Raw genomic sequence first — 220,061 nt, forward strand, 5'->3', positions numbered from 1 at the left:
TGTTGATTGCCACTGAGAACTGACCCGGCAACCCAGGATATTTCCATCGAGAATTGACCCATGTTTGACCCTTACCCTGCGTTTTTTCAGCGGGGATTACGGAGTGATCGACATGGCATTATTGAGCGTGATGCGACGCTGGCATTATCGAGAACATTTATCGATCCGAGAGATTAGCCGTAGGAGCGGCCTGTCTCGGAATACGGTGCGCAAATACCTGCGGGTAGACGAGGTGGAGCCGAAGTTCAAGGTTCCAGAGCGGCCGAGCAGGCTTGACGCATTTGCCGACCGCTTGTCAGCCTGGCTGAGGACGGAGGCCAAAAAGAACCGCAAACAGAAACGCACGATCAAGCAGCTTCATGCCGATTTGCTGAGCCTTGGCTATGAGGGGTCATACGGTCGTGTTGCGGCTTTCGCTCGGGAGTGGAAGGCTGATCTGCAGAGGGAGTTACAGACGACAGGGCGCGGAACATTCGTGCCGCTTTCGTTCGATCCTGGTGAAGCGTTCCAGTTCGACTGGTCCGAGGACTGGGCGATCATCGGCCATGAACGTACCAAGCTGCAGGTGGCCCATAGCAAGCTAAGCTACTCCAGGGCCTTCATCGTCCGGGCCTATCTGCTGCAGACGCATGAGATGCTGTTCGACGCCCATAATCATGCCTTCCGTGTCTTTGGCGGCGTTCCCCGGCGCGGCATCTACGACAATATGCGGACAGCGATCGACAAGGTCGGCCGCGGCAAGGAGCGCGACGTCAATGTCCGCTTCATGGCCATGGCCAGCCACTATCTCTACGAGCCTGAGTTCTGCAATCCGGCCTCTGGCTGGGAGAAGGGACAGGTCGAGAAGAATGTGCAGGATGCGCGTCACCGGTTCTTTCAACCGATTCCACGCTTTCCATCACTGGAAGCCCTGAACGACTGGCTGGAGCTTCGATGCCAAGAGTTTTGGCACAAGACCCCGCATGGAAAAATGCGCGGCACCATTGCCGATATCTGGGCCGAGGAAGCCCAGGCTCTCATGCCAGCGTCCCGTCTCTTCGACGGCTTTGTCGAATACACCAAGCGGGTCTCCCCAACCTGCCTCGTGCATCTGGAGCGCAACCGCTACAGCGTTCCGGCGTCCTTTGCCAATCGGCCCGTGAGCCTTCGGGTCTATCCGGATCGTGTCGTTGTCGCTGCGGAGGGTCTGATTGTCTGTGAGCATCGCCGCATCATCGATCGTTCGCATGATCGACCAGGGCAGACGATCTATGACTGGCGGCACTATCTCGCTGTCGTTCAGCGCAAGCCAGGCGCCCTACGCAACGGAGCACCCTTTGCCGAACTTCCCGATGCATTCAGGTCGTTGCAGCAGCATTTGCTCAAGAAGCCGGGCGGCGATCGCGAGATGGTCGACATCCTGGCACTTGTCCTGCAACACGACGAGGAGGCCGTGCTCCTGGCCGTTGAAATGGCGTTGGAAGCCGGTGTTCCAACCAAAACCCATGTGCTCAACCTTCTCCATCGGCTCGTCGACGGCAAATCGCTCACGCCCCCGACCATCAGCGCTCCCCAGGCTTTAACGCTCACCAATGAGCCGAAAGCAAATGTCGAACGCTACGATGCTTTGAGGAACGCCCTGGAGGTGCGCCATGCGTCATAACCCTGCCAGCGGCGCAATCGTCATCATGCTCCGGAGCCTGAAGATGCACGGCATGGCGCAAGCTGTGGGCGAACTCACCGAACAGGGAGCGCCAGCGTTTGAAGCTACCATTCCGATCCTGTCGCAACTGCTCAAGGCCGAGACGGCAGAACGTGAGGTCAGGTCCACAGCATACCAGCTCAAGATCGCACGCTTTCCAGCCTATCGCGATCTCAACGGCTTCGACTTCGCCAGCAGCGAGATCAACGAGGCACTCGTGCGGCAGCTTCATCGCGGCGAGTTCATCGAGGACGCCAACAACATCGTGCTCGTCGGCGGCCCCGGAACAGGCAAGACCCATATTGCGACCGCTCTCGGCGTGCAGGCCATCGAGCATCACCACAAGCGGGTTCGCTTCTTCTCGACGGTCGAGCTGGTCAATGCGCTCGAACAGGAGAAGGCACAGGGGAGATCCGGCCAGATCGCCAATCGCCTCGTCCATTCCGATCTCGTGATTCTGGATGAGCTTGGCTATCTGCCGTTCAGTGCATCAGGTGGAGCATTGCTCTTCCATCTGCTGAGCAAGCTCTACGAACGCACTAGCGTCATCATCACCACAAACCTCAGCTTCAGTGAGTGGGCCAGTGTCTTCGGCGATGCCAAGATGACAACGGCGCTCCTCGACCGACTAACCCATCNTCAAATTCGTCCACACGGCCTAGCGTCATCATCACCACAAACCTCAGCTTCAGTGAGTGGGCCAGTGTCTTCGGCGATGCCAAGATGACAACGGCGCTCCTCGACCGACTAACCCATCATTGCCACATCCTCGAAACCGGAAACGACAGCTTCCGGTTCAAGAACAGCTCAGCCCACGAGCCTAAAAAAGCAAAGGAGAAAGCCAGAACCTTGACCCTCAACACCGAACCGAAACATACATGAAAGGCGGGTCACTTCTCGGTGGAAATGCCGGGTCAGTTCTCAGTGAAAATCAACANAAGCCAGAACCTTGACCCTCAACACCGAACCGAAACATACATGAAAGGCGGGTCACTTCTCGGTGGAAATGCCGGGTCAGTTCTCAGTGAAAATCAACACACATAACGCCTAATCTCGCTCTCGCCGCTGCCAGCCCCGCCGGTGAACAAAGGCGAGCCGTTCAGCACGATGCCGAAGCGGCTGCCGCCATCGACCGCCGGTCTCATCTTGGAGAGGAGATGCATGAGGAACAGCAGCGAGCCATCGGAGACCCTGGGCAACCCGGGGCCGAACCTGCCGTTGAAGCCTTGGCTCTCGTGTTCGGTGCGGACGGCCTTCTCGACCTTCTTCCATTCGACGCCGAAGGGCGGATTGGACAGCATGTAGTCGAATTTTTCGTGCGGATGGCCATCGTCAGAGAGCGTGTTGCCGAAGATGATGTTGGCGACATCCTGCCCCTTGATGAGCATGTCTGCCTTGCAGATGGCATAGGACTCCGGGTTCAACTCCTGCCCGTACATGACCAACGAGGCCTTGTCGTTGTGTTCGACCAGATGCTCACCGGCGACCGACAGCATCCCGCCGGTTCCCGCTGTCGGGTCGTAGATGGTTCGCACCACGCCGGGTTTCGACAGGATGGCGTCATCCTCGACGAACAACAGGTTCACCATCAGGCGGATGACTTCGCGCGGCGTGAAGTGTTCACCGGCGGTTTCGTTGGAGAGTTCCGAGAACTTGCGGATCAGTTCCTCGAAGATCAGCCCCATCTGGTGGTTGTCGACCTTGCCGGGATGTAGGTCGATCCGGGTGAATTTCTCGGTGACCTGATAGAGCAGCCCGGCCTTGGCCAGCCGCTCCACCTGTACCGCGAACTCGAACCGCTCAAAGACGTCGCGCACATCGGGCGAGAAGGCCTGGATGTAGGCGAACAGGTTCTGGGCGATGTTGTCCTGATCGCCCATCAGCTTGCGCATGTCGAGCTTTGACGTGTTGTAGAAGGTCTGACCGGCCTTGCGCAGAACGAAGGGTTCCGGGTTCATGCCCTGAGCAACCTTTGCGGCATGTTCGGCCAGCACGGCTTCCTTGGTCGGCTCCAGCACACAGTCCAGACGCCGCAGAACGGTAAAAGGAAGAATGACCTTGCCGTAATCGGCCTGCTTGTAGTCGCCGCGCAATAGATCCGCGACGGACCAGATGAAGGATGAAAGTGCCTGCTGGTTCAATTTGCGATGCCCCTGATGATCCGGAAGGAATACACCGCATCGGGTTAACGACCGCAACTCCTAGGGAGAATGTTTGGTGCCGAAATGCGACCGACCCATCCGATAGACGGCAATCCAGAAATCAACCCTTATCGCGCCGGGCGAACCGCGCTTGGCGTAGCAGACAACGCGCGACCGTTTTGATCGTCGGAGATATGATATCGCGATCTAATTCAAAATTTTTTTCGCGGGAAGTTGCAAGCCATAGTCGGCCCTGTCCCAAACGCCCCTTGAAAAAGGGTGTACTCCTTCGGCCGGATCGGAGTGCATTGTTCGCGTGGCAAAACCGATGATCCGCGCCGAGAGCGCAATTCAAAAATCCGCTTGGCGCTATTTTCTTTTCCAAAAGCAATGTGAGCGGTTGTGCGCCATCGCCAAAATGCCCAGATGGTCGGCGGGACAACCGGTCGCCTTTCAGGCCGCTGGTCCGGTCAAATGCGATGGAACCCCAAGATAAGCCGGGAGTGTTGAGGTGGATTGTGGGCGGGGGCGCCCCATGCCAGAGGTCGGCATTGGAACCGTTTCCCGCAAGGCAAGCGAGGATGCCAGACAGCGGCGCGAGTTTCGCGAGGAAATCACAGCGTTCCTGAAAAAGGCCGCTCAGGCCGCAAGGGTTGCGGGGCGCAGAGTGCTCCAAATAACGCAATGAAATCAATGCTGTTTTTGCTAAGTCATTGATTTTAAAGGGTTTTTTCCTGTATAATATATACTCTTTCTTTTTCCTTCCTTGGCTTACACGTTAGGAGGAAAAGGAGGGTTAAAGAGGAAAAGGTTATACAGTGTATGGTCGGCGTTTTTTCCGATCATTGAAACGCCATGGAATTTTTAGTCTATGGTAATCTAGGGAATAACCATAGACTAAAATAAAGTCGGGGTCTTCGATGGACCCAAAAAACGTGTGTTGTAGAGGCCGCGTCTCCACCACCTTCCGGTTGCAATGGCCTGCCAGCGCCACAGCCGGTACGTCCTACACTCTCAACCTAACTCACATCACCACGCAGGCACTAGCTTTGAAAGCTTGAGGCCGGCGTGAGGGAGATACTCTATGTCCTCGCTCCGCGAAAAGCTGATCGCCTCCCGTGCCCGCATCGCTGACCCTAGACATTGGATCAAGGGTCAGTTCGCCCACGTATTCACCTGCACCCACTTAGCCTTTAAGCGAGGCAACGAGCGAACGTGAGTTGGTGGCGCTTCGCCTTTGGGTCATACGGCGTCAGGGAGGCACCCTGCAGGGCTTCCGTCCGCCTGAGGCTAGCAGGGACTCGGCGCTGCAACATGGCGCTGTGAGGCGCCTGTCTGACTCAGGAAACGGCCATGCAGGATTTTTGTCCGCTTAATCGGCACCATCCGCGCTATCCGGCAGCTTCATGTCTAAGGGATGCATCTCCTCAAGCTTCTTTATTGCGGCCTGCAATCGCGGCCTACGTTGTTCACGGCCATCTGCCCTCAGCTCGTCCAGGCGATCCAATGAAACAGTCGGGACGAATTCAACCGACGTCAGATTGCCACGCAGATAACGGAACTCCATCTTCATGGCGCCCACAAGGTCCACGCCGTTGGCGATTACAGCAGCGAGTTCATTCAGTCGGGCGGCAAACCCGAACAGCAATGCTGTCGCCGCAGGGCACTGACGCGTGGCAACATTGGCGACGAGCATCTCAAAACCTTTGGCCCACATGACCTCCCCGATGCCGCGGCCAGAACCTTGGTTGGGAGACTGTGCTGCGTTCAAATACGGGCGCACGAAATCCTCTTCGTAGAGAATTCCTTTGTCGCCTCTCGCCCACACGATTTCTGCGTTGCCACTCTGGTTGACACGTGCGTCCAAGAAAACGCGAGGTGTCCTTTTTTGTTGGACGACGAGTTCACTCCAACCGAGAGGATCAAGGAGCAGATCAACGTGTCGGGGCTGGATACCAAAGTCGAATGCGGCGTTGACCAGCATCCACTTCAGCTCGGGATAAATCTTGGAGCGTCCGGCTCTATGTCGCTTGCGGGCGATTACCAGGTAGTCGGTACTCGAAACTGTAGGATCGAATTTTTGAGGCATTGTTTGAAATCCTTGGATGCCCGGCAAAGCGAGCGGTCATTAGGCTCGCTTTGGAGAGCGGAAACTGCTGGCGTGGATTTGTCGGTGAGCGACCACTATCTGTTGGGATGAACGTTTCGTTCAAAACGCCGAACGATATGCTGGTATGAGTCCGGCGCTGTGTAGCCGGCGTCCGTCACTAATTTGGCAGCGCGTTTCATCGCATTAATCGTGGGTTCGATTGCGTGGAAGGCGTCGTCGTCATAGTGAAGATCTAGCTCCGAGGCGAGTTCGCGCAAAAGTTCGTTCAGCGCGGTCGCTGTCGTGGGGTCGATTTTCATTCTGTAATTCCCGCGTTTGGCTATCGGCTTGGCCGAGGCTCAGGTAAAAGACGATGGAGATGCCTATATATCACATTCAGTATCTTTATACTGTATACGATAGATAGCACTATGGACCCCTCGTTCAAGACGCGAGCGTAAATTTATTCTTGGAGGCCCGAATGCCAACGACAGACTGGGAAAACCTGCTCAGCAATTTCCTAAAGGCGGAATTGAAAACGAAGGGTGTCACGTATGCGCAGCTTGCCGAAAAATTGGAGGATCTCGGGGTTCACGAGAAAGAAGCCAACATCGGCAATAAACTCTCTCGCGGCCGATTTAGCGCTGTCTTTCTTGCCCAGTGCCTCAGAGCCATTGGTTCCGAACGACTGCGACTAGACTGAGCGAGTCGGACGGGCGGCACCGATCTGCAAAAGGCGGCCTGGAAAGCTACCAAACTGCTCAAGTGACGACGGGTTGTGGAGGCCTGGGAAGCCGAATTTTCTCAACGGCCTTCGCGACCGTTTCAATACCAAAGTGGCGATACCCGCCGGCCACGGACTTGAAGGCATGTCCCTGGATATGGTCTGCTACGCTGTCCTGAACTTCGGCTTCAACGGCTTGTGATTTCCACCAATGGCGAAGGGCGTGGTTCGGCGCCTTGCGCGGATCCACAAAGCCTTGCTCGCGGATCCACGATGCAAGATGGTTTGTAACGCCCTTGGAGGCGTGCGTCTTTGCCGGCTTGCCCGAAGAGCGCCGATAAAAGAGGGGTCCATCACCTCGTTGCTTGACGAACTCTAGGAAGCCGGCTGCAACCACGGCGGAATGAATTGGAACGGTACGTTCCGAGCCCTCGTTCTTTAATGAGCCTCCGTCAGGAGCAGGCATTATGCGCATTACGTCGATACCGTCTTCGCGGCCTATCGAACTTCCCCAAAGTTGAGCGATTTCGCCGATCCGAGCGCCGCTGGTCGCGGCAAGCCAAACCAGCCAGCGTCTTCGAGGTGTGCCTTTCTGTTCCGCCATCGATAAAAGACGACCGACCTCTTCCGTCGAATAAGGCAACATTCTCGTGCCAGCCTTGTTCATCGTGGCGGCACGAATGCCGATAGCCGGGTTTTCACTAAGAAGTTTGTTATCGATAGCGAAACGGTAAAGGACGTTCACCGCCGCTAGGTACGAGCCGTTGATAGTCTTGGCCGCTAAGCCCTCGGCTACCAGCTCATCCTTCCATGAAACCAGATCGGTGTCTCTAATGCGGCGCGCGTCTTCATGGCCAACGTGGGTTTGCAACGATTTAATTGCCGTACGCCAGGTCGTTTGCGTACTGGCCGCAGGGGAGCGTTCCGAAGCCCATTTCTCGAACAGGCTCTGCAGAGCAACCACACCCGTTTGGACGAAAGCAGGGAAACGCGCTGCTTTCGGATCCGGTGAGTAGTCACCATCCGCATTTCGCTTAAGCGCAAAAGCAGCGTCGGTTACCGCCTGATCAACTGCTGTTAGAAGTCTTCCTCGGGCCTCTGAGTCCACGATGATGGCATGAAGCCCTAAGACCCAAGAAACGAGACCACCAAACCGCCGCTCAATCGCGGCCGGGTTGTTCGAGGGCTGCAGCGCGTTCACGCCTTCGGTAAGATCCTCCCCAAAAACGGACGCCGCAATATCGTTTTCGTCGGGAAACGAAAATCCAATAGACGGAAGATTATCCAATCGGCCTTCGCGTGCTGCTCGATTTAGAGCTTTGAATGATGCCCAGTCTTTCGGTGTGCCGGGGTTCTCCTGAAACGCGTCGACGTACAACCGATAAATCTCTCCTGACAGTGCTATGATTTGTCGTTGAGATAGATTTTTTGGACCGAGCCGCAGGGCTTCGTAAGCTCGTTCGAGCTGGGTTACCGCTATGCTGGTACGGACCTTCGCGAGGAGTTTGTCGCTTGTGTCTAGCGAAAAGCTGACGACGTCGCCTAGCTTGGGTTGAATGAACAGAGGCGGGCCCACCTTGCTCTTCGGAAAATGCAATATGACGCGCTCGTTTCGCGCGACCTTCAAAATATCGGCCGGGACTCGCCTAATGAACTGATGCGACGTCGAGTTGGGTCGCTTAGTTGGGGAGGTCATTCGTAAGGCCATGTGCAGCACCTTTGTGTAGCAGTCGATGACCCGGAAACCTAAGGTTTCCGGGAAATCAAGAGCTTACAAAGGGATTGGTGCCCAGAAGAGGACTCGAACCTCCACTCCTTGCGGAACACGGACCTGAACCGTGCGCGTCTACCAATTCCGCCATCTGGGCTGGTGCGGGCTCATGTAAGCGGGCAAGCGATGTGTGTCAACGCGCTTTTTTCAAAGCCGTTTACCGCTTGCCGGCTCAAGGACCGTCAGTCGTCCAGCACTTCCTTGGAAGCCACGGTCGAATCGGCGTTGAGCTGGTAGATGACCGGCACGCCGGTGCCGAGTTCCAGCTTGACGATCTCCTCGCCCGACTTGCCGTCCAGCGCCATGATCAGCGCGCGCAGCGAGTTGCCGTGCGCGGCGACCAGCACCGTGCCGCCGCGCAGCACGTGCGGCTGCAGATCGTGCAGGTAATAGGGCCAGACGCGGGCGCCGGTGTCCTTCAGGCTTTCGCCGGCGGGCGGCGGCACGTCGTAGGAGCGGCGCCAGACATGCACCTGCTCCTCGCCCCATTTCTTGCGGGCGTCGTCCTTGTTGAGGCCCGAGAGGTCGCCATAGTCGCGCTCGTTGAGCGCCTGGTCGCGGATGGTCTTCAGGTCGCTCTGGCCGACCGCGTCGAGTATGTGCTGACAGGTTTTTTGCGCCCGGATCAGCGCTGAGGTGAAGGCGATGTCGAATTTCATGCCACGCGCCTTGAGTTTCTGGCCGGCGGCCTTGGCCTCGGCGTGGCCCTGTTCGGTCAGGTCGACGTCGCGCCAGCCGGTGAACAGGTTCTTCAAATTCCATTCGCTCTGGCCGTGGCGCACGAGCACGAGGGTTCTCGACATGTTTGCTCCCTTCAAGAGCAATTCCAGGAAAGTGTGAAGCGGTTTTCCGTCCGGAATTGCGTTAAAACAAAGAGGTATGGATGGTCCGTCTCAGCTGAGGCCGAGCACGTCCCGCATCGAATACAGTCCCGGTTTGCGGCCACGCGCCCAAAGCGCCGCCTTGACGGCGCCGCGAGCGAAGATGGCGCGGTCCTCGGCGTGATGGGACAGCGTGATGCGCTCGCCGGTACCGGCCAGCAGCACGCTGTGGTCACCGACCACCGAGCCGCCGCGCAGCGTGGCAAAGCCGATCGAGCCCGTCTTGCGCACGCCGGTGTGACCGTCGCGGACGCGCACATCATTGCCGGCCAGCTCGATACCGCGCCCGGCGGCGGCGGCCTCGCCGAGCAGCAAAGCGGTGCCCGACGGGGCGTCGACCTTGTGCTTGTGGTGCATTTCGAGGATCTCGATGTCGAAATCGTCGGCGTCGAGCGCGCGTGCCGCCTGTTCCACCAGCACTGCCAGAAGATTGACGCCGAGGCTCATATTGCCCGACTTGACGATCGTCGCATGGCGCGCCGCCGCCGCGATCCTGGCATTGTCGTCGGCCTTGCAGCCGGTCGTGCCGATGACGTGGACGATGCGCGCCTGCGCCGCGTAGCCGGCGAATTCGACTGATGAGGCCGGGGTGGTGAAATCGAGCACGCCATCGGCCTTGGCGAAGACCGGCAGCGGATCGTCGCCGATCGCCACATCGATGCGGCCGACGCCGGCGAGCTCGCCGGCGTCCTTGCCCAGATAGGGCGAACCCGCCCGCTCGACCGCGCCGATGACCCGCGCGCCGGGGATGGTGTGGATGGCGCGGATCAGCGTCTGGCCCATGCGGCCAGCAGCGCCGACCACCACCAGACCCATACCACTTGCTGGCTTGTCGGTTGCGGGCGTCTCGCTCATGTCTTGCTCCCGGCGATGCTCTGCGTCTCGGTGTTGCGAATTGGGCCTTGGGCCGAAGTCTGGATCGGCGCGCTGTCATCGACAAGCCCCAGGCCCTTGATGCCCTGGATGCGGTGGAACCGGGCATAGACGCTGTGCGGATCGGCCATCAGCGAAGCGTGCGTGCCTTCCTCGACCAGCCGGCCCTGTTCCATGACGATGATGTGGTCGGCGTTGACCACCGTCGACAGCCGGTGCGCGATGACGATGGTGGTGCGGCCTTCCATGACCTGGGTGAGTGCCTGCTGCACGCGCGCCTCGGCCTCGTTGTCGAGCGCCGATGTCGCTTCGTCGAGCAACAGGATCGGTGCCTGGCGCACAATGGCCCGCGCGATCGATACGCGCTGGCGCTGCCCGCCAGAAAGCGTCACGCCGTTCTCGCCGACCGGCGTGTCATAGCCCTGCGGCTGCTGGCGGATGAAATCATCGGCCGCGGCCTGCCTTGCGGCCTGTTCGATCTCGGCGTCGGTGGCGCCCAGCCGGCCGTAGCGGATATTGTCGCGGATGGTGCCTTCGAACAGATAGGGCTGCTGCGAGACATAGGCGATGGAGCCGCGCAGCGACTGTTTGGTGACCTTGGAGATGTCCTGGCCGTCGATCTCGATGCTGCCTGCTTCGACGTCGTAGAAGCGCTGCAGCAGCGCCACCAATGTCGTCTTGCCGGCGCCCGAAGCGCCGACGATGGCCGTCACCTTGCCGGCGGCCGCGGTGAAGCTCAGATCGTGCAGGACCGGCGCCTCCTCGACATAGTGGAAGGAGACGTTGTTGAAGCGCACTTCGCCGGAGGTGAACTTCGCCTCGGCTGCGCCCTGCGCATCGCTTTGCTGCGGCTCGATGTCGAGAAGCTCGTAGATCATGCGCGCATTGACCAGCGCGCGTTCCATGCCGACCTGCATGCGCGCCAACCGGCGGGCCGGATCATAGGCGAGCGTCAGCGCCGTGATGAAGGAAAACACCGCGCCGGGCGGCTGGCCGAGAACGGTGGCCCGATATCCGGAATAGGCGATGACGCTGGCGAAGGCGATGCCGGCCAGCAGCTCGGAAACCGGCGTCAGCCGCTCGGAGACGCGGGCGATCTTGTTCGACCGCTGTTCCGCGTCCTCGGCGAGCTTGCTGATGCGGCGCGACAGCTCATCCTCCATGGTGAAGGCCTTGACGATGGCGATGCCTTGCGTCGCCTCCTGCATGGCGCCGATCAGCCGCGAGTTGATCTGCACCGATTCACGCGTGATGCGCCGCACCCGACGCATCAGGTAGGTAACGGTCCAGATCAGCGGCGGCCCGATCAGCAGCGAACTCAGCGAAAGGACCGGATCCTGGTAGAGCATGACGCCGACCAGGCCGACCAGCGAGACGGCGTCACGCGCGGTCGAGGTCACCGTCATCGACAACAGGTCTCGAATGCCGTTGACGTTCTCGTTGACCTGCGCGGCAAGCCGCCCGGACCTTGTGTCGTTAAAGAAGCTGACGCCGAGCTTCATCAGATGGTTGAAGATGCGCTGCTGGTAGCGCGCCACCAGATTGTTGCCGATCCTGGCCATCGTCACCGCCTGGCCGTAGCCGGCAAGGCCGCGCAGGATGAAAGCGCCGAGCAGTGCGGCGCAGATCCAGGGGATCAGGTCACCACGCCGTTCATAGAAGATCTGATTGACGACCGGACTCATGATCCAGGCGGCAAGCGCCGTCGTCGCCGACACGGTCAGCAGGCAGAGGATCGTGAAAATATACGCGCCGCGGTACTCGCGGCCGTTTTCCTGGAGAATGCGGCGGATGACCGCCACGATCTCGCCCGCACGGGGTTTCGACAAATTGGGGGGCTGAAATGTCAAATCGGAGCGCTTCGTAGGTTTCCGCTTCCCGCGGCCGGGCAATTCGGCACCCCTCTTAACGCCAAGGGGCCGGCTTGCCTATGCCTTGGGGTGACTAACTTCGTCGCGCCACCGCCGCCCTTCCGTCTGGACGCCGAAGAGCGAGGGGTTGCGGGCATAAGCGGCAAGGCCCAGAAGTGCTGCCAGCGGATGGGTGATGACATAGACCGGCATGGTGCGCATCAGCGCGCTGTGCGGCGCCTTGTCCTCGAAGGCGGCGCGGAAATTGCCGGCTTTCAGCGCCGGCACGATCTTTTGCGCAATGCCGCCGGTGAGGAACACGCCACCACGGCTCATGAACACCAAAGCAAGATCGCCGGCGGTGCGCCCGAGGCAGGTGACGAAAGTCTCCAGCGCTTCCTCGGCAACCGGATCGGTTTTCGCCAGTGCGGCGGCCGTGACTTCCGCCGGCGTGGTGAAGGGCGACGGCTTGCCGTCCGCCTTGGCCACCGCCCGATAGACATTGACCAGACCCCGCCCACACAGGATCTGCTCGCCCGAAATGCGGCCCTCGAGCTTCTCGATATGCGGGAAAACCTCGAAATCGCGCGGTGTGCGCGGGCCGATGTCCATATGGCCGCCCTCGCCCGGCACCGGGATCCAGTGGTGAAGCGCATAAACCAGCCCGGCGACGCCGAGCCCGGTTCCCGGACCGAGCACCACGCGGCCGGCATTTGGCTCCGGCGTGCCGCCGCCGATCTTCTCCATGTGCTCCTCGCCGAGCGCGACGACGGCGAGCGCCTGCGCCTCGAAATCATTGAGCACGACGATGTCGCTCAAGCCAAGGCTGGCGAACATTTTTCTTGGCTTGACGATCCATGGGCAGTTGGTGAGCTCGATCTCATCGCTATCGACCGGGCCGGCCACCGCCAGCACCGCCGAATTGGGGCGGACCGATGAGCGGTCGAGCACGGCCGCCTGGATCGCCTCGTCGATGGTGTTGTAATTGGCGGTCTGGACGACGGTCGGCTCGCCGGCCTCGGAATTGGCGTCGAGCACGATCGAAAAGCGCGCATTGGTGCCGCCGATGTCGCCGATCAGGATCGGAAACCGCAACAAAGTATCGTCATCGCCTGTGCCTGGCATGCTCTCGTCCGTCCCCGGCGCCCCCGACGGCATCTAGCCGTTCTCCCGTTGACTAGCGCATGAGTTTGAAAAGGGAAACGGTTTTCGAACCCGGCAGCGCGCTGAGGCCGGCTCTGCGGCCAAACGGCCACTGTTTCGCAGAAATGAGATCCTAAACCGATTGAGCCTGCCGATTGGTGCCGCGACCGTCAGTTTCCCGGCGGCCGTGGCCGCGGCAGCGGGGCGCCGATCTCGGGGGTCGCGGTGAAGGCGTTCACCGCACTTGGCAGTCCTGCCGTGCCGCTGGCCGCGGTGGCGGGCAGTGACGGCGCTTCGGGTTCAGGCGCCACCGCAACCGGCGCGCCGCCGCCATGATAAGTCGCGGCCTCGGCGGAGGCCGGCGCCGGCGCATCGAGCACGGCGCGGCATTCGCGGGGCAGGTTCGCCATCGTCATCAGGTCGCGGGCCTTGGGCGCATCCGGGTTCTTGTTGGGGCGCCACGGCTCCTGCGTGAACCACCAGGCCAGCGGCTTGCCGCAGCCGTCATCGTCCGGCGTCGCTTCCTGCGCCTTGCAGCCGGGCGATCCCGGCTGGCAGCCGATGCGCATGTGGAAATGATAGTCGTGGCCCCAGAACGGCCTGACCTTGCGCAGCCAGCTGCGGTCGCCCTTGACGGTGTCGCAGAGCTTTTTCTTGATGCCCGGATTGACCAGGATGCGCTCGACTTGGCTGTAGCTCGCTGCCCGCTTCAGGAGCCTTGTGTGCGCCGGCGTCCACAGCGCGTCCTTCACCAGATGGGTCTTCTCGTCGACCATCAAGGTGGCGCTCATGCTTTCGCGCTGCGCCATCGACAGCGGGTGGCTGGGCATCGGCGTCAGCCAGATGTCGGCGTCGAGCCCGATCTGGTGCGACGCGTGGCCGGTCATCATCGGGCCGCCGCGCGGCTGCGAGATGTCGCCGATCAAAAGCCCTGGCCAACCATCGGCCGCGGCATCGCGCGACAATTTCTCGATCACCGCGATCATCGTCGGATGGCCCCAGCGGCGGTTGCGTGACGGTCGCATCACCTCCCAGGTCGGACCATCCATGGGAATGGCGACGCCGCCGGCAAAACAGCCCTTGGAATAGAAACCGATCGACTGTGCTGATGTCGCGGCCGGCAGCTTCTTGGCGCCGAACAGGTCCTTCGCCCGTTCCTCGGCCGCTGCCGGCTGCGTGGCGAAGCCGACGAGGGCAAACAGACCGAGCGCGGCGGCCAACAGGGGCGTTTTGCCGAGAAATGGCAGCATCACTGTCTTCATGAAACCGAATCCCCACCGCAATCCAAGCCCAAATCATAGCACGCAACGCACCGCGGTTCGATCGTCAGCGCTTCATCGGGCTGCGCGCCTCGCCGTCGCGCCAGTTGCCGCTTGCCCACATATGGTCGAAGGCGGTGCGGTAGTCCGGAAAACGCAGGGAATAGCCCGCCGCCTTGATCGCCGCATTGGCGACACGCTTGTTCTCGCCATAGAAGGACCGCGCCATGGGCGAAAGTTGGGCGGCGTCGAAGGGAATTTCGGGCGGCGGTTCGATGCCCATCAGGGAAGCGGCATAGGCGACGACATCCTGCGGCGGCGCCGGCAGATCGTCGGTGACGTTGAAGATGCCACCTGTATTGCCTTCGATCAGTCGCCAAAGCGCGCCTGCAATGTCGTCGCAATGGATCCGGTTGAACACCTGGTCTGGTTTGACCAGCCGCCTTGCGCTGCCGTTTTCCAGATTGACCAGGGCGTTGCGGCCCGGCCCGTAAATGCCGGAAAGCCGCAGGATCGCCACCGGTCGGCCTATGTCCGTGCCCAATTGCAGCCAGTCCTGCTCGGCCGCCACCCGCATCACCGAGCGCTTCGACACCGGCCGGCATTCGGCCGTTTCATCGACCCAAGCGCCGTCATAATTGCCATAGACCCCGACGGTGGAGAGATAACCGATCCACTCAACCGCTGGCATTTGAGCGATTGCCTCTCGGGCGGCATTCAGCACGGGATCGCCGACCTCTTCCGGGGCAACCGAAATCAGCAGATGCGTCGTCTTCTTCAGCGCATCGCCGATTTGCTCGGTCAGCGCGCCGTCGAACAGCAGCGGCGCGATGCCGGCCTGCCGCAGCGCCTCGAATTTGTCCGCCGAGCGCGTCGTGCCCAAGATCGTCGCAGCACCTTTGCCGGCGCGGGCAGAGGCTTTGCTGGCTCGGGCAAAAGCCTTGCCGGAATAGCCGGCGCCGAAGATGAAGACCTGTTTTTCGCTCATGCATGCGCCCTGGTTGGCCGCGCCAGACGCCATTCGTCGCGCACGGCTTCGTCACTCTCGGTTTTCAGGCCGACAGCTGCCCGTTGCAAGTATTCGGCATCGGGCACCAGCCGCGCCAGCGCCCATATTGCCGCGCCCCGCACCAGCGGCGACGGATCGCCGAGCAAGGTACGCACGCTGCCGGCAAGGGAGGCATCGCCGGAATTGCCGGCCGCGACCAGCACGTTGCGGACAAAACGATCGCGGCCGATGCGTTTTATCGGCGAACCCGAGAAAAAGACACGGAATGCCGCGTCATCGAGACCCAGAAGGTCGGCGAGCGGCGGCTCGCGCAGATCGTCTCGCGCGGCGAGTTTTGCTTCGGAAGCAGCCCGGGCGAACTTGTTCCACGGGCACGCAGCTAAACAATCGTCGCAGCCATAGATGCGGTTGCCGATCTTTTCGCGGAATTCATGCGGGATCGGCCCCTTATTCTCGATGGTGAGATAGGAGATGCAGCGCCTAGCATCGAGCCGGTAGGGCGCCGGGAAGGCATCGGTCGGGCAGGCGTCGAGGCAGGCGCGGCAGGAGCCGCAATGGTCGATCTCCGCCCGGTCGGGCGCAAGCTCGGCTGTGGTGAAAATGGTGCCGAGGAACAGCCAGGAGCCGTGCTCGCGGCTTACCAGATTGGTGTGCTTGCCTTGCCAGCCAAGCCCGGCGGCCTCGGCCAGCGGCTTTTCCATCACCGGCGCGGTGTCGACGAACACCTTCACATCACCGCCGGCGCGCGCCACGATCTTGCCGGCGATTTCCTTCAGCCGGCCCTTCATCACATCGTGATAGTCGCGGTTTTGCGCATAGACCGAGATGGCGCCGCGGTCGCGCTTGGCCAGTACACCGCGCGGATCATGGTCGGGGCCGTAGTTCATCGCCAGCACGATGATCGAGCGCACCTGCGGCCACAGTGCCGTCGGTTCGGCGCGGCGTTGCAGCGTCTCGGCGATCCAGCCCATCGAGCCGTGAAAGCCGTCGGCGACGAACTCGGCCAGTCGCGCCGGCGCCAGCGGGATTGCATCGGGGGTGGTGACGGCGACGGCATCGAAGCCGGCGCGGCGCGCCTCCGCGTCGATCAGCGCGCGCAGTTTTGCGGCGTCAGAAGTCGAGGTCCGCATAATGCGAAACCGGCGACAGGCCGCGCACGCGGTCGGTCAAAAGCGGCCGGAAGGAGGGCCGCGATTTGACCCGCGTGTACCATTCGCGCGCCGCGGCGTGTTCACGCCAGTCGATCTCACCGAGATAATCGAGCACCGACAGCGTTGCCGCGGCCGCGAGATCGGCATAGGTGACCCTCGAGCCGGCCAGCCAATGGCGGGTGCCGGCCAGCCAGTTGGTGTATTTCATGTGCTGGCGGATGTTGGCGCGCGCCGCACGGATGGCGCCCGAATCGGGCGAACCGCCGCCGGCCGTTTCCGGCATCACCGGCTTCAGCACGCGCTCGCGCACCAGATGGCGGGTGACTTCGCCTTCGGCCTTGTTGAGGTACCAGTCGATCAGCCGGCGGATTTCTGCGCGCTGCATCGGATCCTCGGCGAACAGCCGCTTGTCGCGCTTCAGCACGCCACGCGTCTCATCGAGATACTCGGCGATGACCGTCGCACCGACGATCGGCACGTCGCCTTCGGCCAGCAGGATCGGCAGCGTGCCGGCCGGGTTCAGCGCCAGGAACTCCTTGCGCCGGGTCCACGGCTTCTCCTCGATCAGGGCCAGCTCCTCGCCATACTCGCCAAAAGCGAGGCGAACGAAGCGACAGGTGGCGAACATGGGATGGTGGAAAAGCGTCAGCATGGTTCCGCGATGATAAAGCGCACTGGCGAATCGCAGGGCGCACCGGTAAGTCTTGGCCGCCCGGTTAGCGGGCCGTCAGGGTGTTGCGACCTATAGGGGGACTTGCACGCCATGACAAGCAAGCCGTTCTGTCAGCCGTCACGCCAATGCCGAGGTAGCCATGGAAAGCCAGACCATCGTCGAAGCCCTGCTGCTCGGCCTGCTGGAGGGGCTGACCGAGTTCATCCCGGTGTCGTCGACCGGCCATATCCTGCTCGCCGGCCATTTCCTCGGCTTCCATTCGACCGGCAAGGCCTTCGAGATCCTGATCCAGCTCGGCGCCATCCTGGCGATCCTGAGTGTCTATTTCCGCCGCCTGTGGCAAATGCTGCTCGACCTGCCGCATGACCGGCTGACGCGGCACTTCGTCATCGGCATCCTGATCGCGTTCCTGCCGGCGGCGATCATCGGCGCGCTAGCGCATGATTTCATCAAGACGGTGCTGTTCGAATCGCCGAGGCTGATCTGCATCATGCTGATCATCGGCGGCGTCGTGCTGCTGGCGGTGGACCGCATGAACCTCAAACCGGTCTACCGCGACGTGGAGCGGTTCCCGACCCGGCTTTACCTGCAGATCGGGCTTTTCCAGTGCCTGTCGCTGATTCCCGGCACGTCGCGCTCGGGTTCGACGATCGTCGGCGCGCTGCTTTTGGGCGTCGACAAGCGCGCGGCGGCAGAATTTTCTTTCTTCCTTGCGATCCCGACCATGGTCGGCGCCTTCGCCTTCGACCTGTTCAAGAACCGCGATGTGCTGAGCAGCGCCGACCTGCCGATCATCGCCGTCGGCTTCGTCGCCGCCTTCGTCACCGCGCTCATCGTCGTGCGCTTCCTGCTCGACTACGTCTCGCGCAAAGGCTACGCGCTGTTCGGCTGGTGGCGGCTGGTGGTCGGCGGTGTCGGGCTGGTGGCGTTGATGATCTGGGGGTGAGGAGTGGTCGGCGTAGCGCGAAGGGCGAGCAACGCCCGTCAATGGCCCTTCAACTCCTTCCATAAAACGCGTTTTCGACATGCACCGGCCAGCGCCAAGGCAGCACCGCGACCATGTCGAAGCGCATCGACAGTTTGCCGTAGTCCGACTGGCGCGACAGCCAGATGTCGGCGGCCGCCTCGATGCGGCGTTCCGATTCGTGGCCGATCGCCTCCATGGCCTCCATCAGCGTGCGGCGCGCCTTGACCTCGACGAACAGCACCAGGTCGCCGCGCCGCGCGATCAGGTCGATCTCGCCGAAGCGCGTGCGATGGCGGCGTGCGAGTATCCGGTAACCCTTCAGCATCAGCACTGCAGCCGCCAGCCATTCACCGCGATGGCCGCGCCGATAGGCCTTTTGGCGGCTGGCGCTCGGGCGCTCAGCCACCGTCGCCTTCCGCAATAGCGTCCTCGGCGGCATCCTTGAGCTCCAGCAACCGCCGGTAGAGCGCCTGTTTCTGGCCGCCCGTCATCTTCGCGGCTTCCGCCGCCGCCTTGGAAGCCGGCATTTCGGCGGCGAGCGACAAAAGCAGGCGGTCGATATCGGCTGGTTCGTCGGCCTTGGCCTCGGCCGGACCGACGCAGACGACGATCTCGCCCTTCGGTGTATCGGCCGTCGCATAGTGGTCGGCGAGCACCCGCAGCGTGCCGGTGCGCATCTCCTCGAAGGTCTTGGTCAATTCACGGCCGATCGCGGCCTTGCGCTCGCCGCCGAGCGCTTCGACCATAGCGAGAAGTGAGTCGGCCAGCCGGCGCGGCGATTCGAAGAAGATCAGCGTCGCCGGCACGGCTTTCAGTGCTTCCAGCCGCGTCAGCCGCTGCCCGGTCTTCACCGGCAGGAATCCGGCGAACATGAAGGCATCTGAGGGTAGGCCGGATGCGGTCAACGCCGCGAGCGGCGCCGACGGGCCGGGGATCGGCACGACGCGAATACCGTGGTCAAGCGCCTCGCCGACCAGCCGGTAGCCGGGATCGGACACCAGCGGCGTGCCGGCATCGGAGATCAGCGCCACGCTCTGTCCAGCCTGGAGCGCCGCGATCAGCTTCGGCCCGGCCTCGCCGGCATTGTGCTCGTGATAGGCGGTGGTTCGGCGGCGGATGCCGTAGCGGTCGAGCAGCACGCGCGAGACCCGCGTGTCCTCGCAGGCGACGATGTCGGCGGCGGCCAGCGTCTCCAGCGCGCGCAGCGTGATGTCGGCGAGATTGCCGATCGGCGTCGCCACCAGATAGAGCGCCGGCTCGAGCGGCCGGGCCGCGATCTCGGTCTGGCCGATCACATAGCTTTGCTTGCCCGTCTCGCCGGTCACTGATGCCTTCTCCATTCAGCCCTGTTTGGCACGGCTGGCGCGGGCTTGCAAAAGCTGACGCCGATGTAAGGAACTCGCCATTCCTTTGCCACAGTGGGGAACGAAACCGGTATTGGCAGATTAGCCCCCTGATTCCGGAGGAGGACAGGATGGATAGCCTGAAGATACAGGACGCTTTCGAGCCCTATTATGCCGACCGCAGCCGCGTTGTCGTACGCGGGGACAAGCGCCTGCCTGCCAAGACCGACGCCAGCCTGACCGAGCAGGCCGCCTTGCCTACGAACGTCAGGCTTTCCGATAACAAACCCGACAGCACGACGGAGCACTGACCGGACGATGCCCAATCGCTTCGATATCTTCATCACCCGTCTTGAAACAAAAAGCGCTGGCAATGCCGTGCAGCTACCCCCGATAGGCGACCAGCACCGCGCCCGCCGCGATAAGGGCGACGCCAAGCCAGTTCGCTCCGGTGAGTCGCTCGCCGAGAAAGACCGCGCCAAACACCGCCACAAGCACGACGCTTAGCTTGTCGATCGGCGCCACCTGCGCCGCATTGCCGATCTTCAGGGCGCGAAAGTAGCAGAGCCATGAGGCGCCGGTCGCCAGACCGGACAGGCCGAGGAAAGCCCAAGTCTTTCCCGAGATCGTCGCCGGCGACTGGAACTGGCCGCTGGCCAGCAGGATGGCACCGAGCACGATCAGGATGATGACCGTGCGGATGAAGGTGGCGAAATCGGAATCTATGTTCTCGATGCCGACCTTGGCGAAGATCGCCGTCAAGGCAGCGAATGCAGCCGACAGCAATGCCCAGAATTGCCAGGAGGATACGGTCAGGTTCATGCGGGTGGCCTTCGCGGATGGCGTGTCAACCGAGATACCGTGAAACCCGCGCCTCCAGGAGGCCAATCAGCTCCAGGTCCATGAATTCATAGTTATCCGATATATCGAGGCAGATGACACGGGGCTTCTTCAGGCTGGCCTTGAATTTCTTCTGCAGCTTGGCGAGGTGCGCCTTTTCCATGACAAAGATGATGTCGGCCCAAGCGACCAATTCATGCGTTAGCGGCGTATCCGCATCGTGGTTTGTTCCCGCCGATGCGACCTCGATATCCCTCCGCTTGGAAAACACCTGTTCGGCGGTTGGGCTGCGCAAGCGGTTCTGGCTGCAGACGAAGAGGATGTTTTTCAAGGGCCTATCGCGCCAGATCGGCCACCACGGCGTCGAGCACGATCATGCCGGCTGGCGTGGCGCGCAGGCGGGCGTTGCCGATCGGCGCCACCAGCCCTTCGCCCTGCAGCATCGACAGCCGCGCGCTCGACAGGCCGCGTCCGGAGAACGCCTCGTAGCGGGCGAGATCGATGCCTTCGGCAAGCCGTAGGCCCATCAGCAGGAATTCATCGGCCTCTTCCGAACGCGTCAGGATTTCCCCGCCGGTGACGCCATGGCCCTTGGCCTCGACCAGATTGGCCCAGGTTTCCGGCATCCGCTCGGCGATCGTCACTGTGCGGCGGCCGTTCTCGACGAAGCGGCCATGCGCGCCGGGGCCAACGCCGACATATTCGCCGTAGCGCCAGTAGGTGAGATTGTGCCGGCTTTCGGCGCCCTGCCTGGCGTGGTTGGAAATCTCATAGGCCGGCAGGCCGTGCGCCGACGTGATCTCCTGCGTCAGCGCATAGAGATCGGCGGCATGGTCGTTGTCGGGAATGATGAATTTCTTCGCCGCGTGCAAAGCGTGGAAGGGTGTGCCTTCCTCGATGGTCAGCTGGTAGAGCGAGAGGTGGTCAGCCGCATGGCCGATCGCCTGTTCGAGTTCCGATGCCCAAGCCTCCGGCGTCTGGCCGGGCCGCGCATAGATGAGATCAAAGGAAAGCCTTGGGAATATTTCCCGCGCCAGCCCGATGGCGTGCAGGGCCTCACCGACATTGTGCAGCCGGCCGAGGAAGCGCAAATCCTTGTCGTTCAGCGCCTGCACGCCAAGCGACACGCGATTGACGCCAGCCGCCCGGTAGCCGCGAAATCGTTCGGCTTCGACCGAGGACGGATTGGCCTCCAGCGTCACTTCGATGCCGTCAGGCACTGTCCAGTTCTTCGCCACCGCGTCCAGAACCCTGGCCACCGTTTCAGGCTTCATCAGCGACGGCGTGCCGCCGCCGAGAAAAATGCTGGTCACCTCGCGCGGCCCGGTGCGCTCGCGCATCGTCGCCAGCTCGGCCTCGAAGGCACTGGCGAAGCGGTCCTGGTCGACCGGCTGGTGGCGGACATGGCTGTTGAAGTCGCAATAGGGGCACTTGGCCGCGCAGAACGGCCAATGGACATAGACGCCGAAGCCGGGCGTCCGGTCGAGCAGCATGCTCATGCCGAGCCCAATCTCGCTTTGGCGAATTTCTGGAAGGCGCGGGCGCGGTGCGACAGCGCCGTCGGCTGGCCAGGTTTCCAGCCATGCTTTTCCTCGGCGCTCATCTCGCCAAAAGTTTTTTCGAAGCCATCGGGCAAAAACACCGGATCATAGCCGAAGCCGAGCTCGCCACGCGGCGGCCAGACCAGCGTGCCTTCGGCCTCGCCGCGATAATATTCCGCCTCGCCGTCGGGAAACGCCAGGCAGATGACGGCGACAAAGCGGCCCTTGCGCTGTTGCGGCAAGGCCGCGCCGACTTCCTGCAACGCCACTTCGGTGCGCTGCATGGCCATGGCGAAATCGCGCGAACCGTCGGGGGTTTCGGCCCAGTTGGCGGTGTAGACGCCGGGCGCGCCGTCGAGCGCTTCGACGCACAGGCCGGAATCGTCCGACAATGCCGGCAGGCCGGTCGCCTTGGCGGCGGCGAACGCCTTGATGTAGGCGTTCTCCTCGAAGGTGGTGCCGGTTTCATCCGGCTCCGGCAGGCCATACTCCTTGGCCGATTTCGCTTCGAAGCCGAACGGCCCCATCAGGTCGGCGAATTCGCGCAGCTTGCCGGCATTGTGGCTGGCGACGACGATCTTCTTGCCATCAAGAGAATGCATCAAAGGCCCCAGATTCTTGGCTCGGCAAATTCGATCGAATTGCCCGAGGGGTCGCGTATATAGATCGAACGGCCGCCCTGCCGCCACTCGAATTCGCTTTCGATGGCGACCTTCTTCGCCTCGAGATGCGCTTTCCAGCGCATAATTTCGTCGGCGCTGGCCGCAAAGCAGAGATGGCCCTGGCCGACCGTGCCGTGCGGCGGCACCGGCAGCTTGGCGTCGGGCGCCGGCGGGATTTTCGTTGCCTCGGCATTGAAGATGAGCAGCACGCCCGGTCCGCAGCGGAAGAAGAGGTGCCTGCCGTCGACCTTGCCGAGCAGGTTTAGGCCGAGGATGCCGACATAGAATTCCTCCGCCGCCGCAAGATCGGTCACGTAGAGGGCGGATTCCAGGATGGCGGAGGGAGTCACCAGAAAGCCGTCAAGCCACTGCCATCTGCTGCAGGCTGACCAGGCGCTGGATGCCTTTCTTGGCCAGGCCCATCAAGTCCGCGAACTGCTCTTCCGAGAAAGGTTCGCCCTCGGCGGTGCCCTGGATCTCGACGATCCCGCCCTTGCCGGTCATGACGAAATTGGCGTCGGTGCCGGCCGAAGAATCCTCGATATAGTCGAGATCGATGACCGGCTGGCCGTCATGGATGCCGCAGGAGATCGCCGCGACATGGTCCTTCAGCACCTTGGCGACGCTGGCCATCTGGCGGGCTTCCATCCAGCGCAGGCAGTCATACAGCGCCACCCAGCCGCCGGTGATCGAGGCGGTGCGGGTGCCGCCATCGGCCTGGATAACGTCGCAGTCGACGGTGATCTGCTGCTCGCCCAACGCCTGCAAGTCGACCACGGCGCGCAAGGAGCGGCCGATCAGCCGCTGGATTTCCAGCGTGCGGCCGCCCTGCTTGCCGGCTGAAGCCTCGCGGCGCATGCGTTCGCCGGTCGAGCGCGGCAGCATGCCGTATTCCGCCGTCACCCAGCCCTTGCCGGAATTGCGCATCCAGCCCGGCACTTTTTCCTCGAGGCTGGCCGTGCACAGGACATGCGTGTCGCCGAACTTCACCAGGCATGAGCCTTCGGCATGCTTGGAGACGCCGCGCTCGAAGGAGATGGCGCGCATTTCGTCGAATTGGCGTTTGGAGGGGCGCATTCTGGCTGCTTTCTTGTCATTTTTTCGGAATCTTGGCCGGCTTGTAACCACATGGGAGGCGTGGCGCAAAGGAAAATGGCCTGACGATCTGACACAGACATCGGGTCATCTCACAAAGACACCGGGTTGCGCCGGCCGTAGTGAAGTCTATATCCTTGGGCCGGAGGTTTTTGGCCGTATGACCAAGGCAGTCGATCCCGGTTCGCAGTCGCCCGCGCTTCAGTCGCTCGACATGCGTTCCCGCGACATCTTCCGGCGCATCGTCGATTCCTATCTCAGGGACGGTGAACCAGTCGGATCACGCAGCCTGTCGCGCATCCTGCCGTCCTCGCTGTCGCCGGCGACCATCCGCAACGTGATGAGCGACCTCGAGCATCTCGGCCTGATCTACGCGCCGCACATCTCGGCCGGCCGGCTGCCGACGCAAGCCGGCCTGCGTTTCTTCGTCGATGCCTTCATGGAGCTTGGCGACCTCTCCGACGAGGAGCGCCGCGCCATCGAGGCACAGGTTCGCGCGTCCGGCTCCGGCGCGACGCTCGAGCACATGCTGACCGAGGCCAGCCAGATGCTGTCGGGCATGTCGCGCGGCGCCGGCCTGGTGCTGGCCGCCAAGAACGAGGTGGCGCTGAAGCACATCGAATTCATCCAGCTTGAGCCGACCAAGGCGCTGGCGGTGCTGGTGTCGCAGAACGGCGACGTCGAAAACCGCGTCGTCGAGCTGCCCGCCGGCATCACCGTCTCGCAACTGCACGAGGCCTCGAATTTCCTCAACGCCCATATCCGCGGCCGCACGCTGGCCGAGGCGCGGATCGAGATCGCCCGCATCAAGGAAGAAACCAGGGCCGCACTCGACACGCTGTCGCAGGACCTGGTCGAGAAAGGGCTGGCGGTGTGGGCCGGCGCCGACAGCGGCCTGCCGGCGCGGCTTATCGTGCGCGGCCGCGCCAATCTGCTCGAAAACGTCACCGCCCAGGCCGACATCGAATTGCTGCGGCATTTGTTCGAGGACATGGAGACGCAGGACGGGCTGATCCAGCTGCTCGACCTTGCCGAGGAAGGCTCGGGCGTGCGCATTTTCATCGGCTCGGAAAACAAGCTGTTCTCGCTGTCGGGCTCGTCGCTGGTGGTTGCGCCTTATCGCGACAAGGAAGCCCGCGTCATCGGCGCGCTCGGCGTCATCGGCCCGACCCGGCTGAACTATGCCCGCATCGTGCCAATGGTCGACTATACGGCGCAGCTGATTTCCCGCATGCTGCGCTAAGGTGTTGATATTCAGGTGATGCCGGCCTGACCTGAATCTGAACACCTTGGATCCAAACCTAAGGCTGCTGAGGAGAAAAAGAATGGCGCTCGAAGAACTCAAGGCCCGGATCAGCCTGTTGCTGGAGGAGATGGTCAACCAGCCGGAAGACCAGCACGAGATCCAGGAGCAGCTGCGCGAAAAACTGCGGGAAATGCGCGCCATGGGCCTGCCGCTGCCGGCCGATCTCGTCGCACTCGAAAAACGCCTCGACGACGATTTCTACGCTGCCGGAACCTGAACCGGAAATCGGACCTTCGCTTCCTTCAACTCATCGTGGGCTGCGGAACGATCGGCGAAACCGCCCGTTCCTGTCTTCACGGCTAAATATGGGAGGGCAGGATGATCCGTTTCGCCGGTCTGGCTATTTCCGCCGCCCTGTTTGTCACCGCAACAGCATTCGCCCAGCAGGCGGACGAGCCGGTGCTGAAAGGTGCGGCCGCTTTTGGCGACTGGCGTGCCGACAGGCCAGGAGTGCGCCGTCTGATCAGGCCGAACGATCTGCCAAAACCTTACGTCACCAAATCCGCCTCGAACAGCGCCGGCCTCGCCGAAAGGCCGGCGGGTGCCAAGCCCAAGTTGCCGCCGGGCTTCTCGGCAGAGCTGATCGCGTCGGGCATCGACAATCCGCGCGTCGTGCGTGTGGCGCCGAATGGCGACCTGTTCGTCGCCGACAGCGAGGCCAACCAGGTCCGCGTCTATCGCCTGGCCGAGGGCAGCGCGAAGCCGGCGCAGGACGGCATCTTTGCCGGCAACCTCAACCAGCCCTATGGCATTGCCTTCTATCCCCCGGGCAATGACCCGCAATGGGTCTATGTCGCCAACAGCGACAGCGTCGTGCGCTTTGCCTACCGCAAGGGCGACCTGAAAGCCGCCGGCGAAGCTGAAACCATCGTCGACAACATCCCTGCCAGTCATCACTGGACGCGCGACATTGCCTTCTCGCCGGACGGCAAGACGCTCTATCTGTCGGTCGGCTCGGGATCGAACGTCGCGCAGGATATGGGCAAGGAACCGAAGGGCGGCCTCGACGCCTGGGCGAAGTCTCAGCCGCTCGGCGCCACATGGGGGTCCGAGGACGGCCGCGCCGATGTGCTGGCCTTCGACCCCAACGGCAAGAACGGTCGCATCGTCGCCACCGGGCTGCGCAACTGTTCGGGCATGACCGTGCAGCCGGCGACCGGCGCGCTGTGGTGTGTCGTCAATGAGCGCGATGGGCTCGGCGACAATGTGCCGTCCGAATATGCAACCGTGGTCAAGGACGGCGCCTTCTATGGCTGGCCCTGGTACTATATCGGCAACAACGAGGATCCGCGCAGCAAGGGCGAGCGCCCCGACCTTGCCGGTAAGGCGACCACTCCCGATGTGCTGATGCAGGCGCATTCGGCGCCGCTCAATATCGCCTTCTACGACGGGAAGACCTTTCCGGCCGAATACCAAGGCGACGCCTTCGTCGCTTTGCATGGTTCATGGAACCGCGGCAACAGGACCGGCTACAAGGTGGTGCGGTTGCTGTTCAGGGACGGCAAGCCAACCGGCGAATATGAGGATTTCATCACCGGCTTCGTCGTCTCCAACGACGAGGTCTGGGGCCGACCGGTCGGCGTTGCGGTGGCGAACGACGGCGCGCTGATCGTGACCGAGGACGGCAACGGCACCATCTGGCGCGTCACCCATGGCAACGGTCGGTCCTGACCGCAAATCCGCGCATCGGCGTGGTGCAATCGAATCCGACGCCAGGGAATTCACGCCGGGCGGACTTGTGCGGACGGTGTCACAACAGCGCCGCGCGCAAGGCCGCAACCATGATCCTCACCGGATTCCTCGCCTACAGTGCCGCTCTCGGCATCGCCGCCGCGATTCCTGGTCCCGGCATCACCGCGCTTGTCGCGCGGGCGCTCGGCTCCGGCTTTCGCACGTCGCTGGCGATGTCGTTTGGCCTGATGGTTGGCGACATCACCTATCTGACCGCCGTGGTGCTCGGTCTCGCCTTCGTCGCGCAGAGTTTCGGCATGGTTTTTCTCGCCATCAAATGGCTCGGCGTCGCCTATCTCGCCTTCCTCGGCTGGCGCTTCTGGAACAGCGGCATCACGCCCGAGACCGTCGAGGCCAGGAAAGGCAAAAGCGGGCTGCTGTCGAGCTTCGTCGCCGGCCTGACCGTCACGCTCGGCAATCCGAAGACGATGATCTTCTATCTCGCCATCACGCCGACCATCGTCGACCTGAAGACCATCACGCTGGCCGATTACGGCATTCTCGTCGCGCTGACGGTCGTCGTGCTTCTGGTGGTGCTGGTGCCATATCTGGCGCTGGCCGCCAAGGCGCGCTGGTTTCTGAAATCGCCGCGCGCGCTCAAGGCGCTGAACCGCACGGCCGCCGGCTTCATGGTCGGTGCTGCTGCGGCGATTGCCGCCCGCCAGTAGAGGGCTTTTGGCCAAAGCATTTTGCAAACAGGCTTTTTCGGGAAATGATTTTCCGGGACGAGGGCGTTTTAGACACAGGCCCCACTCGGATATTTTCGGCTGACAGCTTATGTTGCGCGGCTGAAGGCCCTATCTTGCCGGCTGCAATGCCACTGCCTGAAATTCTGGGAGCGAAACCAATGAACAAGCCCGCCACATCAGCCCGCGTGCCCGGCCGCGGCCGCGTCTACGATTCCATCACCGACACGATCGGCGACACGCCGCTGGTGCGGCTCGACAAGTTCGCTAAGGAAAAGGGCATCGTCGCCAATCTCATCGGCAAGCTCGAATTCTTCAATCCGATCGCTTCGGTCAAGGACCGTATCGGCGTGGCGATGATCGAGGCACTGGAGGCATCCGGCAAGATTTCTCCCGGCAAGACCACGCTGATCGAACCGACGTCCGGCAACACCGGCATCGCGCTTGCCTTCGCCGCTGCCGCCAAGGGCTACAAGCTGATCCTGACGATGCCGGAAACGATGTCGATCGAGCGCAGGAAAATGCTGGCGCTGCTCGGTGCCGAGCTGGTGCTGACCGAGGGCCCGAAAGGCATGAAGGGCGCTATCGCCAAGGCCGACGAACTGGCAGCGACGATCCCCAATGCGATCATTCCGCAGCAGTTCGAGAATCCGGCCAACCCGGAAATCCATCGCACGACGACGGCTGAGGAAATCTGGAACGACACGCTTGGCGAGGTCGATATCTTCGTCGCCGGCATCGGCACCGGCGGCACCATCACCGGCGTCGGCCAGGTGCTGAAGAAGCGCAAGCCTTCGGTGCATGTCGTCGCTGTCGAGCCGGAATCCTCGGCGGTTCTGTCGGGCGGCCAGCCCGGCCCGCACAAGATCCAGGGCCTCGGCGCCGGCTTCGCGCCCAAAATCCTCGACACCACGGTCTATGACGAGATCGTCAAGGTGTCGAACGAGGATTCGGTCGCCAATGCCCGCCTCGTCGCCCGCCTCGAAGGCGTGCCGGTCGGCATCTCGTCGGGCGCCGCCCTGCAGGCGGCCATCGTCGTCGGCTCGCGGCCGGAGAACAAGGGCAAGAACCTTGTGGTGATCATCCCATCCTTCGCCGAGCGCTATCTGTCGACCATCCTGTTCGAGGGATTGGGATCGTAGTCCAACGCTTCTTCGTGACCAAGCTGGCCCGCTGAAAAACCGCCCGTGGCCGCGTCAGCGGCTTGAGCGCGACACCGCTTCCGGTTCATATCGCCCCCAGCCTGCTTTGCGCGGGCCGGGGAGGTTTTCATGTACAAGCTCTACACCCGTCCGGGCAGCGGCGGCTTCGTCGTCGAGGCGGCGCTGGCGCTGGCCAACGCACCGTTCGAGCAGATCGACGTGCCGAAGACGGACCGGCCCGATCCGGCCTTCCTCGGCATCAGTCCCTTGAATCAGGTTCCGGTGCTGACCTTGCCGGACGGAAGCTCGATGACCGAATCGGCGGCGATCTGCATCCTGCTTGCCGAGCGTCACCCCAATGCCGGCCTGGCGCCGGCGATCGACGCGCCTGCCCGCGCCGACTTCCTGCGCTGGATGGCATTCATGTCGTCGGTGCTCTATCCGGCGGTACTGCGTTTCTACTACGCGTATCGATACACGGCCGATCCCGACGGCACCAAGGCGGTCAAGCAGGCGGCCGTCGCCGAGATGGATCGCGGCTTTGCCGTTCTTGATGCCGCTCTCGAAGGCCGCGACTGGCTGGTCGGCGACCAGCTGTCGCTGGCCGACATCTATCTGGCCATGCTGGTGGCGTGGCATCCCGACGTCGACAGGGCGCGCGCGACCTGGCCTGATATCGAGCGCCTGTGGTCGAAACTGCGCGAGAACCCTCTGATGAGGACGCTCAACACATCGCATGAGATGTGGCCAGGCTGAACGGACGGCCGGTGGCGAGGCTCAATTTCTGAGCACTGCCCGTTTCCCCTGCAGGAACCGGCGCACCGCCGGGTCGCGTTCGAGGCCGATCGCCCGATCATAGGCCTCGATTGCCTGTGGCACCTGACCGAGCCTGGCCAGCAGACCGGCGCGGGCTGCCCAATAGGGCTGATAGTCATCAAGCCGCTTGTCGTCGCCCAGTACATAGAGGGCCGCCAATCCGGCCACGGCGCCCTTGGCCTCGGCAATCGCCACCGCACGGTTGATCGCCACCACCGGCGATCCTGCGATCGAAAGCAGCGCGTCGTAGAGCTCGCGGATCGCCACCCAGTCGGTGCGGCCGGTCAGCCGTCGTGCCACATGTGCGGACTGCACGGCCGCCTCAAGCTGATAGCGACCAATGACGCCCATGGCCGCGGCGTGGGAAAGCAGCGCCTCCGCCTCATTGATGAGGGCGCGGTCCCATAGAAGGCAATCCTGCTCCGCCAGCGGCACGAAGTCACCTTCGGCGCTGCGCCGTGCGGCGCGGCGCGCCTCGGCAAACAGCATCAGCGACAAGAGGCCCAGCGCCTCGGGCTCCTCCGGCATCTGCGAAGCCACCAGCCGGCCAAGCCAGATGCCTTCGGTCGCCAGGTTGCGGCGCTGCGTCTCGGTGCCCGCGGGGTCGGACCAGCCTTCGGCGAAGGCGGCGTAGATCGCTTCCAGCACCGCGTCCAGCCTTTCGCCGAGTTCGGCCCGCTCCGGCACGCGGAACGGAATGCCGGCCTCACGGATACGGGTCTTGGCGCGCACCAGGCGCTGGCCCATGGTTGCCGGCGAGACCAGGAAGGCAGAGGCGATCGTCGCGGCGTCGAACCCCAGCACCGTCTGCAGGATGAGCGGCGAACGCACGCTCGATTCGATCGCCGGATGGGCGCAGGCGAACATCAGCCGCAGCCGTTCGTCGGGCAGGTCTTCGTCGGTCATGTGCGCCTCCGCCTCCTCGGCAATCAGCTTGAGATGCTCGCGGCCGGCTTCGCTGGTCAGCCGCCGCCGCACCGCATCGACACGGCGCCGCCTTGCCACCGCCAGCAGCCAGGCTTCCGGTTTCTTGGGTACGCCGGTTCGAGGCCATCGCTCCAATGCGGCAGCGAAAGCATCGGCCAGTGCATCCTCGGCGCCGGCCACGTCGCGCGTGCGCGCCGCGAGCCAGGCGACAAGCCTGCCGTAGCTTTGCCGGGCGGCGACTTCCGCCGCCGCCCGCGCGATCTCCAGGCCATTCTCCATCACATGGTCTGTTCCCAGATCGGCCGCAGCTCGACCGTGCCGGCACTGGCGGCGGGGCAGCGCGCCGCCCAGGCGATAGCGGCATCGGCGTCCTCAGCCTCGATCATGTAGAAGCCGGCGAGCTGCTCCTTGGTGTCGGCATAGGGGCCGTCGAGCACGTTGGTCTTGCCGTTGGCCATCCGCACTGAAGTGGCGGCCTGGGTCGGCTTCAGCCGGTCGCCGGCCAGCCAGGCGCCGGATTTCTTCAACGCCTCGGTATAGGCGCCATAGGCTGCGCTGATCTCGTAGGTCTTATCGGTCGGCGCGGCCGCCATGGCGGCTTCGTTGACGTAGATCAAAAGCATGTATCGCATGGTCTTCTCCCATTTTCTCGAAGGCCGCTTCGTTGCTGGCCGACCCTATGTCGGGTGGCCTAGACCGATTTCGACAAGCGCCGCGAAAAATCATTCGGCGGCGTCGGGGCGTTTCGGTCATTTCTCGGACAGGTACTCGGTCATTTCCCAGATCGGGCGCACCTCGACCGTGCCGGTGCTGGCTGCCGGACAGCGTCCACCCCATTCGATGGCCGTGTCGATGTCGGTCGCCTCGATCATGTAGAAGCCGGCAAGTTGCTCCTTGGTGTCGGCATAGGGGCCATCGAGCACGTTGGTGTTGCCGTTGGCCATCCGCACCGAGGCGGCCGTCTGGGTCGGGCGTAGCCGATCGCCGGCCAGCCATGCGCCGGATTTCTTCAACGCTTCGGTATAGGCGCCATAGGCCGCGAGGACCTGCTCGGTCTTGTCGCGCGGCGCATTCGCCGTCGCGGCCTCGTCATTGTAGATCAAAAGCATGTATCGCATGGTCTTCTCCCGTTTTGTCGAACGGCCGCTCCGTGCGGGCCGACCCTATGTCGTGCGGTCTCGGCCGATTTCGACAGGCGCTGGAAAAATCTTTCGGCCTTGGTCGCATGATGCGCAAGCCGGCGCCCACCGCGGCAGCGCTCAGCCGTTCGTCTAATGGGTGCAATTGCGGGTTGGCATTTCCCGTCTGCCGTCTAAACTCGCGCCGCTCATGCCGAGGAGGGCAGTGCGGCGCCACTATTTCAGGGAGGAAATCACGATGCTCAATTTCAGGACGAAACTTGTTGCTGTTGGCGCAATGGCGCTGTCACTCGGTTTCGGCGCGATGCCGGCAGGAGCGCAGGAATTCATCAACGTGCTGACCGGCGGCACGTCCGGTGTCTATTATCCGCTCGGCGTGGCGCTGTCGGAAATCTACGGCAAGGGCATCGAGGGCGCGCGCACCCAGGTGCAGGCGACCAAGGCTTCGGTCGAAAACCTCAATCTGCTGCAGCAGGGCAAGGGCGAGATCGCCTTTGCGCTCGGCGATTCCGTCAAGATGGCCGCCGAAGGCAACACCGAGGCCGGTTTCCCCGGCAAGCTCGACAAATTGCGCGGCATCGCCGCCATCTATCCCAACTACATCCAGATCGTCGCCAGCCAGGAGTCCGGCATCAAGACGCTGGCCGACCTCAAGGGCAAGAGCCTGTCGGTCGGCGCGCCGGCCTCCGGCACCGAACTCAACGCACGCGCCATCTTCGCCGCCGCCGGGCTCAAATACGAGGATCTTGGTCGGGTCGAATACCTGCCCTTCGCCGAATCGGTCGAGCTTATCAAGAACCGCCAGCTCGACGCCACGCTGCAATCGGCCGGGCTTGGCGTCGCCTCGATCCGCGACCTCGCAACCTCCGTGCCGATCAATGTCGTTGCGGTTCCCGCCGAGGACGTCGCCAAGATCGGCTCGCCCTATCTTTCGGTGGTCATTCCCAAGGGCACCTATGAGGGCCAGAGCGAGGATGTCGCGACCGCCGCAGTCGGTAATTTCCTCATCACCCGCGCCGATGTCTCCGACGAGACCGCCTACCAGATGACCAAGCTGATGTTCGACCATCTCGACCAGCTTGCCGCGGCGCATGCCGCCGCCAAGGCGATCGATCCGGCCAAGGCACTCGACGGCATGCCGGTGCCGCTGCATCCCGGTGCTGAGCGGTATTACAAGGAGAAGGGACTCATCAAGTAAGGCGTCCCCCCTCGAGAGGAGGGTGGCCCGCAGGGCCGGGTGGGTCCTCGGTCAAGCGTTCTACCTTCTTACTTAAATCATAGGTCGAGGCTGGTCAGGCCGCACACTGCCGCAACGACCCCACCCGTCCATCCGCCTTCGGCGGCCGTCCACCATCCCCTCAAGGGGGAGGGGAACCAGCGCCAGGAACCGCCAATGACCGCTACTAAACCCGTCGAAGAGCAGGTCGAAGGCCTCCCGCCGGGCTTCGGCGACGGCATCGCCGGCAAGGCTGCCTTTCTCATCGCCGTCGCCTTTTCCGTGTTCCAGATCTATGTCGCCGCCTATGGCAGCATTCCGAGCCAGGTGGTTCGGGCCATGCATGTCGGCTTCCTGCTGCTGCTCGGCTTCGGCCTGATCGCCAATTTGCGCGCCAAAAGCATGCCGGCGAAAGCCGCGTTCTGGACGCTCGGTGTGCTCGGCTTCGGCACCGGCCTGTACAATTGGGTTTTCTATGCCGATCTCATCCGGCGCTCCGGCTTCCTGACGACGCCGGACCTGATCGTCGGCGCGGTTCTGGTGGTGCTGGTCTTCGAGGCGGCGCGGCGGCTGATGGGCCTGCCGCTGGCGGTCATCGCCCTCCTCTTCCTCGCCTACTGCTTCGTCGGCAACCATCTGCCGCCGCCGTTCATCCATCGCGGCTATGATTTCGCCCAACTCGTCGACACCTTCGCCTACGGCACCGAAGGCATATACGGCACGCCGATCTATGTCTCGGCCGCCTATATCTTCATCTTCGTCGTCTTCGCCGCCTTTCTCGAACGCGCCGGCATGATCGCGCTGTTCAACGATTTCGCGCTTGGCCTTGTCGGCACATGGCGAGGCGGCCCGGCACAGGTCTGCGTGCTGTCGTCGGCGCTGATGGGCACCATTTCCGGCTCGGGCGTGGCCAATGTGGTGGCCAGCGGGCAGTTCACCATCCCGCTGATGAAGCGCTTCGGCTTCCGCTCGGCTTTCGCCGGCGCCGTCGAGGCGACGTCCTCGATGGGCGGCCAGATCATGCCGCCGGTGATGGGCGCGGTCGCCTTCATCATGGCCGAGACGCTGAACGTGCCTTATGCCGACGTGGTCAAGGCGGCGATCATCCCGGCGCTGCTCTATTTCGGAGCCTGCTTCTGGCAAGTGCATCTGGAAGCCGGCAAGGCCGGGCTCACCGGCATGGCCAAGGCGGACCTGCCCAACCCGTGGGACGCGGTGCGGCAACACTGGCCGCTGGTGCTGCCACTGGCAGCCCTGATCTACCTGCTGTTTGCCGGCTATACGCCGATCTTCGCCGGCACGATGGGCCTGGCGCTGACCATCGTGCTCATCCTCGGCACACCACTGGCGGCGGCGATCGGGCCGCTCGCCTTCCGCGTCGTCTTCTGGCTGGCGCTCGGATTTGCCGCTGCTTCGTTCATGAAGTTCGGCGTCAACCTCCTCGGCCTGGTCATCGTCGCACTGGTTGTCGCTTGCTTCACCTTCAAGGGCGGCCGCGAAACGCTGCGTATCTGCGTCGACTCGCTTGCCGAAGGCGCCAAGAACGCGCTGCCGGTCGGCATCGCCTGCGCCATCGTCGGCATCGTCATCGGCACGCTGACGCTGACCGGCATCGCCTCGACCTTCATCGGCTGGATCATCTCGATCGGCGAAGACAATCTGTTCCTGTCGCTGGTGCTGACCATGCTCACCTGCCTGGTGCTCGGCATGGGCATCCCGACCATTCCCAACTACATCATCACCTCGTCGCTGGCCGGGCCGGCGCTGCTGTCGCTCGGCGTGCCGCTGCTGGTCAGCCACATGTTCGTCTTCTATTTCGGCATCATGGCCGATTTGACGCCACCGGTGGCGCTGGCCGCGTTTGCCGCCGCGCCGATGGCCAAGGAAAGCGGCCTCAAGATCGGCATCCAGGCGACCAAGCTCGCCATTGCGGGCTTCGTCGTGCCGTTCATGGCGGTCTACACCCCGGCGCTGATGTTGCAGGACGCCGGGCCGATCGCCGCCCAGTTCGGCTATCCCGTCGAGGTCGCCTACATCGTCGCCAAGGCGTGCATGGGCATCGTGCTGTGGGGTGCCGCCGCCGTCGGCTTCCTTGTCAGGCGCATGGCATGGTGGGAGCGACTCGTCGCCTTCGCCGCCGGCGTGCTCTTGGTCGCCGCGGTGCCGCTCACCGACGAGGCCGGCTGGGCGCTGTCGCTTGCCTGGATCGGCTGGCATTGCTGGCGAGCGCGGCCGGCCACTGCATGAGCCTGTGCATCCTGGCCGCCGGCAAGACGGTGACGCTGACGGTTGCCGCCTTCACCCTATCGTGGACGCATTCGGTGGAACGGACGCGCTGGGAAGAGGACTGGAAGGTGATGCCTTCCGGCCTGCAGGTGATCGAAGCCCGGATCAAGGGGTCGGGCGCCGGCATGGAGCCGCCGGAAGGCGCGATGCTGCGCGACGGCTGGTGGATCTACGCGCCTGATGTCGGCCCGCAGCGGCGCGTCGTGCTCGCCGCCTCCGGCGCCACCGGCGACGGCTGGACGCTGTGTTCGGTTCAGGGCTGCCGTGAACTGGGCAAGGCGGCCGGTAGCTCCATTGTGCTGGAGCCATGCGGGTTGGATGGCACGAGCCAGCCGCGATAGCACACGATCAAGTTGGTGAGCGGATGGGAAATCTCGACATGGAAGCGGGCATCCCCAGCAGGCGCCCTGAGTGGCCTCGTCCTTCGAACTGGCGGCTGGATAAACTGTGCGTGCCGAATGTCCGCGTCCAGGTTTCTTCCGCCTTGTCGGCGTCGAATCCCGCTGCTCCCCCAGAGCTCCGCTTTCTAGCCAAGGAACCGCTCCCGCAGTTCGGCGGAAGGGACCTCGCAACTGTCCTTCCTGCCGAACAGCGCGTAGCGGTTTTTAGCAATGCGATCGTAGAGCCAGTCGCGCAGCGGGCGCGGCAGCAACATCAGAGCCTTCGTCGCCCGCCACTGCCAGCCGAGTTCCGACATGACGGCGACAAAACTGTCGAGCCGCGTGAAAGCGACGCCATCGATCGGGACGAGATTGGTTTCATAGCTGTCCGGGCGCAGCCCGTGCTTCCTGAACAGCGCTTCGCCGAATGGCGACTGCGCGGTGGCGAAGCGGAAGCGGCTTTGGCGGTCGAGCCTGACCACCATGCGCACGAAGCCGGAGCACAGCACGCAGACGCCATCGAAGACGATTAGCGGATGGCGTGCATCGAAGGATGTTTCGGAGGGACGGCTTGGCTGGGGAAGGTCGGTCACGCTGGCCTCGGCTGCTTGTGCCCTTAGGACACTAAGCCAGCCGAAGGCGGTATCAAAGCCGTGGCGATGTCGCACGCCGCCTGTCGGCAAGAGCGGGACGCTCGGCGCGATAGGTGGTGGCGCGGGACTCCGCGGCCGGCCTGCAGATCCGGCTGTCGTGGCGATTTTCGAATGCCATGATCAGTGCGCGCTCACACCGAGCGAGTTGCCTCGACGGGCGCAAGCCGGGCCGGGGCCGCGCATGTAATAGCGCTCGGGCCGATAGGTCGGCGCAACGAATTCGCGGATGGCGGCGGCATAGCCGATGAGGTGCGCGAGGAAGTTCATTACCTTGTCCCTGTCCCGATTTTCGGATGTCCCTTCCGAATTGCGGTCATCATAGCGTCGAGGCGTGAATAGTCGGTGAACGTGATGTTAATATCTGGTCGAAAATGCCTCGCTTCGTGGCCGGAATGCGGCTGATTCGGGGTCTTTCCGTGCAGTTGGTCGGCATTGCGCCCAATGTGACTTTTGCATCACATATGTTTCGTTTGAATGTCGCCTGCGTGCGGTTCTGTTTCAACTTTTGCCGCGCCCGTGAAATTTCCGTGCCGGCGGCCAGAACGCCTCGGGGGCGCTTGGCATCGGGATCAATGCTGGAGCACGGAACTGGAGCGGGCTCTGTCCGTTCTCACCTTCATCTGTTTCTGGAAGGGAAGATATCATGGCGCCGCGTCCTGCCTGGAAGGGTTATTTGAAGCTGTCGCTGGTCACCTGCGCCGTCGAGCTGACCAATGTCGTAACCCACACCGAGAAGGTTTCGTTCCGGGTGCTGAACCGCAAGACCGGCAACACGGTGAAACGCATCTATGTCGATTCCGAAACCGGCAAGCCGCTCGGTGACGGCGACGAGATCAAGGGCTACGAAGTCAGCGACGGCGATTTCGTCCATATCGAGGAAGACGAGATCGAGGCGGTGCAGATCGAGTCCTCGCACACGTTGGCGCTCGACGGGTTCGTCGACAAAGCCTCTATCCAGCAAATCTACCTCGACACGCCCTATTATGTGGCGCCGGCCGACAAGGTGTCGGAGGAGGCGTTTGCCGTCATTCGCGATGCGATGGCGGGCAAGAAGATGGCCGGGCTGGCCCGCATCGTGCTCTACAGCCGCGAACGCCCGGTGGTCATCGAACCGCTGGGCAAGGGCATGGTGCTGACGACGCTGCGCTACGACAACACGGTGCGCCAGCCGGACACGGTGTTCGGCGACATCAAGGCGGTGAAGACCGACCAGGAGATGACCGATCTGGCCGAACTGATCATCGACAAGAAGAAGGCCAAGTTCGACCCCTCGAAGTTCGATGACAAATACGAGGATGCACTGCTGGAGCTGATCCGTGCCAAGAAGGCCGGCAAGAAGGCGCCCACGGCCAAGGCGGCGCCCAAGCCTTCCAATGTCGTCAATCTGTTCGATGCGCTGAAGAAGAGCCTGTCGTCGGATAGCGGCTCAACGAAGGCTTCATCGGCGAAAGCCCGAAGCGCCAGGCCGAAAGCCGGCGCGCCCAAGCGCAAATCGGCCTGAGGACATCAGGGATGGCAAGCCTCGAACAATATCACGCCAAGCGCGATTTCAAGAAGACCGCCGAGCCGGCCGGCAAGGTTTCTCGCGACAAGAAAGCCAAGGCCGGCGGTATCTTCGTCATCCACAAGCATGCGGCGACGCGGTTGCATTACGATCTGCGGCTTGAGCATGACGGCGTGCTGTGGAGCTGGGCGGTGACGCGCGGCCCGAGCCTCGACCCGCATGAGAAGCGGCTTGCCGTGCATGTCGAGGACCACCCGATCGACTATGCGCCGTTCGAGGGCACCATCCCCAAGGGCGAATATGGCGGCGGTTCGGTCATCGTCTGGGACGAGGGCACCTGGACACCCGAGATCGATCCCGCCAAGGCGATGAAAAAAGGCCATATCAGCTTCGAGCTGAAAGGCCACAAGCTGCACGGTCTCTGGCATCTGGTCAGGCTGAAGCCGCGCGCGGGTGAAAAACGCGACAACTGGCTGCTGATCAAGTCCGACGATGCCGCCGCGCGGCCGGGGGAGGACATTCTCAAGGAAGCGCCGGAATCGGTGAAGTCGGGCCTGACGATCGAGGAGGTCGGCGAGGGCAAGACGGCCAAGGGCGACAAGCCAAAAGTATGGCATTCCAACAAACCGGCCGCCGCCAAGGCGAAGGCCGGCAAGCGCCTCGACTTTGTCGAACCGCAGCTCGCCACGCTGGAGCGGGAAGCCCCGTCGGGCAAGGATTGGCTGCACGAGGTGAAGTTCGACGGCTATCGCATGCAGGCACAGATCGCCGGCACCGAGGTGCGGCTGCTGACCCGCACCGGCCTCGACTGGACGGAGAAATTCGGCGGCGAGATCGTCGCGGAACTGGCCGGACTGAAGTGCAGCGATGCCATCATCGACGGCGAGATCGTCGTGCTGGCCGACAGCGGGGTGTCTTCCTTCTCGCTGCTGCAGCAGGATCTGTCTGCCAATCGAACCAACCGCTTCATCTACTATGTCTTCGACCTCATGCACCTCGACGGGAAGGATTTGCGCCGCGAGCCATTGGTCGAGCGCAAGCAGGCGTTGCAGGACTTGCTCGGCAAGCAGCCGGAGAATGCGGCCGTCCGTTTCAGCGACCACTTTTTCGAGCCTGGTAAGATCATGCTGGAGCATGCCTGCCGCATGGGGCTGGAAGGTGTCGTCTCCAAGCGCGCCGATGCGCCCTATCGCAGCGGCCGCGGCCCCACCTGGGTGAAGTCGAAATGCACGGCGCGGCAGGAATTCGTCATCGGCGGCTATCTGCCGTCGGAGAAGACCGGGCGCGGACTGCGTTCGCTGCTGGTCGGCTATTTTGAAGGCGGCAAGCTGCGCTATGCGGGGCGCGTCGGCACCGGCTTCTCGGTCAAGGGCGCAACCGATCTCAAGAAGAAACTCGATGCGCTGAAGGCAATCTCATCGCCCTTCGACACTACCGTGCCGAAGGGCAAAGGCCTGGTCTGGGTCAAGCCGGAACTTGTCGGCGAAGTGGAGTTTCGCAGCTGGACGTCGGACCGTATAATACGCCACGCCTCGTTCCAGGGATTGCGCGAGGACAAGCCGGCGGAGGAAGTCGTGCAGGAAAAGCCCAAGGCGCCGACGGCAGCGACAGGCAAGGCGAAGCCAGCGGCCAGCAGCGCCGCCAAGACTGCCGGGTCGATGACGACCACGGTAAAACTCTCCCACCCCGACAAGCTGTTGTGGCCGGACGAAAAAATATCCAAGCAGGGCCTGCTCGACCACTACGCGCAGGTCTGGCCGCGCATGGAAGAGTTCGTCGTCAACCGGCCACTCAGCCTGGTGCGGGCGCCGGACGGTGTCGGCGGGCCGCGCTTCTTCCAGAAACACGCCTCGGCCGGCATGAGCGACAAGATCGCCCGCATGAAAGACCCGACCGACGGCGAGGAGATCCTGTTCATCCGGGATTTCGACGGTGTTGCAGCACTGGTCCAGTACGGCGTGGTCGAGATCCACATCTGGGGCTGTACCGTCGAGAAGCTTGAACAGCCGGACCAGATCATCTTCGATCTCGACCCCGATGAAGGCGTCGACGTCAAAGCGGTGCGCGAGGCGGCACTCGACATCAGGGGCAAGCTCGACGAGCTGTCGCTGCCGAATTTCGTCAAGACCTCAGGCGGCAAGGGTTTTCATGTGCTGGTGCCGCTGAAGCCATCGGCGGATTGGGAGGCGGTGAAGACCTTCGCCCATGATTTCGCCAAAGCGCTCGAACAAGGCGCTCCGGATCGCTACACGGCGACGCTGTCGAAGAAGGCGCGCACGGGAAAGATCTTCGTCGACTACCTGCGCAATGGCAGGGGCTCGACGACGGTCGCGCCCTATTCGTCACGCGCCAAGAAGGGCGCCACCGTGTCGATGCCGGTGACCTGGGCGGAGATCGAGGCCGGCCTGGCGCCGAACGCTTTCCCGATCGGCGACAAGACGACGCTGAAGCAACTGGCGCAGGCAGATCCTTGGGCGGATTTCTTCAGGCAGGGGAAGGTGCTGAAGCGGGGCTAGGGCTTCCTCTCAAGCCAAAAACACCCTCTCAAACGCTTGCTTGCCCGGCGGCGAGAAAATGACCGCGCGGCTGTCCGTCTCGCGGCGCGCCCATTTCTCGGCAAGGATCTTGTCGAGGATGGCGGCGCCCAGCGTGCCGGCGAGGTGCGAGCGGCGCACGCTCCAGTCGAGGCAGGCGCGGCAGACCGGCCGGCGCGGCCTGGTGTAGAGATCGATGCCGATGGCAGCGAAATGCGAAGCGGCCGATGGCCCGAGCCTGATCTCCTGTTCGTCGCGGACCAACACGTTTTTATCGACGAGGCGATCGAGCATCGCCACCGCCTGCTCGCCGGCGAGGTGATCGTAGCAGACGCGCGCCACGCGCATCGCTCCGTCGCGCGGGCCCGGCCGCACGCGCTTTGGCCCAACGGCTTCCGCGACACCGGTGATGGCTTCGATCATGCCCGCCACCTGTGGGCCGGCGAGGCCGTAATAGCGATGGCGGCCCTGGCTCGCCACCGTCAACAGCCCGCCTTCCATCAGTTTGCCCAGATGCGAGCTGGCTGTCGGCAGCGAGACGCCGGCCTCGAGCGCCAGTTCGCTCGCCGTCAGCGCCGTGCCGCCCATCAGGGCATTCAGCATGTTTGCCCGCGCCGGGTCGCCGACCAGGCTGGCGATGCGGGCGATGTCGGGTCCTTCGCGCATAGTTCGTTCCTCATCGAAGCATCCCTGTCAGATAACCACTATTCTCCGATCGGATCAAGGAGACGACGATGACCGCACGAACCGCTTTCCCCTCGGCACCGCAGCCCAGCCGCCAATCGTTCCCGTTCGTCACCTGGCTTCGCTCGCGGCTCAAGGCCCGCTGGTATGACCGCCATTTGCAGCGTCTCGACCTTGCCGAGGTCGACGACCATCTGCTGCGCGACCTTGGCCTGACTCGGCAAGACGTGCGCCACGAATGCGCGAAATCCTTCTGGCAGGAATGACCCGCAAAGGAATTGCCTAGCAGACCAGGCGGCACGACGTTTCGACGCCGCTCGAACTATCGACGCGGAAACCCAAGGAGACCATCATGACCATCACCTGCTTCATCCGCTACGAGATCGACCCGTTCGGCAAGGCGGCCTTCGAGGAGTACGCCCGCAACTGGGGCCAGGCCATTCCGCGCTGCGGCGCCGATTTGATCGGCTACTACGCCCCGCATGAGGGCTCGGCAACGACCGCCTATGCCGCCTACAACATCGACAGCCTGGCGGCCTACGAAGCCTATCGCGCCCGGCTTGCCACCGATCCCGCCGGCAAGGCAAACTACGAGTTTGCCAAGCGTGAAAGATTCATCCTGAAGGAGGACCGCATGTTCCTGAAACACGTCTCGGGACCGCACGCGAAACTGGTGCTGCCGTGATCGCCGTCATCTTCGAGGTCGAGCCGGCGGCGGGCAGGCGCGACGCCTATCTGAGCATCGCCGCCGACTTGCGTCCTCTGCTCGACGGCATCGACGGCTTTCTCTCCATCGAGCGTTTCCAGAGCCTGGTCGATTCGAATCGCATCCTGTCCTTGTCGTTCTGGCGCGACGAGGAAGCGGTGAAGGCCTGGCGCAACACCGAAGAACACCGGCAGGCGCAGAAGGCCGGCCGTGGCGGTATCTTTGCCGGCTACCGACTGCGCATCGCCCATGTCGTGCGTGATTATGGGCTGACGGAGAGGGACGAAGCGCCGCAGGACAGTCGGGCGGTGAATGGGTGAGTGAGGCTACTCACGCATTCCCGATCAGCACACCGGCCGCGAACACCAGGGCGCCGCCCAGAACCACCTGGAAGGCGGCACGCAGGAAGGGCGTCTGCATGTAGCGGTTCTGGACGAAGGCAATCGTCCACAGTTCGAAGAACACCACAACCGCAGCGACGGCTGTCGCCGTCCAGAAATGCGGGATGAGATAGGGCAATGCATGGCCAAGGCCGCCCGCCGACGTCATGACGCCGGTGGTGATGCCGCGTTTTATCGGCGAACCACGGCCCGATAGCTTGCCGTCGTCGGAAGCCACTTCGGTGAAGCCCATCGAGATGCCGGCGCCGATCGAGGCGGCAAGCCCGACCAGAAAGGTCTGCCAGGTGTCATGCGTGGCAAACGCCGCGGCGAAGATCGGCGCCAGCGTCGACACCGATCCGTCCATCAATCCTGCAAGCCCCGGCTGCACATAGGTGAGGATGAACTGGCGCTGCTCGGCAGCGGCCTCTTCGTCCTTCACTTCGCCCGGCACGTGCTTTTGCTCCAGGCGCTGCGCCAGCGTCTCGTGCCCCTGCTCGGCCAGCGCCAGATCGTCGAGCAGTTTTCTGGTCGAGGCATCCGTGGTGCGCTTGGCGGCCTCGACATAGAACAGATAGGCCTGCCGCTCCATCGCCTCGGCCTGGCTGCGCACGTGCTCGATGCCAAGGGGTCTCACCAGCCAGTCGGGCTTGCGCTCGTAGTAACCCTTCACATGTTCGCGCCGGATCAGCGGGATGCGCTCGCCGAACCGATTTCGGAAAAGCTCGATCAGCGCATCGCGATGGCCATCCTCTTCCTCGGCCATCTCCTCGAACACTTTTGCCGATTGCGGGAAGGTGTCCGCCAGCCCGTCGGCATAGGCCCGGTAGATGCGTCCGTCATCCTCCTCGGACGAAATGGCCAGCGCCAGGATCTCCTGTTCGGACAGCGATTCGAAGGGACGGCGGCCGAAGCCGAAAACACGGGAAAGCATGAGGAATTCACCCTAGTTTAGAATAGTTCTAAACTAGGGTTTTGAACGCCTTTGGTCAATTGCGCGCTTGGGTCGCGGTCAAGAATTGTGGAAGCCCCGTGCGCACGGCGGCCCTTCATTATCAGTGAATGTTCACCTATATAGCTGAGCTCGAGCCAAGTACAAGGAGTCATGAGATGACAGCAAAACAGCCTCCGCACCCCTATGATCCCAAGCCCGTTCTCGATCTCATCGCCAGCATCGAGGCCGATTTGCAGCGCCTGAAAGGCCTGGTCGAGCAGCAGGTCGAGAAATTCGACCCCGCCAATCCGCACAACAAGGCGCCGGACGGCAAATTGACGGAGGAAGGCGTCGAGTGCTGCTACCGCATGTTCGACGAGGGCAAGTCGCGCTATTCGGTCGCCCAGCAGATGAAGATCTCCTTTGCCGCCGCCAGCCACCGGTTCAACAACTGGCGCAAGCTGGGTGGGACCAAGAGGCAGAGGACGCTGTTGGGGTGAGAACCCGGTTCGCGCAGGCGAATTGAAAGTTCCGGGGGACCTTTCAAGGACTCGAACCGGGGACGTGCCGGCAGCGTGCCCCCGGTTGGCGCACTCGAGCGTAGTGCGGAAATCGCGGCGATGGCCGGCAGTCCAGAGGGGGGGTGTGCAGCCGTGGCGTTGGCGGCCGCCCCGCCAAACTTTGTAACGGTCACATTTTTTCATTGGTGCGCCGCATCTGTTTGCGGGCATCATGGAAAGACCCCTGCCCACTGGACCTCACATGACCGCAACCACCCCTCCCGGCATCGCCGACATCCATGCCGCCGCCGCGCGTCTCTCCGGCCTGATCGTCGAAACCCCCTTGATCGAATCGCAAGAACTGAACAAGCGCTTCGGTGCTCGCATCCTGTTCAAGCCGGAAACGCTGCAGCGCACCGGTTCGTTCAAGTTTCGTGGCGCCTACAACAAGCTGTCGTCGCTCAGTGAAGAAGAACGCAGCCGAGGCGTCGTCGCCTTCTCGTCGGGAAATCATGCGCAAGGCGTCGCGGCGTCGGCGGCGATGTTCGGCGTCAAGGCGGTCATCGCCATGCCCGCCGATGCGCCGGCGATGAAGATCGCCAATGTCCGCAAGATGGGGGCTGACGTGGTACCGTTCGACCGTTTTCGCGACGACCGCATGACCGTGATCCGTCCTTACATGGAGAGAGGCATGGTGCTGGTTCCGCCCTTCGACGACCCAGCCATCATCGCCGGCCAGGGCACGATCGGCCTCGAATTGATGCGCCAGGCAAAAGCGCTTGGCGTCAGCCTCGACGCGATCGTCATTCCCTGCGGCGGCGGCGGCCTGACCAGCGGCATCTCGGTTGCGGTCAAGGACGCCTCGCCCGACACCGCGGTCTGGGCGGTGGAGCCAGAGCATTTCGACGACACCCGCCGTTCGCTGGCCGCGGGAGCCAGGGTTTCGAACGAGCCCGGCCATGCCTCGATCTGCGACGCGATCCTGACCGCCGAGCCCGGCCTGATCACTTTCGAGATCAACCGCAGGAACCTTGCCGGTGCCATTGCCGTCTCCGACAAGGCGACGGCAATGGCGATGCGCGACGCCATGGCCTATCTCAAGCTGGTGGTCGAGCCCGGCGGCTGCGTCGCGCTGGCGGCACTGTCATCGGGCGAGATCGAACTGTCGGGCAAATGCGTTGCCGTAGTGCTGTCCGGCGGCAATGTCGATTTCGGCACCTATGCCGAGATCATGGCGGCGTAGGGTAGCGAAAGGTCCGATCACGAAGTCGATGTCCGAGGAGATCCGGCATGGGAGACCAGGAGACAAGAGCGGCTCTGGATCGCCACTGGGCCGCCTCGGATGCCAGCGACTTCGAGGCGGAACATCGGATCTACCGGGAGGACGCAGTGCTCGACTATCCGCAATCGGGCGAGCGCATAAGCGGGCGGCGAAACATCCAGTCGTCCCGCGCCGCGCAGCCCAATCAAAAGCGCTTCACGGTGCGGCGGATCGTCGGGGCTGGCGATCTCTGGGTCACTGAATTTGTCCTCGCCTATGACGGGCGGCCGTCCTACACCGTGAGCATCATGGAGTTCCTCGATGGCAAGGTCGCCCGCGAGACCCAGTATTTCGCCGATCCGTTCGAGCCAGGACCTTCGCGCGCGCAATGGGTCGAGCGGATGCCGTGAACCCTGGCCGCGCTGAGGATGGTCATGTATCGCCCGCTCACGCGCTCCGAACTGCCAGATGACACGGCATCGCTGGCCCGCACCCTCATCGGCAAGCTCGTGGTGCGCGAGCTGCCTGAAGGCATTGCCAGCGGCCGCATCGTCGAGACCGAGGCCTATGTGGCCGGCGACGCCGCCGGGCACGGCTACAGGGGGATGACCCCGCGCAACCGTTCGCTGTTTCTCGATCGAGGGCACGCCTACGTCTATCTCGCCTACGGCATCTCCTACATGCTCAACGTCTCTAGCGAGATGCCGGGGATTGGAACCGGTGTGCTGATCAGGGCGCTCGAGCCACTTGAAGGCATCGCGATCATGCGGCTCAATCGCGGCATCGAGCGCCTGCGCGACCTGGCGCGGGGGCCGGGAAGGCTCGCCCAGGCGTTGCGGATCGATCGTTCGCTCGACGGGCTCGACCTTTGCCGCGAAGGCTCGCTGTGGCTCGCACGCGATGCCCATGAGCCCGGCGAAATCGGGCAGAGCGTCAGGATCGGCATCTCGAAGGATGCGAGCCGGCTGCTGCGATTTTATGTCAGGAAGAGCCCGTTCGTCAGCGGTCCAGCTTCGCTCAACCGTTGAGAGCTCGTCAGCCACAATGGCGATGCACGATGCTCAGGCCAATTTCAGGCTGGCCAGCGCGACGCAGACGGGTACGGCTCTATTGCAAAACGGGCAAGTGCGCGTAGTTTCGTTCGCGTGAAACATGAGTACATCATGAGCCTTTCGATCTATCACGCCACGAAACAAAAATTGCTCACTCACGGAGTGAAAAACACAGAGGATGGCAACCTTACTCTTACTGATAAGAGGCTATTCCTGCTGTTCGTTAGACTCGAAAGAGCGCGACGGTCGAAATGCTTTGAAGCCGTTCAGGCGGCGGTTTGTGCCATTGAGACTTATGCAAAATCTATTGGAAAACGGCAGGTAGCAATTTTCGCCTATATGTATATGCGTTTCTCTGACGGAACCCCCAAAATGACCCACCTCGACGAGACCTTGGAGGGTGGAGGCGTGAGAAAAATAAAGGAATATAGACGACCGGTCACCGACGAAGAGATTACCATCGCTGCATGGGCACGTGTCAAATTCGACCGATATGAAAATAGTTTCTTTCGCGCGTTGTATAGCAATCGGCGGTAAGGCGACCGAATAAACAGGCCCGGCGCCTAATCCAGCGTCCGCCTGAACCGCACCAGCGCGACGCCGGCAAACAACGCCACGAACACCACCAGCCAGCCGATCTCCGTTGCCACCGCCGGCAGTTCGGCGCCCTTCAGCATCACCGCGCGGATGATGCGCAGGAAGTGCGTCAGCGGCAGGATCTCGCCGAAGACCTGCGCCCAGTCCGGCATGCCGCGATAGGGGAACATGAAGCCGGACAGCATGATCGACGGCAGGAAGAAGAAGAAGGTGAGCTGCAGCGCCTGCATCTGCGTGCGAGCGATGGTCGAGATCGTGTAGCCGAGCAGCACCAGCGCCAGCACGAAGATCAGCACGGCGGTCAAGAGCAGCGACATCGATCCGGTAAAGGGGATGGCGAACAGAAGCTTGGCCGCCGCCAGCACCACCACCACCTGCACGCCGCCGACCGCCAGATAGGGCAGGACCTTGCCGAGCATGATCTCGAGCGGGCTCGACGGCATCGCCAAAAGGTTTTCCATCGTGCCGCGTTCGGTCTCGCGTGTCAGCGCGATCGAAGTCATCATCACCATCGTCATCTGCAGGATGACGCCGAGCAGGCCGGGCACGATGTTGTATTGCGAGATGCCTTCGGGATTGTAGCGCCGATGCACCACCACTTCGAGCTGGCCCTTGGCAGCTTCGGCAGCGGCCTCCTGCATGCCGCGCGCCCGAAGCAGCGCCTGGCTGGCGACGGTGCTCAGCGTCGAGATGGCGCCGCTGGCGACGGCCGGGTCGGTGGCGTCGGCCTCGATCAGGATCTGCGGGCTGTCGCCCCGCTCGACCCGCCGGGCGAAATCGGCGGGGATGGTGACGACGAAGGCGACATCGCCGCGCGACATCAGGAACTCCGCATCGGCAGCACTTTGCGAGACATGGTCGAAGCGGTAGTAGCCGGTGGTCTGCAGCGCCGAGACCATGGCGCGCGTATAGGGGTCGCTGCTGGTCGCCACGAGTGCTGCCGGCAGGCTTTTCGGATCGTTGTTGATGGCGTAGCCGAACAGCACCAGCTGCATCAGCGGCACGCCCAGCATCATGGCGAAGGTGATGCGGTCGCGCCGCATCTGGATGAATTCCTTGATCAGCAGGGCGCCAAGCCGGGCGAAGGAAAAGACGCTGTTCATGCCATGTTGTCCTTCGAACCAGACATGAACTGGATGAAGACGTCCTCGAGGCTGGTTTCGCCGGGCGTCACCGTCACGCCCTTGTGCTCTTTCTCGACATCGGCGAGTGCCGCCTCAAGCTTCTTCCTGTCGGAGCCGACGACATGCAGCGTCGCGCCGAACGGCGCCACCTGGTCGACGCCAGGGCGGCCGTGAAGCTCCGCAGCGACCCGATCTAGGTGCGGGCCCTGCACGACGAACGTGGTCAGACCAGCATTCTTGACCACTTCGGCGACGGTGCCGGTGGCCAGCATCTTGCCGTAGGAGATGTAGCTGATGCGGTGGCAGCGCTCGGCCTCGTCCATGTAGTGAGTGGAGACCAGCACGGTCAGCCCACCGCTGGCAAGGCGATGGATCTCGTCCCAGAACTCGCGCCGCGCCTTCGGATCGACACCGGCCGTCGGCTCGTCGAGCAGCAGCAATTTCGGCTTGTGCATGATGCAGGCGGCCAGCGCCAGCCGCTGCTTCCAGCCGCCCGACAAGGTGCCGGCCAGCTGGTTGCGGCGCGTGGTCAGGCCGAGGTCTTCAAGCGTCCCGGCGACATATTCTTCGACCGGCTTCAGCCGGTAGAGCCGCGCCACGAATTCGAGGTTCTCGCCGATCGTCAGATCCTCGTAGAACGAGAATTTCTGCGTCATGTAGCCGACTTCGCGCTTGATGCGCAGGCTGTCGGTGCGGATGTTGAAGCCGAGCACCGTGCCTTCGCCCTCGTCGGGCGTCAGCAGGCCGCACATGATGCGGATGGTGGTGGTCTTGCCCGAACCGTTGGGCCCGAGAAAGCCGACGATCTCGCCTTCCGCGACCGTCATCGTCACATGGTCGACGACGGTCTTGTCGCCAAAACGCTTGACCAGGCCATGGACGTCGACGACGTTCATTTTGCGCTGCCCGCCAGATCGACATCGACGATCTGGCCCGGCTGCAGCGGGCCGGCATCGCCCTCCGGCCGTGCCTCGACCAGGTAGACCAGCTTCTGTCGGTTCTCGAGGGAATAGATCACCGGTGGTGTGAACTCGGGATCGGGCGAGACGTAGCTGACGCGCGCCTTCACATCCGGCCCGCAGCCGTCGCAATGGACGCCGAGCAAGGTGCCGACCTTGACCGAGGAGAAGGCGCTCTCTGGAATGTAGACGCTGAGCTTCACCGCGCCGTCGGGCAGGATCGAAATGACCGGCGCGGTCGGACCCGCGGTGTCGCCCGGATTGCGGATGACGTCGTTGACGCGGCCTGGCGAGGGTGCTGCCAGCACCCGCTTCGACAACCGCCACTGCGCCTGCTCCAGCGTCGCTTGCGCCTGCTTGACCTGGTTGTCGGCGGCCTTGATGGTCTCCGGCCGTGCCGGCAGGCCGCCGACGGCGAGATTGGCGGTGGCCTGGCCGACCTGCGCGTTTGCGGTTTCCAGTGTGGCCGACGCGGTGTCGAAATCAGCCTGCGTGCCGGCGCCGCGCTTGAACAGATCGGCGGCGCGGTCGAATTTGCGCTTGGCGTCGGCGGCCTGGGCGCTGGCCATGTCGACCTCGGCCTTCAGCACGGCGATCTCTTCCGGCCGCTTGCCGATCTGCAGGTCGGCCAATTGCGCCTGCGCCTGGGCAAGGCCGGCCTGCGCCTGCGCCACCGCGATTTTTGCGTCGGCACTTTCCAGCGTCACCACGGTCATGCCGGGCACCACGCGGTCGCCGCGCTTCACCGCGACGGTCTCGACCTGCGCCACCTCGATCGGCGCCAGCAGCACATAGTCGCCTTCGACATAGCCGACGGCCAGCGGGGCAGCCGGGGCACAGGCGCTGAAAAGCTGCGCGGCGAGCGGCAGCGAACACAGAAAGCTCATGGTCTTTGCCCCTTTATCCTTGCCCCTTTTCTGGAAGCCAATATGGCCTCGAGATTGCCCGATGTGGCCGCCACCACCTTGGCCGCCTCGGCCGCGCCGATGTCGTTCCAGCCCATGCGGCGCATCACCGCCTCGCGGCCGATGCGGAAATAGATGACCTGGCCGATCAGCGTGAACACGGTGAGCCTTGTGGCCTCACTTTCGGCCGGCTCGCCGGTCGCCTGTTCCCAGAGTTGGCACAGCCGGCGATGCGTCGGCTCGAAGACACCGTCATAGATGCGGTCGAGGGCTGCCGTCGGATGGGAAAGCTCGCGCAATACGAACTGCACGATCTCGCCGGCCTGCGGGCTTGCCACGACAAAGCCGACCATCCGCTCCAGCGCCGCGAACAACTGCGCTTGCGCCCCCTCCGGACCGCCCGGTATCGGCGCCTGCGCATTGCCGAGCGCCTGGCCGGCGACCGTCTGGATGGTCTCGACGATAAAGTCGGCGGCAGCAGTGCGAAGGCCCTCCTTGCCGCCGAAATGATAGGCGATCGAGCCGATATTGGCTTGCGCCTCGGCAGCGATCTCGCGCGTCGAGGTGCCGTCAAAACCCTGCCGCCCAAACAGTTTCAGCGCCGCCTGGACGAGGGCCGCACGCGTCATCTCGGCGGGAGATGCTTCGCGGCGAAGGATTTTGGTGGGGGGCTGCTTGATCATATGAGGTATTTAATCAAACGATTGATTAAAGTCAATTCGTGAACGCTAACTTGTGCATGCCACTGTCTTGCCATCGCCGACGGCAACCGCTTTAGTGCGCGGCCATGGGCAAGGAAGTCGAGCGCAAGTTCCTGGTCTCCGGCACCGCATGGCGGGATTTGGCCGAGGCGCGTATCCGTATCCTCCAGTTCTATCTTGCTGCCAGCCCGGGGCGAACGGTGCGCGTGCGCATCAGCGATGGCACGTCCGCCAAGCTGACGCTCAAGTTCGGCAGCAAGGCGCGCGAGCGCGACGAATTCGAATATCCGATCCCGCTGCCGGAGGCGGTGGAGATGATGGGTTTCGCCATCGGACGTGTCATCGAGAAGACACGTCACCATGTTAGGCACCGCGGCTATCTCTATGAAGTCGATGTCTTTGGCGGACCGCTTGCCGGACTTGTGGTCGCTGAACTTGAGACACCGGAGGACGTGCCGGACGAAATGCTGCCTGACTGGCTCGGCCGTGAAGTCACCGGTGAGCCGAAATTCTACAACGCGTCGCTCGCCCTCGGGGGGATACCGGAGATCGCCGCATGAGCTTTCGCATCGATCCGCGCCTGCCGCTGACCGACGAGGTCAGGCGTATCCTCGCCGAGGAAATCGGCAAGGCGCTCCATCATCTTGACGCCGCGCGGAGTCGCCCGGAACAGGCGCTGCACAAATGCCGCAAGCGGCTGAAGAACGCGCGCGCCTTGCTTCGCCTAGTTCGTTCCGGAGACGAAACATTCTGTGAGACCGAAAACCAGTGCTATCGCAACGTGGCCGGCCTGCTTGCCGGACCGCGCGAGGCGACGGCGCTGATCGAGACCATCGACCGGCTGGCGGCAAGTTCTCCCAAGGAGAGCGCCGACGACGGGCTAAGCGCGGCGCGCGACAGGCTGATCGCGCGCCAGCATGAATTGCACGAGGGCAGCGGGCTCGAAGCGGCGATCGGGGCGGCGACCACCGCTTGCGAGGAAGGCCTCAAGCGGATCGAAAGCCTTGCCTTGCCCGACCAGCCGGAACAGGCGGCCGACGTGCTTGCCGAAGGCGCCCGTGCCACGCTGCGTCGTGCCAGGAAAGCGCTGGACAAGGCCGGGTCGCGCGGCGAGGCCAATGATTTCCATGATCTGCGCAAGGCGGCCAAGACCCACGGCATGCATCTGTCGCTGCTCGGCAGGCTGTGGCCGACGCCGATCAGGGCAAGGCGCAAGGCGGTCGACGAACTGGGCGAGCGGCTGGGCGACCTGCACGATGTGCTGGTGATGCGCGCGCTGCTCGAAACCGATGACCGACCGCTCGGGCCGCCCGAGGACACGAAGCTTCTGGCCAAGCTGCTGAAGCGGTCGGAGAAGCAGCTGAAAAAGAGCTGTCTTGCCGAGGCGGCCGAGCTGTTCGGCGACAGTCCCAAACGCTCGACACGCAAACTGGCCCGCAAGGCGCGCGACGATCTGGCTGCGGCGCCGGAAGAGGCCGCGGCGACCACCAGCTGACCACGTGTGGCTGGCGCACAGCCGCCCGCCTATGCTAATCGCCATGGGGCATGACCAAGCCCGGCGACACGCTTCTGGATCGACTTGGCCGCTGGCTTGCCGGCCGGCTGCAGGATGAATCTTCCGGCTACGAGCCCTATACGCCGTCCGATGCCGAGACGCTGCGTCGCACGCTTGAGCCCGGCGACATCCTGCTGATCGAGGGCAACCAGAAGATCTCGGCGGCGATCAAATACCTGACCCAGTCGACCTGGTCGCATGCGGCCTTCTATGTGGGCGATGCGCTGGCCGAACAGGAAGACGGAACGGAACGGCAGCGGCTGATCGAGGTCACGCTCGGCGAAGGCTGCGTCGCCGTGCCGTTGTCGCGCTATCGCACCTACAACACCCGTATCTGCCGGGCGAGCGGGCTGGCGCCGGAGGATCGCGACAGGGTCGTCGCCTTCATGATCGGCAAGCTCGGCCTGAAATACGACCTCAAGAACATTTTCGACATGCTGCGTTTTTTCTTCCCGACACCGCCGGTGCCGGTGCGCTGGCGCCGCCGCATGCTGGCCTTCGGCTCCGGCGACCCGACACGGGCGATCTGCTCGACGCTGATCGCCGAGGCCTATGGCCAGATCCGCTATCCGATCCTGCCCGAGATCACCCGTGCGCCCGGCCGCGCTTCGGCGCAGTCGAATTACTCGCGCAAGGAAATCCTGCACATCCGCCACCACTCGCTGTACACACCGCGCGATTTCGACCTGTCGCCCTATTTCCGCATCGTCAAGCCGACGCTGGAATATGGTTTCGACTACCGGCAGATGGTCTGGGACGACAAGGCAAGCACAGACGCCGCAGCCGTAAAGGCTGGCGAAATCGCCTCAGACGCGTAATGGCTTTCGGCCTGGGTCAGGACATGTCCCTATGGCGCGGCCTACCGCTATCCAGCCGAGATGCGGGCGTTTCACATGGCGGCCTGTATCACGCCGAAACCGCAATAGCACCCTGGTTTTCGGCTCTGTGTTCTACCCAGACATGGACCGGTTCGTCCCGGCCGCGGATGCTCACCGGTCCATGATCGCGCGCATTCGACTGTGTCGTGGGCGATTCCGCCTTCGCGGCCTCAATCAGTCGTGACCCAAAGCAAATATTCGCCTGAAGCTCACGGCACAGCGACTGCAAACGGCTGGCGACGTTGACGGTGTCGCCCACCACCGCGAAGGACAGATTGCGCTCGCTGCCGACCGCGCCGATGACCACTGCTCCATATTGTGCACCGATCCGAACGTCCAGCGGCGGGTACCCCCTGGACACCCGCTGTACATTCCAGTCTTCGAGAGCGGCGACCATCGCTTCAGCGCACTGGATGGCCCGCGTCGCGTCGTCATGGCTGGCTTGCGGAACCCCGAATGTCGCCATGATGCAATCGCCGATATAGTTATCGACGGTGCCATGGTGATCGAAAACGACCTGTTCCATGCGACGGTGGAACTGACGCAGAAGTTCGAACACTGCTTCGGCCGGATGATCCTCGGAATAGTGTGTGAAGCCGACAATGTCGGCGAACAGCACCGCGATATCCTGCCGGCGGACCGGGCCGAAGGGCTCGTCATCGGTGGCGAGCTGGTCGACGACATTGGGCGAAAAATGCCGGGCGAGATTGGCGCGGGCGCGCTCTGCCTTGACGTAGTCTTCCGACAGAAGTCGGGAACGATAGACGACCAGCGCCATGATCGCGCCGATAATCAGCACAACCAACACGTTGGTCGCCTGCGAAAATGTATCGACGAAATTGGGGTTGAGATAGAGGTTCAGTCGCTCTGTCATCGGCAGCGAATAGAGGTTCGTCGCCGGAATGACGGTTCCAGGATAAGAAATCACCCATCCCACCCCGATCGCCCATGTCAAGGCCGCGAGCGCGCCGAGATAGAGCGCCAATCGTGTCGAAAGGGTCAGCGCGCCAAGGCATACGAAAATCAGCAAGAATTTGAAGCTGCCCTCGCGCAGTTGCATTGCGGCCGGCGCGACCTCCAGGGAAAACGGGTTGGGCATTACCAGCAGGACGGTCAACAGAATGATGTCCAGCGTACCGACGACGTAGCCGATCCACCATCGCGCCGTGCGGCGGCGCGCAAAGAGAAACTGGATCAGGCCGACGAGCTGGAACAGCACGAGGCCCGCCAGCACGAAGAGCAGCGAAGCATCCCAGCGGCTGATCAATGAAAAGAAGCAGGAGATCACAGCGAGCGATGCCGTACGGGCCCAGAACTGCAATGCAGCACCCTGGCGTTCTGCACGCGCCCGCAAATTTTTCAGGCGCGAATAGCGGCGAAGTTCAAGTGTTGGCGCGGTCGACATAGGATCACTTCGATTTCTTCGGCAAACCCGCCCTCTACGGTCTGGCAAATCAGTGCGCGAATCCTATCATGAATGTGATTTCATTTTTGAACCGCGGCTGCAAAGAGCAAGAATGTCCGGATAAAAGATCATTTGGCCGTGTCAGGCCGGTAACGGGCGGCGTCCCCTTGCAGGAGCGGCGGGCCGATCGAACGCGCCGGCATCGCGCGGGTGTGGGCCGATCGGCATGATCGCCGGAAATGGCGTCGCGCCAAAGGCAAACGTCCATTTGTAGCCGACCAGCCCAACCTCCGGCGTCGACTGCTGGTCGTGATGGGCCAGCAGTTTGGCGCGGTCGGCCAGCTCCTGCGCCTCGCGCCGCACCATCTCCGCCGTCTCCGACGTTTCAACCATCATAATGCATATATGACACATGTGCCCTCTCGTGAAACCGGATGGCGGGGAGCAAGACAGGCATGCTAGACTGGTATTGCCGGGAAGATATCGACGCAGCCTTCCCTTTTCAGCATCGACAGGGGGGTAAGCAGTTGAAGATTTCCAGGGCTTTGATGACGTCGGCAGCCTTGCTGTCGGCGGTTTTGCTGTTGGCGGGTTGCGGGCACGGGCTGATTAACCGGCTAATCTAATCTCCGGTCTCGCTGTCGCCGTTCAGGCGCTGACCGCGCCATCGCTGCCACGCCCGGGCAGTGAGCCAGCAAAGCATCGCCCAGACGAAGCCGGCGCACCAGCCGGCCAGCACATCCGACGGCCAGTGCACACCCAGATAGATGCGGCTGATGCCGACCAGCAGCGTCGTCATCACCGCCAGCGACAGCACATAGATCTTCGTCGTTCGCCCCGGCAGGAAGCGCGCTGCCAGCGCGCCGAGCGTCAGATAGGTCACTGCCGACAGCATGGCGTGGCCGCTCGGAAAAGACAGCGTCGTTTCGTTGACGAGATGCGAGACGAGTTCGGGGCGCGGCCGGTCGATGCCGGCTTTCAGCAGGCTCGACAGCACCTGACCACCGGCAACCGCCACGAAGATGAAAAGGGCGGTTGCCAGCCTGCGAATGAGCAGGAGATAGACGATTACCGCCGCCGTGATCAGCACCAGCACGCTGCCGCTGCCGAGGCTGGTGATATCGCGCATCGCTCCTTCCAGCCAGAGCGGGCCGATCGGGCTGTCGGGCTGGCCCGCCTTGCGGAAGGCGAGCAGGATTTCGGTGTCGAAGGCGTGCGGCGTGGTGGCCCGCGCCACCTCCATCAACTCCTCGAAGCCCCAAAGGCCGGCGGCGATGACCAGGCCGGCCAGCAGGACCGGGAATTCGACCCGGTTGAGCAGCGCGTTCGCGGCGTTCTTCATCGGCAAATTCACCCGTTACAACCGGCCTTGCAGATAGGGTCCGAGTGTGATCAGCGCCACGGCGGCGATCGCCAGCATGATGCCGGTCGCCTGCAGCGCGTTGACGCGCTCGCCGAAGAACACCAGCGCGACGACATTCACCGAGACCAGCTGGATGACGGCCGACAGGCTGAACGACACCGACATGCCGAACTCGCGGATCAGCCGCAGCATGATCAGATTGCCCAGCGAATAGAGCGCCAGCGTCAGCAGGATCTTGCCCAGGCTCGGCGCCAGGCCCCATTGCTTGGCCGCCGTCGCCGCCAGCAGGAAAATGACAGTCGAAAAGCCAAGCTGCAGCAATCCCGAAAAACTCAACGCCCGTCCCCTCTCGAAGCGGCATCGGCCGCGTGTGTCGCGGACGTTGTTCCGAAGCGCGCCGGGACGTCAAGCGACCTCGATCAAACGTAGCTCTTGGCAACGGCAAGAGGGAGGGTCAATGTGCGGATATCGCCCCGTCTGTCGATTCAAGGGCGGTCAGGGGTTCATGATACGCATTCTGCAAAACCTGGTGCGACGCTGGAGCGAACTTTCTCTTGCCCTGCAATTCGTCGTTGCCGGCGGCTTTGGCCTGCTGGCCGTCATGCTGGTGGTGGGCGCCTGGGTGACGGCGCAGATCCGGGAGGGCGTCATCCGCAATTCAGCCGCCACGACGGCCCTTTATGTCGACAGTGTGATTGCGCCGCTGCTTCCCGACCTGCGCAAGGACCAGGAGCTCAGCGACTCCGTCAAGCAGGCGCTCGACGAGACGCTGGGCCAGGGCGCGCTCGGCAAGCGCCTCGTCTCGTTCAGGCTCTGGAGCCGCGACGGCACGGTTCTCTATGCGAAGGAGACGGAGCTGATAGGCCGCCGTTTCGAACCGAGCAGCGGCCTGCGCTCTGCCTTCCAGGGCAATGTCGCCGCCCAGCTCGACACGTTCGACGAGACCGAAAGCAAGGAAGAGGCGTTCGGCGTGCCTTTGCTGGAGATCTACAATCCCGTGCGCGAGCCCTGGTCCGGCGAAGTGGTGGCGGTGACCGAATTCTACGAGATCGCCGACGAGTTCAAAGCCACCCTGGCTTCCGCTCTGTGGTCTAGCTGGCTGATCGTGGCCGGCGCGACCCTGGCGGCATTCCTGCTCCTGTCGGGCATCGTCCTTCGCGGCAGCCGCACCATCGACGATCAGCGCGGGGCGCTACGCCGCCAGGTGTCGGAGCTGCAGGGTCTGGTGACGCAAAACAGCGCCCTGCGAATGCGCGTGCAGCGGGCCTCCCGCCGCGCCACCGCGCTCAACGAAAGATATTTGCGCCGTATCGGCGCCGACCTCCATGACGGCCCGGCCCAACTCGTGGCCCTGGCGGCACTGCGCATGGACAGTCCGATATTTTCCGGCGACGGCCATTCGGGCGAAAGCCGCTCGACCGAGGTCGCGATGATCCGCAAGACGCTGGAGGATGCGCTACGCGAAATACGCGGTATCTGCACCGGCCTCGTCCTGCCGCAGATAGAGACGGCTGCCGCGCCGGACATTCTGCGGCTGGCCGTCAACGAACACGAACTGAGGACGGGAACGTCGGTGACACTCACGCTGGCCGGACAGTTGCCGGAGCCCGGGGCCTCCGAGAAGATCAGCATCTATCGTTTTGTGCAGGAAGGGCTGAACAACGCCTACCGCCACGGGCGAGGCAAGGATCAAGCGGTGAGTGCCGGGATGAAAGGTGGCAGGCTTTGTGTTGAAGTATCGGACGCCGGGCCAGGCTTCGATCCGGCACAGGTCGAGGGCCTCGGGCTCGCCGGTCTCAGAGAGCGGGTCGAAAGCATTGGTGGCCAGTTCGAAACCTTGACCGGGCCGCAAGGCACGCGATTGGTGATCCGTCTATCGGTTGAGGAGCAAGCATGACTGATGTCATTCGCATCGCCATTGTCGACGATCATCCCCTCTTTCGCGAAGGTGTGACGCGCAGCCTGTCGGAGATCGGAGGTTTCGAGATGGCTGGCGAGGGTGCCACGGCGCAGGATGCCGAACGCATCGCCTCGACGGTGCGGCCCGACATATTGCTGCTCGACATCTCCATGCCGGGCGGCGGTCTGGCCGCGGTTGCAGGCATCCTCGCCAACCATCCCGCCCAGAAGATCGTCATGCTGACCGTCTCGGAGGCCAATGCCGATGTGACCACAGCCCTGAACGCAGGGGTGCGCGGCTATGTCCTAAAAGGTATCGGATCGCGCGCGCTTGCCGACATCCTGCGCAACGTGGCGGCTGGCGAGAGCTATCTTTCGCCGACGCTGTCGGCCCGGCTGCTTTCGGATCTCCAGTCCCAGAAACCCGCCAACGCCATAGCGGACCGGCTGCGCCAACTCACCGAGCGGCAGACGGAAATCCTGCGGCTGGTGGCTGAGGGGCTAAGCAACAAGGAAGTCGCCTTGCGGCTGGAGCTTCAGGAGAAGACCGTCAAGCATCATATGACCGGCGTGCTGTCGAAACTCAATGTGCGAAACCGTACCGAAGCAGCCTTGATGATGCGTGAGGCGCGCGACCGCGACAGGAACCATCCTTAACAGTTCAGCGCATCTACAAAACCGGAACCGTTCCAGGGGCTTCAGTCATCGCGGCGCCGGCCCAAAACGAGGTCACCTCCGCCGGGGGGCGGCGGAGGTGACATGTGAAAGCCGACCGTTGCCTGTTGGCAAGCTTCACAAGGCCTTGAGGCGGCCGACATCGGCCGGCGTGACCCGGCGGTCGATGATCGTGCGCCCGAGTGCATCCTCCATCCTGAAACGACCGTTCTCGATCTCTTCCGTTATGCCGTCGGGATGCCGGACCGTGATCTTGTTGCCTGTCACGTCGACCTTGTCACCGGTCACGGCATTCACATGACTCGTGCTGTTGCCGCTCTTGCCCCTGTTGGATCCCGATTTGCCGGCGTTACCGCTGTTGCCATTCCCGCTGCTACTGCCGCTATTTCCGCTGTTGCCGCCGCTGCTGTTGCCGGAATTGCCGCCGCTGCTGTTTCCGCCACCGTTGCCGTTTCCACCACCGCTGTTGCCGCCGCCATTGCCGCCCTTGCCCGCCTGTGCGCTGGCGGCATAGATCCCGGGAGCGGAGCCGTGGAGGACAATCTGATAGGGAGCGATGGTCAGCGCCAACGCGGCCGCCGATCTGAGCGCCAGCCGGCAACAACGGGTCGTGACCGATCTGCGCATTCTGATCTCCGTCGATTGAGCCGGCGCCCACCCTCAACGTCGCAGCAGCAACCAACATCGCTGAAAGACGTGGTTCCCGGAAGCGACCTCCGACCGTTGCGGTTGTCACCCAGGACCTTTGCAAGCGCAAGATTGGACTAAAGTCCTGGGCTTGTGCTATATTAGCTTTGTATGAACGGCGCCGCGACAACCATCGCTGAACGGGAGACTGGCTTTCCCGATACCTGACGACGGAGACGCCGGACATCAAGTCACCTCCGCCGGGGGCGGCGGAGGTGACTTGTAACGCTGGCCTTTGCTTGGTTGACCTGTTTCACAAGGCCTGAAGACGACTGATATCGTCCGCCGGCGCCGGACGTTCGACGATGGCGCGGCCGAGGGGCTCCTTCATCTCGAAGCGACCGTTCTCGATCGCTTCCCTGGTGCCGTCTTTCTGGTGCGGTAGGGATGCTCGGTCTTGTTGCCGTCCACTTCGATCCTGTCGTCGGTTGCCACATTGACGGCGCCACAGTTGCCGCCATCATCGCCGCGTTTGTGCTGCTGCCGTCGCCATTCCCGCCGCCGCCATCCCTGGCATGCGCCTTGCGGCAACTCCGAGAATGCCGGCCAACGGTGCATGCAGTGCCTGTTGCGTCTGAAAGACCTCTTGATGTCACGAAAATGTGATCCGGCGATTATAAGGGTCAAACAGCTACCCATGCTCCAGCCATCCACGCAGCCAGAGGCAAGCCACCATGACTGACCATCGCTCCCCCGACGCCCGATTCCGCACCAGCCTGCTCGAGGAAAACGACGGCCCGGCCACCAACCCCACGGACAACCGCACCATGGGCGAGATCATCGCCGCGCGGTTCTCGCGCCGCGGGTTCCTGAAGGGCTCGCTGGCCGTCTCGGCCATCGCCGCCACCGTGAGCCCGCTGGCGCTTGTCAGCGCCGACGAAGCCCGGGCCGCGGAAGGCTCGGCCTTCGTGTTCGACGAGCTGGAGGCTGGCATCGACGACAAGCATCATGTCGCGGCGGGCTACGACGCCGATGTGCTGTTGCGCTGGGGCGACCCGCTGTTTGCCGATTCGCCGGACTTCGACCCGACGAAACAGTCGGCGCAGGCGCAGTCCAGGCAGTTCGGCTACAACAACGACTATGTCGGCTATCTCCCGATCGACGGTTCGGCCGAACACGGCCTGCTGGTGGTCAACCACGAATACACCAACCCGCATCTGATGTTCCCGGGCATCGTCAAGATCGTCGAAAAGGACGGCAAGAAGTCGGCAGAAGTCGCACCCCTTTCGAAGGAGCAGGTCGATGTCGAGATGGCAGCCCATGGCGGCACCATCGTCGAGATCCGCAAGGACGCTGGTAAATGGCAGGTGGTGCGCGACGGCAAGCTCAATCGCCGCATCACCTCCAACACCGATATGGTGCTGTCCGGCCCGGTCGCCGGCCATGACCGCGTCAAGACCAATGCCGATCCATCCGGCACCAAGGTTTTCGGCACATTCAACAACTGCGCCGGCGGCGTCACGCCCTGGGGCACCTATGTGATGGCTGAGGAAAACATCCACGGCTATTTCTCCGGCGGCTTGCCGGAAGGTCACAAGGAAGCCGCCAACTACAAGCGCCTCGGCATTCCCGAAGGCGCCTATGAATGGGCGGCGCATTACGACCGTTTCGACCTCGCCAAGGAGCCCAACGAGGCCAACCGCTTCGGCTGGATCGTCGAGGTTGATGTCAACGATCCGACCTCGACGCCGAGGAAGCGCACCGCCATGGGCCGCTTCAAGCATGAAGGCGCCGAATCGATCGTCGCCAAGGACGGCCGCGTCGTCTTCTATCTCGGCGACGACGAGCGCTTCGACTATGTCTACAAGTTCGTCACCAAGGCCGCGTTCAATCCGAACGACCATGCCGCCAACAAGGACCTGCTCGACGACGGCACGCTGCATGTCGCCAAGTTCGCCGAGGACGGCACGGTCGAATGGCTGCCGATTGTCTTCGGCCAGGGGCCGCTGACGGCTGAAAACGGCTTCGCTGGCCAGGCCGACGTGCTGATCGAAACACGCCGCGCCGCCGACCTGCTCGGCGCCACCAAGATGGACCGCCCGGAAGACATCCAGCCCAATGCCGTCAACGGCAAGGTCTATGTCATGCTGACCAACAATTCCAAGCGCAAGGCCGATCAGATCGATGCCGCCAACCCGCGCGCCGAAAACGCCTTCGGCCATATCATCGAGATATCGGAGGACGGTGGCGATTTCACTGCCGCCAAGGGCAAGTGGGAAGTGCTTTTGAAATGCGGCGATCCTTCGGTGGCCGATGTCGGCGCCACCTTCTCGACGGCAACGACGGCCAATGGCTGGTTCGGCATGCCCGACAATTGCGCTGTCGATTCGGCCGGTCGCCTGTGGGTCGCCACCGACGGCCAGGGTCCGAAAGCCACCGGCCGCACCGATGGCCTGTGGGCAGTGGACACCGAAGGGTCGGCGCGGGCGACCTCGAAACTGTTCTTCCGCGTGCCGATCGGCGCCGAAATGTGCGGCCCGCTGTTTGCGCCCGACGACCAGACCGCCTTCGTCGCCGTCCAGCATCCGGGCGACGGCGGCGAGGACTGGGAGGCGTTCGGCCGCCCGTCCTACTATGAGGACCTGTCGACACGCTGGCCCGACTTCAAGCCCGACATGCCGGTGCGGCCGTCGGTGGTCGCCATCACCAAACAGGGTGGCGGCAAGATCGCGGTCTGATATCCGGCGCTGGTTTGCAATCTCAAGGGAGGGACTTCGGTGACCCGAAGCCCCTCCCTTTTTCGTGAAATCATTCAAGCCTCGGGAAAGATTGGCAATTTAAACGTGGCGCCCTAGGTCTTTACCAGGAGATCGCCGTGTCGAAGTCCGTCTATGACCGTGGCTTGCTCAAGCCAGCCGATATAGCCAAGCTGCAGCGCGTGTTCGATGAGGCCTGCCGGCGGCGCGAAGCGCATCCCGATTCCGCCGATGCGCGCGAAATCGCGCTTAACCTGCTAGCCCTGCACAATGCCGGCATGGTCGAAGAGGACATGTTGATGGAGGCCGTCGGGTTCCGGCGGCTCGAGCCGAAATCGGCGTGAAGCCCGGCGGCGGCTTATCTTATTCAGCCCGCTGAACCACGGCCACATTGATCATGCTTCTCAATCGGAAGCCGATGGACTCGTACAATCCTATGGCAGCAGTGTTTGCGGCATAGGCATGGAGGTACGGTATCTCGCCCCGTGCAAAAATCTGGTTTGCCACGAACAGCGACAGCAGCCGGCCGAGGCCGAGGCCACGGAATTCCGGGTGCGAACAGACGCCGCTGAGTTCGCTATAGCCGGGTTGCTTCATGCGCTCGCCGGCCATCGCCACCAGCCGACCCTTGATTTTCACACCCCAGAAGTCGCCGAGGCTCAGCGCCCCTGATGTGAACGGGCCGGGTTTGGTGAGTGACGCCAAGGCCAGCATCCCGGCCGCATCCTCTTGCGTCAGACGTTGCACACGCTCGTCCGACACGGTCTGCATCGGCGCCTCGGCAACCATCTGCACGGCAGTGGCAGTCGACATCGCCGACAGGCCGGCTGGCAGCGCAATGGCATCGGCCTGAGCCATGATCACGCTCTCGCCCAAGGATACAAGCTTCCCGAACGCCCGCAGGCTTTCGGCATCGTCGGTAGCGGTCGCGGCAAAGAGGGCGATTGACGGTGAATAGCGCCTGGCAAGCTTGCCACCTTCCGCGAAGGCCTGATGCCTCGTCTCCAGCGCGCTCCAGACGGGGCGATCAAGAACATGTTTCATTGCCTGGCGCCTTCTTCGACGCGGCGATCGAGCGGGGCCGCAGCCAGACCGTCCTCGATGGCAGCGAGTTGATCGAGAAGCGGCCCTGAAAGATCCCGGCACAAATCCGCAACGGCGCTCTCTATGCGCGGCCACACGTCCCGCTTCGCGACATCGACCAGGCGTTGACCTCTCCCAGACAGCGAGACCACCCGCCGCCGCTGGTCACCATCCGACTGCATGGCTTCGACCAGCCCCAGTTCGGCCAAAAGCGACACGCTTCTTGTCACACCCGGTTGTGTCAGCCCCAGCGATCGCGCCAGTTCGCCGACAGCCAAGGGTCCCAGTTTGTCGAGTGCTGCAAGCAGCGGGTACTGACTCGATTGAAGTGGAACCTCCAAGCCGTCGAGCAGACGCTGCGCGTCGGCCTGCAACTGCTCGCCAATGCGCTTCAACCTGCTGCCCAGGCAGAGGTAGCCAAGAGATCGTATGACGTCTTCCATGATCGGCCTGCCAATAAATGATAACATGTTATATAACATGGCAAATAACGGATCAAGCCGGCGTTCCGGCGTCTCCGGTCAAATCAGCGTGAAGCACCGGATCGGTGGGACACGCCAGCGGAAGCTGCGATCCGTTTTGCGATCGCCTTGGCCAGGATGCCGGCATTGGCGAAGCAGCCGCGGATGCTTGGCCGCATGCCGGTAAACCATAGGCCGGGCAGTTTCGGAACGGCTTGCCCGCCGTTGAAGAGTGGAACGCCCTTGCTGTCGAGCACGCCGAGCTTGCCGACCATCGGCTCCAGCCCGGTGCGATAGCCTGTCGCGGCGATGACGATGTCGGGGTCGATCAGGCTGCCATTGGCCAGGATCACGCCGTCGCGGGTGAATTCCCGTATGGCCGGCACGACGGTGATCTTGCCGGTCTTGATGGCGTGAACGGCGCCATCGTCGGCGGCGATCGCGGTATAGTCCGAGGTCAGGCGGCTGGCGCCCCCCGACGGCGCAGGCGGCATGCCGAATTTGGTCAGGTCGCCAAAAACCAGGCGCTGCGTTGCCGCCATCACCACATCGGCGACCCTCAAGGGCAAGCGCGCCATGAACGGCGAGAGCCGATGCACGGCGATCTTGGCGATCCGCTTGGGCAGGAGGGCGGGGCCGTTGCGGGCCGACAGCCAGATGGCGGCCGTGTCTATGTCGGCCAGGTGATTGAGCGCGTCGAAGCCCGAATTGCCGGCGCCGACGACCAGCACTTTTTGGCCCGCATAGTCCTGCGCGTCGCCGAAATCCGCCGAATGGATGATGCGGCCGGCGAAATCCTTCATGCCTTTCCATTCGGGAGTGAAAGGCTGCCTGTCGCGGCCGGTGGCGATGACGACATTGCGGGCCAGGCGCGGCCCCGCGCTGGTCCGCAGCACCCAATGATCGCCGTTGAAGGTGATTTCTTCGACGGCGACGCCAAACTGCACCGGCAGCCGGTTCTCCTCCCTGAAATCATTCATATGGCGGATGACGACCATCCTTTGCGGAAAGGCAGGGGTGCCCGGGGGATAGGCGAGACCAGGCAACGAAGAAAGATCGCGGTGGGTGTTGAGACGCAGCTGCTGGTGCCGCCGGTGCCAGGGTTCGGCCAGCCGGCTTTCCTTTTCCAGGATCGCCGTCGGAACGCCTGCGTTCATCAAGGCATGCGCGACAGCCAGACCTGCAGCGCCGGCGCCGACGACGATTGCCGGCTCCACCGTTATCGGCAGGTCCGCAACCGATCTGATTGTCGTATCAGTCATTCACTCTCGAATCCCATTCGACCGCCCACAAGGCTCGCATGACGATGTAACCGTTTGATCCCGCGCAGGACCCATACCCGCAAGCCGCCGCCGATTTTCGGGCCATGCGATTTTCGAGCCACTGTACCGCGGTTGCGCTCTATATGGCATATGCGCGATATCAACGGTAATCAGGTCGCGGCAATGTGATTGATTCGAGGCCCTGGGGGGCTGGCGGGTCTCTGTTATCCCCCACGCGCATGCCCGAAATCGCGTTCGATTTTCAAAGCCATGCGCAGAATCAAAGTGATACAGCACCTTTGCGCGTCCTGGACGCGCGGCGTTGTAGCCGGCACGCGGAATCTCGACCATGCCCTCCTTGCGGATCTATTTCGACAAAGTCCTTGAGGGCGCCGCGCCCAAGGTCGAGCGGCAGGCGCTGACCCATGTCGAACGCCTGGCGCTTGTTCGCCGCCATGGCGACTTCTCGCTTGCCTACTCCACCGCCGTGCAGAACAAGCTTTCCTACTTCGGCGACGCCGACGGCTACATCGCCTTCGGCACCAAGATGAAGCATCATTTCGCGCTCGGCGATCCGGTGGCGGCTCCTGCGCATCGAGCCGACTATATCAGACGCTTCGTCGAGGCCGCCGGCAGCCCGTGGTTCGTGCAGATCGGCGAGGAGTCCGCACGCGTGCTGGCCGGGCTCGGCTACAAGGTCAATCGCTTCGGTATCGATACCCGTCTCACCCTGCCTGAGCATGATTTTTCCGGAAAGCGCAACGAAACCGTGCGCTACTCCGAGCGCTGGCTGTTGAAGAAGGGCTTTTCGTTCGAAGAGGACAGGCGCACGATCCACCTCGACGAGATCGCCCGGCTTTCCCAAAACTGGCGCGGCGACCGCATCGTCAAGCGCTGGGAGATGGGCTTTCTCAACCGCCCGTTCGCCGATCATCTCGGCATCGACATGCGCCGTTTCGTGCTGCATGGCCCCGATGGCGAGCTGGTCGCTTTGCTTGACTTCGATCCGCTGTTTGCCGACGGCAAGGTCATCGGCTACACCACCGCCTTCAAGCGCAAGCACATCGATGCCTCGCCGCATGCCGAAATCGGCCTGACCAAATTCGCCGTCGACCGTTTTCGCGAAGAGGGCATCTCGGCTGTCACGCTCGGCCTGTCGCCGCTCGTCGACATCGACCCAAGCGGCTTTTCCGAAAGCGATTTCTGGCGCAACACCTTCCAGCGCGCCTACGACTCGCCATGGGTCAACCGGCGCAGGTTCAACCTGCAGGGCCAGGCTGCATTCAAGCGCCGCTTCCATGGTGTCGAGGAGCCGGTCTACATCGCCTTCCGCAAAGGGACGTATGTCGAGATGCTGGGGCTGCTGCGGCTGGTCAAGGCGATTTGAGGTGGCCTACAGACCTGGGTTCGTCAGGGTCAGCTCCTTAGCCGATAACCTGTCCTGAAGATCCAGGCGACGATGGTTATGCAGACCAGCAGGAAGACGACGGTCATGCCAAGGCTGACGCCGACCGAAACATCGGATTTGCCGTAGAAGCTCCAGCGGAAGCCGCTGATCAAATAGACGACCGGGTTGAACAGCGTCACCGTGCGCCAGACTTCGGGCAGCATGTTGATCGAATAGAAGCTGCCGCCGAGGAAGGTCAGCGGCGTGATGATCAAGAGCGGCACCAGCTGCAGTTGCTCAAAACTCTTCGCCCAGATGCCGATGATGAAGCCGAACAGGCTGAAGGTCACAGCCGTCAGCACCAGGAAGGCAAGCATCCAGAACGGATGCAGGATGGTGAGCGGCACGAACAGCGACGCTGTCGCCAGGATGATCAGGCCGAGGATGATCGACTTGGTCGCGGCGCCGCCGACATAGGCGATGACGATCTCCAGATAGGAGACCGGCGCCGACAGAAGCTCGTAGATCGAGCCGACGAATTTAGGGAAGTAGATGGCAAAGGAGGCGTTGGAGATCGACTGCGTCAAAAGCGACAGCATGATCAGCCCCGGCACGATGAAGGCGCCGTAGCTGATGCCGTCGATCTCGGTGATGCGCGAGCCTATTGCCGAGCCGAAGACGACGAAATACAGCGATGTCGAGATGACGGGCGAGACGATGCTCTGCAGCACGGTGCGGAAGGCACGCGCCATTTCCATCCGGTAGATCGCCCAGACTGCGCGCAGGTTCATGGCTCTCTCCTCACCAGATTGACGAAGATCTCCTCGAGCGAGCTGTTTTGCGTGTCGATGTCGCGGAACTGGATGCCGCCGGCCTCGAGATCGCGCATCAGCGAGGCGACGCCGGGCCGCTCGGCCTGGTTGTCATAGGTGTAGGTCAGCTGCCCGCCATCCGGCGACAGCTCCAGCGCGTAACGCGAGAGCGCTTCCGGAATAGACGTCAACGGGTTGCGCAGTTCCAGCACCAGCCGCTTGCGACCGAGCTTGCGCATCAGCTCGGCCTTGTTCTCGACCAGGATGATCTCGCCGCGGTTGATGACGCCGACGCGGTCGGCCATCGCCTCGGCTTCCTCGATATAGTGCGTGGTGAGGATGATGGTGACGCCATCCTCGCGCAGCCGGCGCACCATCGCCCACATGTCCTGGCGCAGTTCGACATCGACGCCGGCGGTCGGCTCGTCGAGGAACAGGATGCGCGGCTCATGCGACAGCGCCTTGGCGATCATCAGCCGGCGCTTCATGCCGCCCGACAGGGTGATCGCCTTGGCGTCCTTCTTGTCCCACAGCGACAGGTCGCGAAGCACCTTCTCGACAAAGCCATGATTAGCCGGCTTGCCGAACAGGCCACGGCTGTAATTGACCGTCGCCCAGACGCTCTCGAAGGCGTCGATGGTCAGTTCCTGCGGCACCAAGCCGATCAGGCTGCGCGCGGCGCGATAATCCTTGTTGATGTCGTGGCCGTCGACGGTGACGGTGCCCGACGAGCGGTTGACGATGCCGCAGACGATCGAGATCAGCGTCGTCTTGCCGGCGCCGTTGGGCCCGAGCAGCGCAAAGATCTCGCCGCGCTGGATGTCAAGATTGACCTCCTTGAGCGCGGTGAAGCCGGTGGCGTAGGTCTTGGAGACCCCAGAAATGGACAGGATGGAGGGCATGGCTGAAAACGGCTGCTTGAAAGAGGTCCCCTGATATAGGCCGAATGTCAGTGCATGCAACCGCAAGTCAATGCCGCTGCTGACAGTTCTCGACAATCGTGGGGACGCGCAGGAGATCGAAGATCTGGGGCGCATTCGCGGACACCCGTGGCGACGTGCCGGACACCGGCGCAGAGGCTGAGCACATCACGCTGGCGTCATATTGGCAGGGCGCTGCGGCGTTCCGCCTCGCGGCGGGACGCCGCTTTGACCAGACCCGGCTTGCGCCCTATCCTTCAACCATAAGAAGCAGCTGGAGCCCACCATGGACCCGCTCATCCTGTCGCGCATGCAATTCGGCGCGAATATTTCGTTCCATATATTGTTTCCGACGATCACCATTGCGCTTGGCTGGGTGCTGCTGTTCTTCAAGCTGCGCTACAACGCCACCGGCGATTCCGCCTGGATACGTGCGTATTTCACCTGGGTGAAGGTGTTCGCACTGTCCTTCGCCATGGGCGTGGTTACCGGCGTCACCATGAGCTTCCAGTTCGGCACCAACTGGCCGGGTTACATGGAAAAGGTCGGCAACATCGCCGGGCCGCTGCTGGCCTACGAGATCCTCACCGCCTTCTTCCTCGAAGCCGCCTTCCTAGGCATCATGCTGTTCGGCTTCCGCCGCGTCTCCAACCGCATCCACACGCTGGCGACGGTGCTGGTCGCCGGCGGCACGACCGTCTCGGCCTTCTGGATCATCGCGCTCAATTCCTGGATGCAGACACCGGCCGGCTTCGAGATCCGCGACGGCGTGGCGCATGCCGTCGACTGGTGGGCGATCGTCTTCAACCCGTCGATGCCCTACCGGTTGGTCCATATGCTGCTGGCCTCCGGCCTCACGGTGTCGTTCCTGATCGCCGGGCTGTCGGCGCTGCGCTATCTCACCGGCGACCGCTCGGAATCGATGTGGAAGGCGCTGCGCACCGGCGTCTTCACCGCGGCGATCCTGATCCCGATCCAGATCTTTGCCGGCGACCAGCATGGTCTTAACACGCTGGAGCATCAGCCGCAGAAGATCGCCGCGATGGAGGCCAACTGGAACACCGGCCCCAACGTGCCGCTCGTGCTCTTCGCCCTCCCCGACGAGGCGGCCAAGGAAAACAGGTTCGAGATCGCCATTCCCGACGGCGCCAGCCTGGTGCTGCGGCATTCGACCAGCGGGGTGGTGCCGGGGCTGAACGACTACCCCGGCAACCATCCGCCTGTCTTCCCGGTGTTCTGGGGTTTCCGCATCATGGTCGGCACCGGCATCCTGATGCTGATCGTCTCATGGTCGGCGGCCTACTTCCTCAAGCGCCGGCACAGCCTGCCGAAGCCGCTCGCCTTGCTGATGGTGCCGATGGCGCTGTCGGGCTGGCTGGCGACGCTGGCCGGCTGGTACACCACCGAAATCGGGCGCCAGCCCTGGCTGGTGACGGGCGTGCTGAAAACCGCCGACGCGGTCGGCCCGGTGGCCGGCAGCCATGTCGCGCTGACGCTGGCCATCTATCTCATTCTCTACGTGCTTTTGCTGATCGCCTATCTCGGCGTGTTGGTGCACCTGGCGCTGAAGGCGGCGAAGGACGGCGATTCATCGCCGCTGCCGGGCGTGATGAAGACGGCCATGTCGCAACCGGCAGCTGGCGAGTAGGAGAAGAAAAATGAGCTTCGACTGGCCGACCGCACTCCCCCTCATCTTCGCCGGCCTGATGGGCCTCGCCATCCTGATCTACGTCATTCTCGACGGTTTCGATCTCGGCATCGGCATCCTGTTCGCCGCCGCCGAAGATGCCGAACAGGACACGATGATTGCCGCGATCGGTCCGTTCTGGGACGCCAACGAAACCTGGCTGGTGCTGGCCGTCGGTCTGCTCCTGGTCGCCTTCCCGCTGGCGCACGGCGTCATCCTGACCGCGCTCTACATTCCAGTCTTCGTGCTGCTGGTCGGGCTGATCCTGCGCGGCGTCGCCTTCGATTTCCGCGCCAAGGTGCCGACCGAGCGCAAACACCGCTGGAACCGCATTTTCTTCCTCGGTTCCATCATCGCTTCGCTGGCGCAGGGCTACATGCTGGGCGTCTATGTGCTCGGCCTCGATGTCGGCTTCGGCGGCATGGCGTTCGGCGTGCTGGTGGCGTTCTGCCTTGCCGCCGCCTACGCGGCGATGGGCGCGGCCTGGGTGATCTACAAGACCGAAGGCGAGTTGCAGAAGAAGGCGGTGCGCTGGCTGCGCACCGCACTTGTGCTGACCGCGCTCGGCATGGCGGCGGTGTCGCTGGCGACGCCGTTCGCCAGCCCGCGCATCTTCGACAAATGGTTCGTCTGGCCTCAAATGCTCTATCTGTCGCCGCTGCCGATCCTGTCGGCGCTGCTGTTCGGCTGGCTGTGGCGGCAGACCTTCCACCTGCCGAAACCCGGCGACCGCCATTCGCTGACGCCGTTCCTGACGCTGGCCGCCATCTTCGCGCTCGGCTTTGCCGGACTGGCGTGGTCGTTCTATCCGTTCGTGGTGCCGAACAAGCTGACCATCTGGCAGGCGGCCTCGGCGACCGAAAGCCTGGCCATCATCCTGGCCGGCACCGTCGTCGTGCTGCCCGTCATCATCTTCTATTCGTTCTATGCCTACCGGGTGTTTGGCGGGAAGGCGACGGATTTGACGTATGATTGAGAAAAGGTCAGGTGGGGACGGCAGCAGCTACGGTTCCTTCGATGGGGCGTCGTCGCCCTTCGCACACCCCCACCCCCGCTCCTCGCACTCAGCTCAGTTGCTCGCCGCCAGCACCAGCACCGGCTTTTCGCTGTACAGCGCCGGGAACAGCGCTTTCAGGTTCGCCACCTTGGGCAGGTCATTGTAGACGATGTAGGGATAGGTCGGGTTCAGCGTCAGGAAATCCTGATGATAATTCTCGGCCGGATAGAAGGTCTTGCCGGTTTCCAGCGTGGTGACGATCGGCTCCGGGAACACCTTGGCCTTGTCGAGCTGGGCGATGTAGCTCTGCGCGATCTTCTTTTGCGCATCGTTTTCGGCAAAGATCGTCGAGCGGTACTGCGTGCCGGAGTCCGGACCCTGGAAATTCAGCTGGGTCGGGTTGTGGGCGACCGAGAAATAGACCTGCAGCAGCTGGCCATAAGTGACTTTCGACGGATCGTAGGTGATCTCGACGGATTCGGCATGCCCGGTGCGGCCCGAGCCGACCGTCTCGTAGACGGCGGTGTCCTTGTCGCCGCCGGTGTAGCCGGAGACGGCCCTGGTCACGCCCTTGACGTGCTGAAAGACGCCCTGCACGCCCCAGAAGCAGCCGCCGGCGAAGATTGCCTTTTCGCTGCCGGCAGCCGCCTTTTCGTCCAAAGCCGGCGGCGGGATCTTCACCGCGTCCTCGGCCGAAACCGCCGGCGTCAACCAGAAGGCGGCGCCCGCTGCGGCAAGCGCAAGCGCGGCGAGAGCGCCTTTGACAAAGCCGAACGAACGGTTTGGAATCTTGATGTCGGTCATGGCTGCACTCCTGTGGCTTCCATTGGGATCAGTCTATTGCATCAGCTACGGCGGCGCGACGCACGAGTTGCGGCACGGGCTCACATTCGCGTGCGTCGCGGGCAGCCAGCCTAGTTTGCCGGTTTCATGGCATCCGTTGCCGGTTTCATCGCGTCAGCCGCCGGTTTCATGGCGTCAGCCGCCGGCTTCATGGAATTGGTGGCCATCGGGTCGGCAGGCTTCATCGCGTCGGTCGCCGGCTTCATGGCGTCTGCGGCAGGCTTCATCGCATCGGCGGCCGGTTTCATGGCATTGGCAGCGGGCTTCATCGCATTGGTCGCATCGTCGGCACGGGCGATGCCGCCGGCAAGCAGCGCCGTCGAGCACAGAGCGAGAGCGAGTGCCGGCAGCGTCAGGCGGGACAGTATAGTCATGATGGTCTCCTTGGGGTTGGTCGTTGAAGGCGCGCCCTCTTGGCGGCCGTGCTATGCGGTGCCGCGCGTGCGGCGTTGCGCAATCTCTTGTTGAAGCGTGATCTAGTTTGTCGCGGCGGCCAGGATCGGTCCGCCACTGGGCGACTGGACGAGCACGGCCGTGCTCAGGCCGTCCGAAGCTGACGGCAGATCCAGCGCCGTGGCGTCGCCGGTCCAGCTGCCGAGTTTCTTGAGCGCATGCACGACATTGGCGTGCGGCAGGGTGCGGCCGGAGTTCTCGCCGCGTGCCACCGGCACCTCGACGACGCCCTTGGCGTAGCGCACCAGCCAGACATCAGCCTTACCGCCAGGTGCGGCGCCGGCGCCGATGCTGACCTTGCCGCCATCGAGCGACAGCGACGGGCCGCTGGTGCGGCCAGTGCTTGCGATCAGGTTCTGGATCTCGCCGGGTGCGGCGCCGACGACATCGGCATGGCCGTTGACCACCACCTGCGGCGTGAACGGGCCGTCATGGCCGAGCGGCGGCTCGTAAGTAACCTGGCGCTGGGTGAATTCCTGGCGGCCGAAAATGTCCTTCCAGCCGAGATAGTCCCAGTAGGTGACGTTGAACGACAGCGCCAGCACGCCGGGCTGGTCCTTGACCTTGATCAGATTGGCGTTGGCCGGCGGGCAGGACGAGCAGCCCTGGCTGGTGAACAGCTCGACCACGGTGAGCGGCTGGGCGGCCGCCGCACCGAGCGACACTGCCAGCGCAAGCGCGCAAAGGCTGGACACTGTGACGAGTTTGCAGGACATGGCTTGCTCCGTGGGCGGCGGCGCCTGGATGCACCGCTCATGTCCCCACTTCGCCGCCGCCCGCTGCTTCGTTACAGCGCTCACCGGTTTGTGATCGGGTTCGTCGCTTTGCAGCGGTGGAGATCGGCACCAGCCGTCGCGACAGGCTAATCTCACCCCTCGAGGGGTGAGAGATGTCCGGCAGGACAGAGGGGGCGCCGTAGAGCACCAACAAAGCCGCTGTAGGGGCCGTCGAGCAACGATAGAATGATGGTCAGATCGGTCAGAGAAAGTGGGAGACGGATATGGCAAAGCCGGCGGGGCAGCGCCCCCCTCTGGCCTGCCGGCCATCTCCCCCACATGTGGGGAGATCGGCCGCTTCAGCGTCTACTGCGTCAGCCGTGTGTTGTTGGGCCGCTTGTTGAAGTCGCACCTGCCGGTCACGTTGTAGAAGAAGTCGGCGTTGCTGACAGGCGCCGGGACCTTGTTGCCGCCGTCTTCCCAGGCCTGGTAGCCTGTCGCGCCGCAAGGCACGAGGCCGAAAATATCAACGATCTGGCCGGTCGCGACCTCGGCCGGAGCGACGTCCTTGCTTATCGAGCTGTAGAGCCGATTGGACGTGGCTGGATCGTTCGACATGAGTTTCGTTGGCTGGGGTGGTTTTGCCGTGGCGGCGGACGGAACGTCCATCTGCAGATAGAGGCCGGCCATCTGGCTGACGTTGACTGACGCACCGGCGGCGTTGCCAGCAGACATCGTGTCAACACAGTAATATTTCGTAAGGAATTTGTCGGTCTGGATCACCGCTCCGGCGGGCGTGTTCGAGTCGACGAGCTTGCAGACCTGCTTCTGGGCCAACGTGGTGACGGTCTTGCCGGCTGAATCGGTGGTGATGACGTTGACGGTGGTGGTGCCGTAGCCTTTCGGATCGCCGGTTTTGCCATATGTATAATCGATCGTCATCAGCGGCTTGCCCGCCGCCGCACCGAACATCGTGCCGTAGAGGGTCATTTTCTTGTTCCAGTAACCCGACACGCCGGTGACCTTGAAGGTCGCCTCCACCAGCGCCGGCGTCTTGCTCACCGCCGACGAGACGCCGACCGACACCGTGGGAATCCTGGCGATCTGCATGAACACGGTCGGCATGTCGAAACTCGCCGTGGCCTGCGCGGTAGCGGTGCCGTTGGCGCTGACGTCGAAACTGTTCAGCGTCGCGTTGCCCCGACCACCGTTTTCTTTGTAGGTATTCTGCAGCACCACCTGGCGCTGCGGCTTCGTCGAGGCCGTGTCCATCGTGGTGATCGACAGGATCGCGGCATCGAGTGCCGCCTGCTCGGCCGACCTGGTCTGGACCGCCGAGGTGTAGTCGACCGAAAAGCCGACCGCGGTGATCAGCGGAATCATGATGACGATGAGGATCGGCGCAAATGCACCGCTCCTCGAGTCGATAAACCTGCCTGCAAGCCCCCGCATGCCTTGATCCTTATAGCCGACTATCACTACCGGCTAACATGGCACTCCCCAATTATGCTCTAATGGACTTGTTTAAAATTTATCGACTTTTCGCGAAAAGCGCGAAATACGCGACAAGCGCCGGCGGCGCTTGCTCCGGCAAAGGCGCACCGCTTGCCGCAGCAAGCCGCCCCTGCTAAACGCGCGCCATGAGCACGCCCCTCGACCACATCCGCAATTTCTCCATCGTCGCCCATATCGACCATGGCAAATCCACGCTTGCCGACCGGCTGATCCAGCTGACCGGCGGGCTGGAGCTGCGCGACATGAAGGAGCAGGTGCTGGACTCGATGGACATCGAGCGCGAGCGCGGCATCACCATCAAGGCGCAGACGGTGCGGCTGAAGTACCACGCCAACAATGGCGAGGACTATATCCTCAATCTGATCGACACGCCCGGCCATGTCGACTTCGCCTATGAAGTGTCGCGCTCGCTCGCCGCCTGCGAAGGCTCGCTGCTGGTCGTCGACGCCTCTCAGGGCGTCGAGGCGCAGACGCTGGCCAATGTCTACCAGGCGATCGACAACAACCACGAGATCGTCGTGGTGCTGAACAAGGTCGACCTGCCGGCCGCCGAGCCCGAGCGCATCCGCGAGCAGGTCGAGGAGGTGATCGGCATCGACGCTTCCAACGCCGTCCTGATCTCGGCCAAGACCGGGCTTGGCATTCCCGACGTGCTGGAGGCCATCGTCCACCAATTGCCGCCGCCGCGCGAAGGCGACGCTTCGGCTCCGTTGAAGGCGATGCTGGTCGACAGCTGGTACGACGCCTATCTCGGCGTCATCGTGCTGGTGCGCGTCATCGACGGTGTTTTGAAAAAGGGCCAGACCATCCGCATGATGGGCACCGGCGCCAAGCACCTGGTCGAGCGCACCGGCGTGTTCACCCCTGCCCGCATCAATGTCGACGAGCTCGGCCCCGGCGAGTTCGGCTTCTTCACCGGCTCGATCAAGGAAGTGGCCGACACCCGCGTCGGCGACACCATCACCGAGGACAAGCGCCAGACGGCCAAGGCGCTGCCCGGCTTCAAGCCGGCGCAGCCGGTGGTGTTCTGCGGCCTGTTCCCGGTCGACGCCGCCGATTTCGAGGACCTGCGCGCCGCGGTCGGCAAATTGCGCCTCAACGACGCTTCTTTCTCTTTTGAAATGGAAACCAGCGCCGCGCTCGGCTTCGGCTATCGCTGCGGCTTCCTTGGCTTGCTTCATCTGGAAATCATCCAGGAGCGGCTGGAGCGCGAGTTCAACCTCGACCTGATCGCCACGGCACCATCAGTCGTCTACCGGCTGGCTCTAACCGACGGCTCGATGAAGGAATTGCACAACCCGGCCGACATGCCCGACGTGGTCAAGATCTCGGCCATCGAGGAGCCGTGGATCCGCGCCACCATCCTGACGCCCGACGACTATCTCGGCGGCATATTGAAGCTTTGCCAGGACCGGCGCGGCATCCAGGCGGACCTCTCCTATGTCGGCAAGCGCGCCATGCTGATCTACGATTTGCCGCTCAACGAAGTCGTCTTCGATTTCTACGACCGGCTGAAGTCGATCTCCAAGGGCTACGCCTCGTTCGACTATCACCTCACCGACTACAAGGAAGGCGACCTCGTCAAGATGTCGATCCTGGTCAATGAGGAGCCGGTGGACGCGCTGTCCATGCTGGTGCACCGCACGGCGGCGGAAAAGCGCGGCCGGCAGATGTGCGAGAAGCTGAAGGAGCTGATCCCGAACCATCTGTTCAAGATCCCGATCCAGGCCGCGATCGGCGGCAAGGTCATCGCCCGCGAAACCATCTCGGCGCTGCGCAAGGATGTCACCGCCAAATGCTACGGCGGCGACGTCTCACGCAAGCGCAAGCTGCTGGACAAGCAGAAAGAAGGCAAGAAGCGGATGCGGCAGTTCGGCAAGGTGGATATCCCGCAGGAGGCGTTTATCCAGGCGCTTAAGATGGGCGATTGAGAAGCCGGTTGGCGCGCAAAGCGCGCCAAGTCATCGATCCGGTGGATCGATGGCAGGCTTCGAAAGCGGGGGAGCTGCCGGAGGCAGCGGGCCCCCCGCCAGCGCGGCGCTGACGCTGCGCGGTGGAGGTTAGCCGCGTCAGAAATCAAGAATTCTTGGTATCCCGACCGTCAGGTTCTTTTGCAACACCTTTGAAGGGCCCTTCCGTGGACTTACGCTCCATGAACTGACCGTTTCGCTCGTCACGTTTTTGCCAATCACCATTCTCATGCTGGAATTGAGTTCTGCCAGTCACCGCACCCCTACGGTAGTCGTCACCTGTGTTCTTAGCCATCGTGGCCTCCTTTGAACAGATGGTGAACGTATCGCGATTCGCAGCGCAAATCACGTACTCTGTGGCCAGGTCGAGGACGCGGTGACGAATCATAGCTGCACTGATATAAATTGTGCATGGGCGATCCGGTTCAATTTCTCAAAGATAACTGGGCCGTGGTGACGCAAGCGCCTTGGGTGTTCGTCACTATGGTCATCATTATCGGCGGCGGCGGTATAGCTATCGGGCGGGCATGGCTGAATAGGACGATCTCAAATCTGCGAAGTGACATTGCCACATTGGAAAGTCGGCATATTGCAAAAGACGAAAAGATCGCCGACTACCAATCTAAGTTGAATGGCGCAACGCCTGACGAAGCTCGGAACCTGATTTCTGCCTTAGAGAGGCGACTTGCCGCGCTGGAACCAAGAATTCTTGATCCAGAGCAATCGAGAATCCTTTCCGCCCAACTCAGCAACAAGTCGGGCTCTATCCAGTTGATCAAGGACATGGGTAGCTCCGAGAGCGGTAAAATCTACGCCCAGTTTGGCGTTTTACTTAGAAGGTTGGGTTGGAACTTGATGGAGGGCAGCGTTTTGGGTTTGGGCAATCCACCGCCCACCGGAATAGCCGTCCAATCGCATGCTGGAGATACACTTACTGAGGACGCAAAAACCCTTATCGCAGCTCTGCAGGCGGCTGGCATTGAATACGACGTTCAAAAAACGCCAACGATCAACGTGCCTGGGCAACCATTGACAAGTCTACTGTTCACTACACGAGCAAATTAAATTCGCCCAGTTTCGGACGGCAGCGCAGAGGGCTTGTGGTCTCTCGACACCTCCGCCGCTTTCCGCTCGCGCCCCCCTTGAGAACGCCCCGCCTGGGAGTATCCTCCGCGGCTTGGGGAGACATCAAATGCGCTCCACTTCAGACACCATCGCCGCGATCGGCCTAGCCATCGGTGGCGCTTTCGGCCTCGCCGGCACCTTCGTCGCCAGCGCTCCGCTGCGCGAAACACTCTGGACGATCGACGGCGTGGCACTGGTGGTGGCGACCGCGCTGCTGACGATGAAGTATCAGCGGCTGGGCAATGACTGCGTGGCGGCCGGATTCCTGACCTTCCTTGCCGGCGAGAGCCTGCTGCTGGCCGGCAATGCCGCGGGGCTGGAGGCCAGCGTGCCTTCCTATGTCGGCGGCATCTCGCTTTGGGCGGCAGCGCTGGTCATGGTCAGCGTGCCGAACACTTTTGCCCTGTGGATGCGGCTCACCGCGCTCGTTGCCGCCGGGCTGTTTGTCGTCTCAGCTTGCATGATCCTGTGGGGCGCGCCCTTGCTGCCGACCTCGTCGCCGCTGCCCGCCGCCGGCTATCCGTTCCTGGTGCTGACCTTCGTCGGCTGGATCTGGACGCTGCTGAGGCCTGCCCGGTGAGCTGGATAGGACGCGTGCATTGACAGGCGTTGTCGCCGGACGGCGCCTTTTTCAATGACGCAACGGGACGGGTTAATACGGTCCGCACCAACCCTGAGTTGGTTGATCGCGCAGACTCGGAGCGGTAGAAAACTCGGGCGGCGGACCTTAATCAGTTCGCCAGTGGCCGGCGCGGGCTCAGGCAACTGCCTCACCGGCATTCGCGTCGGCCATTTTTGCTTCACCTGCGAATGATCCAGGCGACGAGGCCTGAGTCGACATGCGCCTTGTCGGTAAGCTCACGGACCATGGACGTGGCGTGCCGACCCCATTGCGCCTCGGGGATGAGGCGTTCGGCGATGGATGTCTTGAATGCCCTTCGCAACGCATGAAGGTAAGCGGCGGCCCGCTGGGGTACTCCATTGCATTGCTCCCAACGGGGGCGGGAGCACGCTGACCATCGCCCATACAGTGGCCAGCGACAGCGGAACCATGCGCCCTGTGGCCGCAGTGGTCCACCGCCCGGCGCCGCACGTTTTGCGCCGTACATGAAATGTGGGATCTGGCGAAGCGCGCGGGCGGCAGATGCCGGCGCGTCCCGCGCCGCCCCCGGGCGCTGACGCGCGTTGCCTTCTCCCCTTGTGGGAAGGTCTAAAGCGCCGGCGCTTCAGCTTTCAATCCACACCTTCTCAAAGTGCTGCTCCAGCGCCTGGTGTTGTTCGCAGCCTTCGACGCCTTTGCGGTACGTCCGGTAGACCGAGCGCCAGTAGGGTTGGATGATGATGCCTGAGTCGCGCAGATTCTGTTCGATCCTGGCCATGATCTCCTTGCGCGCCTTGGCGTCGGGCATGGCCAGCGCCTTGTCGAGCAGCCCGTCGAACTCCTTGTTGGCGTAGGCGCTCTCGTTCCAGGCAGCGCCCGATTTATACGCCAGCGCCAGCACCTGGACGCCGAGCGGGCGGCCGAGCCATTCGGTGCAGGAGAAGGGGTATTTGCTCCAGTCGTTCCAGAAGGTGGCGGCGGGCAGCACGGTGCGCTTGATCTTGAGGCCGGCCTCGCGCATCTGCGCGCCGATGGCGTCGCCGGTGCTCTTCTGCCATTCGACATCGACGGAGATGAGCTCGAATTCGTGGTCGGCCTTGCCGGCCTCCGCGAGAAGCTTCTTAGACTGGTCGACGTCGCGCCTGGCCGGGCCGATATCGGCATATTCGGGGTGCATGGGGCCGACATGGTGGTTGTCGGCGGGCTTGCCGCGGCCGCCGAGGCCGAGAGCCAGCACGGCGGAATTGTCGACGGCGAGCTGGGCGGCGCGGCGCACCCTGGCGTCGTCATAGGGCGCGTTGCCGACATTGAAGCGGGCGACGATGGTCGAGCCGGTGGCGATCTCGGAATTCATCAGCCCCATCTGCTCGGTCTGCGAGACGGCATCGGAGGCGGTCTCGTGGTCGGTGTCGATCTCGCCGGATTCGAAGGCCGACAGCATGGCGTTGGGGTCGGAGCCGTAGTCGACCCATTTGATGCCGTCGAGGTGGAATTCGCCCTTCCACCAGGGCTTGTCCTTGCGCTTCACCTCGGCGCCGGTCTCGGCATCCCAGCTGACCAGCTCGCAGGGGCCGGTGGTGATGGCCAGCGCCTTCAGGGGATCGCCGTCGCCCTCGTAGGAGCGGTGCATGATCAGCGCCGGATAGTCGGCCATGCCGGCGATCAGCGAAATGTCGGGCTTTGGCAGGTTCAGCTTGATGGTGAAGTCGTCGACCCTGGCGATGCCGCCGTCGACGACCTTCTTGGTGTCGGCATTGACCAGCGCGCCCATGCGCGCGGCGACCGAATTGCCGGGCACCGAGGCATCGCACCAGCGGGTGAGGTTGTGGATGACATCGTCGGCGTTGAAGGCATCGCCGTTCGACCAGGAGATGCCCTTGCGCACATGCAAGGTGAGCGTCCTGGCGTCGTCGCTCGCCTCCCAGCTCTCGAGCAGCCAGGGCTCGAAGGAGAAGTCGGTGTTCCAGCGCACCAGATATTCGTTGCAGTGGCGGGCGACGTTGGACATTTCGACGCCGTCGAAGGTGCGCGGGTCCTTGAAACCCTTGACGTTCATGGCGACGCGCAAGACGCCGCCCTTCTTCGGTTCCGCCGCGCGGGCAGGGGTGGGGCCGAGGCCGCCCAGCGCCAGCGCGCCGGCAGCGCTGACGCCGAGGCCGGCCATCAAAGCGAGATACTCGCGGCGGTTGATGCCGCCGGTCTTGAAATCGTCGGCGACGGGCTTGGCCTTCGGGTGCAGTTTGCGGTCGGTCAGCATGAATTTCATCGTCGTTCCCCTGTTGTTGGGCGCCCCGGCCGATCGACAGACGCGGGGGCGGACGCGACCGCCGGGACGCCATTGCCTGGGGCGATGATAAAGCGGCGTGACGGTGGGGAGTGTTCGGTTTTCCGCAGTGATTGTGCGGCGCTCCGCCGGCGGCACCTCAGTAAGGCCACTCACCCCGGCCCAGCGCTGCCACCGCCGCCACGATCCGCGCAAACGCTTCCGCCGCCGCCGGCAGGGTCGTGCGGGCGCGCAGGAAGCTGTGCACGAGGCGCTTTTCCTCGTGCCACCAGGCCTTGCCGCCGGCGGCCAGAATGCGGTCGCGATAGGCCTCGCCGTCCGACGACAGCGGTCGCATTCGGCGGTGACGATCACCGTTGGGGGCAGGCCGGAGAAGTCGGTGTCGCGCAAAGGCGAGAAGGTCGGGTCGTCCAGTGATTGCCGCTTGGCCGAGCGGACGTCGCGGTAGAAGGCGATGTCGGCCACGGACAGCAGCGGCGCCTCGGCATGCTCGATGTAGGAGCCGGCGGTCTCGTCGCCGCCCAGGCCGGGATAGATCAGCACCTGGCCGATGGCGGCGCTGACATGGCGGCGCGTCGCCTGCGCCACACCAGCCGCCAGATTGCCGCCGGCGCTTTCGCCGCACAGCACCAGCGGCAGATCGGTGGTCGCGGCTGCCCATTCGAAGGCGGTGACGGCATCGTCGAAGGCGGCCGGATGCAGATGCTCGGGCGCCAGACGGTAGTCGACCGACAGCACGTCGAAACCGGTGCCGGCGCAGAGCTCGGCGCAGATGTCGTCATGGCTCTCCAGCCCGCCAAGGATGAAACCGCCGCCGTGGAAATAGAGCACCAAGGCCCTCGCGGCCCCGCCGGCAAGCTGGTAGCGCCGCACCGGGATGTCGCGGCCGGCGGCGGCGATCAGGCCGTCGCTGGCCTTGACGCCGGGCGGGCGGCCCTGGTGGAAGGCCCGGCTCATCCTGTCATAGACGGCACGCTGCTTGTCGATCGGCAGGCCGAGGATTTCGGGCGGATACCAGGCGTTGACGGCGTCGATATAGGCCCACAGAGCGGGGTCGAGCCTTGTTTCGTATTTGCCGCGAGTCATGCTTTCGGCGGTCATAGATCGGCGTAGAGCGCGGCCGCGTTGTCGAAGCTGAAGCGCAGCGGCACCGAGCCTTCGACCTGCCAGACGCTGACGGTCTCGCCGGCCAGCAGCCGGCAGGCGCCGTCGGTGTCGGTGACGGCGCCGCCATAGAGCCGGTTGGCGAGGTTGAGGATGCCGGTCTGGTGCATGGCGGCGCTGCCGCTGCCGCAGGCATCCTTGACCAGCAGCACGCGAAAGCCCTTGGCCACCGCATCCTTGACCGTGGCGTCGATGCAGGCCTCGGTCCACACGCCTGATACAACCAGCCATTCGATGCCGGCCGACTTGATGTCGCGGGCCGCCGGGCCGGAGCGGAAGGCGCTGGCCTCGGCCTTGACCAGCAGCGCCTCGCCCTTGATCGGCGCCACCTCAGGGCAGATCTCGGTCAGCGGATCGCTCTTGTCGGAAAAGACCGACTTGCCGTCCTCGCCGACAGGATGAAACGGCCGGTCCTGGCTGTCGAGATCGACGATGTAGGCCCAGTGATAGAGCGGCACATGGTTTTGCCGCGCCGCCGCCTGCAGGCGCTGGACGTGGGCGAGGACGCCGGCAAAGCCGTCGACAAGGTAGCGCTTGTCCTGCCGGTGCTCCTCCTGCAGGTCGATGAAAACAGCGGCCACCGTGCCGCGCTTGATAGCGATGGGAGCCTTCACGCGAGAAACTCGTCCTCATAGGGAAAGCGCGACAGGAGTTCGGTGCCGGTGTCGGTGATCAGGATCTCGTCCTCCAGCTTGACGCCCTCGCGGCCGCCCTTTTCGCCGATATAGCTTTCGACGCTCACCACCATGCCTGGCACGATATGGCCGTCGCGGCCATAGGTCTCGTAATCCATGGCATGCGCGATGAACGGCGTTTCGCCATGCATGCCGACGCCGTGCATGACCGAGGTGTAGCGCTGGTCGACGAAGCGATCCGGGATTTTCCAGGCCTTCTCGGCAATTTCGCGGAAGGCCATGCCGGGTTTGACGATGGATATGTTGTGCTGAACCTGGTCATGCGCCATGCGGTAGAGCGATTTCTGGTAAGGCGTCGGCTTGCCCGGCCCGCAGCGGAAGGTGCGCGAGAAATCGGAATAGTAGCCGTAGCAGCCGATGGTGTCGGTATCGAGCGCCAAAAGTTCGCCGGGCCGGATCTTGCGGCCGCTGGCCTCGTTGAACCATGGGTTGGTGCGCTGGCCGGAGGTCAAGAGCCGCGTCTCGATGAACTCGCCGCCCTGGCGGATCACCTCGCCATACATGATGGCGAACAGGTCGTTTTCGGACACGCCGGGCTTGATCGCCTCGCGCACGGCGTAGACGGCGGCCTCGGCGCCGGCCATCGATACCTGCAGGCATTTGACTTCCTCCGGCGTCTTGACCGCGCGCACGGCCAGGATTTCGCCCTGGCAATCCTTGACCTCGCAGCCGCGCTTTTCCAGGGCCAGCGCCTGCAGATGGCTGCAGCGGTCGAGGCCGAGCTTCATCGAGCCGCCGCCGTGCTGCTTCAAAAGCTCGGCGATCTCGTCGGCAAAGGGGCCGGCGGTTTCGTCGTCGCGGCCTGACACCGACGACCACACGAGCTTGGAAGGCCGCGCCTCGTCGATCGTGTCGAGCACCATCGAGACATGGTAGCTCTGCGGGTATTCGAACAGCACGATCGGGCCGTCGGTCGGAATGAAGAAATAGCGGGTCGAGTTGCGCAGGAAGTAGCCGAACATGTTGCGCGAGCCGGTGGCGTAGCGCTGGTTGTAGGGATCGAACAGCACGACGCCGCCATAGCCGGCCTCGCGCATCCAGCCGCGCAGCTTGGCCAGCCGGCCCTTGCGCAAGGCATCCGGGTCGATGAAGGACGGCTCGGTGTCCGACAGCCACATGCCGCCGGCCGGGTCCGCGGCGGCCGGATGGCGCATGCGGTCCTTGAAGTCCACGTCCTCGGTGCTGTCGGGGTCGAAAACGACGATGCTCATGGGTGTGCGGCCTTGGCTGGGTTGCGAGGCCGGAGCATGGCGCAGGAGACGCGGAAGCATTGTGCGGAAAACCGCGTGTGTTGTGCGGGATGCCGCTGGCAAGTCGGTTGCGCCGCGATCCTTCGCGCCCCCCTCTGCCCTGCCGGGCATCTCCCCCACGAGGGGGGAGATTGGCAGCGTCGCCCGCCACGCTTCACTCTTCAATTCTGGCGATTGGCGAAAGCGCCGGTGACAGCCGATCTCCCCCCATGTGGGGGAGATCGGCAGGACAGAGGGGGGGCGCTGTCCCGCCAACGTCCCACCCGTCAGCGAGCGCAAGCTAATGCCTCCTCGCCAGCTTCGGCGGATGCCCATGCTCCTCGCGAAAGGCCCGGGCAAAACTCGACATCGAGGCGAAGCCGCAGGCGAGCGCGACGTCGCGCACGGCGAGTGTCGAGTGCGCCAGGAGATCCGCGGCGCGTTTCAACCTGAGCCGCCGGTAGTAGCCATTGGGCGAGATGTCGAGTTCGGAGCGAAAGGAGCGTTCGAGCTTGTCGGAGGAGACGCCGAGCTTCGCGGTCAGCTCGGCCATGCCGAGCCGTTCTTCCACCGCTTCCTCCATGATGGCGATGGCCGACAGCACCAGTTCGTTCTGGACGCCGGTGCGCAGGCGAAGCGGCATCATCTTGCGGTCGATGCTGGAACGCAGCTGGCTGTGCACGAACCATTCGGCGACACCGGCGGCAAGCTCGGCGCCGTAGTCGCGGGTGACGATCTCCAGCATCATGTCGAGGCTGCCGACGCCGCCGGCCGAGGTGAAGCGCTTGCGGTCGATGACATAGAGGTCGCGCCGGAGCTCGATGTTGGGGAAGGCCTCGGTGAAGGCCGCCTGGCTGGTCCAGTGCAAGGTGCAGGCATGGCCGTCGAGCAGGCCGGCCCGCGCCAGGAAGAACGCCGCATCCGCCACCGCGCCGATATGGGCGCCACCCCGCAGGCTCTTGCGGATCCAGCTTGCCGCATCCTCGGCGACGAGGTGATCGGCATCGCCGCCCGAGCAGACGACGATGCGGTCGACCTTGGGAGCATCCTCGGCATAGAAGCCCGGCTGGATGACGACGCCGTTCGAGGCCTCGACCGATCCCTTCGTGCCGCCGACGATGATCCAGCGATAGCACTGCCGCTTGGCCAGGATATTGGCGGCGCGCAGCGGCTCGATGACGGAACTGAACGCCATCATCGGAAAGCCGGGGAACACCAGCACCGCGAAGGTGAGGGGTGTTTCGGTCGGTTTGGGTGGTTCGCGCGTGGCCATGGGCGCTGAACTTCGGGCAGATGGGGTTCGGCGTCAATTCGGTCGTTGGCCGGTCAGTTCATCATGCGAAGTCAGCAAGTTGATTTGAGCTTCTAACCCCCCAGCGCCTGGTCCAGATCCGCGATCAGATCATCGCCATCCTCGATCCCCGCCGACAGACGCACCAGTGAATCCGATATGCCGATCTCCGCCCGCTTCTCGGCCGGAATCGAGCCATGCGTCATCAGCGCCGGGTGCTCGATCAGGCTTTCCACCCCGCCGAGGCTTTCGGCGAGCGTGAACAGCTGCGTGCGTTCGAGGAAACGTTTGGTGCCGGCGAGGTCGCGGTCGAGCACCGCCGTGATCATGCCGCCGAAGGCATGCATCTGGCGCTTGGCGATATCGTGCTGCGGGTGGCTGGCGAGGCCGGGATAGATGACGCGGCGCACGTCGGGGCGCGCTTCCAGCCACTGCGCGATCTTGAGACCATTGGCGGAATGACGCTCCATGCGCAGCGCCAAAGTCTTGAGACCGCGCAGCGCCAGAAAACTGTCGAACGGGCCCGAAATGGCGCCGATGGCGTTCTGCAGGAATTTCAGCTGCGTGGCCAAATCCTTGTTGTCGCCGACTATCGCCACGCCGCCGACCATGTCGGAGTGGCCGTTGAGATATTTGGTCGTCGAGTGCACGACGATGTCGATGCCGAGTTCCAGCGGCCGCTGGATATAGGGGCTGCAGAAGGTGTTGTCGGCGACCGACAAAATCCCATGGCGCTTGGCGAGGGCCGCGACGCCTTCGAGGTCGACGATGCGCAACAGCGGGTTGGTCGGGGTCTCGACCCAGAGCATTTTCGTCTCGGGGCGGATCGCGGCTTCCACGGCGGCCAGATCGGTGAAATCGACGAACGAGACCTGCAGATTGGCGGAGCGTTTCCGCACCCGCTCCATCAGCCGGAAGGAGCCGCCATAGATGTCGTCGGTGGCAACGATATGGGCGCCGGAATCGAGCAGTTCGAGGACGGTGGCGATCGAGGCCAGGCCGGAGGCGAAGGCGAAAGCGGCCGAGCCGCTTTCGAGGTCGGCCACGGCGCGCTCGAAGGCAAAGCGCGTCGGGTTCTGGCTGCGCGCATATTCAAAGCCCTTGTGCACGCCGGGCGACTGCTGGGCAAAGGTCGAGGTGGCGTAGATCGGCACCATTACCGCGCCGGTCAGCGGGTCGTGGCTCTGGCCGCCATGGATGGTGCGCGTCGAGAAGGCAAGGCGGTTCTTGCCCGACTGTGAAGTCTTGGTGTTCATCGTGCGCGCCTCAAATGGTTGATCAGGTCGATGCGGGTTATCAGGCCGACGAACTCGTCGCCGTCGAAGATGATGGCGACCTCGTTGCGGTCGAACACCGGCAGCAGCGCGTCAAGCGTCTGGCTGGCCTGCAGCGTGTGCAGATTGGAGGTCATCGCCGTGCGCACCGGTCCGTTGAAGCGCTCCCAGCGGCCTTCATAAGGACCGTCGACATGAGCAAGGATATCGCTTTCGTCGACGATGCCGACAAGCTTGCCATTGTCGAGCACCGGCAACTGCGAGACATCGGAGCGGCGCATGCGGCCATAGGCGTTGAGCAGGCTTTCGTCCGGGCCGACGGAGACCGTGTCGCCGGTGCGGTGCGAGCGCATCACCAGATCGCGCAGATCGCCATGCTGCTCCTGTTCGGCCAGGCCCTGCTCGGCCAGCCAGAAATCGTCGAACACCTTCGACAGATATTTGTTGCCGCTGTCGCAGACAAAGGTGACGACGCGCCTAGGCACCGTCTGCTCGCGGCAATAGCGCAAAGCCGCCGACAGCAGCGTGCCCGACGACGAGCCGGCCAGGATGCCTTCCTTGGACAGCAGGTCGCGCACCGCCAGCATGCTTTGCTTGTCCGGGATGGAATAGGCCTTCTTGACCAGCGACAGGTCGGCATTGGGCGGTACGAAATCCTCGCCGATGCCTTCCACGGTCCAGCTGCCGGCCTCTTCCATCTTGCCGGTCTTGATCAGCGGCGCCAGCACCGAGCCTACCGGATCGGCCAGGATCATCTCGGTCTTCGGCGACACTTTCGCGAAGTAACGGCCAAGCCCGGTCAGCGTGCCGCCGGAGCCGACGCCGACGACCACCGCGTCGACATCGCCGTCGAGCTGCGAAAAGATTTCCGGACCGGTCGTGGTTTCGTGCGCCAGCGGGTTGGCCGGGTTGGCGAACTGGTTGGCATAGAAGGCGCCGGGCGTTTCCGCCGCGATCTTCTCGGCCATGTCCTGATAGTATTCGGCATGGCCCTTGCCGACATCGGAACGCGTCATGCGCACCTCGGCGCCGAGCGCGCGCAGATGCTGGATCTTTTCGCGCGACATCTTGTCTGGCACGACCAGCACGATGCGATAGCCCTTGGGGATGCCGACCTGGGCAAGGCCAAGGCCGGTGTTGCCCGCGGTCGCCTCGACAATGGTGCCGCCGCGCCTGAGCTTTCCCTTCCGCTCGGCCGCCGCAATCATCGACAGCGCGATGCGGTCCTTGATCGAGCCGCCGGGATTCTGGCTTTCGAGCTTGATGAACAGCCGGCATTTGCCGGTGTCGAACTTGGTCAGCTCGACGACCGGCGTCTGGCCGATCAGGTCGAGAACCGATTTGTAGGGCGGACGCAGGCGGGACAATTCGTCGGGTGCTGCGATCTCGTGCTCGCTCATATCGATGCTCCATGACCAAGCGACCGCCTCGTGGCAGAGCGGCAGCGTATCCTCTTTTCCAGTCCTTTGCAGTCGGAAAGAAGACAGATCGTGCCAATGAACTGGCCAGATGAGGAATGAAATTCCGGGGTTGGCCCGGTCAGTGGGGCACGCCCCCCTCTGGCCTGCCGGCCATCTCCTCCACAAGGAGGGAGATTGGCTGTCACCACGGCTTTCGTCAATTTTTTGACGTTGGGAGGCGGGCGGAGCGCTGAAGCTGCCAATCTCCCCACCCGTGGGGGAGATGGCCGGCAGGCCAGAGGGGGGCGCCGTAGAGCGCTACCCGCAACCGCTTCACCCCAGCAGCTGCTTGCTCAGCCTGGCACACTGCACCCGGATATCCGGAATGGCGTCGATCTCGAAAAAGGTGCCGCGCGTCAGCGGGCCGACGGCGAGGATCTTGGCGGAAACCGCGCCATCGCTGGCGATGGTCTCGCAATTGGCCGAGACGTCGAGGCCGATGCGCAGCGGGTCCGGCCGGGCCAGGCCGCGGTCGACCAGCGAGCGCACGACGCTGTTCGACGAGGTCGAGATGTCCCTGACGATGCCCGAGCAATCGTAGATGCGGGCGACCTCGAAGGTCTCGAGGCGCTGGGTGTGGCGTGACTGGACCTGGACGGTGAATTCACCACCCTTGGCGATGTCGACGACGCGCCCGGCGACCAGGCGGATGCGGCCGGATTGGACGGCCTCCGTGACGCGGGCGTAGACCTCGGGCGCCATGCGATGGCGGTGGATGTCCCACCAGGCCTTGGTGTGTTCGACAAAGCGGCGCTTGGCGGAAGCGGGCCAGTTCTGCCAGATCTTCTGGTTGAACGGCCGCAGGCCGTCGACGACGTCGCGCCAGTCGATGCCGGCCTTCTGGTTCTCCTTGATCAGGTCGCGGAACCAGCCGACGAAATAGGACAATTGGGTGCCGAGCGGAATGTCGGCGACGTCGAGCTTGATCGGATTGCCCTTGCGATGCGGCGAGGGCAGCAGGCCACGCCGCGACACCGCGATGATGTCGCCGCGATGGCCGCGCTGTTCCAGCGCCAGGAACGCGTCGACCATGCTGAGGCCGGTGCCGAGCACCATGACGCTTCTGTCGGGATCAAGCGCTGTATCGGCTTCCGAGCCCATCCTGATGGCATGGCCTTGCGCCGGCTCCTCGTCATGACCGGTAGCCAGCACGGCCAGATGCGCAACCACGCTGGTGCCGTTGGCCAGCGCCACCTCGACGCCGGACGCTGTGGGGGTGATCGAGAGGCTTTCCTCGCGGACCAGGCGAAGCCGCCCTGTCTGCTTTTCCCGCGCTTCCAGATCGTCCAGCAACTCGCCGAGGTAACGGGCATAGATGCTGCGTGGCGCGTAGACCGGTGCCTGTTCGGGGGTTGCAAAGCCGCGCTCCAGCAGCCAGCGCCAGAAATTACCGGGATCGTCGGCATAGGCGCTCATGCCGGCGGCGCTGACGTTCAGCACATGTGCCGACAGCAGCGTCGAATAGGCGATGCCCTGGCCGAAATGCGGGCGCTTTTCGATCAGCGTGACGCGCAGGTCGGGATTGGTCGATTTTAGGAGATGTGCGGCCAGCACGACGCCGCTGGCGCCGCCGCCGACAATGATGATCGAGTTGGCGCGCCCGGTCATGCGCGCACCAGCAGTGCCAGACTCAGGCCTGGACCTTCATGGCGACCGGCAGGTCGTCGATGTCCCTCGCGACCGAAAGGTCGTCGAGGACCATGTCGCGCATTTCGGCGAGGCTGCGCTGATCGAGCACCTCGGCGATCGCCTGCCGAACCTCGAGCATCAGATGTCGGACTTGGCATGTCGCCTCGTCGCAATCTTCACAGCGCTGGTATTGGGTGCGGCTGGCGCAAGGGATCGGCGCCAGCGGTCCGTCGAGGACGCGCACGACATGGCCGACCTTGATCTCGTCGGCAGGGCGCGCCAGGCGATAGCCACCATCCTTGCCCTTGCGGCTCTGGACGAAACCGGCATTGCGCAGCTCGCCCAGGATGGCGTCGAGAAATTTCTTCGGGATGTTGTTGCCGGTGGCGACGTCGTTGACGAAGGCGAGCTGTCCGGCCGGCAATCGCGCGAGGTGGACAAGCGCCTTGAGGCCGTACTTACCCTTTTTTGTGAGCATGAAATCAAGATTTCTCTGTCATGCGACGGCATGGAACCATCGGTTGCGCAATGCCCGGCGTGCGTCCCCGCCGCGTCAAGGCTACTATAATACATAAATTCTAGCGTCATAATGTACAAGCCGAAGACTGTTGATTTTACTTCGTTTTCAAGCCGCAGTAGCCGTTTTGTCGGGCCTCTGTGCCCTTGAGAGCGCAAAAATGCGCTTTGATGGCAGCGGGATGGCAAATGGTCCTCCAGAGCCGGATGTAGCTTGCATCGACTCACGCGACGGCAAAAGCCGATCCATGCCGCGAGCTATCATGGTGATGTGGTGACCGCTCATCGCCGGCTCAAACTCCCTCATATCGATAAGATTACTATACTTACCCCCAAACACGCGGAACGCATTTTCAAATCCGCACCTGTTTGAGGCATGGATTTGCCTGGCGGGGGTCCAGAGGGGGAATTCTCGTTCGCGGGTGGCTTGGCGATGCAGCGAACCTTCGCGTCTCTTTGTCCTGCGGGCAGTTGCCTTGACCCGCATCGAGATGCAGCAATTGCTGGAACGCATCTGGCTGGCGCAGAAGTTCACCACAGTGCTGGTCACGCATGAAGTCGCCGAGGCGGTTGCGCTCGCCGACTGGGTCGTGATGATCAGCGCCGGCAAAATCGCGCTTGATCTGGATGTGCCCGTCGAACGGCCGCGGCGGCGCGGTTCGGTCGAGCTTGCCCGCGTGGAGGGCAAGATACTGGATCGGCTGTTCGGGTAGGTCTGTCGGGGACAGGGCATTCGGAGTTGGCCGAGGCTTCCCCCTGCTTCGTCACGTATGGGCGAAGCAAGGCGCTGGCCGCGCGTCGGATCGCCAGCGCATGAGCTCGCGCCTTTCCTCTCCCCCGTCGAACGGGGTAGAGGTGTCGAGCGAAGCTCGACGGAGTAGGGGTCGACCTTTCATCGAAGCTCACACCCTACCGGTTCGCCCAGACCAGCCCCACCAGGCCAACCAGCATGGTGACGATGCCGATATAGAGCCATTGCGACTGGCCGGTCATGAAGCTGCCGCCAATCACGCCGATGCCTTGCAGCGACCACAGCGCGCCGATGGCAAGCACAATCAACGCCAGCAGATTTTTGGTCAGTCTCATTGCCGGATCTCGCTTTCGAAGTCGATCGATTGCGGCGCCATGGCCGCGATGAAAGAGCCAAAGGAAGCGGCGCGATTGCGTCGACATTTACTTGGATATCTATGCTCGATCTTGTCAAACAAATTCCGGATATCGGCGCGAAGATCATCATCAATTGATCTCTTCTTGCCGGAAAATCCCTGACAGACTGTTACCCAATGACTCTAAACGTGTGCCGCTGCCACGGAACCGCCAGATCATTGCCGCATTTCCTGCCTTATTTGGCACCTAACGGCTGGGGTCTGTCAAAGAACGGAGCCATCCCTCAACATGAAGAACTCAAAACAGACCGTGCTTGTCGCGGTAACGATCGCTGCTGGCCTAATGGTCGGCGCTTCTTCGGCAACCGCCGCCGCCCAGTGCGGCCGTGCCTCGTGGTATGCCCTGCACTCCAAGACCGCATCGGGCGAGCGCATGAACCCGTCGGCGATGACCGCCGCCCACCGCACTTTGCCCTTCGGCACCAAGCTCAGGGTCACCAACAAGAACAACGGTCGCAGCGTCATCGTGCGCATCAACGATCGCGGCCCGTTCATCAAGGGTCGCGTGCTCGACCTGTCGAAGGGTGCGGCCGGCCAGCTCGGCTTCATCGGCTCCGGCCACACCGCCGTGTGCATGGCGCGCGTCTGATGCGACTATTTCCTGGACCATGATCTCTGCCGAAAACCCGAATCCACTTCTCGGGATCATGGTCGAGTGTCCGGCAAGAGGGGCCGGACACATTACTTACACATTTCGCAGCCGCACACTGAGCCGGCTGGCGCCGTTCAGGGCCGATTCCCACTGCCTTGACCCAAAGAAACATTGGTCACGCCGCGTGACGTATTGCATCGCAGCAATTAGTTGTTAACTTCGCCGCGAGACATTCAAGGCTCGGCGCTGCTCGTCGTCCCTTCGGTCGCAGGCAGCAGCGGGGTTCTCGATGTTCTACCAGCTCTATGAAATGAACCACGCTGCCTTGCAGCCGGCGCGTCTCTATGCCGACGCGGTGCGGCTGTTCTACACCAATCCGCTCAATCCGTTTTCCCATACGCCCTGGGGCCGTTCGGTCGCGGCGACCGCCGAATTGTTCGAGCGCACCACGCGCCGCTACGGCAAGCCGACCTTCGGCCTCGACAAGACAGTGGTCGACTGGAAGAGCGTCGAGGTCACCGAAAGGACCGTCTGGTCGAAGCCGTTCTGCAAAGTCGTCCGCTTTGAACGCGCCATTCCTGCCGGGCGCAGGCCGGATCCGAAGCTTTTGATCGTGGCGCCGATGTCGGGCCACTATGCGACGCTGCTGCGCGGCACGGTGGAAGCCATGCTGCCCCATGCCGACGTGCACATCACCGACTGGGTCGATGCCCGCATGGTGCCGCTGGCCGACGGCAGTTTCGATCTCGACGACTATATCGACTACGTCATCGACATGCTGCATGCGCTCGGACCCGACACGCATGTGATGGCGGTGTGCCAGCCTTCCGTGCCGGTGCTGGCCGCCGTGGCGCTGATGGAAACGAAGGGCGATCCCTTCGTGCCCTCCACGATGACCTTGATGGGCGGGCCGATCGACACCCGCAGCAATCCGACCGCGGTCAATTTGCTGGCGCAGGAAAAGGGCATCGACTGGTTCCGCGACAATGTCGTCATGGTTGCGCCCTGGCCGGTACCGGGCTTCGGCCGCGAGGTCTATCCAGGCTTCCTGCAGCTTTCCGGCTTCATGAGCATGAACCTCGACCGCCACATCATCGCCCACAAGGACTTCTTCATGCACCTGGTGAAGCATGATGGCGACAATGCCGAGAAGCACCGCGATTTCTACGACGAGTATCTGGCGGTCATGGACCTGACGGCGGAGTTCTACCTGCAGACGGTCGACACCGTCTTCGTGCGCCAGGCCTTGCCCAAGGGCGAGATGACGCATCGCGGCACCAGGATCGATCCGTCAGCGATCCGCAACGTCGCGCTGTTCACGGTCGAGGGCGAGAATGACGACATTTCCGGCCTTGGCCAGACCAAGGCGGCGCATGATCTGTGCCCCAACATTCCTGCTGAGCGGCATGCCCACTACATGCAGCCGGCGGTCGGCCATTACGGCGTATTCAACGGCTCGCGTTTCCGCTCCGAGATCGTGCCGCGCATCGTCGACTTCATCACCAGCTATGGCCGCCAGGAGCGTGTCGCGGTGAAGCCGAAGCTTGTCCGTACCGCCAAAAGATAATGCGCATCGCCCAAAAGCATGGCCTCGGGCCGACCCGAGGGCGTAGCGATTTTGAGAAATGACGTGCCTGGAACAAGGCTTAACGGCGCCAATCCGGCAAAAACCGGCCGGCTGGCCGATTCTGTTGCACAATAGACGCGGTGCTGCCCCCCGGGTAACCATGCCGACAATCCGACCGTCGTCGTAATTGACACGGACTGTAAATCCCCCTTAACCTTTCGTTAATAACAAAGGGCGAGCGGGGACAATGATATCCTCACCAATGGCGCGAAGGCTGCGCGTGTATGTTGCGGCCGGGCTGGCAGTAACGGGAGGCTGGGTGGCACCGGCTTTGGCGGCAGGAGCGATGGCGACCGGGGGGCTCACCTCGCAGCCGATCGGCCACTATGATTTCTGCAAGCTGAACCCGGGCGAATGCTCTGTCCGTCCGACCAATCTCGCGCCGGCCCCGATGACCGACGGGTTGATGCGCAAGCTTCTCAATGTCACCGCCAGGGTCAACGCCGCCGTCAAGCCGATGAGCGACATGGACATCTACGGCAAGGACGAAGTCTGGGCCTATCCCGACAAGGACGTCGGCGATTGCGAGGACTACGTGCTGGAAAAGCGGCGCCAGCTTTCGCGCATGAGCATCTCGCTTGCCGATCTTCTGATCACCGTGGTGCGCAAGCCCGACGGCGAGGGCCATGCGGTGCTCACGGTGCGCACCGACAAGGGCGACTATGTGCTCGACAATCTGACCGACAAGGTCAAGCCATGGGACGCGACCGGCTACCGCTTCCTCAAGCGGCAGGCGGTCGACAACACCGGCCGCTGGGTCTCGATCCGCGGTGGCCAGCAGGTGCTGGTCGGCGCGGTCCAGTAGGCATCAGCAACGGCGGCTGCCTGGCATCCAACGCTTCGTCATCCCAGGGCGGAGCAGGAGCGGAGCTCCGTCGCAAAGACCCTGGGATCCATGCCGTGAGGCAGATGAAGAACGCTGCGGCGCAGGTACAGGCGCCAGCGATCATCATGCCGGCATCTCCAAATCTTTTGCACCGCCGCGACGCTGGTAATTCGCGGCATGGATCCTCGGGTCTGCGCGTCCGCTTCGCTTCCGCTCCGCCCGTGGATGACGAGAGCGATTTTTCTCCGTGAACCATTTCCTCCCGGCCAGCGACACATGGCCGTAGACGGTAACCAATCATGGAGACTTCAGATGACCGCACTTTTGCGAAATGCCTTCCTCGCCGCCGTGGCGGTATCGGCTTTGGCCGGACCCGCCTTGGCCGATCAGACCGTTACAAGCTGCGCCACGTCGCAGACCAATGATTTGTGGAGCGGCCGCTGTTGCGGGGCCGGCGACTCGAGCTGCCTGGGCGGCGGAAACAATGGCCACGACCACAACGACAATGGCGGCCGGGGAAATAATGGCGGCACGGCCGGCAAGAAATAATCTCATCACTGTTGACCGCCGGCGGGCTCTTCAAGTGAAGCGAACGCCGGCGCCAGCAGCGGGCTCGCGCCCTATTGCGCAAACCGTCTGATCCAGACTCCTTGTTTTGACGCAATTCCCAAGGGAAAGCGCTATGCGCTTTTCCCGGGAAAACCGTTTCACACTCTTCCTGGAATTGCTCTACGGCCGTCGGCCGAGCGCCGCGCGGATCGATGCGGTGATGCGGCGAAGCTCCGCCTCGTCGAGCTTTTCGATGTTCTCGGCCAGGAGATTGGCGAGCTCGGTGGCGGCGGGGGAAAGACCCGACGTGTCGAGCCTGACCCGCGGATGTGAGGCTTCGGCCAGCCGCGCCAGCTCCTCGGCATCGTCCCAGATGATGTTGAAATAGCCGATGATCTTCTGGATCAGCGTCCACGTCGGCGCACCGCGCCTGCCATGCTCGAGCGCCGACAGATAGGCGGCGCTGACGCCGATTGCGGCCGCCATGTCCTTCTGGCTGACACCGCGTTCGCCCCGTAGCGCTCGCAACTTCTCGCCGAACGGGGTCATGCGCCCGGCCTTCCGGCTTGAGCCCTCACGACCGCAGCCGCCGCAGCCGGATATAAAGGGCGCCTGAACCGCCATGGTTGCGGGCGGCATGGTCGTGGCTGGAGACAAGCGGCCGGAAGGCGGGCGTCGACAGCCAGGCGGGTACCGCGCGCCGCAACACGCCGTCGCCACCGGAGGACGAGCCCTTGCCGGTAATGACCAGGACATAGCGGATGCCGCCGGCATGCGCCCGGTGCAGGAATGAGAACAGCAGCGAATAGGCCTCGTCCTGCGTCATGCCGTGCAGGTCGACGCGGCCCTCGATCGGCAGCCGGCCTTTCGACAGTTTGTCCAGCGTCGGCTCGTCGAGGCGGTGCGTGACATGCTGAGCCTTCGGCTTTGCGATCCCTGCGGCATTGGCAGCAGCCAGCACCGGCTGCGACTGACCTGGCCTAGGCTCGGCAGCAATTTCGGGGACGTCGCCGGCGATCCTTCCCTTGAGCGGCTTGGCGGTGCGCGCGACCAGGTTCCACAGAACCCGGTCGTCCTCGCTCAGTTTCGCTTCGCTGAGTCTGTCTGGGCGCCGGGTCATCGATTCGCACCCGGAACGAGCGCGCGCGGCACCAGCGCATAAAAATCGGCCGCATTGCGGACCACGCCAGCGATCTCGCCGGCGGCATCGCCGGAACCGGCAAAGAGATCTCCGCGCTCCGGCCCGGTGATGGCCGAGCCGGTGTCCTGCGCGATCATCAGGCGCCGGAACGGCTTTGCGTCGAAAGCGGTGAGCGTCGGTGCGTCAATGTAGAAAGGCGTGCCGAATGTGTGCAGCAGGCGGTCGACGGCAATGGAGCGGCCCGGCGTCAGCGGCACCTTGGCGGCGGCGATCGGACCGAGGGCCGCATCATCCACCGCTGCCTCGCGGAAGAAGATGTAGGAGCGGTTCCGCCACAGGATCTCGTCGATGCGGTCGGGATGCGCCTTGAACCAGGCGCGGATCGACTGCATCGTCACTTTCTCGAGCGGGATTTCGCCGATCTCGCTCAGGATCTTGCCGGGCCCGGTAAAGCGCTGGCCGGATTTGGCGGCATAGGTGACGCGGGCAAGCCGGCCGTCGGTCATGGCGAGGCGTGCGGCACCCTGCACGTGAATGAAGAAGGCATCGACCTTGTCGGCCAGCCAGGCGATTTCCAGGCCCTTGCCATCAAGCGCCCCGCGCTCGATCTCGCCGCGATCTAAATATTCGACCGGCCCGTCCGGCGCCTGCCGCGCGAAGGCGAGATACGAATCCATTCCAGACGGCCTGGTGGCGTCGTCGATATCGACGAGATCGGCCGGACGTGACAGCAGCGCCACCGAAAAGCGGTCCGTTCGCACCGGCGAGGCTTCGACCACGGGTTCGTAGAAGCCGGTGACGAGGCCGGCGCCGCCAGTCGCGGCGCGGACAAGCGCCGGGACAAAATGGCGCTCGAAGAAGGCCCGGGCTTCCTTCCGATCCAGAAATGGCGACCGATTCGCCGGCGAAACAATGCGGGCCTCGGCATAGGCTTCGGCAAAGGCGTCGAAGTCGACGCCGAGCGCACCGCTGCGATAGGGTTTGGTCAGGACATGAAAGGCCGAGCGGCGAAAGGCAGCAAAAGCCGCCAAATGGTCGTCCTCCTCCCAGCCAGGGAGGTCAGCGAAAGATTTTCCGACAAAGAGAGGCGATAGCGACACCGGAGCCTCGCCGCGTGTTCCGAACTAGTCTTCTTCCTCGGTGGCGACGAGCTTCCAGTTCGGATCGCGCGAGCGGGTGTCGCGGGCGAAGGTCCAGACATCCTTGACCTCGGCCACGGTTTCCGGGTCGCCGTCGATGACGGCCCCGGCCTTGTCGCGGGTCGCCGAGATCAGCTCGCTGATGATGCGCAGCGTGACATGCGCCTCGCCACCCTTCATCTCGGCCGAGACGATGTCGGCCTTGTCGATGCCGACGAAAGAGGACTGGATCTTTTCCGCCTTGGCCTCGCGCTCGCCAATGGCCGCGACAAAGCCGTCATAGACCTCGCGCGACAACAGGTTCTTCAGCGTTTTGCGGTCGCCGTCGGCATAGGCCATGACGATCATCTCGTAAGCCATCTTGGCGCCGTCGACAAAACCCTTCGGCTCGAAGGACGGGTCGTTGTCCTTGATCGTGCGCAGGCCCTTGTTGAGGTCGGTGTCGGGCTTGGCGAAGGCGTCGATCGCCGCATAGGTGTCGGCCGCCGGTTCGCCCGGCGGACGCTTGCGCGGCAGCGAAACGACATTTTCGGATTTCTGCGCGGCATCCTTGTCGGCGCGGGCAGCCGTATAGGGATCGAAGGGCGGCCGTTCGCTGCCAGTGCGACGGCCCAGCACATTGCGCAGCTGGAAAAAGATGACCACCGCCGCAATCAGGAAGAAAATCGTGCCGAAGTCGAAGAATCCCATATCTTCCGCCAATCAATCCCTGCCCGTGGCCGGACCGCCCGCCCAGTAAGGCGACGGTCGCATAGCGTTCAACATTCAAAGCATATAGAACGCAAGGCGCAATCATTCAAATCAAAGGCAGGCATACCTATGTAACAGCCTCAGGGCCAGCGGCGATTGCTCGCTGGCGGCCAAAACAATCGAAACGATCGGTCAAGACTTGCGCATTTCGCTGCTTCCCTTCTTTCTCCTCGCGCTTCCGCTGCTGGAAATCGCCGGTTTCGTCATCGTCGGCCGTGAGATCGGCGCGCTGGCGACGGTCGGCCTTGTGCTGGCCTCGAGCATCGCCGGCGTGCTTTTGCTTCGGTATCAGGGCTTTGGCGTGATGGCCCGCATCCGCACCGAGATGGCCGCCGGCCAGAACCCTAGCCGCCACCTTGCGCACGGCGCCATGATCGTGGTTGCGGCGATCCTCCTGATCATCCCCGGCTTCATCACCGACATCATCGGCCTGCTGCTGTTCCTGCCGCCGGTGCGCGACTTTGCCTGGAGCCGGTTCAAGGGCCGCATTGTCGTCGCCACCAATTTCTCGACCGATGGTTTTCGCGGCCGCCAGCGCGACAAGGTCATCGACCTCGAAAACGGCGACTATTCGCGCGAGGACGATCTGAAGCGCGGTCCGGACCACAACTCGCCCTGGCGCCGCCTGAAGGACGATTAGGGCGCCGGCCCTTCTACATCCAGGCCCGGGAAGCAAGGCGGCAAACCTTGTCTTGTCATCCCCGCCATGGTAGCGAACGCCCGATTTCAATTCGGTCAGCGACGCTGCCCAGGCAAGAGGACAAGGCTTATGGCCAGCAAAGATGACGCGCCGGTCGGCGCAGCCAACGGAAACGGCAATGCGGCGCAGCCGTCGCTCAACGTGCTGGCGCAATATGTGAAGGACCTATCCTTCGAAAGCCCCGGCGCCCCGAATTCGCTGCGCGGCCGCGACAAGGCGCCCGGCATCGCCATCAACGTCAACGTCAACGCCAACCCGCTCTCCGACAAGCAGTTCGACGTCAACCTGACGCTGAACGCCAAGGCGTCGTTCGACCAGGAAGTGCTGTTCAATGTCGAGCTGGTCTATGGCGGCGTGTTCGCGATCAGCGGCTTCCCACAGGAACACATGCTGCCGATCCTGTTCATCGAATGCCCGCGCCTTTTGTTCCCGTTCGCCCGGCAGATCATCGCCGAGGCAACCCGCAATGGCGGCTTCCCACCGCTGATGCTCGACCCGATCGATTTCGCGCAGATGTTCCAGCAGAAGCTGGCGGAGGATCAGGCGGCGTCGAAGGTCAAGGTGAGCTGAGGCCTGCCAGCCACGGATTGTGAAAAGCCCGGCCTCGCGCCGGGTTTTTTTGTTTTGGAGAGTCGTGGGGCCAGTTCCGCCTCCCGGTCTATCATACCAGACCAGCCGTTGCACGCCGGAGCGGCTGGTGAAACCCGAACCCTCGCCAGATTTGTGCTCCGGCATGCGGCGGCCGAGATCATTGGTGACGCCTATATAGATGGTGCCGCGCTTCTGGCTTGCGGTCATGTAGACATAGCCGGTCATAGATTAGGGCTACCGTGCAATGCGTCGGGAGAACGTCCTGATCCGCTGCATTCTTCGGCAGACTTCACGGCATGGATCCTAGGGTCTGCGCCGCGTCGCTTCGCTCCTTGCTCCGCCCTAGGATGACGAAGACGCGAAGGTTTTCGGCTGGCAGTTTGCCGTCACCCCGTCGCAACCTTCAGCCACAACGCCTTTTCCCCCAGCGTCGCGACCATGCCGGCATGCGCGTCGCGCTCGGCGTCGGTGAGGCGCGACGGCAAGGGTGCCGGCCGCTGGCTGACCACGATCTCGATCTGGCGGACATTTTCGTTGCCCCTGGCCGGCGCGGTGGCGCTGTCGAGGACGAGGGCCGCCTGCTTGCCGCCGATCAGCTCGATATAGACCTCGGCCAGCAGTTCGGAATCGAGCAGGGCGCCGTGCTTGGTGCGCCTTGTGTTGTCGATGCCGTAGCGCCGGCAGAGCGCGTCGAGCGAATTGGGACCCATTGGATGCTTGCGGCGCGCCAGCGCCAGCGTGTCGACGACAAGGCCATTGTCGATGACGGGGTGACCGAGCCGGCCGAATTCGACATTGAGGAAACCGATATCGAAGGTGGCGTTGTGGGCGACCAGCTTGGCGCCGTCGGTGAAAGCCAGCCACTCCTCGACGATTTCGGCAAAGGTCGGCTTGCCCGCGAGGTCCGCCGCGCTGATGCCGTGCACGGCCTGCGCCTCGGCATGGATCGCGCGCCCTTGCGGGTTGATGTAGTGGTGGAAGGTCTTTCCGGTCGGGAAACGATTGACCAGCTCGACGCCACCCAGCTCGATCACGCGGTCATCGCGCGAATCGAGGCCGGTGGTTTCCGTGTCGAAGATGATCTCACGCATCGAATCAGTCGCTCCAAAGGAGCAGAATCATGAGACCGGAACAAAATGGCAATGGGCAATGCTGACGGCCTGCCGCATGTCCCCGAAAATCGGTACCGATTTTCGGAAAGGACATGCGCAAAATCAAAGTGCTACAGCGTCCTTTGCGCGTCCAAACGGACGCGCGGCGCTGTAGTGTCAGGAGCCTGCCTTGCCGGGCTTATCCCCGGAGAGTTCGGCAATGATGGCTTTGACCGCCGCGCGGGCGGCGTCGAACCCCTGGCCGGTGTCGACGATGAAATCGGCTTGGCGGCGCTTTTCAGCGTCCGGCACCTGCCTGGCCAGGATCGAAGCCAGTTTTTCTTCCGTCATGCCCGGCCGCGCCAGCACGCGCTCTCGCTGGATCTCGGCCGGCGCGGTGACGACGACGACCTTGTCGACGCGGTTGCGGCCGCCGGTTTCGAACAGCAGGGGAATATCGAGGACGGCTATCGGTTCGCCTGATTTACGATGCTTGGCCAGAAAGGCATCGGCGTCGGCGCGCACCAGCGGATGGATGACCGCCTCGAGCCGCTTCAGAGCGGCGGCATCGCCGAGCACACGAGTGCCAAGCTTTGCGCGATCGACCACTCCGGCAAATGTGGTGCCGGGAAAGGCCATTTCCACCAGGGGTGCTGCCTTGCCGGCATAGAGGCGATGCACCGCCTCGTCGGAATCATGAACCGGCACACCGGCTTCGGCGAACATCTTGGCCGTCGTCGACTTGCCCATGCCTATGGAGCCTGTGAGGCCAAGCACGATCATGGCTTCGGCACCAGATCGGCAACGATGATCGCCCGGAGTTCAGCTGTAACTCGCGGCCTGACACCGAACCATCGTTCGAAGCCGGGCACGGCCTGATGCAGCAGCATGCCGAGGCCGTCGACCGTCTTCAGCTTTCTCGCGCGGGCCGCCGCAAGCAGCGGCGTTTCCAGCGGCACATAGACGATGTCGGTGACGATGGCGTGGTCCGGCAGCAAGGCAGGATCGGCCGACAGGCCTTCATTGCCATGCATGCCGAGCGCGGTGGTGTTGACCAGCAGGCCGGCATCGCCAAGCAGTTCGTTGGTCGCGGCCATGCCATGCGCCGAAATGCCGGCGCCGAAACGATCGCGCAATTCCACAGCCCGGGCCAGCGTGCGGTTGACGATGCGGATGTCGGCAACGCCACGCTCCTTCAGCGCATGGATGACCGCGCGCGACGCACCGCCGGCGCCGAGCACCACCGCCGGGCCCTTGCTTGCCCAGCCCGGCGCATAATCGTCGAGGTTGGCGGCAAAGCCGTGCGCGTCGGTGTTGCCGCCCCACAAGATGCCGTCCTCGAACCACAGCGTGTTGACGGCGCCGATCTCCTGCGCCGCCTGGTCGCGGCGCTCGGCCAGCGCGAAGGCCGCCTCCTTGTGCGGGATGGTGACGTTGCCGCCGCGGTAGCCTTTGGCCCGCAGGGTCTTCACGAAATCGGCAAAGTTTTCTGGCGCGACATCAATGGCCTGGTAGCTGCCGTCGATGCCGTGTCTGGCCAGCCAGTGGCCATGGATCTTCGGCGAGCGCGAGTGCTTGACCGGATGGCCGGTGACGAACGCTTTCTTCGACGCTTCAGCCATCGATCGCTCCCAGTGTTCGCAGTTCGGCCAGCAGCGGCAAAAGCGGCAGGCCGACAATGGTGAAATGATCGCCTTCGATTTTCTCGAACAATTGAATGCCTTCGCCTTCGATCTGGTAGGCGCCTACGCTCGACAACGCTTTGGCGCCGACGCGGGCGAGGTGGCGACCGATGAAGACCGGGTCGAGCTTGCGCATGGTCATGCCGGCGATGCCGACATGCCGCCACAGCACCTGTCCGTCGCGGACCAGCACCGCGGCGCTGTTCAACTGATGGGTCTTGCCCGACAGCGCCAGGAGATGACGGCGCGCGCCTTCCATGTCGGCCGGCTTGTGGAACACCTCGTCGCCGAGCGACAGCGTCTGGTCGCAGCCAAGCACCAGCGCGCCCGGCCGGCGCTCGCTGACTTCGCTGGCCTTGGCCTCGGCCAGCACCAGGGCAACATCCTCGGGCGAGACACCGCTGCCCTGCAAGGGCGACTCGAGCGCCCGCTCGTCGACGTCAGCCGGGACGGCTTCGACATCGACACCAGCACTGACGAGCATCGCCTTGCGGAACGGACTGCCGGAAGCGAGGATGAGTTTTTCGGTCATGATTCTAAGCGCCTGATCAATTGTCTAACCGTTGTTGAGATTCTGGCTCCGCTGCACCTTCGACCATCGTCACGGCATGGATCCTAGGGTCTCCGCAACGTCGCTTCGCTCCTGCTCCGCCCTAGGATGACGAAGGCGTGGTGGCTTTTTGGCCAATCGCGGATGTCGGATTTGGCATCCGCGTCGTCAAAGTGAGGCTGGTGGCAATCGCAAACCTTCGAAATTGGCCGAGACAATCGTCCCTTCGTCATCCTAGGGCGAAGCAAGGAGCGAAGCGACGCTGCGCAGACCCTAGGATCCATGCCGTGAACTTCGAGCTTTGCAGCGGTGGGCGTTGGCGACGCGCCGCACGGCTCCAATTATCTGTTCTTCCCCCGTAGGGCAACGATGGCCGCCGCCGTTTCCTCGATCGAGCGACGGCTGACGTCGATCATCGGCCAGCCGTGGCGCGTGCAGATCTGGCGGGCGTAGGCGAGCTCTTCGGTGATGGCGGCGCGGTCGACATAGTCTGTCGCCTCGTACGAGCTGCTGTTGCCGAGGATGCGGTTTTGCCGGACGTGCGAGATGCGCTCGGCGGTGGCGATCAGCCCAACGATCAGCGGCTTGCTGGCGTTGACCAGGCTTTCCGGCACCGGCACGCCGAGCACGATCGGGATGTTGGCGGTCTTGATGCCTCGGTTGGCGAGATAGATGCTGGTCGGCGTCTTCGACGTGCGCGAAATGCCGATCAGCACGACATCGGCATCGTCCATATTGAGCGGCAGCTGGCCGTCATCATGGTCCATGGTGAAATTGAGCGCGTCGATGCGACGGAAATATTCGGCATCGAGCACATGCTGGGCGCCGACGCGACGGCCGGCCGGAGTGCCGAGATAGGACTGGAACACGGTCAGCACAGGCTCCAGCACCGACACACAGGGCAGGCCCATGGTCGCGCAGCGTTCGTCGATGCCGCGCGCCAGCTTCTGGTCAACGACCGTATAGAGGATGATGCCCGGCTCCTCCTCGATGTCCTCGAACACTTTCGCCACCTGCTTTTCGGTGCGGATGAGCGGATAGATGTGCTCGATGGCGCGCGCATTCTTGTACTGCGCCGAAGCCGCCCGGCCGGCGGCGAGCAGCGTTTCGCCGGTCGCGTCGGAAATCAGGTGCAGGTGGAAGAAGCTCTGGGGTTTGTTCACAGGGGGTCACCTGGGGCTGTGGGCTTCTGTGGATAAAGCGGGATGAAAAGACGGGGCGATCGGAGGCGACTGTATCAGATGCCAGTTTGTCCACAATTCGATGCGCTGTCAGCTTCGTCGGGCGGCTGGGGACAAGTTTGGGGACGGCTTCCCTTGCCTTTCGTCTGTCCACAGGGCGGGTATTTCCAGGCGTCTCGTAACGTTTTGACTCCAGTGACGGATTCCTGTCCGTCCCCAGAACCCTGCAGTTTGGAAAAAGAAGCACGCGACAATATGTTGGCTGGTGTTTTCCGGGGCAAAGCGGGACAGGTGGCAACCACCAGAACCAACAGACTCTTAGAATCAGAAGAATCTTAGATATAAGAATCTTTGATTATAGAAGAGGCTGGGAGAAGCGAGCGCTCGATGCCCCAGAACCGGATCATGCTGGACGTCCTGAAGGGCAAGGCTCATTTTCCGCCTCCGCTCTGGATGATGCGACAGGCGGGGCGCTATCTGCCGGAGTACCGTGAAACGCGCAGGCGAGCCGGGTCGTTCCTCGATCTCTGCTATGATCCCGACCTTGCCGTCGAGGTGACCTTGCAGCCGATCGAGCGCTTCGGCTTCGATGCCTCGATCCTGTTTTCCGATATCCTTGTCGTTCCGCATGCGCTTGGCCGCGATGTCCGCTTCGAAGAGGGGCGAGGACCGCTGCTGACGCCGATCACGGTGCCGGAGATTCTGGCTCTGGAAGGCAAGGTGTTTCACGTGAATCTCGAACCAGTCTATGAGACGGTTCGCCGCTTGCGGGCAAAACTTCCGGACGAGACGACCCTGATCGGCTTCTGCGGCGCACCGTGGACGGTGGCGACCTACATGATTGCCGGCCATGGCACGCCCGACCAGGCGCCGGCGCGGCTGTTCGCCTATCGCGAGCCGGCGGCATTCCAGCACCTGCTGAAAGTGCTTGCCGATCATTCGGCCGCCTACCTCATCCGCCAGATCGAGGCGGGTGCGGATGTGGTGCAGATTTTCGATTCCTGGTCCGGCGTGCTCGATGACGCTTCTTTCGACCTGTTCTGCGTCCAGCCGGTGGCCGAGATCGTGCGCCAGGTTCGAGCCGTCCATCCCGATGTGCCGATCATCGGTTTTCCCAAGGGTGCCGGCGCGCGCTACCAGACCTATCGCCAGAAGACCGGTGTGACGGGTCTGGGGATCGACTGGACGGTGCCCCTGGAGGCGGCGAAGGAGTTGCAGCGCTCAGGTGCGGTTCAGGGCAACCTCGATCCCTTGCGCCTCGTGGCTGGCGGCAAGGCATTGTCCGATGGCATCGAGGCGATCCTGAGAGCGCTGGGAGACGGACCGCTGATTTTCAATCTCGGCCACGGCATCACGCCGGAGACGCCGATCGCCCATGTCGAGGCGATGGCGAAACAGGTACGGAGCGCGACACGCTGATGGCTCAGATGAACAACACGAACAGCACTGGCCAGGCGATGATGCGCATGACGATCAGTATCGCCGTGCTGGTCGTTCTCACCGCGCTTTTGTATTTCGCCGCGCCCGACAGTTTTTATCCGTGGGCCAAGGCGATCCACATCCTCGCCGTCATCTCGTGGATGGCCGGCATGCTCTATCTGCCGCGGCTGCTGGTCTACCACGCCGATGCCGAGAAAGGCTCGGTGCAGTCGGAGACCTTCAAGGTGATGGAGCGGCGCCTGCTGCGCGGCATCATCAATCCGGCGATGATCGTCGCCTGGGTGTTCGGCCTGTGGCTGGCCTGGAAGGGCTTTGGTTTCGAGGGCGGCTGGCTGCACGCCAAGATCGGCGCGGTGCTTTTGCTGTCCGCCGTTCACGGCTATCTGGCCGGCGCGGTGCGCAAATTCGCCGAGGATCGGAATGAAAAGCCCGCCAGGCACTGGCGAATGGTCAACGAGATCCCCACATTGCTGATGATCGCAATCGTGATCCTGGTTGTCGTCAAGCCGTTCTAGGCCTGTCTGGGCCGCAAAACGCAGCTTGCTCTTTCCCCCGACCGACGATAAAAGACGGGTCTTCCTTCCCGTCATGCGCCGCCCCTCATTGCTTTCGGCCGCGCCCGGCATTTGTCGCATCCCGCCGATATTTTCCCAAAGCTTACCCAGACTCCATCTATTCAAGGTCCGTCTATGCAAGAAATGAAACTCGCCGAGTTCAAAAACAAGAAACCACCAGAGCTGATCGCTTACGCCGAATCGCTCGAGGTCGAAAACGCCAGCGTCATGCGCAAGCAGGAGCTGATGTTCGCGATCCTGAAGAAACTGGCCGCGCAGGACGTCGAGATCATCGGCGACGGCGTGGTCGAGGTGCTGCAGGACGGTTTTGGTTTCCTGCGCTCTGCCAACGCAAACTATCTGCCAGGTCCCGACGACATTTATATTTCGCCGTCGCAGATCCGGCGCTTTTCGCTGAAGACCGGCGATACGGTCGAAGGGCCGATCCGCAGCCCGAAAGAGGGCGAGCGTTATTTCGCGCTGCTCAAGGTCAACACGATCAATTTCGACGATCCCGAAAAGATCCGCCACAAGATCCACTTCGACAATCTGACGCCGCTTTATCCGACCTCGAGGCTAAAGATGGAAATGGAGGTTCCGACCTCCAAGGACATCTCGGCCCGCGTCATCGATCTGGTGGCGCCGCTCGGGAAGGGCCAGCGCGCTTTGATCGTGGCGCAGCCGCGCACCGGCAAGACGGTGCTGTTGCAGAACATCGCCCATTCGATCACCACCAACCATCCCGAATGCTATCTGATCGTGCTTCTGATCGACGAACGGCCGGAAGAAGTGACCGACATGCAGCGCTCGGTGAAGGGCGAGGTCGTCTCCTCGACCTTCGACGAGCCGGCGGTGCGCCACGTGCAGGTCGCCGAAATGGTCATCGAGAAGGCCAAGCGCCTGGTCGAGCATGGCCGCGACGTGGTCATCCTGCTCGATTCGATCACCCGCCTCGGCCGCGCCTACAACACAGTGGTGCCGTCCTCCGGCAAGGTGCTGACCGGCGGTGTCGACGCCAACGCACTGCAGCGCCCGAAGCGCTTCTTCGGCGCCGCCCGTAACATCGAGGAAGGCGGTTCGCTGACCATCATCGCCACCGCGTTGATCGATACGGGCAGCCGCATGGACGAAGTCATTTTCGAAGAGTTCAAGGGCACCGGCAATTCGGAAATCGTGCTCGACCGCAAGGTGGCCGACAAGCGCATCTATCCGGCCATGGATATCCTCAAGTCCGGCACCCGCAAGGAAGACCTGCTGGTCCCCCGCCAGGACCTGCAGAAAATCTTCGTGCTGCGCCGCATCCTGGCGCCGATGGGAACCACCGACGCGATCGAGTTCCTGATCGACAAGCTGAAGCAGACCAAGACCAATGCGGATTTCTTCGATTCGATGAACACGTAACGGCCAGGCCGAGACTTTCCGGCCTATGCATTGAAACCCCATTCCGGGAAACCGGGATGGGGTTTTTCATGACCCTGTGGCAAGTCGCTTTCTTGGTATCGAGCGGCCGTATGCGGGGGCAGATGATTTCGCCTTCATGCAAGGCTGGCGTCTTCGAACTGGAAGCAGCGACGTGAAGAAGACAATTCCGACCCTGATCGGCTTTTCGGCCATCCTGACCTGGTCATTCCTGGCATTGCTTTCGACTGCCGCCGGCCCGATTCCGCCTTTTCAGCTGGCGGCCATGACCTTCCTGCTCGGAGCACTCGTCGGCGCGAGCAGCTGGATTTTTCGCCCGGCCGCGATCCGGACGCTGCGGCAGCCATGGCCGGTCTGGGCGATCGGAACCGCGGGACTGTGCATCTACCACTGCGCCTACTTCTTCGCGATCCAGTCGGCGCCGCCGGTCGAGGTCAGTCTGATCGCCTATCTCTGGCCGCTGCTGATCGTCGTCTTCGCCGCTTTCCTGCCCGGTGAAAGGCTGAAGGTTCATCACGTCGTTGGCGTCGCTCTCGGGCTTGCCGGCGCCATCGTTGTGATCACCAAGGGCGGCAACGTCGGCCTCGCCAACGGAGTGATGAAGGGGCATGTCATTGCCCTGTTCTGCGCCTTCATCTGGGCCGGCTATTCCGTGCTGTCGCGCCGCTTCGGCCAGGTGCCGACCGATGTCGTGGCCGGTTATTGCTTTATCACCGCGATCGTCGCCTTCGCGCTGCACCTGGCGCTCGAGACCACGGTCTGGCCGCAGACGCCGACCCAGTGGACGGCTATCGTCATCCTAGGCACGATACCGCTCGGCGCCGGCTTCTACGCCTGGGACCATGGCTGCAAGCACGGGGACATCATGATTCTTGGCGCCCTGTCCTACGCCGCACCACTGTTTTCGGTGATTGTGCTGCTGCTGGCAGGGTTTGGTGTGTTCCACTGGTCGGTGGCGCTCGCTTGTGTGCTGATCACCATCGGCGCGGTGATCGCCGCCAAGGATCTGCTGTTCAAGCCCCTGCTGGCTGCGTCTTCGACCGCGGTCCCCGAGCCGGCGCAAGGCGCCTGACCTATTGGCGGTGCAGGAGGCGTTCCAGCTCTTCCGGATCCGCCACGGCAGGAAGGCAAACCTGCCCGGTGCAGAGCCAGGCACTGGAGCGGTTGGTCGGTGGCAGGATTCCGCCGGGCAACAAGGGTCGATTCGCTACCGTATCGATCGCCACGACAATGTCGACGCGGCGCGGGTCCGGGATTCGATTCGCAACCGGAACGAGCTGTGGATCGTCCAGCGCATCCACGATGACCAGTTTGAGCGGCTCGATCGCCAGCGCGCAGGCGTTGACGATGCCGGCCTGGCCATATGCCTGGTGCGCAGCACGTCCGGCGGCATGCTCGGCGACTTGCCAGGCTCTTTCCTGCAGCTCGAGATCGCCGGTGACAGAGGCGAGGCGGACCAGTGCCTCGATGATCTGGCCGGTGGCGGAGGAAATGGCTTCGTCGACATCGCCCCTGATGCGGATCGGAACGTCGGCGCTGTCCGAAGCGGTCAAATAGTAGCCTGTCTTCTCGGCGTCGGCGTGCCAATGGTCGAGCTGCCCGATGAACTGGCCGGCTTTGCCGACATAGCTCCAATCCCCAGTGGCTTCGAACAGCGAGATCGCTGCATTGGCCATGGCGGCGTAGTCGCTGGACAAAGCAGGGAACAATGTCCTGGCGCCGAGCATCGAATGCGGCAAGCGGCCGTCGCGGCGGGCGGAGCTGATATGGGCAAAGGCTTTTGCCGCGGCGTCGATCCAGTCCGGCCGCGCCAGTGACCGGCCGGCCTCGGCGAGCGCTGCTATCATCTGGCCGTTCCAGTCGGTGAGGGCCTTTGCGTCCAGGCCTGGCCTGACCCGCTCTTCCCGCACAGTAAGAAGCCTCGCCTTCAGCGGGCTGAGCTGTTCGCGGTCGATCACACCTTGCGATTGCTGGGACCTTGTTTGGTGGACAACCGGCTTGCCTTCCCAACCATGCGGGCTGGAGAGCGTGAAGTGTTTGAGAAACAACGCGGAATCGTCGCCGAGGGCGGCTTCGATCTCGTCCCGGCTCCAGGTGTAGAACAGCCCTTCCTCGCCGTCGCTGTCGGCGTCGAGGCTGGCGGCAAAGGCGCCGCCGTCGACGCGCATTTCGCGCAGCAGCCAGTCGACAGTCTCTTCGATTCGCACCCGGAACAGTTCATTACCGCTCGCCGCATGGGCCCAATTGCAGAACCGGATGAGCTGCGCGTTGTCGTAGAGCATTTTTTCGAAATGCGGCACCAGCCACTCTGCATCGGTCGAGTAGCGGCTGAGCCCGCCGCCGATATGATCGTAGATACCGCCGCTCACCATCTGTTCGAGGCTGAGCAGGACGTCGTCGCGATGGCTGGCATTAGCGTCGCGCAGCCAGGACAGCCAGAGTGTGAGCATGAACGGCGCATTGGGGAATTTCGGCGCGCCGCGCAGGCCGCCGAGATCGCGGTCGACCATGCCGTCGATGCCCTTGGCAAGTTCCGCCAACGTGTCGCGATCGAGCCCTGTTTTCGCATGCGAAGCGGCGAGGCGCGCCTCGACATGGGTCGTCATGCCGTCGGCGCTCTGGTTCAGGCTCGCTCTCTTCTCGCGCCAGGCCTTGTCCACCGCCTCCATCACCTGGATGAAACCGGGGCGGCCATAGCGCGGCTCGCGCGGAAAATAAGTGCCGCCCCAGAACGGCTTGCCGTCCGGCGTCAGGAACATGGTGAGCGGCCAGCCGCCCTGCTCGCCCATCGCGGAGAGCGCTGCCATGTAGATCTGGTCGATGTCGGGGCGCTCTTCGCGGTCGACCTTGATATTGACGAACAGACGGTTCATGACGGCGGCGACGTCAGCGTTCTCGAAGCTTTCGTGCGCCATGACATGGCACCAATGGCAGGCGGCATAGCCGACCGAAAGCAGGATCGGCCTGTCCAGCGCCTTTGCCTCCTCAAGCGAAGCCGGCGACCAGGCCCGCCAATGCACCGGATTGCCGCTGTGCTGCTGCAGATAGGGGCTGGCCTCCTGGGCAAGCAGATTTTGCGCGGGTAGCGTCACGATGGGCAAACTCGGTTAGGAATTGTCGTATGGGCGCGAAGCTAGGGTGGTTCGGTGGAGCGGGCAAATGATTTCAGGCGGTTCGATCGTTGCACTGTCGAGCGGCCGGCTTCCGGCCGGCGTCGCCGTCATCCGCATTTCCGGCCCACGGACTCGATTCGTAGTCGAAACGATCGCCGGTAGTATGGTTAAGGACCGCGCTGCGATTCTGCGCAGGTTCAGGGCGCCCGATGGAACGGCGCTCGACAATGGCCTGGTTGTCTTCTTTCCCGGTCCGGCCAGTTTTACGGGCGAGGATGTGGCGGAATTCCACGTTCATGGCGGACGTGCCGTGGTGACCAGGATGCTGGAGACGATCACCGGTTTTGACGGCGTCAGGCATGCGGAACCAGGCGAATTCACCCGCCGCGCCTTTCTCAATGGCAAGGTCGATCTGGTCGAGACCGAGGCGCTGGCGGATCTCGTCAATGCCGAAACCGAGGCGCAGCGGCGTTTTGCGGTCCAAAATGCCGAAGGCGTCCAGAGCGAAGTCTATCTCGGTTGGCGCCGCAGGCTGCTCCATGCACGCGCGATGATCGAGGCCGAGATCGATTTCGCCGATGAAGACGATGTCCCTGGTTCCGTTTCGGATACGGTCTGGTCGGACGTTCAATCAATGATCGGCGAGATCGATCGGCACATCGCCGGATTTCGCACTGCCGAGATCATTCGCGACGGCTTCGAAGTTGTCATCCTCGGTGCGCCCAATGCCGGTAAGTCGAGTCTGTTCAACGCCCTGGCGCGGCGGGATGCTGCTATAGTAACGGATGAGCCCGGCACGACGCGGGACCTGCTTGAAGTGACACTTGATCTTCAGGGGCTGCGCGTCAGGCTTACGGATACGGCCGGCCTGCGCGATGCGCCTGGCAAGGTCGAGGCGATCGGCATCGAGAAGGCGAAGGCCAAGGCGCATGGCGCTGATCTCTTGCTGCTGCTTAGGGATGTTGCAGACCCCAGGGACATTGGCCCGCTGCCCACTGGGACGCCAGCCTTGCGCGTCGGTACCAAGCTTGATCTGCTGGAAAGTGGCTCGGCCGGTGATTATGACATTGGTATTTCGGTGAGAGACGGTACCGGCGTGGAGGCACTGCTGGCGGAAATCGGCCGGCGGGCGACGGAGGCGACCGGTAGCGTCGGCGATGTTCTGCCGTCACGCCTGCGCCACGTCGAATTGCTTGGCGCAGCGAATAGCCACCTGCTTCGTGCCATTGACGATAGGACTGCCGGGCAGGAATTGCGCGCCGAGGAGTTGCGGCTCGCTGCCGACCGCTTGGGCCGGATCGTCGGCGCCATTGACGCCGAGGACATGCTGGACGTGATTTTTTCGCAGTTCTGCATCGGGAAATGACTCACGTGAAACAGTGCGACGCCTATCGCTTCGTCATCCACGGGCGGAGCAAGGAGCGCAGCGACGCAGCGCAGACCCGAGGATCCATGCCGCGACTTCGGAGCGTTGCCGCAGTGCGGAATTCTGCTCCGCTACACTCAGAGGTTAAGTTCGCGGCATGGATCCTAGGGTCTCCGCGACGGAGCTTCGCCCTAAGATGACGAAACGTTGAAGTTTTCGCTCCAGTCTGGCGTGACTCACGTGAAACATCGGTGGCCCTGATGACTCACGTGAAACACGCTCGATGGCAAGTGCAACGCTGTTTCACGTGAAACGATCTGCGGAGTTTCCTTGACAGCACTGCTTGGCAGGGACATGTGTCCCCCATCATTGAGTCTGGGAAGTTTGTGATGACCAATCACTATGATGTGGTTGTGGTGGGCGGCGGCCACGCGGGTTGCGAGGCGGCCAGCGCTGCCGCGCGCGCCGGTGCGAGGACTGCACTCGTGACGCTCCGCTTTGATACGATCGGCGTCATGTCGTGTAATCCGGCGATCGGCGGGCTCGGCAAGGGTCATCTGGTGCGCGAGATCGATGCCATGGACGGGCTGATGGGCCGGGTGGCGGATGCCGCCGGCATTCAGTTCCGGCTGCTCAATCGCCGCAAGGGCCCAGCGGTGCGCGGCCCCCGCACGCAGGCCGACAGGAAGCTCTATCGCCTTGCCATGCAAGAAGCGATTCGGCAGCAGAACGATCTCGACGTGGTTGAAGGCGAGGTTTTGGACTTCGAGATCGCCAATGGACGGATCGCGGCTGTTCTGCTGGCCGACGGCAGGCGGCTTGCCTGTGGCGCCGTCGTTCTGACCACCGGGACCTTCCTGCGCGGGCTTATTCATATCGGCGAGAAGAAGCTTGTCGCCGGCCGCATGAACGAGCAGGCCAGTCTTGGGCTCTCGGCGACGATGGACCGTGCGGGCTTCAAGCTCGGCCGGCTCAAGACCGGCACGCCGCCTCGGCTCGATGGCCGTACCATCGATTGGGCGTCGCTGGAAAGGCAGGCCGCGGATGAGGATCCGGTGCCGTTCTCTCTGATGACCGACCGTATCGAGACGCCGCAGATCGATTGCGGCATCACGCGCACGACCGCGGCCACGCACGAGCTGATCCGCGCCAATCTCGGCCGCTCGGCCATGTATTCCGGCTCGATCGAAGGCGTCGGGCCACGCTATTGCCCGTCGATCGAGGACAAGATCGTCAAGTTCGGCGACAGGGACGGACACCAGATCTTTCTCGAGCCGGAAGGGCTCGACGACGACACCGTTTATCCCAATGGCATTTCGACCTCACTGCCTGAGGATGTGCAGCTCGAAATCCTGAAAACCATCCCCGGGCTTGAGCGCGCAATCATGCTGCAGCCCGGCTATGCCATTGAATATGATCATGTCGATCCGCGCGAATTGCATCAGACACTGGAGACGAAGCGGGTTGGCGGCCTCTTCCTCGCCGGGCAGATCAATGGCACGACCGGCTACGAAGAAGCGGCCGGGCAAGGCCTGCTCGCCGGCCTCAATGCGGCGCGCCGGGCGTCGGACGATGAGCAGATCGTGCTCAGCCGCACCGAAGCCTATATCGGCGTGATGGTCGACGATCTGACCAGCCGCGGCATCAGCGAACCCTACCGGATGTTCACCTCGCGAGCCGAGTTCCGGCTGTCGCTGCGTGCCGACAATGCCGATGAACGGCTGACGCCGTTGGCGTCCAGGCTGGGAATTGCCTCAACGCAGCGGATGCGGCGCTACGAGACTGTCATGCAGTGCCTCGATGCAGCACGTCAGCTGGCGAAGTCGCTCACCTGGACGCCCAATGAGGCGGCGCGTCACGGGCTGGAGATCAACCGGGATGGCGTGCGCCGGTCCGGGTATGAATTGCTGTCCTATCCCGACGTCGATGTGGCCTGGCTGGCTCGTGTCGATTCGCGCTTTGCGGCAATCGACGGCAAGACGGCGGAACGTCTCGAAACGGAAGCGAAATATTCTGTCTATCTCGATCGCCAGAAGACGGATGTGGCTCAGATTCGGCACGAAGAGAGCCGCTTGATCCCCGAGACGGTCGATTTCGCCGGCGTGCCTGGGCTGTCCAACGAATTGAAGCAGAAGATGCAGGCGCGGCGGCCGCGTTCGATCGCCGATGCCCAGCGCATGGAAGGCATGACGCCGGCGGCGCTGGCGATCATTGTCGCGCACGTCCGCCATGCGGAGAGCGCCCAGCGCCCACAAAGGGTTGTTGCGTGAGTTCTATGTCCTGGAAGAGCCTGCAGGACGCGGCAGGCCCGGTTTCACGTGAAACATTCGATCGGCTGGTGACGTTCGAGCAGATGTTCCAGAAATGGAATCGCAGCATCAATCTCGTGGCGCAATCGACGTCGGGCGATGTCTGGCAGCGCCATATATTGGACAGCGCGCAGCTCGGGCGTATTGAGCCGGCCGCCACGCGCTGGGTAGATCTCGGCTCGGGCGGCGGATTTCCGGGCCTTGTCATGGCTTTCCTGCTTGCCGAGCGCGACGGCGCCAGCATCGATCTGGTTGAAAGCAATCGGAAAAAAGCATCCTTCCTGCAGACCGTGGTCGGGCAATTCAGCCTGCCGGCGCGGGTCGTGGCGCGCCGCATCGATGACAGCCATGCGCTTGTTTCGACACCGCAAATCGTCACGGCGCGGGCGCTGGCCTCGCTTTCGACGTTGCTGGACCTGTCGGCGCCCTGGCTGACGTCAGGCGCGCGCGGCCTGTTCCACAAAGGCCGGGATTATCGCGCCGAAGTGCAAGAAAGCGTTCACCGATGGTCTTTCGATCTGGTAGAACATCCAAGTGTGACCGACCCTCATGGGGTCATCCTTGAATTGTCGAACCTGCGACCTGTCTGACCCACGACTTTCAGACCATTTGGCGACCAAAAATGAACTTCTGGCATAGACCCATGATGAAGAATGGCCCCCGAATCATCACCGTAGCAAACCAGAAGGGCGGCGTCGGCAAGACCACCACCGCCATCAATCTGGCGACCGCGCTGGCCGCGATCGGCGAAAAGGTGCTGATCGTCGATCTCGATCCACAAGGCAATGCCAGCACCGGCCTTGGAATCGACCGCAAGGACCGCACGGTCTCGTCCTATGACGTGCTGACTGGCGAGCTCGAACTGGAAGCAGCGGCCATTCCGACGGCGGTGCCTGGCCTGTCGATCGTGCCGTCGACGCTCGATCTGCTCGGCATCGAAATGGAGATCGCGTCCGCACCCGACCGCGTGCTCAAGCTGCGCAATGCGCTTCGCGCCGCGAGCGAGCGCGGCGCACCGTTCGGTTATGTGCTGATCGATTGCCCGCCTTCGCTTAACCTTTTGACCTTGAATTCCATGGCGGCAGCCGATTCTGTGCTTGTGCCGCTGCAGTGCGAGTTCTTCGCGCTGGAAGGTCTCAGCCAGTTGCTGGAAACGGTCGAGCAGGTGCGTCGCTCGATCAATCCGGATCTCACCATCCAGGGCATCGTGCTGACCATGTATGACGGGCGCAACAATCTCGCCAACCAGGTGGTGCAGGATGTGCGGGCGCATATGGGCGACAAGGTCTACGAGACCGTCATTCCGCGCAATGTGCGGGTGTCCGAGGCGCCTTCGTACGGCAAGCCGGCGATCCTCTACGACCTGAAATGCTCGGGCAGCCAGGCCTATTTGCAGTTGGCGTCGGAAGTGATCCGTCGCGAGCGCAAGTTACGTGCCGCTTGATAAGGTCGGATGCATAGTCAAGAGCCGATTCGATACCGAAACGATTTGGAATAGCCAACTGGAATAAAAATGAGCGAAGACCTTTCGAGAAAGAGACTGGGCCGTGGGCTGGCAGCGCTGATCGGCGAGATCGATCGTCCGGCAGCACCCGAAAAGCCGGGTATGAGTGCCGACGGCAAGGTGCCGATCGAGTTCCTGACGCCAAATCCGAAAAATCCGCGCCGTCATTTCGGCGACGCCGAGTTGACCGATCTCGCCCAGTCAATCCGCGAGCACGGCGTCGTCCAGCCGGTGGTGGCGCGGCCGTCGCCGACACAGGCCGGCCGCTACGAGATCATCGCCGGCGAGCGGCGCTGGCGCGCGGCGCAGCGCGCCGGGCTGTCCGAGATCCCGGTCATCATCCGCGAGGTCAACGACCGCACCGCGCTGGAACTGGCGATCATCGAGAACGTCCAGCGCACCGACCTCAATGCGGTCGAGGAAGCGCTTGGTTATCAGCAGCTGATCGACGATCACGGCTATACCCAGGCCGATCTCGGCCAGGTGATCGGCAAGAGCCGCAGCCATGTCGCCAACACATTGCGGCTCCTGAAGCTGCCGGATGTGATCCGCGACATGCTGGTCGACGGCGCCCTGTCGGCGGGCCATGCTCGTACGCTGGTGACGGCGGACGATCCGGCCGGCCTTGCCAAGCGCATCGTCGAAGAAGGACTTTCCGTGCGCCAGGCCGAATCCCTGGCGCAGATGCCGGCCGGCAGCAGCAGCGCCAGGGAAGCCAAGCCCGCGCCAGGTCCGGAGCAAAAGGACGCCGACACGCTGGCGCTGGAAAAGCTGTTGACCGACACGATCGGCATGATTGTGTCGGTGGACCACAAGGGCAAAGGCGGCACTTTGCGCGTGTCCTATCGGTCGCTGGAGCAGCTTGATGAGCTGTGCCGCAGGCTGAAGCAGGAGCGGTAGTTAGCCGGCGAATTATCTTCAAGCTGGAGATTGATTTGGCGTATATGGAAAGGGGCTGGCCGTAGGTCCGGCCCTTCCTTTTTTGGCGATTGGCGAAAATCGGCGAAGCCGCGCATCTCCCCTCGAGGGGGGAGATCAGGCGCGCCGCCCCAGCCTCGCGCTCTCAACCGCGATCCCGAGCAGCGCCTGTCGCCAGCCCTGGCGCTCGCGGCTTGACAGTGCCAGGCAACGGCGTAATCTATATTAGATATGGCTTAAAGTATGTGCCCTAGCGTGCCGGTCAGTCGAGGCGAGGGCTATTTGCCGTTCCTACAATAGTCGTGAAATGGCACCGCCTCGCCAAAGCGATATGTCGACGCGCCTGGCGCAAGTGGGAGGTGCAAATGGCAGTCCGTTGGCAATTGTCCGGAAGTTACTTCGAAAATTGTAGCTGCGATGTCGTATGTCCTTGCCTGCTATCCACCAACGCGCAGCTGACATCGAAGCCGACGAGAGGTGTTTGCGACGTCGGTTTGGTCTTTCATATCGATACGGGCAACTACGGCGACGTTCGATTGGATGGGCTCAGTGTCGCGATGGTTGCTCACACGCCAGGTCCGATGGCAAACGGCAATTGGACGGCCGCCGCCTATATCGACGAACGGGCCGATGACAGGCAGACAGAGGCGCTAGGTGCCATCTTCACCGGCGCCGCGGGCGGCCCCATGGCGGTGCTGGCACCCATGATTGGCACGAACCTTGGCGCCAAGAAGGTGCCGATAAGCTACCGGATAGACGGCAAGAAGCGGTCGGCGGAGATTGCGGGCGTCATGCAGATGGCGGTTGAGCCGCTGCCGACAATGCGCGAGGACGGGCAGATGTGGGCGGCCACCGGCCATCCTGTCAATCCCGATTGGCTCGCCCTGGCGATGGGGGCGGAAGGCAGTACATTCAGCGACCATGGCATGAGCTGGGACAATTCCCGCCGAAACGGACATTACGCCCCGATCAATTGGTCCGGCCAGCAGTAGCCGTTGGCCGCATAGTACGGACGACCTCGTCCATGGCGCCGACGTTGCAGCGATACATCATTCTCGCGCTGCTGATCGCTATCGCTGCGGCGGCGTGGACCCTGCTTGTCTGGCAGCAGATGGGCATGGACGCGGACATGCGCACGGCAATGTACGCACTCACCATGGGTATGAAGGCGCCGCTGTTTCTTGCCGTCTGGATGATCATGATGATTGCCATGATGTTTCCGACGGCCGCGCCCATGATCCTGACGTTTCACCAGGTCCAGGCCGGCAAACAGGGCCGGGGCGAGACCTTTGTCTCGAGCTGGGTGTTCGTGGCCGGGTACATGCTGGTTTGGGGCGTGATGGGCGTCATCGCCTTTGCCGGTGCGGCGGGTGCGGAGATGTTCGCCGGGCATGTGGGATTGTCCACGGCGACGGCCGCGCGTATCGGCGGCGCGCTGCTGATGATTGGGGGCGCCTATCAACTCTCCCCACTGAAAGATCTGTGTCTGGCCAAATGCCGCACGCCGATTGGCTTCATCCTGACCTCATGGCGCGATGGTTATTGGGGTGCGGTTCGCATGGGCCTGGAGCATGGACTTTTTTGCCTGGGCTGCTGCTGGCTTTTGTTTCTCGCCCTCTTTCCTCTCGGGATCATGAACGTCGCCGCAATGGCCGTGGTCACCTTGTTGATCTTCGCGGAAAAGACCCTCCCGTCAGGAGGTGGGATCGCAAAGGTGTCGGGTGTCGCCCTGCTTCTTTATGGCGCGGCGGTGCTAGTCTTTCCACAGGCGCTGCCAACCTTCCAGCCGGCGGGCGCCATGATAATGAATTGACCGATGGAGGCAGAGCTCGGCGCCGAAAGAGGAGGATCGCTCTCCTACCGCTGCGCCAGTCGGCTGCTCTCGACCGCAATTCCAAGCAGCGCCTGCCGTGCCAGCGCCACGGAAAGATCCGGCCGCCGCCTCGTCTGCAGCACCGCCGTCTGCAGCCGGGTCAGCGCGCGGCTGAGCGCGTCGGTGCTCCAGCGCTCCAGCGCTTTCTCGACCAGCTTGCGGCGCGAGAAAAACACCGGCGGGCGCGCGGCGGCGACGACCGAGGCGGCATTGCGATTGCCGGAGTCCATCTGGCCGCGCATGGCCTGGATTTGCTGCAACTGCCGCATCGCCGAGGACAGCACCAGGAAGGGCTGGCCGCCGGACTGGCAATGGCGGGTGAAGGCGGTGTCGAAGTCGCCGATCTTGCCTTCGAGAAGCGCATCGACCGCGTCATCGAAAGAGGCGCCGGAGACGTCGCCCGACATCGCCTTGACCTCCTCCAATCCGATCTCGTTCTGGCCATGGGCATAGAGCACGAGCTTCTCGATTTCGCCGCGCGAGGCCAGCCGGTCGCCGCCGAGATTGCGGCGCAGCGCCTGTCTCGCCTCCATCGTCATCGACATGCCGGCCTTGCGCAGTTCATCGTCGATGACGGCGTCGATGTCGCGGGCTTCATCGGCATAGCATGGAAGCGCCATGGCATTGTCGGCCGCCTCGACGATGGCGCGCAGCCCGACGCCCTTCTTGAGATCCCCGGCCTCGATGAGAATGATCGCGTCTCGCGCGGGCTCCGCGGTCAGCGCCTTGACGTCGTCGGCCAGCGCCTTCTGGCCGCTGGCATTGCGCACCCACAGCAGGCGCCGGTCGGAAAACATCGGCACGGTGAGGGCTTCGTCGAGAAGGCGGCCCTCGTCGCGGTCGACCTCTGAACCCTCCAGCCTGACCACCGAGAACGGATCGTCCAGCGGCAGGCCGGTCTTTTCGGCAAAGGCCTTCGCGCGCTCGGAAACGAGGCCGCGATCGGGGCCGTAAAGCAGGACGATCGAGACGCGCTGGTCCGGCCGCGCCAGCCACCCATCGACCTCGTAAGCTTTCTTCTGTGCCATGGCGGGTTGGTTAGCATGATGTGGGCGTGGGATGAAATGGTGGAGTGCGTCATCTCCCCCCTCGAGGGGGGAGATTCCGCACTCCGCCGCGCTGCAAGGTGAGCATCCACCCACCGACTTACCTTATCTGGCAGCAAACCCAGCCCAACCTTCTCCCAAATTGCGCGCGACCGCCCAACATCGACAAGAAATTTCGCGGACATATCTTCATCTTGGTGCTGGGGAGGCTGGATCGGCCGGCGCGGCCGGGATCGACGACCGGAGGCTTGCCCCGACGAATTCGCACTGGTCTGGCCGCGCAGATATGCAAATATCGGCTCCAGGCAACATTGGAGGACAAAGGTCATGGCCGATGCTGGGATGTTGCGTTTTCACGTTCCGGAGCCGGAAGTGCGGCCGGGCGGGACGCCTGACTTTTCCAATGTGCAGATCCCCAAGGCCGGCTCGGTGCCGCGTCCGGACATCGATGTCGATCCGCGCACCATCCGCGATCATGCCTTCTCGATCATCCGGGTGCTGAACCGCAATGGCGAAGCCGTCGGTCCCTGGGCCGGCCTGCTGTCCAGCGACGAGCTTCTGGCCGGTCTGCGTCACATGATGACGCTGCGAACCTTCGATGCCCGCATGCAGATGGCGCAGCGCCAGGGCAAGACCTCGTTCTATATGCAGCATCTGGGCGAAGAGGCGGTGGCTTGCGCCTTCCGCAAGGCGCTCGAACCCGGCGACATGAACTTTCCGACCTATCGGCAGGCGGGGCTGCTCATCGCCGACGGCTACCCGATGGTCACGATGATGAACCAGATCTATTCCAACGAGGCCGACCCGCTGAAGGGCCGGCAATTGCCGGTCATGTATTCGTCGAAGGAGCACGGCTTCTTCTCGATCTCCGGCAATCTGGCAACGCAGTACATCCAGGCGGTCGGCTGGGCGATGGCCTCGGCAATCAGCAATGATTCGAAGATTGCCGCGGCCTGGATCGGCGACGGCTCGACGGCCGAATCCGACTTCCATTCGGCGCTGGTGTTCGCCTCTACCTACAAGGCGCCGGTGGTGCTCAACGTTGTCAACAACCAGTGGGCGATCTCGACCTTCCAGGGCATCGCGCGCGGCGGCTCGGGCACGTTCGCTGCCCGCGGCCTCGGTTTCGGCATCCCGTCGCTGCGCGTCGACGGCAACGACTATCTCGCCGTCCACGCCGTGGCCAAATGGGCGGCGGAGCGGGCGCGCAACAATCTCGGGCCGACGCTTGTCGAATATGTCACCTACCGCGCCGGCGCGCATTCGAGCTCGGACGACCCCTCCGCCTACCGGCCAAAGACCGAATCCGACGCCTGGCCGCTCGGCGACCCGATCGTGCGGCTGAAGAACCATCTCATTCAGCTCGGTGTCTGGTCGGATGAGCGGCACGCGCAGGCCGAGGCGGAAATCCTCGACACGGTGATCGCTGCGCAGAAGGAGGCCGAAAGCCACGGCACCCTGCATGCCGGCGGCAAGCCGTCGACGCGCGACATGTTCGAAGGGCTCTATGCCGAGATGCCGCCGCATCTGCGGCGTCAGCGCCAGCAGGCGGGAGTCTGAGCCATGCCGAGACGGACCATGATCGAGGCGATCCGCGACGCCATGGATGTGTCGATGGGGCGCGACAGCAAAGTCGTCGTGTTCGGGGAGGACGTCGGCTTCTTCGGCGGCGTCTTCCGCTGTACGCAGGGCCTGCAGGCCAAATACGGCAAGAGCCGCTGCTTCGATGCGCCGATCAACGAATCCGGCATTGTCGGCTCGGCCATCGGCATGGCCGCCTATGGTTTGAAGCCATGCGTGGAAATTCAGTTTGCCGACTACATGTTTCCGGCCTACGACCAGCTGACCCAGGAAGCGGCACGGCTGCGCTACCGCTCGAACGGCGACTTCACCTGCCCGATCGTGGTGCGCATGCCGACCGGCGGCGGTATCTTCGGCGGCCAGACGCACAGCCAGAGCCCGGAAGCTTTGTTCACCCATGTGTCGGGGCTGAAGACGGTGGTGCCGTCCAACCCGCATGACGCCAAGGGGCTGCTCATTGCAGCGATCGAGGATCCCGATCCGGTGATCTTTTTGGAGCCGAAGCGGCTCTACAACGGTCCCTTCGACGGCCATCACGACCGGCCGGTGACGCCATGGTCGAAACATGAGCTGGGCGAGGTCGCCGACGGCCACTACACCGTGCCGCTCGGCAAGGCGGCGATCCGCCGGGCCGGCTCCGCCCTCACCGTGCTCGCCTACGGCACCATGGTCTATGTCGCGCAGGCCGCCGTCGAGGAGACCGGCATCGATGCCGAGATCATCGATCTCAGGACCCTGCTGCCGCTCGACCTCGATACGATCGTCGCCTCGGTCAGGAAGACCGGGCGCTGCGTCATCGTGCACGAGGCGACGCTGACGTCGGGCTTCGGCGCGGAGCTGTCGGCGCTGGTGCAGGAAAACTGCTTCTACCATCTGGAGGCGCCGGTGGCACGGGTCGCCGGCTGGGACACGCCCTATCCGCATGCGCAGGAGTGGGACTATTTCCCCGGTCCCGCCCGGGTCGGCCGCGCTCTTATCGAAACCATGGAGGCCTGAGATGGGCGAGCACATCATCAAGCTGCCCGATGTCGGCGAAGGTGTCGCCGAGGCCGAACTGGTCGAGTGGCACGTCAAGATCGGCGACATCGTGCGCGAGGACACGGTGCTCGCGGCCGTCATGACCGACAAGGCGACGGTCGAAATCCCGTCTCCGGTCGACGGCGAAATCCTGTGGCTGGGCGCCGAGATCGGCGACACGGTGGCGATCGGTTCGCCCATCGTGCGGCTGAAGGTGGCGGGCGAGGGCAATGCCAAGCCGCAGGGTGGCGAAGTGGAAGCGGTGGCCGCCGAGCCGCCGGCAAAGCTTCCGACCCCGAAACCCGAGGCTGCTGGGCCGACCGCAAAGACCTCACCAAAGGCCAGTGTGGCGGAGGTGAAACCCGCCCCGGTCATTTCGAAAAGTTCCGGTCAGACCTCCGTCTCCGGCGCACCCCGCCCCGAAGGCGAAAAACCGCTGGCCTCGCCGGCTGTTCGCCTGCGTGCAAAAGAGGCCGGCATCGATCTCAGGCAGGTTGCGGGATCTGGCCCGGCCGGTCGCATCGGTCATGAGGACATCGAGGCGTTCCTTTCGCGCGGACCGCAGGTCGCCAAGGCATCGGGTCTCGCCCGCAACGATGCGATACAGGACATCAAGGTGGTGGGCTTGAGGCGCAAGATCGCGGAGAAGATGTCGCTGTCCAAGTCGCGCATCCCGCACATCACCTATGTCGAGGAGATCGACGTCACCGCGCTCGAGGATCTGCGCGCCGCGCTCAACAAGGAGAAGCGCCCAGGCATGGAGCGGCCGAAGCTGACGCTGCTGCCGTTCCTGATGCGGGCGATGGTCAAGGCGATTTCAGACCAGCCCAATCTCAATTCGCTGTTCGACGACGAGGCCGGCATCATCCACCAGCATGGCGGCATCCATATCGGCATCGCCGCGCAGACGCCGTCGGGGCTGGTGGTGCCGGTGGTCAAGCATGCCGAGGCGCGCGACATCTGGGATTGCGGCGCCGAAATCGTAAGGCTGGCCGAGGCGGCCAAGTCCGGCACCGCGACACGCGACGAGCTGTCCGGCTCGACCATCACCATCACCTCGCTCGGCGCCATGGGCGGCGTGGCGACGACGCCGGTCATCAACCATCCGGAAGTGGCGATCATCGGCGTCAACAAGATGATGGTGCGGCCGGTGTGGGACGGCACCCAGTTCATCCCGCGCAAGATGATGAACCTGTCCTCCAGCTTCGACCATCGTGTCATCGACGGCTGGAACGCGGCGGTGTTCATCCAGCGCATAAAGGCGCTGCTGGAGACGCCGGCGCTGATTTTCGTGGATTGAGGGAAACGATCGAGATGCCGGCGGGATAGCGGGGGGCGCGAAGGATCGCTACAGAGCGCTCTCTTCGAGCTGGCGCGACAAAGAGTTAGGATGCCAAGATGAAGGAAATCTCCTGCAAGCTGCTCGTTATCGGTGCGGGTCCTGGTGGCTACGTCTGCGCCATCCGTGCCGGACAGCTCGGCGTCGATACGGTGATCGTGGAAGCTGGCAAACCGGGCGGCACCTGCCTCAATGTCGGCTGCATTCCGTCCAAGGCGCTGATCCATGCGGCCGAGGAGTTCGAGAAGGTGTCTGATATGGCCGGCGGCAACAGCCCGCTCGGCATTTCGGTCACCGCACCCACGCTCGACCTTGCCCGGACCGTCGCCTGGAAGGACGGCATTGTGAGCCGGCTCAACAGCGGCGTCGCCGGCCTGCTCAAGAAGGCGGGCGTCAAGACCGTGCATGGATGGGCAACGTTTCGCGACGGCAAGACCGTCGCGGTCGAGACCGAGACGGGAAGTCAGGTGATCCGGGCCGAAACCATCGTCATCGCCACCGGTTCCGCGCCGGTCGACCTTTCGTTCCTGCCGTTTGGCGGTCCGGTGATTTCCTCCACGGAGGCGCTGGCGCTAAGCGAAGTGCCGAAGAAGCTTGCGGTCGTCGGTGGCGGCTATATCGGACTGGAACTCGGTATGGCCTTTGCCAAAATGGGGGCCAAAGTCACCGTGGTCGAGGCCTTGCCGCGCGTGCTGGCGCAGTATGATGCCGAGCTGACCCGGCCGGTCGTCAAGCGGCTCACCGCACTCGGCATCGAGGTGATGCTGGGCGCCAAGGCCAAGGGACTGTCAACCAAGGGTGACGCGCTGCTGGTCGAGACCTCGGACGGCAAGAGCGCCAAGGTCGCCGCCGACAAGATCCTGGTGACGGTCGGGCGCAAGCCGGTGACCGAAGGCTGGGGGCTCGAGCAGATCGACCTCGACAGGACGGGCAAATTCATCCGCATCGACGAGCAGTGCCGCACCTCGATGCGCGGCATCTTCGCCATTGGCGACGTCACCGGCGAGCCGATGCTGGCGCATCGGGCGATGGCGCAAGGTGAGATGGTCGCCGAGATCGTTGCCGGCCACAAGCGCAGCTGGGACAAGCGCGCCATTCCCGCCGTTTGCTTCACCGATCCGGAACTCGTCACCGCTGGCCTGTCACCGGAAGAGGCCAAGGCGCTCGGCGGCGAGATCAAGATCGGCATGTTCCCGTTCGCCGCCAACGGCCGGGCGATGACGAAGCTCGGCGAGGACGGCTTTGTCCGCGTCATCGCGCGCGCGGACAACCATCTGGTGCTCGGCATCCAGGCGGTCGGGCAGGGCGTGTCGGAACTGGCGGCGGCCTTTGGACTGGCGCTCGAAATGAGCGCGAGGCTGGAGGACATTGCCGGCACCATCCATGCGCATCCGACACAAGGCGAAGGGTTCCAGGAAGCAGCGCTGAAAGCGCTGGGCCACGCGCTGCATATCTAGGATGGGAACGTCGGTCCACGCGGGCATTTCCGAGAACCGAATTCCACCTTTCAGCATCATGTTCTAGTCTCAGCCAATGAGCTCCGACCTGAAGAAATACGTGGCGATTCGCTACAACACCGCCACCGGCTTCATGCCGAGCCAATGGAAAGGAAAGGGCAGAGCCAATCTCGATCCTGTGTGGCTGGTCGAGCGGCTGGCGCTGTTTGACACCTATTGCGCGCCTTCGCTCGAGGGCCAGTCGCTGACGGACTTTACGGTCCTGGTCGGGTTCGACTCCGAGACACACGAGAATTACATCCGCACCGTCTGCGACTGTGCGATCGGGATTGACGTGAGGCCGGTCCTCATCTGCGCCGGCCAGAACCACAATGTTGCCTTCAATGCGTTTGTCCAAAGCGACACGGACGCCGAATTTGTTTCGCTGACGCGGCTCGACAGCGATGATGCGCTGGCGCCGACCTTCATGGAGCGTGTCGACTTTTACGCACGCCGGGAAATCGCCAAGGGCGAGGTGGACCAGCAACCGCTCTATATCGCCTTTCCGCACGGCTAGAATTTCGATGCGGCAACCAACCGCTACACCCACCATGAATATCCGACGTCGGCCTTCGGCACTTTGGTCGAAAAGCGATCGCCAACCATGAACGGGGTCTATTGCGACGAGCACACCAGGATGGCGATGCGTTTCAACATGGTCGGGGCGGCCGCGAAGGAGGTTCAATGGTGCATCGTCATCCATGACAACAACGCAGCCAATGTCTTGCGCGGCAAGCCGGTCGCGGAGCCGGCTTTCACGGTGGGCCGCCCCGGTGCCGAGACAGAAACGCGCGCACCAGCCCGAAAAGCGCCTGCGCAAAAGCAGATGCCGCAGACCTCGGCCAAGGTCTCGCGCAACGCCGGCAATTTAATTCGGTTTCTGCTCGGGCGGCCGATAGTCTTGCGGAAGTAAGTCGACGGCCAATCACCCCCTCAAGGGGGGAGATTACGCTCGGCCGCTTCAGCTCGCTAGCCGGCTCACCATTTCGTGCTGGGCGTATGCGCGGCCGAAACGGTTGGCGAGGAAGGTGTCGAGTGCGATGTCTTCCTGCCTGATGAAGCCGGTCGCCGGCAGGCTGCCGTCGGCCAGCATGTCGAGCACGGCGCAGATGCCGGAGGCCGTGGTGATCTGGATGGCGCTGCGCACCACCTGGCCAAACCGCTGGGAATAGACCTTGTTGGCGTAGGTCTCCTGCAGCAGGCGGCCATTCTTGCGGCCGGAGACTGTGACGAAGACGATGACCACATCCTGCAGCGTCGCCGGCAGGGCGCTTTCAAAAATGTCCTTCAGCACGTCGCGACGGTGGCGCAGGCCAAGGTCGTTGAGCAGCGCCTTCATGATCGCGGCGTGGCCGGGGTATCGGATGGTGCGGTAGTTGAGCGTGCGCACTCTGCCCTTCAGCGTCTCGGCCAGCGTGCCGAGCCCACCGGACGTGTTGAAGGCCTCGTAGGTGACACCGTCGAGCGAGAATTCCTCGCGCTCTTCCAGCGGCGGCACTTCGACCAGCTCGCCCTCGACGATCGCTTCGCAGGGTTCGCAATATTCGTTGATGACGCCGTCGGTGCTCCAGGTCAGATTGTAGTTCAGCGCGTTGGAGGGATATTGCGGCAGGGCGCCGACGCGCATGCGCACGCTTTCCAGGGAGTCAAAGCGGCTGGCGAGATCGTTGGCGACGATCGAGATGAAGCCCGGCGCCAGGCCGCATTGCGGAATGAAGGCGCTCTTGCCCGAACGCGCCAATTCCTTGACCCGGCGGGTCGAGACGACGTCCTCGGTGAGGTCGAGATAGTGCACGCCTGCACTGGCCGCCGCCTCGGCGATGCGCGTGGTCAAATGGAAGGGGGCGGCGCTGAGCACCGCGAATTTTCCAGCGAGCGCGGCTTCCAGGGTGCCGGCGGCTTCGATGTCGAGCTCCAGCGTCGCGACCGTGGCCGACAGTTCGGCGGCAGCAAGTTGCGCCGACGAGCGGTCGACGAGCGTGACCTGGTAATCTCCGGTGGCGGAGAGCATCTCGGCAATGGTCGAGCCGATCTTGCCGGCGCCGACAACAACAATTTTCTTCATGACCGATTCCCTCGCGCAAAAGCTTGTTCTTGTCGGCAGAATCGCAGCTTGCCCGTCGAAAGGAAGCGTGGAATTGTTCGAAACGAAACATCCGATTGTGCAATCCGCCGATAGGAATCGTCGAAATGCTCACTGACGCCGAACAGGCCCTGCTTTCCCTGCTGCGCGAGAATGCGCGTGCCTCGACCGCCGAGCTCGCGCGGCGGCTTGGCGTTTCCCGCACGACGGTGCAGAGCCGCATCGAGCGGCTGGAACAGCGCGGCATCATCACCGGCTATGGTGTCAGGCTGGCGCCGGACTATGAACAGGGGCTGGTGCGGGCGCATGTGCTGCTCACCGTGACGCCCAAGCTCGCCGACAAGGTGGTGCGCGGCCTGCGCGCTCTGGCGCCGGTCAGGACGCTGCATTCGGTCAGCGGCAATTTCGACATGATCGTCATCGTCGACGCGCCGTCGATCCGCGACCTCGACATGCTGCTCGACCAGATCGGCGCCATGGACGGGGTCGAGCGGACCCTGTCGTCGATCATCCTATCGACACGCATCGACCGCTAGGGCGGGGCTCGGTGAGGCTGCTGATCTCCCCCCTTGCGGGGGAAGGCCAGAGGGGGTTGGTTCGACCTCCTTGCGACAGATGGAGGTTAGCGCTTCACGCGAGGCGGCCCCCTCTGCCGCCTTTGACGACATCTCCCCTCAAGCGGGGAGAAAACTCACCGCCACCGCTAGGCCGGGCCGGCAATCGTCGAGCGTAATCGAGGCGCCATGCAGATCGGCAATGGCCCTGACAAGGCTGAGGCCGAGGCCGCTGCCCGGAGTCGACCGGCTGTGGTCCAACCGGTAAAGCCGCTGGAACACTTTTTCCCGCTCGTCGACCGGAATGCCGGGACCGTTGTCGGCGACGCTGGCGACGACGCGTTCGCCCTGGCGCGTCACCGACAGTGTGATGGATGTGCCTGATGGACAATGGCGCAGCGCGTTCTCGACCAGATTGGCGAACATCTGCGTCAGCAGCTCGCGATCGCCGTGGATCCGGTCCGTCGTTTCCTGCAGTTGCGCCAACGACAGCGATTTTCCGTCGTCCTCGGCAACGTCGGCATAGATCTCGGCGATGGTCGTCAGCACCTCGCCCAGATCGACATCGGTGAACCGCGCCCGGCGGGCGCCGGCCTCGATCTGCGCGATGCGCAGCAGCGCATCGAAGGTCTCGTTGATCTGCAGACTCTCAGCACGTGCCTCCGCCAGTTCACCGGCGATCTTTTGGCCCGACAGGTTCTTTTCCGACGCGGTGTCGAGGATCATCTGCAGCCGGTTGAGCGGCGTCTTCAGATCGTGGGCAATGTTGGCGCTGACCTGTTTCATGCCTTCGACCAGCGCTGATAGGCGGTCGAGCGCGGCATTGACCTGATTGGAGACGATGTCGATATCGTCGCCCTTGCCGGTCAGCGGGATGCGGGTGTCCAGCCGTCCATGCGAGACATCCACCATGGTGGCGGCGATGCCGTCGAGACGGCGCTGGACGCGCGAGGCCAGCAGGGCGCCGCCGGCAACCGCCAGCCCGGTGATGATCAGCGTTCCCCAGCCGAAGCTCATCAGCACCACCTCTTCCAGCTCCTCCGTCTCGGAAAGGCTGAAGGCGACGGTCAAGGTGTTGCCGCCGAACGAGCCGGAATAGGCGCGGTATTCGGCCCCCGGCGGCACGCCGGGCATTTCGGCATCGAACATCGAGAAGCCGTCGGGAAGCCCAGCCGCGGTGAAATTGCCGGCCAAGCGATTGCCGGCCGCGTCGGTCAGCGAAAACAGCTGTTCCTTCTTGAGGCTTCGCATGGAGTGGCTGCCGACAGTCTCGACCAGCTCCTTGAGATCGTTGTCGGCATAGGTCGCGGCGACGACCGCGTAGGTTTCCTTGATGGTGTCGTCGAGGCGCTCGGCAAGGTCGGCGCTCATCATCTGGTAGACGATGGCGCCCGACAGGACGAAGGCCAGCACGAACAGGAAGGCGAAGGTCAAGGCAAGCCGGAACGGCGTGCTGCGCAGCAGGCGGGACCGCGTTCCTGTCATGGCGGCGCGTGCAGGCTGTAGCCGGTGTTGCGGACCGTGTGGATGAGCTGGGTTTCGAAGGGCTTGTCGATCTTGGCCCGCAGCCGGCTGATATGGGTCTCGACGACGCTGGTCCTGGGATCGAAATGAAAATCCCAGACGCGTTCCAGCAGCATGGTGCGGGTGATGACGCGGCCTTCGCCGCGCATCAGCACTTCCAGGAGGCTGAACTCCCGCGGCTGCAGGTCGATCGGCTGGCCCTGCCTGACAACGCGCCGCATGATCAGGTCCATCTCCAGGTCGGCAACCCGCAATACAGTCTTCTGCTCCAGTGCCGCCGGCCGCCGGCCTAGCGCGTTGATGCGGGCGAGAAGTTCGGAAAAGGCGAAGGGCTTGACCAGATAGTCGTCGCCGCCGGCCTCGAGCCCCTCGACGCGGTCGTCGATGCCGCCGACCGAAGTGAGAAAGATCACCGGCGTTCGCACGCCCGCGGCGCGGATCGCCTTGACCATCGACAGGCCGTCGAGGCCGGGGATCATGCGGTCGGCGACGATCACGTCATAGCTGCCGCTGGTTGCCGCGAAAAGCGCGTCATGTCCGTTGCGCAAGAGGTCACAGACATGGCCGGCCTCGGTCAGTCCCCTGACGATGTAGTCGGCCGTCCTGTGGTCGTCCTCGACAATAAGAAGTCGCATGAAAGGTCCGGTCCGTTGCCGAGATTGGCAGGCTACCACCGGCACGGGTCTGTTCCTAGGATGGTCGTGAGGGTGGCCAAGCCCCTATGGCGCCAGCCGGAAGTTCAGTCCGACTCCAGCAGGATCTCATCGGCATCGTCTGCTGTTTTCTTCAACGTCATGTAGAGGACGAGGGCAAAGATGCAGCCGAGGAAGATCAGGCTGGTGAAGGTGGTGCCGAAGCCGAGACCGCCATATTCGACCGGCTGCGACAGCAGGTCCCCGAAGGAGGCGCCGAGCGGGCGCGTCAGGATATAGGCGAGCCAGAAGGCCAGGATGCCGTCGAGATGCAGCAGCCAGTAGGCGAGCGCGATCAGCGCGATGACGCCGCCGAACAGCAGGCCTGACGTGAGGTAGCCCATGTCGAAGCTTTCGGCGACGAGATCGCCGGCGGCGGTGCCGAGCGAGAAGGTCAGCAGGATTGCCAGCCAGTAGAAGATCTCGCGCCTGGTGGTGAAGATGGTGTGGATCGACAGCGTTCTTTCGCTGGCGAACCAGACCGCGAATGTCGCGGCGAGCGCCACCGAGAAGGCAATCGTCGTCGTCTGCAGGCGCACGCCGAAAGTGTCGACGAGGTTGTCGGTGACCAGCGTGCCGACGACGCTGATCAGCACCACCGCCAGCCAGTAGGCCCACGGCACATAGCGTTTCTGCGCGAGCTGCAGGACAAGGGCTACGATCAGGATGCCGGTCATGATCATCGAGGTGACGGTCAGCCCAAGTCCGATTGTGTCGGCAAGATAATCCGCCGCGGTTTCGCCTGTGGTGACCGCCATCAGCTTGATCAGCCAGAAATCGAGGGTGACGTCCGGAACCCTGTTGTGGCTCGGTGCGGCGTGTTTTTGCCTGTTGGGCGAGGGCATGGCGGATATCCCGAGGTCTTCGATTACGGAACAGCAGAAGCGAGCCGGCATCCGCACGGTAGGCAGCAGAGTTCACATCAGCCTGGCCGGCAGTATACAAATTCGTAAGAATGGGTGTTTGGCGCGCAAAAGGGCTTTACGAATGCCTCGCGATGCGCTGATGGGACGCGGATGCCTTGCATCTGCCATCAATATGGTGACCAGTGGCCCGAACCTGCTCAACGCCGCTTGTAGAAGCCCAAGGAAAACACGAATGACCTACGCTTCCCTCAAGCCGGTTTCACGGGCCTTCGACCAGCGCAAACGGCTGATCTTCGTGCGGGTCGCGGCGGTGCTGGCGGTGATGATGCTGTTTCTCGCGAAGCCGGCCCTGACCGAGGGCTCGGACGGGCACGAAACGCTCGAACTCCTCGGCCTGTGCCTGGTGCTCGCCTGTGTCGTCGGACGGCTCTGGAGCATCCTCTATGTCGGCGGCAAGAAGAACGAGGAACTGGTCTCGACGGGACCGTTCTCCACAACCCAGAACCCGCTCTATTTCTTTTCGACGGTCGGCGCGGTCGGCGTCGGATTGGTCTTTGGCTCGATGGTGGCTGCGCTGGCGCTGGGCCTCGCCAGCTTTTTCATCTTTCGCGTCACGGCCCGCAAGGAAGCCGCATTCCTGCTCGGCAAGTTCGGCGCGGCCTATCTTGCCTATACCAAGAACACGCCCCGGTTCTGGCCGAACCCCTTTCTGTACCACGACGATGACGAACTGAAGTTCTCGACGCGGGCGCTCAAGCGCACGTTTTTCGACGGGCTCTATTTCCTCGCCATCTTCCCGGCCATCGAACTGGTCGAGCATTTCAGGGCGACCGGCCTGCTGTTCCCAGCCTTCGTCACGCTCTACTGATCAGCGGCTTCCAGCCGCCGATCTTTGTTATTATGCATATCGTTCTCCCAAAACCGGGGCCACTTTTGGGCGACATGCATTAGCTTCCAAGCGGATGCGGCATGTAGCCGACAAAACCCGCGATCTTCCAGCGTCCGCCGACCCTGGTGCAGAAATACAGCGTCTGCCATTTCAGCCTGTCGACGCTGCCATCCGCCTTGGCGACCGAGCCGTCGAATTTCTTGTGCAGCACGGCGCGGTCGCCGTCGACATCGATGTCGCGCATGTTGGTGACGCGAAACAGCGCCTCGCGCAGCGGCTCGGCGAATTTGGTCGCGGCGGTATCCTTGGCCTGGCGCAGCCACTCGTCGCGATAGACTTCCAGCCGAGGAAACTGCAGCCGCCAGGCGTCGGCGTTGTGGAGGAAATGCGCGTGCATGCCGAAGAAGCTCTCGGCGACGAAATCATCCTCGACCATGGACCAGTCCTGGCCGATGAAAGCATCGATGTCGCGCCGCACCAGCATTTCCCAGAGTGCGTGGCGATCGGCATCGCCAGCCGGAAAAGGGTTCTTGTCGTACGTCATTGCTGTTGTCTCCGGTCTGGCAAATGCGTCTGTCTGGTGCGGCTTCAAAGGCAGGCCGATAGCGCGCACGATGCAAGCGCTTCTGTAATAAAGCAACATGAATTCCGGGGAATGTTGCTTTCCAACAAGGCCTCTATGAGGATCGAACCGATCGGGGTAAATGTCGTTTGAAGCGGGCGCCGCCATGGCATCCCGTCCTGTCATCAGAGGAGGCCTCATTGCCAAAGCAGTGTTTTGGAACGTCGCATGTGCCGCTGTCGCCCGCCGTGCGGGCCGGCGATCTCGTCTATGTCTCCGGCCAGGTGCCCGTCGGCAGCGACGGCATCGTGGTCAAGGGCGGCATATCTGAACAGACCGAGCAGGTGCTCGCCAACATCAAGGCCGCACTGGCGCTCGCCGGCTGCACCCTGGACGATGTCGTCAAGACAACGGTCTGGCTGGAGGACGCGCGCGATTTCGGCGCCTTCAACGCGGTCTACGCCAGGCACTTCCCGAAGAACCCGCCGGCCCGCACTACGGTCGAATCGCGGCTGATGATCGACATCAAGATCGAGGTCGAGGCGGTCGCCTACCGGCCGGTTTGAGACGACAAGGCAACGAAGCGGAGGTTACCCCAATGCAATTCGACCTCCTGCTGAAGGGCGGACGGCTGATCGATCCGGCGTCCGGGCTCGATGCGCCGCGCGATGTCGCCATCGCCAATGGCCGTATAGCGGCGGTCGACGCCGATATCCCGGCCGACCGCGCCGCGCAGGTCGTCGATGCTGGCGGCTGCATCGTCACACCAGGCCTCGTCGACCTGCACAGCCACGTCTATTGGGGCGGCACCTCGCTGGGCGTCGATGCCGACAGGCTGGCCGCCAAGAGCGGCACCACCACCTTCATCGATGCGGGCAGTGCGGGCGCCGGCAATTTCCTTGGCTTCCGCCGCCACGTCATGGAGCGCTCGAAGGTCCGTATCCTGGCCTATGTCAACATTTCCTTCGCCGGCATCTTCGGCTTCTCGCAGACGGTGTCGGTGGGCGAATGCAGCGATCTGAGACTCTGCGAGCCGCGCGAGGTGGTGGCGGCAGCGCGCGAACACCGCGATGTCGTGGTCGGCGTCAAGGTCCGCTCCGGCAAGCATGCCGGCGGTACCAGCGGCATCGCGCCGGTTGATCTTGCGCTGGAGGCCGCCGACCAGGCCGGCCTGCCGCTGATGGCGCATATCGACGAGCCGCCGCCGGGCCGCTCGGAAGTGCTGCCGCGCCTGCGCAAGGGCGACATCCTCACCCACTGCTTCCGTCCGTTTCCGAACGCGCCGGTCTTTGCCTCCGGCGCGGTGCGGCCCGACATGCGGCTGGCACGCGAGCGCGGCGTCATCTTCGATATCGGCCATGGCATGGGCTCGTTCGATTTCGCCGTTGCCCGCGCCATGCTCGCGGAAGGCCTGGCGCCGGACGTGATCTCGAGCGACGTGCATCTCTACTGCGTCGACGGGCCGGCCTTCGACATCCTGGTCTGCATGTCGAAGCTCTTGGCGCTCGGCATGCCGCTGGTCGAGGTTCTGCGCGCCGCCACGCAAGCGCCAGCGCGGGCGATCGCCAGGCCTGATCTGGGCACGCTGGCGGTCGGCACCGTCGGCGACGTCGCGGTGCTGCGGCAGCGCCCGGGCCGCTTCACCTTCGTCGACGCGGTCGGCGCCTCGCTGGTCGCCGACCAGCGGCTGGTCTGCGAGGGCATCGCCATCGGCGGTACCTGGTGGCCGAACGAGGCGGTCAACGACGTCAGCGAGACCGAGCGATTCGAGCCGCATGCGTCGCATACGCATGTCGAGGCGGCCGCGAGGCACTTTGGGCATCGGCACGATTAGCCAAATCTTCCCCCTTGAGGGGGAGATGTCGCCGAAGGCGACAGAGGGGGTCGCCGCGCATGGAGCGCCAACCTCCTCTTGCCGCAAGGAGGTCGCATCCAGTCGAACCGACCCCCTCTGGCCTGCCGGCCATCTCCCCCTCGAGGGGGGAGATCAGCAATGCCCGGAATTGCTCGGCCTTCCGTAAACCGGCGTCGCTACTCCCTCCATCCGTGCCTTGATCTGCAGCGCCACATATTTCGAGTAAAACCGCGACAGCGCCAGATTGCCGCCGTGGAACCAGAGCGCTTCCTGCGCGGTCGGCTTCCACATGTTGCGCAGCTCGCCCTGCCATGGTCCAGGGTCGCCCTTGACACCCGAGCCAAGCCCCCAGCAGGGGCCGACCTTGTCGGCGACCTCGCGCGAAACGATGGCCGCCACCGTCTCGTTCATCGACTGATAGCCGGTGCAGGCGATGATGGCGTCGGCGGCGAGTTCGCTGCCGTCCTCGAACAGAATGCCGTTCGGGGTCAGCGACTTGATGGCGACGCCGCTGCGAACGCCGATCTCGCCGTCGATGATCAGGTCGGAAGCGCCGACATCGATGTAGTAGCCGGAGCCGGTGCGGTAGGCCTTCATCAACAGGCCGGTCTCGTCGTCGCCGAAATCGATGGCGAAGCCGGCGGCGCGCAAGCGGTCGTAGAACGCCGCGTCGCGCGCCTTGATCACCTCGTAGAGCGCCCGCTGGCCCTTGGGCACCAGCGCGAACGGCGTCGAGGCGACGATCATGTCGGCCTTCTCGGTGGTGATGCCGCGTGCCAGTGCTGTCTCCGAAAAGATCTCGAAGCCGACTTCCATCAACGTGTCCGACTTGACCACGGTGGTCGGCGAACGCTGGATCATGGTGACCTCGGCGCCGCTCTCCCAGAGATCGACGCAGACATCGTGCCCCGAGCTTGCCGCGCCGATGACGGCGACCTTTTTGCCGCGAAATTTCTCGCCGCTGGAATACTGGCTGGAATGCAGCAGCTCGCCCTTGAACTGATCCGCGCCGGCCAGATCGATCCGCCGTGGCGGGCCATAGGCGCCGGTGGCAAAGACGATGTGCTTCGGCTTGAGCGTAATGTGCCGGCCGACACGGTCGACCACCACGGTCCAGACCTTTTCGACGTCGTCATAGGAGGCGCTCAGGCACTTGCTGGCAACCCAGTAATTGAGCTCCATGACGCGCGTGTACATTTCCAGCCAGTCGCCCATCTTGTCCTTGGGCGTGAATACCGGCCAGTTTTCGGGGAAGGGAATGTAAGGCAGATGGTCGTACCAGACCGGGTCGTGCAGCACGAGGGTGCGGTAGCGGTTGCGCCAGGAGTCGCCCGGCCTTGCATTCTTCTCGATGACGATGGTGGGCACGCCGAGCTGGCGCAGCCGCGCGCCCAGCATGATGCCGCCCTGGCCGCCGCCGACGACCAGGCAGTAGGGCTGCTCGTCAGCGCCAAGCTCGCGCGTCTCGCGCGCCCGCGCCTCCGACCAGGTCTCGCGCTTGGGATCGGCCTTGTGGCGCACGCCCAGCGGCCGCTCCGCCCCCTTGCGCTCCTCGAACCCTTTGAGGTCGGTCATCGCCGTGAACAATGTCCGGCAACGGCCGTCGCGCAGCCGCATGATGCCCTCTCCTGACGCCACCGCGGTTTCGAAGCTGAACCAGGCCTCGATGGTGCCCTCGTCCGAGGTCGCCTCGTCGGAAAGGCGCCATGCCGTCGGCTTGGTCGTCGCCAGCGCCGCCGCCAGCATGCCGGCGATCGCCTCGCGGCCTTCCATGGTGATGATGTTCCACGTGAAGGTCAGGAGATCGCGCCAGTAGCAATCGTCGACGAACAGGTTGCTCGCAGCCGCCCCATCGCCCGCTTCGAGCGCCTTGGCAAAGGACCCGAGCCATGCGGCTGCCTGTTTCGATGGTGCTATCTCAAGCATTTCTTTCCCTCTTGCTGCAATGCGCCGAACATGGCGCAAACTCAATCATCGGACTTGGCACGGGCCCTAATCTCCGAGCGGCTCCATCTCCTTGCCGGTACGATGGATCTGGGCGTTGTATTTGATGCGGCGCACCGTCTCGCGGGCGGAGCCGTCGAGCTTGTAGGCCGAGGCCACCGCCAAAAGGTCGACCGCCGCCAGGAAGGCGAAGCGCGACGCCGTCGGCTTCAGCGTGTCGGGATATTCCGGCACCGCCACCGTCAGCCTGACGTCGCAGGCGCGCGCCAGTTCGGTGTCGGGCGCGGTCACCGCGATCGCATTGGCGCGGTAATGCTTGGCGAGCTCGACGGCTTCGATCACCTCGCGGGTGCGTCCCGTCGCCGAAATGGCGATCACCAGATCGCCGGGCTTGAGCGTCGAGGCGGTCATGCGCATCAGATAGGGGTCGCACTGGGCGCTGACGGTGATGCCATAGCGGAACAGCCGGTACTGGGTTTCCTGCGCCAGCGCCGAGGAGCTGCCGCCGAGGCCGAAGACCGTAACCTGGCGCGCCTTGGCGATCAGGTCGGCCGCCTTCTGCAGCTGCGCCGGGTCGAGCTGCCGCTCGGCCTCCTGCAGCGCCCGGCGCGCCTCGCCGAACACGGCGTTCCAGAACGGCATGCCATTGTCATTGCTGACGGTCGGTGACTTGGCCAGATAGAGCGCACCGACGACGAGGCTTTGCGCCAGCTTCAGCTTGAAGTCGCGCACGCCCTCGCAGCCGATGGCGCGGCAGAACCGGGTCACCGTTGGTTCGCTGACCCCGGCGCGCTGGGCAAGGGCGGCGTTGGAGGCGCCGACGGCATATTTGACATCGTCGAGCACGATATCGGCGACACGTCGTTCGGCCGGGCGCAATTCGCTGTAGGAATCCTTGACCAGCGAGATGATGTCGGGGATGCGCCGGACAGGATCGCGCCCCTCGGTATCGTGGCCCGGATCAGGTTCGTCCTGGCTGCCAGCTTCGGTCATGGGGTCCTGGTCTTTCCCTGGGTTGCGAGGCTGCCGTCTTAGCATGTTTGCACGCCATGGCTCCACGCGCCTGACGGCATCGCAACCGGAGCGTGTCGTCGGGAAAACCTCACCTTCTCCGCTTCCTTCCAGTTCGCGCGAATTCGGAAGTATGTAGGAAAGCAACACGTATTTCAAGGTCATGAAAATACTATGAAAACAATTAGATAGATATGCATGCCCACTTTTGTGATACGCGTACCAATGCTCGTGCTTGACAGGAAAGTAGGATAGTTACAGACTGATTTTATCGGTCGGGTGAGCCAGTGGATCATCGCGAAATCTTCCCGGGGGGCAGATGAATACGGGCGATGCAAGAAACCCGAAGCTTGGCGTGCAGGCAGCCACCAAGATCTATCACACGGCCTCCGGCGACCTGCTGGCGCTGGACCGCTGCAGCCTCGATGTCAGCGCCAATGAAATCGTCTCGATCGTCGGGCCTTCCGGTTGCGGCAAGACGACCCTTCTGTGGTCGATGTCGGGCCTGCACGGCCTGACCAGCGGCGAAATCCGGCTGGACGGTATCAAGATCACCGGCCCGCATCCCGATATCGGCATCGTCTTCCAGGAAGCGAACCTCCTGCCGTGGCGCAATCTCGACGCCAACATCCGCTTTCCCTTCGAGATCAAGGGCGAGAAGCCAGACCGGGCGTGGATCGCGCATCTGCTCAACCGCGTCGGGCTCGACGGCTTCGGCGGCAAGTTTCCACGCGAGCTGTCGGGCGGCATGCAGCAGCGCGCGGCGATCGTGCGGGCGCTGGCGCTGAAACCCTCGGTGCTGCTGATGGACGAGCCGTTCGGTGCGCTCGACAGTTTTACCCGCGAGGAGATGAACCGGCTGGTCGAGGAGATCTGGCTCGACACCAAGACAACCATCGTCTTCATCACCCACAGCATCGAGGAAGCGATCTTCCTTTCCGACCGGGTGGTGGTGCTGAGCGCACGGCCGGGCCGCGTCGCCAAGGAGTATCGCGTGCCGTTTGCGCGGCCACGCTCGCTGGAGATCATGGCGACGAAGGAGGTCTTCGACCTCACCAACCGGATCAAGATGGACATAGTCGGCGAGCGCACGCGGCCAAAAGCGCTGGAGCGCCCGAGCGCAGAGATCGTGAGGATCAGGCCGTGAGCGGGGGCGACGCCATTCCGGAATTCTCCAAATCCAAGTCCGGCGACGGCCACGAGGTCAGCCTGACCAATCTGTCGGCCTTCGCCAGCGGCCCCGGCATCAAGTCGGGCAAGGAGGTGGCGGCCATTCTTGCCGTCGCGGTGATCATCATCGGCGGCATCGAGCTGGCGCTGCGGCTGTTCCACGTGCCGCTCTACATCATGCCGCCGCCGAGCTCGATCGCCTATGCGCTGTTCGACGAGTTTCCGCTGATCGCGCCGCATCTCGGCTACACGCTGGTCGAGCTGGTGTCCGGCTTCACCATCGGCGCCATCATCGGCCTGGTGCTGGCCGCCGTCATCACCCAGTTCCCGTTCGCCGAGAAGATCGTCGCGCCTTACATCCTGCTTTTGGTCACCACGCCGATGCTGGCGCTTGTGCCGCTTTTGATCCTGCGCTTCGGCTTCGGCTACACGCCGCGCATCATCGCGGTGGCGCTGGCCGCCGGGCCGATGGTGATGATCAATGCGGCGACAGGCTTTCGCCGCGTCGACAGCGCCAAGATCGCGCTGGCGCGCTCCTACGGTGCCAGCACCTTGCAGATCTTCTGGAAGATCCGCGCGCCGATGGCGCTGCCGATGATCCTGGTCGGGCTGATGATCGGCGCCATCTTCGGCCTGTTGACCGCGGTCGGCGCCGAGATGGTCGGCGGCGGCTTTGGCCTCGGCAACCGGCTGACCACCTATTCGTCGATGATCCAGATGCCGCAGTTCTTCGCGGTGGTGCTGATCCTGTCGACGCTCGGCATCCTGATCTACGTACTGTTCTTCCTGATCGGCAAGAAATGGGCGAGCTGGGAGGCTTGAACACATAGGTAGGAAGACTCCCGGGAGGCGGGCGGCAAGAGACTGACGTCAAACAAAAAAGGGGAATGCCATGACCAAAGACAACTCGATCAATCCGGCGGGGATCAGCCGCCGCTATTTCCTGCAGGTGACCGGCGCCGGGCTGGTGACAGCCACGGCGCTTGGCGCCACGGGCCTCAAGGCCAGGGCCGAACCTTACGGAAAATTCACCTGGATTTCGCCGCGCGGCACGCTCGAAGTGCTCGACGACTATCCCTACTGGGCGGCCAAGAAGGCCGGCTATTTCGATGGGCTGGACACCGACATGCAGCCGGGGCCGTCGGACGGCACCGCGACGGTGAAGTTCGTCGATGTCGGCCAGGCTGACATGGGCTTCCCGTCGCCCGGCGTGTTCTCCTTCGCCATCCAGAACGGCATGAAGCTGAAGTCGGTGTTCCATATGGGCGCCCGCGACACGTTCAGCATCGCCTTCCGCAAGGGCGAGGGATCGAACGACCTGAAGAAGCTGGAAGGCAAGACCATCCTGCTCGGTTCCGCCGCCTGGCAGTCGATCACCGACCCGCTGCTGGCGGCGCAAGGCGTCGACATCAAGAAGGTCAAATATGTCGAGGCCGGCTGGCCGACCTGGGGCACGGCGCTCGCCGGCGGCCAGGGCGACGCCGCTTTGGCGTGGGAAGGCCTGCGCGCCGAATGGATCGCCAAGGGGCTCGACTTCGAATATTGGCTCGGCGTGCAGAATTCCAAGCTGCCGGCCAACACCTTCGTCGTGCGCGCCGCCGACCTCGAGGATCCCGACCGCAAGGCGTTCCTGGAAAAGTACCTGCGCGGCTGGGCGATGGGCCTGGAGTTTGGGTATCAAAATCCCCGCGCGGCCGTCGAAGCGGTGTTCGAGCAGTTCCCGACGCTGGCTAAGAATCTCGGCCCAGAACTCGGCACCACCTCGATCCTGCAGCAGATCAACGTCTTCCGTGGCGACATGGACAAGCGTGGCGGCTGGGGCTCGCACGACATGGCGAGCTGGCAGGGCTTCTTCGACGAGATCCACAAGATCGGCCAGATCACCGCTCCGGTGAAGGCCGAAGACGTCTGCACCAACGATCTGATCGGCCCGGCCAATGATTTCGACAAGGCCAAGGTCAAGGCCGATGCCGACGGCGTCAAGCTGTCGGAAGGCTTTGCCGCGCTCGATGTCGAGAAGATCAAGGCGCATCTGTTCGATTCGGCGATCAAGTAGGTCCGGCGACGGCAAGACCGGGCGGCGACACGATTGCCGCCCGCAATCCATTGAATGAAAGCGTGGGAGGTAGCGGTGTCCGACAGAGTGAAAGTGCTGGTGGTGGGTCTCGGCAATATGGGTGCGTCGCATGCCAGCGCCTATCACCGCTCCGACGGTTTTGAGATCGTCGGCATCATGAGCCGCTCGATCAAGAGCAACACGAAGATCCCGGCCGAACTGGGCGCCTATCCGCTCTATGAGGATTTCGACCAGGCGCTGAAGGAGACCGCGCCCGACGCCGTCTCGATTAACAGCTGGCCGAACACCCATGCCGAATATGCGCTGAAGGCAATCGCCGCCAACTGCCATGTGTTCATGGAAAAGCCGCTGGCCACCAACAACGAGGACGCCGAGAAGGTGGTCGCGGCGGCGCGCGCCAAGAACCGCAAGCTGGTGCTCGGCTATATCCTGCGCGTCCATCCGTCGTGGATCAAGTTCATCGAAGTAGGCAAGACGCTCGGCAAGCCGCTGGTGATGCGGCTCAACCTCAACCAGCAGAGCAGCGGCAGCGCCTGGCACTGGCACAAGAACCTGATCGATTCGCTGATCCCGATCGTCGACTGCGGCGTGCACTATGTCGACGTCATGTGCCAGCTGACCGGCGCCAAGCCGGTGCGCGTGCACGGCATCGGCGCCAAATTGTGGGCGGAGGCCGACAAGCAGAATTACGGCCATCTGCACGTCACCTTCGATGACGGCTCGGTCGGCTGGTACGAAGCCGGCTGGGGACCGATGATGAGCGAGACGGCCTATTTCGTGAAGGATGTGGTCGGCCCCAAGGGCGCGGTGTCGATCGTTGCCGGCCAGCAGGCAAGCAGCGCCTCCGAGCTGGCCGAAGTATCGAATTCCGCCGACATCGACCGCCACACCAAGACCGATGCGCTGAAGATCCATTACGCACAGGTCGACGCCGACAAGAATTTCTCAAAGCCCGACGAGATCGTCAGCATGGAGGACGAGCCCGGTCATCAGGAACTCTGCGACCGCGAGCAGGCCTTCTTCCTGCGCGCCATCCGCGAGGACCTCGACCTAACCGAGCAGATGGATGCGGCGGTCAACAGCCTGCGAATCGTGCTCGCCGCCGAACAGAGCATCGCGCTGGGACGGACCATCGATCTGGCCTGACGCAATCCGAGGGCTGGCAGGCAATCGCTTCAGGTCGGCGCTGCCCCTCACCCTTACCCTCTTCCCGCAAAGAACGGGGAGAGGGGATCGTAAGCGTTGGAGCGCGTCCCTTCTCCCCCCTCGCTTACGGGGAGAAGGTGCCGGCAGGCAGATGAGGGGCGGCGTCAACGTTGGCAAGATCAACGAACGACGTTGAAAAACTGGGAGAGAGACATGGTCACCGACAGTCTGCTGAAAACCTATGCCGAGTCCGACGCACTCGACCTGGCCGGACTGGTGCGCGGCGGCCAGGTTTCGCCGGCGGAACTGGTCGAGGCGGCGATCACCACAGTCGAGCGGCTCAACCCGGCGCTCAACGCGGTCATCCACCGCCTCTACGACATGGCGCGCGCCCAGGCCCAGACGGTCGACAGATCAGCACCCTTCGCCGGCGTGCCGTTCCTGCTCAAGGAGTTGGCCTCGTCCTGGACGGGGGCGCCGAACACCAACTCCTCATTCTACCTGAAAGACGTCGTCGCCGACTTCGACACCGAAGTCGTTCGCCGCATGAAGGCGGCCGGGTTGGTGCTCATCGGCAAGTCGAACGCGCCGGAGAATGGCTGGTCGATCACCACGGAACCAAAGCTCTATGGTGTGACCAAGAATCCGTGGAAGGAAGGCATCACACCCGGCGGCTCAAGCGGTGGCGCTGCCGCGGCCATCGCTTCGCGCATGGTGCCGATCGCCGAGGCCAGCGATGGCGCCGGCTCGATCCGCATCCCGGCCTCCTGCTGCGGTATCGTCGGGCTGAAGCCGTCGCGCGGCCGCGTCAGCCTCGCGCCGTTCGGCGACTACTGGTATGGCGGCGCCTATTTCCTGTGCTGCTCGCGCACCGTGCGCGACACCGCGGCCTATCTCGATGCGGTCGCCGGCGCGCTGCCGGGTGATCCCTATACGCCGCCGGTCCCGGACGGTTCGTGGCTCAGCCTGTCGGCGCGGGCACCGAAGAAACTGCGCATCGGCTTTTCCGTCACGCCGCCCAATGGCACGGCCATCGATACGGAGGTGAAGGCGGCGGTGCTGGCGACCGTGGCGGCGCTCGAGCGTCTCGGGCACCATGTCGAAGAGCACGACATGCCGCTCGACGCCAATGCTGTGTGGAAGACCTACACCAACATGACCTGCGTGCAGACGGCGGCGACCTTCGATTATCTTGAAACGGTGATCGGCCGGCCGGTGACGCCAAACGACGTGGAGGCGGTGACCTGGGCGATCATCGAGCGCGGCCGCGCGACCAGCGGTACCAGGCACATCTCCGACGTCGAGCAATTGCGGCAGATCGGCCGCGACATCGTCGGCGACCTCGGCGCCTACGATCTCTTCATAACCCCGACGCTGACACAGCTGCCGCGCCTCCTCGGCTATTACGACATGTCGGAGACGGACATCGACCGCTACAACGCCAAATGGGCGGACTCGGTGTTTGCCTTCCCCTTCAACATTTCCGGCCAGCCGGCGATCTCGCTGCCGCTCGGCTGGTCGAAAGGCGGCGTGCCGATCGGCGTGCAACTGGTCGGCCGCTACGGCGACGAGGCGACCGTGCTGGCCGCGTCGGCGCAGCTGGAACACGAGATGCCATGGAAGGAGAGGCGGCCGCCGGTGACTGCATAAGCCGGCTAACCTATTGTCTCCAGCCGTCTCGGCATGAGGTTCATGGCAACAGGTCCGTCCGGCGTAATCAGGAACTGGTCCTCGAGATTGAAGCTGGCGAGACCGTCGATGTAGAGCGGGATCTCGAAGGCCAGCACCATCCCGGCTTCGATCACGACATCGCTGTCGGCCGCAATGAACGGCCATTGTTCTGAGAAGACCGACTGGCCGACGCCATGGCCGAAATGACCGCGGCGATAGGAGCGCAGCCCTTGCCGCGCCAGGCTGTCGGTGGCGACGCGATGCACGTGGGCGAGCCTGGTTCCCGGAACAAGGGATGCCAGCCCGTCGTCAAAGGCCCGCTCGGCGATTGCATGCAGCTCGGCCTGCTCGGCGGATGACGGCCCGAAGGTGAAATTGCGCGACATGTCGGAGGCGTAGCCGCCGACCGTGCAGACCATGTCGCACTTCAGCGGATCGCCCGGCATGGCTTTCGCATCGGCATCCTTGGCCCGAGCGCCCAGCGTGACATACTCGGCCGTGGCGACCGGATACGACAGTCCGGCCGCGGCCGTGGCGACACCTTCCCGGTACAGGGCAATCAAATCGGCCTGGCGCATGCCGGCCATGGCATCCACCTGCAGCCGGTCCAGCCCGGCTTCCGACAGGATGATGCCTTGCTGCAGCAGGGCGATCTCGCGTTGCGACTTGATGGCCCGCAACCTGTCGAGCACCGACGAGCCGTCGACCATCGTGCAGCCCGGCAGCAGCGCCTGCATGGCCGAGAAATCGGCGGCGGCGATGAAATCGAGATCGACGCCGATCATTGCGTGCTCCAGTCCGAACCCGGTCAGGATATGCTGCAGCTCGCGAACGGAATGGGCGAGCTCGAATGTAGCCGGTCGCGAAAAACCAGGCGCCCGGCCGGACGAGGCAAGGCCGGCCTCAACGCGTTGCGCCAGCCCTTGCCCTGACGTCGAGGCGTCAAGCGTGGCGGTTTCGATCCAGATCGGATGGCTGCGGATGACAGCGTCCGGCAGAGCCCTTTGCAACTGTGCAGCATTGAAATCCGCCACCACGACGCCGATCGGCAGGTCTTGGCCAGCCGGGATGACGACGAAGCCAGCGCCGGCGCGCCGGAACAGCCCGGCCGGGCCGATCGAGGCCCCGGTCGCATAGTGGAAGGCCTCGGGCGCGCACAGCACCAGCGCCTCGATGCCGGCGCGGTCCATCAGTTGAGCCGCGCGCTCGCGGCAGACAAAGCCTGTCATCAATCTTCTCCGGACGTCCGAAGTGGTAACGGAGCATTCCGGGCAGCGACGTTCAAGGGGCGAATACCGGGTAATCGCTGGATACAGAGCTAAAGCGTATCGCGTCTGAACGGATTCAAGCGACCCGCTTTAAGTCCTTGCCTTTATGCATGTCGTTCTCCCCAAACTGAGGTCACTTTTGGGCGACATGCATTAGCGGCCGCAGGTGTTCCAGCCGCATCGCAATCGGCCGGCTGGTCGAGTCGTCTCGGGCTCCGGCACCGGCTCGTTCGGGCCGATACCGAGGGCGCGGCGAAAAGCATCTCTGTCGTTTCGCGTGTATCTTTCAGGGACGACACGGCAGCGGTGCAAGCGTGGTCGATCTCGGTAAGGTGCATATCGAGAAGCGCTAGATTTATAACGTCTCGAATGTGCTGAGGCAGCGGGGCCATTAAACCGTCTCCGCAATGGTGCCTATCGCCTGAGCCGCCCAGAAACGAAAAAGCCGCGGCGGACCGCGGCTTTTCGATGCTTGATTTCCCATAAGGAAATTGGAGCGGGTGAAGCGATTCGAACGCTCGACCCCAACCTTGGCAAGGTTGTGCTCTACCCCTGAGCTACACCCGCTCGCACGGCGTCTTGGCCGCAAGCCGGGCCTATATGGCTGAAGAGCGCGGCGATTGCAACAGGGAAATCGCAGGCTTTTTTTGCGAAGCGGCGGGCGATGTCCGCAAGCCGCCGGCACTGTTGCGGGCGCGAGTGGCGGGCGGCGGGCGCGCCACCGCGAAGGCGGTGCCGCTCACCGTGATGTCGCATGACGGTCTTGTGTCGGCCGCCCGATTGGCCGTAAACGGCATTGGCTTGAGAAACGGGACGAAGACGAGACCGATGCCGAAGACCGAAGCCGACCTTTTTGCCTTTCTCGCCGATCTCGGCATCGCCGTGTCGACGAAACGCCATCCGCCGCTCTACACGGTCGCCGATTCGCAGGCGCTGCGTGGCGAAATCGCCGGCGGGCACACGAAAAACCTCTTCCTGAAGGACAAGAAGGACAATTTCTTCCTGGTCACCGTCGGCGAGGACGCGGTTGTCGACCTGAAGCAGATCCACCAGGTGATCGGCGCCGCCGGCCGCGTTTCCTTCGGCAAACCGGAGATGCTGATGGAGCTTCTCGGCGTCACGCCGGGCGCGGTCACGGTCTTTGGCGTCATCAACGATACGACAAACAGGGTCAAGCTCGTGCTCGACAAGGATTTGATGGAGCATGCGGTGATCAATGGGCATCCGCTGACCAATGAGGCGACGACATCGATCGCGGCGGGCGACCTGATCAAATTCGTCGAGGCAACCGGGCACGATGCTGCTATCTTGAAAGTCTCCGCGTGATCGCCACATGGATGGCTTGAAACCGATGGTCTGAAGCATGTGGCGCCTGGCTGCCGGCCGGCCGCGTCATGGAAGGGTAAAGAGATGAGCGACAACAATCCGTTTGGCGGCCCCTTTGGCGGCAATGGCGGTCAGTACACCACTTCCGTGCAATATGGCGGAACCGCGCCGGCGCCGGCGAAAGTCGCGCTTGGCGATGTGCCCGCAGCTCCGGCCGATGTCATCAAGGACACGACGACAGCCGCATTTGCCGCCGACGTCATCCAGGAATCGCGCCGCCAGCCGGTGCTGGTCGATTTCTGGGCGCCCTGGTGCGGACCTTGCAAGCAGCTGACGCCGCAGCTGGAGAAGGCGGTGAAGGCCGCCGGCGGCAAGGTCAAGCTGGTCAAGATGAACATCGACGACCATCCCTCGATCGCCGGCCAGCTCGGCATCCAGTCGATTCCCGCGGTCATCGCCTTCAAGGACGGCCAGCCGGTCGACGGCTTCATGGGCGCCATCCCGGAGAGCCAGATCAACGAATTCATCACCAAGGTCGGCGGCAAGGGCGATGGCGCGCCGCCGGTGGCCGAGGCCCTGGCCGCGGCTACCGAGGCGCGCGACGCCGGCGACATGCAGACCGCGGCCGACATTTATGACGCCGTCCTGGCGCAGGCGCCGGAGACGATCGAGGCAATCGCCGGGCTGGGCGAACTGCTGTTCGAGGCCGGCGACACGGAAGGCGCAGAGGCGCTTTTGGCAACAGCGCCGGAAGCCAAGAAGGATGCACCGCCGCTGGCCGCCCTGCGCGCCAAGATGGCGCTGGCAGCCCAAGCGGCCGCCCTTGGCAATCCGGCCGAGTTCGAGCGGCGGCTGGCGGAAAATCCCAAGGACCATCAGGCGCGCTTCGACCTGGCCATGATCCAGAACGCCAACGGCGACCGCACGGCGGCCGCCGACAATCTGCTGGCCATCATCAAGGCGGACCGGACGTGGAACGAGGACGGCGCCAGGACGCAATTGCTGCAGCTGTTCGAGGCCTGGGGCATGACCGACGAGGCGACGCTTAGCGCGCGCCGCAAACTGTCGGCGTTGCTGTTTTCCTGAGCGGTTGTTTTGCCGCACGGGCTTGGCGTCGGCGATGACCGCGCCAGATTAATGCATGTCGCCCAAAAGTGGGTCCCGGTTTTGGGAGAGCGACATGCATAAACAAAGACTAAAGCGCGCGACGCGCTTTAGGATGGAATTGACGCGCTTCCTGGTGGCGCGATCGGAGGAATGAGGTGCAAGCGGGAAACGCGCATTACCGGCTCGCCAAGGATTTGCCGTCGACGATCCCGATCTTTCCGCTCGAGGGTGCGCTCTTGCTGCCGGGAGGCCGCATGCCGCTCAACATCTTCGAGCCGCGCTATCTGCAGATGGTGGACGAGGCCATCTCCGGCTCGCGGCTCATCGGCGTCATCCAGCCCAGTCTCGACGGAGCCTTGCGCGATGACGGCGAGCCGGAGCTCTGCAGTGTGGGCTGCGCCGGGCGAATCATTGCCTTTTCCGAGACCGGCGACGGCCGCTATCTGATTTCGCTGCAGGGCGTGTGCCGGTTCCGCATCGCCCACGAATTGACGGTCAAGACGCCGTTTCGCCAGGGCAAGCTGGCGCCCTTTCTTGCCGATCTCGATGAAGATCAGGCGGCGAACGAGATCGACCGGCCATCGCTGCTCAAGGCATTTCGCGCCTATCTGCAGGCCAACGACCTGGAGGCCGACTGGGAAAGCGTCAGCCGGGCCGAAAATGCCATGCTGGTCAACGCGCTGTCGATGATGGCGCCCTACGGGCCGGCCGAGAAACAGGCGCTGCTCGAAGCAGCCGACCTGAAGACACGGGCCGAGACGCTGATCGCCATCACCGAAATGGCGCTGGCGCGCGAGAATGAGGACTTTGGTTCGAGTTTGCAGTAGGATGTGCCGACATTCAGGTGATGCCGGCCTGCAAATGACGGCTTCCGGTGCTTCCGGTGCTCACGTACGAAACGTATGCTCCGCTCCGGTTCTCGGATGCCACCATTTTCGACTCGACCTAACCTGAACCTCAACACATCTTGGGCCTGCAACGGGCTGGGAAGAGAATCTTATGGCCGCGGATGGGCGTGACGGAAAGAAGGCCAATGTCGACCCCAAGCTGCTGGAACTGCTGGCCTGCCCGCTGACCAAGGGGCCGCTGGCCTGGGATCCGGAGCGCGGCGAGCTGGTCTCGCGGGTCGCCAAGCTCGCCTATCCGGTGCGCGACGGCATCCCGATCATGCTTCCGTCGGAAGCGCGGACGCTGTCTGTTGAGGATGTGCTGGCCCCGCCGCCGCGCCAGAGCGGGCCGGGCTGAGGGGGCGAAGGATCGCCGACGTCCGCTTTCATTCCGCTCTTGGCATGGCCATGCCTACTGAAAATTACGCCCCTTGGGCATGACCCTTTCCGCCTCTTCCGACAGCGTTGCGAGATCCTGTCGGATCGGCTTGTCTTGTATCGCGGGACGGCTGGAGCGATCGCGCGCCCTGGGAGCGCGTTCCGGAGGACCGGCGGTCGCTGGTGCGGCCTCGCTGACCTTCTCCAGAAGCACGGTCAGCCAGGGCGTCAGGTCCTCGATCTTTTCGGCGACGATGTGGACCACACCCGATTCCGACTGCAATTTGCCGGTGACCCGTACGAACCGCGCGCCCATGACAATCGGCCGGTATCGGTCAAAGGTTCTTTGCCAGAAGATGACGTTGGCGACGGCCTTGTCGTCCTCCAGCGTCAGGAAGATCGCGTTGCCCTTGCCGGGGCGCTGCCGCACCAGCACGAGGCCGGCAACGGAGACACGCCTGCCGTCGCGCACGGAAGGCAGGTTCGCATTGGGCGTTACTCCGGCCCTGTCCAGCCGTTCGCGCAGGAAGGCGACCGGATGTGCCTTCAGCGACAGGCCGAGCGAGCGGTAGTCGTGGATGACATGCTCGCCAAGCGGCATTTTCGGCAGCTTCGTCTCGGGTTCCAGCTCGCGCAGGTGGAGCGCAGGCTGGTCGAACAGCGGCAGCCTTTCGGCGGCGCTCTTGCCGTCGAGCGCGCGCACCGCCCACAGCGCCTCGCGGCGGTCGAGGCCAAGCGAACGGAAAGCGTCGGCCTGCGCCAGCCTTTCGATCTCGTGGACATCGAGGCCGGAGCGCAGCCAGACATCCCTCACGGATAAGTAGCCTGAGCCGCGCCGCTCGACGAAAGCCTCCATGCGGTCCTTCGACAGACCCTTGATCTGCCGGAAGCCGAGCCGCAGCGCATGATTTGTCTCGATGACGCCGCGCATTTCGGCGTGGCGAGGGAGGATGCGGGCCGGATCGAAAGGGAATTCCTCCAGCGTGCAGTCCCAGACCGAGAAATTGACGTCGACGTCGCGGATATCGACGCCATGGTCGCTTGCGTCGCGGACGAGCTGGGCCGGCTGGTAAAACCCCATCGGCTGCGAATTCAGGATCGCGGCGCAGAACACGTCGGGGTAGAAGGTCTTGAACCAGCAGGAAGCATAGACGAGCAGGGCGAAGGAGGCGGCATGGCTTTCGGGAAAGCCGTATTCGCCGAAGCCCTCGATCTGCTTGAAGCAGCGCTCGGCGAAGTCCTTCGTGTATCCCTTGCCAACCATGCCGTCGATCATGCGCTGGCGGTAATTGCCGATGGTGCCAGTGCGCTTGAAGGTGGCCATGGCACGGCGCAGTTCATCGGCTTCGCCGGGCCTGAAGCCGCCGGCGACGATGGCGATCTTCATCGCCTGCTCCTGGAACAGCGGTACGCCGAGTGTCTTGCCAAGAATTTCTTTCAGCTCCGGCTTGGGGTATTCCGCCTCCTCCTTGCCTTGCCGGCGGCGCAGATAGGGATGCACCATGTCGCCCTGGATCGGACCCGGGCGCACGATAGCCACCTCGATGACGAGATCGTAGAACTCGCGCGGCCTGAGACGTGGCAGCATCGACATCTGGGCGCGCGATTCAATCTGGAAGACGCCGAGCGTATCGGCGCGGCAGATCATGTCGTAGACCCGGGCGTCTTCTGCCGGCAGGGTGGCCAACACATAGGGTTGCCCGTATGAGTCCCTTGCCTTCGGATAGTGGTCAGTAAGCAAGGTGAAGGCGCGCTGGAGGCAGGTCAGCATGCCGAGCGCCAGGATGTCGACCTTGAGGATCTTCACCGAGTCGAGATCGTCCTTGTCCCATTCGACCATCTTGCGCTCGTCCATCGCCGTCTTGACGATGGGCACGATCTCGTCGAGCCGATCCCGGGTGATGACGAAACCGCCGACATGCTGGGAAAGGTGACGGGGAAAGCCCATGATCTCGTTGGCGCGTTCCATCACATGCCGCGACACCGGATCGGTGCGGTCGAGGCCGCCGGCGCGGGCTTCCTTCTCGCCGAGTTCAGAGGTCGACCAGCCCCAGATCGAACCGGACAATGACCCCCTGACGTCTTCCGACAGCCCCATTGCCTTCGACACTTCGCGCAGCGCCGAGCGGCCGCGATAGCTGATCACAGCGGCGGCAAGTGCGGTCCGTTTGCCGCTGTATTTCTTGTAGATGTACTGCATGACGATTTCGCGCTTTTCATGCTCGAAATCGACATCGATATCTGGCGGTTCGTTCCTCTCCTCGGAAATGAAGCGCTCGAAAAGTGTGTCGATCCTGTCCGGCCCGACTTCGGTGATGCCGATGCAGAAGCAGACGATCGAGTTGGCGGCCGAACCCCGGCCCTGGCAGAGAATGTCCTGGCTGCGAGCGAACTTCACGATGTCGTGGACGGTCAGGAAATACCGGGCGTAGTTGAGGCGTTCGATCAGAGCGAGCTCTTCCTCGATGCGCTTGATCACGGAAGCCGGCACACCCGCCGGATAACGGTCTGCCGCTCCCTCCCGCGCCAGCCGTTCCAGTTCGGCCTGCGGCCCGAGGCCCGATTCCGTCGGCTCATCGGGGTAATTGTACTGGAGGTCGCTCAGCGAAAAAGTCAGTTCTTCCGCAAACCGCAAGGTCTCGGCCATCGCCTGCGGATGCCGGCGGAACAGGCGGGCCATTTCCATCGGCGGCTTCAGATGGCGTTCAGCATTGGCCGCCAGTTGCAGCCCGACCTCGGCGACGGGCGTGTTGAGGCGGATCGCGGTCAGCACGTCCTGTAGCGGGCGCCGTTCGGCCGTGTGGTAGAGGACATCGTTGGTCGCCATCAGCGGAATGCCGGCGCTATCGGCCATCGCCGCTGCCTGCTCGATCCGGAAACGGTCATTTCCGGCATAGTCAGGCGAAACGCCAAGCCGCAGGCTTTTGCCGAAGCGGCCCTTGAGCTCACCAAGCAGGGTAAGACTATCTTGCGCTCCCGCCGACAGATCGGGCAGCACCGCCAGGGACATCAGATCCCCCCATTCGAGGAGGTCGCTGCGCTGGAGAAGGGTGGCGCCCTTTTCGTTCTCGTCGCGCAGATTGGCCTGGGTGAGCATGCGGCAGAGATGCCCCCAGCCCTTGCGGTCCCTGGGATAGGCGAGAATGTCCGGCGTGCCGTCGCCAAAAACCAGCCGGCAGCCGGGGTGATAGGAAAGCTTTTCGACCTTGGCCTGCTGCCAGGCGCGTACCACGCCGGCCACCGTGTTGCGGTCGGCAAGCCCGATCGCGGAGAAGCCGAGGAGCTTGGCCGCGACCACCAGTTCCTCCGGCTTGGAGGCGCCGCGCAGGAAGGAGAAATTCGACTGGATGCCGAACTCGGCATAGGGAATGACGGTCAGCGCGTTCATGCGAAGACCCCATGCAGGAACCAGCGCGGCGGCACTTGCGAGCCGCCGCCGTAAAGGCCTTGCCGGTAGAGCCAGTAGCGGCGGCCATCGGCATCCTCGATGCGGAAATAGTCGCGCGTCGATGCCGCCTCGTCGCTTGGCACTTCCCGCCACCATTCGGCGGCGATGCGTTCCGGCCCCTCGGCCCGGGTGACGCGGTAGAGCGCGCGCCGCCAGCGGAAGTTCAGCGGCGGTCCCTCCGGCATCTCAGTGGCCGGCACGTCGATGGGCTCGGGCGAGCGGAACAGCCGGATCGGCCGTTCCGGCGGGAAGATGGTTTTTGGCGCCTGCAGCCTGTCCGGCTTCTTCGGCGGCGTGGTCCGGCGCGGCGCTTCGGTGAAGGGGATCGTGACGACGGCGCGCTCCGGCAGATGGCTTTCCACAGTGACCGGCTGCAGCACCGCGCCCTCGCCGAGCCGGGCGCGGATGCGGTCGGCAAACAGCGCGATATCGGCGCCGTCATCGATCACCTCGCCGGCAAGGTCGGCCTGCTGCATGTCGAAGGCGGCTGATGTCAGCACCGAGAGCCGCACCAGATCGAAGCCGTAGCCGGCATCGATATCCTGTTCGAGGGCGGCCAGCCGCTCATGGAACAAGCGCTGGATCAGCCGGGGTTCGCGCATCGGCCGCGAGGTGCCGATGGCGATGCGGCTGACGGCGCCGTCGACGCGAAAGAGCAGCAGCGCCAGCGTCCTGGCGCCCTCGCCGCGGCGCTCGAGATCGGTTTTCAAGGTCGCCGCCAGCATGCCCACCAGCCGTTCGATGTCCTCGGTCAAGGTGACGGGTTCGGCCAGATGACGTTCGACCGAAAGCGGCGCGACGGGCAGGCGTGGCGACACCGCTTCGTCGAGGCGGCCAAGCGCCTGGTCGAGGCGCAGGAGCAGCAAGGCGCCGAAGCGGCGGGCAAGCGGCGCGCGCGGTGCCGCCATGACGGCGCCCGCCGTGCGCAGGCCGACGCTTTCCAGGCTGGCGCGGGTCGCCGGCTCGATGCGCAGTGCGGCCAGCGGCAGGGGGGCAAGCAGCGCCTCTTCCTCGCCGCAAGGCACGATGCGGTCGCCGGCAAACCGTGCCGCCGCCCAGGCAGCACCCGGTGTCGCGGCAAGCCCGGCGCGGACATCGAAGCCCTGGTGGAAGAAACGCGACAGGATGTCGTCCAGCATGGCGCGTTCGCCGCCGAACAGATGGGTGCAGCCGGTGACGTCGAGAAACAGGCCGTCCGCCCCGTCCAGCGCCACCAGCGGGGTGTAGCGGTCGCACCAGTCGGCAAGGCCTTCGAGCAGGCGGCGGTCGGCTTCCGGATCGGCCTCGACGACGTCGATCGACGGATGCATGGCGCGCGCATCGGCGATGCCCATGTCGCGCTTCAGGTGCAGTGCTTCAGCCCGCTCGTCGAGGGCCGAGATGCGCTGCGCGTTGCGGTCGCGATGGCTGATCACGAGCGGTGGGTGAGATGGCGGCAGGTGATCCGACGGCCGGGAACGCCAGGACCGCCCCAGGCGCTGCCGCAGGATCCTTTCCACGGCCAGATAGGGAAACCACAGGGACAGAATTCTTTGCCCGTTGTCTTTCCTCCCCCCCTCTTTCCCCGCTTGCTCTTTCGTCGAATGCGCGTTCATCGGGGTTCCACTCCAGTGTGAATTGTCCAGGCAGGGCCGTGCGGCTCTTGCCGATGGTGAGGGTGAAGGCCGGGCGGCCGATCGAGCCGGCGAGCGGCCCGGCGATGGTGTCGCGCGGCGCTGCCGGCGCCGAGGCGACGATGAGGCGGAGGGGCGCCGCCGTCGGTTCGGGCTCGGCCGCCTGCCGCAGCAGGAACACCGGCCGGCCGGCACCTTGCGCCCTTGCATGCAGCCGGCGTGTCGCGGTCAGGTCCAGCCGCTGCGGATTGCCGCGGATTTCCAGGATGACCGCGGCAAGCGCCGTCATCCGGGCCGCCTCCTCGGCGACCCACAGCGCATCGACAAGTCGGGGCGCCTCGGAAAACAGCAATTGCTCCGGCCCGATGCCGAAGGAGGCGCGAAGCCCCCGGGCATAGGGAAAACCGGCCTCGCGGAAAATCTCCGTGGTGCCGATCCACAGCACCGGCAGCCCCGGCGCCTGCTTGAGGATCAGGCTTGTCAGCGACAGGGCGAAACCGGCGACGGCCCCGGCATCGCGGGTTTGCGTGCCATGGATTTCGCTCAAGGCGGCCTTCGGCAGACCGCCACTCAGGGCGGCATCGAGACGCTCGACGCCGATGGGCAGGAAAGCATCCGGCAACGCCGCGGCAATGCCGCGCCGGACGATTGTGAGATCGGTGTTGACGTCAGCATCGGAGGTCGCGGCAGCCAAGCGCTCGGGCAGCGTTCCCTCGATTTTCGCGATCTGGCGGCGCAGGGCAAAAACAGTCTCCCGCGCCACGGCGGTCATCGCCATGACGGTCAGCTTCCATTCACAATTGTTCCTGTTATGTTCTTATAGATTCCAGAGGGACCCGGAAGAGTCAAGCGGAGTCATGGGGAATTTATTCCTCTCCGCAAGGATGGCGTAGGCGCATCAGCCCGTTTGTTTGCCGATTCCGGTGCGAAAGCCTATATGCCGGGATTAAAGGACAAAGCATGGCTCGCATCTACAAGACCCGCACCTGGCACGACGAACTCTCGCCCTCGATGGACGAAATGGAGTTCCTGGCGCTGGAGGCGTACGCCCATCTGCCGGAGGATTTTCGCAAGCTGACCGGCGAGATCGTCATCCAGATCGCCGAATTCCCGACCGACGAGATCATGGACGATCTGTCGCTGGAAACGCCCTTCGACCTGCTCGGCCTGTTCGAGGGGCGCGGCATCGCCGAGCGCTGGAACCCGCAGACCGGCGAAGGCCCGAACCGCATCACGCTCTACCGCCGCGCCATCCTCGACTACTGGTCCGAGAACGAAGAGACGCTGGGCGACATCGTCACCCACGTGCTGATCCACGAGATCGGCCACCATTTCGGCCTGTCGGACGATGATATGGAGAAGATCGAAGAGGCAGCGGAATAGCGGGGTGCTTCAGCGAAAAGCCTACCAGTCGCTGAGCTTGGTGTCCGGCCCGTATTCCTGACCGTCGATATCCTTCACGACGGCCTGGCCGCAGCGCATGGCCTTGGCTTTCTTGTCGTAGGCATAGGTCGGCGAGCCGAACAGGTGCCAGCCCTTGTTCAGCGCCGCCGTCACCTTGTGGCAAAAGCTGGCATCGTCCGGGCCGGTCAGAAAGCGGTAGAGTTTCATGTCTCAAGTCCTGTCGTGAATAACCTTAGCCGATATCATGCCCCGATGGCGGCGGCCTTCGCCAGCAGTTTTTCGGCCTGCGCCAGGTGCAACCGTTCGACCATCTTGCCGTTCAGCGCGATCACGCCCTTGCCGGCGTTCTCGGTGAGCGCGAAGGCATCTCTCACCTGCCGCGCATCGGCCACTGCCTCAGTGGATGGCGCAAAGGCGTGGTTCGCGGCTTCGATCTGGGCCGGGTGGATGAGGCTCTTGCCGTCGAACCCCATGGCGGCCGCCTCGGTGCATTCATGGGCGAAGGCGTCGAGGTCGCGAAAATCGTTGGAGACGCCGTCGAGCATGTCGATGCCGCCGGCGCGCGCGGCCAGCACCATCTGCATCAGCCATAGCACGAGGTAGCGCCGGTCAGGCGTCGCCAGCACGCCGGTCTCCTTGACGAGATCATTCGTTCCGGCAACGAAACAAGCCAAACGTGAGGCCGGGTCGCGGCCCAATTCGGCGATGGCGCCGATGTTGAGCAGCGCCTTGGGCGTCTCGATCATCGCCCACAGTTTCACGCTGTCGGGAGCAAAATTGTCGTCGAGCACATCGCCGGCCTCGAGCAGGTCGCGCGGCGTGTCGACCTTGGGCAACAGGATGCCGTCGGGTTCGCAGCCTGCGGCGGCCAGCAGGTCGTCGGCACCCCATTCGCTGGCCAGCGCATTGATGCGCACCACCATCTCGCAGCGACGGCCGTCACGGTTGGCGAAAATGCCGGCCAGTTTTTTGCGCGCGGCGATCTTGTCGGCTGGAGCGACGGCGTCCTCCAGGTCGATGATGACGGCGTCGCAGGAAAGCTGTGCGATCTTGGCCAGCGCCTTGTCGTTGGAGGCCGGGACGTAGAGCACCGAGCGGCGCGGGCGATAGGTTTCCATGCGTGATCTATGCCGCGTGCGGTTGGTGGAGGCAAGCGCGCAGGGCTTTGCGCCCATCCTCCCCCTTGTGGGGAGGGTCGCTGCGAAGCAGCGGGGTGGGGGTGCGGCGCCGGACCCCCACCCGGACCTTCGGTCCGACCTCCCCACAAGGGGGAGGTAGACGCTCGGCGCCCCTGTCTGCACAAAAACTGCACACGCTTGCCGAAAACCTCCTCGGATCCGCCCTGCGATCTCCCTGCCGGCCTGCGAGACAGGCGGCATGCAAAAGCGAGCAAAACCCCGTCTGCCTCATCGGTTGCGCAGCGAAGGCTGGTGGCTGGCCGATCCGCCGCGCATGACGGCGATCCTCATTCCCTTTGTCCGCAAGAGCCCGCCGGCAATTCGGCGGGACGCCATCAGGAAAGCCAGGTCGTGACAGCGTTGTTTTCCGCCGCGCCGAGCTATTGCAGCCGCCTTGGCGTTGCCGCCCTGCTGGTCGGGCTGGCGGATTTTCTGTTCTACGGCCAGCCCGCCGGGATCACGGTTTTCCTGTTCGCCCTCCTGATTGCCGCCGCGGTCGTCGCCGTGCACCCGGCGGCCTTCAGCGACGGCAGGGTCTGGCTCAAGCCCATCGCCCTGCTTGTCGCGCTGCTGCCGCTGGCCGAGACCGTCAGCGCCCTGTCGGTCTCGACCGCGCTGGCGGGGCTGGTCGTCTTCGCGCTTTCGCTCAGCGGCCGTCTGCGACATAGCATCGCCCGCATTGCCGGCCAGATCGCGCTGTTCCTGCTGGCGGCGCCTTTCCGGCTCGTTGGCGATTTCATCCGTTGGCGCAAGACGGCGCGGCGCTTTGGCCGGCGCCGCGTACGCCTGGCGGCGATCGCCGTCTGGGTCATGCCGCTGACCTTGGGCGCAGTCTTCCTGGCGCTGTTCGGCGCCGCCAACCCGGTCATCGACTACTGGCTGTCGCTGATCGACCTGCTGAAGCTGCTCGATCTCATCCAACTGGCTCGGCTTGCCTTCTGGCTGTTCGTGCTCGCCGGCGTCTGGGCTTTTCTGCGGCCACGCCTGCCACGTCTGCTCCGCCGTCTCCCGCGCGCGACGCCGGTGGCTGATATCAGCGCTCAATCCGAGGGAACCATCACCACCATGGAGGACATGCTGTTCGGCAAGGCGGCCATCCTTCGCGCGCTTGTTATGTTCAACATGCTGTTTGCGCTGCAGACCGGGCTCGACGCCACCTATCTGTGGGGCGGGGCCGCCCTTCCCGACGGGCTGAGCTACGCCGCCTACGCGCATCGCGGCGCCTATCCCTTGATCGTCACCGCGCTGCTTGCCGCCGGCTTCGTGCTGGCGGCGCTGCGGCCCGGAAGTGCTGCATCAGCCGATCCGGTCATCCGCCGGCTGGTCTATGCCTGGGTGGCGCAGAACATCATGCTGGTCATCTCGTCGATCCTGCGGCTCGACCTCTATATCGGCATCTATGCGCTGACCTACTGGCGCGTCGCCGCCTTCGTCTGGATGGGGCTGGTGGTATCAGGCCTTGCCCTGATCATCGCCCGCATCGCGCTTGGAAAATCCAATGAATGGCTGCTGTCCGCCAATCTTCTGACGTTATCTCTGACGCTTTATGCCTGCTGTTTCATCAACTTCGCTGCGCTGATCGCCAATTACAATGTCGACCATTCCCTCGAAATGACCGGCCAGGGTATTTCACTCGACGCCTGGTATCTGCGCTCGCTCGGTCCGGGCGCGTTTCCGGCGCTTGATCGTTTCTTCGATCACCAGGAAAAGACGGCTGCCGCCGGCGCGGTTCGCGAACTTGCCAGATTGCGTGGGATCGACGAAGGCTGGTATCGCATCATCCAGCAAAACTGGCGAGCCTGGAGCTTTCGCGACTGGCGGCTCAATCGTTATCTCGACAGGAGAGGCCCGCTCGTGATTCCCTCCGCTGCCGAACCTTACGTGCCGGGCCGCTGATCCATGCCGCATCACATCCTCGTCGCCGACGATGATCCGCATATCCGCGAAGTGATCTGCTTTGCGCTGGAGAAGGCCGGCATGAAGACGCAAGGTGTGGCCGACGGCGCGGCTGCCCTGCAAGCGATCGGACGGCGCACACCTGACCTGGTCGTGCTCGACATCGGCATGCCGGAAATGGATGGGCTGGAGGTCTGCCGCCGGCTGCGGCACACATCCGATGTGCCGGTGCTGTTCCTGTCCGCGCGCGACGAGGAGATCGACCGCATCCTCGGGCTCGAAATGGGCGGCGACGACTATGTGACGAAACCGTTCAGCCCGCGCGAGCTGGTCGCCCGCGTCAACGTCATCCTGCGGCGCGCTCGCCCGGCACCGCCCGAACCGGCCGACGACAGGCAGTTCGCGCATGGCAAACTCACCTTGGCGCCGGCCAGCCATGCCGCCAGCTTCGACGGCCAGCCGCTTGCCCTGACGGGGATAGAATTCTCGATCCTGAAGGGGTTTCTGGCGCGGCCGACGCATGTGCTCGACCGCGACGCGGTGATGGCCAGCGCCTATGCCGGCAAGATCCATGTCGCCGGCCGCACCGTCGACAGCCATATCCGCAACATCCGCGCCAAGCTGGCGGCAGTGGGTTGCCCGGATGTTATCGAGACCGTGCATGGCGTCGGCTTCCGGCTCGGCCGATGCGGCTGACGACTTCCAGCAAATGGATCGGCCGCAAATGGCGACCTCGCCTCGCCATGGTCGTCGTCGCCATCCTGATCCTGGTGATGGCCCTGCCGCTGGTCGGCCTGTTCTTCTTCCGGCTCTACGAGAACCAGCTGATCCGCCAGACCGAGGCGGAGCTGATCGCGCAAGGCGCGGCCATAGCCGCCATCTATGCGCAGGATGTGAGCGACGCCGGCATTCCGGCGGAAAAACTCGGCGCGCCGATGCCGGGGCCAAGCGGGGATTCAAGCCGAAGCGCGAATCCTGACCCGCTGTACAGGCCGGTCGAGCCGCAACTCGATCTCGCCTCGGATCATGTGCTTCCAACCCGACCGGCGGCGGTCGCTGCGACCATCGATCCAGCCTTCGCGGCGTTCGGCGCGCGCCTGTCCGGCATTCTCGACACCACGCAGAAAACCACGCTGGCCGGCTTCCGCCTGCTCGATCCCCGGGGCGTTGTCATTGCCGGACGCGGCGAGGTTGGACAATCGCTCGCTGACGTTGAAGAGGTGCGAGCCGCACTCGCCGGCCGCTATGCCAGCGCGCTCAGGCTGCGTATCCCCGACCAGCCGGCGCCACCGCTCTATTCGGTCAGCAGGGGCACCAAGGTGCGTGTCTTCGTCGCCTTGCCGGCCGCTGTCGAGGGCAAGGTCGCCGGCGTGGTCTATGTGTCGCGGACGCCCAACAACATCATCAAACATCTCTATGGCGAGCGCGGCAAGGTGACGTTGGCGGCCATCGCCATAATCGGCGGTACGCTGCTCATCGGCCTCGTCTTCCTGCGCACCGTCAGCCGGCCGATCTATGCGCTGATCGATCGCACCCAGCGCATCGCCGCCGGCGATCGCGCGGCGATCAGGCCGCTCGACCACCACGGCACATATGAGATGGCGGAGCTGTCCGCCGCTTTCCTCGACATGGCCGAAAAACTGCAGGCGCGATCGGACTCGATCCAGACTTTCGCCACCCATGTCTCGCACGAGCTCAAATCGCCGTTGACGGCGATCCAGGGCGCGGCCGAATTGCTGCGCGATTCCGGCAGTGCGATGGATGATACGGAGCGGCGGCGTTTCTCCAACAATATCGTCACCGATGCCGGGCGGCTTAATCTGCTGGTGCGGCGCCTGCTTGACCTGGCACGCGCCGAAAACCTGGCGCCGAGCGGCGAAAGCACCTCGACCGGTGCGGCACTGGCGCTGCTGCCCGTCGACAACAGGCTGACGGTTCGCGTCGAGGCCGGCGGCGATCTGGCCTTGCGCATATCGGCCGAGAACGCGGCGATCGTGCTTGCCAATCTCATCGACAATTCGGCCCGACATGGCGCGACGCTGGTTTCGGTCACGGCGGCGAGCGCCGGTGGCAAGGCGACCATTCTGGTCAGCGACGATGGCGCCGGCATTTCGCCGAGCAACCGGGCGCGCATTTTCGAACCGTTCTTCACCACGCGCCGCGATTCGGGCGGCACCGGCATGGGCCTCGGCATCGTGCTGGCCCTCTTGAAAGCGCATGATGGTATGATCCGCCTGGTTGACTCCGAACGCGGCACGCGCTTCGAGATCATTTTGCCCGCCGCGTAATTTGATCAGCGGCTCGAATCGGAAAGGCGAGAAAGCGTGCGCTACGACATCGTCATCATCGGCGGGGCCATCGTCGGCTCCTCGGTTGCCTATTATCTGCGCGAGGAAGGGTTTTCCGGTTCGATCGCGCTGGTCGAGCGCGACCCGCAATTCGCCCACGCGGCAACGACGCTGTCCATGGCCTCGATCCGCCAGCAATTCTCGATCCCGGAAAACATCCGCCTGTCGCAGTTCACGCTGAAACTGTTCCGGCGGCTGAAGGAAGAGTTCGGCGCGGATGCCGATATCGGCTTTCGCGAAGGCGGCTATCTCATTCTTGCCGGCGAGGACGGCTTGCCGATCCTCAAGAGCAATCACGAGGCGCAGATGGCCGAGGGCGCCGACATCGTGCTGGAGGACGTGGATCAGCTGGTCCGTCGGTTCCCGTGGCTGTCGGCCGAGGGCATCGCCGCCGGCGCCTATGGCCGCAGCGGCGAGGGTTGGTTCGACGCGCATGCGATGCTGATGCTGTTCCGCAAGGCGCTGCGGCAGAAGAAGATCGATTTCATCACCGCTGATGTCACCGGTATTGCGCGCGACGGCAACCGTGTCATCGGTGTGAGCCTCGACAATGGCGAGGTGCTGGAAGCCGGCACCATCATCAACGCCGCCGGGCCGAATGCCGGCAAGGTGGCAGCTCTTGCAGGGCTGGCGCTGCCGGTCGAGCCGCGCAAGCGCAACGTCTTCGTCTTCGAGGCGCGCGAGAAATATGCCGACATGCCGCTGCTGGTCGATCCCTCCGGCATTTATGTCAGGCCGGAAGGCTCGGTCTATCTCACCGGCGGCGCCGAGCCGGAAGAGGGCGACGGTCCCGCCGCCCCCGGGGATTTCGACGTCGATTGGCCGCTGTTCGAAGAGGTGATCTGGCCGGTGCTGGCGACCCGCATTCCGGCTTTCGAAGCGATCAAGCCGACGCGTGCCTGGGCCGGGCACTACGATTACAACACGCTCGACCAGAACGCGGTGATCGGCCCGCATCCTGAAGTCGGCAATTTCATCTTCGCCAACGGATTCTCCGGCCACGGCCTGCAGCAGGCGCCGGCGGTCGGCAAGGCGCTGGCCGAGTTGATCGTGCATGGCGGCTACCGCACGGTGGACTGCTCGGCGTTTGGCTATGGCCGTGTTGCGGAAGGGCGGGCGTTTCGGGAATTGAATGTGATTTAGCGAAGCATCGCATCGATGGCGAGAGCGTTGCCGAGCGCGTGCCCCGATGCCGTGTTGTCGAAAATGCACCAGGCCTCGGCGCCTAAAGCCACCACCCCTTCCACTTGCCGCGCAAACCCGTCGAGACTTTCGGCATCGTAGTCCGAATAATAGACGCGCGGCACGCCATGCCAGCGGAAATAGGCAAGGGCGGGCCAGCCGCCCGGGATCGCCGCTGCAGGCACCGGAGCCGGGTCGGCCGCAACACGCGCAACCTGGCGGCTAGTCAGAAGCGTATCGGCCTCCGCATCGAACCAGCTTGAATGGCGCGGCTCGCATACCAGCCTTGCCGGGGTTCGCCTCCCCAACATGTCGAAGAAACCACCTGCGACGCCTGCCTCGAAGGGCAAACTTGGCGGCAGCTGCACCAGAAGCACGCTTAGCTTTTCGCCGAGACCTTCAACCTGCTGGAGAAAGGCCTCAGAGAGCATCTCGCAGCCGACGAGACGCTGCTCATGGGTCATCGCCTTTGGTGTCTTGACGGCAAAGCGGAAATGATCCGACACGGAGCCCGCCCAGCGTTCATAGGTCTCGCGGCGATGCGTCTTGTAGAAGGAGGTGTCGATCTCGACGATAGGAAGGCGCTTGGCATAGCGTTCGAGGTGAGAACCGGGTTGCGGGAAATCATCCTTGTATCGCGTCGGAATTCCCCAGCCGGCCGTACCTATGAAACATCCCTGCTTTTCCATGCATGGGATGTGGACCAGATCAGGTGTAGGTCAAGGCGAGGGTGCGTGAAGGGCCGCTGCCACTGACCCGCTGCTCAGGCCGCCGCCAGTCTTTCAGCCTCGACATAGGCCTGCAGCCAGGCCAGCACGCGACCCCAACCCTCGGCATGCTCGGTGGCCGCTTCGCTCACCCCAGAAAAACCACCATGGCAGATGGTGAGGCGCGTGCCCTTGGCGGTCGGCTCCAGCAGCCAGGCAATCGTCGTTTGCCGTCGGCCAAGTGTTGGATGGTCCCATGCATAGACCCGCGTCTGCACGATCCGGCGCTGCGCCTCGAGCTCGAGGAATTCGCCGCTGGCCGGCAGGTCCCTGCCGCCAGCCGTCCGGACAACAACGGTCCAATGGCCACCGACGCGGAGGTCGGCCGACCAGTCGACCATCCGGTAGGTAGCGGCAGATCCCCACCATTGCTCGACTTCCTTGCCGACCAGCGCTCTGAAGATGCGTTCCGGAGGCGCTTCGATCTCGGCGGATGCCATGATCGTCTCGCCGTTGGTCATGCTGTGCACTCTGGCAATTTGCATCATGGATGCCTCCACATCAAATTTGTTTCGCTCTCGAAACGAGGTTTCATCCTTTTGATGGCGGACGCTCAAAACCCTTGCCGGTCTCGAGCAGGCTCTTCAAGCTGGCCAGTACCAGCGGCCACCCCTTGGCGACGTTCCCGATCAGGCTGTGCGGCCCGTCCGCTTCATGGGTGACGGCAAGCTTCATAAGCTCGCCGTCCTGCTCGATGATGAAGGTGCAGCGCGTGTAGCCATCGGCCTTCACCTCCGGCATCCATTCATTGCGCCATTTGATGACCAGGCGTCTGGGCGGATCGATCTCGAGGATTTCGCCGCTGTCGGCAACGCGCCCGTCCGGGAACATCAGATTCCAGCTGGAGCCCACTTTCCAATCGCTCTCCTGATAGGAGCAGAGAAAGAACTGCCGGTTGAATTCCGGCTCGGTCAGCGCCTCCCAGAGCTTTTCGGGCGTGGTGCGGATGTAGGTCACGTAGACGAACTTGTTGCTCATCAGTCTTCCCTTTCGAGGCGTTTCTTCAAGTCGCCGAGAGCGGTCAGCCGCCCCCGCTCGAATTTGCCGATCCAGCGGTCGGCGATCTCGTTGATGGGAACGGGGTTGAGATAGTGCTCCTTCTCGCGCCCCTTGCGGATGGTGGTGACGAGGTTGGCCTCCTCCAGGATCGCCAAATGCTTGGTCACCGCCTGGCGCGTCATGTCCATCTGTTCACACAGCGCGTTCAGCGTCTGCCCGTTCCTGGCATGGAGGCTGTCCAGCAACTGCCGACGGGTCGGGTCGGCCAAGGCGCGAAAGACGGCATCCATGCTCATAGCTTTAATATGCAACCATTTGGTTGCATGTCAAGCGACCAAGGTCATCAGAAACGTCACGGCTTTGTGAGGAAGGTCAGCCCTTGCGGGAGAACCAGAAGGCGTCGGCCATGCGCTTCATGCCGATGCGTTCGTAGAAGCCGACGGCGCCGGGCATGGAGATCAGGCTGATGGCGACGGACGGGCCGAGTTGCCGGCGCGCCTCGGCCATCAGGCCCTTGCCGATGCCGAGCCCTTGCGCCGATTGGGAAACGGCGAGTTCGGAGATGTAGCAGACCCAGGAGAAGTCGGTGAGCGCCCTGATAACGCCAATCAGCGGCTTGCCCTCCACGTCGAGACGCGCGGTCAGCACCAGATTGGCGCCCGATAGCATCGCCTGCAGCCTGATGTCGTCATCGACGGGGCGTGTCCCGCCGAGGCCGGATTCGACCAGCACGCGACGGAATTCGGCGACGTCGAGTGCTGGTTCGCGTGCATAGAGGACGTGAGAGTTTTCTGCCATGACGGCCAGATTGCATCAGCTGGCCAGGATCTCGAAGCCATTTTTGAGGTGGTTCAGTTTCAGCGGGTGGCATGATACAGCCACTACGGCGGCCCGTAGCTCAGGGGAAGAGCGCCAGCTACATGCTGGAGGCCCCCGGTCGAGACGGGGCGGGTCGTCGCCAGATTTTCAAACTGGCCTTGCCTGCTATAGGCGATGCGTCCCGCACAAACAGTTGCCTTTTATTTGCCGCCGGCTTTGTGTAAACCGGCGTCAGCAAATCCTCCCGCAACGAAAACACGGGCAAAAGCCATGGAAAAATTCACCAAGCTCACCGGCGTCGCCGCTCCGATGCCGATCGTCAATGTCGACACCGACATGATCATCCCCAAGGATTATCTGAAGACGATCAAGCGCACCGGGCTTGGCACCGGCCTGTTCGCCGAAATGCGCTACAAGGACGACGGTTCGGAAAATCCGGATTTCGTGCTCAACAAGCCGGCCTACCGCAAGGCGCAGATCCTGGTTGCCGGCGATAATTTCGGCTGCGGCTCGAGCAGGGAGCACGCGCCGTGGGCGCTGCTCGACTTCGGCATTCGCTGCGTCATCTCGACCTCGTTCGCCGACATCTTCTACAACAACTGCTTCAAGAACGGCATCCTGCCGATCACCGTCAGCCCCGAGGATCTCGAGAAGCTGATGGACGATGCGTCGCGCGGCTCCAACGCCACGGTGTCGGTCGACCTCGAGGCCAAGGAAATCCGCGGGCCGGATGGCGGCGTGGTCAAATTCGACCTCGACGACTTCAAGCGGCACTGCCTGCTCAATGGTCTCGATGATATCGGCCTGACCATGGAGAAGGCCGACGCCATCGCTTCGTTCGAGAAGCGCAACGCCGAACAGCGCCCCTGGGCCTGAGTGGTAGGATCTGACCCGGCCGCCACAGGCCGGGTTCGTGGCGACTCAGCGGAGGACAGTCATGACTCGTTCGCTTCTTGCTGGCACCTGCGGGCTGGCGTTTCTTTTGATGGCTGCCACTTTGAGCCATGCCCAGACGCAGACGCCCACCGCGCCGTCTGCGGCCGAAAAGTCTGCTACGGACCAAGGGACAGACGCCGCCGACGCTTCCGATGACGACAGCCAAGCGCCTGTACCCTTCGAGGGCGGCACGCTGACCATCACCCAACCGGAACAGGACGGTGAGAAGGTGCTTGCCTATGACGGCAAGCAACTGGCCACCAACTATGACGTCTTCTTCGACAGAATAGTCGAGGTCGGCGGCGTCAAGGTGGCGCTGTTCGATGTCGGCGATGGCGGCAACCAATGCGGACCGGCCACGGTGATCGTCTGGAAGCCGGAAGGCGGCACCATCCAGAGCACCACCGTCGAGCAGGACGACTGCGGCGCGCCGCCCTCGGCGGTGTCCGACAACGCCATCTATTTCGTGCCCTATCTGTTGCCGGGGGATGAGAAGCCGGCCTTGCAGTGGTCGCCGACCGACGGACTGACGATCTCGGGCAACCTGACCTACATGCCGGAACCCGGCACCGACTGGAAGGACATCGATCCGGAAAAGTACCAGAACATCATCGACGCTTTCCACAACGAGGCCGTCTACAAGGAAGCGGAAAAGCTGCTCGGCAAGGACATGCCCGACATGGCGACCAGCCTGCTGGTCGGCGGCGGCACGGAAAAGACCGCTTCGGGCGTCTTCTACGCCAGCGGCTGCGTACCGCATGACTGCGGCGGCAATGACGGCTTCATGGCGGTCGACCCGGCCCAGCACAAGCTCTACTTCGCCCGTCGCGGCGACAAGCCCGAGCCCGACGCCTGGCCGGCGGTGACGACATGGCCGGCCGATGTCAAGGAGGCGCTGGACAAGGCGCTGGGGACTGCAAATTAAGGCATTAGCGTTGCGCGGCGCCCCCCGCGCTTTCGTCATCCAGGGGTCTGCGCCGTGTCGCTACGCTCCTTGCTCCGCCATAGGATGACGACGGAAGGGATGCTTCAGCCAATCTAGGAGGTTCGCGCTTCGCTTCCGGGATAACAGTTCGCCTGGCTTGGCCCACGACCCGCGCCGTTCCGCCTGCTAATGCTGGCCGACAACCCAAGCAAGGCCCCTCATATGCGAAAACTGATCTCCACCGGTTCCCCGTTCGAAAAGACCGCCGGCTATTCGCGTGCCGTGGTGCAGGGCGACTGGTGCTTCGTGTCCGGCACGACCGGCTACGACTATGCGACGATGACGATGCCGGAGACGGTCGAGGCGCAGACGCGCCATTGCCTGGCCACGATCGGCAAGGCGCTCAAGGATGGCGGCTTCGAGATGGCCGACGTGGTGCGGGCGCATTATTACATCACCGACCAGGCCTTCGTGGACATCGTCTTTCCGATCCTGGGCGAGACGTTCGGCGACATCAGGCCGGCGGCGACGATGATCGTCTGCCAGCTCAACAAGCCGGAAATGAAGATCGAGATCGAAGTCACCGCGCTGCGGCGCACGGCTTGAAGGCGGTCAAGCGATGAAAGTCCAGCGCATCGTTGCCAACATCGCCACGCAAGACATCGTGGCGGCAAAACGCTTCTACCAGGACGTACTCGGCCTCGACGTGCTGATGGACCTTGGCTGGATCGCCACCTACGGCTCCCAAGCAAAGATGGATGTCCAGATCAGTTTCATGGCACATGGCGGCTCCGGCACGCCGGTGCCGGATCTGTCGATCGAGGTCGACGATGTCGATGCAGCGCTCGATGCCATGAAGACCGCCGGCTTCGCCATCGAATACGGACCGGCCGACGAGCCCTGGGGCGTGCGGCGCTTCTATGTGCGCGATCCGTTCGGCCGGCTGGTCAACATTCTCTCGCATCGGTGATGGCATAGGTCTGTAAGCGCCAAGGCGAGTGCTGATCTTGAGATGTCGGCGGCCAGGGATCGCCAAAAGAACGTTGCTCATATTTCATCCCCGCGTTCCTGCTTGCGCGTCGGCCGTTCGGCGTTTAGCAAGGCCGCGGTTCAAATTCTTTCTGGGACGGTTTCTCCATGGCAACGAAACATCTTTTCCTGCTCCCCGGCGACGGCATCGGTCCGGAGGCCATGGCCGAGGTCAAGAAATTGATATCAGCCATGAACGACAAGCTCGGCAGCGGTTTTACCACCGAGGACGGTCTGGTCGGCGGCTGCGCCTATGACGCGCATGGCGCGGCGATCTCCGATGCCGACATGGAAAAGGCGATGGCGGCCGACGCGGTGCTGTTCGGCGCCGTCGGCGGTCCGAAATGGGACGCGGTGCCCTACGAGGTACGCCCTGAGGCCGGCCTGCTGCGGCTGCGTAAGGACATGGAGCTGTTCGCCAATCTGCGCCCGGCCATCTGCTATCCGGCACTGGCGGCGTCCTCCTCGCTCAAGCAGGAGGTGGTCGAGGGTCTCGACATCCTCATCGTGCGCGAGCTGACCGGCGGCGTCTATTTCGGAGAGCCCAAGCAGATCATCGATCTCGGCAACGGCCAGAAGCGCGGCATCGACACGCAGGTCTACGACACGTTCGAGATCGAGCGCATTTCCGGCGTCGCCTTCGAGCTGGCGCGGACGCGCAAGAACCACGTCACTTCGATGGAAAAGCGCAATGTGATGAAGTCGGGCGTGCTGTGGAACGAGGTCGTAACCCAGACCCACAAGGCGCGCTATCCGGACGTCAAGCTCGACCACATGCTGGCCGATGCCGGCGGTATGCAGCTGGTGCGCTGGCCAAAACAATTCGACGTCATCGTCACCGACAATCTGTTCGGCGACATGCTGTCCGACATCGCCGCCATGCTGACCGGCTCCATCGGCATGCTGCCGTCGGCCTCGCTCGGCGCGCCTGACGTGAAGACCAAGAAGCGCAAGGCGCTCTACGAGCCGGTGCACGGCTCGGCGCCGGACATTGCCGGCAAGGGCATTGCCAACCCGATCGCCATGATCGCGTCCTTCGCCATGTGCCTGCGCTATTCCTTCGGCATGGTGGCGGAAGCCGACCGTCTCGAGGGCGCCATCGCCGCCGTGCTCGACGACGGCCTGCGCACCAAGGACATCCTGTCCGCGGGCATGACCGAGGTCGGCACGGTCGAGATGGGCGACGCGATCATCGCCAAGTTCCTGGGATAATCGCGGCGGTCATCGTCCGCCGGGCGACGACCGAAATTGTCCGCGACGCTGAAACGGCTTGGGGGCTGTCAAACCCGGACGCCCGCCGGCACCGGCCCCCACTGGTTTTCGCGAGCCTGCGTCGGGATCAGCGCGAAGACCAGGATGATCAGGCTGCCGATGGTCGGGATCAGGATCAGCAGGCAGAACCAGCCTGACAGGCCGATGTCATGCAGCCGGCGCACGATCATGCCGAGGCTGGGAAGAATTGTCGCCAGCAGGAAGGTGCCGCACAGCCCGACCGTTATCGCGCCCGAGATATCGCTGTCGAAGCCGCCCATATCCATATCGGTGTACAGGCCGGTGCCGCCGATGATCAGCAGGCAAACCGTCCAGAACAGGCAGTAGCCCCAATATTCCTTGCGACGCGCGCGCCCGGCGAAATTGAAATAGTTCTGCGTCACGCCACGCCAGAAATAGCCCCAGAGATCGCTGGGCTCGGCTGTCTCGGAAGACCGGCCGAAATGCTGCGCGGGAGGCGCTGTTGCAGGTGGAACGCTGACCTGGGCCAGTGCGGCCTTGGTGCCGGGGTGTGCGGCGGCCGGGGCGGCGATCGAAAAGACGTCGCGCGCCTGGCCGCCGCCCGGCTGGAACTCGACGGCCGTGCCGTTGGGCATGGCGGATTGCCGGCGCAGGTTCTCGCGGGTGAAGGTATAGCGGTTGCCGTCGGCTCCGGTGATGAAGCCAAAACCCTGGTCCTCGTCATAGTGAAGCACTTCGCCGCGCATATGCCACCCCTCTCGCCACGTCCCTGCCCGAAGGTGTGACACAGGGCCGAGCCGATGGGCAATACCGGGCCGCATGGCTACCGTGTTGGCGGCAAATGAAGCATAAGGCATCAACCGCCTTTGCCAAAAGCAGACCCACAAGCAGACAATGACAGCCGAGCGTTCCGACACCAGCGCCGTGATAGAGGGCAGAGAGGCCGCAAGGCCTCCGAGGCTGGCCATCGACGCCACCGGCCTGATGTTGTGGCCGCCCGGCGAGGGCCTGGCCGGCATCCCACGGGTAGAAAGCTTTCTCATCAACGCGGCGTTGGCGGATCCCGACCCATGCGTGGAGGTGGTGGCGTTCAGAGCCGATGAAGGCCGGTTCCGCGCGCTTGCCCCCTACGAGCAGGACCATGTCGCGGCGGGCGAGATTTCACCGCATCATGTCAAACGATGGCCGGGGAGATGCACGGCGCTTTCGCAGGCCCTCGAGGCAGTCAGGCAGCAGCCGTGGGGCAAGCGCGACGCTGACCGCCATCTCGCCAGGACGGTGACCAATGGCCGCAAAGGGATTGCCTATCAGGTGACGAGGCTGCTGATCCGTGCCTATCGTCTGTACCGGCAGGCCCTGTTGGGCTTGCGCCAGGAAGCTGCACCCCTTGCCGCGCAGGCGGAGCCGGGTCTGGTGCTCATCAGCCATCATATCCTGACCGAGGAAGACCGATCCGCCGTCTCGGGCGGTGCGGGTGATCTTGCTTTCCTTTGCCACGATCTCATCCCGGCATTGCGTCCGGACCTGCTCGGTGCAGGCCCTCGCGAGACCCGTTTCGGGTCCTATCTCGAGCACCTCGTCCGCTCCGGTGCTCCGGCGTTTTGCGCCTCCGACGAGGTTGGCGCCACACTCGCCGATCATATGCGCAAAGCCGGCGTCGCCGCGCCGGTCGTGTATCGCTTTCCGATGCCCTCCATCCTGCATGCAAACGCATCGCGCGCTGGCACGACCTCGCGCATCGAGACCGACGAGCCGTTCGTGCTCTACTGCTCGACCATCGAAGTGCGCAAGAACCACATCCTCTTGGCGCGGATCTGGCAGCAGGCGCTTGACGAGGGCGTCAAGCTGCCGAGGCTCGTCTGCGTCGGGCGCTGGGGCTGGATGATCGATCCGCTGCGCGCCTATCTCAAGGCCCATCCCAGGCTGCTCGAGCGGGTCACGTTCACCGGGCTGGTCAGCGACGAGGAACTCATCGGCTACTATCGCAGCGCTTCCTTCGGCGTCTTTCCCTCGCATATCGAGGGCTGGGGCTACGGCGCGTCGGAATGTCTCGATTTCGGCGTTCCGGTCATCGTCTCGACAGCGCCGTCGCTGATCGAGGCGACCGGCGGCCTGATGCCGGCGGTCGATGCGCAGGACCAGCAAGGCTGGTACAAGGCGATCCGCAGGATGGCGCAGGACCATGCGTGGCGATCCTCTCTGGTCGAGCGCATCGCAGAGAAGTATCGGCCAACGCCTGCGGCGGCAAGCTGGGCCGCCATCAAGGCAGGCCTGAAGGAAAGTGCGTCCCGCCCGCGCGCCGAACGTTGAGCGCCTTGCCGGCAGGTCCAGCCCTACGATGGGCGCTTCTTCGCCTTCTTGTGCTTCGGCGCGCCGGTGTTTTCGAATTTCGGCTTGCCCGGCTTCGCCCACGGCTTTGCCTCATGCTCGGCTGCCGGGCGCTGGTCGGCTGATGCCGGTGCGCGTTTCTCGAATTTGCGCTTCGGGGCGTTGGGGTCGAACGACGCCTTGCCGCGGTGCGGTTTCTTGTCGGGGCTTGGCGGCTGGTAGCCGGCGCGCGACAAATCGGGCTGGCCGTCGAGCCGCTTCACCAGGATGTTGTTTTGCAGTTTGCGATCGGGACCGATCGCGGCCAGGAAGCGGTCGGCCCAGTCCGCGGCGATCTGCACGAAGGTCTCATCGGGCTGCATCTTGATGGCGCCGATCTCGCGCTTGCTGATGCTGCCAGTGCGGCACAGCATCGGGATGAGCCAGCGCGGCTCGGCATTCTGCCGGCGCCCGATCGACAGCGAGAACCAGACGCTGGCGCCGAAATCGTCGCGGCGGCTGGGTGCCTCGTCGCGACGCGCGAAGTTTTCGCCCGCCGGTCTTTCACGCGACGGCGTGAAGGGCGCGATTTCCATGAGGTCCTCGGGCGCCGAGCGGCTGGCGCGGCACTGGCGCACGAAGGCGGCGGCCACCTGTTCGGCGCCATGCCTGGCGAGCAGCGCGTCGATGAAACCGCGCTCGTCATCCTTCACCGGCTCGTCGAAAACCGGATCGGCAAGGATGCGTTCGTCGTCGCGCCGGATCACGTCGTCGGCCGAGGGCGGGCTCGCCCATGTCGCCTTGAGGCCAGCGTTCTGCAACAGCCGCTCGGTGCGCTTGCGGGCGCTGTTGGGCACGATCAGCGCGCTGACGCCCTTGCGCCCGGCGCGGCCGGTGCGGCCGCTGCGGTGCAGCAGCGTTTCCGGGTTGGTCGGCAAATCGGCGTGGATGACCAGTTCGAGGTTGGGCAGGTCGATGCCGCGTGCCGCCACATCGGTGGCGATGCAAACTTTTGCGCGGCCGTCGCGCATCGCCTGCAAGGCATGGCTGCGCTCGTTCTGGCTGAGTTCGCCGGAGAGTGCGACGACGGAGAAGTTGCGGTTGTTGAAGCGCGCGGTCAGATGATTGACGGCGGCACGCGTGTTGCAGAACACCAGCGCGTTCTTGGCCTCGTAATAGCGCAGCACATTGATGATGGCGTTTTCCCGGTCGGGCTGGGCAACGCTCAGCGCCCGGTATTCGATGTCGAGATGCTGTTTTTCCTCGCCGGCGGCCGAAATGCGCACGGCATCGCGCTGGTAGCCTTGCGCGAGCGTTGCGATGGAGCGCGGCACGGTGGCCGAGAACATCAGCGTTCGGCGTTCGGCGGGGGCCGCGTCGAGGATGAATTCGAGGTCCTCGCGAAAGCCGAGATCGAGCATCTCGTCGGCCTCGTCGAGCACCACCGCCTTGAGCGCGGACATGTCGAGCGAGTGCCGGGTGATATGGTCGCGCAGCCGGCCGGGTGTGCCGACGACGATGTGGGCGCCACGCTCCAGCACACGCCGCTCCGAGCGCATGTCCATGCCACCGACGCAGGACGCCACCGTGGCGCCGGTCAGTTCGTAGAGCCACTCCAGCTCGCGCGTCACCTGCAACGCCAGTTCGCGCGTCGGTGCCACCGCCAGCGCCAGCGGTGCCGCCGCGTGGCCGAAGCGCTCGGCGCCTCCGAGCAAGGTTGGCGCCAAGGCGAGGCCGAAGGCCACCGTCTTGCCGGAGCCGGTCTGCGCCGAAACCAACGCATCGGCCTCACCGAGTTCGGGCGCCACAACCGCCTTCTGTACCGGCGTCAGTTCGGAATAGCCGCGTTTTTCCAGCGCCTTTGCCAGCGCGGGAACGAGTGCATCGAAGTTGGACATCTTACTCTTTCGGAATTCGGATTCTTATATGCCCAGCAATGGGTCTGTCTTCGGCGGGCGTCGGGACGCTCCATGAGCCGGATAGTCATGCCGTTCGTACTTCGTGCCGCCGCCATTGTACAGGGCAACAGGGCGCTCATCGCAATTGACTCTTGACGCAAACCGCGTAAAAGCCCGCTTCGAACGGGATCGTTTTTCGATGCGCGGCCTTTCGATGGCTCTTCTTGCATTCGATTTCCCCAGCCTCAATGCAGATCATTGGGCCGGGCGCGTCGGCGCGTCTCCTCGTTCCAGCAAAACCATGGCCAAAACCACCACCAAAACGGTGTGATTCCCTTGGCCTAACCACCCTCTCCCGGGTTCGGCCCGGGGGACGGAACCCGCATCGGCCAGCGGGTTTCTCCAAAAACCAAGCGGAGAGGGACAGGAGATTTTTCGATGAGTTTCAAGGTTGCAGTCGTCGGCGCCACGGGCAATGTGGGCCGGGAAATGCTCAACATACTGGAAGAGCGCGGCTTTCCGGTGAGCGAAGTCGTGGCGCTGGCCTCGCGGCGCAGCCAGGGCACTGAAGTGTCGTTCGGCGACCGCACGCTGAAGGTCAGGACGCTCGACCAGTATGATTTTTCCGACACCGACATCTGCATCATGTCGGCCGGCGGCAACGTCTCCAAGGAATGGTCGCCGAAGATCGGCAAGCAGGGCTGCGTCGTCATCGATAATTCGTCGGCCTTCCGCTACGACCAGGATGTGCCGTTGATCGTGCCGGAAGTGAACCCGGACGCGATCTCGCTGTTCACGCGCAAGAACATCATCGCCAATCCGAATTGCTCGACGGCGCAGCTGGTGGTGGCATTGAAGCCACTGCATGACTTCGCCACCATCAAGCGCGTCGTCGTCGCCACCTACCAGTCGGTGTCGGGCGCCGGCAAGGAAGGCATGGACGAGCTGTTCACGCAGACGCGCGCGGTCTTCGTCGCCGATGGCGTCGAGGTCAAGAAGTTCACCAAGCGCATCGCCTTCAACGTCATCCCGCATATCGACGTCTTCCTCGACGACGGCTCCACCAAGGAAGAGTGGAAGATGGTCGCCGAGACCAAGAAGATGCTCGATCCCAAGATCAAGCTGACGGCGACCTGCGTGCGCGTGCCGGTGTTCATCGGCCATTCGGAAGCGGTCAACATCGAGTTCGAAAAGCCGATCACAGCCGATGAGGCGCGCGATATCCTGCGCGAGGCTCCGGGCTGCCAGGTCTTGGATAAGCGCGAGGACGGCGGCTACATCACGCCGCTGGAATCGGCCGGCGAGGACGCCACCTTCATCTCGCGCATCCGCGAGGATTCGACCATCGACAACGGCCTGTCGATGTGGATCGTCTCCGACAACCTGCGCAAGGGTGCGGCCCTCAACGCGGTGCAGATCGCCGAGCTTTTGGTCGAGCGCGGCCTGATCCAGCCGAAAAAGAAGGCGGCTTAGTTTTCGCTCACGGGCTCTGCCTGCGGCCGACCTGATTTTCGCTCACGGGCCGCACCGCCGCTAGCGCGGCTGGCCCTCCGCGAGGGCGCCGGATCACCGGCGGCCGCGGTCGCGGGCTCGGCCTTCGGCCGGGAGCCAATCTCCCCCCTTGTGGGGGAGATGTCCGGCAGGACAGAGGGGGGCGCTGTCCCGCTGTCCTCTCAATTGATCTCAGTTGCACTCGCAGACCCATTTTACTGGCCGTAGATGAGCGAAGTTGGCGTTCCTTGACGCCCCCCTCTGCCCTGCCGGGCATCTCCCCCACGAAGGGGGAGATCGGCAGCTTCGCCGATGCGCTACGCTCTGTTCTTCTCGGCCAACTCCATCAACAGCTCCAGCGCTTCCTCCGCCCGGTCGGCGGGGACGAACAGATGGTCGTGGTAGAAGGCCGAGACCGGATTGACGCCCATGCCGGCGGCGGCGAGCCGCGTGGTGATGGCGGCGAGGAAGCCGACGGCTTCCAGCGACGAATGGATGTTCAGCGTCACCATCCGGCAGCGGAAGGAAGCTGTCAGTGCAGCTGCGCTGGCCGCCTCCTCGGTCACGATCAGCGTCACGCCCTCGCGCTCACGAAACACCATCACCGGTTCGAGGCCGTCCGGCTGAGCGACGCCACGCGCCAGCGTGGCGAAGACATAGGTGCCGGCGAGCAGTTGCGGCGTCATCGATGCGAGCAGTGTCTTCAGATCGGTTTCGCCGGTCATTCGTCTTCTCTCGGCCGCAGAAACGGGCCGCAGCCCACATGCTCCTCAATATCCGCGACCGGCGCGTGCCGATAGTCCGCGCGCTGTACCCACGACATGGCGATGTCCCTGGCGGCTGGACTTGCCGGCTTGTCGCACCACACACCAGCGAGGCTGAGGATCGGCGCCCGTCCGCGATACCATGGACATTCAAACGCTCCAGCCAGTGCCCCCTGCTGGGACCTCAATCCCTTTGCCGGCAATGTCTTTGGGATCAAATCGCCGAGTTGCGAGTTAGAGATTCGCTTGGCGGCGGAGGCGTTTCCCTATCGGAGAGGAACGACAATGAAGAGAACGATGCTTTTGATGGCCCTGCTGGTGCCCCTCGCCGCTTGTTCACAAACGGAAAAAGGCGCTGCTGTCGGCGGACTGGGCGGGGCGGCGGTCGGCGCTGCCGTCGCCGGCGATCCGATTGAGGGTGCCGTCGTTGGCGGCGCTGTCGGCGCTGTTGCTGGTGCGCTGATCGGCCGGGCGAGCGAGAGTGGCGAATGCCGCTACCGTGATCGCCGTGGCCGCGTCTACATCGACCGCTGCCCGAGCGGCTATTGATCGGGCCGCATTCGAGAATGAAGTCCACATAGCAAAACGGCGGGCCTGGGGCCCGCCGTTTTCCTGGATGCGATAGAGCAATATCTATTCGGCGGTAGCGGCTTCGGCCTCGGCCGGTGCTGCTGCGGCAGCGGCAACAGCGGCTGCGGCGTCTTCCTGCGCCTTCTTCAGAAGGGCAGCGCGTTCCTGCGCCTTCTTGCCCGGCTCGGCCTTCTTCGGGTTGGAGCGGGCGTCGCGCTTGACGAGGCCGGCCTCGTCAAGGAAGCGCAGCACGCGGTCGGTCGGCTGGGCGCCATGCGCCAGCCAATGCTTGACGCGGTCGGCATCGACCTTGACGCGTTCGCCATCCTTGGGCAGCAGCGGGTTCCACGAGCCGATCGACTCGATGAACCGGCCGTCGCGCGGCGAACGGGCGTCGGCGATGACGACGTGGTAGTAAGGACGCTTCTTCGAGCCCGCACGGGCCAGTCGGATCTTCAAGGGCATTTCTTTTCTCCTAAAACTCTAAGTTCGTTGATTGGGTTTCAGTTGGTTTTCGTCACGCCGTTGGAAGCGGCGATCTGTTCATGGTGGCGGATCACTTCGCGGACGACGAAGTTGAGGAATTTTTCAGCGAAATCCGGGTCGAGATGGGCATCCTTCGCCAGCTGGCGAAGCCGGGCGATCTGCTGCTGCTCGCGTGCCGGGTCGGCCGGCGGCAGGCCATGCGTCGCCTTCAGCACGCCAACCGCCTTGGTGCAGCGGAAGCGCTCGGCCAGCATATGGATGAGGGCTGCGTCGATGTTGTCGATCGAGGCGCGGTAGTCGGCCAGGATGGTGCGTGCGTCGGCCATGTCCTTTTCTTCGTTCATCCGTGTCCTCACTTCTTCTTGCCAAGGCCGGGCAGTCCGCCACCGCCGAGGCCGGGAAGCCCCGGAAGTTTCATGCCGCCGGGCAGGCCGGGCAGGCCACCGCCGCCGGGAAGGCCTTTCATGCCACCGCCGAGGCCGGCTGCCTGGGCCTGTTTCTGCAACGCTTCGAGCTGCTTGGGGTCCATCTTCGACAGGTCAGGCATGCCGCCGCCCATCATGCCGCCCATGCCGCCAGGCATCATGCCGCCGAGGCCCATCTTGGAGGCGAGGCCGCCCATCATGCCGCGCATGAGGCCGCCGCCTTTGCCCTTGCCGCCCATCGCCTTCATCATGTCGGCCATGCCGCGATGCATCTTGAGCAGCTTGTTGATTTCGGCCGCATCGGTACCGGAACCGGCGGCGATGCGCTTCTTGCGCGAATGCTTCAGCAAATCCGGGTTGGCGCGCTCGGCCTTGGTCATCGACGAGATGATGGCGAGCTGGCGGCCGAACATCTTGTCGTCGAGACCGGCGGCGGCCATCTGGTCCTTCATCTTGCCCATGCCGGGCATCATGCCCATGATGCCGCCCATGCCGCCCATCTTCGACATCTGCTGAAGCTGGCTGGCGAGGTCGTTCAGGTCGAACTTGCCCGACTGCATCTTCTTGGCCATCGCCGCCGCCTGTTCGGCGTCGATGTTTTCTGCAGCCTTTTCGACGAGCGAGACAATGTCGCCCATGCCAAGGATGCGGTCGGCGATGCGCTTGGGATGGAATTCCTCCAGCCCGTCCATCTTCTCGCCGGTGCCGATCAGCTTGATCGGCTTGCCAGTGACGGCGCGCATCGAAAGCGCGGCACCACCGCGGCCGTCGCCGTCCATGCGGGTCAGAACGAGACCGGTGATGCCGACGCGCTCGTCGAAGCTCTTGGCCAGGTTGACGGCGTCCTGGCCGGTCAGCGAATCGGCGACCAGCAGGATTTCGTGTGGGCTCGATACCTTCTTGATGTCGGCCATCTCGACCATCAGCGGCTCGTCGATATGGGTACGGCCGGCGGTGTCGAGGATGACGACGTCGTGGCCGCCGAGCTTGGCCGCCTGCACGGCGCGGCGCGCGATGTCGACCGGCGACTGGCCGTCGACGATCGGCAGCGTGGCGACCTTGACCTGTTCGCCGAGCTGGCGCAGCTGCTCCTGCGCGGCCGGGCGGCGCGTGTCGAGCGAGGCCATCAGAACCTTCTTGTTCTGACGCTCGGAAAGGCGCTTGGCGATCTTGGCCGAAGTGGTCGTCTTGCCGGAGCCCTGCAGGCCGACCATCATGATGACGACCGGGGCCGGGGCATTGAGATCGATGGCGACGCCTTCGGCGCCGAGCATCTCGACCAGCTCGTCATGGACGATCTTGACGACCATCTGGCCGGGCTTGATCGACTTGACCACGGCGGCGCCGACGGCCTTCTCGCGCACCTTGTCGGTGAACGAGCGCACCACTTCCAGCGCCACGTCTGCCTCGAGCAGCGCACGGCGCACCTCGCGCAGCGCCGCCGAGACATCAGCCTCGGACAGGGCACCGCGGCCGGTCAGGCCGTTCAGGATGGAGCCAAGGCGCTCCTGAAGCGATTCAAACATCGATCTTCCTTCAATCTCGGTTCATTCGACCCGAGAGGTAATGCGTTCGCGCCAAGTGTCCAAGCAAAAGCCCAAAACCAAAACGCACCCGGGGGCGCTCAGCGCTGCCGGGTGTTGGCCTCCAGGATCGATTTACAGCACTCCACCTCAAAGAGGTTTCGGCGTCCTGGTCGGCTTGCTCGGAGGGATACTCGTCGCGGAATTCGGGGCGTGTAGACAGGAAATCGGCCGCAGAGTCAAGACGAGGCCCATGTTGGGCCGTCTCCAGGCTGCATTCAGCCCGTGCTCGACTGGTCGGGCAACTCGGCGGCAACCCTGAGCGGCGAACGCGGATGCAAAAGCAGCACGATCGTCAGCAAGCTGCAGGCGATGCCGATAAAGGCGATGAGAACGGCATCATATGTCGTCCAGCCCGGCCCTTCGAGCGGCCTGGCGGTGAACAGAGCAAAGGAATTGTAGCTTTGCTGATGCGAGATCAGGAGAAACCCGGTCAGATTGTTGCCGAGATGAGCACCCAGGGCGGCGCCAAGATTGCCGGTGGCATAGACCACAAGCGTCAGCAGCAGCGCAAAAGCGGCGATCGAGACGAGCACGCAGGCGTTGATGGCGGGCGCCGCGCTTGCACTCCAATGCAGCGAGGTGAACAACAGGGTCGGCAACAGCGCCCAGATGAACGGGCTCCTGAACCGGTTGGCCAGGCCGCGCAGCAGATAGCCGCGAAACAGCACCTCTTCCGACGAGGTCTGCAACAAAGTGAGCGCGGCGATCGGGATCAGGAACAGCAGCCAGGACGACAGGCTGATCGGGCCGCGCGCGATCTGTGGCTGCAAGAGATAGAGCAGGATCTCGGATATGAGCGAGGTGATCAGCACCGCGATCAGCCCCTTGAGGAAGTCCGACCACGAAATACGACGGCTGTTGCCGATCAGCGCCGACAGCTTCTCGCCATGCACCCAGCGCATCGCGACCCACAGGCCGATCCAGATACCGGCAAAAGAGACGAGCGCGGTGAGGATGCCGATGGGCGAAGCTAGGAAGCCCTGCATCACTCCCTCGGGCGGCGGACCCGCTGGTGCCTGCCAGGCGAAGAAGACATAGGTGCCGCCGAACAGCACGGCCGCGGTCGTGGCGGCCCAGAACAGGACCACGATCGCCGTTCCGAGGAAAAGGCGCGGCAAGGTCGTCCTGGCGTTCGGTGACTGCCGGTAGCGCTCGAATGCGGCCGAATCGATCGTCACGCTGGCCCCTTTGTCGAATTCATCGCCTTTTGATCTAGCCGATGGTCCGGAAAATCGGAATCGATTTTCGCAAAGGATTCACGCACGGATGAGCGCCGCCGCACGTCCAGCGGATGCAGCACTGCCGCCTGCCTGTTACCGGGCGGCCGCTGCTGTCGCGGCCGCCTGGCTAAAATCCAGGTCAGCGCACGACGTACATGATGCGCCGCGTCTGCGGATCGATCAGCGCCGGTTGGCCGTTCACATAGACATAGCGGTAGTTGTAGTCCGGAATTTCGCGCAACTCGACGGTGTCGGGCAAGGTGGCGCCGGTCACCACCTCGCCGTCGAGATAGACGGGGTCGAGGCGATGCGTGTCGACATAGGTTCTGATTTCGGGCGGCGGTGGCGGAAACGCGTCCTCGACAGGCTCGCCGGCAACGATCGCGCCGGTATAGTCGGTCGAGTAGTTACCGATGTCGTCCGGCGGCGAGACGACCGCGATGCTGGAACCGTGCGGCCGCTGCGTCAGAACCACCCGGGTGCCGCTGAAATCGGCCGTCACATAGTCGGAATAGACCCAGCCCTGGCCGCCAGCCTCGGCGATGGTGCACCATTTGCTGTTTTCGATGCAGCCATTGAGCGTCGCCGACTGGCCGGCGGCAAGTACGCCGATGACAGGATATTGCGGGCCCGGCCCGGCGCGGACGTTGAGATCAGTGACGGCGGAGACGGCGGTGTCGGCAAAGGCGGCGCCCGACATCACGGTCAGCATTCCAGCGACCGCCGGAAACAACAGGGATTTCATGGTTTCTCTCCGTTTTCATGGGCCCTCGCCAGCAAAAACGGGTCAGTGGCGTATGCGTTCCCGCTAAAACGCCTGCGCCAACTCACGATTTGTTCCCGGTTCTCCAGGCAAACCGGTCAGAAGTTCGTGAACGAAGGCCAATTTCCGCGCGGTGACGTCCGAAATGACGAAGGGGTAGAGGTCGGGCAGGCCCATGCAGCGGTTGATCGAATTGGAGGCTTCAGACAGCACCAGCCAGCGGGCAAGGATCGTTTCGAAAGGCTCGGGCGCGGTCGCCGGCTCCGAGGGTGCGGCCTGCGCCCCGCCGCCGGTGTCGCCCCGCGGCAAGTCGTTGGCCTCCACCGTCTCCAGCCGGCCGAGCGGAAAGTTCAACGCGTGGACCATTTCCAGCGTGTCGGTGATGTGCAGGTGGTGCGCCCAGGTCTCGGCCCAGTCCTCCCACGGATGCGCGGTGGCATAGGCCGAGATGTGGCCTTGCTGCCAGTCGGGCGCGGCACCATTGGCGTAATAGGTCTTCAGCGCCTGCTCGTAGTCGGCGCGATCGTCGCCGAATAGCGCGCGGAAAGCCTCCAGCCTTCGCGGATCGTCACGGATCAGGCGGTCCCAGTAGTAATGGCCGAGCTCATGGCGGAAATGGCCGAGCAAGGTGCGATAGTTCTCGCCCATCTCGACGCGCCGCTTCTCGCGCTCCGCCGAGTCGGCCTCGGCGACGTTGAGCGTGATCAGGCCATTGTCGTGGCCGGTCAGGATGCGCTCGCCGCCGGGGCCGCCGCCGATCGGATCGGCGAGGAAGTCGAAGGCCAGGCCGATCTCGTCGGCAGGGCTCTGCTTGGGCGCCACCGGCAGCCCGAAGGCGAGCAGCGAATAGATGGCCCGCTTCTTCGCCGCCTCGACGCGGATCCAGCGGCGGCGGTTGCCGTCGACGGAGAGGTCAGGAATCAGCTGGTTCAGCACGCAGGCGCGGCAAAAAACCTGCCCCGGCTCGGTCATCCAGTTGCAGGCGCATTCGTCGGCATTGGTGCACTGGAAGATGCCGTCGGCGCCCGCCAGCGCAAAGCGGGCGTGCTCGGGATCGTAGAGCACGAGACTGCTGCAGTTCAGGCACTGGGCGTTCTCGAAATAGATGCGGTGGCTGCAATGCGGGCAGTCGAAGAGTTTCATGTCGGTCTCTAACCTTCAGAGCCAGCATATGTGGGGCGGCACGTGCCCAACGCCAACCGCCCACCGCGTTTGCGCATTTTTCGAAGCTATTTCGCCGCCAGCTGGGCGACGACCTGTCTCGCCACCGCTTCGCCGGACAGTCGCGCGCCGCCGCAGGTCTGGATCAGTGGGCCGGCCAGGTGCTCGCCAGCAAAGAAGATCTTGTCGGCCACAGGCTGCATCAGGGCCGCACGCGCCTGCGAACGGCCGGGGCGGGCGGCCGCATAGGCGCCGCGCACGAAGCGCTCGCCGCCCCAGTTGGTCATCATGGCGCGCCCGACATGCTTGCGCGTATCGCCGCCGAAGATGCCGCACAGCCGATCGACAACGAAGTCGATGCCGGCCGCCTCGCCGGCCGCCGACATCTCCCAGGCGAAATCGCCGCCGACGAAACCAACCATCAGGTCGAGGTCGAATGGGAAACAGAGGAAATAGATGTCGTGCCGGGCCATCCGCTCGATCAGCAGGTCGTCGAAGGGCTGCAACCCAAGCCTTGTGCCGGATATTTCGACCGGCAGTTTGGTCAGCATGCCCATCGGCAGGTCGAAGAACGCGCCGAAATGCGTGTCCGGCAGGACCGGCGAAAACGCGATCTCCTCGAAGGCGAGCACCGCCGGCGAAGCGGTGACGATCACCGCCCTGGCGCGGATGGTGCCGCGATCGGTGACGCACGCCACGCCTGGCACGTCCCAAAGGATCTTGCGCACCGGCGTCGACAGTTCGACCGGCACCCCGGCGCCGAAACGCGCGACCAGGGTGCCAAAGCCCTCCTTGCTGAAATAATTCGGGTCGAGATCGGCCGCGGCCTGAAAGTCGCGGATCGAAATCTCGTCCTCGTCGGCGCCGAAATCCATCGGGCCGGCGAAGGTGGCCGCCGCACGTGGCGCGTGGCCCTTGGCGAGCAGCGCCGACAGGCGATCATCATCACCGTCCTTCACCTCATGCCTGGCGAGCAGTTCGAACAACCGCGCGTCGGCGGCCTTCATCTCGGCTTCTTCCGCTTCGCTCGCCTTGCGCTCGCGATAATAGAGATGGTCGACATTCATGTCGTGATGATGCAGCGCCCAGCCAGCCGCCTGGGCTTCAGGAAAATACGGGTTGCGGTCGGAGGCATGCAGCCAGGCGCAGCCGATGTCGAAGGGCACGCCGAAATGCTGGTCGCTGGTCCAGGCACGGCCGCCGATGCGGTCCATCGCTTCGAGCAGGGTGAAGGAGAGGCCCGCCGCCTGCAAGGTCCTGGCCGCGGCGAGACCGGCCGAGCCGGCGCCGATGATGACGACGTCAACGTCTTGCATGGAGTCCCCTGCCACAATAATCACTTGATCGTAGGCAAATTCCACGGCATTCGCCAGCATTGCAGCAGCGACAGTGACAAGTGCGCGTTTCGCTGGCAAGTTCGTAATTGGGACGTGATTCAGGCAACCAGGAGAAAGACATGGCATTTCTTGCCAAGGGAAAGATGTTTGCAGCGACCGTGGTGGCGGTGCTTGCGCTGGTGACGGGCGCGCAGGCGGCGGCCAGCTGCGGCAAGACCGGCGCCGGCTTCGAGGCCTGGAAGCAGGATTTTGCCGCGCAGGCCCAGTCTGAAGGTGTAGGCCCCAAGGGTCTGGCCGCTCTGGCTGGGGCGAACTACGCGACAAAGACGATCTCCGTCGACCGCGGCATTCACAAGGCCTTCAGCGGCTCGGTGGATGATTTCATGAAGCGCCGTGGCGGGGCCGCGATCATTTCCAAGGGCCGGTCGCTGAAGAAGTCGAACGCGGCACTGTTCGCCAAGATCGAAGCGAACTACGGCGTGTCGCCGGGTGTGTTGCTCGCCATCTGGGGCATGGAAACCGGCTTCGGTTCCGCCATGGGCAACCAGAATACGGTCTCAGCCATTCTGACGCTTGCCTATGATTGCCGCCGCCCGGGATTCTTTTACCCTCATGCCATTGCAGCCCTGAAGCTGGTCGACCGCGGGGCGTTGACAGCCTCGTCGGTCGGGGCCGCGCATGGCGAGATTGGCCACACGCAGTTCCTGCCCGGAAATGTCTTGAAATATGGCGTCGGCGGCGGAAACCTGCGCGACAAGGGCACTGCGTTGGCTTCCACCGCCAACTTCCTCAAGGGGCATGGCTGGCGTGCGGGTGCGAGCGCCAGCGCGAATATGGGCGCAATTGCCGGCTGGAATTCCGCGAGCGTCTATCAGCAGGCCATCGCCCGCATCGCCACCGCGATCGACGGCGACTGATAGAAATCTCCAGACTATTCGACGGGAAGCCCGGCCATGCGCCGGGCTTTTTGTTGATGTCCTGAAAGCGGCGCGGATGCAGGGTTTTGGTTTTAGATGAGCAAGACTTGCCTCGCGCCAAGCTGTGCGAGGCCCCGTCTCAATTTACGGTCACATTGAGTGCATAGGAGCAGCCGGCCAGCGTCTTGCCCGGATGTGAATCAACAGTTGAGACGTTGAGCGCTATGCGCGTTTCGGTCTTAATGCCGTTGGCGTCCTCGGTGCTTCCGACGACGGCTTTCTCGCCCAGGAATTTTTCCGCAGTCGACACCGTTGGAACTATTCCCAATTCATGCCCCAGATCCGGTGCCGAAATCCCGTCAAGGACCGCCATCGGCCCGGTCGCGGTAAAGACGATCGAGCTTGCTTCGCGCCCGAACGTACGAACCGGCTCCGGCAAGTCGTACTGCTTGAGAAAGAGGTTGCCGGACGTGGCTTCCTTCCAACCGAGCTTTTCCAGCGCAACCGGGCCGTCGCTGATCCAGAAGGCAAAATTATTGTAGGCGGAGACGCTTGCCTTGCACTCGATCAGCGCGGCAAGGTCGAGAGAGGCGGGGTCGAACTCCTGGCCGGCCGTAGGCGTCGCCAGAAGAACCAGCGGCGCCAGGCAGCGACCGAGACCGCGCATCCGCGTTACTTGTTGCGGTTGCGCGCGGCCAGTGTCCTCAGCCTCAGCGCGTTGAGGCGGATGAAGCCGGCGGCGTCCTTCTGGTCGTAGGCGCCACGGTCGTCCTCGAAGGTGACCAGCGCGTCGGAATAGAGCGTCTTTTTCGACTTGCGGCCGGTGACGATGACGTTGCCCTTGTAGAGCTTCAGCCGCACCGTGCCCTCGACGTCTTCCTGGCTCTTGTCGATCATCGCCTGCAGCATCAGGCGCTCGGGCGCGAACCAGAAGCCGTTGTAGATCAGCTCGGCGTAGCGCGGCATGAACTCGTCCTTGAGGTGGGCGGCACCGCGGTCGAGCGTGATCGATTCGATCGCGCGGTGCGCGGCGATCAGGATGGTGCCGCCGGGCGTCTCGTAGACGCCGCGCGATTTCATGCCGACGAAGCGGTTCTCGACCAGGTCGAGCCGGCCGATGCCATTGTCGCGGCCGAGATCGTTGAGTGCCGCCAGCATGGTTGCCGGCGACAGTCTCTTGCCGTTGAGCGCGATCGGATCGCCCTTGAGGAAATCGATCTCGATCTCGGTGACGGTATCAGGCGCATCCATCGGCGAAACGGTGCGCTGGTGGACGAATTCCGGCGGCTCGCTCCACGGGTCTTCCAGCACCTTGCCCTCGGAGGACGAATGCAGAAGGTTGGCATCGACCGAGAACGGCGCGTCGCCCTTCTTGTCCTTCGGCACCGGGATCTGGTGCTGCTCGGCGAAATTGATCAGGTCGGTACGCGACTTGAACGACCAGTCGCGCCACGGCGCGATGACCTTGATGTCGGGGTTCAGCGCGTAAGCCGAAAGCTCGAAGCGAACCTGGTCGTTGCCCTTGCCGGTGGCGCCATGCGCAATCGCGTCGGCGCCCGTCTCCTTGGCGATCTCGACCAGATGCTTGGAGATCAGCGGCCGCGCGATCGAGGTGCCGAGCAGATAGGTGCCTTCATAGACGGCATTGGCACGGAACATCGGGAAGACGAAGTCGGAAACGAATTCCTCGCGCACGTCAACGACGCGGATGTCCTTGATGCCCATCATCTCCGCCTTGCGGCGCGCCGGCTCGAGTTCGCCGCCCTGGCCGAGATCGGCGGTGAAGGTCACGACTTCGGCGCCGAGCTCGGTCTGCAGCCATTTCAGGATGATGGATGTGTCGAGGCCGCCGGAATAGGCGAGCACGACTTTCTTGACGTCTTTGGCCTTGGACATTTCTGCTCCGTCGATGGCGGACGCCCCAGCCGAGGCGTCACGGATTGTCGGAGGGCCTTTTAGCAGGAACAGCAAAGCGAGCAAGCACGCGCGCGTGCAAGGCTTCTGGTCCAGCGCATGGCGAGCGGCGATTGCGGCGGTGGCCGCCCGCTGACGCCCTGGTTTGCGTGCCTGCTGGATCGACCATCGGATCGCTCCTGCGTCTGGCACCGTCGCGACGCATCCTGTATAGGCGCCTGCAATCCGCCGGGGCCGCCCATGTCGTTCATTCCAGACACCACCACGCTGATCCAGTTCGCCATCGCCACAATTATCCTGGCGATCACGCCCGGGCCGGACATGACCTTGTTCGTCTCGCGCACGCTGAGCCAGGGCCGCGCCATCGGCTTTGCCTCGATGGCCGGCGCGCTGTGCGGCACGCTGATCCACACCACGCTGGTGGTGGTCGGTGTCTCGGCGCTGATCGTCGCTTCGCCGATGGCCTTCTTCGTGCTGAAGATCTTTGGCGCCGGCTATCTCGTCTTCCTGGCCTGGCAGGCGATCGCCAGGGGCTCGGCCTTTTCGCCGGAGAAGAAAACCGGCCCCGAAATTTCGCTGTTGCGCAGCTGGGCGGCGGGGCTCGGCGTCAATCTGCTCAACCCGAAGATCATCCTGTTCTTCATGACCTTCCTGCCGCAGTTCGTGTCCGCGCATGATCCGAGCGCACCGGGAAAGCTGTTTTTCCTTGGGCTCATGTTCATCGTGCTGTCGATTCCAGTGACCGTGCCGATGGTGCTGGCGGCGGAAAAGTTCTCTGCGGCGATGAAGGCCAGCCCACGCGTCACGCGGGTGGTCGACTATCTCTTTGCCGGCGTGTTCTCCGCCTTCGCGCTCAAGATCCTGACCGCGCAGGCGAAGTAGGGGCGTCATCCTGTTCGGCCATCATCTTCGGAATTTGGCTCGCCCTGCCACCAGCTTCCGGCCCAGCGCCCGGCGCTGAGCCAGTAGAAGATGCCGCCGACCATGCCGCCGCCGATCACCGCCATGATGGCGCTGGTGTCCCTGACCGCGAAGGTCGTGTCACCATTGTGGTCGACAAGGCCGAGGAAGACGGCCGCAACCACCGCGCCCGCCAGCGCATAGTACAGCCAGTCGCGCCGGCCGAGGATTTCGGCAAGCAGGATGACGACGGAAGCCGGCATCAGGGCGAAATAAGCGACGAACAGGGCGACAAAGGGAATTGAGAAATACAGGGAAGCCGTCGCTGTCGGATGCGCGTGCTCCGGCGCGTAGCCAAGTGACGCCAGGAACAGGACGTTGAGGAAGGCGCTCGCCGCCAGCGAGGCGACGGCATAGCCGAACAGGATAACAGTGAAACGGACGAGGTAGCCGACGAGACGGGTCATCCCAAATCCCGGCCCAAATCCCGGCGCATGCCAGACCTGCGCCCTGCCAGAAGCCAGTAGACCGAACCGGCGGCAATGCCGGCCGTGGCCAGAAAACCGAGAAAGCCCGGGTTGAAAACAAAGCTGCCTGCCGAGCGCGGCATGGATACGCCAAAGGCGATAGACGTGATCGCACCCGTGGCGGCAAAGTAGAACCATCCCCGAAGCAAAAACCGTTCGGCGACAAAGAGTGCGGGGCCGACGATCAACAGCGCGCCGACCATCACGGTCAACACGGCGAGCGGGAAAGAATCCAGCCAGTCGAAGGCGAAAATGATGGACCAGTTGCCGTCTTCCAGACCTTCCAGAAGAGCGATCAGCAGCACGGGGACCAGGATCGAGGTCAGCACAGCGGCGACATAGCCTACTGCCATCATGGTGAGGCGCTTCAGCCAGGCGACGAGGCGGCTCACGCCTCGCCGTGCCCCGCAATCATCATCGCTTCAAGGGCCAGCCGGTCGACCTTGCGCATGCGCTCGGAATCCGACTTGAGCTGGCCGCAGGCGGCCAGGATGTCGCGGCCGCGCGGCGTGCGGATCGGCGAGGCATAGCCGGCATTGTTGATGTAGTCGGCGAATTTCTCGATCGTCTCCCAGTCCGAGCACTGGTAGTTGGTGCCTGGCCATGGGTTGAACGGGATCAGGTTGATCTTCGCCGGAATGCCCTTGAGCAGCTTGATCAGCCCCTTGGCGTCCTCGATGGAATCGTTGACGTCCTTCAGCATCACATATTCGAAGGTGATGCGCTTGGCGTTCGACAGGCCGGGATAGGCGCGGCAGGCGGCGATCAGCTCCTTGAGCGGATACTTCTTGTTGATCGGCACCAGCAAGTCGCGCAGATCGTCATTGGTTGCATGCAGCGAGATCGCCAGCATGACGCCGATCTCCTCGCCGGTGCGGAAGATCTCCGGCACGACGCCGGAGGTCGACAGCGTGATGCGCCGCTTCGACAAGGAAAGACCATCGCCGTCGGAGGCGATCAGCAGCGCCTTCTTCACCGCCTCGAAATTGTAGAGCGGCTCGCCCATGCCCATCATGACGATGTTGGAGACCTTGCGGCCTTCGGCTGGCACGATGGCGCCGTCGGGCGTGTCGCGGTCTGGGAAATCGCCGAGCCGGTCGCGGGCGGTGAGCAACTGGGCGAGGATTTCCTCGGCCGTCAGGTTGCGGACCAGCTTCTGCGTGCCGGTGTGGCAGAACGAGCAGGTCAGCGTGCAGCCGACCTGCGAGGAGATGCACAGCGTGCCGCGGCCTTCCTCGGGAATGTAGACGGTTTCGATCTCGACGGGCCGGCCGGCGCCGCGCGGCGGAAAACGGAACAGCCATTTGCGCGTGCCGTCGGAGGAGATCTGCTCCTCTACGATCTCCGGCCTGGCGACGGTGAAATGCTTGTCGAGTTCGGCGCGCAGATCCTTGGAGATGTTGAACATGCCGGCGAAGTCGGAGACGCCGCGCACATACATCCAGTGCCAGAGTTGCTGGGCGCGCATCTTGGCCTGGCGCTCGGGTACGGTGCCTGATGCAACCAGAGCCTCGGCGAGTTCGACCCGCGTCAGGCCGATCAGCGACGGCTTTTCGGGCTGTGCCGCGCGGGCGCGCAACGCGTCACGGGCGCCGTCAATGGTGAGGTCGAATGAAAGGGTCATGGTTGCACTGATATAAGCGGTTTGCGGCTGATTTCACGCATCGTGCCGGAAAGGAAGCGCGGCGCATAGCACAGGTTGAGGGCAGAGTCATGCGGAGTGCGGTGACGCAGCCTCGTCAGAGATCCAACAACAGACCCAAAAACAGAAGGCCGGGCTTTGCGGCCCGGCCTGTTCCTCAAAACGAAGCTTCGCCTATTTGCACTTGGCGATCGATGTCAGCGCCGCCGAGATGCCCTTCAGCGAGAAGACATAGCTGGTCGGGTTGCCGCGACCGGACTTCGCCGTCACCTTCATGTCGGTGCCGGTCTTCATGGCGGCGATCAGCACCGGCTCCTCGGCGGCGTTCTCGACCCAGGCGGACTTGCCGCGCGTGAACATCGAGAAGGTCTTCTTGTCGATGGTGACAGTGGCCTTCGAGCCTTCCTGGAAATTGTAGCCGGCGATGAATTGCGGCTCATAGGACACTTGCTGGCCGGGCCGCTGGCTGACGAAGAAGAACATGTCGCCATGGTCGAGCGTCGGCGGCTGCTTGTCGGTCGGCACGGTCAGGACATAGCAGACCTTGCCGCCCGATGCCTGGTAGCTGTAGGTGCCCCAGGCATTGTGCTGGCCGATCTTGGTCGCCGACTGCGCCAGTGCCGGCGCTGCCACGGCCACCAGGACCAGGCTCGAAACTAGTGCAATCAATCCGCGCATCGCTTTTCCCGTATTCCAACTGGTGCGGAGGCAGGCCGGCTCGGCGTCCTGCCCGTCGCTTCATTTTGATTTAATCTGGGTTACCAAACGGTGAACTTCCTTTGAGAAAAGGACCCTCACCCGAGGAAACCGCCGCCATTCCCGCGCCGCCGCCTCTCAGCGGGCGGCGCGACGTCCCTTCGGCGACTTGGAGGCCACGAAAGCGGCAAGAGTTTGACTTTTTGCGCTGCCGCCGAAAGCCGGCTTGAACGGCGTTTCGCGTGCGTGTTCAGCCCTTGTCGGCGATGGCGTCCTTGGCGGCCTGCCGGTGCGCCGGGGTGATGTGGGCGCTGACGGCGGTGATCGCGGCGGTGAGCACGGCGATGTCGTCGGTGAAGCCAAGCCCGAGGACGAAGTCGGGGATGACATCCACAGGCAGCACGAAATAGCCGAGCGCGGCCAGCAGAATGCCCTTGGCGCGCAACGGCGTGTTCTTGTCCATGGCGCAGTAATAGGCGGCCACGACCTCTTCCATGAAGGGGATCTGCCGCGCGGCCTTCTTGGCCGTGCGCCAGAATTTCTCGCGCACTTCGTTCTCGTCGCCGAGCTTGCCGCCAAGGCCGAAGAAATCAAAACCGGATTGTCGCGCCATCAGTCTCTCCTTGCAGGGTTCATGCGTATCCCGGCGCGTGCCCGCGAGCGAAAATGTGGTGAAACCCGACCCCGGCTACAAGATGCCGGCGCCGATTTGGGTTTGCCGCCGTATCGTGGACGTTGCGATACCTGGGGCGACACCGACATCAGCCGTTAACGAAGCGGTTCATCTTCTTCGCCAGATCGATATCAAGCGCGGTGACGCCGCCGGCATCGTGGGTGTTGAGCGTCACGTCGACGGTCTTGTAGACATTCGACCAGTCGGGATGGTGGTCCATCTTCTCGGCTGCGAGTGCGACGCGGGTCATGAAGGCGAAAGCCTCGGAGAAATTCGCGAAGATGAAGGTGCGCTTGATGGAGGCACCGTCCGCCGCCGGTGCCCAGCCTTCGAGCCCGACCAGCGCGGCGGCGATTGCGTCCTTGCCCAGTTTCTCTCTCGTCATGTCAGCCTCCCGTGCTATTTCCAAAATGACTCTCACCATAGTGCATGTCGCCCAAAAGTGCGTTGTGGTTTTGGGACAACGATATGCACAAGGACAAATCCGGATCGATGAGCGCGAAGCCCATAAATTCCATTCTCTTCGTCTGCCTCGGCAACATCTGCCGGTCGCCGCTGGCGGAAGGCGTCTTTCGCGCCGTTTGGGCGGAGCGCGCGTCGGGCCGGAATATGCTGCTCGATTCAGCGGCAACCAGTGGCTGGGAGGTCGGCTCCGCCCCCGATCCACGCTCGATCGCTGTGGCGGTGCGCCACGGCGTCGACATCTCCAGGCAGAAGGCGCGCAAGATCACGCCGCTGGATTTTCACCGCTTCGACCTCATCCTCGGCATGGACCGGTCGAATGTCGCCGACCTGAAAGCGCTGGCGCCGGCAGCCATGCGCGAGCGGGTGCAACTGTTCCTGGAATTCGCGCATGGCAAGACAGGCGACGTGCCGGACCCCTATTATGACGGGGCGGAAGCCTTCGCTTCGGTCTACCGCATGATCCGCGAGGCGTCGGAGGCGCTGGCGACAAGGCTGGAGGCACGGGCGTCCGTGCCTGACAGCGGCCAGGCTTCCTCGACGATGTAGGGGCCGCCGCCGACCGAATCGCGCGACGACATCAGCACGAAACGGCCGATGCGGAACGGCAGCGTCGAGAAATTGCCGCGTGCCGACAGATATTGGGCGACGTCCAGCGGGGTCGAATTGCGTAGCCTTGCAAGTGTGATATGCGGCATGAACTTGCGCGGGTCGGCGGGGATGCCGAGCCGCTGGCAGATGCGGTCGATTTCGCCCTGAAGGGCGGCAAGATCGGGCGAGGCGGAAGCGCCGGCCCACACCGCATGCGGCTTCTTCTGGCCGAAAGCACCGACGCCGGACAGCGCCAGCGAGAAAGAGGGGCGATGGACACGGTCGAGCGCGTTGGCGATCTCGTCGGCGACATGGCCTGGAACATCGCCGATGAAGCGCAGCGTCAGATGGTAGTTCTCGACGTCGATCCAGCGGGCTCCTGGCAGGCCGCCCCGCAGCAGGGACAGCGAAAGGGCGGCGTCACGCGGTATTTCGAGGGCGGTGAAAAGACGCGGCATGAAGAGCCTCCCTTCCTCGAATCGAACTGTACCCATAGCGAATCATCGATAGTCAAACGGGGCAAGATGTTTGTTGGTCACAGTCTTTGTTAAAAAGCTTCCCCGGCGGAAACAGCCGCAGTCCCGCCTCACGAACCGCCCGACACCGCCGCGATGGCCTTCTCGACGGTGGGCAGGATGCGTTCGACCATCTGGCTGACGCCCTGCGCGTTCGGATGCAGGCCGTCCTCGAGCTGCATGCCGGGCTGGCCGGCGACGCCGTCGAGAAAGAACGGGTAGAGCGCAACGCCATATTTCTTGGCAAGGTCCGGAAAGATGGCGTCGAAGGCGTTCTGATAATCGGGGCCGAGATTGGGTGCGGCGCGCATGCCGGCCAAAAGCACGGCAATCTTGCGCTCTTTCAGCTTGCCCAGCATCTCGTCGAGGTTCTTTTTGGTGATGTCGGGCGAGACGCCGCGCAGCATGTCGTTGGCGCCGAGTTCGAGGATGACCAGTTGCGTGCCGTCCGGCACCGACCAGTCGAGCCGCGCCAGGCCGCCGCTCGTCGTATCGCCGGAGACGCCGGCATTGGCGACGGTCACATCCCGGCCCTTGGCGCCAAGCGCTGCCTGCAACCTGTCGGTAAAGCCCTGGTCCGGCCCAAGGCCGAAGCCCGCCATCAGACTGTCACCGAAGCCGACGATCTTGAACGGCTCGGCACGCGCCGACGACATGGCGCCGCAAATGGCGAGGAAAACCATGAGGCCTGCGGCGATCAGGCGTTTGAAAGACATGCGGCAGGCCCCATATGAACAAGGAATTCTTCCGGCGACGGCTTCCAGACTAGCAGAGCCTTCATCCCTTGATATAGGACGCTTTCATTTTGACAGAAGCCGTCATCGCGCTGAAAGACGTTTCCCTGACCCTCGGCGAGGGGGCTTCATCGGTCCATGTGCTGAAGGGCGTCAGCCTCGACGTGGCGGCTGGCGAAGCGACCGGCATCGTGGGCCCCTCGGGCTCCGGCAAGTCGACATTGCTGATGGTTCTGGCAGGCCTGGAAAGGGTCGATTCGGGTACGGTTCGAATCGCCGGCGAGTTGCTCAACGGCAAGAGCGAGGATCAGACTGCTTCGTTTCGTGGCCGAAACATTGGCATCGTGTTCCAGTCCTTCCATCTCATTCCCAACATGACGGCGCTCGAAAATGTCGCGGTGCCGCTGGAACTGGCCGGCCATGCCGATCCGTTTTCGGTGGCGGCGCGCGAGCTGGCGGCGGTTGGCCTCAGCGACCGTGTCACCCACTATCCCGGCGAATTGTCGGGCGGCGAGCAGCAGCGCGTGGCGATCGCCCGGGCGCTGGCGCCGTCGCCGCGCATTTTGATCGCCGACGAGCCGACCGGCAATCTCGACCAGGCGACCGGGCGGCAGGTCGCCGACCTCCTGTTCGCCAAGGCGGCCGAGCGCGGCATGACGCTGGTGCTGGTCACCCATGATCCGGCCCTTGCGGCACGCTGTTCGCGCCAGGTTTCGATGCGGTCCGGCCGGATCGAAGCGCCGGCGCCCGTCAAGGTGACGGCCTGATGCCATTGTCGCAGACGCTGAAGCTCGCGGTTCGCTTTTCGCTGCGCGAGATGCGCGGCGGCCTGTCCGGCTTCCTGATCTTCCTCGCCTGTATCGCGCTCGGCGTCGCGGCCATTGGCGGCGTCAACTCGGTGGCGCGTTCGATCACCGCCGGTGTCGCCAATCAGGGCCAGACGCTGCTTGGCGGCGATCTTCGCTTCCAAATCAGCCAGCGTGACGCCAGCCAGACTGAACGCGCCTTCCTTGACGGGCTCGGCACAGTTTCGCGGACCGCCAGCATGCGCTCGATGGCGCGTCTGGCCGACGGAACCGACCAGGCGCTGGTCGAGGCAAAGGCGGTCGACCATGCCTACCCGCTCTATGGCACGCTGGAAACCGAGCCGGCGCTGTCGAAGCATGAACTGTTCGGCGAAGAGTTCGGTGTTTTCGGCGCCGCGGCCCCCGATCTGCTGTTCGAGCGGCTGCATCTTAAGCTCGGCGACCGGCTGAAGCTCGGTACCGCCACCTTCGAACTGCGCGCCAGGCTGGTCACCGAACCGGACGCTGTGTCCGACGGTTTCGGCTTCGCGCCAAGGCTGATGATTTCGACAGAAGGGCTGGCGGCCACCGGACTGATCCAGCCGGGCAGCCTGGTCGAGAATGCTTACAAGATCCGGCTGCCAGCAGACGCCGACGAGGCAAAGCTGAAGGCCATCCAGTATCAGGCGGCCAGGGATTTTCCCGAGGCCGGCTGGTCGATCCGTACGCGCAGCAATGCCGCCCCGGCGCTGTCGTCCAACATCGAACGTTTCTCGCAATTCCTGACCCTGGTCGGGCTGACGGCGCTGGTGGTCGGCGGCGTCGGCGTCGCCAATGCGGTGCGTGCCTATCTCGACGGCAAGCGCGGCGTCATCGCCACCTTCAAGAGTCTGGGCGCTTCGGGCGGCTTCGTCTTTGCCGTCTACCTCGTGCAGATCCTGATCATCGCAGCGCTCGGCATCGTCCTGGGGCTGGTGCTGGGCGCACTGATGCCGTTCGCGGCGAGTGCCGCACTTCAGTCCGTTATTCCGGTGCCGGCGGAAGGCGGCTTCTATCCCGGTGCACTCGGCATGGCGGCGCTGTTCGGCCTGCTGGTGACGCTGGCCTTCGCGCTGCTGCCGCTCGGCCGCGCCCGCGACGTGCCGGCCACCGCGCTGTTTCGCGAGATGGGGCTGGAAGGCCGCGGTTTCCCGCGTCCGGTCTATGTCGCGACGGCTGTCGGCATTGCGCTGTTGCTGGCGGCGCTGGCAATTCTGTTCTCGGGCGACCAGCGCATCGCCTCGATCTTCGTCGGCGCCACCATCTTCGCTTTCCTGGTGCTGCGCCTGGTTGGCGCGCTGGTGCAATGGGCGGCCAGGAAGAGCCCGCGTGTGCGCTTCGTGGCGCTGCGGCTCGCCGTCGGCAACATCCATCGGCCCGGCGCACTGACGCCGTCGGTGGTGCTGTCGCTGGGGCTCGGCCTGACGCTGCTGGTGACGCTGGCGCTGATCGACGGCAATCTCAGGCGCCAGATCTCCGGCAGCCTGCCGGAGCGGGCGCCGAACTTCTTCTTCGTCGACATCCAGAGCAGCGATGTCGATTCCTTCTCCGCGCTGATCGGCAAGGAGGCACCTCGGGGAACGCTGGCCAAGGTGCCGATGCTGCGCGGCCGGGTGATGGCGCTGAACGGCGTCGATGCCGACAAGGTGAAGGTACCGGCGGAAGGCGCCTGGGTCCTGAAGGGTGATCGTGGGCTGACCTATGACGCCAAGCAGCCGGAAAACACGACGCTGACGGAGGGCAGCTGGTGGCCAGATAAGTATAGCGGCGAGCCGCTGGTCTCGTTTTCGGCGCAAGAAGGCAAGGAGATCGGCCTGAAGCTCGGCGACACCATCACCGTCAATGTGCTCGGCCGCAATGTCACGGCCAGGATCGCCAATTTCCGCCAGGTCGAATGGGAGACGATGGGCATCAATTTCGTCATGGTGTTCTCGCCCAACACATTCGCCGGCGCCCCGCATGGCTGGATGGCGACGCTGACCGAAAAGAATGCCTCGACGGCGGACGATGCCCGCATCCTTAATGCCGTCACCCGAGCCTTCCCGGCGGTGACGTCGGTCCGGGTCAAAGATGCGCTCGATGTCGTCAACCGGCTGGTCGGGCAGCTCGGCACGGCGATCCGGGCGGCGGCCGGCGTGGCGCTGATCGCTTCGGTGCTGGTGCTGGCCGGTGCGCTTGCCGCCGGCAACCGGGCGCGCATCCATGACGCGGTGGTGCTGAAGACGCTGGGTGCGACGCGCAGGACGTTGATCACGGCCTTCTCGCTCGAATACATGCTGATCGGGCTCGCCACCGCGATCTTCGCGCTGGCGGCAGGCGGTGCAGCTGCCTGGTTCGTCGTTGCCCGCATCATGACATTGCCGTCGCATTTCATGCCCGAAGTGGCGGTGGCGACCATTCTGTTCTCGCTGGTGATCACGGTCGGCATCGGTCTCGCCGGCACCTGGCGGGTGCTTGGCCAGAAGGCAGCACCGGTGCTGCGCAACCTGTGATCTCAGGCCCGCAACGGCCATCCCGGATCTTGGCCTGGATTAAATCTTGGTAAGAATGCCGTCCGGAAAGCCGAGGAATCGGCATTTCGTTGTCTCACGAACCGTTACATCCGGTTACGGTCTTGTTCTTGACGCGAATAACCATCATATTTCGCCACAGGCATGCTGGAGCCCTGCCAGCGGCGCCTGGGTCCGGAAGGACCTGACACCGGACGGGGCAGAAGCAATAGAGGACTACAATGGCTGATCCCATTCGCAACTACCAGGCGCGCGCCGTGCCCGGCGTCAGCGTCGGTGCTGACATCGATCAGGGCCTGCGCGCCTACATGATCAAGGTTTACAATCTGATGGGGCTTGGCCTCCTCATCACCGGTCTTGCCGCTGTCGGTACGATCATGCTGGCCACCACCACCGATCCGGCTTCGGCTGTCGCGACGCTGCCAAGCGGCGAGATGCTGACCTCGTTCGGCTACGCGATCTTCGGCTCGCCGTTGCGCTGGGTGGTGATCTTTGCCCCGCTGGCCGCGGTGCTGTTCCTGTCGTTCCGTGTTCAGTCGATGAGTGTTGCGGCGGCGCAGACAACGTTCTGGGTCTATGCCGGCCTGGTCGGCCTGTCCCTGTCGTCGATCTTCCTGGTCTACACGACGGCCAGCATTTCGCAGACCTTCTTCGCCACCGCGGCGGCCTTCGGCGCTCTGTCGCTCTACGGCTACACGACCAAGCGCGACCTGACCGCGATGGGCTCGTTCCTGATCATGGGCGTATTCGGTCTGATCATCGCAATGGTGATCAACATCTTCCTGCAGTCATCGGCCCTGTCCTTCGCAGTTTCGGCGATCGGCGTGCTGATCTTCTCGGGGCTAACCGCCTATGACACGCAGAAGATCAAGGAGATGTATTTCGATGGCGACGCTTCGGATGTCGCCGGCCGCAAGGCGATCATGGGCGCCCTGAGGCTCTACCTCGACTTCATCAACCTGTTCATGTTCCTGCTGCAGTTCATGGGCGACCGTCGCTAATCTGGCAGCGTGGACCATCGAGTACCAGAAGGGCGGCCCAACGGCCGCCCTTTCCTTTTGCGCCGGGCTTTGCTGTTATCAGAGGCAGACAAAGGGCCTGCGTAAAGAATGAGCACTGTTACGATTCGACCCGCGACTGCGGCCGACCTCGACCGGATCACGAACATCTATGCCGACGCGGTGACGCAAGGCACGGCGAGCTATGAGCTGGAGCCGCCCAGCCGCGCCGAGATGGGCACTCGATTCGACAGTTTGATGGCCGGCGGATTTCCTTACCTGGTGGCGCAGAAGGATGGCGCCGTTCTCGGCTACGCCTATGCCGGCGCCTTCCGGCCGCGCCCGGCCTACCGCTTCATCGTCGAGGATTCGGTCTATGTTGCGCCGGAAGCGAAGGGCCAGGGCGTCGGGCTCAAACTGATGCAGAGACTGATCGAGACGGTGCGGACGGCGGGCTTTCGCCAGGTCATCGCGGTGATCGGCGATGGCCGTCCCGACAGCGCCTCGGTGCGGCTGCACGAAAAGCTCGGCTTTCGCCATTCAGGCCGCCTGGAAGGCTCCGGTTACAAGCACGGGCGCTGGCTGGACACGGTGTTCATGCAGCTGTCGCTGAATGGCGGGGCATCGGCGCCGCCCGATCCCGAATCGCTGCCGGAGCGGAAGTTCCGCGAGGGCCTTAGAGGGAACTGAATTGAGGAATTGGAGAATTGATGAACTGAAGAATAAAAGAAACAGCGGCTAAATTTGACGCTGAGGGCCTTTTCTTCAACCCATCAATTCTCCAGTTCTTCAATTCCCCTGCTCAAATTCCCAGCTCAGGCCTCGACCAGCTTCAATTTGCTGTCGAATATCCCAAGCACGCGGCCTAGCTCCTGACCGCGCTTCAAGATGCGGCCGCCGGCGGCAATGACGGCAAAGGCGCCCTGCTTGCGGGCCAGTTTCGGATCCTTGACGATCTGGAACAGCGGCACTTCGCTGGTGCGGCGGAACACGGAAAACACAGCGCGGTCCGTGAGATGATCGATGGCGTAGTCGCGCCATTCATTGGCGGCGACCATGCGTCCGTAGAGCCTTAGGATCTGATCCAGCTCGCGCCGGTCGAATCGCACCGGCTGATCAAGGCGCTCGCGTCGCGCCTCGTGCAGCGGGATCAATATTGCGGATGCGTCCCCATCCCCCGTCCCGCCGCTGTCATCGATCATGCCTCGATCCTTCAAATGAATCTTTGCCAACCAAAGTTGGCGTGTTCGCGGCTGAATTGCAAGACCCGGCGAAGCACGGCGGTGCCGCGCTGTTTCCGCCACGTCCAGTCACTTTTATGAAACGCCGTGTTGGAATTGGTGATGCTTTGCCACATTTCCGCCTTTTTTTATCCGCGCTCATGCCCCAATGTCCGACGAATTTACCGGCGTTGCCTGAGACGGTTCGGTCCGGCACCGGCTCGTAAACCCCAAGCCCCCCGCCCACGGGTCTGCGTCGGATCGAACCAACCTCGGCTCTTCCTCGGAAGAACCGGGTGCGACGATCCCAAAACCTAAATGACCGACGTCAGAAGCAAGCTGACGTCGGTTTTTTCATGTTTGGAGATTGGGTGGTTAGCGCGGTGCTTGCCTTCTCCCTCAGGGGGAAAAGGCAAGAGGGGCATTACGGCTTGCGAATGAAGGCAGCGCCAAGAATGGGACCGGGCATGCCGTCCTTGCCGACCGACTGCAACAGCACGGCGCAGCCGCCCTTCTTGGCAATCTCGCTCATCGGCAGTTCGTAGCGCTGCGCCTTGCCATGCCACATGCCGGCGGTCTGGATGCCGGTGACCGCATTCCAGTAGGTCATCTTGCGGCCGGTGTTCTCGCCCTCGCCGATCTTGACCGTCTGCGGCGGATCGAAATAGACGATGACGACATGGGCGTCGCTGGGGCCGTTACCGGCATCGCCGGCGTCGATCATCACCCGGTCGCTGGTGCGGCTGACCTTGATGGCGACGCGCATGCCTTCGCCGCTCTTGGCCATGCGGGCGAGCGCGCCATCGACCTCGCCGCGGCTGGCGCCGTTGACGTGGACGCGGCCGTTGATGACGGCCTGCGGCGTATAGACGGAGCGGCTGCCGAAGGCGCGCATATAGTCATATTGCCGCTCGGTGTTCTCCTTGCGGCTCAGCGTGTCCTGCCAGCCGAGATAGTCCCAGTAGTCGACATGGTAGGCGAGCGCGACGATGTCTTCCTTGGCGGCGAGTTCGGCGAACAACGCATCGGCCGGCGGACAGGAATTGCAGCCCTGGCTGGTGAACAGCTCGACCACGCCCAATGGTTTTTCGAGTTGTGGCTTGTCGGACTCGCCGGCATGGCCCGTGCCGGCAAACGCCGAGAAGGCCAGCACACAGGCTGCCAGCCACAATGATTTTCGCGAGGCCATGGCCATTCCGATTCCCGCCGGTGATGCCGGCTTTGTCTTGATTGCTAAAATATGTGGCAGAAGCGGAAGTCAACGGGAAGTCACGTTGCGGTGAAATTGTGCCATTGCAGCCGACCGCAACGGCGCAATAGGAGGAGGGTCCGCGCTTCAGGATAGAAACCGATTCGGGCGGCAATCACGATGTGGCAAACTCTTTTGGCGCCGGTCGACCTCTATTGCGAGCGGACCGGGCCGGAATTCTGGTCCGAGCCGGTCAATGCCCTGACGAACCTCGCCTTCATCGCCGCCGGCCTGTGGGGCGTGCGCGAGGTGCGAAGGGTGGGCAGCGGGACGTTCGCCGAGGTGCTGGCCTGGTGGGTGGTGGCGATCGGCATCGGCTCGACGATCTTCCACACCTTTGCCACCAAGGGTACGGTCTGGGCCGACGTGCTGCCGATCGCCGGCTTCACGCTGGCCTACACGCTGTTCAACCTGCGCCGCTTCCTCGGCCTGCGATGGGGCAAGACCATCGCCATCTTCCTTGTCTTCTATGTGATTGTGGGGACGCTAACCCTGGCCGTGCCGGACTGGCTGCGCCAGGCCTCGAACGGCACGACGGGCTACCTGCCGCCGTTCCTGGCGCTTGCCTTCTTTGGTGCGCTGGTAATGGCCAGCGGCAATCGCGCCGGCTGGTACAATCTGGCGGGTTCGGTGATCTTCATCATCTCCGTCATCTGCCGGATGATCGATCCGCTGGTCTGCGGCAGCTTCCCGCTCGGCACGCACTTCCTCTGGCACATCTTCAACGGCCTGATGTTCGGCGTGCTTCTGGCGGCGGCGGCGCGCTTTGGGGCGCCGAAGACAGGGCAGTAGGCAGTAGGCAGTAGGAGTATCTATTCCCTACTGCCTAGTCCCTATTCCCTTACTATGCTGCCAGATCGCGCAGCACGTATTGCAGGATGCCGCCGTTCTTGAAGTAGTCGAGCTCGTCCAGCGTATCGATGCGGCAGATGATCGGCACGTTCTTCACCGTGCCGTCGCCATAGGTGACCTTGGCGATCATCGTCTGGCGCGGCTTGATCGTGCTCAGTCCGTCGATCTCGACCAGCTCATCGCCCTTGAGATTGAGCGTGGCCCATGACGTGCCGTCCTCGAAGACGAAGGGGATGACGCCCATGCCGACCAGGTTCGAGCGGTGGATGCGCTCGAAGGACTGGGCGATGACCGCGCGGACGCCAAGGAGATTCGTTCCCTTGGCCGCCCAGTCGCGCGACGAGCCGTTGCCGTATTCGACGCCGGCGAAGATCACCAGCGGCACGCCTTCCTTCTTGTATTCCATCGCCGCGTCGTAGATCGATTCCTCTTCCTTCGACGGGTAGTGGATGGTGTAGCCACCCTCGCGGCCGTTCTCGCCCAGCATGTGGTTGCGGATGCGGATATTGGCGAAGGTGCCGCGCATCATCACCTCGTGATTGCCGCGCCGCGTGCCGTACTGGTTGAAGTCGGCGACGCCGACGCCGTGGTCGGTGAGGTATTGACCAGCCGGCGAGGCCGCCTTGATCGATCCGGCCGGCGAGATGTGGTCGGTGGTGATCTTGTCGCCGAACAGGCCGAGCACGCGGGCGCCCTTGATATCGCCGATCTTGCCGAAACCAGCGGTCATGCCGGCGAAATAGGGCGGGTTCTGCACATAGGTCGAATTGTCGTCCCAGGCATAGGTCTGGCCTTCCGGCGCCTGGACCTTCTGCCAGTGTTCGTCACCCTTGAAGACGTCGGCATATTTGCGGGCGAACAGCTCGCGGGTGACGTTCTTCTCGATGAACTCCTGGATCTCGGCCGAGCTTGGCCAGATATCCTTGAGGTAGACCGGATTGCCGTTCTTGTCCTCGCCGAGCGGCTCTGTCGTGAGGTCCTTGGTGACGGTGCCAGCCAGCGCGTGCGCGACGACCAGCGGCGGCGACGCCAGGTAGTTCGCCTGCACGTCTGGCGAGACACGGCCTTCGAAGTTGCGGTTGCCGGAGAGCACCGCGGCGGCAATCAAGCCCTTGTCGTTGATGGTCTTGGAGATCGGCGCCGGCAGCGGCCCGGAATTGCCGATGCAGGTGGTGCAGCCGAAGCCGACCAGGTTGAAGCCGATCTGATCGAGTTCTTTCTGCAGGCCGGATTTCTCCAGATATTCGGCCACCACCTGGCTGCCCGGTGCCAGCGAGGTCTTCACCCATGGCTTCTGCTTGAGGCCGAGGCGGTTGGCGTTGCGCGCCAGGAGGCCGGCGCCGATCAGCACGCTCGGGTTCGAGGTGTTGGTGCAGGAGGTGATGGCGGCAATGACGACATCGCCGTGACCGAGATCATGGTCGGTGCCTTCGACGGCGTAGCGCTGGTGAATTTCGGCGGCCTTCTTGTATTCGGTCTCCATCGCCTTGGCGAAGCCTTCCGGAATGCCTTCTAGGGCGACGCGGCCTTCGGGCCGTTTGGGGCCGGCCATCGATGGCACGACGGAGCCAAGTTCCAGCTCGAGCAGATCGGTGAAGACAGGGTCGGCCGAGCCGGTGTCGCGCCACATGCCTTGCGCCTTGGCATAGGCCTCGACCAGCGCAATGCGGTCCTCGCTGCGACCGGACATTGTGAGGTAGCGGATGGTTTCCGAGTCGACCGGGAAGAAGCCGCAGGTGGCACCATATTCAGGCGCCATGTTGCCGATGGTGGCGCGATCGGCCAGCGTCATGTTGGAGAGGCCGGGTCCAAAGAACTCGACGAACTTGCCGACGACACCCTTCTTGCGCAGCATCTGGGTGACGGTGAGCACGAGGTCGGTGGCGGTGACGCCTTCCTTGAGCTTGCCGGTCAGGCGGAAGCCGATGACTTCCGGCAAAAGCATGGAGACGGGCTGGCCGAGCATGGCCGCCTCGGCCTCGATGCCGCCGACGCCCCAGCCGAGCACGCCAAGGCCGTTGATCATAGTGGTGTGCGAATCGGTGCCGACGCAGGTGTCGGGATAGGCGGTGGTTTCGCCGTCCTCGGTGTTGGTCCACACCACCTGGCCGAGATATTCGAGGTTGACCTGGTGGCAGATGCCGGTGCCGGGCGGCACGACGCGGAAGTTGCGGAACGCCTGCTGGCCCCATTTCAGGAATTTGTAGCGTTCCTCGTTGCGCTCGTATTCGAGTTCGACATTGCGGGCGAAGGCCATCGGCGTGCCGAATTCATCGACGATGACGGAATGGTCGATGACGAGGTCGACGGGCACCAGCGGGTTGATCTTCTGCGGGTCGCCGCCGAGCGAGGCCATGGCGTCGCGCATGGCGGCAAGGTCGACCACGGCAGGAACGCCGGTAAAATCCTGCATCAGCACGCGGGCCGGGCGATAGGCGATCTCGACGCCCGCGGTGCCCTTGTCGGTCAGCCAGCCGGCCACCGCCTGGATCGATTCCTTGGTGACGGAGCGGCCGTCCTCGTTGCGCAGCAGGTTCTCCAGGAGCACCTTCATCGAATAGGGCAGCTGGGCGATGCCGGTAAGGCCGTTCTTCTCGGCCTCGATGAGGTCGAAATAGGCATACTCGGTGCCGCTTGCGGTCAGCGTGCGGCGGCAATTGAAACTGTCGAGGGATTTTGACACGTGCGATCCTTGTCTGTTCAGCCTGAAAGGGAACGGACGCCGATGGCATGCAATCACGCGCAAAGGTGCGGGTACGGCCATTTCCGCTGTCCGTTCCCAAGCAACCCGAGCCGTTCTAGGCGGCGCGTGCGCTGGTTCGGCGCTAATTATGTTCCCGTGCCGACCGCTGGCACGGATGCACCGCATATAGAGAATTTTCTGGAATAGTTCTAGACAGTTGCAAAGCAATTTTGTGCGATGCGGCAGCTGCCGCGACACATGGTTTTCAGGGCAGGCGAGGGATGCGGCTGATCGCCGAAAATCTGGGCGGCGAACGCGGCGGCGACACGGTGTTTTCCGACATCGGCTTTGCCTTGGAGGAGGGTCAGGCGCTCGTCGTCACCGGGCCGAACGGATCAGGCAAGTCGACCTTGCTGCGGGTCATCGCCGGGCTGCTTCCGGTGGCGGAAGGCAGCGTGAAGATCGAAGGCGGCGGTGAAGCGTTTCCGTCGGTCGCGTCGGCCTGTCACTATCTCGGCCACCAGAACGCGATGAAGCCAGCGCTCAGCGTCGCGGAGAACCTGCGCTTCTGGCGAGACTTCAACGGTGATGGACAGCTCGGCGTCGAAGAGGGACTTGAAACGGTCGGGCTTGGCGGCATTGGCCACCTGCCGTTCGGCTATCTGTCGACCGGGCAGCGACGCCGCGCGGCGATCGCCAAGCTTCTGGTCAGCCACCGGCCATTATGGCTGGTCGACGAGCCGACGGCGGGGCTGGACAAGGCTTCGGAAGGGCGGTTCGCGGGGTTGATGGCGAGACATTGCGCGGAAGGCGGGATGATTGTCGCGGCGACGCATCTGCCGCTTGGGTTGGATGGGGCGAAGGGGTTGGTGATGGGGGAACTCCTGCCTCAACAAGGGACCGCATCCTAATGTGGGCCCTCTTCCTGCGCGACATCCGCCTCAACATCCGTGCCGGCGGCGGGGCGCTGACCGGCGTGATTTTCTTCCTCGCGGTCATTGCCACCATCCCGTTCGGTGTCGGGCCGGACCTGAAGCTGCTGGCTCGCATCGGGCCGGCAATCCTGTGGATCGGCGCGCTGCTGTCTTGTCTGCTTGGGCTCGACCGGCTGTTCCAGGCCGACCGCGAGGACGGCTCGCTCGACCTGCTGGTGCTCGGCAATGACCGCCATATGCTGGCGCTGACGGTGCTGACGAAATGCCTGGCGCATTGGGCGGGCAGCGTGCTGCCGCTGGTCATCGCGGCTCCCTTGCTAGGCCTGCTCATGAACATGGAGCCGCTCGGCATCGGCGCCACGGCGCTGACCCTTCTGGTCGGCACGCCGGCAATCACCTTCATCGGCGCCGCCGGTGCCGCGGTGGCGGTGGCCCTGCCGCGTGGCGGGCTGCTGATCTCGGTGCTGGTGCTGCCGCTGACCATCCCGGTGCTGATCTTCGGCGTTTCGGCGAGCTATGGCGCCACTGCCAATCCCGATCCGTTTCTGCAGCCCTTCCTCATTCTTGCCGCGCTGACCTTGTTTCTTGCCGTGCTGGGTCCGGTCTCGGCGGCGCTGGCGTTGCGCCATGGCACGGATTGAAGCGGCGGCATGAGCGCGAAGGCCGCGGCGCGGCGACCGATTGCGAAGCCGACGAGGCGAGGCTAAGGGAAGGCATGTTTAGACGGGGTGAAACGATCGGTTTGGAAAGCCGCACCTTGGCGGGGCCTGTCGCATGAGCGCGCACGCACTTTACGTGACCGCCGCCTATGGCATCACCGCCGTGGTGCTGATCGGGCTGATCGGCTGGATTCTGCTCGACCAGCGGGCGCGCAAGCGCGAACTCGCCGAACTGGAAGCGGCTGGCGTGCGACGGCGCTCCGACAAGGCGGCCAAGCCATGAATGCCGAAACGGAAACGCCGACGCCACCCTCGCGTCGCCTGTTCGTGCTTTTGCCGCTGTTGATCTTCCTCGGCCTGGCCGGACTGTTCCTGTCGCAGCTGTTGTCGGGGCGCGATGTTTCGGAAGTGCCGTCGGCTCTGATCGGCCTGCCGGCGCCGCAAACCAACCTGCCGGCGCTGGAGGGCTCAAATCTGCCGGGACTCGATTCGAAATCCTTCGCCGGCAAGGTCACATTGGTCAACGTCTTCGCGTCGTGGTGCGCGCCCTGCCGCGAAGAGCACCCGGTGCTGCTGGCGCTGTCGCAGGACAAGCGTTTCTCCATGGCGGCGTTGAATTACAAGGACCGGCCGGAAAACGCCCGCCGATTCCTCGGCGATCTCGGCAATCCGTTCCAGGCGATAGGCGTCGACGAAGCCGGCCGCACGGCGATTGACTGGGGTGTTTATGGCGTGCCGGAAACCTTCGTCATCGGCAAGGACGGCAAGATCGCCTACAAGCATGTCGGTCCGCTGACGCCCGAGACGGCGAGAGATCTCTTGCTGCCACAGATCGATAAGGCACTGGCGGCACGTTGATATTCAGATGATGCCGGCGTGCGAACGGCGGCTTCCTGCGCCACCGTTCTCGACTCGGCCTGACCTGAGTCTCAACGCACCTTGGCGGCGCGTGTCACGAGATTTGAGATCAGCCGTATATCTGCTTGTGGACCTGGTAGAGCATTTCCGAGCGGTCGGCGCGCATGTCGGCCAGATCGCGGCTGGAAAAGCTGTCGATTTCGGCGACAAGGCGGTTGTAGTGCTTGCGCTTGGCAATGCTGTTGCGAGCGCGGGTCATGAGACTGTCGAGGATCATAGCAAGGTTCCTTTTGACGCCGCATTTCGGCGGCCGTTTCTTCCTCCCTTGATCGATACGAAGCATGACATAGTAATGATGCGTCGCAAAAAGAAGATGTTGCAATGCACCATTGCGCTGGACGCATAGCCGGTTAATGCGGCGCTGACATCATGCGCGGCGCCGGCAAGCGATCTGTCTTTGTTGTGCTTTTTGTATGACACTGTGCGGACCCACATTGCCTTCTGCCTCGCCGGCTGGCTTGATCCGGTGTCATTGATGCCGGGAGGAAAAGCATGGCAGCTGCAGACTACTATGAAATTCTCGATCCACGCTTCGCGCGCCTTTTCAACGGCAATGCGCAGGTCGAGAAGCTGTTCACCGGATGCCAGTGGGCGGAAGGCCCGGCCTGGTTCGCCGCCGGCCGCTATGTCGTCTGGTCTGATATCCCCAACAACCGCATGCTGCGCTACGACGAGACCGACGGCAATGTCAGCGTCTTCCGTCAGCCATCCGGCAACTCCAACGGCAACACTGTCGACCGCCAGGGCCGGCTGGTCACCTGCGAGCATTCCGGCCGCCGCGTCAGCCGCACCGAGTTCGACGGCTCGGTCACCACCATCGCCGCCAAATGGAAGGGCAAACGGCTGAATTCGCCCAACGACGCGGTGGTGAAGTCGGACGGCTCGATCTGGTTCACCGATCCGAGCTACGGCATCGATACCGACTATGAAGGCGACAAGGCCGAGAGCGAAATCGGCGCCTGCCATGTCTACCGGGTCGATCCCGGCACCGGCGAGGTCGAAGCCGTCATCACCGACATGGTCAGACCCAACGGGCTCGCCTTCTCGCTCGACGAGAGCAAGCTCTATGTCGTCGACACCGGCCGCACGCATGGGGCGCAGAATCCGGCGCATATGCGGGTGTTCAATGTCGGCAAGGGCGGCAAGAAGGTCTCTGGCGAAAAAATCTTCGCCGACTGCACGGCGGGCCTGTTCGACGGCTTCCGGCTCGACGAGGACGGACGCATCTGGACCAGTGCGGCCGACGGCATCCATTGCTACGATCCGGACGGCACGCTGATCGGCAAGGTCAAGGTGCCGGAAGTGACCGCCAATTGCGTGTTCGGCGGCAACAAGCTGAATTGCCTCTACATCGCCGGCACTACGTCGCTCTACATGGTGCGGCTGATGGTCAACGGCGCCAAGACATACTGAGACCAGAGCACTGGCGACCGTTCGACAGTTTCGTCGAAGCGGGTCGCGAACACGAACATCCCGGGAGGACAAAGAATGCCATTCGTCAACATCCGCATCGTCAAGGAAGTGATCGCCGCCGATCCGGCTGGCAAGAAGGCGGATATCGCCAAAAAGGTCACGGCGGCCATCATGGACGCCACCGGCCTCGGCAATGACGATGTCTGGGTGGTTTTCGAGGAGGTCAATGCCCGCGACTGGTATGTCGGCAAGACCGACGTGGAGACGCTGAGAAAGGGGTAGGCGCTTCTTCCTTCTCCCGCAAGCAAGGGAGAAAAGCAGAACGCCGATGCCCAGCCTCAGCGCGAGTGGATAAACCCGGCGAAGGCGGCCAGCGCATCATGCAGTGCCAGCCGGTTATCCGGCTCGGCCAGGATGGCCTCCACATCAGGCGGCTTCTTGCCGAGCAGGGCGATCTCCAGCACATCGTCGCAAAGCGAGAACGACATGGTGCGCATGATCTCGGTCAGTGCGGCGCGGGCAAACAGCGAGCGCGGCGAGGCGTGCACCAGCATGGCGGGCTTGGCGACAGCGGCGTCGCGCGAGACCAGCCAGTCGAGCCCGTTCTTCAGCCCGCCCGGCACGCCATGGGCATATTCCGGACAGGAGATGATCACGCCGTCGGCTTGGGTGACGGCATCGATCAGCGCGGAGGCTTCGAGCGGCGTCCGCTCGCCTTCATCGTCGGGATTGAAGATCGGCAGACGCCCGAGCCCGTCATAGACAGTGACGCGGCAGCCGGGCGGCGCGTTGCGCGCCAGTGCGGCGATCAGCGCCGAATTGGTGGAGGCCGCCCGCAGGCTACCGGAGATGGCAAGGATGTTCAGCAAGGTATGGAACCGGTCAGGACGAATCGACGCCCCGAAAGCCTACCACATCGTCTTCCTGTATTCGTCGTCGAGCCAGCGGTCGGTCGACTCGGCGGAATCGGCAACAACCAGCTGGTCACGCAGGATCTGGCCGAGCGTCGGCAGCGTCGCGCGGTCGCACCAGGTTTCCGGCTTCCACAGATCGGAACGCATGAAGGCCTTGGCGCAATGCATGTAGGCGGCCTTGACGCCGACCACGATAACGCTTTGCGGTTCCTTGCCGTCGACGGCGAGCCGCTCGCGTAAATTTGCATCGACGGTTATGCGGGCCTCGCCGTTGACACGCAGCGTCTCGTTCATGCCGGGAATGAGGAAGAGCAGCCCGATCGAGGGATTAACGAGGATATTTTCCAGCGTGTCGAGCCGGTTGTTGCCGGGCCGGTCTGGGATGGCGATGGTGGTGTCGTCGAGCACGGCGGCAAAGCCCGGTTTGTCGCCCTTCGGCGTCACGTCGGCATTGCCGTCGCCGTCGGACGAGCCGATCAGCACGAACGGGCTTTTGCCGATGAAGGAACGGCAATGGCCGTCGAGCGCCTTCAATTCCTTGCGGATCGAGCCGTCGGTCGGCCGCGGCGTCTTGTAGATCGTCCTCAGCTGATCGTGCGTGGTGACGAATTCCATGGCCCCCTCCCTACTTGCCTATTTCCCGGCCTTCTCTTCTTTCCCTGTCTTGTCGTCGAGCGAGTGGCGCAGGATCAGCGGCATCTGGCTGAAGGTGAACAGGAGCGTGATCGGCATGATGCCCCAGACCTTGAAGGTAACCCAGGCGTCGGTGGAAAAATTCCGCCACACCACTTCATTGGCAAGAGCCAAGAACAGGAAGAACAGGCCCCAGCGGAACGTCAGCTTGCGCCAGCCTTCGGCGTCGAGGCTGAAGGCCGAATCGAAGACATAGCCAAGCAGCGACTTGCCGAAGTAGAGGCCACCGAGCAGGACGCCGCCGAACAGCGTGTTGACGATGGTCGGCTTCATCTTGATGAAGATGTCGTCCTGCAGATAGAGCGTCAGCGCACCGAAGATGAAGACGACGACGCCCGACACCATCGGCATGATCGGCAAGGTGCGCATCAAAAGCCATGAAGCGATCAGCGCGATGGCCGTGGCGGCCATGAACAGGCCGGTGGCGACGAAGATCGGACCGCCGAATTCGGCCAGGGCGGGGAATTTCTGCACCAGCCATCCACCGCGCGCATTGGCGAAGAAGAACACCATCAACGGCCCCAGTTCCAGCACCAGCTTGAGCAGCGGATTGACGCCTTCCTTCTTCTGTTTTTGCGGGTCCGACGGATCGCGTTCGAGAATGGGTGGGTTCATGGAATCTCTTTCTTACGCATGATCCGATCCAAAAAGTCTGCAACTTTTTGGGACATGCTTGCTACGCCACTCCAGCGATCGCCCTGGCGAATTCGCTTGCTGAGAACGGTTCGAGGTCGTCGACCTGTTCGCCGACGCCGATGAAATAGACCGGCAGTTTGTGCTTTGCCGCGATCGCCACCAGAATACCGCCGCGCGCCGTGCCGTCCAGCTTGGTCATCACCAGGCCGTTGACGCCGGCAATATTGCGGAAGATCTCGACCTGGTTGAGCGCGTTCTGGCCGGTGGTGGCGTCGACCGTCTGCAGCACGGTGTGCGGTGCTTCCGGATCGAGCTTGCCGAGCACGCGAACGATCTTTTCGAGTTCGGCCATCAGTTCGGTCTTGTTTTGCAGGCGGCCGGCAGTGTCGATGATCAGCACGTCGGAGCCGGCTTCCCTGGCCTTCTCGAAGGCGTCATAGGCCAGCCCTGCGGCATCGGCGCCGATCTTGGAGGCGATCACAGGCGATTTCGTCCGCTCGCCCCAGATCTTCAGCTGCTCGATCGCGGCAGCGCGGAACGTATCGCCGGCGGCGAGCATCACCGACAGGCCGCCATCGGTGAGCTTGGCTGCCAGCTTGCCGATGGTGGTGGTCTTGCCGGTGCCGTTGACGCCGACCACCAGGATGACATGCGGCTTGTGCGAGAGATCGAGCTCCAGCGGCATGGCGACGTGGGTCAGCACCTTTTCCACCTCGGCCGCCATGATGGCGCGAACCTCGGTGTCCGAGACATCCTTGCCGTAGCGGCTGGCGGCCAGCGCATCGGTGACGCGCAAGGCGGTTTCCATGCCGAGATCGGCGCGGATCAGCACATCCTCGAGGTCCTGCAGCGTCTCCTCGTCCAACTTGCGCTTGGTGAAGACGCCGGCAATGTTGCCGGTGAGTTCCTTGGATGAACGGGCAAGCCCGTCCTTCATGCGCTGGAACCATGAACGCCTCGGCGCCGGTTCCGGCGCCTTCTGCGGCTCGGCTTTCTGCTCGACCTTCTTGGTGACGGTCACCTTACCGGGAGCGGGTTTCGGCGGAGGTTGAGGAACGGCCTGCGGTTCGGGCGCGATCTCGGCCATGACCGGCTGTGCTTCAACAGGCGACGGCTGGCGAATGGGCGCGAGGACTTCGGCTGGCGGGGCTTCGGGCCGCGTGGGCTCTACCTCCCCCTCGATGGGGGCGTTCTCGAGCGCAACTCGGCGGTGGGGGCGACTGGCGTCGGCGCTGTCACCCCACCCCGCCGCTTCGCGTCGACCCTCCCCATCGAGGGGATGGTGGGGCGTCGGCGTGGCCTGCGGTTCAGGCGCGATCTCGGCGAGGATCGGCTGCGGTTCTACCGGTGGAGGCTGGCGAATAGGGGCTGGGATTTCCGCCGGTGGAATCTCGGGTTCCGGCTTTGCCGGTGGAGCCTCGACCGGCGGCGCCGGCACTTCGACAGGCGCAGGTTCTGGCTGCTTTTCCGGGCGTGACGGGACGATCTCCGGCTCCGTCGGCGCAGGTGGCGGTACTTCTTGCGGCTGCGGTTCCGGAGCAGGCTCCGGAACAGCGGGTGGTATTGGTATCTCCTCGGGCGCCGGCGGCTCGGCAGGCGTCTCTGGCTCGGGCTCTTCTTCCGGCTCGGGCTCGGGCAGAGGTTCCGGCTGGGAGGGAACAGTCGGCTCCGGTGCTGGCGGTATGGTCGGTGCCGGCTCGGGCGCAGGTTCCTCGACGGGCGCCGGTTCCGGCGCAGGAATTACCTCCGGCTCGACCACCGGCGTCGGCGTCGTTTCCGCCTCGGGCCGCGGCTCGTCGCGCTTCAAGAACTCCGGAACGACCTGCTCGGCCGCAGGCTTCAGCGCATCGAGCGCTTCCCATTTGATCGGCGGCAGCGGGGCGGTCTCGTCGATTCGCTCCTCGACCACCTCTTTCTTGCCGAACGAAAATATCTTCTTGAAAAAACCAGCCATGCTTTGCGTTCTCAGGCGGCGCGGGCGGCAAGGGGCGCCGCGATCAGCCTGCTGCCATCATGGCCGGATATATCAGCCTCGATGATCTCACCCGGTGCGCCCGTGCCGAGTGCGGCAAGCGTAAAACCCTCGGTGCGGCCAAGGCCGTCGCGTTCGATCAGGATCGACTGACGCGTACCGGTGAGCGACGACAGATGCCTGGTATACGCAGCCTCACCGGCGACGCGCAGCCGGGCGGCGCGCTGCTTGACCACCTCGCGGCGGAGCTGCGGCATGCGCGCGGCGGGCGTGCCTTCGCGTGGGCTGAACGGGAAGACGTGGAGATGGGTCAGGCCACACTCCTCAACGATTTTTTCCGAGTTCTCGAACATCTCGTCGGTTTCGGTCGGGAAGCCGGCGATGATGTCGGCGCCGAAGACAATGCCGGGGCGCAGCTTGCGAACATCCTCGCAGAAGCGGATCGACTGATCGCGCAGATGGCGGCGCTTCATCCGCTTCAGGATCATGTCGTCGCCCGATTGCAGCGACAGATGCAGATGCGGCATCAGCCGCGGCTCGGTGGCAATCGTGTCGAGCAGATCGTCGTCGGCCTCGATCGAATCGATGGAAGACAGCCGCAGGCGCTTCACATCGGGCACCTGCTTCAGGATCGTCTTTACCAGCCTGCCAAGCTTCGGCGTGCCGGGAAGGTCGGCCCCAAAACTGGTCATGTCGACGCCGGTCAGCACGATCTCGGCATAGCCGTTTCCGGCGAGCCGCTTGACCTGCTCGACCACGGCGCCCATCGGCACCGAACGCGAATTGCCGCGGCCATAGGGAATGATGCAGAAGGTGCAGCGGTGGTCGCAGCCGTTTTGCACCTGGACGAAGGCGCGTGCCCGGCCCTCGATGGCGTCGACCATATGGCCCGCCGTCTCACGCACGGAAAAGATGTCGTTGACGCGTGCCTTCTCGGTGTCGTTGACGCCGAAATCCGGCAGTGCGCGATAGGAGTTGGCCTTCAGCTTCTCCTCATTGCCAAGCACGAGATCGACCTCGTCCATGGCGGCGAATTTTTCAGGCTCGGTCTGCGCGGCGCAGCCGGTGACGATGATGCGCGCCCGCGGGTTGTCGCGGCGCGCCTTGCGGATCGCCTGTTTGGCCTGGCGCACCGCCTCGCCGGTGACGGCGCAGGTGTTGAAGATCACGGCGCCGCCTTCCAGCGCGCCGAGACCGGCGGTTTCAGCCTCGCGACGCATCACCTGCGATTCATAGGTGTTCAGCCGGCAGCCGAAGGTCACCACATCGATGCCCCCGGAGATTGGGCCCTTGGTGAGAGCGGACATCAGGCCGCGCTTTCGGTGTCGCGGGCCCATGTTCCGGTCGACGGATCGAATCTGCCGGAAAATTCCCATTCGGCGGCGCCGGTGAGGATGACGTGGTCATCGTCGCGCCATTCGACATGCAGCGTGCCGCCGCCGGGGGTCAACAGGCTGACGCTGCGGCCGGTCCGGTTGGTGCGAGCCGCGGCAACCACGGCGGCACAGGAGGCTGAGCCACAGGCCTTGGTCAGGCCGGCGCCACGCTCCCAGGTGCGGATGACCATGGTCTCGGGCGAGGTGACCTGAGCGATGGTTATGTTGGCGCGCTCGGGGAACATCGGGTGGTTCTCGAGCAGCGGGCCGAAGCGGTCGAGCTCATAGGACCAGACGTCGTTGTCGACCCAGAAGATGGCGTGCGGATTGCCCATCGAGACGACAGAGGGCGAATGCAGCACCGGCGCGTCGATCGGGCCTATCTGCAGTTCGATCATGCGGGTGTCGCGGAATTCCTCGGCCAGCGGAATGTCCCGCCAGCCGAAACGCGGCGTGCCCATGTCGATCGAGATCGACCCGTCGGCATGTTCGCGTGCGTTGAGGATGCCGGCAACGGTCTCGAAGGTGAAGGTCTTCTGGCCGGTCTCGGCGGCAAGCGCCTGGACGACGCAGCGCATGCCGTTGCCGCAGGCTTGCGCGCCGGTTCCGTCGGAATTCAAGATGTCGATGAAAAAGGCGGTGCCCGGCGTCCTGGCATCGTGGATCGCCATGATCTGGTCGAAGCTGGTGGCGGCATCGGCGTTCAGCGCGATCGCCGCCGCCGCGGTCACCCGATCGGCACGGCTACGCATGTCGGCAACGATGATCTCATTGCCGATGCCGTTCATCTTGGCGAAAGGGGCAGTGCTGGCCATTGCTCCGAAAATTCCGTGTCCGTTTGGCGCTATATGGCGGAAACGGGCAGGAATTACCAGTGCGCAGCCGCTTAGTCGCGGCGAAGGCGCCGGACTTACGTGACGGCGAAGATGCCCAGCACCACCAGCAGGAAGATGACCAGGACGATGCCGATGAGGATGCGCGCGCCGGTGGCGGCAGCGCCTGCCAGAGCCGGCATGCCGAGCAGGCTCGCCGCCGCGGCGACGATGAGGAGAATGATGATCCATTTGAGCATGGGAATGCCTCGCAAAGCGACTGATCTTGAAAACGCATGAAAACGCGGCTGCCGCGCTTGGGTTCCCGTCGGGCTGCGAGGCCGATAGCCGGGCTAACCTAGCCGGCGATCTCGATATCGGTCGTGAAGGGCGCCGTCTTGCTCGAATTCTCGTCATGCATGAGGAAGTCGCAGCGGTATTTGCCGGCCGGCAGGCCGTCGAGGGAGAGATCCAGCTTGAAGAACAGTTCGCGGTTGTGCGAGCGGGACGCGACCTGGACGCGTCCGACCTTCTCACTCGTACCGAGCGTCTCGCCGGCCGCGGAAACCACCGTGATGTCGACGGAAAGCGCGATCATGCTGTTACCGAGGCCGTCCGAGCCGTAGCCATAGCCAATGGGCTCCATGTACAGCACGATCTTCTCGCCGGGCTTGTAGATGTGATTGGCACGCTCGCTGTAGATGCCGAAACCGCTTGCGGAATCGACTTGTTTGACGTTCTGGACGGCCAGCGGCATCGCTTGCCAAAAGGCTTCCTCGACGCCGCGGAATTTGTCCAGCGCGCCGGCGCCGTTGCCCGATTGCAGCAGCTTTTCGGCTTCCGCGGCGCGATCGCTGATTTCGCCTGCGAAAGCGCACGGCGTCGAGATCGCCAACGCCGTCAGAACTGCCATGATTGATTTCATCTGTATTCCCCTTTGCCTGCTGGGGGCGGACCATCTGCGAAAATGACCGGGCCGTAAATGGCCAATCAGACGTCAGCCGCGTCCGATCTCAGGCACGGTCCAGACCTCGCCGGGCCGCAAGGCGCGAAAGCGTTCGCGCGGGACACCTTGATCCTCGAGCGCCTCGGTCAATTTCCGCGCCGGCTCGTCGATCGGTTCGTCGGTGAGCTGGAAGGTGCCCCAGTGGCAGCCGGCGGCGAAAGCGGCGTTGCACAGCGTCATGCCTTGCACCGCTTCCTTCGGGTTTTGGTGCTGCGGCGCCATGAACCAGCGCGGTTCATAGGCGCCGATCGGCAGGATGGCGAAGCGGAAACCGCCATGTTTCTCAGCCATCAGCCGGTAGTTGATGCCATTGTGGAAGCCGGTGTCACCGGCGAAATAAAGCTTGCTATCACGCGTTTCGATGACGAAACCGGCCCACAGCGCCATGCGCCGGTCGCGGGTGCCACGCGCCGACCAGTGATGCACCGGTTCGACATGGACGGCGACTCCATTGCCCACCTCGATCCTGTCGCCCCAGTCATGGGCCGACAGCCGCATGCCGGGAACCGCATTGCCGATCAGGGCATCGTTGCCGAGCGGGGTGAGCACCAGCGGGTCGTGGCCGGCCTTCAGCCGCTTCAGCGTGGCGAGGTCGAGATGGTCGTAATGATTGTGGCTGACCAGCACGAGGTCGATCGGCGGCAGGTCGGCAAAGGCGATGCCTGGCGGATTGATGCGTTTTGGCCCAGTGAAGGAAAGCGGCGACGCGCGCAGCGACCACACTGGGTCGGTGAGGATGTTCAGACCGGCCGTCTGGATCAGCAAGGTGGAATGGCCGACCATCGTCACATCCAGCGCCGCGCCCTCGATCTTCGCGGCCGGTTTTGCCTGCGGAAAGGGGCTTGGATTGGTCGCCGGCCATTTCGAGCGCTTGCCATTCAACTGCCATTTCAGCAGGTCGGCGAAACGGCCTGGCGGCTGGCCGTCGGGATTGAAGAACAAGGTGCCGTCGAAATGGCCGCTGGGCGGGCCGCTGTAGTAGCGATTGGCGGCTTTCTTTCTCGCGGCCAATTTTGCGGCTCCAGGAGGGTTTCGTCTCCCTGACATAGGGGCTGTGCCGACGCACGCAAGCTTCTGACTGCGGGAATGCCAGGGCAGCACCGTGCCGACTGGGATCGGAGGGCGACGCGCGACGGGCGGCCCATGCCATCGCGATTGCGATAAATTTGCAACAAATCTTGCCGCAAACCGTATTTTAACCATATCGGGTTGAAATTTCGCCACCTTCTCCATCTTGGTGGAGGTGAGATTGTGCGGACGGCTTCCCCCCAGCCGGATCCGACGGAGGTTGGAATGACTTTTTCGAAAACCGGTCTGGTGGCCGTATCGCTGGCCGCGCTCGTTGCGAGCGGCTGTTCAACCTCACGTTTCTCGTCGATGGATGATCAGCAGCCTGCACCGCTGGAGGCCGCCCCCGCCGGCAAGGTGACCGCGAACCAGTTGCCGCCGCCGGCATCGCCCGGCACCACCGACCCGTCGCAATTCCCCACCGCGCCGGCGAACACGCAGGTCGCCTCGCTGCCGCCGGACGGCGCGGCGCCGGCCGGCGCTTCGGACGTGACCGCCGCCAGCGTCGCCGGTGTCTGGAACGTCAGCGTTTCCGGCCAGAGCTGCAAGGTGGCGACACCGCAGACCAAATTCGGCGCCGGCTTCCGTGCCGGGCCGCTGCATTGCCCGGCACCGATCGACGGCATCAAGTCATGGAACGTCGCCGGCAAGCAGTTGACGCTCTATGACGAGAGTGGCGGTGCGCTGGCGCGACTCTATTCCTCGGGCGGCTCGAAATTCGACGGCCAGACTTCCAACGGCCAGCCGATTTCGCTTACAAGGTAGGCCAGTCCTTCCGAATGCATGTCGCCCAGAAGAAGTGGCCCCGGTTGTGGGACAGCGACATGCATAAAAACAAATGACGTGACCGATGCATCTGCGTGACGGCCTCCAGACCCATGCGACCGTCAGGCAGCGCTACAACCATCTGGTGGAAACCGGCGCGATCGAACGCGATCCGGCGCAGGAGCGGATCGCGGCTGCGCTCGATCGGCTGATCGATGAGATCTCGGCCAAACGGCTGGCGCACAAGTCGAGTGCGCTGGGCTGGCTGTTTGCCCGCAAGCGCGAGACGCATGAGGGCGTCAAGGGCCTTTACATCCATGGCGGCGTCGGCCGTGGCAAGACCATGCTGATGGACATGTTCTTCGACTTGCTGCCGGTGCGGCGCAAGCGCCGCGTCCACTTCAACGACTTCATGGCCGACGTGCAGGACCGTATCCAGAAGCACCGGCAGGCGCGCAAGAATGGCGACGTGAAGGAAGACGATCCGATTCCGCCGGTGGCCAAGGCGCTTGCCGAGGAGGCCTGGGTGCTGTGCTTCGACGAGTTCTCGGTCACCGACATTGCCGACGCGATGATCCTGTCGCGATTGTTTTCGGCGCTGTTTGCCGGCGGCGTGGTGCTGGTCGCCACCTCGAACGTGGCGCCGGAAAATCTTTACGGCGATGGGCTGAACCGCCAGCTTTTCCGGCCGTTCATTGGCATTCTGGAGCGGCATGCACAGGTGTTGGCGCTCGATGCCGACAAGGACTACCGGGTGGAGAAGCTCGCCCGCACGCCGGTCTATGTCACGCCGGCCGATGCGGCGGCCGACCAGGTGCTCGACGAGGCCTGGCAAGCCATGACGCGCGGGGCGCCAGAGGCGCAGACGTCGCTGGCGCTCAAAGGCCGGCACGTGATCGTGCCGCAAGCGGCCGGTGACGCGGCGCGGTTCTCCTTCGCCGATCTCTGCGAAAAGCCGCTCGGAGCCCGCGATTTCCTGGCGATCGCCGGGCGCTTTTCGACTGTCTTCATCGACCATATCCCGGTGCTCGGCGAAGGCAAGCGCAACGAGGCCAAGCGTTTCATCCTTCTGATCGACACGCTCTACGACCATCACGTTCGGCTGGTGGTGAGTGCCGAAGCGCCGCCACCGCAGCTTTATGTGGCCAAGCGCGGCGTCGAGGTCTTCGAATTCGAGCGCACGGCATCGCGGCTGATCGAGATGCAGAGCCGCGACTGGCTGGAGGATTGGGCCGAGCGGCAGAAGGTGAAGGCGGCGCCAGAAGCGCAGCAGGCGCAGGCTTAGGCTCAGAGAGCACTCCGCTCCCACTTGCAACGTCAGCGATTGGCGAAAGCCGAGATGACGGCCGATCTCCCCCCCTCGTGGGGAAGATGTCCGGCGGGACAGAGCGGGGCGCGAAGGGGGGCGCTGTCCCGCTGACGTCTTCAACTCACATCCTCGGCCACCCACATCACAAGGACGTCATCGCCCGCTTCCAGCCTTACGATTTCCATCTTCATTGTGTAAATTCTCTCAATTCAACTTACAAACTTTGACGTTTACGTAAATCCCAATCACTCTAACCGATTGAAAATGCTGGCTTCGAAATAATCGTTTGAATTTATCCTGCACCAACGCTATTGGGTGCGGCGAAAATTCGCGGTTTCCCCGCAGCATTCCGGCCTCTTCCTCGACGCCGTATGGCGCCGTTACCGACAAAGGGAAAACATCCTCACATGGCACGCAACAAGATAGCGCTCATCGGCTCTGGCATGATTGGCGGCACGCTCGCCCACATGATCGGCCTCAAGGACCTCGGCGACGTGGTGCTGTTCGATATTGCCGAGGGTACCCCGCAGGGCAAGGGGCTCGATATAGCGCAGTCGTCGCCGGTCGATGGCTTCGACAGCCGCCTCACCGGCGTCAACGACTATGCCGGCATCGAGGGTGCCGATGTCTGCATCGTCACCGCCGGCGTGCCGCGCAAGCCGGGCATGAGCCGCGACGACCTTTTGGGCATCAACCTCAAGGTCATGGAACAGGTAGGCGCCGGCCTGAAGAAATACGCGCCGAAGGCCTTCGTCATCTGCATCACCAATCCGCTCGACGCCATGGTTTGGGCGCTGCAGAAGTTTTCCGGCCTGCCCAAGAGCCATGTCGTCGGCATGGCCGGCGTGCTCGACAGCGCGCGCTTCCGCTATTTCCTGGCCGAGGAATTCAAGGTCTCGGTCGAGGATGTCACCGCCTTCGTGCTCGGCGGCCACGGCGATTCCATGGTGCCGATGATCCGTTATTCGACGGTTTCCGGCATTCCGCTGCCCGACCTCATCAAGATGGGCTGGACCTCGAAGGAAAAGCTCGACCAGATCGTGCAGCGCACCCGTGATGGCGGCGCCGAGATCGTCGGCCTGCTCAAGACCGGCTCGGCCTACTATGCGCCGGCCGCCTCGGCGATCCAGATGGCTGAAGCCTATCTCAAGGACAAGAAGCGCGTGCTGCCGTGCGCCGCGTATCTCTCCGGCCAGTATGGCGTCAAGAACACCTATGTCGGCGTTCCCGTGGTGATCGGCGCCGGCGGCGTCGAACGCATCATCGAGATCGACCTCAACAAGAGCGAGCAGAAGATGTTCGACAGTTCGGTGGCGACGGTGCAGGGCCTGACCGAGGCCTGCGTCAAGATCGCGCCGCAGCTGGCCTCGAAGTGAACCGGAGCAAATCCAGATGAACATCCATGAGTATCAGGGCAAGGCGCTGCTGAAGTCTTTCGGCGCGCCGGTGGCCGAAGGCGTGCCGGTGTTCAAGGCGAGCGAGGCGGAAGCCGCGGCACAAGCGCTGCCCGGCCCGCTCTATGTTGTGAAGAGCCAGATCCATGCCGGTGGCCGCGGCAAGGGCAAATTCAAGGAGCTTGGCCCGGACGCCAAGGGCGGTGTGCGGCTGGCCAAGTCGGTGGCCGATGTTGTCGCCAACGCCAACGAGATGCTTGGCAACACGCTGGTGACCAAGCAGACCGGCCCGGCCGGCAAGCAGGTCAACCGCCTCTACATCGAGGACGGTGCCGACATCGAACGCGAGCTCTATCTGTCGATCCTGGTCGATCGCTCGGTCGGCCGTGTTGCCTTCGTCGTCTCGACCGAGGGCGGTATGGATATCGAGGCGGTCGCTCATGACACGCCAGAAAAGATCATCACCGTCGCCATTGATCCGGAAAAGGGCGTCACCGCAGCCGATCTGAAGGCGCTCAACGGCGCTCTGAAGCTCGACGGCAATGCCGCCAAGGACGGCGATGCGCTGTTCCCGATTCTCTACAAGGCGTTCGTCGAGAAGGACATGAGCCTGCTCGAGGTCAACCCGCTAATCGTCATGAAGAACGGCCGGCTGCGCGTGCTCGACGCAAAAGTGTCGTTCGATAACAACGCGCTGTTCCGCCACCCCGACGTGCTCGAACTGCGCGACACCACCGAAGAGGACGAGAAGGAGATCGAGGCGTCGAAATACGACCTCGCCTATGTCGCGCTCGACGGCAATATCGGCTGCATGGTCAACGGCGCCGGCCTTGCCATGGCGACGATGGACATCATCAAGCTCTATGGCGCCGAACCCGCCAACTTTCTCGATGTCGGCGGTGGCGCGTCGAAGGAGAAGGTGACGGCCGCGTTCAAGATCATCACCAAGGATCCGGCGGTCAAGGGCATCCTGATCAACATTTTTGGCGGCATCATGAAGTGCGACATCATTGCCGAGGGCGTCATTGCCGCGGTCAAGGAAGTCGGTCTGAAAGTGCCGCTGGTGGTGCGCCTGGAAGGCACCAATGCCGAGCTCGGCAAGAAGATCATCAACGATAGCGGCCTCAACGTGGTGTCGGCCGATGATCTCGACGACGCGGCCAAGAAGATCGTGGCGGCGGTGAAGGGCTGATCTGGTGCCTCCGCACAAGATAAACCTGGTCGAGGCGGCGGATCAGAAGATCAAGAAGGTCTTCGATCCGCATATCGCCGGCGACGTCAACGATTCTCAGGTCAAGATCGCCAAGTTCGGCGACGTCTTCGACTGGCATGCGCATGACAATGAGGACGAAGCCTTCCTCGTGCTGCGCGGGCGCATCGCCATCGATTTTCGCGACGGCACGGTGGAACTCTCGAGCGGCGAGTTCATCGTCGTGCCGCGCGCCGTCGAGCATCGGCCGCGCTCGCTCAGCGAAGAGCCTGTCGTGCTGATGTTCGAGCCGGCGACGACGCTCAACACCGGCAACGCCAAGAGCGACCTCACCGTCGCCGATCTGAAGCGGCTCTGACCATGACCGCACAGCCTTCCTCGATCAACGGCTTTTAGAAAAGGGCTCACATGTCCATCCTCGTCGACAAGAACACCAAGGTGCTGGTGCAGGGCCTGACAGGCAAGACCGGCACGTTCCACACCGAGCAGGCGCTGGCCTATCACGGCACGAAAATGGTCGGCGGCATCCACCCGAAGAAGGGTGGCGAGACGTGGGCCGGCTCGAAGGGCGAGAGCCTGCCGATCTTCGCCACCGTCGCCGAGGGCAAGGAAAAAACCGGCGCCAACGCTTCGGTCGTCTATGTGCCGCCGGCGGGTGCCGCCGAAGCCATCCTCGAAGCGATCGAGGCCGAGATCCCGCTAATCATCTGCATCACCGAAGGCATACCGGTGATGGACATGATCAAGGTCAAGGCGCGGCTCGACCGCTCGACCTCGCGGCTGATCGGCCCTAACTGCCCGGGCGTGCTCACCCCCAATGAATGCAAGATCGGCATCATGCCCGGAAACATCTTCCGCAAGGGTTCGGTCGGCGTTGTTTCGCGCTCGGGAACACTTACCTATGAGGCCGTGTTCCAGACCACCAATGTCGGCCTCGGCCAGACCACCGCCGTCGGAATTGGCGGCGACCCCGTCAAAGGCACCGAGTTCATCGACGTGCTCGAGATGTTCCTCGCCGATGACGAGACCAAGTCGATCATCATGATCGGCGAGATCGGCGGTTCGGCCGAGGAAGACGCCGCGCAGTTCCTCAAGGACGAAGCCAAGCGTGGCCGCAAGAAGCCGATGGCCGGCTTCATCGCCGGGCGCACAGCGCCGGCCGGCCGTACCATGGGTCATGCGGGCGCGGTGATTTCGGGCGGCAAGGGCGGCGCGGAAGACAAGATCGCGGCGATGGAATCGGCTGGAATCAAGGTATCGCCCTCGCCGGCAAGGCTGGGCACGACCTTGGTCGAGGCGATCAAGGGTTAAAGTGAGTAGCGAGTAATGAATAGCGAATAGGGAAAAAAGAGTAGCGGCGCGACCACAGGGAAAATTCCTATTCGCTACTCACTATTCGCTCTGACAAGGAGACGGAGCCAGGCTCCGCGGACAAAAATGGCAAGACAAGATCAGGCCAACGACCAGTTTTCGCTCACCTCTTTCCTTTATGGCGGCAACGCCGATTACATCGATGCGCTCTACGCCGCCTATGAGGACGATCCAGCCTCGGTCAATCCCGAATGGCAGGAGTTCTTCGCCGGGCTGAAGGACGACGCCGGCGATGTGCGCAAGAACGCCAAGGGCGCCTCCTGGGCGAAGCCCTCCTGGCCGCTGCAGGCCAATGGCGAACTGGTGTCGGCGCTCGACGGCAATTGGGGCATCGTCGAGAAGCATCTGGAAAAGAAGGTCAAGGACAAGGCGGTTACCAACGGCATCGTCCTCTCCGATGCCGACGTGCACCAGGCGACGCGCGATTCCGTGCGCGCCATCATGATGATCCGCGCCTACCGCATGCGCGGCCATCTGCACGCCAATCTCGACCCGCTCGGCATCGCCAAGCCGCTCGAGGACTACAACGAGCTGTCGCCGGAAAACTACGGCTTCACCGAAGCCGATTACGACCGGCCGATCTTCCTCGACAATGTGCTCGGACTCGAATTCGGCAGCATCCGGCAGATGCTGGAAATCCTGACGCGCACCTATTGCTCGACGCTCGGCGTCGAGTTCATGCATATTTCCGATCCCGAGGAAAAGGCCTGGATCCAGGCGCGCATCGAGGGCGCCGACAAGGAGATCACCTTCACCGCCACCGGCAAGAAGGCGATCCTGCAGAAGCTGGTCGAGGCCGAAGGCTTCGAGCAGTTCATCGACGTCAAGTACAAGGGCACCAAGCGCTTCGGCCTCGATGGCAGTGAAGCGCTGATCCCGGCGCTGGAGCAGATCGTCAAGCGCGGCGGCCAGCTCGGCATGAAGGAGATCGTGCTGGGCATGGCGCATCGCGGCCGGCTGAACGTGCTCTCCCAGGTGATGGCCAAGCCGCACCGCGCCATCTTCCATGAGTTCAAGGGCGGCTCTGCCGCACCCGACGAGGTCGAGGGCTCGGGCGACGTCAAGTACCATCTCGGCGCCTCGTCGGACCGCGAATTCGACGGCAACAAGGTGCATCTGTCCTTGACCGCAAATCCCTCGCATCTGGAAATCGTCGATCCGGTGGTGATGGGCAAGGCGCGCGCCAAGCAGGATTATCTGTTCGGCCGCAGCCGCGAGGAAATCGTGCCGCTGGAAGAGCGCGCCAAGGTGCTGCCGCTGCTGCTGCACGGCGATGCCGCCTTTGCCGGCCAGGGCGTGATTGCCGAGATCCTCGGCCTGTCGGGCCTGCGCGGCCACCGCGTCGCCGGCACGCTGCATTTCATCATCAACAACCAGATCGGCTTCACCACCAATCCGCGCTTCTCGCGCTCGTCGCCATATCCGTCCGACGTCGCCAAGATGATCGAGGCGCCGATCTTCCACGTCAATGGCGACGACCCGGAAGCCGTGGTGCACGCCACCAAGGTGGCGATCGAATTCCGCATGAAGTTCCACAAGCCTGTTGTGGTCGACATGTTCTGCTACCGCCGCTTCGGCCACAATGAGGGCGACGAACCAGCCTTCACCCAGCCGATCATGTATCGCAACATCCGCACCCACAAGACGACGGTGCAGATCTATGCCGACCGCCTGATTGCCGAAGGCCACATCACCCAGGCCGAGTTCGACCAGATGAAGGCCGACTGGCGCGCGCATCTCGAATCCGAATGGGAAGTCGGCCAGCACTACAAGCCCAACAAGGCCGACTGGCTCGACGGCGCCTGGTCTGGCCTGCGCACGGCCGACAACCAGGACGAACAGCGGCGCGGCAAGACCGCCGTGCCGGTCAAGACGCTGAAGGAAATCGGCAAGAAGCTGACCGAGGTGCCGAAGGATTTCGAGGCGCACAAGACGATCATCCGCTTCCTCGAGAACCGCCGCCAGGCGATCGAGTCGGGCGAAGGCATCGACTGGTCGAC

General features: G+C 63.5%; 226 protein-coding genes, 2 tRNA genes and 4 pseudogenes (1 of these 232 running past the window's edge). 111 read left to right on the forward strand and 121 right to left on the reverse strand.

Annotated features, from left to right (window positions below):
* Nucleotides 1–112 precede the first annotated feature (112 nt).
* The 3 genes and pseudogenes from istA to ASD12_RS33010 form a co-directional block, all read left to right on the forward strand.
* Nucleotides 113–1,642 (forward strand): IS21 family transposase, encoded by a 1,530-nt coding sequence (gene istA, locus ASD12_RS11100; RefSeq protein WP_156398589.1) that lies wholly within the window; start codon nucleotides 113–115, stop codon nucleotides 1,640–1,642.
* On the forward strand, nucleotides 1,632–2,319 hold a 688-nt coding region (istB, locus tag ASD12_RS11105; RefSeq protein WP_156398588.1), incomplete at its 3' end, for an IS21-like element helper ATPase IstB. The genes istA and istB, both read left to right, overlap by 11 nt.
* Before the next feature lies 1 nt (nucleotide 2,320).
* Nucleotides 2,321–2,563: pseudogene (locus tag ASD12_RS33010) on the forward strand (ATP-binding protein); the annotation flags it as partial.
* Between the two features lie 149 nt (nucleotides 2,564–2,712).
* Here ASD12_RS33010 and ASD12_RS11110 read toward each other — a convergent pair.
* The 3 genes from ASD12_RS11110 to ASD12_RS11120 all read right to left on the reverse strand — a co-directional run bounded on the left by ASD12_RS11110 (nucleotide 2,713) and on the right by ASD12_RS11120 (nucleotide 6,231).
* Nucleotides 2,713–3,822, reverse strand: coding sequence for a class I SAM-dependent DNA methyltransferase (locus tag ASD12_RS11110; RefSeq protein ID WP_200953696.1), 1,110 nt, complete (start codon nucleotides 3,820–3,822; stop codon nucleotides 2,713–2,715).
* Between the two features lie 1,372 nt (nucleotides 3,823–5,194).
* Nucleotides 5,195–5,911 (reverse strand): hypothetical protein, encoded by a 717-nt coding sequence (locus tag ASD12_RS11115; protein ID WP_056585347.1) that lies wholly within the window; start codon nucleotides 5,909–5,911, stop codon nucleotides 5,195–5,197.
* 95 nt (nucleotides 5,912–6,006) lie between these two features.
* Nucleotides 6,007–6,231: a hypothetical protein gene (locus tag ASD12_RS11120; protein WP_056585349.1), complete on the reverse strand. Its 225-nt coding sequence runs from the start codon at nucleotides 6,229–6,231 to the stop codon at nucleotides 6,007–6,009.
* A 161-nt stretch (nucleotides 6,232–6,392) separates the two neighbouring features.
* On the opposite strand from ASD12_RS11120, the gene ASD12_RS11125 reads away from it, so the two are divergent.
* The gene (locus ASD12_RS11125; RefSeq protein WP_056585351.1) at nucleotides 6,393–6,614 is read left to right on the forward strand and encodes a DUF6471 domain-containing protein; all 222 of its coding nucleotides are present in this window, start codon (nucleotides 6,393–6,395) and stop codon (nucleotides 6,612–6,614) included.
* Nucleotides 6,615–6,672: 58 nt separating this feature from the next.
* On the opposite strand, the gene ASD12_RS11130 is transcribed toward ASD12_RS11125, so the two are convergent.
* The 10 genes from ASD12_RS11130 to ASD12_RS11175 all read right to left on the reverse strand — a co-directional run bounded on the left by ASD12_RS11130 (nucleotide 6,673) and on the right by ASD12_RS11175 (nucleotide 17,224).
* On the reverse strand, nucleotides 6,673–8,232 hold the full coding sequence (locus ASD12_RS11130; protein ID WP_162252245.1) for a tyrosine-type recombinase/integrase: 1,560 nt from the start codon (nucleotides 8,230–8,232) through the stop codon (nucleotides 6,673–6,675).
* Between the two features lie 186 nt (nucleotides 8,233–8,418).
* A tRNA-Leu gene (locus tag ASD12_RS11135) sits at nucleotides 8,419–8,503 on the reverse strand.
* Between the two features lie 85 nt (nucleotides 8,504–8,588).
* Nucleotides 8,589–9,209, reverse strand: a complete 621-nt coding sequence (locus tag ASD12_RS11140; protein ID WP_056585355.1) for a 2,3-bisphosphoglycerate-dependent phosphoglycerate mutase — start codon at nucleotides 9,207–9,209, stop codon at nucleotides 8,589–8,591.
* A 90-nt stretch (nucleotides 9,210–9,299) separates the two neighbouring features.
* Nucleotides 9,300–10,142 (reverse strand): 4-hydroxy-tetrahydrodipicolinate reductase, encoded by an 843-nt coding sequence (gene dapB, locus ASD12_RS11145; protein WP_056585357.1) that lies wholly within the window; start codon nucleotides 10,140–10,142, stop codon nucleotides 9,300–9,302.
* Complete coding sequence (locus ASD12_RS11150; protein ID WP_056585358.1) at nucleotides 10,139–12,010, reverse strand: ABC transporter ATP-binding protein; 1,872 nt, start codon at nucleotides 12,008–12,010, stop codon at nucleotides 10,139–10,141. Before ASD12_RS11150 ends, dapB begins: the two co-directional genes overlap by 4 nt.
* 78 nt (nucleotides 12,011–12,088) lie before the next feature.
* Nucleotides 12,089–13,135 carry a glucokinase gene (locus ASD12_RS11155; protein ID WP_056586762.1) on the reverse strand — a complete coding sequence of 349 codons (1,047 nt, stop codon included), beginning with the start codon at nucleotides 13,133–13,135 and terminating at the stop codon, nucleotides 12,089–12,091.
* Nucleotides 13,136–13,323: 188 nt separating this feature from the next.
* Nucleotides 13,324–14,415, reverse strand: coding sequence for a penicillin-insensitive murein endopeptidase (gene mepA, locus ASD12_RS11160; RefSeq protein WP_056585360.1), 1,092 nt, complete (start codon nucleotides 14,413–14,415; stop codon nucleotides 13,324–13,326).
* A gap of 64 nt (nucleotides 14,416–14,479) precedes the next feature.
* On the reverse strand, nucleotides 14,480–15,400 hold the full coding sequence (locus tag ASD12_RS11165) for an SDR family oxidoreductase (protein WP_056586765.1): 921 nt from the start codon (nucleotides 15,398–15,400) through the stop codon (nucleotides 14,480–14,482).
* A complete protein-coding gene (gene queG, locus ASD12_RS11170; protein WP_056585362.1) occupies nucleotides 15,397–16,551 on the reverse strand; it encodes a tRNA epoxyqueuosine(34) reductase QueG in 1,155 nt (384 codons plus the stop codon). The genes ASD12_RS11165 and queG overlap by 4 nt, the downstream gene beginning before the upstream one ends.
* Nucleotides 16,532–17,224: a glutathione S-transferase family protein gene (locus ASD12_RS11175; RefSeq protein WP_056585364.1), complete on the reverse strand. Its 693-nt coding sequence runs from the start codon at nucleotides 17,222–17,224 to the stop codon at nucleotides 16,532–16,534. The genes queG and ASD12_RS11175 overlap by 20 nt, the downstream gene beginning before the upstream one ends.
* A gap of 160 nt (nucleotides 17,225–17,384) precedes the next feature.
* Between ASD12_RS11175 and ASD12_RS11180 the strand changes: the two genes are divergently transcribed.
* Nucleotides 17,385–18,191 (forward strand): undecaprenyl-diphosphate phosphatase, encoded by an 807-nt coding sequence (locus ASD12_RS11180; RefSeq protein ID WP_056585366.1) that lies wholly within the window; start codon nucleotides 17,385–17,387, stop codon nucleotides 18,189–18,191.
* A gap of 49 nt (nucleotides 18,192–18,240) precedes the next feature.
* Here the strand turns inward: ASD12_RS11180 and ASD12_RS11185 are convergent, their stop codons facing one another.
* Both ASD12_RS11185 and rsmI read right to left on the reverse strand, forming a co-directional pair.
* Nucleotides 18,241–18,618 carry a YraN family protein gene (locus tag ASD12_RS11185; protein ID WP_056585368.1) on the reverse strand — a complete coding sequence of 126 codons (378 nt, stop codon included), beginning with the start codon at nucleotides 18,616–18,618 and terminating at the stop codon, nucleotides 18,241–18,243.
* Nucleotides 18,611–19,552 (reverse strand): 16S rRNA (cytidine(1402)-2'-O)-methyltransferase, encoded by a 942-nt coding sequence (gene rsmI, locus ASD12_RS11190; protein ID WP_082525384.1) that lies wholly within the window; start codon nucleotides 19,550–19,552, stop codon nucleotides 18,611–18,613. Before rsmI ends, ASD12_RS11185 begins: the two co-directional genes overlap by 8 nt.
* Before the next feature lie 134 nt (nucleotides 19,553–19,686).
* Here rsmI and ASD12_RS11195 point away from each other — a divergent pair, with 134 nt between their 5' ends.
* On the forward strand, nucleotides 19,687–19,866 hold the full coding sequence (locus ASD12_RS11195) for a hypothetical protein (protein WP_056585372.1): 180 nt from the start codon (nucleotides 19,687–19,689) through the stop codon (nucleotides 19,864–19,866).
* Between the two features lie 73 nt (nucleotides 19,867–19,939).
* Here the strand turns inward: ASD12_RS11195 and ASD12_RS11200 are convergent, their stop codons facing one another.
* Genes ASD12_RS11200 through rph form a run of 6 tightly spaced genes read right to left on the reverse strand, consistent with a single transcriptional unit; the run spans nucleotide 19,940 to nucleotide 23,675 of the window.
* Nucleotides 19,940–20,377: an EamA family transporter gene (locus ASD12_RS11200; RefSeq protein WP_056585374.1), complete on the reverse strand. Its 438-nt coding sequence runs from the start codon at nucleotides 20,375–20,377 to the stop codon at nucleotides 19,940–19,942.
* 25 nt (nucleotides 20,378–20,402) lie between these two features.
* Nucleotides 20,403–20,726, reverse strand: a complete 324-nt coding sequence (locus ASD12_RS11205) for a low molecular weight protein tyrosine phosphatase family protein (protein ID WP_056585376.1) — start codon at nucleotides 20,724–20,726, stop codon at nucleotides 20,403–20,405.
* Between the two features lie 4 nt (nucleotides 20,727–20,730).
* Nucleotides 20,731–21,894 carry a radical SAM family heme chaperone HemW gene (hemW, locus tag ASD12_RS11210; RefSeq protein WP_056585378.1) on the reverse strand — a complete coding sequence of 388 codons (1,164 nt, stop codon included), beginning with the start codon at nucleotides 21,892–21,894 and terminating at the stop codon, nucleotides 20,731–20,733.
* Complete coding sequence (gene rdgB / locus ASD12_RS11215) at nucleotides 21,891–22,538, reverse strand: RdgB/HAM1 family non-canonical purine NTP pyrophosphatase (protein WP_056585381.1); 648 nt, start codon at nucleotides 22,536–22,538, stop codon at nucleotides 21,891–21,893. The genes hemW and rdgB overlap by 4 nt, the downstream gene beginning before the upstream one ends.
* The gene (locus ASD12_RS11220) at nucleotides 22,538–22,948 is read right to left on the reverse strand and encodes a VOC family protein (RefSeq protein WP_056585383.1); all 411 of its coding nucleotides are present in this window, start codon (nucleotides 22,946–22,948) and stop codon (nucleotides 22,538–22,540) included. Before ASD12_RS11220 ends, rdgB begins: the two co-directional genes overlap by 1 nt.
* Nucleotides 22,949–22,958: 10 nt before the next feature.
* The gene (gene rph / locus ASD12_RS11225; RefSeq protein ID WP_056585385.1) at nucleotides 22,959–23,675 is read right to left on the reverse strand and encodes a ribonuclease PH; all 717 of its coding nucleotides are present in this window, start codon (nucleotides 23,673–23,675) and stop codon (nucleotides 22,959–22,961) included.
* Nucleotides 23,676–23,853: 178 nt separating this feature from the next.
* Here rph and hrcA point away from each other — a divergent pair, with 178 nt between their 5' ends.
* The 6 genes from hrcA to ASD12_RS11255 all read left to right on the forward strand — a co-directional run bounded on the left by hrcA (nucleotide 23,854) and on the right by ASD12_RS11255 (nucleotide 29,314).
* The gene (gene hrcA, locus ASD12_RS11230) at nucleotides 23,854–24,936 is read left to right on the forward strand and encodes a heat-inducible transcriptional repressor HrcA (RefSeq protein WP_056585387.1); all 1,083 of its coding nucleotides are present in this window, start codon (nucleotides 23,854–23,856) and stop codon (nucleotides 24,934–24,936) included.
* An 82-nt stretch (nucleotides 24,937–25,018) separates the two neighbouring features.
* Nucleotides 25,019–25,216 (forward strand): hypothetical protein, encoded by a 198-nt coding sequence (locus ASD12_RS11235; RefSeq protein ID WP_010912574.1) that lies wholly within the window; start codon nucleotides 25,019–25,021, stop codon nucleotides 25,214–25,216.
* A gap of 101 nt (nucleotides 25,217–25,317) precedes the next feature.
* Nucleotides 25,318–26,670 carry a sorbosone dehydrogenase family protein gene (locus tag ASD12_RS11240; protein WP_056585389.1) on the forward strand — a complete coding sequence of 451 codons (1,353 nt, stop codon included), beginning with the start codon at nucleotides 25,318–25,320 and terminating at the stop codon, nucleotides 26,668–26,670.
* 110 nt (nucleotides 26,671–26,780) lie between these two features.
* A complete protein-coding gene (locus ASD12_RS11245) occupies nucleotides 26,781–27,398 on the forward strand; it encodes a LysE family translocator (RefSeq protein ID WP_056585391.1) in 618 nt (205 codons plus the stop codon).
* Between the two features lie 179 nt (nucleotides 27,399–27,577).
* Entirely contained in the window at nucleotides 27,578–28,558 is a 981-nt protein-coding gene (gene cysK / locus ASD12_RS11250; RefSeq protein WP_056585393.1) for a cysteine synthase A, read from the forward strand.
* A gap of 129 nt (nucleotides 28,559–28,687) precedes the next feature.
* The gene (locus ASD12_RS11255) at nucleotides 28,688–29,314 is read left to right on the forward strand and encodes a glutathione S-transferase family protein (RefSeq protein ID WP_056585395.1); all 627 of its coding nucleotides are present in this window, start codon (nucleotides 28,688–28,690) and stop codon (nucleotides 29,312–29,314) included.
* Nucleotides 29,315–29,335: 21 nt separating this feature from the next.
* Here the strand turns inward: ASD12_RS11255 and ASD12_RS11260 are convergent, their stop codons facing one another.
* The 3 genes from ASD12_RS11260 to ASD12_RS11270 form a co-directional block, all read right to left on the reverse strand.
* Nucleotides 29,336–30,580: an RNA polymerase sigma factor gene (locus ASD12_RS11260; protein ID WP_056585397.1), complete on the reverse strand. Its 1,245-nt coding sequence runs from the start codon at nucleotides 30,578–30,580 to the stop codon at nucleotides 29,336–29,338.
* Nucleotides 30,580–30,933 carry a YciI family protein gene (locus tag ASD12_RS11265; RefSeq protein ID WP_056585399.1) on the reverse strand — a complete coding sequence of 118 codons (354 nt, stop codon included), beginning with the start codon at nucleotides 30,931–30,933 and terminating at the stop codon, nucleotides 30,580–30,582. The genes ASD12_RS11260 and ASD12_RS11265 overlap by 1 nt, the downstream gene beginning before the upstream one ends.
* A 117-nt stretch (nucleotides 30,934–31,050) precedes the next feature.
* Nucleotides 31,051–31,419 (reverse strand): YciI family protein, encoded by a 369-nt coding sequence (locus ASD12_RS11270; protein WP_056585401.1) that lies wholly within the window; start codon nucleotides 31,417–31,419, stop codon nucleotides 31,051–31,053.
* 259 nt (nucleotides 31,420–31,678) lie between these two features.
* Between ASD12_RS11270 and ASD12_RS11275 the strand changes: the two genes are divergently transcribed.
* The 3 genes from ASD12_RS11275 (at nucleotide 31,679) to ASD12_RS11285 (ending at nucleotide 35,283) form a co-directional block, all read left to right on the forward strand.
* Nucleotides 31,679–32,638, forward strand: coding sequence for a TAXI family TRAP transporter solute-binding subunit (locus ASD12_RS11275; protein WP_056585403.1), 960 nt, complete (start codon nucleotides 31,679–31,681; stop codon nucleotides 32,636–32,638).
* 195 nt (nucleotides 32,639–32,833) lie between these two features.
* Nucleotides 32,834–34,903 carry a TRAP transporter permease gene (locus ASD12_RS11280; RefSeq protein ID WP_056585405.1) on the forward strand — a complete coding sequence of 690 codons (2,070 nt, stop codon included), beginning with the start codon at nucleotides 32,834–32,836 and terminating at the stop codon, nucleotides 34,901–34,903.
* The gene (locus ASD12_RS11285; protein WP_056585407.1) at nucleotides 34,900–35,283 is read left to right on the forward strand and encodes a DUF1850 domain-containing protein; all 384 of its coding nucleotides are present in this window, start codon (nucleotides 34,900–34,902) and stop codon (nucleotides 35,281–35,283) included. Before ASD12_RS11280 ends, ASD12_RS11285 begins: the two co-directional genes overlap by 4 nt.
* Before the next feature lie 185 nt (nucleotides 35,284–35,468).
* Here the strand turns inward: ASD12_RS11285 and ASD12_RS11290 are convergent, their stop codons facing one another.
* Both ASD12_RS11290 and ASD12_RS34835 read right to left on the reverse strand, forming a co-directional pair.
* Entirely contained in the window at nucleotides 35,469–35,915 is a 447-nt protein-coding gene (locus ASD12_RS11290; RefSeq protein WP_056585409.1) for a DCC1-like thiol-disulfide oxidoreductase family protein, read from the reverse strand.
* A gap of 180 nt (nucleotides 35,916–36,095) precedes the next feature.
* The gene (locus ASD12_RS34835) at nucleotides 36,096–36,242 is read right to left on the reverse strand and encodes a hypothetical protein (protein WP_082525385.1); all 147 of its coding nucleotides are present in this window, start codon (nucleotides 36,240–36,242) and stop codon (nucleotides 36,096–36,098) included.
* 376 nt (nucleotides 36,243–36,618) lie between these two features.
* Here ASD12_RS34835 and ASD12_RS11295 point away from each other — a divergent pair, with 376 nt between their 5' ends.
* Nucleotides 36,619–37,476 (forward strand): Ku protein, encoded by an 858-nt coding sequence (locus ASD12_RS11295; RefSeq protein ID WP_056585410.1) that lies wholly within the window; start codon nucleotides 36,619–36,621, stop codon nucleotides 37,474–37,476.
* 11 nt (nucleotides 37,477–37,487) lie between these two features.
* A complete protein-coding gene (ligD, locus tag ASD12_RS11300; RefSeq protein ID WP_056585412.1) occupies nucleotides 37,488–39,995 on the forward strand; it encodes a DNA ligase D in 2,508 nt (835 codons plus the stop codon).
* A gap of 9 nt (nucleotides 39,996–40,004) precedes the next feature.
* Here ligD and ASD12_RS11305 read toward each other — a convergent pair whose 3' ends face one another.
* The gene (locus tag ASD12_RS11305) at nucleotides 40,005–40,679 is read right to left on the reverse strand and encodes a winged helix-turn-helix domain-containing protein (protein ID WP_056585414.1); all 675 of its coding nucleotides are present in this window, start codon (nucleotides 40,677–40,679) and stop codon (nucleotides 40,005–40,007) included.
* Nucleotides 40,680–40,747: 68 nt separating this feature from the next.
* On the opposite strand from ASD12_RS11305, the gene ASD12_RS11310 reads away from it, so the two are divergent.
* The 3 genes from ASD12_RS11310 to ASD12_RS11320 all read left to right on the forward strand — a co-directional run bounded on the left by ASD12_RS11310 (nucleotide 40,748) and on the right by ASD12_RS11320 (nucleotide 41,723).
* The gene (locus ASD12_RS11310) at nucleotides 40,748–40,963 is read left to right on the forward strand and encodes a DUF1127 domain-containing protein (RefSeq protein ID WP_056585416.1); all 216 of its coding nucleotides are present in this window, start codon (nucleotides 40,748–40,750) and stop codon (nucleotides 40,961–40,963) included.
* An 86-nt stretch (nucleotides 40,964–41,049) separates the two neighbouring features.
* Nucleotides 41,050–41,382 carry an NIPSNAP family protein gene (locus tag ASD12_RS11315; RefSeq protein ID WP_056585418.1) on the forward strand — a complete coding sequence of 111 codons (333 nt, stop codon included), beginning with the start codon at nucleotides 41,050–41,052 and terminating at the stop codon, nucleotides 41,380–41,382.
* Nucleotides 41,379–41,723, forward strand: a complete 345-nt coding sequence (locus ASD12_RS11320; protein ID WP_056585420.1) for an antibiotic biosynthesis monooxygenase — start codon at nucleotides 41,379–41,381, stop codon at nucleotides 41,721–41,723. The genes ASD12_RS11315 and ASD12_RS11320 overlap by 4 nt, the downstream gene beginning before the upstream one ends.
* A gap of 10 nt (nucleotides 41,724–41,733) precedes the next feature.
* On the opposite strand, the gene mbfA is transcribed toward ASD12_RS11320, so the two are convergent.
* Nucleotides 41,734–42,717, reverse strand: a complete 984-nt coding sequence (gene mbfA, locus ASD12_RS11325) for an iron exporter MbfA (RefSeq protein WP_056585422.1) — start codon at nucleotides 42,715–42,717, stop codon at nucleotides 41,734–41,736.
* 176 nt (nucleotides 42,718–42,893) lie between these two features.
* Between mbfA and ASD12_RS11330 the strand changes: the two genes are divergently transcribed.
* The 5 genes from ASD12_RS11330 to ASD12_RS11350 all read left to right on the forward strand — a co-directional run bounded on the left by ASD12_RS11330 (nucleotide 42,894) and on the right by ASD12_RS11350 (nucleotide 46,067).
* On the forward strand, nucleotides 42,894–43,217 hold the full coding sequence (locus ASD12_RS11330; protein WP_056585424.1) for a hypothetical protein: 324 nt from the start codon (nucleotides 42,894–42,896) through the stop codon (nucleotides 43,215–43,217).
* Between the two features lie 262 nt (nucleotides 43,218–43,479).
* Entirely contained in the window at nucleotides 43,480–44,460 is a 981-nt protein-coding gene (locus ASD12_RS11335; RefSeq protein ID WP_056585426.1) for a threonine/serine dehydratase, read from the forward strand.
* Nucleotides 44,461–44,507: 47 nt separating this feature from the next.
* Nucleotides 44,508–44,888, forward strand: a complete 381-nt coding sequence (locus ASD12_RS11340; protein ID WP_056585428.1) for a nuclear transport factor 2 family protein — start codon at nucleotides 44,508–44,510, stop codon at nucleotides 44,886–44,888.
* Nucleotides 44,889–44,912: 24 nt separating this feature from the next.
* On the forward strand, nucleotides 44,913–45,506 hold the full coding sequence (locus ASD12_RS11345) for a DNA-3-methyladenine glycosylase (protein WP_244482825.1): 594 nt from the start codon (nucleotides 44,913–44,915) through the stop codon (nucleotides 45,504–45,506).
* 135 nt (nucleotides 45,507–45,641) lie between these two features.
* The gene (locus ASD12_RS11350) at nucleotides 45,642–46,067 is read left to right on the forward strand and encodes a hypothetical protein (protein ID WP_156398580.1); all 426 of its coding nucleotides are present in this window, start codon (nucleotides 45,642–45,644) and stop codon (nucleotides 46,065–46,067) included.
* A gap of 26 nt (nucleotides 46,068–46,093) precedes the next feature.
* Here ASD12_RS11350 and ASD12_RS11355 read toward each other — a convergent pair whose 3' ends face one another.
* From ASD12_RS11355 to ASD12_RS11370, 4 genes are read right to left on the reverse strand one after another with little or no spacing between them, the layout of a single operon-like run.
* Nucleotides 46,094–47,230 carry an ABC transporter permease gene (locus ASD12_RS11355; RefSeq protein WP_056585434.1) on the reverse strand — a complete coding sequence of 379 codons (1,137 nt, stop codon included), beginning with the start codon at nucleotides 47,228–47,230 and terminating at the stop codon, nucleotides 46,094–46,096.
* Nucleotides 47,227–48,147 carry an ABC transporter ATP-binding protein gene (locus ASD12_RS11360; RefSeq protein WP_056585436.1) on the reverse strand — a complete coding sequence of 307 codons (921 nt, stop codon included), beginning with the start codon at nucleotides 48,145–48,147 and terminating at the stop codon, nucleotides 47,227–47,229. Before ASD12_RS11360 ends, ASD12_RS11355 begins: the two co-directional genes overlap by 4 nt.
* A complete protein-coding gene (locus tag ASD12_RS11365; RefSeq protein ID WP_056585439.1) occupies nucleotides 48,144–49,097 on the reverse strand; it encodes an HlyD family efflux transporter periplasmic adaptor subunit in 954 nt (317 codons plus the stop codon). The genes ASD12_RS11360 and ASD12_RS11365 overlap by 4 nt, the downstream gene beginning before the upstream one ends.
* A complete protein-coding gene (locus tag ASD12_RS11370) occupies nucleotides 49,094–49,798 on the reverse strand; it encodes a CerR family C-terminal domain-containing protein (protein WP_056585442.1) in 705 nt (234 codons plus the stop codon). The genes ASD12_RS11365 and ASD12_RS11370 overlap by 4 nt, the downstream gene beginning before the upstream one ends.
* 104 nt (nucleotides 49,799–49,902) lie before the next feature.
* Between ASD12_RS11370 and ASD12_RS11375 the strand changes: the two genes are divergently transcribed.
* The 3 genes from ASD12_RS11375 to ASD12_RS11385 are packed head-to-tail and all read left to right on the forward strand — an operon-like array spanning nucleotide 49,903 to nucleotide 52,189.
* Entirely contained in the window at nucleotides 49,903–50,376 is a 474-nt protein-coding gene (locus ASD12_RS11375) for a CYTH domain-containing protein (RefSeq protein ID WP_056585444.1), read from the forward strand.
* Nucleotides 50,373–51,311 carry a CHAD domain-containing protein gene (locus ASD12_RS11380; RefSeq protein WP_056585446.1) on the forward strand — a complete coding sequence of 313 codons (939 nt, stop codon included), beginning with the start codon at nucleotides 50,373–50,375 and terminating at the stop codon, nucleotides 51,309–51,311. Before ASD12_RS11375 ends, ASD12_RS11380 begins: the two co-directional genes overlap by 4 nt.
* A gap of 50 nt (nucleotides 51,312–51,361) precedes the next feature.
* On the forward strand, nucleotides 51,362–52,189 hold the full coding sequence (locus ASD12_RS11385; RefSeq protein WP_056585449.1) for a lipo-like protein: 828 nt from the start codon (nucleotides 51,362–51,364) through the stop codon (nucleotides 52,187–52,189).
* Nucleotides 52,190–52,277: 88 nt separating this feature from the next.
* Here the strand turns inward: ASD12_RS11385 and ASD12_RS11390 are convergent, their stop codons facing one another.
* From ASD12_RS11390 to ASD12_RS11410, 4 genes are all read right to left on the reverse strand, one after another.
* Nucleotides 52,278–53,654 (reverse strand): adenylate/guanylate cyclase domain-containing protein, encoded by a 1,377-nt coding sequence (locus tag ASD12_RS11390; protein WP_056585451.1) that lies wholly within the window; start codon nucleotides 53,652–53,654, stop codon nucleotides 52,278–52,280.
* Between the two features lie 141 nt (nucleotides 53,655–53,795).
* Nucleotides 53,796–54,047 (reverse strand): hypothetical protein, encoded by a 252-nt coding sequence (locus ASD12_RS11395; RefSeq protein WP_244482826.1) that lies wholly within the window; start codon nucleotides 54,045–54,047, stop codon nucleotides 53,796–53,798.
* Between the two features lie 229 nt (nucleotides 54,048–54,276).
* Nucleotides 54,277–54,996, reverse strand: coding sequence for a phosphatase PAP2 family protein (locus ASD12_RS11405; protein WP_056585456.1), 720 nt, complete (start codon nucleotides 54,994–54,996; stop codon nucleotides 54,277–54,279).
* A gap of 15 nt (nucleotides 54,997–55,011) precedes the next feature.
* Nucleotides 55,012–55,353, reverse strand: coding sequence for a hypothetical protein (locus tag ASD12_RS11410; RefSeq protein ID WP_056585458.1), 342 nt, complete (start codon nucleotides 55,351–55,353; stop codon nucleotides 55,012–55,014).
* 169 nt (nucleotides 55,354–55,522) lie between these two features.
* Here ASD12_RS11410 and ASD12_RS11415 point away from each other — a divergent pair, with 169 nt between their 5' ends.
* Nucleotides 55,523–56,914 (forward strand): sensor histidine kinase, encoded by a 1,392-nt coding sequence (locus ASD12_RS11415; RefSeq protein WP_056585460.1) that lies wholly within the window; start codon nucleotides 55,523–55,525, stop codon nucleotides 56,912–56,914.
* Entirely contained in the window at nucleotides 56,911–57,573 is a 663-nt protein-coding gene (locus ASD12_RS11420; protein ID WP_056585461.1) for a response regulator transcription factor, read from the forward strand. Before ASD12_RS11415 ends, ASD12_RS11420 begins: the two co-directional genes overlap by 4 nt.
* A 135-nt stretch (nucleotides 57,574–57,708) precedes the next feature.
* Here ASD12_RS11420 and ASD12_RS11425 read toward each other — a convergent pair whose 3' ends face one another.
* A complete protein-coding gene (locus ASD12_RS11425; RefSeq protein WP_056585463.1) occupies nucleotides 57,709–58,218 on the reverse strand; it encodes a hypothetical protein in 510 nt (169 codons plus the stop codon).
* 734 nt (nucleotides 58,219–58,952) lie between these two features.
* Here ASD12_RS11425 and ASD12_RS11435 point away from each other — a divergent pair.
* Both ASD12_RS11435 and ASD12_RS11440 read left to right on the forward strand, forming a co-directional pair.
* Complete coding sequence (locus tag ASD12_RS11435; RefSeq protein WP_056585467.1) at nucleotides 58,953–60,956, forward strand: PhoX family phosphatase; 2,004 nt, start codon at nucleotides 58,953–58,955, stop codon at nucleotides 60,954–60,956.
* A 137-nt stretch (nucleotides 60,957–61,093) separates the two neighbouring features.
* On the forward strand, nucleotides 61,094–61,318 hold the full coding sequence (locus ASD12_RS11440) for a hypothetical protein (protein ID WP_013528677.1): 225 nt from the start codon (nucleotides 61,094–61,096) through the stop codon (nucleotides 61,316–61,318).
* Between the two features lie 19 nt (nucleotides 61,319–61,337).
* On the opposite strand, the gene ASD12_RS11445 is transcribed toward ASD12_RS11440, so the two are convergent.
* From ASD12_RS11445 to ASD12_RS11455, 3 genes are all read right to left on the reverse strand, one after another.
* Nucleotides 61,338–62,018 carry a GNAT family N-acetyltransferase gene (locus tag ASD12_RS11445; protein WP_056585469.1) on the reverse strand — a complete coding sequence of 227 codons (681 nt, stop codon included), beginning with the start codon at nucleotides 62,016–62,018 and terminating at the stop codon, nucleotides 61,338–61,340.
* A complete protein-coding gene (locus tag ASD12_RS11450) occupies nucleotides 62,015–62,500 on the reverse strand; it encodes a MarR family transcriptional regulator (RefSeq protein ID WP_082525425.1) in 486 nt (161 codons plus the stop codon). Before ASD12_RS11450 ends, ASD12_RS11445 begins: the two co-directional genes overlap by 4 nt.
* An 83-nt stretch (nucleotides 62,501–62,583) precedes the next feature.
* Nucleotides 62,584–63,780 carry an NAD(P)/FAD-dependent oxidoreductase gene (locus ASD12_RS11455; protein WP_056585472.1) on the reverse strand — a complete coding sequence of 399 codons (1,197 nt, stop codon included), beginning with the start codon at nucleotides 63,778–63,780 and terminating at the stop codon, nucleotides 62,584–62,586.
* A gap of 349 nt (nucleotides 63,781–64,129) precedes the next feature.
* On the opposite strand from ASD12_RS11455, the gene ASD12_RS11460 reads away from it, so the two are divergent.
* Entirely contained in the window at nucleotides 64,130–65,167 is a 1,038-nt protein-coding gene (locus ASD12_RS11460; RefSeq protein ID WP_056585474.1) for a phosphatidylglycerol lysyltransferase domain-containing protein, read from the forward strand.
* Between the two features lie 29 nt (nucleotides 65,168–65,196).
* Here ASD12_RS11460 and ASD12_RS11465 read toward each other — a convergent pair whose 3' ends face one another.
* Complete coding sequence (locus tag ASD12_RS11465) at nucleotides 65,197–65,958, reverse strand: ABC transporter permease (RefSeq protein WP_056585476.1); 762 nt, start codon at nucleotides 65,956–65,958, stop codon at nucleotides 65,197–65,199.
* Entirely contained in the window at nucleotides 65,955–66,881 is a 927-nt protein-coding gene (locus ASD12_RS11470; protein ID WP_056586770.1) for an ABC transporter ATP-binding protein, read from the reverse strand. Before ASD12_RS11470 ends, ASD12_RS11465 begins: the two co-directional genes overlap by 4 nt.
* Before the next feature lie 304 nt (nucleotides 66,882–67,185).
* Between ASD12_RS11470 and ASD12_RS11475 the strand changes: the two genes are divergently transcribed.
* Together ASD12_RS11475 and ASD12_RS11480 are read left to right on the forward strand one after the other, a co-directional pair.
* Nucleotides 67,186–68,547, forward strand: a complete 1,362-nt coding sequence (locus ASD12_RS11475; RefSeq protein ID WP_056585477.1) for a cytochrome ubiquinol oxidase subunit I — start codon at nucleotides 67,186–67,188, stop codon at nucleotides 68,545–68,547.
* Nucleotides 68,548–68,557: 10 nt separating this feature from the next.
* The gene (locus tag ASD12_RS11480) at nucleotides 68,558–69,562 is read left to right on the forward strand and encodes a cytochrome d ubiquinol oxidase subunit II (protein ID WP_056585479.1); all 1,005 of its coding nucleotides are present in this window, start codon (nucleotides 68,558–68,560) and stop codon (nucleotides 69,560–69,562) included.
* Nucleotides 69,563–69,655: 93 nt separating this feature from the next.
* On the opposite strand, the gene msrA is transcribed toward ASD12_RS11480, so the two are convergent.
* The 4 genes from msrA to ASD12_RS11500 all read right to left on the reverse strand — a co-directional run bounded on the left by msrA (nucleotide 69,656) and on the right by ASD12_RS11500 (nucleotide 73,047).
* The gene (gene msrA / locus ASD12_RS11485) at nucleotides 69,656–70,387 is read right to left on the reverse strand and encodes a peptide-methionine (S)-S-oxide reductase MsrA (RefSeq protein ID WP_056585481.1); all 732 of its coding nucleotides are present in this window, start codon (nucleotides 70,385–70,387) and stop codon (nucleotides 69,656–69,658) included.
* Nucleotides 70,388–70,497: 110 nt separating this feature from the next.
* Nucleotides 70,498–70,800 carry a hypothetical protein gene (locus tag ASD12_RS11490; RefSeq protein WP_056585482.1) on the reverse strand — a complete coding sequence of 101 codons (303 nt, stop codon included), beginning with the start codon at nucleotides 70,798–70,800 and terminating at the stop codon, nucleotides 70,498–70,500.
* Between the two features lie 102 nt (nucleotides 70,801–70,902).
* Nucleotides 70,903–71,595, reverse strand: coding sequence for a DUF1223 domain-containing protein (locus tag ASD12_RS11495; RefSeq protein ID WP_056585484.1), 693 nt, complete (start codon nucleotides 71,593–71,595; stop codon nucleotides 70,903–70,905).
* Between the two features lie 366 nt (nucleotides 71,596–71,961).
* Nucleotides 71,962–73,047 carry a TadE/TadG family type IV pilus assembly protein gene (locus ASD12_RS11500; RefSeq protein WP_056585486.1) on the reverse strand — a complete coding sequence of 362 codons (1,086 nt, stop codon included), beginning with the start codon at nucleotides 73,045–73,047 and terminating at the stop codon, nucleotides 71,962–71,964.
* 188 nt (nucleotides 73,048–73,235) lie between these two features.
* On the opposite strand from ASD12_RS11500, the gene lepA reads away from it, so the two are divergent.
* Nucleotides 73,236–75,041 carry a translation elongation factor 4 gene (lepA, locus tag ASD12_RS11505; protein ID WP_056585488.1) on the forward strand — a complete coding sequence of 602 codons (1,806 nt, stop codon included), beginning with the start codon at nucleotides 73,236–73,238 and terminating at the stop codon, nucleotides 75,039–75,041.
* A gap of 145 nt (nucleotides 75,042–75,186) precedes the next feature.
* Here lepA and ASD12_RS11510 read toward each other — a convergent pair whose 3' ends face one another.
* Nucleotides 75,187–75,375: a hypothetical protein gene (locus ASD12_RS11510; protein WP_024504101.1), complete on the reverse strand. Its 189-nt coding sequence runs from the start codon at nucleotides 75,373–75,375 to the stop codon at nucleotides 75,187–75,189.
* A 116-nt stretch (nucleotides 75,376–75,491) separates the two neighbouring features.
* Here ASD12_RS11510 and ASD12_RS11515 point away from each other — a divergent pair, with 116 nt between their 5' ends.
* Together ASD12_RS11515 and ASD12_RS34590 are read left to right on the forward strand one after the other, a co-directional pair.
* Nucleotides 75,492–76,145, forward strand: coding sequence for a hypothetical protein (locus ASD12_RS11515; protein ID WP_056585490.1), 654 nt, complete (start codon nucleotides 75,492–75,494; stop codon nucleotides 76,143–76,145).
* 127 nt (nucleotides 76,146–76,272) lie between these two features.
* A complete protein-coding gene (locus ASD12_RS34590; protein WP_056585493.1) occupies nucleotides 76,273–76,785 on the forward strand; it encodes a hypothetical protein in 513 nt (170 codons plus the stop codon).
* 646 nt (nucleotides 76,786–77,431) lie between these two features.
* Here the strand turns inward: ASD12_RS34590 and ASD12_RS11525 are convergent.
* The 9 genes and pseudogenes from ASD12_RS11525 to ASD12_RS11560 all read right to left on the reverse strand — a co-directional run bounded on the left by ASD12_RS11525 (nucleotide 77,432) and on the right by ASD12_RS11560 (nucleotide 88,310).
* Nucleotides 77,432–79,072, reverse strand: coding sequence for an ABC transporter substrate-binding protein (locus tag ASD12_RS11525; protein WP_056586774.1), 1,641 nt, complete (start codon nucleotides 79,070–79,072; stop codon nucleotides 77,432–77,434).
* A 157-nt stretch (nucleotides 79,073–79,229) separates the two neighbouring features.
* A pseudogene (locus ASD12_RS33025) lies at nucleotides 79,230–80,176 on the reverse strand (alpha/beta hydrolase).
* Between the two features lie 11 nt (nucleotides 80,177–80,187).
* Complete coding sequence (locus ASD12_RS11530; protein ID WP_056585495.1) at nucleotides 80,188–80,868, reverse strand: isochorismatase family protein; 681 nt, start codon at nucleotides 80,866–80,868, stop codon at nucleotides 80,188–80,190.
* On the reverse strand, nucleotides 80,865–82,160 hold the full coding sequence (locus tag ASD12_RS11535) for a Xaa-Pro peptidase family protein (protein WP_056585497.1): 1,296 nt from the start codon (nucleotides 82,158–82,160) through the stop codon (nucleotides 80,865–80,867). The genes ASD12_RS11530 and ASD12_RS11535 overlap by 4 nt, the downstream gene beginning before the upstream one ends.
* Nucleotides 82,161–82,479: 319 nt before the next feature.
* The gene (locus ASD12_RS11540) at nucleotides 82,480–83,451 is read right to left on the reverse strand and encodes a GlxA family transcriptional regulator (protein ID WP_056585499.1); all 972 of its coding nucleotides are present in this window, start codon (nucleotides 83,449–83,451) and stop codon (nucleotides 82,480–82,482) included.
* Nucleotides 83,452–83,543: 92 nt separating this feature from the next.
* A complete protein-coding gene (locus ASD12_RS11545) occupies nucleotides 83,544–84,725 on the reverse strand; it encodes a PLP-dependent aspartate aminotransferase family protein (RefSeq protein ID WP_056585501.1) in 1,182 nt (393 codons plus the stop codon).
* Nucleotides 84,722–86,143: a pyridoxal-phosphate dependent enzyme gene (locus tag ASD12_RS11550; protein WP_056585503.1), complete on the reverse strand. Its 1,422-nt coding sequence runs from the start codon at nucleotides 86,141–86,143 to the stop codon at nucleotides 84,722–84,724. Before ASD12_RS11550 ends, ASD12_RS11545 begins: the two co-directional genes overlap by 4 nt.
* A 333-nt stretch (nucleotides 86,144–86,476) precedes the next feature.
* Nucleotides 86,477–87,811, reverse strand: a complete 1,335-nt coding sequence (locus ASD12_RS11555) for an FAD/NAD(P)-binding protein (protein ID WP_056585505.1) — start codon at nucleotides 87,809–87,811, stop codon at nucleotides 86,477–86,479.
* Nucleotides 87,812–87,833: 22 nt separating this feature from the next.
* The gene (locus ASD12_RS11560; protein ID WP_056585506.1) at nucleotides 87,834–88,310 is read right to left on the reverse strand and encodes an Rrf2 family transcriptional regulator; all 477 of its coding nucleotides are present in this window, start codon (nucleotides 88,308–88,310) and stop codon (nucleotides 87,834–87,836) included.
* A 505-nt stretch (nucleotides 88,311–88,815) separates the two neighbouring features.
* Here ASD12_RS11560 and ASD12_RS11565 point away from each other — a divergent pair.
* A pseudogene (locus ASD12_RS11565) lies at nucleotides 88,816–89,061 on the forward strand (ABC transporter ATP-binding protein); the annotation flags it as partial.
* A 196-nt stretch (nucleotides 89,062–89,257) separates the two neighbouring features.
* Here the strand turns inward: ASD12_RS11565 and ASD12_RS34840 are convergent.
* Complete coding sequence (locus ASD12_RS34840) at nucleotides 89,258–89,434, reverse strand: hypothetical protein (RefSeq protein WP_164482288.1); 177 nt, start codon at nucleotides 89,432–89,434, stop codon at nucleotides 89,258–89,260.
* Between ASD12_RS34840 and ASD12_RS34080 the strand changes: the two genes are divergently transcribed.
* The 5 genes from ASD12_RS34080 (at nucleotide 89,434) to ASD12_RS11585 (ending at nucleotide 93,108) form a co-directional block, all read left to right on the forward strand.
* Nucleotides 89,434–89,592 (forward strand): hypothetical protein, encoded by a 159-nt coding sequence (locus ASD12_RS34080; protein WP_156398581.1) that lies wholly within the window; start codon nucleotides 89,434–89,436, stop codon nucleotides 89,590–89,592. The two genes, ASD12_RS34840 and ASD12_RS34080, sit on opposite strands and share 1 nt — an antisense overlap.
* 151 nt (nucleotides 89,593–89,743) lie before the next feature.
* Nucleotides 89,744–90,103 (forward strand): septal ring lytic transglycosylase RlpA family protein, encoded by a 360-nt coding sequence (locus ASD12_RS11570; protein ID WP_056585512.1) that lies wholly within the window; start codon nucleotides 89,744–89,746, stop codon nucleotides 90,101–90,103.
* Nucleotides 90,104–90,395: 292 nt separating this feature from the next.
* Nucleotides 90,396–91,673, forward strand: coding sequence for a polyhydroxyalkanoate depolymerase (locus ASD12_RS11575; protein WP_056585514.1), 1,278 nt, complete (start codon nucleotides 90,396–90,398; stop codon nucleotides 91,671–91,673).
* Between the two features lie 247 nt (nucleotides 91,674–91,920).
* Nucleotides 91,921–92,538, forward strand: coding sequence for a transglutaminase-like cysteine peptidase (locus ASD12_RS11580; RefSeq protein WP_056585516.1), 618 nt, complete (start codon nucleotides 91,921–91,923; stop codon nucleotides 92,536–92,538).
* A 333-nt stretch (nucleotides 92,539–92,871) separates the two neighbouring features.
* Entirely contained in the window at nucleotides 92,872–93,108 is a 237-nt protein-coding gene (locus tag ASD12_RS11585) for a hypothetical protein (RefSeq protein ID WP_056585518.1), read from the forward strand.
* 180 nt (nucleotides 93,109–93,288) lie between these two features.
* Here ASD12_RS11585 and ASD12_RS11590 read toward each other — a convergent pair whose 3' ends face one another.
* From ASD12_RS11590 to ASD12_RS11605, 4 genes are read right to left on the reverse strand one after another with little or no spacing between them, the layout of a single operon-like run.
* On the reverse strand, nucleotides 93,289–93,657 hold the full coding sequence (locus ASD12_RS11590; protein WP_056585520.1) for a helix-turn-helix transcriptional regulator: 369 nt from the start codon (nucleotides 93,655–93,657) through the stop codon (nucleotides 93,289–93,291).
* 25 nt (nucleotides 93,658–93,682) lie between these two features.
* Entirely contained in the window at nucleotides 93,683–94,228 is a 546-nt protein-coding gene (locus ASD12_RS11595) for a Smr/MutS family protein (RefSeq protein WP_056585522.1), read from the reverse strand.
* A complete protein-coding gene (locus ASD12_RS11600; RefSeq protein WP_056585524.1) occupies nucleotides 94,225–95,349 on the reverse strand; it encodes a murein transglycosylase A in 1,125 nt (374 codons plus the stop codon). The genes ASD12_RS11595 and ASD12_RS11600 overlap by 4 nt, the downstream gene beginning before the upstream one ends.
* A gap of 24 nt (nucleotides 95,350–95,373) precedes the next feature.
* Nucleotides 95,374–96,078 carry a Tim44/TimA family putative adaptor protein gene (locus ASD12_RS11605; protein WP_056585526.1) on the reverse strand — a complete coding sequence of 235 codons (705 nt, stop codon included), beginning with the start codon at nucleotides 96,076–96,078 and terminating at the stop codon, nucleotides 95,374–95,376.
* A gap of 199 nt (nucleotides 96,079–96,277) precedes the next feature.
* On the opposite strand from ASD12_RS11605, the gene ASD12_RS11610 reads away from it, so the two are divergent.
* Both ASD12_RS11610 and secB read left to right on the forward strand, forming a co-directional pair.
* Entirely contained in the window at nucleotides 96,278–96,778 is a 501-nt protein-coding gene (locus tag ASD12_RS11610) for an FxsA family protein (RefSeq protein WP_082525386.1), read from the forward strand.
* 129 nt (nucleotides 96,779–96,907) lie between these two features.
* Nucleotides 96,908–97,408, forward strand: a complete 501-nt coding sequence (secB, locus tag ASD12_RS11615) for a protein-export chaperone SecB (RefSeq protein WP_056585530.1) — start codon at nucleotides 96,908–96,910, stop codon at nucleotides 97,406–97,408.
* Nucleotides 97,409–97,498: 90 nt separating this feature from the next.
* On the opposite strand, the pseudogene ASD12_RS35735 reads toward secB, so the two are convergent.
* The 6 genes and pseudogenes from ASD12_RS35735 to ASD12_RS11640 form a co-directional block, all read right to left on the reverse strand.
* A pseudogene (locus ASD12_RS35735) lies at nucleotides 97,499–97,654 on the reverse strand (GIY-YIG nuclease family protein); the annotation flags it as partial.
* A 161-nt stretch (nucleotides 97,655–97,815) separates the two neighbouring features.
* Nucleotides 97,816–98,520 (reverse strand): DNA polymerase III subunit epsilon, encoded by a 705-nt coding sequence (gene dnaQ / locus ASD12_RS11620; RefSeq protein ID WP_056585532.1) that lies wholly within the window; start codon nucleotides 98,518–98,520, stop codon nucleotides 97,816–97,818.
* Between the two features lie 177 nt (nucleotides 98,521–98,697).
* A complete protein-coding gene (gene coaE, locus ASD12_RS11625) occupies nucleotides 98,698–99,303 on the reverse strand; it encodes a dephospho-CoA kinase (protein WP_056585534.1) in 606 nt (201 codons plus the stop codon).
* Complete coding sequence (locus ASD12_RS11630; RefSeq protein ID WP_056585536.1) at nucleotides 99,300–100,142, reverse strand: shikimate dehydrogenase; 843 nt, start codon at nucleotides 100,140–100,142, stop codon at nucleotides 99,300–99,302. Before ASD12_RS11630 ends, coaE begins: the two co-directional genes overlap by 4 nt.
* Complete coding sequence (locus ASD12_RS11635) at nucleotides 100,135–100,734, reverse strand: Maf-like protein (RefSeq protein WP_056585538.1); 600 nt, start codon at nucleotides 100,732–100,734, stop codon at nucleotides 100,135–100,137. Before ASD12_RS11635 ends, ASD12_RS11630 begins: the two co-directional genes overlap by 8 nt.
* A 359-nt stretch (nucleotides 100,735–101,093) precedes the next feature.
* On the reverse strand, nucleotides 101,094–101,915 hold the full coding sequence (locus ASD12_RS11640) for a pyruvate, water dikinase regulatory protein (RefSeq protein ID WP_056585540.1): 822 nt from the start codon (nucleotides 101,913–101,915) through the stop codon (nucleotides 101,094–101,096).
* Nucleotides 101,916–102,320: 405 nt separating this feature from the next.
* Between ASD12_RS11640 and hemE the strand changes: the two genes are divergently transcribed.
* The 4 genes from hemE to ASD12_RS11660 all read left to right on the forward strand — a co-directional run bounded on the left by hemE (nucleotide 102,321) and on the right by ASD12_RS11660 (nucleotide 106,418).
* Nucleotides 102,321–103,352: a uroporphyrinogen decarboxylase gene (gene hemE / locus ASD12_RS11645; protein WP_056585542.1), complete on the forward strand. Its 1,032-nt coding sequence runs from the start codon at nucleotides 102,321–102,323 to the stop codon at nucleotides 103,350–103,352.
* Nucleotides 103,352–103,888, forward strand: a complete 537-nt coding sequence (gene hemJ / locus ASD12_RS11650; RefSeq protein ID WP_056585544.1) for a protoporphyrinogen oxidase HemJ — start codon at nucleotides 103,352–103,354, stop codon at nucleotides 103,886–103,888. Before hemE ends, hemJ begins: the two co-directional genes overlap by 1 nt.
* Before the next feature lie 174 nt (nucleotides 103,889–104,062).
* Complete coding sequence (rho, locus tag ASD12_RS11655) at nucleotides 104,063–105,328, forward strand: transcription termination factor Rho (RefSeq protein ID WP_082525387.1); 1,266 nt, start codon at nucleotides 104,063–104,065, stop codon at nucleotides 105,326–105,328.
* Between the two features lie 172 nt (nucleotides 105,329–105,500).
* The gene (locus ASD12_RS11660) at nucleotides 105,501–106,418 is read left to right on the forward strand and encodes an EamA family transporter (RefSeq protein ID WP_082525388.1); all 918 of its coding nucleotides are present in this window, start codon (nucleotides 105,501–105,503) and stop codon (nucleotides 106,416–106,418) included.
* 1 nt (nucleotide 106,419) lies between these two features.
* Here the strand turns inward: ASD12_RS11660 and ASD12_RS11665 are convergent, their stop codons facing one another.
* A complete protein-coding gene (locus ASD12_RS11665) occupies nucleotides 106,420–108,438 on the reverse strand; it encodes a thioredoxin domain-containing protein (RefSeq protein ID WP_056586780.1) in 2,019 nt (672 codons plus the stop codon).
* Between the two features lie 67 nt (nucleotides 108,439–108,505).
* Here ASD12_RS11665 and mnmE point away from each other — a divergent pair, with 67 nt between their 5' ends.
* The 7 genes from mnmE (at nucleotide 108,506) to ASD12_RS11700 (ending at nucleotide 116,369) form a co-directional block, all read left to right on the forward strand.
* Nucleotides 108,506–109,825, forward strand: coding sequence for a tRNA uridine-5-carboxymethylaminomethyl(34) synthesis GTPase MnmE (gene mnmE, locus ASD12_RS11670; RefSeq protein ID WP_056585548.1), 1,320 nt, complete (start codon nucleotides 108,506–108,508; stop codon nucleotides 109,823–109,825).
* A 389-nt stretch (nucleotides 109,826–110,214) separates the two neighbouring features.
* Nucleotides 110,215–112,095, forward strand: coding sequence for a tRNA uridine-5-carboxymethylaminomethyl(34) synthesis enzyme MnmG (gene mnmG, locus ASD12_RS11675; RefSeq protein ID WP_056585550.1), 1,881 nt, complete (start codon nucleotides 110,215–110,217; stop codon nucleotides 112,093–112,095).
* Nucleotides 112,092–112,724, forward strand: a complete 633-nt coding sequence (rsmG, locus tag ASD12_RS11680) for a 16S rRNA (guanine(527)-N(7))-methyltransferase RsmG (RefSeq protein WP_056585552.1) — start codon at nucleotides 112,092–112,094, stop codon at nucleotides 112,722–112,724. The genes mnmG and rsmG overlap by 4 nt, the downstream gene beginning before the upstream one ends.
* 53 nt (nucleotides 112,725–112,777) lie before the next feature.
* Nucleotides 112,778–113,578 carry a ParA family protein gene (locus ASD12_RS11685; RefSeq protein WP_082525389.1) on the forward strand — a complete coding sequence of 267 codons (801 nt, stop codon included), beginning with the start codon at nucleotides 112,778–112,780 and terminating at the stop codon, nucleotides 113,576–113,578.
* A gap of 69 nt (nucleotides 113,579–113,647) precedes the next feature.
* Nucleotides 113,648–114,538: a ParB/RepB/Spo0J family partition protein gene (locus ASD12_RS11690; RefSeq protein ID WP_056585553.1), complete on the forward strand. Its 891-nt coding sequence runs from the start codon at nucleotides 113,648–113,650 to the stop codon at nucleotides 114,536–114,538.
* 383 nt (nucleotides 114,539–114,921) lie between these two features.
* A complete protein-coding gene (locus ASD12_RS11695; RefSeq protein ID WP_056585555.1) occupies nucleotides 114,922–115,548 on the forward strand; it encodes a DUF1326 domain-containing protein in 627 nt (208 codons plus the stop codon).
* 32 nt (nucleotides 115,549–115,580) lie between these two features.
* Complete coding sequence (locus ASD12_RS11700) at nucleotides 115,581–116,369, forward strand: DUF2182 domain-containing protein (RefSeq protein WP_056585557.1); 789 nt, start codon at nucleotides 115,581–115,583, stop codon at nucleotides 116,367–116,369.
* A 44-nt stretch (nucleotides 116,370–116,413) separates the two neighbouring features.
* On the opposite strand, the gene holA is transcribed toward ASD12_RS11700, so the two are convergent.
* A complete protein-coding gene (gene holA / locus ASD12_RS11705) occupies nucleotides 116,414–117,457 on the reverse strand; it encodes a DNA polymerase III subunit delta (RefSeq protein ID WP_056585560.1) in 1,044 nt (347 codons plus the stop codon).
* Between the two features lie 345 nt (nucleotides 117,458–117,802).
* Between holA and ASD12_RS11710 the strand changes: the two genes are divergently transcribed.
* From ASD12_RS11710 to ASD12_RS11735, 6 genes are all read left to right on the forward strand, one after another.
* Entirely contained in the window at nucleotides 117,803–119,035 is a 1,233-nt protein-coding gene (locus ASD12_RS11710; protein WP_056585562.1) for a 3-methyl-2-oxobutanoate dehydrogenase (2-methylpropanoyl-transferring) subunit alpha, read from the forward strand.
* Between the two features lie 3 nt (nucleotides 119,036–119,038).
* Nucleotides 119,039–120,052 carry an alpha-ketoacid dehydrogenase subunit beta gene (locus ASD12_RS11715; protein WP_056585564.1) on the forward strand — a complete coding sequence of 338 codons (1,014 nt, stop codon included), beginning with the start codon at nucleotides 119,039–119,041 and terminating at the stop codon, nucleotides 120,050–120,052.
* 1 nt (nucleotide 120,053) lies between these two features.
* Complete coding sequence (locus ASD12_RS11720; protein ID WP_056585566.1) at nucleotides 120,054–121,373, forward strand: dihydrolipoamide acetyltransferase family protein; 1,320 nt, start codon at nucleotides 120,054–120,056, stop codon at nucleotides 121,371–121,373.
* A 98-nt stretch (nucleotides 121,374–121,471) separates the two neighbouring features.
* Nucleotides 121,472–122,869: a dihydrolipoyl dehydrogenase gene (gene lpdA / locus ASD12_RS11725; protein ID WP_056585570.1), complete on the forward strand. Its 1,398-nt coding sequence runs from the start codon at nucleotides 121,472–121,474 to the stop codon at nucleotides 122,867–122,869.
* A gap of 76 nt (nucleotides 122,870–122,945) precedes the next feature.
* Nucleotides 122,946–123,425, forward strand: coding sequence for a glycosyltransferase (locus ASD12_RS11730; RefSeq protein WP_056585572.1), 480 nt, complete (start codon nucleotides 122,946–122,948; stop codon nucleotides 123,423–123,425).
* Between the two features lie 120 nt (nucleotides 123,426–123,545).
* The gene (locus ASD12_RS11735; protein WP_156398582.1) at nucleotides 123,546–123,821 is read left to right on the forward strand and encodes a hypothetical protein; all 276 of its coding nucleotides are present in this window, start codon (nucleotides 123,546–123,548) and stop codon (nucleotides 123,819–123,821) included.
* 48 nt (nucleotides 123,822–123,869) lie between these two features.
* Here the strand turns inward: ASD12_RS11735 and ASD12_RS11740 are convergent, their stop codons facing one another.
* Entirely contained in the window at nucleotides 123,870–124,973 is a 1,104-nt protein-coding gene (locus tag ASD12_RS11740) for a saccharopine dehydrogenase family protein (protein ID WP_056585577.1), read from the reverse strand.
* Between the two features lie 125 nt (nucleotides 124,974–125,098).
* Here ASD12_RS11740 and ASD12_RS11745 point away from each other — a divergent pair, with 125 nt between their 5' ends.
* Complete coding sequence (locus ASD12_RS11745; protein ID WP_056586784.1) at nucleotides 125,099–125,527, forward strand: Lrp/AsnC family transcriptional regulator; 429 nt, start codon at nucleotides 125,099–125,101, stop codon at nucleotides 125,525–125,527.
* A gap of 138 nt (nucleotides 125,528–125,665) precedes the next feature.
* On the opposite strand, the gene ASD12_RS11750 is transcribed toward ASD12_RS11745, so the two are convergent.
* From ASD12_RS11750 to ASD12_RS11760, 3 genes are all read right to left on the reverse strand, one after another.
* Complete coding sequence (locus ASD12_RS11750; protein ID WP_056585579.1) at nucleotides 125,666–127,030, reverse strand: HAMP domain-containing sensor histidine kinase; 1,365 nt, start codon at nucleotides 127,028–127,030, stop codon at nucleotides 125,666–125,668.
* Nucleotides 127,027–127,704, reverse strand: coding sequence for a winged helix-turn-helix domain-containing protein (locus ASD12_RS11755; RefSeq protein WP_056585581.1), 678 nt, complete (start codon nucleotides 127,702–127,704; stop codon nucleotides 127,027–127,029). The genes ASD12_RS11750 and ASD12_RS11755 overlap by 4 nt, the downstream gene beginning before the upstream one ends.
* Before the next feature lie 104 nt (nucleotides 127,705–127,808).
* Nucleotides 127,809–128,606, reverse strand: a complete 798-nt coding sequence (locus tag ASD12_RS11760; RefSeq protein ID WP_056585583.1) for a hypothetical protein — start codon at nucleotides 128,604–128,606, stop codon at nucleotides 127,809–127,811.
* A 253-nt stretch (nucleotides 128,607–128,859) separates the two neighbouring features.
* Between ASD12_RS11760 and ASD12_RS11765 the strand changes: the two genes are divergently transcribed.
* A complete protein-coding gene (locus tag ASD12_RS11765; RefSeq protein ID WP_056585585.1) occupies nucleotides 128,860–129,495 on the forward strand; it encodes an isoprenylcysteine carboxylmethyltransferase family protein in 636 nt (211 codons plus the stop codon).
* A gap of 79 nt (nucleotides 129,496–129,574) precedes the next feature.
* Here ASD12_RS11765 and ASD12_RS11770 read toward each other — a convergent pair whose 3' ends face one another.
* A complete protein-coding gene (locus tag ASD12_RS11770) occupies nucleotides 129,575–130,060 on the reverse strand; it encodes a hypothetical protein (protein ID WP_056585586.1) in 486 nt (161 codons plus the stop codon).
* A gap of 218 nt (nucleotides 130,061–130,278) precedes the next feature.
* Here ASD12_RS11770 and ASD12_RS11775 point away from each other — a divergent pair, with 218 nt between their 5' ends.
* Entirely contained in the window at nucleotides 130,279–130,644 is a 366-nt protein-coding gene (locus ASD12_RS11775; RefSeq protein WP_056585588.1) for a RidA family protein, read from the forward strand.
* Between the two features lie 32 nt (nucleotides 130,645–130,676).
* Nucleotides 130,677–131,912, forward strand: coding sequence for an amidohydrolase/deacetylase family metallohydrolase (locus tag ASD12_RS11780; RefSeq protein ID WP_056585590.1), 1,236 nt, complete (start codon nucleotides 130,677–130,679; stop codon nucleotides 131,910–131,912).
* Between the two features lie 153 nt (nucleotides 131,913–132,065).
* Here ASD12_RS11780 and ASD12_RS11785 read toward each other — a convergent pair whose 3' ends face one another.
* Nucleotides 132,066–133,859, reverse strand: coding sequence for an NAD(P)/FAD-dependent oxidoreductase (locus ASD12_RS11785; protein ID WP_056585592.1), 1,794 nt, complete (start codon nucleotides 133,857–133,859; stop codon nucleotides 132,066–132,068).
* A gap of 66 nt (nucleotides 133,860–133,925) precedes the next feature.
* Nucleotides 133,926–134,870 carry a MurR/RpiR family transcriptional regulator gene (locus tag ASD12_RS11790; protein ID WP_056585594.1) on the reverse strand — a complete coding sequence of 315 codons (945 nt, stop codon included), beginning with the start codon at nucleotides 134,868–134,870 and terminating at the stop codon, nucleotides 133,926–133,928.
* Nucleotides 134,871–135,207: 337 nt separating this feature from the next.
* On the opposite strand from ASD12_RS11790, the gene ASD12_RS11795 reads away from it, so the two are divergent.
* The 5 genes from ASD12_RS11795 to ASD12_RS11815 all read left to right on the forward strand — a co-directional run bounded on the left by ASD12_RS11795 (nucleotide 135,208) and on the right by ASD12_RS11815 (nucleotide 140,931).
* Nucleotides 135,208–136,035 carry an ABC transporter ATP-binding protein gene (locus ASD12_RS11795; protein WP_056585596.1) on the forward strand — a complete coding sequence of 276 codons (828 nt, stop codon included), beginning with the start codon at nucleotides 135,208–135,210 and terminating at the stop codon, nucleotides 136,033–136,035.
* Nucleotides 136,032–136,880 (forward strand): ABC transporter permease, encoded by an 849-nt coding sequence (locus tag ASD12_RS11800; RefSeq protein ID WP_056585598.1) that lies wholly within the window; start codon nucleotides 136,032–136,034, stop codon nucleotides 136,878–136,880. Before ASD12_RS11795 ends, ASD12_RS11800 begins: the two co-directional genes overlap by 4 nt.
* 70 nt (nucleotides 136,881–136,950) lie before the next feature.
* Entirely contained in the window at nucleotides 136,951–138,114 is a 1,164-nt protein-coding gene (locus ASD12_RS11805; RefSeq protein WP_056585600.1) for an ABC transporter substrate-binding protein, read from the forward strand.
* A gap of 75 nt (nucleotides 138,115–138,189) precedes the next feature.
* A complete protein-coding gene (locus ASD12_RS11810; RefSeq protein ID WP_056585602.1) occupies nucleotides 138,190–139,281 on the forward strand; it encodes a Gfo/Idh/MocA family oxidoreductase in 1,092 nt (363 codons plus the stop codon).
* 213 nt (nucleotides 139,282–139,494) lie between these two features.
* Nucleotides 139,495–140,931 (forward strand): amidase, encoded by a 1,437-nt coding sequence (locus ASD12_RS11815; protein ID WP_056585604.1) that lies wholly within the window; start codon nucleotides 139,495–139,497, stop codon nucleotides 140,929–140,931.
* A gap of 5 nt (nucleotides 140,932–140,936) precedes the next feature.
* Here ASD12_RS11815 and ASD12_RS11820 read toward each other — a convergent pair whose 3' ends face one another.
* Together ASD12_RS11820 and ASD12_RS11825 are read right to left on the reverse strand one after the other, a co-directional pair.
* Nucleotides 140,937–142,181, reverse strand: coding sequence for a Xaa-Pro peptidase family protein (locus ASD12_RS11820; protein ID WP_056585607.1), 1,245 nt, complete (start codon nucleotides 142,179–142,181; stop codon nucleotides 140,937–140,939).
* Nucleotides 142,182–142,712: 531 nt separating this feature from the next.
* Nucleotides 142,713–142,787: transfer RNA gene (locus tag ASD12_RS11825), tRNA-Gly, on the reverse strand.
* A 261-nt stretch (nucleotides 142,788–143,048) separates the two neighbouring features.
* On the opposite strand from ASD12_RS11825, the gene ASD12_RS11830 reads away from it, so the two are divergent.
* From ASD12_RS11830 to ASD12_RS11845, 4 genes are all read left to right on the forward strand, one after another.
* Complete coding sequence (locus tag ASD12_RS11830; protein ID WP_056586787.1) at nucleotides 143,049–143,546, forward strand: prolyl-tRNA synthetase associated domain-containing protein; 498 nt, start codon at nucleotides 143,049–143,051, stop codon at nucleotides 143,544–143,546.
* Between the two features lie 84 nt (nucleotides 143,547–143,630).
* A complete protein-coding gene (gene trxA / locus ASD12_RS11835; protein ID WP_056585609.1) occupies nucleotides 143,631–144,632 on the forward strand; it encodes a thioredoxin in 1,002 nt (333 codons plus the stop codon).
* A gap of 176 nt (nucleotides 144,633–144,808) precedes the next feature.
* Nucleotides 144,809–145,480, forward strand: coding sequence for an LON peptidase substrate-binding domain-containing protein (locus ASD12_RS11840; protein ID WP_056585611.1), 672 nt, complete (start codon nucleotides 144,809–144,811; stop codon nucleotides 145,478–145,480).
* A gap of 172 nt (nucleotides 145,481–145,652) precedes the next feature.
* Nucleotides 145,653–145,898: a Trm112 family protein gene (locus ASD12_RS11845; protein WP_056585613.1), complete on the forward strand. Its 246-nt coding sequence runs from the start codon at nucleotides 145,653–145,655 to the stop codon at nucleotides 145,896–145,898.
* A 54-nt stretch (nucleotides 145,899–145,952) separates the two neighbouring features.
* Here ASD12_RS11845 and ASD12_RS11850 read toward each other — a convergent pair whose 3' ends face one another.
* From ASD12_RS11850 to ASD12_RS11860, 3 genes are read right to left on the reverse strand one after another with little or no spacing between them, the layout of a single operon-like run.
* Nucleotides 145,953–149,306 (reverse strand): error-prone DNA polymerase, encoded by a 3,354-nt coding sequence (locus ASD12_RS11850; RefSeq protein WP_056585615.1) that lies wholly within the window; start codon nucleotides 149,304–149,306, stop codon nucleotides 145,953–145,955.
* Nucleotides 149,303–150,781: a DUF6504 family protein gene (locus ASD12_RS11855; protein ID WP_056585617.1), complete on the reverse strand. Its 1,479-nt coding sequence runs from the start codon at nucleotides 150,779–150,781 to the stop codon at nucleotides 149,303–149,305. The genes ASD12_RS11850 and ASD12_RS11855 overlap by 4 nt, the downstream gene beginning before the upstream one ends.
* A complete protein-coding gene (locus tag ASD12_RS11860; RefSeq protein WP_056585619.1) occupies nucleotides 150,723–151,757 on the reverse strand; it encodes a hypothetical protein in 1,035 nt (344 codons plus the stop codon). The genes ASD12_RS11855 and ASD12_RS11860 overlap by 59 nt, the downstream gene beginning before the upstream one ends.
* A 182-nt stretch (nucleotides 151,758–151,939) precedes the next feature.
* Between ASD12_RS11860 and ASD12_RS11865 the strand changes: the two genes are divergently transcribed.
* On the forward strand, nucleotides 151,940–152,362 hold the full coding sequence (locus tag ASD12_RS11865; RefSeq protein WP_023763026.1) for a metallopeptidase family protein: 423 nt from the start codon (nucleotides 151,940–151,942) through the stop codon (nucleotides 152,360–152,362).
* Nucleotides 152,363–152,383: 21 nt separating this feature from the next.
* Here the strand turns inward: ASD12_RS11865 and ASD12_RS11870 are convergent, their stop codons facing one another.
* Both ASD12_RS11870 and ASD12_RS11875 read right to left on the reverse strand, forming a co-directional pair.
* Nucleotides 152,384–152,590: a DUF1737 domain-containing protein gene (locus ASD12_RS11870; protein ID WP_056585621.1), complete on the reverse strand. Its 207-nt coding sequence runs from the start codon at nucleotides 152,588–152,590 to the stop codon at nucleotides 152,384–152,386.
* Between the two features lie 35 nt (nucleotides 152,591–152,625).
* Nucleotides 152,626–153,501, reverse strand: a complete 876-nt coding sequence (locus tag ASD12_RS11875) for a CoA ester lyase (protein ID WP_056585623.1) — start codon at nucleotides 153,499–153,501, stop codon at nucleotides 152,626–152,628.
* 411 nt (nucleotides 153,502–153,912) lie between these two features.
* Between ASD12_RS11875 and ASD12_RS11880 the strand changes: the two genes are divergently transcribed.
* Genes ASD12_RS11880 through ASD12_RS11895 form a run of 4 tightly spaced genes read left to right on the forward strand, consistent with a single transcriptional unit; the run spans nucleotide 153,913 to nucleotide 158,948 of the window.
* Nucleotides 153,913–155,457 carry a DUF4173 domain-containing protein gene (locus ASD12_RS11880; protein ID WP_056585625.1) on the forward strand — a complete coding sequence of 515 codons (1,545 nt, stop codon included), beginning with the start codon at nucleotides 153,913–153,915 and terminating at the stop codon, nucleotides 155,455–155,457.
* Between the two features lie 3 nt (nucleotides 155,458–155,460).
* Complete coding sequence (locus ASD12_RS11885) at nucleotides 155,461–156,153, forward strand: response regulator transcription factor (RefSeq protein ID WP_056585627.1); 693 nt, start codon at nucleotides 155,461–155,463, stop codon at nucleotides 156,151–156,153.
* Nucleotides 156,144–157,745, forward strand: a complete 1,602-nt coding sequence (locus tag ASD12_RS11890; protein ID WP_056585628.1) for an ATP-binding protein — start codon at nucleotides 156,144–156,146, stop codon at nucleotides 157,743–157,745. Before ASD12_RS11885 ends, ASD12_RS11890 begins: the two co-directional genes overlap by 10 nt.
* Nucleotides 157,746–157,781: 36 nt before the next feature.
* Nucleotides 157,782–158,948: an FAD-binding oxidoreductase gene (locus ASD12_RS11895; protein WP_056585630.1), complete on the forward strand. Its 1,167-nt coding sequence runs from the start codon at nucleotides 157,782–157,784 to the stop codon at nucleotides 158,946–158,948.
* On the opposite strand, the gene ASD12_RS11900 is transcribed toward ASD12_RS11895, so the two are convergent.
* The 5 genes from ASD12_RS11900 to ASD12_RS11920 all read right to left on the reverse strand — a co-directional run bounded on the left by ASD12_RS11900 (nucleotide 158,945) and on the right by ASD12_RS11920 (nucleotide 161,551).
* Complete coding sequence (locus ASD12_RS11900) at nucleotides 158,945–159,676, reverse strand: DUF72 domain-containing protein (protein ID WP_056585632.1); 732 nt, start codon at nucleotides 159,674–159,676, stop codon at nucleotides 158,945–158,947. The two genes, ASD12_RS11895 and ASD12_RS11900, sit on opposite strands and share 4 nt — an antisense overlap.
* 74 nt (nucleotides 159,677–159,750) lie before the next feature.
* Nucleotides 159,751–160,242: an SRPBCC domain-containing protein gene (locus tag ASD12_RS11905; RefSeq protein WP_056585634.1), complete on the reverse strand. Its 492-nt coding sequence runs from the start codon at nucleotides 160,240–160,242 to the stop codon at nucleotides 159,751–159,753.
* 43 nt (nucleotides 160,243–160,285) lie between these two features.
* Nucleotides 160,286–160,732 carry an SRPBCC family protein gene (locus ASD12_RS11910; RefSeq protein WP_056585636.1) on the reverse strand — a complete coding sequence of 149 codons (447 nt, stop codon included), beginning with the start codon at nucleotides 160,730–160,732 and terminating at the stop codon, nucleotides 160,286–160,288.
* The gene (locus tag ASD12_RS11915) at nucleotides 160,732–161,049 is read right to left on the reverse strand and encodes a metalloregulator ArsR/SmtB family transcription factor (protein WP_082525391.1); all 318 of its coding nucleotides are present in this window, start codon (nucleotides 161,047–161,049) and stop codon (nucleotides 160,732–160,734) included. Before ASD12_RS11915 ends, ASD12_RS11910 begins: the two co-directional genes overlap by 1 nt.
* A gap of 76 nt (nucleotides 161,050–161,125) precedes the next feature.
* Nucleotides 161,126–161,551, reverse strand: coding sequence for a GNAT family N-acetyltransferase (locus tag ASD12_RS11920; RefSeq protein WP_056585640.1), 426 nt, complete (start codon nucleotides 161,549–161,551; stop codon nucleotides 161,126–161,128).
* A 291-nt stretch (nucleotides 161,552–161,842) separates the two neighbouring features.
* Between ASD12_RS11920 and leuD the strand changes: the two genes are divergently transcribed.
* The 5 genes from leuD (at nucleotide 161,843) to leuB (ending at nucleotide 165,674) form a co-directional block, all read left to right on the forward strand.
* A complete protein-coding gene (gene leuD / locus ASD12_RS11925) occupies nucleotides 161,843–162,448 on the forward strand; it encodes a 3-isopropylmalate dehydratase small subunit (RefSeq protein ID WP_056585642.1) in 606 nt (201 codons plus the stop codon).
* Nucleotides 162,449–162,509: 61 nt separating this feature from the next.
* Nucleotides 162,510–163,433 carry a hypothetical protein gene (locus tag ASD12_RS11930; RefSeq protein WP_056585644.1) on the forward strand — a complete coding sequence of 308 codons (924 nt, stop codon included), beginning with the start codon at nucleotides 162,510–162,512 and terminating at the stop codon, nucleotides 163,431–163,433.
* A 222-nt stretch (nucleotides 163,434–163,655) separates the two neighbouring features.
* Nucleotides 163,656–164,039: a RidA family protein gene (locus tag ASD12_RS11935; RefSeq protein WP_056585646.1), complete on the forward strand. Its 384-nt coding sequence runs from the start codon at nucleotides 163,656–163,658 to the stop codon at nucleotides 164,037–164,039.
* 13 nt (nucleotides 164,040–164,052) lie between these two features.
* Entirely contained in the window at nucleotides 164,053–164,403 is a 351-nt protein-coding gene (locus tag ASD12_RS11940) for a VOC family protein (protein ID WP_056585648.1), read from the forward strand.
* A gap of 167 nt (nucleotides 164,404–164,570) precedes the next feature.
* Nucleotides 164,571–165,674 carry a 3-isopropylmalate dehydrogenase gene (leuB, locus tag ASD12_RS11945; protein ID WP_056585649.1) on the forward strand — a complete coding sequence of 368 codons (1,104 nt, stop codon included), beginning with the start codon at nucleotides 164,571–164,573 and terminating at the stop codon, nucleotides 165,672–165,674.
* A 68-nt stretch (nucleotides 165,675–165,742) separates the two neighbouring features.
* Here leuB and ASD12_RS11950 read toward each other — a convergent pair whose 3' ends face one another.
* Nucleotides 165,743–166,441, reverse strand: coding sequence for a DUF805 domain-containing protein (locus ASD12_RS11950; RefSeq protein ID WP_056585650.1), 699 nt, complete (start codon nucleotides 166,439–166,441; stop codon nucleotides 165,743–165,745).
* 148 nt (nucleotides 166,442–166,589) lie between these two features.
* Here ASD12_RS11950 and ASD12_RS11955 point away from each other — a divergent pair, with 148 nt between their 5' ends.
* Entirely contained in the window at nucleotides 166,590–168,005 is a 1,416-nt protein-coding gene (locus tag ASD12_RS11955) for a glycosyltransferase (protein ID WP_056585651.1), read from the forward strand.
* Between the two features lie 23 nt (nucleotides 168,006–168,028).
* Here the strand turns inward: ASD12_RS11955 and ASD12_RS11960 are convergent, their stop codons facing one another.
* Nucleotides 168,029–169,900 carry a DEAD/DEAH box helicase gene (locus ASD12_RS11960; RefSeq protein ID WP_056585652.1) on the reverse strand — a complete coding sequence of 624 codons (1,872 nt, stop codon included), beginning with the start codon at nucleotides 169,898–169,900 and terminating at the stop codon, nucleotides 168,029–168,031.
* Nucleotides 169,901–170,045: 145 nt separating this feature from the next.
* Here ASD12_RS11960 and ASD12_RS34085 point away from each other — a divergent pair, with 145 nt between their 5' ends.
* The gene (locus tag ASD12_RS34085; protein ID WP_156398583.1) at nucleotides 170,046–170,231 is read left to right on the forward strand and encodes a hypothetical protein; all 186 of its coding nucleotides are present in this window, start codon (nucleotides 170,046–170,048) and stop codon (nucleotides 170,229–170,231) included.
* A gap of 107 nt (nucleotides 170,232–170,338) precedes the next feature.
* Nucleotides 170,339–171,373, forward strand: coding sequence for an aspartate-semialdehyde dehydrogenase (locus tag ASD12_RS11965; RefSeq protein WP_027059343.1), 1,035 nt, complete (start codon nucleotides 170,339–170,341; stop codon nucleotides 171,371–171,373).
* A 335-nt stretch (nucleotides 171,374–171,708) separates the two neighbouring features.
* Here the strand turns inward: ASD12_RS11965 and ASD12_RS11970 are convergent, their stop codons facing one another.
* The gene (locus tag ASD12_RS11970) at nucleotides 171,709–172,116 is read right to left on the reverse strand and encodes an ACT domain-containing protein (RefSeq protein WP_056585653.1); all 408 of its coding nucleotides are present in this window, start codon (nucleotides 172,114–172,116) and stop codon (nucleotides 171,709–171,711) included.
* Nucleotides 172,117–172,440: 324 nt separating this feature from the next.
* Here ASD12_RS11970 and ASD12_RS11975 point away from each other — a divergent pair, with 324 nt between their 5' ends.
* Nucleotides 172,441–172,704 (forward strand): YMGG-like glycine zipper-containing protein, encoded by a 264-nt coding sequence (locus ASD12_RS11975; RefSeq protein WP_056585654.1) that lies wholly within the window; start codon nucleotides 172,441–172,443, stop codon nucleotides 172,702–172,704.
* Nucleotides 172,705–172,788: 84 nt separating this feature from the next.
* Here ASD12_RS11975 and rpsP read toward each other — a convergent pair whose 3' ends face one another.
* The 7 genes from rpsP to ASD12_RS12010 all read right to left on the reverse strand — a co-directional run bounded on the left by rpsP (nucleotide 172,789) and on the right by ASD12_RS12010 (nucleotide 179,682).
* Nucleotides 172,789–173,190: a 30S ribosomal protein S16 gene (gene rpsP, locus ASD12_RS11980; protein WP_013528800.1), complete on the reverse strand. Its 402-nt coding sequence runs from the start codon at nucleotides 173,188–173,190 to the stop codon at nucleotides 172,789–172,791.
* Between the two features lie 38 nt (nucleotides 173,191–173,228).
* A complete protein-coding gene (locus tag ASD12_RS11985) occupies nucleotides 173,229–173,555 on the reverse strand; it encodes a chorismate mutase (protein ID WP_056585656.1) in 327 nt (108 codons plus the stop codon).
* 8 nt (nucleotides 173,556–173,563) lie between these two features.
* Nucleotides 173,564–175,162: a signal recognition particle protein gene (ffh, locus tag ASD12_RS11990; protein ID WP_056585657.1), complete on the reverse strand. Its 1,599-nt coding sequence runs from the start codon at nucleotides 175,160–175,162 to the stop codon at nucleotides 173,564–173,566.
* A gap of 275 nt (nucleotides 175,163–175,437) precedes the next feature.
* On the reverse strand, nucleotides 175,438–176,400 hold the full coding sequence (locus tag ASD12_RS11995; protein WP_056585659.1) for a type II CAAX endopeptidase family protein: 963 nt from the start codon (nucleotides 176,398–176,400) through the stop codon (nucleotides 175,438–175,440).
* A gap of 181 nt (nucleotides 176,401–176,581) precedes the next feature.
* Nucleotides 176,582–177,187: a DUF1236 domain-containing protein gene (locus ASD12_RS12000; RefSeq protein WP_056585661.1), complete on the reverse strand. Its 606-nt coding sequence runs from the start codon at nucleotides 177,185–177,187 to the stop codon at nucleotides 176,582–176,584.
* Between the two features lie 63 nt (nucleotides 177,188–177,250).
* Entirely contained in the window at nucleotides 177,251–178,348 is a 1,098-nt protein-coding gene (locus tag ASD12_RS12005) for a putative zinc-binding metallopeptidase (RefSeq protein ID WP_056585663.1), read from the reverse strand.
* An 86-nt stretch (nucleotides 178,349–178,434) separates the two neighbouring features.
* Nucleotides 178,435–179,682: an NAD(P)/FAD-dependent oxidoreductase gene (locus tag ASD12_RS12010; protein ID WP_056586791.1), complete on the reverse strand. Its 1,248-nt coding sequence runs from the start codon at nucleotides 179,680–179,682 to the stop codon at nucleotides 178,435–178,437.
* Nucleotides 179,683–179,822: 140 nt separating this feature from the next.
* Here ASD12_RS12010 and ASD12_RS12015 point away from each other — a divergent pair, with 140 nt between their 5' ends.
* Nucleotides 179,823–180,620 (forward strand): lytic transglycosylase domain-containing protein, encoded by a 798-nt coding sequence (locus tag ASD12_RS12015; protein WP_056585666.1) that lies wholly within the window; start codon nucleotides 179,823–179,825, stop codon nucleotides 180,618–180,620.
* 139 nt (nucleotides 180,621–180,759) lie between these two features.
* Here the strand turns inward: ASD12_RS12015 and ASD12_RS12020 are convergent, their stop codons facing one another.
* Together ASD12_RS12020 and ASD12_RS12025 are read right to left on the reverse strand one after the other, a co-directional pair.
* A complete protein-coding gene (locus tag ASD12_RS12020; RefSeq protein ID WP_056585668.1) occupies nucleotides 180,760–181,287 on the reverse strand; it encodes a hypothetical protein in 528 nt (175 codons plus the stop codon).
* Nucleotides 181,288–181,292: 5 nt separating this feature from the next.
* On the reverse strand, nucleotides 181,293–182,516 hold the full coding sequence (locus ASD12_RS12025) for an argininosuccinate synthase (protein ID WP_056585670.1): 1,224 nt from the start codon (nucleotides 182,514–182,516) through the stop codon (nucleotides 181,293–181,295).
* 258 nt (nucleotides 182,517–182,774) lie between these two features.
* On the opposite strand from ASD12_RS12025, the gene ASD12_RS12030 reads away from it, so the two are divergent.
* Entirely contained in the window at nucleotides 182,775–183,416 is a 642-nt protein-coding gene (locus ASD12_RS12030; protein ID WP_056585671.1) for a LysE family translocator, read from the forward strand.
* Nucleotides 183,417–183,421: 5 nt separating this feature from the next.
* Here the strand turns inward: ASD12_RS12030 and ASD12_RS12035 are convergent, their stop codons facing one another.
* From ASD12_RS12035 to ASD12_RS12060, 6 genes are all read right to left on the reverse strand, one after another.
* A complete protein-coding gene (locus tag ASD12_RS12035) occupies nucleotides 183,422–183,901 on the reverse strand; it encodes a hypothetical protein (protein WP_056585672.1) in 480 nt (159 codons plus the stop codon).
* Nucleotides 183,898–184,353, reverse strand: coding sequence for a hypothetical protein (locus tag ASD12_RS12040; protein ID WP_056585674.1), 456 nt, complete (start codon nucleotides 184,351–184,353; stop codon nucleotides 183,898–183,900). The genes ASD12_RS12035 and ASD12_RS12040 overlap by 4 nt, the downstream gene beginning before the upstream one ends.
* A complete protein-coding gene (gene rlmN, locus ASD12_RS12045; protein WP_056585676.1) occupies nucleotides 184,350–185,585 on the reverse strand; it encodes a 23S rRNA (adenine(2503)-C(2))-methyltransferase RlmN in 1,236 nt (411 codons plus the stop codon). Before rlmN ends, ASD12_RS12040 begins: the two co-directional genes overlap by 4 nt.
* A 192-nt stretch (nucleotides 185,586–185,777) precedes the next feature.
* Nucleotides 185,778–186,281: an invasion associated locus B family protein gene (locus ASD12_RS12050; RefSeq protein WP_056585679.1), complete on the reverse strand. Its 504-nt coding sequence runs from the start codon at nucleotides 186,279–186,281 to the stop codon at nucleotides 185,778–185,780.
* Nucleotides 186,282–186,549: 268 nt separating this feature from the next.
* The gene (locus ASD12_RS12055) at nucleotides 186,550–186,912 is read right to left on the reverse strand and encodes a YkvA family protein (RefSeq protein ID WP_056585682.1); all 363 of its coding nucleotides are present in this window, start codon (nucleotides 186,910–186,912) and stop codon (nucleotides 186,550–186,552) included.
* Nucleotides 186,913–187,060: 148 nt separating this feature from the next.
* Nucleotides 187,061–187,357 carry a 4a-hydroxytetrahydrobiopterin dehydratase gene (locus ASD12_RS12060; protein ID WP_082525392.1) on the reverse strand — a complete coding sequence of 99 codons (297 nt, stop codon included), beginning with the start codon at nucleotides 187,355–187,357 and terminating at the stop codon, nucleotides 187,061–187,063.
* A gap of 107 nt (nucleotides 187,358–187,464) precedes the next feature.
* Here ASD12_RS12060 and ASD12_RS12065 point away from each other — a divergent pair, with 107 nt between their 5' ends.
* The gene (locus ASD12_RS12065; RefSeq protein ID WP_056586794.1) at nucleotides 187,465–187,983 is read left to right on the forward strand and encodes a low molecular weight protein-tyrosine-phosphatase; all 519 of its coding nucleotides are present in this window, start codon (nucleotides 187,465–187,467) and stop codon (nucleotides 187,981–187,983) included.
* Here the strand turns inward: ASD12_RS12065 and thpR are convergent.
* Together thpR and ASD12_RS12075 are read right to left on the reverse strand one after the other, a co-directional pair.
* Nucleotides 187,887–188,483, reverse strand: coding sequence for an RNA 2',3'-cyclic phosphodiesterase (gene thpR, locus ASD12_RS12070; RefSeq protein ID WP_056585685.1), 597 nt, complete (start codon nucleotides 188,481–188,483; stop codon nucleotides 187,887–187,889). The two genes, ASD12_RS12065 and thpR, sit on opposite strands and share 97 nt — an antisense overlap.
* A gap of 128 nt (nucleotides 188,484–188,611) precedes the next feature.
* Complete coding sequence (locus ASD12_RS12075; protein ID WP_056585688.1) at nucleotides 188,612–189,256, reverse strand: arylesterase; 645 nt, start codon at nucleotides 189,254–189,256, stop codon at nucleotides 188,612–188,614.
* Between the two features lie 89 nt (nucleotides 189,257–189,345).
* Here ASD12_RS12075 and ASD12_RS12080 point away from each other — a divergent pair, with 89 nt between their 5' ends.
* The 4 genes from ASD12_RS12080 (at nucleotide 189,346) to ASD12_RS12095 (ending at nucleotide 194,296) form a co-directional block, all read left to right on the forward strand.
* Complete coding sequence (locus ASD12_RS12080) at nucleotides 189,346–190,041, forward strand: ABC transporter ATP-binding protein (protein WP_056585690.1); 696 nt, start codon at nucleotides 189,346–189,348, stop codon at nucleotides 190,039–190,041.
* Nucleotides 190,041–192,590 (forward strand): ABC transporter permease, encoded by a 2,550-nt coding sequence (locus tag ASD12_RS12085; RefSeq protein ID WP_056585692.1) that lies wholly within the window; start codon nucleotides 190,041–190,043, stop codon nucleotides 192,588–192,590. Before ASD12_RS12080 ends, ASD12_RS12085 begins: the two co-directional genes overlap by 1 nt.
* 239 nt (nucleotides 192,591–192,829) lie before the next feature.
* Nucleotides 192,830–193,609, forward strand: a complete 780-nt coding sequence (locus tag ASD12_RS12090) for a Bax inhibitor-1/YccA family protein (protein WP_056585694.1) — start codon at nucleotides 192,830–192,832, stop codon at nucleotides 193,607–193,609.
* A 108-nt stretch (nucleotides 193,610–193,717) separates the two neighbouring features.
* Nucleotides 193,718–194,296: a GNAT family N-acetyltransferase gene (locus ASD12_RS12095; RefSeq protein ID WP_056585696.1), complete on the forward strand. Its 579-nt coding sequence runs from the start codon at nucleotides 193,718–193,720 to the stop codon at nucleotides 194,294–194,296.
* Between the two features lie 125 nt (nucleotides 194,297–194,421).
* Here ASD12_RS12095 and ASD12_RS12100 read toward each other — a convergent pair whose 3' ends face one another.
* Together ASD12_RS12100 and ASD12_RS12105 are read right to left on the reverse strand one after the other, a co-directional pair.
* Nucleotides 194,422–194,808: a DUF2794 domain-containing protein gene (locus ASD12_RS12100; protein ID WP_056585698.1), complete on the reverse strand. Its 387-nt coding sequence runs from the start codon at nucleotides 194,806–194,808 to the stop codon at nucleotides 194,422–194,424.
* 442 nt (nucleotides 194,809–195,250) lie between these two features.
* Complete coding sequence (locus ASD12_RS12105) at nucleotides 195,251–196,021, reverse strand: thioredoxin family protein (RefSeq protein ID WP_056585700.1); 771 nt, start codon at nucleotides 196,019–196,021, stop codon at nucleotides 195,251–195,253.
* A 174-nt stretch (nucleotides 196,022–196,195) separates the two neighbouring features.
* Between ASD12_RS12105 and ASD12_RS12110 the strand changes: the two genes are divergently transcribed.
* Nucleotides 196,196–196,867, forward strand: a complete 672-nt coding sequence (locus tag ASD12_RS12110) for a ceramidase domain-containing protein (RefSeq protein WP_056585702.1) — start codon at nucleotides 196,196–196,198, stop codon at nucleotides 196,865–196,867.
* A 52-nt stretch (nucleotides 196,868–196,919) separates the two neighbouring features.
* Here the strand turns inward: ASD12_RS12110 and acnA are convergent, their stop codons facing one another.
* On the reverse strand, nucleotides 196,920–199,610 hold the full coding sequence (gene acnA, locus ASD12_RS12115; RefSeq protein ID WP_056585704.1) for an aconitate hydratase AcnA: 2,691 nt from the start codon (nucleotides 199,608–199,610) through the stop codon (nucleotides 196,920–196,922).
* A 281-nt stretch (nucleotides 199,611–199,891) separates the two neighbouring features.
* Between acnA and ccmA the strand changes: the two genes are divergently transcribed.
* From ccmA to ASD12_RS12135, 4 genes are all read left to right on the forward strand, one after another.
* Nucleotides 199,892–200,521 (forward strand): heme ABC exporter ATP-binding protein CcmA, encoded by a 630-nt coding sequence (gene ccmA, locus ASD12_RS12120; protein WP_056585706.1) that lies wholly within the window; start codon nucleotides 199,892–199,894, stop codon nucleotides 200,519–200,521.
* A complete protein-coding gene (gene ccmB, locus ASD12_RS12125; protein ID WP_056585709.1) occupies nucleotides 200,521–201,186 on the forward strand; it encodes a heme exporter protein CcmB in 666 nt (221 codons plus the stop codon). Before ccmA ends, ccmB begins: the two co-directional genes overlap by 1 nt.
* Before the next feature lie 133 nt (nucleotides 201,187–201,319).
* On the forward strand, nucleotides 201,320–201,487 hold the full coding sequence (gene ccmD, locus ASD12_RS12130; protein WP_056585711.1) for a heme exporter protein CcmD: 168 nt from the start codon (nucleotides 201,320–201,322) through the stop codon (nucleotides 201,485–201,487).
* Complete coding sequence (locus ASD12_RS12135; RefSeq protein WP_056585713.1) at nucleotides 201,484–202,062, forward strand: DsbE family thiol:disulfide interchange protein; 579 nt, start codon at nucleotides 201,484–201,486, stop codon at nucleotides 202,060–202,062. The genes ccmD and ASD12_RS12135 overlap by 4 nt, the downstream gene beginning before the upstream one ends.
* A 109-nt stretch (nucleotides 202,063–202,171) precedes the next feature.
* Here ASD12_RS12135 and ASD12_RS34845 read toward each other — a convergent pair whose 3' ends face one another.
* Nucleotides 202,172–202,339, reverse strand: a complete 168-nt coding sequence (locus tag ASD12_RS34845) for a hypothetical protein (protein ID WP_081738754.1) — start codon at nucleotides 202,337–202,339, stop codon at nucleotides 202,172–202,174.
* Nucleotides 202,340–202,614: 275 nt separating this feature from the next.
* Between ASD12_RS34845 and ASD12_RS12140 the strand changes: the two genes are divergently transcribed.
* Together ASD12_RS12140 and ASD12_RS12145 are read left to right on the forward strand one after the other, a co-directional pair.
* Entirely contained in the window at nucleotides 202,615–203,535 is a 921-nt protein-coding gene (locus ASD12_RS12140; RefSeq protein ID WP_056585715.1) for an SMP-30/gluconolactonase/LRE family protein, read from the forward strand.
* Nucleotides 203,536–203,610: 75 nt separating this feature from the next.
* A complete protein-coding gene (locus ASD12_RS12145) occupies nucleotides 203,611–203,817 on the forward strand; it encodes a 4-oxalocrotonate tautomerase family protein (RefSeq protein WP_013892236.1) in 207 nt (68 codons plus the stop codon).
* 56 nt (nucleotides 203,818–203,873) lie between these two features.
* Here ASD12_RS12145 and ASD12_RS12150 read toward each other — a convergent pair whose 3' ends face one another.
* From ASD12_RS12150 to ASD12_RS12185, 9 genes are all read right to left on the reverse strand, one after another.
* Nucleotides 203,874–204,404 carry an NADPH-dependent FMN reductase gene (locus ASD12_RS12150; RefSeq protein ID WP_056585717.1) on the reverse strand — a complete coding sequence of 177 codons (531 nt, stop codon included), beginning with the start codon at nucleotides 204,402–204,404 and terminating at the stop codon, nucleotides 203,874–203,876.
* Nucleotides 204,405–204,443: 39 nt separating this feature from the next.
* Complete coding sequence (locus ASD12_RS12155; protein WP_056585719.1) at nucleotides 204,444–205,064, reverse strand: pyridoxamine 5'-phosphate oxidase family protein; 621 nt, start codon at nucleotides 205,062–205,064, stop codon at nucleotides 204,444–204,446.
* Between the two features lie 18 nt (nucleotides 205,065–205,082).
* Nucleotides 205,083–205,757 (reverse strand): septation protein A, encoded by a 675-nt coding sequence (locus ASD12_RS12160; protein ID WP_056585721.1) that lies wholly within the window; start codon nucleotides 205,755–205,757, stop codon nucleotides 205,083–205,085.
* Between the two features lie 61 nt (nucleotides 205,758–205,818).
* On the reverse strand, nucleotides 205,819–207,732 hold the full coding sequence (gene ftsY, locus ASD12_RS12165) for a signal recognition particle-docking protein FtsY (protein ID WP_056585723.1): 1,914 nt from the start codon (nucleotides 207,730–207,732) through the stop codon (nucleotides 205,819–205,821).
* 11 nt (nucleotides 207,733–207,743) lie between these two features.
* Nucleotides 207,744–209,057, reverse strand: coding sequence for a tRNA (N(6)-L-threonylcarbamoyladenosine(37)-C(2))-methylthiotransferase MtaB (gene mtaB / locus ASD12_RS12170; protein WP_056585725.1), 1,314 nt, complete (start codon nucleotides 209,055–209,057; stop codon nucleotides 207,744–207,746).
* Nucleotides 209,057–209,941: a diaminopimelate epimerase gene (gene dapF, locus ASD12_RS12175; protein ID WP_056585727.1), complete on the reverse strand. Its 885-nt coding sequence runs from the start codon at nucleotides 209,939–209,941 to the stop codon at nucleotides 209,057–209,059. Before dapF ends, mtaB begins: the two co-directional genes overlap by 1 nt.
* Before the next feature lie 95 nt (nucleotides 209,942–210,036).
* Entirely contained in the window at nucleotides 210,037–210,198 is a 162-nt protein-coding gene (locus ASD12_RS33040; protein ID WP_082525393.1) for a DUF1328 family protein, read from the reverse strand.
* Between the two features lie 98 nt (nucleotides 210,199–210,296).
* Nucleotides 210,297–210,851: a hypothetical protein gene (locus ASD12_RS12180; protein WP_244482827.1), complete on the reverse strand. Its 555-nt coding sequence runs from the start codon at nucleotides 210,849–210,851 to the stop codon at nucleotides 210,297–210,299.
* Nucleotides 210,852–210,935: 84 nt separating this feature from the next.
* Nucleotides 210,936–211,955, reverse strand: a complete 1,020-nt coding sequence (locus tag ASD12_RS12185) for an MBL fold metallo-hydrolase (RefSeq protein WP_082525394.1) — start codon at nucleotides 211,953–211,955, stop codon at nucleotides 210,936–210,938.
* A gap of 282 nt (nucleotides 211,956–212,237) precedes the next feature.
* On the opposite strand from ASD12_RS12185, the gene ASD12_RS12190 reads away from it, so the two are divergent.
* The 7 genes from ASD12_RS12190 to ASD12_RS12220 all read left to right on the forward strand — a co-directional run.
* Entirely contained in the window at nucleotides 212,238–212,777 is a 540-nt protein-coding gene (locus ASD12_RS12190; RefSeq protein ID WP_056585733.1) for a protease inhibitor Inh/omp19 family protein, read from the forward strand.
* An 85-nt stretch (nucleotides 212,778–212,862) separates the two neighbouring features.
* Complete coding sequence (gene zapE / locus ASD12_RS12195) at nucleotides 212,863–214,062, forward strand: cell division protein ZapE (protein WP_056585736.1); 1,200 nt, start codon at nucleotides 212,863–212,865, stop codon at nucleotides 214,060–214,062.
* Nucleotides 214,063–214,493: 431 nt separating this feature from the next.
* Nucleotides 214,494–215,462, forward strand: a complete 969-nt coding sequence (gene mdh / locus ASD12_RS12200; RefSeq protein ID WP_056585738.1) for a malate dehydrogenase — start codon at nucleotides 214,494–214,496, stop codon at nucleotides 215,460–215,462.
* A gap of 16 nt (nucleotides 215,463–215,478) precedes the next feature.
* On the forward strand, nucleotides 215,479–216,672 hold the full coding sequence (sucC, locus tag ASD12_RS12205; protein ID WP_056585740.1) for an ADP-forming succinate--CoA ligase subunit beta: 1,194 nt from the start codon (nucleotides 215,479–215,481) through the stop codon (nucleotides 216,670–216,672).
* Between the two features lie 4 nt (nucleotides 216,673–216,676).
* A complete protein-coding gene (locus tag ASD12_RS12210; protein WP_056585742.1) occupies nucleotides 216,677–217,048 on the forward strand; it encodes a cupin domain-containing protein in 372 nt (123 codons plus the stop codon).
* Between the two features lie 50 nt (nucleotides 217,049–217,098).
* On the forward strand, nucleotides 217,099–218,001 hold the full coding sequence (gene sucD / locus ASD12_RS12215) for a succinate--CoA ligase subunit alpha (RefSeq protein WP_056585744.1): 903 nt from the start codon (nucleotides 217,099–217,101) through the stop codon (nucleotides 217,999–218,001).
* Nucleotides 218,002–218,127: 126 nt separating this feature from the next.
* On the forward strand, nucleotides 218,128–220,061 hold the 5' portion of the coding sequence (locus ASD12_RS12220) for a 2-oxoglutarate dehydrogenase E1 component (protein ID WP_056585746.1). 1,054 nt of this gene lie beyond the right edge of the window; only the first 1,934 of its 2,988 coding nucleotides appear in the window; the start codon lies at nucleotides 218,128–218,130; its stop codon lies beyond the right edge, outside the window.

It is taken from the genome of Mesorhizobium sp. Root102, from assembly GCF_001425625.1.
Lineage (GTDB): Bacteria > Pseudomonadota > Alphaproteobacteria > Rhizobiales > Rhizobiaceae > Mesorhizobium.

Bases quoted from the DNA above. Each gene is read 5' to 3' on its own strand.
- istA (WP_156398589.1), top strand. From the start codon at position 113: ATGGCATTATTGAGCGTGATGCGACGCTGGCATTATCGAGAACATTTA.
- ASD12_RS11115 (WP_056585347.1), bottom strand. From the start codon at position 5,911: ATGCCTCAAAAATTCGATCCTACAGTTTCGAGTACCGACTACCTGGTA.
- ASD12_RS11120 (WP_056585349.1), bottom strand. From the start codon at position 6,231: ATGAAAATCGACCCCACGACAGCGACCGCGCTGAACGAACTTTTGCGC.
- ASD12_RS11125 (WP_056585351.1), top strand. From the start codon at position 6,393: ATGCCAACGACAGACTGGGAAAACCTGCTCAGCAATTTCCTAAAGGCG.
- ASD12_RS11140 (WP_056585355.1), bottom strand. From the start codon at position 9,209: ATGTCGAGAACCCTCGTGCTCGTGCGCCACGGCCAGAGCGAATGGAAT.
- dapB (WP_056585357.1), bottom strand. From the start codon at position 10,142: ATGAGCGAGACGCCCGCAACCGACAAGCCAGCAAGTGGTATGGGTCTG.
- ASD12_RS11155 (WP_056586762.1), bottom strand. From the start codon at position 13,135: ATGCCAGGCACAGGCGATGACGATACTTTGTTGCGGTTTCCGATCCTG.
- mepA (WP_056585360.1), bottom strand. From the start codon at position 14,415: ATGAAGACAGTGATGCTGCCATTTCTCGGCAAAACGCCCCTGTTGGCC.
- ASD12_RS11165 (WP_056586765.1), bottom strand. From the start codon at position 15,400: ATGAGCGAAAAACAGGTCTTCATCTTCGGCGCCGGCTATTCCGGCAAG.
- queG (WP_056585362.1), bottom strand. From the start codon at position 16,551: ATGCGGACCTCGACTTCTGACGCCGCAAAACTGCGCGCGCTGATCGAC.
- ASD12_RS11175 (WP_056585364.1), bottom strand. From the start codon at position 17,224: ATGCTGACGCTTTTCCACCATCCCATGTTCGCCACCTGTCGCTTCGTT.
- ASD12_RS11180 (WP_056585366.1), top strand. From the start codon at position 17,385: ATGGAAAGCCAGACCATCGTCGAAGCCCTGCTGCTCGGCCTGCTGGAG.
- rsmI (WP_082525384.1), bottom strand. From the start codon at position 19,552: ATGGAGAAGGCATCAGTGACCGGCGAGACGGGCAAGCAAAGCTATGTG.
- ASD12_RS11195 (WP_056585372.1), top strand. From the start codon at position 19,687: ATGGATAGCCTGAAGATACAGGACGCTTTCGAGCCCTATTATGCCGAC.
- ASD12_RS11200 (WP_056585374.1), bottom strand. From the start codon at position 20,377: ATGAACCTGACCGTATCCTCCTGGCAATTCTGGGCATTGCTGTCGGCT.
- hemW (WP_056585378.1), bottom strand. From the start codon at position 21,894: ATGAGCATGCTGCTCGACCGGACGCCCGGCTTCGGCGTCTATGTCCAT.
- rdgB (WP_056585381.1), bottom strand. From the start codon at position 22,538: ATGCATTCTCTTGATGGCAAGAAGATCGTCGTCGCCAGCCACAATGCC.
- rph (WP_056585385.1), bottom strand. From the start codon at position 23,675: ATGCGCCCCTCCAAACGCCAATTCGACGAAATGCGCGCCATCTCCTTC.
- hrcA (WP_056585387.1), top strand. From the start codon at position 23,854: ATGACCAAGGCAGTCGATCCCGGTTCGCAGTCGCCCGCGCTTCAGTCG.
- ASD12_RS11235 (WP_010912574.1), top strand. From the start codon at position 25,019: ATGGCGCTCGAAGAACTCAAGGCCCGGATCAGCCTGTTGCTGGAGGAG.
- ASD12_RS11240 (WP_056585389.1), top strand. From the start codon at position 25,318: ATGATCCGTTTCGCCGGTCTGGCTATTTCCGCCGCCCTGTTTGTCACC.
- ASD12_RS11245 (WP_056585391.1), top strand. From the start codon at position 26,781: ATGATCCTCACCGGATTCCTCGCCTACAGTGCCGCTCTCGGCATCGCC.
- cysK (WP_056585393.1), top strand. From the start codon at position 27,578: ATGAACAAGCCCGCCACATCAGCCCGCGTGCCCGGCCGCGGCCGCGTC.
- ASD12_RS11255 (WP_056585395.1), top strand. From the start codon at position 28,688: ATGTACAAGCTCTACACCCGTCCGGGCAGCGGCGGCTTCGTCGTCGAG.
- ASD12_RS11260 (WP_056585397.1), bottom strand. From the start codon at position 30,580: ATGGAGAATGGCCTGGAGATCGCGCGGGCGGCGGCGGAAGTCGCCGCC.
- ASD12_RS11265 (WP_056585399.1), bottom strand. From the start codon at position 30,933: ATGCGATACATGCTTTTGATCTACGTCAACGAAGCCGCCATGGCGGCC.
- ASD12_RS11270 (WP_056585401.1), bottom strand. From the start codon at position 31,419: ATGCGATACATGCTTTTGATCTACAATGACGAGGCCGCGACGGCGAAT.
- ASD12_RS11275 (WP_056585403.1), top strand. From the start codon at position 31,679: ATGCTCAATTTCAGGACGAAACTTGTTGCTGTTGGCGCAATGGCGCTG.
- ASD12_RS11280 (WP_056585405.1), top strand. From the start codon at position 32,834: ATGACCGCTACTAAACCCGTCGAAGAGCAGGTCGAAGGCCTCCCGCCG.
- ASD12_RS11285 (WP_056585407.1), top strand. From the start codon at position 34,900: ATGAGCCTGTGCATCCTGGCCGCCGGCAAGACGGTGACGCTGACGGTT.
- ASD12_RS34835 (WP_082525385.1), bottom strand. From the start codon at position 36,242: ATGAACTTCCTCGCGCACCTCATCGGCTATGCCGCCGCCATCCGCGAA.
- ASD12_RS11295 (WP_056585410.1), top strand. From the start codon at position 36,619: ATGGCGCCGCGTCCTGCCTGGAAGGGTTATTTGAAGCTGTCGCTGGTC.
- ligD (WP_056585412.1), top strand. From the start codon at position 37,488: ATGGCAAGCCTCGAACAATATCACGCCAAGCGCGATTTCAAGAAGACC.
- ASD12_RS11305 (WP_056585414.1), bottom strand. From the start codon at position 40,679: ATGCGCGAAGGACCCGACATCGCCCGCATCGCCAGCCTGGTCGGCGAC.
- ASD12_RS11310 (WP_056585416.1), top strand. From the start codon at position 40,748: ATGACCGCACGAACCGCTTTCCCCTCGGCACCGCAGCCCAGCCGCCAA.
- ASD12_RS11315 (WP_056585418.1), top strand. From the start codon at position 41,050: ATGACCATCACCTGCTTCATCCGCTACGAGATCGACCCGTTCGGCAAG.
- mbfA (WP_056585422.1), bottom strand. From the start codon at position 42,717: ATGCTTTCCCGTGTTTTCGGCTTCGGCCGCCGTCCCTTCGAATCGCTG.
- ASD12_RS11330 (WP_056585424.1), top strand. From the start codon at position 42,894: ATGACAGCAAAACAGCCTCCGCACCCCTATGATCCCAAGCCCGTTCTC.
- ASD12_RS11335 (WP_056585426.1), top strand. From the start codon at position 43,480: ATGACCGCAACCACCCCTCCCGGCATCGCCGACATCCATGCCGCCGCC.
- ASD12_RS11340 (WP_056585428.1), top strand. From the start codon at position 44,508: ATGGGAGACCAGGAGACAAGAGCGGCTCTGGATCGCCACTGGGCCGCC.
- ASD12_RS11345 (WP_244482825.1), top strand. From the start codon at position 44,913: ATGTATCGCCCGCTCACGCGCTCCGAACTGCCAGATGACACGGCATCG.
- ASD12_RS11350 (WP_156398580.1), top strand. From the start codon at position 45,642: ATGAGCCTTTCGATCTATCACGCCACGAAACAAAAATTGCTCACTCAC.
- ASD12_RS11355 (WP_056585434.1), bottom strand. From the start codon at position 47,230: ATGAACAGCGTCTTTTCCTTCGCCCGGCTTGGCGCCCTGCTGATCAAG.
- ASD12_RS11360 (WP_056585436.1), bottom strand. From the start codon at position 48,147: ATGAACGTCGTCGACGTCCATGGCCTGGTCAAGCGTTTTGGCGACAAG.
- ASD12_RS11365 (WP_056585439.1), bottom strand. From the start codon at position 49,097: ATGAGCTTTCTGTGTTCGCTGCCGCTCGCCGCGCAGCTTTTCAGCGCC.
- ASD12_RS11370 (WP_056585442.1), bottom strand. From the start codon at position 49,798: ATGATCAAGCAGCCCCCCACCAAAATCCTTCGCCGCGAAGCATCTCCC.
- ASD12_RS11375 (WP_056585444.1), top strand. From the start codon at position 49,903: ATGGGCAAGGAAGTCGAGCGCAAGTTCCTGGTCTCCGGCACCGCATGG.
- ASD12_RS11380 (WP_056585446.1), top strand. From the start codon at position 50,373: ATGAGCTTTCGCATCGATCCGCGCCTGCCGCTGACCGACGAGGTCAGG.
- ASD12_RS11385 (WP_056585449.1), top strand. From the start codon at position 51,362: ATGACCAAGCCCGGCGACACGCTTCTGGATCGACTTGGCCGCTGGCTT.
- ASD12_RS11390 (WP_056585451.1), bottom strand. From the start codon at position 53,654: ATGTCGACCGCGCCAACACTTGAACTTCGCCGCTATTCGCGCCTGAAA.
- ASD12_RS11395 (WP_244482826.1), bottom strand. From the start codon at position 54,047: ATGGTTGAAACGTCGGAGACGGCGGAGATGGTGCGGCGCGAGGCGCAG.
- ASD12_RS11405 (WP_056585456.1), bottom strand. From the start codon at position 54,996: ATGAAGAACGCCGCGAACGCGCTGCTCAACCGGGTCGAATTCCCGGTC.
- ASD12_RS11415 (WP_056585460.1), top strand. From the start codon at position 55,523: ATGATACGCATTCTGCAAAACCTGGTGCGACGCTGGAGCGAACTTTCT.
- ASD12_RS11420 (WP_056585461.1), top strand. From the start codon at position 56,911: ATGACTGATGTCATTCGCATCGCCATTGTCGACGATCATCCCCTCTTT.
- ASD12_RS11425 (WP_056585463.1), bottom strand. From the start codon at position 58,218: ATGCGCAGATCGGTCACGACCCGTTGTTGCCGGCTGGCGCTCAGATCG.
- ASD12_RS11435 (WP_056585467.1), top strand. From the start codon at position 58,953: ATGACTGACCATCGCTCCCCCGACGCCCGATTCCGCACCAGCCTGCTC.
- ASD12_RS11445 (WP_056585469.1), bottom strand. From the start codon at position 62,018: ATGAAACATGTTCTTGATCGCCCCGTCTGGAGCGCGCTGGAGACGAGG.
- ASD12_RS11450 (WP_082525425.1), bottom strand. From the start codon at position 62,500: ATGGAAGACGTCATACGATCTCTTGGCTACCTCTGCCTGGGCAGCAGG.
- ASD12_RS11455 (WP_056585472.1), bottom strand. From the start codon at position 63,780: ATGACTGATACGACAATCAGATCGGTTGCGGACCTGCCGATAACGGTG.
- ASD12_RS11460 (WP_056585474.1), top strand. From the start codon at position 64,130: ATGCCCTCCTTGCGGATCTATTTCGACAAAGTCCTTGAGGGCGCCGCG.
- ASD12_RS11465 (WP_056585476.1), bottom strand. From the start codon at position 65,958: ATGAACCTGCGCGCAGTCTGGGCGATCTACCGGATGGAAATGGCGCGT.
- ASD12_RS11470 (WP_056586770.1), bottom strand. From the start codon at position 66,881: ATGCCCTCCATCCTGTCCATTTCTGGGGTCTCCAAGACCTACGCCACC.
- ASD12_RS11475 (WP_056585477.1), top strand. From the start codon at position 67,186: ATGGACCCGCTCATCCTGTCGCGCATGCAATTCGGCGCGAATATTTCG.
- ASD12_RS11480 (WP_056585479.1), top strand. From the start codon at position 68,558: ATGAGCTTCGACTGGCCGACCGCACTCCCCCTCATCTTCGCCGGCCTG.
- msrA (WP_056585481.1), bottom strand. From the start codon at position 70,387: ATGACCGACATCAAGATTCCAAACCGTTCGTTCGGCTTTGTCAAAGGC.
- ASD12_RS11490 (WP_056585482.1), bottom strand. From the start codon at position 70,800: ATGACTATACTGTCCCGCCTGACGCTGCCGGCACTCGCTCTCGCTCTG.
- ASD12_RS11495 (WP_056585484.1), bottom strand. From the start codon at position 71,595: ATGTCCTGCAAACTCGTCACAGTGTCCAGCCTTTGCGCGCTTGCGCTG.
- ASD12_RS11500 (WP_056585486.1), bottom strand. From the start codon at position 73,047: ATGCGGGGGCTTGCAGGCAGGTTTATCGACTCGAGGAGCGGTGCATTT.
- lepA (WP_056585488.1), top strand. From the start codon at position 73,236: ATGAGCACGCCCCTCGACCACATCCGCAATTTCTCCATCGTCGCCCAT.
- ASD12_RS11510 (WP_024504101.1), bottom strand. From the start codon at position 75,375: ATGGCTAAGAACACAGGTGACGACTACCGTAGGGGTGCGGTGACTGGC.
- ASD12_RS11515 (WP_056585490.1), top strand. From the start codon at position 75,492: ATGGGCGATCCGGTTCAATTTCTCAAAGATAACTGGGCCGTGGTGACG.
- ASD12_RS34590 (WP_056585493.1), top strand. From the start codon at position 76,273: ATGCGCTCCACTTCAGACACCATCGCCGCGATCGGCCTAGCCATCGGT.
- ASD12_RS11525 (WP_056586774.1), bottom strand. From the start codon at position 79,072: ATGAAATTCATGCTGACCGACCGCAAACTGCACCCGAAGGCCAAGCCC.
- ASD12_RS11535 (WP_056585497.1), bottom strand. From the start codon at position 82,160: ATGAGCATCGTCGTTTTCGACCCCGACAGCACCGAGGACGTGGACTTC.
- ASD12_RS11540 (WP_056585499.1), bottom strand. From the start codon at position 83,451: ATGGCCACGCGCGAACCACCCAAACCGACCGAAACACCCCTCACCTTC.
- ASD12_RS11545 (WP_056585501.1), bottom strand. From the start codon at position 84,725: ATGAACACCAAGACTTCACAGTCGGGCAAGAACCGCCTTGCCTTCTCG.
- ASD12_RS11550 (WP_056585503.1), bottom strand. From the start codon at position 86,143: ATGAGCGAGCACGAGATCGCAGCACCCGACGAATTGTCCCGCCTGCGT.
- ASD12_RS11555 (WP_056585505.1), bottom strand. From the start codon at position 87,811: ATGACCGGGCGCGCCAACTCGATCATCATTGTCGGCGGCGGCGCCAGC.
- ASD12_RS11560 (WP_056585506.1), bottom strand. From the start codon at position 88,310: ATGCTCACAAAAAAGGGTAAGTACGGCCTCAAGGCGCTTGTCCACCTC.
- ASD12_RS34840 (WP_164482288.1), bottom strand. From the start codon at position 89,434: ATGAGACTGACCAAAAATCTGCTGGCGTTGATTGTGCTTGCCATCGGC.
- ASD12_RS11570 (WP_056585512.1), top strand. From the start codon at position 89,744: ATGAAGAACTCAAAACAGACCGTGCTTGTCGCGGTAACGATCGCTGCT.
- ASD12_RS11575 (WP_056585514.1), top strand. From the start codon at position 90,396: ATGTTCTACCAGCTCTATGAAATGAACCACGCTGCCTTGCAGCCGGCG.
- ASD12_RS11580 (WP_056585516.1), top strand. From the start codon at position 91,921: ATGATATCCTCACCAATGGCGCGAAGGCTGCGCGTGTATGTTGCGGCC.
- ASD12_RS11585 (WP_056585518.1), top strand. From the start codon at position 92,872: ATGACCGCACTTTTGCGAAATGCCTTCCTCGCCGCCGTGGCGGTATCG.
- ASD12_RS11590 (WP_056585520.1), bottom strand. From the start codon at position 93,657: ATGACCCCGTTCGGCGAGAAGTTGCGAGCGCTACGGGGCGAACGCGGT.
- ASD12_RS11595 (WP_056585522.1), bottom strand. From the start codon at position 94,228: ATGACCCGGCGCCCAGACAGACTCAGCGAAGCGAAACTGAGCGAGGAC.
- ASD12_RS11605 (WP_056585526.1), bottom strand. From the start codon at position 96,078: ATGGGATTCTTCGACTTCGGCACGATTTTCTTCCTGATTGCGGCGGTG.
- secB (WP_056585530.1), top strand. From the start codon at position 96,908: ATGGCCAGCAAAGATGACGCGCCGGTCGGCGCAGCCAACGGAAACGGC.
- dnaQ (WP_056585532.1), bottom strand. From the start codon at position 98,520: ATGCGTGAGATCATCTTCGACACGGAAACCACCGGCCTCGATTCGCGC.
- coaE (WP_056585534.1), bottom strand. From the start codon at position 99,303: ATGATCGTGCTTGGCCTCACAGGCTCCATAGGCATGGGCAAGTCGACG.
- ASD12_RS11630 (WP_056585536.1), bottom strand. From the start codon at position 100,142: ATGGCTGAAGCGTCGAAGAAAGCGTTCGTCACCGGCCATCCGGTCAAG.
- ASD12_RS11635 (WP_056585538.1), bottom strand. From the start codon at position 100,734: ATGACCGAAAAACTCATCCTCGCTTCCGGCAGTCCGTTCCGCAAGGCG.
- hemE (WP_056585542.1), top strand. From the start codon at position 102,321: ATGCCCCAGAACCGGATCATGCTGGACGTCCTGAAGGGCAAGGCTCAT.
- hemJ (WP_056585544.1), top strand. From the start codon at position 103,352: ATGGCTCAGATGAACAACACGAACAGCACTGGCCAGGCGATGATGCGC.
- rho (WP_082525387.1), top strand. From the start codon at position 104,063: ATGCAAGAAATGAAACTCGCCGAGTTCAAAAACAAGAAACCACCAGAG.
- mnmE (WP_056585548.1), top strand. From the start codon at position 108,506: ATGATTTCAGGCGGTTCGATCGTTGCACTGTCGAGCGGCCGGCTTCCG.
- mnmG (WP_056585550.1), top strand. From the start codon at position 110,215: ATGACCAATCACTATGATGTGGTTGTGGTGGGCGGCGGCCACGCGGGT.
- ASD12_RS11685 (WP_082525389.1), top strand. From the start codon at position 112,778: ATGATGAAGAATGGCCCCCGAATCATCACCGTAGCAAACCAGAAGGGC.
- ASD12_RS11690 (WP_056585553.1), top strand. From the start codon at position 113,648: ATGAGCGAAGACCTTTCGAGAAAGAGACTGGGCCGTGGGCTGGCAGCG.
- ASD12_RS11695 (WP_056585555.1), top strand. From the start codon at position 114,922: ATGGCAGTCCGTTGGCAATTGTCCGGAAGTTACTTCGAAAATTGTAGC.
- ASD12_RS11700 (WP_056585557.1), top strand. From the start codon at position 115,581: ATGGCGCCGACGTTGCAGCGATACATCATTCTCGCGCTGCTGATCGCT.
- holA (WP_056585560.1), bottom strand. From the start codon at position 117,457: ATGGCACAGAAGAAAGCTTACGAGGTCGATGGGTGGCTGGCGCGGCCG.
- ASD12_RS11710 (WP_056585562.1), top strand. From the start codon at position 117,803: ATGGCCGATGCTGGGATGTTGCGTTTTCACGTTCCGGAGCCGGAAGTG.
- ASD12_RS11715 (WP_056585564.1), top strand. From the start codon at position 119,039: ATGCCGAGACGGACCATGATCGAGGCGATCCGCGACGCCATGGATGTG.
- ASD12_RS11720 (WP_056585566.1), top strand. From the start codon at position 120,054: ATGGGCGAGCACATCATCAAGCTGCCCGATGTCGGCGAAGGTGTCGCC.
- lpdA (WP_056585570.1), top strand. From the start codon at position 121,472: ATGAAGGAAATCTCCTGCAAGCTGCTCGTTATCGGTGCGGGTCCTGGT.
- ASD12_RS11730 (WP_056585572.1), top strand. From the start codon at position 122,946: ATGAGCTCCGACCTGAAGAAATACGTGGCGATTCGCTACAACACCGCC.
- ASD12_RS11735 (WP_156398582.1), top strand. From the start codon at position 123,546: ATGGCGATGCGTTTCAACATGGTCGGGGCGGCCGCGAAGGAGGTTCAA.
- ASD12_RS11740 (WP_056585577.1), bottom strand. From the start codon at position 124,973: ATGAAGAAAATTGTTGTTGTCGGCGCCGGCAAGATCGGCTCGACCATT.
- ASD12_RS11745 (WP_056586784.1), top strand. From the start codon at position 125,099: ATGCTCACTGACGCCGAACAGGCCCTGCTTTCCCTGCTGCGCGAGAAT.
- ASD12_RS11750 (WP_056585579.1), bottom strand. From the start codon at position 127,030: ATGACAGGAACGCGGTCCCGCCTGCTGCGCAGCACGCCGTTCCGGCTT.
- ASD12_RS11755 (WP_056585581.1), bottom strand. From the start codon at position 127,704: ATGCGACTTCTTATTGTCGAGGACGACCACAGGACGGCCGACTACATC.
- ASD12_RS11760 (WP_056585583.1), bottom strand. From the start codon at position 128,606: ATGCCCTCGCCCAACAGGCAAAAACACGCCGCACCGAGCCACAACAGG.
- ASD12_RS11765 (WP_056585585.1), top strand. From the start codon at position 128,860: ATGACCTACGCTTCCCTCAAGCCGGTTTCACGGGCCTTCGACCAGCGC.
- ASD12_RS11770 (WP_056585586.1), bottom strand. From the start codon at position 130,060: ATGACGTACGACAAGAACCCTTTTCCGGCTGGCGATGCCGATCGCCAC.
- ASD12_RS11780 (WP_056585590.1), top strand. From the start codon at position 130,677: ATGCAATTCGACCTCCTGCTGAAGGGCGGACGGCTGATCGATCCGGCG.
- ASD12_RS11785 (WP_056585592.1), bottom strand. From the start codon at position 133,859: ATGCTTGAGATAGCACCATCGAAACAGGCAGCCGCATGGCTCGGGTCC.
- ASD12_RS11790 (WP_056585594.1), bottom strand. From the start codon at position 134,870: ATGACCGAAGCTGGCAGCCAGGACGAACCTGATCCGGGCCACGATACC.
- ASD12_RS11795 (WP_056585596.1), top strand. From the start codon at position 135,208: ATGAATACGGGCGATGCAAGAAACCCGAAGCTTGGCGTGCAGGCAGCC.
- ASD12_RS11805 (WP_056585600.1), top strand. From the start codon at position 136,951: ATGACCAAAGACAACTCGATCAATCCGGCGGGGATCAGCCGCCGCTAT.
- ASD12_RS11815 (WP_056585604.1), top strand. From the start codon at position 139,495: ATGGTCACCGACAGTCTGCTGAAAACCTATGCCGAGTCCGACGCACTC.
- ASD12_RS11820 (WP_056585607.1), bottom strand. From the start codon at position 142,181: ATGACAGGCTTTGTCTGCCGCGAGCGCGCGGCTCAACTGATGGACCGC.
- ASD12_RS11830 (WP_056586787.1), top strand. From the start codon at position 143,049: ATGCCGAAGACCGAAGCCGACCTTTTTGCCTTTCTCGCCGATCTCGGC.
- trxA (WP_056585609.1), top strand. From the start codon at position 143,631: ATGAGCGACAACAATCCGTTTGGCGGCCCCTTTGGCGGCAATGGCGGT.
- ASD12_RS11845 (WP_056585613.1), top strand. From the start codon at position 145,653: ATGGCCGCGGATGGGCGTGACGGAAAGAAGGCCAATGTCGACCCCAAG.
- ASD12_RS11850 (WP_056585615.1), bottom strand. From the start codon at position 149,306: ATGAACGCGCTGACCGTCATTCCCTATGCCGAGTTCGGCATCCAGTCG.
- ASD12_RS11860 (WP_056585619.1), bottom strand. From the start codon at position 151,757: ATGGCGATGACCGCCGTGGCGCGGGAGACTGTTTTTGCCCTGCGCCGC.
- ASD12_RS11865 (WP_023763026.1), top strand. From the start codon at position 151,940: ATGGCTCGCATCTACAAGACCCGCACCTGGCACGACGAACTCTCGCCC.
- ASD12_RS11870 (WP_056585621.1), bottom strand. From the start codon at position 152,590: ATGAAACTCTACCGCTTTCTGACCGGCCCGGACGATGCCAGCTTTTGC.
- ASD12_RS11875 (WP_056585623.1), bottom strand. From the start codon at position 153,501: ATGGAAACCTATCGCCCGCGCCGCTCGGTGCTCTACGTCCCGGCCTCC.
- ASD12_RS11885 (WP_056585627.1), top strand. From the start codon at position 155,461: ATGCCGCATCACATCCTCGTCGCCGACGATGATCCGCATATCCGCGAA.
- ASD12_RS11890 (WP_056585628.1), top strand. From the start codon at position 156,144: ATGCGGCTGACGACTTCCAGCAAATGGATCGGCCGCAAATGGCGACCT.
- ASD12_RS11900 (WP_056585632.1), bottom strand. From the start codon at position 159,676: ATGGAAAAGCAGGGATGTTTCATAGGTACGGCCGGCTGGGGAATTCCG.
- ASD12_RS11905 (WP_056585634.1), bottom strand. From the start codon at position 160,242: ATGATGCAAATTGCCAGAGTGCACAGCATGACCAACGGCGAGACGATC.
- ASD12_RS11910 (WP_056585636.1), bottom strand. From the start codon at position 160,732: ATGAGCAACAAGTTCGTCTACGTGACCTACATCCGCACCACGCCCGAA.
- ASD12_RS11915 (WP_082525391.1), bottom strand. From the start codon at position 161,049: ATGAGCATGGATGCCGTCTTTCGCGCCTTGGCCGACCCGACCCGTCGG.
- ASD12_RS11920 (WP_056585640.1), bottom strand. From the start codon at position 161,551: ATGGCAGAAAACTCTCACGTCCTCTATGCACGCGAACCAGCACTCGAC.
- leuD (WP_056585642.1), top strand. From the start codon at position 161,843: ATGGAAAAATTCACCAAGCTCACCGGCGTCGCCGCTCCGATGCCGATC.
- ASD12_RS11930 (WP_056585644.1), top strand. From the start codon at position 162,510: ATGACTCGTTCGCTTCTTGCTGGCACCTGCGGGCTGGCGTTTCTTTTG.
- ASD12_RS11935 (WP_056585646.1), top strand. From the start codon at position 163,656: ATGCGAAAACTGATCTCCACCGGTTCCCCGTTCGAAAAGACCGCCGGC.
- ASD12_RS11940 (WP_056585648.1), top strand. From the start codon at position 164,053: ATGAAAGTCCAGCGCATCGTTGCCAACATCGCCACGCAAGACATCGTG.
- leuB (WP_056585649.1), top strand. From the start codon at position 164,571: ATGGCAACGAAACATCTTTTCCTGCTCCCCGGCGACGGCATCGGTCCG.
- ASD12_RS11950 (WP_056585650.1), bottom strand. From the start codon at position 166,441: ATGCGCGGCGAAGTGCTTCACTATGACGAGGACCAGGGTTTTGGCTTC.
- ASD12_RS11955 (WP_056585651.1), top strand. From the start codon at position 166,590: ATGACAGCCGAGCGTTCCGACACCAGCGCCGTGATAGAGGGCAGAGAG.
- ASD12_RS11960 (WP_056585652.1), bottom strand. From the start codon at position 169,900: ATGTCCAACTTCGATGCACTCGTTCCCGCGCTGGCAAAGGCGCTGGAA.
- ASD12_RS11965 (WP_027059343.1), top strand. From the start codon at position 170,339: ATGAGTTTCAAGGTTGCAGTCGTCGGCGCCACGGGCAATGTGGGCCGG.
- ASD12_RS11970 (WP_056585653.1), bottom strand. From the start codon at position 172,116: ATGACCGGCGAAACCGATCTGAAGACACTGCTCGCATCGATGACGCCG.
- ASD12_RS11975 (WP_056585654.1), top strand. From the start codon at position 172,441: ATGAAGAGAACGATGCTTTTGATGGCCCTGCTGGTGCCCCTCGCCGCT.
- rpsP (WP_013528800.1), bottom strand. From the start codon at position 173,190: ATGCCCTTGAAGATCCGACTGGCCCGTGCGGGCTCGAAGAAGCGTCCT.
- ASD12_RS11985 (WP_056585656.1), bottom strand. From the start codon at position 173,555: ATGAACGAAGAAAAGGACATGGCCGACGCACGCACCATCCTGGCCGAC.
- ffh (WP_056585657.1), bottom strand. From the start codon at position 175,162: ATGTTTGAATCGCTTCAGGAGCGCCTTGGCTCCATCCTGAACGGCCTG.
- ASD12_RS12000 (WP_056585661.1), bottom strand. From the start codon at position 177,187: ATGAAATCCCTGTTGTTTCCGGCGGTCGCTGGAATGCTGACCGTGATG.
- ASD12_RS12005 (WP_056585663.1), bottom strand. From the start codon at position 178,348: ATGAAACTCTTCGACTGCCCGCATTGCAGCCACCGCATCTATTTCGAG.
- ASD12_RS12010 (WP_056586791.1), bottom strand. From the start codon at position 179,682: ATGCAAGACGTTGACGTCGTCATCATCGGCGCCGGCTCGGCCGGTCTC.
- ASD12_RS12015 (WP_056585666.1), top strand. From the start codon at position 179,823: ATGGCATTTCTTGCCAAGGGAAAGATGTTTGCAGCGACCGTGGTGGCG.
- ASD12_RS12020 (WP_056585668.1), bottom strand. From the start codon at position 181,287: ATGCGCGGTCTCGGTCGCTGCCTGGCGCCGCTGGTTCTTCTGGCGACG.
- ASD12_RS12025 (WP_056585670.1), bottom strand. From the start codon at position 182,516: ATGTCCAAGGCCAAAGACGTCAAGAAAGTCGTGCTCGCCTATTCCGGC.
- ASD12_RS12030 (WP_056585671.1), top strand. From the start codon at position 182,775: ATGTCGTTCATTCCAGACACCACCACGCTGATCCAGTTCGCCATCGCC.
- ASD12_RS12035 (WP_056585672.1), bottom strand. From the start codon at position 183,901: ATGACCCGTCTCGTCGGCTACCTCGTCCGTTTCACTGTTATCCTGTTC.
- rlmN (WP_056585676.1), bottom strand. From the start codon at position 185,585: ATGACCCTTTCATTCGACCTCACCATTGACGGCGCCCGTGACGCGTTG.
- ASD12_RS12050 (WP_056585679.1), bottom strand. From the start codon at position 186,281: ATGCGCGGATTGATTGCACTAGTTTCGAGCCTGGTCCTGGTGGCCGTG.
- ASD12_RS12055 (WP_056585682.1), bottom strand. From the start codon at position 186,912: ATGGCGCGACAATCCGGTTTTGATTTCTTCGGCCTTGGCGGCAAGCTC.
- ASD12_RS12060 (WP_082525392.1), bottom strand. From the start codon at position 187,357: ATGACGAGAGAGAAACTGGGCAAGGACGCAATCGCCGCCGCGCTGGTC.
- ASD12_RS12065 (WP_056586794.1), top strand. From the start codon at position 187,465: ATGAGCGCGAAGCCCATAAATTCCATTCTCTTCGTCTGCCTCGGCAAC.
- thpR (WP_056585685.1), bottom strand. From the start codon at position 188,483: ATGCCGCGTCTTTTCACCGCCCTCGAAATACCGCGTGACGCCGCCCTT.
- ASD12_RS12075 (WP_056585688.1), bottom strand. From the start codon at position 189,256: ATGTCTTTCAAACGCCTGATCGCCGCAGGCCTCATGGTTTTCCTCGCC.
- ASD12_RS12085 (WP_056585692.1), top strand. From the start codon at position 190,041: ATGCCATTGTCGCAGACGCTGAAGCTCGCGGTTCGCTTTTCGCTGCGC.
- ASD12_RS12090 (WP_056585694.1), top strand. From the start codon at position 192,830: ATGGCTGATCCCATTCGCAACTACCAGGCGCGCGCCGTGCCCGGCGTC.
- ASD12_RS12095 (WP_056585696.1), top strand. From the start codon at position 193,718: ATGAGCACTGTTACGATTCGACCCGCGACTGCGGCCGACCTCGACCGG.
- ASD12_RS12100 (WP_056585698.1), bottom strand. From the start codon at position 194,808: ATGATCGATGACAGCGGCGGGACGGGGGATGGGGACGCATCCGCAATA.
- ASD12_RS12105 (WP_056585700.1), bottom strand. From the start codon at position 196,021: ATGGCCATGGCCTCGCGAAAATCATTGTGGCTGGCAGCCTGTGTGCTG.
- ASD12_RS12110 (WP_056585702.1), top strand. From the start codon at position 196,196: ATGTGGCAAACTCTTTTGGCGCCGGTCGACCTCTATTGCGAGCGGACC.
- ccmA (WP_056585706.1), top strand. From the start codon at position 199,892: ATGCGGCTGATCGCCGAAAATCTGGGCGGCGAACGCGGCGGCGACACG.
- ccmB (WP_056585709.1), top strand. From the start codon at position 200,521: ATGTGGGCCCTCTTCCTGCGCGACATCCGCCTCAACATCCGTGCCGGC.
- ccmD (WP_056585711.1), top strand. From the start codon at position 201,320: ATGAGCGCGCACGCACTTTACGTGACCGCCGCCTATGGCATCACCGCC.
- ASD12_RS12135 (WP_056585713.1), top strand. From the start codon at position 201,484: ATGAATGCCGAAACGGAAACGCCGACGCCACCCTCGCGTCGCCTGTTC.
- ASD12_RS34845 (WP_081738754.1), bottom strand. From the start codon at position 202,339: ATGATCCTCGACAGTCTCATGACCCGCGCTCGCAACAGCATTGCCAAG.
- ASD12_RS12140 (WP_056585715.1), top strand. From the start codon at position 202,615: ATGGCAGCTGCAGACTACTATGAAATTCTCGATCCACGCTTCGCGCGC.
- ASD12_RS12145 (WP_013892236.1), top strand. From the start codon at position 203,611: ATGCCATTCGTCAACATCCGCATCGTCAAGGAAGTGATCGCCGCCGAT.
- ASD12_RS12155 (WP_056585719.1), bottom strand. From the start codon at position 205,064: ATGGAATTCGTCACCACGCACGATCAGCTGAGGACGATCTACAAGACG.
- ASD12_RS12160 (WP_056585721.1), bottom strand. From the start codon at position 205,757: ATGAACCCACCCATTCTCGAACGCGATCCGTCGGACCCGCAAAAACAG.
- ftsY (WP_056585723.1), bottom strand. From the start codon at position 207,732: ATGGCTGGTTTTTTCAAGAAGATATTTTCGTTCGGCAAGAAAGAGGTG.
- mtaB (WP_056585725.1), bottom strand. From the start codon at position 209,057: ATGTCCGCTCTCACCAAGGGCCCAATCTCCGGGGGCATCGATGTGGTG.
- dapF (WP_056585727.1), bottom strand. From the start codon at position 209,941: ATGGCCAGCACTGCCCCTTTCGCCAAGATGAACGGCATCGGCAATGAG.
- ASD12_RS33040 (WP_082525393.1), bottom strand. From the start codon at position 210,198: ATGCTCAAATGGATCATCATTCTCCTCATCGTCGCCGCGGCGGCGAGC.
- ASD12_RS12180 (WP_244482827.1), bottom strand. From the start codon at position 210,851: ATGGCAGTTCTGACGGCGTTGGCGATCTCGACGCCGTGCGCTTTCGCA.
- ASD12_RS12190 (WP_056585733.1), top strand. From the start codon at position 212,238: ATGACTTTTTCGAAAACCGGTCTGGTGGCCGTATCGCTGGCCGCGCTC.
- zapE (WP_056585736.1), top strand. From the start codon at position 212,863: ATGCATCTGCGTGACGGCCTCCAGACCCATGCGACCGTCAGGCAGCGC.
- mdh (WP_056585738.1), top strand. From the start codon at position 214,494: ATGGCACGCAACAAGATAGCGCTCATCGGCTCTGGCATGATTGGCGGC.
- sucC (WP_056585740.1), top strand. From the start codon at position 215,479: ATGAACATCCATGAGTATCAGGGCAAGGCGCTGCTGAAGTCTTTCGGC.
- sucD (WP_056585744.1), top strand. From the start codon at position 217,099: ATGTCCATCCTCGTCGACAAGAACACCAAGGTGCTGGTGCAGGGCCTG.